Annotated in this window: 148 protein-coding genes and 2 pseudogenes; 98 read left to right on the top strand and 52 right to left on the bottom strand. The window is 37.4% G+C overall.

Features of this window, described 5'->3' with window-relative positions:
* Positions 1–71: 71 nt before the first annotated feature.
* On the bottom strand, positions 72–608 hold the full coding sequence (idi, locus tag JEP71_RS15120) for an isopentenyl-diphosphate Delta-isomerase (protein ID WP_198620624.1): 537 nt from the start codon (positions 606–608) through the stop codon (positions 72–74).
* 322 nt (positions 609–930) lie between these two features.
* Between idi and JEP71_RS15115 the strand changes: the two genes are divergently transcribed.
* Entirely contained in the window at positions 931–2,034 is a 1,104-nt protein-coding gene (locus JEP71_RS15115; RefSeq protein WP_198626507.1) for a glycerol dehydrogenase, read from the top strand.
* A 55-nt stretch (positions 2,035–2,089) separates the two neighbouring features.
* Here JEP71_RS15115 and metA read toward each other — a convergent pair whose 3' ends face one another.
* On the bottom strand, positions 2,090–3,019 hold the full coding sequence (metA, locus tag JEP71_RS15110; protein WP_198626512.1) for a homoserine O-acetyltransferase MetA: 930 nt from the start codon (positions 3,017–3,019) through the stop codon (positions 2,090–2,092).
* A gap of 338 nt (positions 3,020–3,357) precedes the next feature.
* On the opposite strand from metA, the gene aceB reads away from it, so the two are divergent.
* From aceB to aceK, 3 genes are all read left to right on the top strand, one after another.
* Positions 3,358–4,950, top strand: coding sequence for a malate synthase A (gene aceB, locus JEP71_RS15105; protein ID WP_198626506.1), 1,593 nt, complete (start codon positions 3,358–3,360; stop codon positions 4,948–4,950).
* Positions 4,951–5,019: 69 nt separating this feature from the next.
* Positions 5,020–6,327: an isocitrate lyase gene (gene aceA, locus JEP71_RS15100; RefSeq protein WP_198626505.1), complete on the top strand. Its 1,308-nt coding sequence runs from the start codon at positions 5,020–5,022 to the stop codon at positions 6,325–6,327.
* A gap of 87 nt (positions 6,328–6,414) precedes the next feature.
* Complete coding sequence (aceK, locus tag JEP71_RS15095) at positions 6,415–8,124, top strand: bifunctional isocitrate dehydrogenase kinase/phosphatase (protein WP_409281908.1); 1,710 nt, start codon at positions 6,415–6,417, stop codon at positions 8,122–8,124.
* 89 nt (positions 8,125–8,213) lie between these two features.
* Here the strand turns inward: aceK and JEP71_RS15090 are convergent, their stop codons facing one another.
* The 3 genes from JEP71_RS15090 to iclR all read right to left on the bottom strand — a co-directional run bounded on the left by JEP71_RS15090 (position 8,214) and on the right by iclR (position 11,935).
* Positions 8,214–8,855 carry a bifunctional 4-hydroxy-2-oxoglutarate aldolase/2-dehydro-3-deoxy-phosphogluconate aldolase gene (locus JEP71_RS15090; RefSeq protein WP_198620621.1) on the bottom strand — a complete coding sequence of 214 codons (642 nt, stop codon included), beginning with the start codon at positions 8,853–8,855 and terminating at the stop codon, positions 8,214–8,216.
* A gap of 77 nt (positions 8,856–8,932) precedes the next feature.
* Positions 8,933–10,789, bottom strand: a complete 1,857-nt coding sequence (gene edd, locus JEP71_RS15085) for a phosphogluconate dehydratase (RefSeq protein ID WP_198626504.1) — start codon at positions 10,787–10,789, stop codon at positions 8,933–8,935.
* A 309-nt stretch (positions 10,790–11,098) separates the two neighbouring features.
* A complete protein-coding gene (gene iclR, locus JEP71_RS15080; protein ID WP_075673076.1) occupies positions 11,099–11,935 on the bottom strand; it encodes a glyoxylate bypass operon transcriptional repressor IclR in 837 nt (278 codons plus the stop codon).
* Positions 11,936–12,190: 255 nt separating this feature from the next.
* On the opposite strand from iclR, the gene metH reads away from it, so the two are divergent.
* The gene (gene metH, locus JEP71_RS15075) at positions 12,191–15,868 is read left to right on the top strand and encodes a methionine synthase (protein WP_198626503.1); all 3,678 of its coding nucleotides are present in this window, start codon (positions 12,191–12,193) and stop codon (positions 15,866–15,868) included.
* Between the two features lie 133 nt (positions 15,869–16,001).
* Positions 16,002–16,580 carry a hypothetical protein gene (locus tag JEP71_RS15070; RefSeq protein ID WP_232797642.1) on the top strand — a complete coding sequence of 193 codons (579 nt, stop codon included), beginning with the start codon at positions 16,002–16,004 and terminating at the stop codon, positions 16,578–16,580.
* Positions 16,581–16,620: 40 nt separating this feature from the next.
* On the opposite strand, the gene JEP71_RS15065 is transcribed toward JEP71_RS15070, so the two are convergent.
* Together JEP71_RS15065 and lysC (JEP71_RS15060) are read right to left on the bottom strand one after the other, a co-directional pair.
* Complete coding sequence (locus tag JEP71_RS15065; RefSeq protein ID WP_198626502.1) at positions 16,621–17,232, bottom strand: hypothetical protein; 612 nt, start codon at positions 17,230–17,232, stop codon at positions 16,621–16,623.
* A gap of 155 nt (positions 17,233–17,387) precedes the next feature.
* Positions 17,388–18,767 (bottom strand): lysine-sensitive aspartokinase 3, encoded by a 1,380-nt coding sequence (gene lysC, locus JEP71_RS15060; protein ID WP_198626501.1) that lies wholly within the window; start codon positions 18,765–18,767, stop codon positions 17,388–17,390.
* A gap of 265 nt (positions 18,768–19,032) precedes the next feature.
* Between lysC (JEP71_RS15060) and pgi the strand changes: the two genes are divergently transcribed.
* The 3 genes from pgi (at position 19,033) to ubiA (ending at position 22,293) form a co-directional block, all read left to right on the top strand.
* Positions 19,033–20,679 (top strand): glucose-6-phosphate isomerase, encoded by a 1,647-nt coding sequence (gene pgi, locus JEP71_RS15055; RefSeq protein WP_198626500.1) that lies wholly within the window; start codon positions 19,033–19,035, stop codon positions 20,677–20,679.
* A gap of 221 nt (positions 20,680–20,900) precedes the next feature.
* On the top strand, positions 20,901–21,410 hold the full coding sequence (gene ubiC, locus JEP71_RS15050; RefSeq protein ID WP_023583078.1) for a chorismate lyase: 510 nt from the start codon (positions 20,901–20,903) through the stop codon (positions 21,408–21,410).
* Between the two features lie 28 nt (positions 21,411–21,438).
* Positions 21,439–22,293, top strand: a complete 855-nt coding sequence (ubiA, locus tag JEP71_RS15045) for a 4-hydroxybenzoate octaprenyltransferase (protein WP_100159029.1) — start codon at positions 21,439–21,441, stop codon at positions 22,291–22,293.
* A 103-nt stretch (positions 22,294–22,396) separates the two neighbouring features.
* Here the strand turns inward: ubiA and plsB are convergent, their stop codons facing one another.
* Positions 22,397–24,880, bottom strand: a complete 2,484-nt coding sequence (plsB, locus tag JEP71_RS15040) for a glycerol-3-phosphate 1-O-acyltransferase PlsB (RefSeq protein ID WP_198626499.1) — start codon at positions 24,878–24,880, stop codon at positions 22,397–22,399.
* A gap of 130 nt (positions 24,881–25,010) precedes the next feature.
* Here plsB and JEP71_RS15035 point away from each other — a divergent pair, with 130 nt between their 5' ends.
* The 4 genes and pseudogenes from JEP71_RS15035 (at position 25,011) to JEP71_RS17585 (ending at position 26,824) form a co-directional block, all read left to right on the top strand.
* Positions 25,011–25,382, top strand: coding sequence for a diacylglycerol kinase (locus JEP71_RS15035; protein ID WP_006536373.1), 372 nt, complete (start codon positions 25,011–25,013; stop codon positions 25,380–25,382).
* Positions 25,383–25,509: 127 nt separating this feature from the next.
* Complete coding sequence (lexA, locus tag JEP71_RS15030; protein WP_109373157.1) at positions 25,510–26,121, top strand: transcriptional repressor LexA; 612 nt, start codon at positions 25,510–25,512, stop codon at positions 26,119–26,121.
* A gap of 161 nt (positions 26,122–26,282) precedes the next feature.
* Entirely contained in the window at positions 26,283–26,537 is a 255-nt protein-coding gene (locus tag JEP71_RS15025) for a type II toxin-antitoxin system RelB/DinJ family antitoxin (RefSeq protein WP_198626498.1), read from the top strand.
* Positions 26,527–26,824 (top strand): annotated as a pseudogene (locus JEP71_RS17585) (type II toxin-antitoxin system RelE family toxin). The gene JEP71_RS15025 and the pseudogene JEP71_RS17585 overlap by 11 nt, the downstream one beginning before the upstream one ends.
* 46 nt (positions 26,825–26,870) lie before the next feature.
* On the opposite strand, the gene zur reads toward JEP71_RS17585, so the two are convergent.
* Together zur and ssb1 are read right to left on the bottom strand one after the other, a co-directional pair.
* Entirely contained in the window at positions 26,871–27,401 is a 531-nt protein-coding gene (zur, locus tag JEP71_RS15020) for a zinc uptake transcriptional repressor Zur (RefSeq protein WP_109373158.1), read from the bottom strand.
* A 205-nt stretch (positions 27,402–27,606) separates the two neighbouring features.
* Positions 27,607–28,134 carry a single-stranded DNA-binding protein SSB1 gene (gene ssb1 / locus JEP71_RS15015; RefSeq protein WP_088494417.1) on the bottom strand — a complete coding sequence of 176 codons (528 nt, stop codon included), beginning with the start codon at positions 28,132–28,134 and terminating at the stop codon, positions 27,607–27,609.
* Positions 28,135–28,386: 252 nt separating this feature from the next.
* Here ssb1 and uvrA point away from each other — a divergent pair, with 252 nt between their 5' ends.
* The 3 genes from uvrA to JEP71_RS15000 all read left to right on the top strand — a co-directional run bounded on the left by uvrA (position 28,387) and on the right by JEP71_RS15000 (position 34,635).
* Positions 28,387–31,221 (top strand): excinuclease ABC subunit UvrA, encoded by a 2,835-nt coding sequence (gene uvrA, locus JEP71_RS15010; protein ID WP_198620615.1) that lies wholly within the window; start codon positions 28,387–28,389, stop codon positions 31,219–31,221.
* Positions 31,222–31,889: 668 nt separating this feature from the next.
* Positions 31,890–33,221 (top strand): amino acid permease, encoded by a 1,332-nt coding sequence (locus tag JEP71_RS15005; protein ID WP_109373160.1) that lies wholly within the window; start codon positions 31,890–31,892, stop codon positions 33,219–33,221.
* A 64-nt stretch (positions 33,222–33,285) separates the two neighbouring features.
* Positions 33,286–34,635, top strand: coding sequence for an L-cysteine desulfidase family protein (locus JEP71_RS15000; protein ID WP_198620614.1), 1,350 nt, complete (start codon positions 33,286–33,288; stop codon positions 34,633–34,635).
* Between the two features lie 105 nt (positions 34,636–34,740).
* Here the strand turns inward: JEP71_RS15000 and JEP71_RS14995 are convergent, their stop codons facing one another.
* Genes JEP71_RS14995 through dnaB form a run of 3 tightly spaced genes read right to left on the bottom strand, consistent with a single transcriptional unit; the run spans position 34,741 to position 38,532 of the window.
* The gene (locus tag JEP71_RS14995; protein WP_198626497.1) at positions 34,741–35,937 is read right to left on the bottom strand and encodes an amino acid aminotransferase; all 1,197 of its coding nucleotides are present in this window, start codon (positions 35,935–35,937) and stop codon (positions 34,741–34,743) included.
* A gap of 53 nt (positions 35,938–35,990) precedes the next feature.
* A complete protein-coding gene (alr, locus tag JEP71_RS14990; RefSeq protein ID WP_198620612.1) occupies positions 35,991–37,082 on the bottom strand; it encodes an alanine racemase in 1,092 nt (363 codons plus the stop codon).
* Positions 37,083–37,122: 40 nt separating this feature from the next.
* On the bottom strand, positions 37,123–38,532 hold the full coding sequence (dnaB, locus tag JEP71_RS14985) for a replicative DNA helicase (protein ID WP_023583065.1): 1,410 nt from the start codon (positions 38,530–38,532) through the stop codon (positions 37,123–37,125).
* Positions 38,533–38,687: 155 nt separating this feature from the next.
* Here dnaB and JEP71_RS14980 point away from each other — a divergent pair, with 155 nt between their 5' ends.
* Positions 38,688–39,671 (top strand): quinone oxidoreductase, encoded by a 984-nt coding sequence (locus JEP71_RS14980; RefSeq protein WP_196532962.1) that lies wholly within the window; start codon positions 38,688–38,690, stop codon positions 39,669–39,671.
* Between the two features lie 191 nt (positions 39,672–39,862).
* Positions 39,863–40,177, top strand: a complete 315-nt coding sequence (locus JEP71_RS14975; protein WP_109373166.1) for a hypothetical protein — start codon at positions 39,863–39,865, stop codon at positions 40,175–40,177.
* Positions 40,178–40,223: 46 nt separating this feature from the next.
* On the opposite strand, the gene dusA is transcribed toward JEP71_RS14975, so the two are convergent.
* Positions 40,224–41,258, bottom strand: a complete 1,035-nt coding sequence (gene dusA, locus JEP71_RS14970; RefSeq protein WP_198620610.1) for a tRNA dihydrouridine(20/20a) synthase DusA — start codon at positions 41,256–41,258, stop codon at positions 40,224–40,226.
* A gap of 194 nt (positions 41,259–41,452) precedes the next feature.
* Between dusA and JEP71_RS17780 the strand changes: the two genes are divergently transcribed.
* The 6 genes from JEP71_RS17780 (at position 41,453) to potD (ending at position 47,443) form a co-directional block, all read left to right on the top strand.
* Entirely contained in the window at positions 41,453–41,557 is a 105-nt protein-coding gene (locus JEP71_RS17780) for a CbrC family protein (protein ID WP_409339345.1), read from the top strand.
* Positions 41,558–41,718: 161 nt separating this feature from the next.
* Positions 41,719–43,005: a S8 family peptidase gene (locus tag JEP71_RS14965; protein WP_198626496.1), complete on the top strand. Its 1,287-nt coding sequence runs from the start codon at positions 41,719–41,721 to the stop codon at positions 43,003–43,005.
* 546 nt (positions 43,006–43,551) lie between these two features.
* Positions 43,552–44,667 (top strand): spermidine/putrescine ABC transporter ATP-binding protein PotA, encoded by a 1,116-nt coding sequence (gene potA / locus JEP71_RS14960; protein WP_098941766.1) that lies wholly within the window; start codon positions 43,552–43,554, stop codon positions 44,665–44,667.
* Positions 44,651–45,511, top strand: coding sequence for a spermidine/putrescine ABC transporter permease PotB (potB, locus tag JEP71_RS14955; protein WP_109373214.1), 861 nt, complete (start codon positions 44,651–44,653; stop codon positions 45,509–45,511). The genes potA and potB overlap by 17 nt, the downstream gene beginning before the upstream one ends.
* A complete protein-coding gene (gene potC, locus JEP71_RS14950) occupies positions 45,508–46,287 on the top strand; it encodes a spermidine/putrescine ABC transporter permease PotC (protein WP_036934543.1) in 780 nt (259 codons plus the stop codon). The genes potB and potC overlap by 4 nt, the downstream gene beginning before the upstream one ends.
* A gap of 112 nt (positions 46,288–46,399) precedes the next feature.
* Positions 46,400–47,443 carry a spermidine/putrescine ABC transporter substrate-binding protein PotD gene (gene potD / locus JEP71_RS14945; RefSeq protein WP_069366989.1) on the top strand — a complete coding sequence of 348 codons (1,044 nt, stop codon included), beginning with the start codon at positions 46,400–46,402 and terminating at the stop codon, positions 47,441–47,443.
* A gap of 149 nt (positions 47,444–47,592) precedes the next feature.
* Here potD and JEP71_RS14940 read toward each other — a convergent pair whose 3' ends face one another.
* The 6 genes from JEP71_RS14940 to JEP71_RS14915 form a co-directional block, all read right to left on the bottom strand.
* A complete protein-coding gene (locus JEP71_RS14940; RefSeq protein ID WP_198620608.1) occupies positions 47,593–47,895 on the bottom strand; it encodes a helix-turn-helix domain-containing protein in 303 nt (100 codons plus the stop codon).
* 26 nt (positions 47,896–47,921) lie between these two features.
* Positions 47,922–48,995, bottom strand: coding sequence for a fimbrial protein (locus JEP71_RS14935; RefSeq protein WP_198626495.1), 1,074 nt, complete (start codon positions 48,993–48,995; stop codon positions 47,922–47,924).
* Positions 48,995–49,513, bottom strand: coding sequence for a fimbrial protein (locus JEP71_RS14930; RefSeq protein ID WP_198626494.1), 519 nt, complete (start codon positions 49,511–49,513; stop codon positions 48,995–48,997). The genes JEP71_RS14935 and JEP71_RS14930 overlap by 1 nt, the downstream gene beginning before the upstream one ends.
* Positions 49,513–52,032, bottom strand: a complete 2,520-nt coding sequence (locus JEP71_RS14925) for a fimbria/pilus outer membrane usher protein (protein ID WP_198626493.1) — start codon at positions 52,030–52,032, stop codon at positions 49,513–49,515. Before JEP71_RS14925 ends, JEP71_RS14930 begins: the two co-directional genes overlap by 1 nt.
* 36 nt (positions 52,033–52,068) lie before the next feature.
* Entirely contained in the window at positions 52,069–52,749 is a 681-nt protein-coding gene (locus JEP71_RS14920; RefSeq protein ID WP_198626492.1) for a fimbrial biogenesis chaperone, read from the bottom strand.
* A 98-nt stretch (positions 52,750–52,847) separates the two neighbouring features.
* The gene (locus tag JEP71_RS14915; RefSeq protein WP_109373220.1) at positions 52,848–53,387 is read right to left on the bottom strand and encodes a fimbrial protein; all 540 of its coding nucleotides are present in this window, start codon (positions 53,385–53,387) and stop codon (positions 52,848–52,850) included.
* Between the two features lie 874 nt (positions 53,388–54,261).
* Between JEP71_RS14915 and yddG the strand changes: the two genes are divergently transcribed.
* From yddG to JEP71_RS14815, 20 genes are all read left to right on the top strand, one after another.
* The gene (gene yddG, locus JEP71_RS14910) at positions 54,262–55,176 is read left to right on the top strand and encodes an aromatic amino acid DMT transporter YddG (RefSeq protein WP_198626491.1); all 915 of its coding nucleotides are present in this window, start codon (positions 54,262–54,264) and stop codon (positions 55,174–55,176) included.
* 211 nt (positions 55,177–55,387) lie between these two features.
* A complete protein-coding gene (locus JEP71_RS14905) occupies positions 55,388–56,662 on the top strand; it encodes a bifunctional O-acetylhomoserine aminocarboxypropyltransferase/cysteine synthase (RefSeq protein WP_198626490.1) in 1,275 nt (424 codons plus the stop codon).
* 107 nt (positions 56,663–56,769) lie between these two features.
* The gene (locus JEP71_RS14900) at positions 56,770–58,152 is read left to right on the top strand and encodes a protein-tyrosine phosphatase family protein (RefSeq protein ID WP_198626489.1); all 1,383 of its coding nucleotides are present in this window, start codon (positions 56,770–56,772) and stop codon (positions 58,150–58,152) included.
* A 272-nt stretch (positions 58,153–58,424) separates the two neighbouring features.
* Positions 58,425–59,012 carry a TetR/AcrR family transcriptional regulator gene (locus JEP71_RS14895; RefSeq protein ID WP_198626488.1) on the top strand — a complete coding sequence of 196 codons (588 nt, stop codon included), beginning with the start codon at positions 58,425–58,427 and terminating at the stop codon, positions 59,010–59,012.
* A gap of 26 nt (positions 59,013–59,038) precedes the next feature.
* The gene (locus tag JEP71_RS14890) at positions 59,039–59,899 is read left to right on the top strand and encodes a transcriptional regulator (protein WP_198620599.1); all 861 of its coding nucleotides are present in this window, start codon (positions 59,039–59,041) and stop codon (positions 59,897–59,899) included.
* The gene (locus JEP71_RS14885) at positions 59,899–60,417 is read left to right on the top strand and encodes a FidL-like protein (RefSeq protein ID WP_006536331.1); all 519 of its coding nucleotides are present in this window, start codon (positions 59,899–59,901) and stop codon (positions 60,415–60,417) included. Before JEP71_RS14890 ends, JEP71_RS14885 begins: the two co-directional genes overlap by 1 nt.
* Positions 60,418–61,081: 664 nt before the next feature.
* Positions 61,082–61,360, top strand: a complete 279-nt coding sequence (locus JEP71_RS14880; RefSeq protein WP_004249182.1) for a BMC domain-containing protein — start codon at positions 61,082–61,084, stop codon at positions 61,358–61,360.
* A 20-nt stretch (positions 61,361–61,380) separates the two neighbouring features.
* Complete coding sequence (locus JEP71_RS14875; RefSeq protein ID WP_006536329.1) at positions 61,381–61,665, top strand: BMC domain-containing protein; 285 nt, start codon at positions 61,381–61,383, stop codon at positions 61,663–61,665.
* 14 nt (positions 61,666–61,679) lie between these two features.
* Positions 61,680–61,958 (top strand): BMC domain-containing protein, encoded by a 279-nt coding sequence (locus JEP71_RS14870; RefSeq protein WP_006536328.1) that lies wholly within the window; start codon positions 61,680–61,682, stop codon positions 61,956–61,958.
* A gap of 73 nt (positions 61,959–62,031) precedes the next feature.
* Entirely contained in the window at positions 62,032–63,699 is a 1,668-nt protein-coding gene (locus JEP71_RS14865) for an acetaldehyde dehydrogenase (acetylating) (RefSeq protein WP_198626487.1), read from the top strand.
* A 26-nt stretch (positions 63,700–63,725) separates the two neighbouring features.
* Positions 63,726–63,989 (top strand): EutN/CcmL family microcompartment protein, encoded by a 264-nt coding sequence (locus tag JEP71_RS14860; protein WP_064721253.1) that lies wholly within the window; start codon positions 63,726–63,728, stop codon positions 63,987–63,989.
* Positions 63,990–63,996: 7 nt separating this feature from the next.
* Positions 63,997–65,145, top strand: coding sequence for a 1-propanol dehydrogenase PduQ (locus tag JEP71_RS14855; protein WP_198620597.1), 1,149 nt, complete (start codon positions 63,997–63,999; stop codon positions 65,143–65,145).
* Positions 65,146–65,201: 56 nt separating this feature from the next.
* The gene (gene cutC / locus JEP71_RS14850; protein WP_198626486.1) at positions 65,202–68,633 is read left to right on the top strand and encodes a choline trimethylamine-lyase; all 3,432 of its coding nucleotides are present in this window, start codon (positions 65,202–65,204) and stop codon (positions 68,631–68,633) included.
* Positions 68,634–68,733: 100 nt separating this feature from the next.
* Positions 68,734–69,684, top strand: coding sequence for a choline TMA-lyase-activating enzyme (gene cutD, locus JEP71_RS14845; protein ID WP_198620595.1), 951 nt, complete (start codon positions 68,734–68,736; stop codon positions 69,682–69,684).
* Between the two features lie 13 nt (positions 69,685–69,697).
* The gene (locus tag JEP71_RS14840) at positions 69,698–70,225 is read left to right on the top strand and encodes a BMC domain-containing protein (RefSeq protein WP_198626485.1); all 528 of its coding nucleotides are present in this window, start codon (positions 69,698–69,700) and stop codon (positions 70,223–70,225) included.
* The gene (locus JEP71_RS14835) at positions 70,225–70,869 is read left to right on the top strand and encodes a phosphate propanoyltransferase (RefSeq protein WP_198626484.1); all 645 of its coding nucleotides are present in this window, start codon (positions 70,225–70,227) and stop codon (positions 70,867–70,869) included. The genes JEP71_RS14840 and JEP71_RS14835 overlap by 1 nt, the downstream gene beginning before the upstream one ends.
* 17 nt (positions 70,870–70,886) lie before the next feature.
* Positions 70,887–71,591 (top strand): hypothetical protein, encoded by a 705-nt coding sequence (locus tag JEP71_RS14830; RefSeq protein WP_198620592.1) that lies wholly within the window; start codon positions 70,887–70,889, stop codon positions 71,589–71,591.
* 35 nt (positions 71,592–71,626) lie between these two features.
* A complete protein-coding gene (locus tag JEP71_RS14825; protein WP_198620591.1) occupies positions 71,627–72,043 on the top strand; it encodes a DMT family transporter in 417 nt (138 codons plus the stop codon).
* 84 nt (positions 72,044–72,127) lie between these two features.
* Positions 72,128–72,454: a DMT family transporter gene (locus JEP71_RS14820; RefSeq protein ID WP_004245856.1), complete on the top strand. Its 327-nt coding sequence runs from the start codon at positions 72,128–72,130 to the stop codon at positions 72,452–72,454.
* A 172-nt stretch (positions 72,455–72,626) separates the two neighbouring features.
* A complete protein-coding gene (locus tag JEP71_RS14815) occupies positions 72,627–73,949 on the top strand; it encodes a protein-tyrosine phosphatase family protein (protein WP_198626483.1) in 1,323 nt (440 codons plus the stop codon).
* 84 nt (positions 73,950–74,033) lie between these two features.
* On the opposite strand, the gene JEP71_RS14810 is transcribed toward JEP71_RS14815, so the two are convergent.
* A complete protein-coding gene (locus tag JEP71_RS14810) occupies positions 74,034–77,111 on the bottom strand; it encodes a MexW/MexI family multidrug efflux RND transporter permease subunit (RefSeq protein WP_198626482.1) in 3,078 nt (1,025 codons plus the stop codon).
* Between the two features lie 12 nt (positions 77,112–77,123).
* A complete protein-coding gene (locus JEP71_RS14805; protein WP_198626481.1) occupies positions 77,124–78,230 on the bottom strand; it encodes an efflux RND transporter periplasmic adaptor subunit in 1,107 nt (368 codons plus the stop codon).
* 208 nt (positions 78,231–78,438) lie between these two features.
* Between JEP71_RS14805 and soxR the strand changes: the two genes are divergently transcribed.
* A complete protein-coding gene (gene soxR, locus JEP71_RS14800; protein WP_196532938.1) occupies positions 78,439–78,888 on the top strand; it encodes a redox-sensitive transcriptional activator SoxR in 450 nt (149 codons plus the stop codon).
* A 6-nt stretch (positions 78,889–78,894) separates the two neighbouring features.
* Here soxR and JEP71_RS14795 read toward each other — a convergent pair whose 3' ends face one another.
* The 7 genes from JEP71_RS14795 to JEP71_RS14765 are packed head-to-tail and all read right to left on the bottom strand — an operon-like array spanning position 78,895 to position 82,981.
* Positions 78,895–79,326, bottom strand: a complete 432-nt coding sequence (locus tag JEP71_RS14795) for a hypothetical protein (RefSeq protein WP_198620588.1) — start codon at positions 79,324–79,326, stop codon at positions 78,895–78,897.
* On the bottom strand, positions 79,316–80,008 hold the full coding sequence (locus JEP71_RS14790) for a MoaD/ThiS family protein (RefSeq protein ID WP_198626480.1): 693 nt from the start codon (positions 80,006–80,008) through the stop codon (positions 79,316–79,318). Before JEP71_RS14790 ends, JEP71_RS14795 begins: the two co-directional genes overlap by 11 nt.
* The gene (locus JEP71_RS14785; RefSeq protein WP_232797641.1) at positions 79,989–80,549 is read right to left on the bottom strand and encodes a type III secretion protein; all 561 of its coding nucleotides are present in this window, start codon (positions 80,547–80,549) and stop codon (positions 79,989–79,991) included. Before JEP71_RS14785 ends, JEP71_RS14790 begins: the two co-directional genes overlap by 20 nt.
* Positions 80,533–81,294 (bottom strand): type III secretion system inner membrane ring lipoprotein SctJ, encoded by a 762-nt coding sequence (gene sctJ / locus JEP71_RS14780; protein WP_198626479.1) that lies wholly within the window; start codon positions 81,292–81,294, stop codon positions 80,533–80,535. The genes JEP71_RS14785 and sctJ overlap by 17 nt, the downstream gene beginning before the upstream one ends.
* A gap of 2 nt (positions 81,295–81,296) precedes the next feature.
* Positions 81,297–81,581, bottom strand: coding sequence for a type III secretion system inner rod subunit SctI (sctI, locus tag JEP71_RS14775; protein WP_151436217.1), 285 nt, complete (start codon positions 81,579–81,581; stop codon positions 81,297–81,299).
* Between the two features lie 23 nt (positions 81,582–81,604).
* Positions 81,605–81,859: a type III secretion system needle filament subunit SctF gene (gene sctF, locus JEP71_RS14770; protein ID WP_198620585.1), complete on the bottom strand. Its 255-nt coding sequence runs from the start codon at positions 81,857–81,859 to the stop codon at positions 81,605–81,607.
* Between the two features lie 51 nt (positions 81,860–81,910).
* The gene (locus JEP71_RS14765) at positions 81,911–82,981 is read right to left on the bottom strand and encodes a hypothetical protein (RefSeq protein ID WP_198620584.1); all 1,071 of its coding nucleotides are present in this window, start codon (positions 82,979–82,981) and stop codon (positions 81,911–81,913) included.
* A 295-nt stretch (positions 82,982–83,276) separates the two neighbouring features.
* Between JEP71_RS14765 and JEP71_RS14760 the strand changes: the two genes are divergently transcribed.
* From JEP71_RS14760 to JEP71_RS14670, 19 genes are all read left to right on the top strand, one after another.
* Entirely contained in the window at positions 83,277–84,032 is a 756-nt protein-coding gene (locus JEP71_RS14760; protein ID WP_198620583.1) for a helix-turn-helix domain-containing protein, read from the top strand.
* Entirely contained in the window at positions 84,016–85,728 is a 1,713-nt protein-coding gene (gene sctC, locus JEP71_RS14755) for a type III secretion system outer membrane ring subunit SctC (RefSeq protein WP_198626478.1), read from the top strand. The genes JEP71_RS14760 and sctC overlap by 17 nt, the downstream gene beginning before the upstream one ends.
* A gap of 4 nt (positions 85,729–85,732) precedes the next feature.
* Positions 85,733–86,809 (top strand): type III secretion system gatekeeper subunit SctW, encoded by a 1,077-nt coding sequence (sctW, locus tag JEP71_RS14750; RefSeq protein WP_198620581.1) that lies wholly within the window; start codon positions 85,733–85,735, stop codon positions 86,807–86,809.
* A gap of 27 nt (positions 86,810–86,836) precedes the next feature.
* A complete protein-coding gene (locus JEP71_RS14745) occupies positions 86,837–88,942 on the top strand; it encodes an EscV/YscV/HrcV family type III secretion system export apparatus protein (protein WP_198620580.1) in 2,106 nt (701 codons plus the stop codon).
* 8 nt (positions 88,943–88,950) lie between these two features.
* Entirely contained in the window at positions 88,951–89,364 is a 414-nt protein-coding gene (locus JEP71_RS14740; protein ID WP_196532927.1) for a type III secretion protein, read from the top strand.
* Positions 89,365–89,367: 3 nt separating this feature from the next.
* Positions 89,368–90,669, top strand: coding sequence for a type III secretion system ATPase SctN (gene sctN, locus JEP71_RS14735; RefSeq protein ID WP_198620579.1), 1,302 nt, complete (start codon positions 89,368–89,370; stop codon positions 90,667–90,669).
* Entirely contained in the window at positions 90,653–91,117 is a 465-nt protein-coding gene (locus tag JEP71_RS14730) for a type III secretion protein (RefSeq protein ID WP_198620578.1), read from the top strand. The genes sctN and JEP71_RS14730 overlap by 17 nt, the downstream gene beginning before the upstream one ends.
* Positions 91,095–92,405 (top strand): hypothetical protein, encoded by a 1,311-nt coding sequence (locus JEP71_RS14725; RefSeq protein WP_198626477.1) that lies wholly within the window; start codon positions 91,095–91,097, stop codon positions 92,403–92,405. Before JEP71_RS14730 ends, JEP71_RS14725 begins: the two co-directional genes overlap by 23 nt.
* Complete coding sequence (locus tag JEP71_RS14720) at positions 92,402–93,325, top strand: FliM/FliN family flagellar motor switch protein (protein ID WP_198626476.1); 924 nt, start codon at positions 92,402–92,404, stop codon at positions 93,323–93,325. The genes JEP71_RS14725 and JEP71_RS14720 overlap by 4 nt, the downstream gene beginning before the upstream one ends.
* A gap of 4 nt (positions 93,326–93,329) precedes the next feature.
* A complete protein-coding gene (locus JEP71_RS14715) occupies positions 93,330–93,989 on the top strand; it encodes an EscR/YscR/HrcR family type III secretion system export apparatus protein (protein ID WP_198626475.1) in 660 nt (219 codons plus the stop codon).
* On the top strand, positions 93,989–94,243 hold the full coding sequence (gene sctS / locus JEP71_RS14710) for a type III secretion system export apparatus subunit SctS (RefSeq protein ID WP_196532920.1): 255 nt from the start codon (positions 93,989–93,991) through the stop codon (positions 94,241–94,243). The genes JEP71_RS14715 and sctS overlap by 1 nt, the downstream gene beginning before the upstream one ends.
* 5 nt (positions 94,244–94,248) lie before the next feature.
* Positions 94,249–95,022 carry a type III secretion system export apparatus subunit SctT gene (sctT, locus tag JEP71_RS14705; RefSeq protein WP_198620574.1) on the top strand — a complete coding sequence of 258 codons (774 nt, stop codon included), beginning with the start codon at positions 94,249–94,251 and terminating at the stop codon, positions 95,020–95,022.
* A complete protein-coding gene (locus tag JEP71_RS14700) occupies positions 95,015–96,073 on the top strand; it encodes an EscU/YscU/HrcU family type III secretion system export apparatus switch protein (protein ID WP_198626474.1) in 1,059 nt (352 codons plus the stop codon). The genes sctT and JEP71_RS14700 overlap by 8 nt, the downstream gene beginning before the upstream one ends.
* 152 nt (positions 96,074–96,225) lie before the next feature.
* Positions 96,226–96,741, top strand: a complete 516-nt coding sequence (gene sicA, locus JEP71_RS14695) for a type III secretion system translocator chaperone SicA (RefSeq protein WP_198620572.1) — start codon at positions 96,226–96,228, stop codon at positions 96,739–96,741.
* On the top strand, positions 96,734–98,872 hold the full coding sequence (gene sctE / locus JEP71_RS14690) for a type III secretion system translocon subunit SctE (RefSeq protein ID WP_198626473.1): 2,139 nt from the start codon (positions 96,734–96,736) through the stop codon (positions 98,870–98,872). The genes sicA and sctE overlap by 8 nt, the downstream gene beginning before the upstream one ends.
* Positions 98,873–98,900: 28 nt before the next feature.
* On the top strand, positions 98,901–99,752 hold the full coding sequence (locus tag JEP71_RS14685) for a type III secretion protein (protein WP_198626472.1): 852 nt from the start codon (positions 98,901–98,903) through the stop codon (positions 99,750–99,752).
* A gap of 3 nt (positions 99,753–99,755) precedes the next feature.
* Positions 99,756–100,973 (top strand): IpaD/SipD/SspD family type III secretion system needle tip protein, encoded by a 1,218-nt coding sequence (locus JEP71_RS17580; RefSeq protein ID WP_232797640.1) that lies wholly within the window; start codon positions 99,756–99,758, stop codon positions 100,971–100,973.
* A gap of 140 nt (positions 100,974–101,113) precedes the next feature.
* Positions 101,114–102,133 carry an IpaD/SipD/SspD family type III secretion system needle tip protein gene (locus JEP71_RS14675; RefSeq protein WP_198626471.1) on the top strand — a complete coding sequence of 340 codons (1,020 nt, stop codon included), beginning with the start codon at positions 101,114–101,116 and terminating at the stop codon, positions 102,131–102,133.
* Positions 102,134–102,273: 140 nt separating this feature from the next.
* The gene (locus JEP71_RS14670; protein ID WP_198626470.1) at positions 102,274–103,293 is read left to right on the top strand and encodes an IpaD/SipD/SspD family type III secretion system needle tip protein; all 1,020 of its coding nucleotides are present in this window, start codon (positions 102,274–102,276) and stop codon (positions 103,291–103,293) included.
* A 98-nt stretch (positions 103,294–103,391) separates the two neighbouring features.
* On the opposite strand, the gene JEP71_RS14665 is transcribed toward JEP71_RS14670, so the two are convergent.
* From JEP71_RS14665 to JEP71_RS14640, 6 genes are all read right to left on the bottom strand, one after another.
* Positions 103,392–105,338 (bottom strand): TonB-dependent receptor plug domain-containing protein, encoded by a 1,947-nt coding sequence (locus tag JEP71_RS14665; protein WP_198626509.1) that lies wholly within the window; start codon positions 105,336–105,338, stop codon positions 103,392–103,394.
* A gap of 156 nt (positions 105,339–105,494) precedes the next feature.
* Entirely contained in the window at positions 105,495–106,343 is an 849-nt protein-coding gene (gene modD / locus JEP71_RS14660) for a ModD protein (protein WP_198620568.1), read from the bottom strand.
* On the bottom strand, positions 106,340–107,164 hold the full coding sequence (locus JEP71_RS14655) for a class I SAM-dependent methyltransferase (RefSeq protein WP_198626469.1): 825 nt from the start codon (positions 107,162–107,164) through the stop codon (positions 106,340–106,342). Before JEP71_RS14655 ends, modD begins: the two co-directional genes overlap by 4 nt.
* The gene (locus tag JEP71_RS14650) at positions 107,151–107,945 is read right to left on the bottom strand and encodes an ABC transporter ATP-binding protein (protein WP_198626468.1); all 795 of its coding nucleotides are present in this window, start codon (positions 107,943–107,945) and stop codon (positions 107,151–107,153) included. Before JEP71_RS14650 ends, JEP71_RS14655 begins: the two co-directional genes overlap by 14 nt.
* Positions 107,942–108,940, bottom strand: a complete 999-nt coding sequence (locus JEP71_RS14645; RefSeq protein WP_198620566.1) for a FecCD family ABC transporter permease — start codon at positions 108,938–108,940, stop codon at positions 107,942–107,944. The genes JEP71_RS14650 and JEP71_RS14645 overlap by 4 nt, the downstream gene beginning before the upstream one ends.
* The gene (locus JEP71_RS14640) at positions 108,937–109,968 is read right to left on the bottom strand and encodes an iron ABC transporter substrate-binding protein (protein ID WP_198626467.1); all 1,032 of its coding nucleotides are present in this window, start codon (positions 109,966–109,968) and stop codon (positions 108,937–108,939) included. The genes JEP71_RS14645 and JEP71_RS14640 overlap by 4 nt, the downstream gene beginning before the upstream one ends.
* A gap of 231 nt (positions 109,969–110,199) precedes the next feature.
* On the opposite strand from JEP71_RS14640, the gene gntR reads away from it, so the two are divergent.
* The 4 genes from gntR to JEP71_RS14620 all read left to right on the top strand — a co-directional run bounded on the left by gntR (position 110,200) and on the right by JEP71_RS14620 (position 114,496).
* Positions 110,200–111,195, top strand: a complete 996-nt coding sequence (gntR, locus tag JEP71_RS14635; RefSeq protein WP_198620564.1) for a gluconate operon transcriptional repressor GntR — start codon at positions 110,200–110,202, stop codon at positions 111,193–111,195.
* A gap of 323 nt (positions 111,196–111,518) precedes the next feature.
* A complete protein-coding gene (gene gntK, locus JEP71_RS14630) occupies positions 111,519–112,073 on the top strand; it encodes a gluconokinase (protein WP_198626466.1) in 555 nt (184 codons plus the stop codon).
* Complete coding sequence (gntU, locus tag JEP71_RS14625; RefSeq protein WP_198620562.1) at positions 112,070–113,407, top strand: gluconate transporter; 1,338 nt, start codon at positions 112,070–112,072, stop codon at positions 113,405–113,407. Before gntK ends, gntU begins: the two co-directional genes overlap by 4 nt.
* Before the next feature lie 150 nt (positions 113,408–113,557).
* Complete coding sequence (locus tag JEP71_RS14620; protein WP_198620561.1) at positions 113,558–114,496, top strand: methyl-accepting chemotaxis protein; 939 nt, start codon at positions 113,558–113,560, stop codon at positions 114,494–114,496.
* A 67-nt stretch (positions 114,497–114,563) separates the two neighbouring features.
* Here JEP71_RS14620 and JEP71_RS14615 read toward each other — a convergent pair whose 3' ends face one another.
* The 7 genes from JEP71_RS14615 to JEP71_RS14585 all read right to left on the bottom strand — a co-directional run bounded on the left by JEP71_RS14615 (position 114,564) and on the right by JEP71_RS14585 (position 122,894).
* Positions 114,564–115,796 (bottom strand): SGNH/GDSL hydrolase family protein, encoded by a 1,233-nt coding sequence (locus JEP71_RS14615; RefSeq protein WP_198626465.1) that lies wholly within the window; start codon positions 115,794–115,796, stop codon positions 114,564–114,566.
* Positions 115,771–116,973 carry an SGNH/GDSL hydrolase family protein gene (locus JEP71_RS14610; RefSeq protein ID WP_198626464.1) on the bottom strand — a complete coding sequence of 401 codons (1,203 nt, stop codon included), beginning with the start codon at positions 116,971–116,973 and terminating at the stop codon, positions 115,771–115,773. The genes JEP71_RS14615 and JEP71_RS14610 overlap by 26 nt, the downstream gene beginning before the upstream one ends.
* Positions 116,960–118,378 (bottom strand): MBOAT family O-acyltransferase, encoded by a 1,419-nt coding sequence (locus JEP71_RS14605; protein WP_198626463.1) that lies wholly within the window; start codon positions 118,376–118,378, stop codon positions 116,960–116,962. The genes JEP71_RS14610 and JEP71_RS14605 overlap by 14 nt, the downstream gene beginning before the upstream one ends.
* Before the next feature lie 163 nt (positions 118,379–118,541).
* On the bottom strand, positions 118,542–119,336 hold the full coding sequence (locus JEP71_RS14600) for a protein bax (RefSeq protein WP_160230737.1): 795 nt from the start codon (positions 119,334–119,336) through the stop codon (positions 118,542–118,544).
* Positions 119,337–119,611: 275 nt separating this feature from the next.
* Positions 119,612–120,766, bottom strand: a complete 1,155-nt coding sequence (locus JEP71_RS14595) for a DUF4056 domain-containing protein (RefSeq protein ID WP_109373272.1) — start codon at positions 120,764–120,766, stop codon at positions 119,612–119,614.
* Positions 120,766–121,908: a BamA/TamA family outer membrane protein gene (locus JEP71_RS14590; RefSeq protein ID WP_198620557.1), complete on the bottom strand. Its 1,143-nt coding sequence runs from the start codon at positions 121,906–121,908 to the stop codon at positions 120,766–120,768. The genes JEP71_RS14595 and JEP71_RS14590 overlap by 1 nt, the downstream gene beginning before the upstream one ends.
* Entirely contained in the window at positions 121,908–122,894 is a 987-nt protein-coding gene (locus tag JEP71_RS14585; protein ID WP_198620556.1) for a hypothetical protein, read from the bottom strand. Before JEP71_RS14585 ends, JEP71_RS14590 begins: the two co-directional genes overlap by 1 nt.
* A 361-nt stretch (positions 122,895–123,255) precedes the next feature.
* Between JEP71_RS14585 and JEP71_RS14580 the strand changes: the two genes are divergently transcribed.
* Complete coding sequence (locus JEP71_RS14580) at positions 123,256–123,717, top strand: regulatory protein RecX (protein ID WP_198620555.1); 462 nt, start codon at positions 123,256–123,258, stop codon at positions 123,715–123,717.
* A gap of 4 nt (positions 123,718–123,721) precedes the next feature.
* Here JEP71_RS14580 and JEP71_RS14575 read toward each other — a convergent pair whose 3' ends face one another.
* On the bottom strand, positions 123,722–124,594 hold the full coding sequence (locus JEP71_RS14575; RefSeq protein ID WP_198626462.1) for a LysR family transcriptional regulator: 873 nt from the start codon (positions 124,592–124,594) through the stop codon (positions 123,722–123,724).
* Between the two features lie 425 nt (positions 124,595–125,019).
* Between JEP71_RS14575 and JEP71_RS14570 the strand changes: the two genes are divergently transcribed.
* From JEP71_RS14570 to caiF, 10 genes are all read left to right on the top strand, one after another.
* Positions 125,020–131,871, top strand: a complete 6,852-nt coding sequence (locus JEP71_RS14570) for a neuraminidase-like domain-containing protein (RefSeq protein WP_198626461.1) — start codon at positions 125,020–125,022, stop codon at positions 131,869–131,871.
* Positions 131,872–131,926: 55 nt separating this feature from the next.
* On the top strand, positions 131,927–136,258 hold the full coding sequence (locus JEP71_RS14565; RefSeq protein ID WP_198626460.1) for a SpvB/TcaC N-terminal domain-containing protein: 4,332 nt from the start codon (positions 131,927–131,929) through the stop codon (positions 136,256–136,258).
* Between the two features lie 62 nt (positions 136,259–136,320).
* The gene (locus JEP71_RS14560; protein ID WP_109373279.1) at positions 136,321–136,638 is read left to right on the top strand and encodes a phage holin family protein; all 318 of its coding nucleotides are present in this window, start codon (positions 136,321–136,323) and stop codon (positions 136,636–136,638) included.
* Positions 136,635–137,024, top strand: coding sequence for a M15 family metallopeptidase (locus JEP71_RS14555; protein ID WP_198626459.1), 390 nt, complete (start codon positions 136,635–136,637; stop codon positions 137,022–137,024). The genes JEP71_RS14560 and JEP71_RS14555 overlap by 4 nt, the downstream gene beginning before the upstream one ends.
* Positions 137,021–137,377 carry a hypothetical protein gene (locus tag JEP71_RS14550; RefSeq protein WP_198626458.1) on the top strand — a complete coding sequence of 119 codons (357 nt, stop codon included), beginning with the start codon at positions 137,021–137,023 and terminating at the stop codon, positions 137,375–137,377. Before JEP71_RS14555 ends, JEP71_RS14550 begins: the two co-directional genes overlap by 4 nt.
* Complete coding sequence (lysC, locus tag JEP71_RS17775; protein ID WP_420094326.1) at positions 137,268–137,549, top strand: Rz1-like lysis system protein LysC; 282 nt, start codon at positions 137,268–137,270, stop codon at positions 137,547–137,549. Before JEP71_RS14550 ends, lysC (JEP71_RS17775) begins: the two co-directional genes overlap by 110 nt.
* A 31-nt stretch (positions 137,550–137,580) precedes the next feature.
* The gene (locus JEP71_RS14545) at positions 137,581–140,436 is read left to right on the top strand and encodes an RHS repeat domain-containing protein (RefSeq protein WP_198626457.1); all 2,856 of its coding nucleotides are present in this window, start codon (positions 137,581–137,583) and stop codon (positions 140,434–140,436) included.
* 366 nt (positions 140,437–140,802) lie between these two features.
* Complete coding sequence (locus JEP71_RS14540; RefSeq protein WP_198626456.1) at positions 140,803–141,429, top strand: lytic polysaccharide monooxygenase; 627 nt, start codon at positions 140,803–140,805, stop codon at positions 141,427–141,429.
* Between the two features lie 289 nt (positions 141,430–141,718).
* The gene (fsa, locus tag JEP71_RS14535; RefSeq protein ID WP_109373285.1) at positions 141,719–142,381 is read left to right on the top strand and encodes a fructose-6-phosphate aldolase; all 663 of its coding nucleotides are present in this window, start codon (positions 141,719–141,721) and stop codon (positions 142,379–142,381) included.
* 572 nt (positions 142,382–142,953) lie between these two features.
* Positions 142,954–143,346, top strand: coding sequence for a carnitine metabolism transcriptional regulator CaiF (caiF, locus tag JEP71_RS14530; protein ID WP_100158920.1), 393 nt, complete (start codon positions 142,954–142,956; stop codon positions 143,344–143,346).
* Between the two features lie 71 nt (positions 143,347–143,417).
* Here caiF and caiE read toward each other — a convergent pair whose 3' ends face one another.
* The 6 genes from caiE to caiT all read right to left on the bottom strand — a co-directional run bounded on the left by caiE (position 143,418) and on the right by caiT (position 150,534).
* Positions 143,418–144,011, bottom strand: a complete 594-nt coding sequence (gene caiE / locus JEP71_RS14525; RefSeq protein ID WP_198626455.1) for a carnitine operon protein CaiE — start codon at positions 144,009–144,011, stop codon at positions 143,418–143,420.
* A 39-nt stretch (positions 144,012–144,050) separates the two neighbouring features.
* Positions 144,051–144,836, bottom strand: coding sequence for a crotonobetainyl-CoA hydratase (caiD, locus tag JEP71_RS14520; protein WP_198620545.1), 786 nt, complete (start codon positions 144,834–144,836; stop codon positions 144,051–144,053).
* 77 nt (positions 144,837–144,913) lie between these two features.
* Positions 144,914–146,470 (bottom strand): crotonobetaine/carnitine-CoA ligase, encoded by a 1,557-nt coding sequence (gene caiC / locus JEP71_RS14515; protein ID WP_198626508.1) that lies wholly within the window; start codon positions 146,468–146,470, stop codon positions 144,914–144,916.
* A gap of 75 nt (positions 146,471–146,545) precedes the next feature.
* Positions 146,546–147,766, bottom strand: coding sequence for an L-carnitine CoA-transferase (gene caiB, locus JEP71_RS14510; protein WP_198626454.1), 1,221 nt, complete (start codon positions 147,764–147,766; stop codon positions 146,546–146,548).
* A gap of 69 nt (positions 147,767–147,835) precedes the next feature.
* Complete coding sequence (gene caiA / locus JEP71_RS14505; protein WP_099074590.1) at positions 147,836–148,978, bottom strand: crotonobetainyl-CoA dehydrogenase; 1,143 nt, start codon at positions 148,976–148,978, stop codon at positions 147,836–147,838.
* 41 nt (positions 148,979–149,019) lie between these two features.
* Complete coding sequence (gene caiT / locus JEP71_RS14500) at positions 149,020–150,534, bottom strand: L-carnitine/gamma-butyrobetaine antiporter (protein WP_196532892.1); 1,515 nt, start codon at positions 150,532–150,534, stop codon at positions 149,020–149,022.
* Between the two features lie 600 nt (positions 150,535–151,134).
* On the opposite strand from caiT, the gene fixA (JEP71_RS14495) reads away from it, so the two are divergent.
* The 16 genes from fixA (JEP71_RS14495) (at position 151,135) to JEP71_RS14420 (ending at position 168,631) form a co-directional block, all read left to right on the top strand.
* On the top strand, positions 151,135–151,908 hold the full coding sequence (gene fixA / locus JEP71_RS14495; protein ID WP_198626453.1) for a putative electron transfer flavoprotein FixA: 774 nt from the start codon (positions 151,135–151,137) through the stop codon (positions 151,906–151,908).
* An 11-nt stretch (positions 151,909–151,919) separates the two neighbouring features.
* The gene (locus JEP71_RS14490) at positions 151,920–152,858 is read left to right on the top strand and encodes an FAD-binding protein (protein WP_198626452.1); all 939 of its coding nucleotides are present in this window, start codon (positions 151,920–151,922) and stop codon (positions 152,856–152,858) included.
* Between the two features lie 57 nt (positions 152,859–152,915).
* Positions 152,916–154,208, top strand: a complete 1,293-nt coding sequence (fixC, locus tag JEP71_RS14485) for an FAD-dependent oxidoreductase FixC (RefSeq protein WP_198620541.1) — start codon at positions 152,916–152,918, stop codon at positions 154,206–154,208.
* The gene (fixX, locus tag JEP71_RS14480) at positions 154,205–154,492 is read left to right on the top strand and encodes a ferredoxin-like protein FixX (RefSeq protein WP_023582978.1); all 288 of its coding nucleotides are present in this window, start codon (positions 154,205–154,207) and stop codon (positions 154,490–154,492) included. The genes fixC and fixX overlap by 4 nt, the downstream gene beginning before the upstream one ends.
* An 87-nt stretch (positions 154,493–154,579) precedes the next feature.
* Positions 154,580–155,911: an MFS transporter gene (locus JEP71_RS14475; RefSeq protein ID WP_198626451.1), complete on the top strand. Its 1,332-nt coding sequence runs from the start codon at positions 154,580–154,582 to the stop codon at positions 155,909–155,911.
* Between the two features lie 496 nt (positions 155,912–156,407).
* Positions 156,408–158,045, top strand: coding sequence for an AMP-binding protein (locus JEP71_RS14470; RefSeq protein ID WP_198620539.1), 1,638 nt, complete (start codon positions 156,408–156,410; stop codon positions 158,043–158,045).
* A 66-nt stretch (positions 158,046–158,111) separates the two neighbouring features.
* Positions 158,112–159,347 carry a CaiB/BaiF CoA transferase family protein gene (locus JEP71_RS14465; RefSeq protein ID WP_098941845.1) on the top strand — a complete coding sequence of 412 codons (1,236 nt, stop codon included), beginning with the start codon at positions 158,112–158,114 and terminating at the stop codon, positions 159,345–159,347.
* 36 nt (positions 159,348–159,383) lie between these two features.
* Positions 159,384–160,211, top strand: coding sequence for an acyl-CoA dehydratase activase (locus tag JEP71_RS14460; protein WP_151436161.1), 828 nt, complete (start codon positions 159,384–159,386; stop codon positions 160,209–160,211).
* The gene (locus JEP71_RS14455) at positions 160,208–161,449 is read left to right on the top strand and encodes a 2-hydroxyacyl-CoA dehydratase subunit D (protein ID WP_069369783.1); all 1,242 of its coding nucleotides are present in this window, start codon (positions 160,208–160,210) and stop codon (positions 161,447–161,449) included. Before JEP71_RS14460 ends, JEP71_RS14455 begins: the two co-directional genes overlap by 4 nt.
* Positions 161,449–162,582 (top strand): 2-hydroxyacyl-CoA dehydratase subunit D, encoded by a 1,134-nt coding sequence (locus JEP71_RS14450; RefSeq protein WP_198626450.1) that lies wholly within the window; start codon positions 161,449–161,451, stop codon positions 162,580–162,582. The genes JEP71_RS14455 and JEP71_RS14450 overlap by 1 nt, the downstream gene beginning before the upstream one ends.
* Before the next feature lie 80 nt (positions 162,583–162,662).
* Positions 162,663–163,982: a GntP family permease gene (locus tag JEP71_RS14445; protein ID WP_109373297.1), complete on the top strand. Its 1,320-nt coding sequence runs from the start codon at positions 162,663–162,665 to the stop codon at positions 163,980–163,982.
* A gap of 95 nt (positions 163,983–164,077) precedes the next feature.
* Positions 164,078–165,217, top strand: coding sequence for an acyl-CoA dehydrogenase family protein (locus tag JEP71_RS14440; RefSeq protein WP_088494521.1), 1,140 nt, complete (start codon positions 164,078–164,080; stop codon positions 165,215–165,217).
* Positions 165,218–165,270: 53 nt separating this feature from the next.
* A complete protein-coding gene (fixA, locus tag JEP71_RS14435; RefSeq protein ID WP_198626449.1) occupies positions 165,271–166,047 on the top strand; it encodes a putative electron transfer flavoprotein FixA in 777 nt (258 codons plus the stop codon).
* An 11-nt stretch (positions 166,048–166,058) separates the two neighbouring features.
* Positions 166,059–167,000 carry an FAD-binding protein gene (locus tag JEP71_RS14430; protein ID WP_198626448.1) on the top strand — a complete coding sequence of 314 codons (942 nt, stop codon included), beginning with the start codon at positions 166,059–166,061 and terminating at the stop codon, positions 166,998–167,000.
* Between the two features lie 63 nt (positions 167,001–167,063).
* The gene (locus JEP71_RS14425) at positions 167,064–168,350 is read left to right on the top strand and encodes an FAD-dependent oxidoreductase (protein WP_198620534.1); all 1,287 of its coding nucleotides are present in this window, start codon (positions 167,064–167,066) and stop codon (positions 168,348–168,350) included.
* Positions 168,347–168,631: a ferredoxin family protein gene (locus JEP71_RS14420; RefSeq protein ID WP_198626447.1), complete on the top strand. Its 285-nt coding sequence runs from the start codon at positions 168,347–168,349 to the stop codon at positions 168,629–168,631. The genes JEP71_RS14425 and JEP71_RS14420 overlap by 4 nt, the downstream gene beginning before the upstream one ends.
* Before the next feature lie 142 nt (positions 168,632–168,773).
* Here JEP71_RS14420 and JEP71_RS14415 read toward each other — a convergent pair whose 3' ends face one another.
* Positions 168,774–169,739, bottom strand: coding sequence for a helix-turn-helix domain-containing protein (locus JEP71_RS14415; protein WP_198626446.1), 966 nt, complete (start codon positions 169,737–169,739; stop codon positions 168,774–168,776).
* 609 nt (positions 169,740–170,348) lie between these two features.
* A complete protein-coding gene (locus JEP71_RS14410; protein WP_198626445.1) occupies positions 170,349–170,996 on the bottom strand; it encodes a CPBP family intramembrane glutamic endopeptidase in 648 nt (215 codons plus the stop codon).
* 122 nt (positions 170,997–171,118) lie between these two features.
* Between JEP71_RS14410 and JEP71_RS14405 the strand changes: the two genes are divergently transcribed.
* On the top strand, positions 171,119–171,973 hold the full coding sequence (locus JEP71_RS14405; protein ID WP_198626444.1) for a helix-turn-helix domain-containing protein: 855 nt from the start codon (positions 171,119–171,121) through the stop codon (positions 171,971–171,973).
* Here the strand turns inward: JEP71_RS14405 and JEP71_RS14400 are convergent.
* Positions 171,952–172,743: a helix-turn-helix transcriptional regulator gene (locus tag JEP71_RS14400; RefSeq protein WP_198626443.1), complete on the bottom strand. Its 792-nt coding sequence runs from the start codon at positions 172,741–172,743 to the stop codon at positions 171,952–171,954. The genes JEP71_RS14405 and JEP71_RS14400 overlap by 22 nt on opposite strands.
* Positions 172,744–173,184: 441 nt before the next feature.
* Here JEP71_RS14400 and JEP71_RS14395 point away from each other — a divergent pair, with 441 nt between their 5' ends.
* Positions 173,185–173,454 carry a helix-turn-helix domain-containing protein gene (locus JEP71_RS14395; protein WP_198620529.1) on the top strand — a complete coding sequence of 90 codons (270 nt, stop codon included), beginning with the start codon at positions 173,185–173,187 and terminating at the stop codon, positions 173,452–173,454.
* A gap of 131 nt (positions 173,455–173,585) precedes the next feature.
* Positions 173,586–174,971: pseudogene (locus tag JEP71_RS14390) on the top strand (beta strand repeat-containing protein); the annotation flags it as partial.

Below are 174,971 nucleotides of genomic sequence, written 5' to 3'. Positions count from 1 at the left end.
ATTTGGGGTTTTTAAAAAGATCAAAAGAATAAGCAATTGATTTTATATTTAGGTTGTTAATAAGATAATTGCTAAATAATGCCTTGGCTCCAACGAGAAAATTGCTCAATCCCCATCCTATTTAATATATAACGAAACCAAACACTGTAATTTTGTGGGTTTTTTTCAGTGTCTTGATAGAGTGTATCTAAAGAAACCCAACGATAATTCATCACTTCATCTGGATTGCTATGTGGTAATTCGTTACTAAACCCAAGAAATAGATGATCAAATTCATGCTCTATCAGATCATCTGTCACTTTTTCGTTATACAGAATAGTTCCAATAGATTGCATATCACATTGCATACCTAATTCTTCATCTAAACGACGATGAATAGCATCTGAAAGTAATTCGTTTGGAAGCGGATGACTACAACATGTATTTGCCCATAAACCACCAGAGTGATATTTAGATATTGCACGTTGCTGAATAAGTAATTGTTGTTTTGAATTAAAAATAAATATTGAAAAGGCTCGATGTAAGGCGCCTACAATATGAGCTTCAAGCTTTGGCATTGTTCCTAGCTCATTATCATTTTTATCTACGAGAATAACAGCGTCTTCCACAAGAAATCACCTTAATAAAATAATATATTGTTATAGCGTGAATATAACATGACTGTATATCAAATAACGATTTATTGTGTTGTCCTTTTTATGGCATCACAGTGATGATGCCTTTATTATAGTGATAAATACGTAGGTAATCTGCTTTTTTAAAATTATCTAAAAATAACTATTTGTTTTATATAAATTAAAAATAATGAATTTAAATGATTTAGGTAATGGCTATCAGAGAGTTTACTAGATTCATATTATGATGAGAGGTAAGATGAAATACTAATTCTGCTACTGTTTGTAGCAAAATCTAAAATAAAGGAATTTAGTTATGTCATCTATATTACCTCGCTCTGTAACCTCGCCAAAAAAATTCTTTATTGGTAGCCAATTACTGTCTTCTGTCGGTAAATATGTAAAAGATTTTGGTGATAATGCATTTATTATTAGTGATGAGTTTTTTTTAGAAAAAGTAACTAAAGAAGCGACTCCTTCTCTAAAAGAAAATGGTATTGTTTCACTGGTTGAAAAATTTAATTACGAATGTACTGAGGCAGAAGTTAATCGCCTTGGTAAAATCGCGGTTGAAAATAAAGCAAACGTTATTATTGGGATTGGAGGAGGTAAGACATTAGATGTGTCTAAAGCCGTTGCTTATTATCAACACATTCCTGTTATTTTATTCCCAACTATCGCTTCAACTGATGCACCTTGTACTGCATTATCTGTTTTATACAAAGAAAATGGTGAGTTTGATAAATATTTATTCTTACCACAAAACCCAGATGTTGTTATTGCTGATACCGCTATTATTGCATCAGCCCCACAACGCTTTTTCTCAGCAGGTGTTGGCGACGCCTTAGCAACTTACTTTGAAGCACGAGCTTGCTATCAAGCAGACGGCTTAAATTTAGTCAATCAACGTCCATCACGTACAGGCCTTGGTTTAGCACAACTTTGCTTTGAAATGTTAAGTGAAAACATTGATAAAGCAATGGATGCTATTCGCCACAAAATTACCACTCCTGCATTAGAGCAAACTATTGAAGCAACAATCTACCTAAGTGGTGTTGGTGCTGAAGCCGGTGGTTTAGCAGCTGCTCACGCAGTAAATAATGGTATGTCTGCTGTTGAGTCTTTACACCGAGTTCAACATGGTGAAAAAGTGGTATTCGGTTTATTAACTCAATTAGTGTTAGAAAATGCACCACAAGAAGAAATTGATGAAGTGATCCGTATTATTAAAGCAGCAGAATTACCACTGACACTTGAAGATATGGGCATGAAAGAATTCATTGAAAGCGAATGGCGCACTGTTGCTAAAATCGCCTGTGCTGAAGGCGACACGATGGGTAATATGCCAATGAAAGTGACTGAAGAAGATGTTTATAATGCAATGATCGCAGCTAACGCATTGGCCCATCGTTATAAATAATTCTTAGTTTAGTAATGATTATCTTAAAACCCCAAATTGATTTTGGGGTTTTTCTTTACTCTAATGTTGGATTCATTTGGGTAAGATCGAACGGTGTTATCTGATAAACATAGTAGTTCAACCAATTAGCAAACAATAAATGTCCATGACTACGCCAAGAAGCGATAGGTTTTTTACTCGGATCATTATTAGGAAAATAGTTTTCGGGTAATTTAGGATCTAGCCCCGCTTTAACATCACGATGATATTCATCTGCTAGTGTATTGGGATCGTATTCTGGATGCCCAGTTGCAAAAACAACTCTTTTATCTTTTGATGCAAATAAATAAGCGCCAGCTTCTTCTGATGTTGCAAGGATCTCTAAATCAGTATTGTTTTGAATAAAGTCGATAGGAAAACCAGCATAACGAGAATGCGGAGCAAAGAAAGTCTCATCAAATCCGCGTGTTAACAGTGAAAATGGTGAGCAAGTGTTATGACTATATACGCCTGAAATTTTTTGTTCTAGCGTGTATTTAGGTAGGTCGTATAAGATATTCAATCCAGCTTGAGCAGCCCAACAAATAAAGAGTGTAGAAGTCACATGTTCTTTAGCCCACGTAATGACTTCTTTTATTTCATCCCAATAAGCCACATCTTCAAATTCAACTAGCCCTAATGGCGCACCCGTGACAATAAGCCCATCGAAATTTTGTTCTTTAATTTGGTCAAAATCACAATAGAAAGCATCGAGATGCTCTACCGGGGTATTTTTAGGAACACGAGAGTCAATACGCAATAATTGAATATCAATTTGAAGAGGGCTATTAGAAAGCAATCGCAGAAATTGATTTTCTGTTTCTATTTTTTTTGGCATTAAATTAAGGATAAGCACTTTTAATGGGCGAATATCTTGAATACTCGCTCTACTGGATGTCATAACAAAGACATTCTCTTTTTGTAAACAACGGACTGCGGGTAGCTCATCGGGTACTCTAATTGGCATTTCAATAACCTCTAAAATACATCTAGACATCTAGAAGCCTGAATTTATCTAATAACCTTTTAAATGTCGAGGTCTTCATGTGGTGTATGAAGAATATTCATATAAGAAAAAGCTATATAGCTAAAATCATCAGACATTAACATTCTTTTTTCCGTCTATTATCGATCTCTTCCAGATCCCTCGAATTATTTTGAAATTCTGATTTTTGTACAATAAAAAAACACCGATGTAATCACATTGTTAAAAATTATTTAAATAAAAATGGAATTCATTTTTGATTTTTGTGAAAACTGCATTAATCTTAATCAGGTGTGTAAAAGCTTTTAGGGGAATGCAGAATGTCACAATCGTTAACTACAGAAGAATTAAATTTTACGCAATCTTTTGGTGAACAGGAAAAGGATATATTAAATCATGATGTTAAGTGTTTTTTAACTGATTTAGTAAATCATTTCTCAGATAGATGCCATGCTTTATTAGTTGAAAGAGATAACTGGAAACACAGAGTTGATAATGGTGAACTTCCTAATTTTATTTCGGAATCAGATTCCATTATAAAATCAGAATGGAAAGTTAATCCAATACCTAAAGATCTTCAAGACCGTCGAGTGGAAATAACAGGGCCTGTTGATCGCAAAATGGTTATCAATGCACTAAATGCTAATGTGAAAGTCTTTATGGCGGATTTTGAAGACTCCTTAGCGCCTACATGGGACAAAGTAATTGATGGCCAGATCAATTTGCGTGATGCCGTCAAAGGCACTATTTCTTATACCAATGAACAAGGTAAATGTTATCAACTTAAAGCGTCACCTGCGGTATTGATTGCAAGAGTAAGAGGACTCCACCTTCCTGAGAAGCATGTGCTATGGCAAGGGAAGCCTATTGCAGGGGGATTATTTGATTTTGCTTTGTATTTTTACCATAACCACAAAGCCTTATTAGAAAAAGGGAGTGGCCCTTATTTTTACATTCCTAAATTGCAAACATGGCAAGAAGCTAAATGGTGGAGTGATATTTTTCATTTCACTGAAAAGCGCTTTGGTTTAGCAACAGGAACTATTAAAGCCACAGTATTAATTGAAACCTTACCCGCTGTTTTTCAAATGGAAGAAATTCTTTTTCATATGAAAGAGCATATCGTTGGACTCAATTGTGGTCGTTGGGATTATATTTTTAGCTATATCAAGACATTAAAAAATTATCCTGATCGTGTATTACCTGATAGACAAGGGATCACGATGACTCAACCTTTCTTAAGTGCTTATTCTCGCTTGCTTATTCAAACTTGCCATAAACGAGGTGCGTTTGCGATGGGAGGAATGTCTGCATTTATCCCAAGTAGAGATCCTGAGCAAAATGGCATTATTTTGAAAAAGGTATTTGACGATAAAGAGTTTGAAGCAACAAATGGCCATGATGGTACCTGGATTGCTCACCCTGGTCTTGCTGAAACAGTATTAGCTGCTTTTGATCCTATTTTAGGATCTCGAAAAAACCAACTTGATGTTCAACGTAATGAAAAAATTACGGCAGAAATGTTATTAGCACCTTGTACAGGTGAACGTACAGAAAAGGGCATGAGAGCGAATATCCGTGTTGCTGTGCAATATATCGAAGCGTGGATTTCCGGTAATGGTTGCGTACCTATCTATGGATTAATGGAAGATGCAGCAACAGCGGAAATATCGCGTACCTCTATTTGGCAATGGATCCGTCATCAAAAAACACTGTCTGATGGGCAAGTCGTGACTAAAGATCTCTTTCGTAAAATGCTGAAAGAAGAGCTTGAAGTGATATACCAAGAAGTCGGTGATACTCGTTTTAAAGAAGGGCGTTTTAAAGAAGCGGCTTCTTTGATGGATAAGATTACAACCCAAGATGAATTAGTCGATTTTCTGACTTTACCGGGTTACCAACTTTTAAATTAAAAAAGATACGTCAAAGCGTATTTATAAACTGCAAACATCATCACTACCGTATTTATAGGAGCTGTTTTTATGACTATTAGTAGATCAGAGCAAATCGCCCAATTAGAGAAAGAGTGGGAACAACCTCGCTGGAAAGGCATTACCCGTCCTTATAGCGCTGAAGATGTCATTAAATTAAGAGGTTCGGTTAACCCAGAACATACCTTAGCAAGACGTGGCGCTCAAAGGCTTTGGTCATCATTAAATGGAAAATCGAAAAAGGGTTATGTTAACGCATTAGGTGCTTTAACTGGTGGGCAAGCGTTGCAACAAGCAAAAGCAGGGTTAGAAGCTGTTTACCTTTCAGGATGGCAAGTGGCTGCTGATGCTAACACCGCAGCAAGCATGTATCCTGATCAGTCGCTATATCCAGTTGATTCTGTTCCTAATGTTGTTCAACGTATTAATAATACGTTTAGACGAGCTGATCAAATTCAGTGGTCAAATGGTATTGGTCCTCAACATAAAGATTATATTGATTTTTTCCTTCCTATTGTGGCTGATGCGGAAGCAGGTTTTGGTGGAGTATTAAATGCCTTTGAATTAATGAAAGCAATGATTGAAGCTGGAGCGGCAGGTGTTCACTTTGAAGATCAATTAGCAGCAGTGAAAAAATGCGGTCATATGGGAGGAAAAGTATTAGTTCCGACTCAAGAGGCTGTACAAAAGCTTGTTGCTGCACGTTTGGCCGCTGATGTGTCTGATGTGCCAACATTACTTGTTGCCAGAACAGATGCTGATGCTGCCGATCTCTTAACTTCAGATTGTGATCCTTACGATAGTCCATTCTTAACAGGAAAACGTACTCCTGAAGGTTTCTTCTGTACCCATGCGGGTATTGATCAAGCTATTAGTCGTGGACTTGCTTATTCACCTTACGCTGATCTGGTGTGGTGTGAAACATCACTCCCTGATCTGAAAATGGCAGCTAAGTTTGCAGAAGCTATTCACGATAAATATCCCGGAAAAATGCTGGCTTATAACTGCTCGCCTTCTTTTAACTGGAAAAAGAACCTTGATGATCGCACGATCGCGCATTTCCAAGATGAGCTTTCCGCGATGGGATATAAATTCCAGTTTATTACTTTAGCGGGTATTCACAGCATGTGGTTTAACATGTTCGATCTGGCACATGATTATGCCAAGGGTGAAGGTATGAAACATTACGTTGAGAAGGTGCAAGAAAAAGAGTTTGCTGCACTTAATCAAGGCTACACCTTCTCCTCGCATCAGCAAGAAGTGGGAACAGGGTATTTCGATAAAGTGACCACGATTATTCAAGGTGGTATGTCTTCAGTGACGGCACTAACGGGCTCAACAGAAGAACAACAGTTTTAGGTTTCAGCGAACCACAAGTTTTAAAAATATCATTATCTATTTTTGTGGTGATAATTCAGGAGCAGGATGCTCCTCTTTTTCGTGAGGTTGTTAATGACGCCAGAAGATTTAATTGCTCAAACAATTTTACAAGGCTTTGATGCCCAATATGGTCGCTTCCTTGAGATAACCTCGGGGGCACAATATCGTTTTGAGCAAGCGGATTGGCATGGTGTTCAAATCGCGATGAAAGAGCGCATCCGTTTATACGATAATCATGTTGGATTAGTGGTTGAACAACTTAAGTGTATTCGGCATGATATTGATAAAGAAAGTCTTTTTTTACAAAGGGTGAAAGAAAACTATACGCAATTATTGCCCAATTACCCTCGGTTTGAGATCGCAGAGAGCTTTTTTAATTCTGTTTATTGTCGTCTGTTTTACCATCGTGAATTGAATAAAAAAAACCTATTTGTTTTTTCATCCCAACCCGCTTATCGCTTTACACAAGCACCTCGACCGTTATCAAAACAGTTTGTTATTCAGAGTGATTTACCCACATTACTGCAAGACATTTTATCACGCTTACCTTTGCGACTACCGTGGCAAAATAAACAACGCGACATTCACTCTATTTGTAGTGTACTTATCGCTCAATTCTCTTCTGAACAATTGCAGAGTGCGGTATTTCATATCGCAAACGAACTCTTTTATCGTAATAAAGCAGCTTGGTTGATTGGCAAAATAGTGATTAATAATCAATATATTCCATTCTTATTGCCTATTCATAATGTTGAGCAGCAATTACTGATTGATACCTGCCTTATCTCAGCAGATGAAGCGAGTATTGTCTTTGGTTTTGCCCGTTCTTATTTTATGGTTTATGCCCCATTTCCTGCGGCATTAGTTGCATGGTTAAGAGATATATTACCAAGCAAATCTATCGCTGAGCTTTATATGTCAATAGGGTGTCAAAAACACGGTAAAACAGAATACTATCGTGAATACCTCGCCTTTATGAATTTTTCATCGGAGCAATTTATTGAAGCGCCTGGTGTGAAAGGTATGGTGATGTTGGTATTTACATTACCCACTTATGATCGTGTTTTTAAAGTGATCAAAGACAAGTTTGCACCACAAAAAACGATCACTGCGGAGCGTGTAAAAGAGTGCTATCAATTAGTTAAAGAGCACGATCGTGTCGGACGAATGGCAGATACCCAAGAGTTTGAGAATTTTATGATCGATAAGAAAAGAATTAGCCCTGAATTAATGGCTGTTTTTGAACAAGAGATCCCAAATAAGCTAGAAGATCTAGGTGATAAAATACTGATCCGTCACCTTTATATGGAACGGAGAATGATACCGCTCAATATCTATATGGAACAGTGCGATGACAATCAACTTAAAGCTGTTGTTGAAGATTACGGGCAAGCGTTGAAAGAGCTTATTGCAGCGAATATTTTTCCCGGTGATATGCTGTTTAAAAACTTTGGTGTAACTCGGCATCATCGTGTGATTTTCTATGACTATGATGAAATTAGTTATATGACAGATATGAATTTTCGGGCGATCCCTCCTGCTCGCTACCCTGAAGATGAATTAGCGAGCGAGCCTTGGTATAGCGTTGCACTCAATGATGTATTTCCTGAAGAATTTCGCTATTTTCTATGTAGTGATAAGCGAGTTTGTCACTATTTTGAAGCTCAACATCGTGAGCTTTTATCACCAGAATATTGGCAACAGCAACAGCAAAAAATTAAAGAAGGGTATATCGAAGATGTTTATGCCTATTCCCAAACTAAGCGATTTACTTAATAAATTGCCCTAGGAAAAGATAAAAATAAAGATAGGTACAAGGGGATACCTATCTTTATTGGATAAAACCTATTTTTGTACAGAGATAATTAACGCTGAGTACCCGCAACAGCTTCTTTAGCTAATTCAGTAATGCGTTGGAAATCACCTGCTTTCACTGCATCATTAGGCACTAACCAAGAACCACCAATACAAAGTACACTCTCAAGTGCAAGGTAGTTACGGTAGTTTTCTGGTGAAATACCGCCAGTTGGGCAGAAGCGGATTGTTGAGAATGGCCCTGCAATTGCTTTTAATGCCTTAACACCACCATTAGCTTCCGCTGGGAAAAATTTAAATTCATTTAAACCGTAGCTCATTCCCAGCATTAATTCGGAAACTGTTGAAATCCCTGGAATTAAAGGAATAGTTCCCGCAACAGCCGCTTTGAGTAATGCTTCTGTTAATCCTGGGCTAATAGCAAATTGAGCACCCGCTTCAGTAACTTGCGCTAATTGTTGAGGATTAATTACCGTCCCCGCGCCTACAATAGCTTCAGGAACTTCTTTTGCAATACGGCGGATAGCTTCAATTGCACATTCTGTACGTAATGTCACTTCTAAGACTTTTACACCACCAGCGACTAAAGCTTTTGCAATAGGGACTGCATCATCAATATGGTTGATAACAATAACCGGAACAACAGGCCCTGATTTTAGTACAGACTCTGCACTTGTATTCCAATGATCCATGATTGTATTTCCTAATCAGAAAGTGGTGAGCAAATAAATTTAATTTGCTCCTCGTTAAGCCTCAAAACTTGTCTACATTAAAAATCAATGCAACAAGCACCTTGTTCAGCACCTGATAAATGACGGCGTAAATTAATGAATAACTCACGACCACAGCCTGTATTGTTGGCACTTAAATCAGGGATTTCATCTTGGCGAGCATTTAATGTTTGCTCATCGACAAGCAACGTTAACTCACCTGTTTTACCATTAACACGAATGATATCACCATCACGTACTTTGGATAATAAACCACCATTTACAGCTTCTGGTGTAACATGAATTGCGGCGGGAACTTTACCTGATGCGCCTGAAAGTCGACCATCTGTAACTAATGCGACTTTGTAGCCTTTATCCATTAACACCCCTAACGGCGGCATTAATTTATGTAATTCAGGCATCCCATTGGCTTGTGGCCCTTGATAACGCACAACGACCACACAATCTTTATTTAACTCACCAGCTTCAAATTTAGCGGCAATATCATGTTGGCTATTAAAAATAACAGCAGGCGCTTCGATAATTTTATTCTCATCAGGTACCGCAGAGGTTTTCATTACAGCTCTACCTAAGTTACCTTGCATTACTTGTGTACCACCGTGTGATGAGAATGGTGTATTGATATCAGCAATCACATCTTTATCTAAAGAGCTTATCGCACCTTCACGCCAATCAAGTTTGCCGTCATTTAACCAAGGCTCTAAGGTATAGCGTTCAATACCAAATCCAGCAACAGTGTTTACATCACGATGAATTAAGCCTTTTTTCAGTAATTCACGAATGATGAGAGCAACCCCTCCAGCCGCTTGGAATTGGTTAATATCAGCAGGACCATTAGGATAAATGCGAGCAATAAGTGGCACAACTTGCGAAAGTTCAGAGAAATCATCCCAATTAATAATAATACCTGCTGCACGAGCCATTGCGACTAAGTGCATAGTGAGATTAGTGGAACCGCCTGTTGTTAACAGGGCAATAATACCATTTACAATCACTTTCTCATCAACTAATTGACCTATAGGGAGATAGTTACCAGTGTTTTCTGTGAGACGCACAATTTGGCTAGCGGCTGCGTCAGTCAATGCATCACGCAATGGCGTATTAGGATGCACAAAAGAAGCGCCAGGTAAATGTAACCCCATTATTTCCATCACCATTTGGTTGGAATTTGCTGTGCCATAAAAGGTACAAGTCCCAATACTATGATAAGAAGCAGCTTCCGCTTCTAACAAGGCATTACGATCTACTTTACCTTCAGCATAAAGCTGGCGAATACGGACTTTTTCTTTATTGGGTAAGCCGCTAGTCATAGGACCCGCAGGAACAAAAATAGCAGGAAGATGACCAAAAGAGAGTGCAGCCATCGCTAATCCGGGAACGATTTTATCGCAGATCCCTAAATACAGCGCACCATCAAACATATTATGGGATAAACCCACTGCCGCTGACATTGCAATCACATCACGACTAAGGAGTGATAACTCCATGCCATCTTGACCCTGAGTGACACCATCGCACATTGCAGGAACACCGCCTGCCACTTGTCCCACGGCACCAACAGCATGTAATGCTTTTTTAATTTTTTGAGGATAATCTTCATACGGCTGATGAGCTGACAACATATCATTGTAAGCAGTGATAATGGCAATATCATTATGAACCATATTTTTCAGGCGATTTTTATCATCGGTCTGACAAGCCGCGAAACCATGAGCCAAATTACCACAAGCAAGTTGAGCACGATGTACTGTTTGGCTTTTTGCGGCTTCAATTTTTTTCAGATAAGCACGACGAGTCGATTGTGAACGAGCGACAATACGCTCTGTAACCTGTTTTACTGTTTCATTTAGAGGTGCAAAATCGTTCTGAAAATGGTCATGATCTTTAGGGTTCATAATGATGCTTCCTTTATTCACACAAGGGTGATGAGCTTTACTATTGGCTATAAAAAGAGAATATAAGTATTAGCTATAGTATTTGTTACCGGTAACATTGTTACGGGTAACAAGCAGAGTTGCAATACTCTTAATGCACCTTAAACAACATCTGTGATCAGCATCAATTTTTTAAGGGGAGAAATAACAGTTTTTTAATATTTAACGGAAATAAAGTGTAAAAGCGGTCATTTTAAAAATGCTGAATCGGTTTAATTGCGGAGATACCTTCCTCATTACTTTGCAATGAGGAAGGTGAAAGAGGGCGAATTAACTTTTTACGCCACCATATTCACGGCTAATTTGTTTTGCTGCTTTTATCACCATCGCACCCAATTCAGTGATACGAGAATCCGTCATTCTAGACACAGGACCTGAAAGCGAAATTGCGGCAAAAGGCTGGTGGTGTTCATCATAAATACAGGCACCAATACAGCGTAAGCCTAAAGCATGCTCTTCATCATCGAAAGAGAAGCCTTGTTTGCGGGCTTGTTCTAAATTTTCTTTTAAGGATGAAGGAAGTGTTCGTGTATGAGGGGTATAAGCCATTAGACCTTTTTTCTGGAGCAAAGGCAGTAATTTATTTTCTGGTAAAGTGGAAAGAAACGCTTTACCTGCACCCGATGCGTGCATGGGTAATTTACCGCCAATAGGTGCAGACATTCGCATTAACGCATTACATTGCACTTGATCGACAATCACCGCATCAAATTCAATTTGGTCAAGAATTGCCAAATTTACCGTTTCACCTGAGTCTTCCATTAATTGACGTAAGATGGGGTGAACCATAACAAGTAAGTTACGGGTTTGCAGAAAACTACTGCCGACAATAAAGGCGTGTGTACCTACAACCCATAAGCCTAAATCTCCAACTTGGCGAACAAAACCATGCTGTTGAAGTGTAGTGAGTAGGCGGTGTGTTGTGGAATTGGGTAACCCAGCTTGAAAGGCTAAATCAGTTAGGGCGATACCACCTGGAGATTCGGAAATATATTCCAATAATGTCAGTCCACGACTTAATGACTGAACAGGGCCTCCTTGTGCGGTGCTTTGAGTGGCAGTTGTTTTCGTCTTACGCACTTTTTTATTTGTAGGGGAAACTGTCATGCATACACTCCAGAAATGCTATCCATATTAATATCTATTATGAACTATCTCGTGTAATAAAACTCCTCCGATCACCGCATTTTTCAAAACAAAATGTGTGATAAGAAATATTACTGTAATGGGATTTATCGCTAAGTGAAAATCTCTCATCTTCGTCTTAGAAATCTTTATAAAAAGATATGGTAGGATAAAAAAACAACGAAATAACAATAAAGAAAACAAGAACAAAAACATTCTCTATTAAGAGGGAACAACGTGGCAAACATAAAGCAACAACTGACGGAAGCATTAGCAAAACGTATCTTAGTACTTGATGGTGCAATGGGTACAATGATCCAACAATATCAACTGACAGAAGCCGATTATCGAGGTGAGCGTTTTGCTGATTGGCGTTGTGATGTCAAAGGGAATAATGATCTTTTAGTTTTAACTCAACCGCAAATTATTGCCGATATTCATAATGCTTATTTTCAAGCAGGCGCTGATATTGTTGAAACCAACACCTTTAACTCGACATCTATCGCGATGGCGGATTATCAGATGGAGTCGCTTTGTTTCGAACTTAATGAAGAAGCGGCAAAATTAGCTAAAGCCTGTGCAGATAAATGGAGTGCCTTAACACCAGATAAACCTCGCTATGTCGCGGGTGTTTTGGGGCCAACCAATAGAACTGCCTCAATATCCCCAGATGTTAACGATCCAGCTTTTCGTAACGTTTCATTTAATAAGCTGGTGGAAGCTTATCGAGAAGCAACGCGCGGATTAATTACAGGCGGTGTTGATCTAATTATGGTCGAAACTATTTTCGACACACTAAATGCGAAAGCGGCTATTTTCGCCATTAAATGTGAATTTGAATCACTCAATATTGAGTTACCTGTGATGATCTCCGGCACTATTACGGATGCATCAGGAAGAACATTAACAGGTCAAACAACAGAAGCGTTCTATCACTCTTTACGCCATGCGGATGCGCTTTCATTTGGCTTAAATTGTGCTTTAGGCCCTAAAGAATTACGCCAATATATTCAAACACTTTCACAAATTTCTGAAACCTATGTCAGTGCTCACCCTAATGCTGGTTTGCCTAACGCCTTTGGAGGCTATGATTTAGATGCCCAAGAGATGGCTGAGCAAATTAAAGAGTGGGCACAAGCTGGTTTTCTCAATATTGTAGGAGGTTGTTGTGGAACCACTCCTGCGCATATTCTCGCCATTTCACAAGCGGTAGAAGGTATTGCACCAAGAGTATTACCTTCCTTGAAAAAAGCATGTCGTCTTTCAGGTCTTGAACCATTAGTCATTGATGAAAATTCACTGTTTGTGAATGTGGGCGAAAGAACCAACGTTACAGGTTCTGCTAAATTTAAGCGCTTGATAAAAGAAGGTAATTACCAAGAAGCGTTAGATGTTGCACGTCATCAAGTTGAAAACGGTGCTCAAATCATTGATATCAACATGGATGAAGGCATGCTAGATGCCGTCGAAGCAATGACACGTTTTCTTAATCTCATTGCGGGTGAGCCTGATATTGCCAAAGTGCCTGTGATGATTGACTCCTCCAAATGGGAAGTGATCGAAGAAGGTCTAAAGTGTATTCAAGGCAAAGGTATTGTTAACTCAATTTCGATGAAAGAGGGTGAAATTCCTTTTCTTGAGCATGCTAGATTGGTGCGTAAATATGGTGCTGCTGTTGTCGTTATGGCGTTTGATGAAGTAGGGCAAGCGGATACCCGAGAACGCAAAATTGAAATTTGTCGTCGAGCTTATCAGTTATTGACCGAGCAAGCGGGTTTTCCTCCTGAAGATATTATTTTTGATCCTAATATATTTGCCGTCGCAACAGGTATCGCAGAACATAATAATTATGCCGTTGATTTTATTGAAGTCTGTGCGGATATTAAATCTCAACTGCCTTATGCCTTAATTTCTGGTGGGGTATCTAACGTTTCATTCTCATTTAGAGGTAACGATCCTGTTCGTGAAGCTATTCACTCTGTTTTTCTCTATTACGCAGTAAAAAATGGTATGGATATGGGGATTGTCAATGCGGGACAACTCGCCATTTATGACTCACTACCTGATGAACTGCGTAACGCAGTTGAAGATGTCATTTTAAATCGTCATGAAGAGAGCACAGATAATTTATTAGCATTGGCAGAGCGTTATCGTGGCACTAAAAGTGATGAGCAAAATCATCAGCTTGCCGAATGGAGACAGTGGAATGTTGAGAAACGTTTAGAATACGCCTTAATTAAAGGGATCACCGAGTTTATTGTTGAAGATACAGAAGCTTGTCGCCAACAAGCACCAAGCCCTATTGAAGTGATTGAAGGGCCATTGATGAATGGTATGAATACTGTCGGTGATTTATTCGGTGAAGGCAAAATGTTTTTGCCTCAAGTTGTGAAATCAGCAAGAGTGATGAAACAAGCCGTTGCTTATCTTGAGCCTTATATCCAAGCGACAAAACAGGCAGGAACTTCCGCAGGTAAAATTTTACTCGCCACAGTGAAAGGTGATGTTCACGATATTGGTAAAAATATTGTCGGTGTGGTTTTGCAGTGCAATAACTATGAAATTATCGACTTAGGTGTAATGGTGCCTTGCGATAAAATTTTGCAAACAGCGATTGATGAAAAAGTCGATATTATTGGTCTTTCAGGGCTGATCACACCTTCACTTGATGAGATGGTGAATGTTGCTAAAGAGATGGAAAGACGCGGTTTTTCTTTACCATTAATGATTGGTGGAGCAACAACGTCCAAAGCGCATACTGCAGTAAAAATAGAACCTAATTATAGTCATCCTACTGTTTATGTTCAAAATGCATCGAGAACCGTAGGTGTTGTTGCTGCACTATTATCTGAAACACAAAGAGCCGATTTTGTTGCTAGAACGCGTCGTGAATATGAAGTTGTACGCCAGCAATACGCCAGAAAAAAACCTCGTACTCCTCCTGTTTCTTTAGAGGTTGCGCGAAAAAATGCACTACAAATTGATTGGCAAAATTACACACCACCAAAGCCCAATCAATTAGGAGTGCAAGAGATCACGGCAAGTATTGAAACCTTGCGTGAATATATCGATTGGACGCCTTTCTTTATGACGTGGTCTTTAGCGGGGAAATATCCGCGTATTTTAGAAGATGATGTGGTTGGTGAAGAAGCAAAGCGTGTATTTGCCGATGCAAATGCGATGCTGGACAAATTAAGTCGTGAAAAATTATTAACACCTAAAGGGATTATGGGGCTATTCCCTGCCAATCGTCTGGGTGATGATATTGTGATTTATCAAGATGAAAGTCGCCAACAAGTACTTTTGAAAAGCTGTCATTTACGTCAACAAACGGAGAAAAAGGATTTTCCTAATTACTGCTTAGCCGATTTTATTGCTCCTGTTGAAAGTGGTATTGCTGACTATTTTGGTGCTTTTGCCGTTACGGGCGGATTAGAAGAAGATACTCTCGCAAATACCTATGATAATGCCCATGATGATTATAATAAAATTATGGTGAAAGCGTTATCAGACCGCCTAGCAGAAGCTTTTGCTGAATATCTTCACCAATTGGTCAGAACAAAGATTTGGGGGTATCGTGCGGATGAAAATCTCTCCAATGACGAACTTATTCGAGAAAAATATCAAGGAACTCGACCAGCTCCGGGGTATCCTGCCTGCCCAGAGCACACAGAAAAAGCAAAAATTTGGCAATTACTTGATGTTGAAAATCGCATTGGAATGAAACTGACAGATGCTTATGCCATGTGGCCTGGTGCTTCAGTATCGGGCTGGTATTTTAGCCATCCTGACAGTAAATATTTCGCTGTTGCTCAAATTCAAAAAGATCAGGTTGAAGATTACGCAAAACGTCGAGAAATGAGTGTGAGTGAAGTTGAACGTTGGTTAGCGCCTAATTTAGGGTATGAGTCTTAGTTTATTTTTGTTTTCAGATCTCAATAATGTAATAAATAGTGAGGGGATAGCAATATCTCCTTGTTATTTCCTCTAGCCGTTCTCATTAAAGATGTTTAAGCTATAAGCCTGTATCAGAAAAAAGGACATTACAATGAGCTATACTTTGTACCTTCAGAAAACACCACCTGCTGGCGCTGAGGTGCCGTTTCCTTCTTTAGCAAAAGGAAATTATCCATTAAGTGAAGTTTTAATTAATGCTTTTTTAAATCTGATGCAACTAACAGGAAACTTAGATACTGATGCTGTTTTAGATGAAAAAGCATTTGATAAAATTTGGCTAAAAGCAGAAATGACGCCTGCACGAATCGAAGAAGTCGGGGACTATATTTATCATAAAACTCCGACTTCCCCAGAGCCTGTTGAAGAAGAAATAGCATTATTTAAGCAGGCAATGAAAGAAGAAGAAGCGTTGCTTGCTCAAGAGAGTAAAAAAGAAGGGAATATCCCTATTCATAAATTCGCTACTAATGATGGTTGGATTGTCACACCGAAAGAGTGTGAGATTATTGCTTCTACACTTACTGCTAACTTGTTGGAAGATAACCGGCTTTTTGTTGAAAAAATTGCAAAGATGTCTCATATTGCGCATCGTTCTTTAGAAATTGCCTTAATTGATTTTGGTAAGTTTAATCAATTTGCGAAAAAATATGGCGGTTATCGGGTGTATTAAAAATAAAGAGCTTCTTAGTAAGAAGCTCTTTAAAATAAAATTATTGAGTATAATGGCTGGTCTTATTAATTAATGCTAGGTGCTTATCTATTCTTAACGATGTAGTCGGTGTTTGTTTGAAATTTGGCGATAGGTATTCTTGAATAATTTCTATAAAACTTTCCTTTATATTCTTAAGGTTTTCAGAATATTTTACTATTTCGGTATTTTCATTAAGACTAATTAATTTTTCAATGTTATTTTCATTAAGACTAATTAATTTTTCAATGTTATTTTTATTAATGTAATTTAAAATATTATCTTTTTTTTCTTGATATGTTTTTTTTATTTCTTCATTAATAATGTTATCTGAACTAATTAATCTTTCAAAATTTAAAGATATCTGTTCTATTGTTTCTTTAATTAAATATTCATTATTTTTAGTATTTTGTATGAAATTAGTCAATTCAGTATCTGATTGTATTTTCTTATTCAAAGAATTCACATGATATATTGATTTTTCGTTTTTCTGTTTAGCGCTTTGTAACATTGTGTTATTCGTGTTTTGGGTTGATGTTATACTTCCATTTAAGTCATTATTTACTTCTTTTATATAAGGAATGAAATTTGTTTGGGTGATCCTTAAGTGATTAAAACTACCTATTTTTTTCATTGAGATATCCATATTTTTTAATAAAGTGAGGTTGTAGTTTAAAAAAATATAAATGGAGTATCTTTAATAGATAAAGCATTTTTAATAAAGAGTATGAAATATAAAAGAGAAATAATTTCTTATCTCTCTTTTATATATTGATAATTCGTTATTAATTAAAACAATGTATCATGTAATTTACGCACAATATTATCCGCATCTTTGCCATCAACTAATAAACATAAATTGTGAGTACTTGCACCATGGCTTATCATACGAATATTATAATTTTCTAATGTGCCGAAAATTTTAATACCTAAACCATTCACCTGTGAAAGTGAATTACCAATCACAGCAACTAATGCTAGATCTTCTTCTACTTCAACACGGCATAATGCGGATAATTCAGTTAAGAGTGCATTGGTTAATAAACTCCCCGATGCGTTGGTAGTGCCAGTTGTATCAAGTGTTAACGCAATGCTCACTTCTGATGTGGTTATCACATCAACAGAGATATGATGGCGCGATAAAATAGTAAATATCTCTGCTAAAAAACCTCGTGCATGAAGCATTTTCAGGCTGTGTAATGTGAGTAAAGTTTGTTTTCTACGTAGTGCAATTGCGCGGAATACAGGTGGATTTTCTGTTTGAGCACAAACTAATGTACCGCCTTCTTCGGGGGCTTTGCTAGACCCCACAAACACGGGAATACCACTACGTACAGCTGGTAATAATGTGGCAGGGTGTAAAATTTTAGCGCCAAAGGTGGCCATTTCAGCCGCTTCATTAAAGGCAATTTGATCGATACGATGTGCCTCTGGCACTATTCTTGGGTCAGTACTATAAATACCCGGTACATCCGTCCAAATATCCACACGAGACATTTTGAGTGCTTCACCAATCAGTGCCGCCGTATAGTCGCTACCACCACGTCCTAAAGTTGTGGTTCTGCCTTTAGGCTCTTGACCAATAAAACCTTGCGTTACAATCACGGTTTCTTCTAGACGAGGTTGTATAAGGCTTTGTGTGAGCTCGGTGAGCTGTGCCATATCAGGTTCAGCGTGACAAAATAGATCATTGGTTTTCATCACTTTTCTGACATCAAACCAATCTGCCTGTATGCCTTTTTCACGTAATAATTCAACAAATAGCAAGGTTGACATTAATTCACCGTGACTGACTAATTCGTCTGTCAATGCATCAGATGTGGCAAGTGAAGCCGCTTCAGAGAGCATCTCAATATTCTCAAGTAGACGATTTATTTCTTGAGAAATAATTTCTGGCTGAGAAAGCTGGTTGATAATTGCGTACTCAATATCACGAACTTGTGAGAGCAAAGCTTCCCGTTGTGAAGGCTCTGTACCTGCTGCAAGCTCAATTAACAAATTAGTAATGCCGGCAGATGCCGAAAGAACCACGACACGAACTGACTTTTGTTTCAGGATAATATCTGCGCATTTTTCCATTGCTGAAAAGTTAGCAACACTGGTGCCACCAAATTTGGCGATAGTGTATGGCGATGATGCAGATGAAGGCGTAGCAGTATTATCAGTCATTGTCGTATTCCTTTAGGCAAAAATGAGATGTTGGACACACTTAGGAATATCGGTTATTAAGTAGAGAGTCAATGCAGAGTGAAGAATAATCAATTTAATTAATAATCAGCTCCACATTATCGGTTTTACCTATGTAAGTAATTAGTACTAGATTTATTGAATGGTTTTGACCAATATCATCAAATGAGAAAGAATTGACTGTAACTATTAAATGTCAGGCTACAATCTGAGAATATTGGATTGTAATCTTAAGAGAGTATTGTGAATGAAAAATGTAAACCCAACCCAAACCCTAGCCTGGAAGGCATTAGAAAACCATTTCTCGGTGATCAAAAATACCGAGATGAAAACACTGTTTGCTCAGGAACCATCACGCTTTGAGCAATTTTCAAAAACGTTTTCAGACCAAATTCTAGTGGATTTTTCAAAAAACCGTATTACGAAAGAAACATTAGAAAAATTGCAGGCTTTGGCTAAGGAATGTGACGTTAAAGGTGCGATAAATAGCATGTTTACGGGTGAAAAAATCAACCGTACTGAAGATCGTGCTGTATTGCATACTGCATTACGTAATCGTAGCAATACTCCCGTCATCGTTGATGGCAAAGATGTTATGCCTGAAGTTAATGCTGTACTGAATAAAATGAAAACATTCAGTGAGCGCATTATTAGTGGTGAATGGAAAGGTTATACAGGCAAGGCAATTACTGATGTTGTGAATATTGGTATAGGTGGTTCTGATCTTGGCCCTTATATGGTGACAGAAGCATTACGTCCATATAAAAACCATCTTACTATGCATTTTGTTTCTAATGTTGATGGTACGCATATCGCAGAAACACTGAAAAAATGTGATCCTGAAACGACGCTATTCCTTATTGCATCAAAAACCTTTACTACACAAGAAACCATGACAAATGCGCATTCAGCAAGAGATTGGTTCTTAGCCTCTGCTAAAGAGAGAGTATTTGTCGCTAAACACTTTGTGGCGTTATCCACAAACAGCACCGAAGTAGCTAAATTTGGTATTGATACTGCCAATATGTTTGAGTTTTGGGATTGGGTTGGTGGTCGTTATTCATTATGGTCAGCAATTGGTTTATCTATCGCATTATCTGTTGGTTATGACAATTTTGAGCAATTGCTGGAAGGTGCTCATGCAATGGATAATCACTTTAGAACAACAGATGCTGAAAATAACATCCCAATGATCCTCGCTCTGATTGGCATTTGGTATAACAATTTTTTTGGCACAGAAACTGAAGCGATTCTGCCATACGATCAATACATGCATCGCTTTGCGGCTTACTTCCAACAAGGCAATATGGAATCGAATGGTAAGTATATTGATCGTGATGGAAACAAAGTGAGTTATCAAACGGGCCCTATCATTTGGGGTGAACCGGGTACAAACGGACAACATGCGTTTTACCAACTGATCCACCAAGGTACAAAAATTATCCCTTGTGATTTTATTGCGCCTGCAATTAGCCATAACCCACTATCCGATCATCACGCAAAATTGATGTCTAACTTTTTTGCTCAAACCGAAGCTCTCGCTTTTGGTAAAACGCGTGAGCAAGTTGATGCTGAATTTGCCGCAGCAGGAAAAGATCCTAAGACTATGGGATATGTTGCCCCTTTCAAAGTGTTCGAAGGTAACCGCCCAACTAACTCTATTCTGTTAAAAGAAATTACGCCTTATTCATTAGGTGCATTGATTGCAATGTATGAACATAAAATCTTTGTACAAGGTGTTATTTTCAATATCTTCACCTTTGACCAATGGGGTGTTGAATTAGGCAAACAACTGGCTAATCGTATTCTTCCTGAATTAAAAGGTAAGGAAAGTGTTAACAGCCATGATAGCTCAACAAATAATCTGATTAATCGTTATAAAGCATGGCGTTAATCGAATAAACTGAATATAAGTAGTTGGTTAGATAGAAAGGAGGTTTTTATGACCTCCTTTGTTTTTTGATTGTTTAGTGCTCCATCTGATTTTCTTTTAACGCTTTTTTAGATTATTTATGCGAAATGTTATCAGCTTTTAACTTCCCTTAGTCACATCATGATATCCTTACGCATCATGACTCATACTAGTTAGGATCATCAAAGCGTGATGATGAATAAATGTTCAAAAAATCAATAATTACCCCTGCACCTATCCATTGGCTACCCAGTGAGGAACATGCAAGTATTCAAGAAAGTACATTAAGTTGGTTAATGGAATTAGGCTCCATGACAAGGCGATTTGAACAATATTGCCAAAAAGTCACCGTAATGCCTTATCAAGAAGGGTTTATTGACATTATTGAGCCCGCTGACGAAAGAGCGTGTTTACCCAAAAGTCAGCGTTATTGGTTAAGAGAAGTGGTATTGTGTGGTGACGATATTCCTTGGTTATTAGGGCGGACGTTAGTACCAGAAGAGACATTGACAGGCGAAGACAGAAAACTGGTCAATCTAAGAACCGTTCCACTTGGGCGTTATCTGTTTCAGGAAACAACATTAAGCCGTGATTTTATTCATATCGGGCAACAAAATGGGTATTGGCTACGCCGTTCTCGTTTCCAGCTTTCAGATAAACCTTTATTATTAACCGAGATGTTTCTACCTGCATCACCAGTGTATGAGAAGTAATTAGGGGGAGCTAAAATTGGAGGGAAGTATGACGCAAAGTAAATGGCAAGCATATAGCCGTTTAATGCGTATAGATAAACCTATCGGAGCGCTATTATTACTTTGGCCAACTTATTGGGCTTTATGGATTGCCGCTAAAGGTTTTCCTGATTGGCATATTCTGATTGTCTTTACTATTGGCGTGTTCTCTATGCGTGCCGCTGGGTGTGTAATAAACGACTTTGCTGACCGGAAAATTGATGGCAGTGTTGAACGAACTAAAAATCGACCATTACCTAGTGGAGCTGTGACAGAAAAAGAGAGCAAAATTCTATTTATCGTTTTGGTACTCTTGTCCTTTGCATTAGTTTTAACACTTAATACTATGACTATTTGGCTCTCTGTGGCAGGGCTTGCACTGGCGTGGTTTTATCCTTTCGTTAAACGGTTTAGTAATTTACCCCAGCTTATTTTAGGTATGGCTTTTGGCTGGTCAATCCCTATGGGATTTGCTGCTGTTTCTGAAAGTTTGCCATTAGTGTGTTGGTTATTATTCCTTGTCAATATTATCTGGTCTGTGGTTTACGATACACAATATGCCATGGTTGATCGTAATGATGATATAAAAATTGGGGTTAAATCTACCGCCATTTTATTCGGTCGTTATGACAAAATTATTATCGGTATTTTACAACTGGTGATGTTGGCATTATTAGTGGGTATCGGTATTTTGCTGAATCTGAAAGGTATCTACTACTGGTCGCTATTGTTAGTAACAGCGCTGTTTATTTATCAGCAGAAACTTATTGCAGAGCGTGAAAGAGCGCCGTGTTTCCAAGCTTTTATGAATAATAACTATGTTGGTTTTGTTTTATTTGCGGGCATTTTATTTAGTTATTTTTAACGGATCATAAGTGCTAAATGGTTCTCTACAATCGAGTAGAAACAAAAAGGGATAAGCAATGCGCTTATCCCTTTTCTATTTCGGTTATGGCTCTATTTACTGATTATTCATCAGCTTTAGGCTCACTTTTTTCGTCAATAGTTTGTACTGAATTGTTATCTTCAGTGATCCCCACGCTTTCAATGGTTAAGCGAATTTCTGGTGACATTAATTTTGCAATCACTTGGTAAAGGGCAGATGCATCTGCTTTGAGAATATCTTCATTATCATTGAGATACCCTTCTTCACGTAGCGTTGAAACTAAAGTAGAGAATACCGCTTTATCAAAGAACTCAGGTGCGTTGATACCATGCAAGACTGAAAGACGTTGTGCCAAGATACGGCTCTCTTTCTCCAATAATGCACGACTAATTTCGGGTGCAAAATTGAGTAAGGAGAGTGTAATACCATAGCGTTGTAATGTTTCTCTGACGCTGGCGGCTAAAAGCTGTAATGGACGAATACGCGCTGGGTTGATACGTAGTAAGCTATCACTATCAGAACAAATCAGGCGTTGACGGCACAATTCTGCAATCAAAGTATTAATGACTTCAGGGAGTTCTTCTTTCTCATAACGAATAAATAGTTCCGCTTTAATAAGAGGGAAGATTAGCTCAACTTGTTTCATTAAATCATCACGATGGATTTTTTCATGATGTAAGATGATGCTGGCAATTAATGACGGAGTGACCATTAAGTGGATTGTGTTATTACGGTAATAAGTCATTAATACCGCGCTTTCACGAGGAAGTACCACAATATCACCCAGACTGTCTTTTTCGACTTGGAATTTATCTGATTGTAGAGCGTGTTCTAATAAGGTTTCAGCATTTTTATCAGACACAATCATATCTGTCGAATAAGGCACATTGCGTAATAATTGCAGATAACAATCGACTTGCTCTAACAGTTGCTCTCTTGTGAGTGCGCGCTGACGTGATGCCAGCAAGGCTGTTGAAACAAGGTTGATCGCATTAATCGATGCTGCATTATTGATATGAACCATAATGTTATCAGCTAGTGCGCTTACTGCTGGGTTCAACCAACTTGGACGCTGTGGCTCAATGGGATCAATATCATCACGCCATTGTGGTACAGCCTGATTTAAGTATTGTACAACAGAAATCGGCTCACCAAAGTTCACATAGCCTTGACCAAGGTTACGTAATTTACGTAATCCTCTGACCATCTGCATAAAACCTTCTTTCTCTTTTGTTGCTCCACGTAACTCTTTGGCATAGGTTGCCACTTCCATTACGTGCTCATACCCAATGTAAATTGGAACAACAGAGATAGGGCGTGTTTCACCGCGTAACATGGCTTGTACCGTCATTGAAAGTGTCCCTGTTTTAGGATCTAACAATCGACCTGTGCGAGAGCGTCCACCTTCAACAAAATATTCAATGGAGTAGCCTCGTGTAAATAGCTCACCTAAATATTCGCGGAAAATGGTGGAGTAAAGCTTGTTACCTTTAAAGGTTCTTCGGATAAAGAATGCCCCTAAACGGCGGAAAATCGGACCTGCTGGCCAGAAGTTGAGGTTAATACCTGCCGCAATATGTGGGGGTACTAAACCTTGGTGATAAAGCACATAAGAAAGCAGCAAGTAGTCCATGTGGCTACGGTGACAAGGAACATAAACGATTTCATGCCCATCTTGCGCGAGTTTACGCACGCGTTCGGCATTATAAACGTTAATACCTTGGTAGAGCTTATTCCATGTCCAACTTAATACACGATCACTAATACGCACCGCTTCATATGAGAAATTAGCTGCAATTTCTTCCATGATATCAGTGGCATTTTTACGTGCTTTATCAAGTGAGATTTTCTTCGCTTTTGATTCATCTTCAATTGCTTTTTCAATGGCTTTCGATGAAAGCAATTTATTGAAGAGATCTTGGCGTGCTGGCAATTTAGGGCCAACTGCCGCTAAACGCTGACGTGAAAAATGGATACGCGCAACGCGAGCGAGTTTTCGAGCTATACTGGTGTCAGTGCCGTGTTCGTTCGCCATTTCACGCATTGATACAGTGGGTGAAAAACGAACAAAACTATCACGACCTAACCAGAGGATAGCGATAAATTTTTGGATACCGTTAAGCACACGTAAATGTGGAACACCATTATGGCCTTCACGACCTGGAGAGCGTCCAAACATCACAGAAACTGGCAACATCTCAATATCAAGATGTGGGTTATTACGATGTGCATCAAGATAAGCGTGGAATGTCTTCACGGAATCTTTTCGAGGATCGGGCGAGTAGTAACGGAATACTCTTGGGCCGTCATCAATAAAGACGTATGCAGGAAGTTTTGTTCCGCCTATTTCAATAGGTTGCAGTGGATCTGGCAATCCTAATGATAGACATTGCTGTCTTAAAGTCAGTAAGTCCGCCTTGGAATGATAAGGCAGAACATAAAGAAAAGATCGCGACGTATCTAATCCTAATTCAGTGATAGGGTTAGTCGGAACTCGTTTGCTTTTTACCAGTAATTTTAGTGGTAAATTCAATGTGTTATAATATAGTTTACGCCAAGCTGACATAAATAGTTGTAGCCTCTTATTAGCAATACTTCGAAAGCATAACAGAAAGTCTTTCGTAGATCTGTGGTGCTGTGACAATATTAATAGAGAAAAGTGGCAAAATAATCGTTTGTTTTCGATAGAGTTTATTATGGCTAATCAAAATAAAGGTCTTACCCGAATCATTAAAGCTGGTGGCTATTCATACAAAGGCATTCGTGCCGCTTGGATTAATGAAGCCGCTTTTAGACAAGAAGCTATTGTGACCTTGGTTGCAATTATCCTTTCATTTTTCATCGATGTCAGTGGTCTAGAGCGCATTTTACTCATTGGTTCCGTTGTGTTGGTTGTGATCTTGGAACTGGTAAATAGTGCAATAGAAGCCGTTGTCGATCGAATTGGATCTGAATACCACGAATTATCTGGACGTGCAAAAGATATGGGTTCTGCCGCCGTTCTGATTGCTATTATATTGGGATTATTTACTTGGGTAACCATTCTTTGGGGGCATTTCTTCGCATAAAGTTAAAAAATTCGATTTTTGTCGAAAAATAATCCAAAGATGCGTGTTTTATATTCATTTGAGGTTTCAAATCGTCATATACCTGTATATACTCACAGTCTGACTGTATAAACAAACAGGGGGCGGAATGAAAGCATTAACTGCAAGGCAGCAGCAGGTTTACGATTTGGTTCGTGATCACATTTCGCAAACGGGTATGCCACCAACACGGGCTGAAATAGCTTCCCAACTTGGGTTTCGCTCACCAAATGCGGCAGAAGAGCACTTAAAAGCTCTTGCTCGTAAAGGTGTGATAGAAATTGTCTCTGGTGCATCCAGAGGTATCCGTTTGCTAATGGAAGAAGAGCCAGAAGGATTGCCATTAATTGGGCGAGTCGCAGCTGGTGAACCACTTTTAGCGCAAGAGCATATTGAAAGCCATTATCAAGTTGACCCAATGCTATTTAAACCAAGTGCAGATTTTTTATTGCGCGTTAATGGTATGTCAATGAAAGATATCGGTATTATGGATGGCGATTTACTTGCCGTGCATAAAACGCAAGATGTTCACAACGGGCAAGTTATTGTGGCTCGTATTGAAGATGAAGTGACAGTAAAGCGCCTTAAGAAAAGCGGTAATAAAATTGAACTTCATGCAGAAAACCCAGAATTTTCACCTATTATCGTCGATTTACGCGAACAAAACTTTACTGTGGAAGGTTTAGCAGTTGGGGTTATTCGTAACGGTGAATGGCTGTAATTTGTACCAAAGTAAGTCAACACAACTTATTTTATAAAGATGCAGATGATGTGTAAAAGCACAAAATCATCTGCATTTTTTATTTTTTAATTTGTATAAAAAAACACCACTGCACTACAAATGTAATTACAATATGATGAGTTTTAATTATGGAGGTGTTTATGACAACAATACAAGTTAGAGTAGACGATGAGCTAAAAAAAGAAGCTTATCAAGTATTTGAAAAAATGAACCTGTCTCCTTCAGATGCTATAAGATTGTTTCTACGTTATGTTTCTGAAAATGAAAAGTTACCTTTCTCTGAAGTTTCTATCGTTGTTGGTGAACAAGATGAAGATGAGGATATTTTAGCTGTTGTACGTGAGCGTTTGAAGAAACCATGTAAACGTATAAGAGTAAATATTGATGATCTTTAATATTGAGTTTGATAAGCGTGCATTAAAAGAATGGTAGAAACTCGATCAAAGCATTAAAGAACAATTTAAAAAGAAATTAAAAAAATTACAGGAAAACCCTTATATAGAGTGAGTCTGCTCGCTTAAAAGGTGATCTCTCGGGTTGCTATAAGATTAAATTACGAGCATCTGGTTTTCGATTGGTTTACCAACTCATTGATTCAGAAGTCGTTATTTTAGTTATTGCTATTGGTAAGTGTGAAGAAAGTAAAGCGTATTCATTAGCTGAAATGAGAATTCAAAAGTAGAACACGTATTAGCCAGCATTTAGCTGGCTTTTTGTATTTTATAAGCTTAACGAGGCTTATAGTCACCGGTTTTTTTCTGCTTAAGATTATCATCCATACTGTGATCATGATGACAACCTTCAGGATGAGTACACTCTTGTGCTTCGTGGCACTGTGAACATAATCCATGAATTTCGATTACGCTATGTCGTAAATGAAATCCACTCTCTTGTGCCAGTAATGAAATAGAATTTTCGATTTTATGGCTATTTTTTTCAGTGACAGATAAACAACGGTCACAAATTAGCATTACTGATGTGTGTTCAACATCATCAAAATGATGACAAAGTACATAGCTGTTGGTGGATTCTATTTTATGGATAAATCCTTGCTCAAGTAAAAATTCTAATCCACGATAAACCGTTGGCGGTTTTGCTTGTGGTTCAACTTGGCGTAGTAAATCCAATAAGTCGTATGCGCTGATAGCAGAAGGTTGCTGCACTATCAGACGCAATACTGCCAGACGTTGTGAAGTCAGGCGAACACCTCGTTTCTGGCAGATCTTTTCTGCCTGAGCGAGCAATTTCTCTTCATTCATGGGGATCAGATGCTCTCAGACGTTGTTAATGGCGCAGATCTTACCATATTTTTTGAAAGCAAACCTTTGTGTAAAGTGGGGTTTTGTGAAAATAACTTTTCATAGTGTTCTGTCATGATCATCAACAAAAAACCCAGCCTAAGCTGGGTTAATTTTTTAGATGGTTTTAAGATAATTTTTTCTGAAACTAGGTTTCAGGTAAACCTCAAAACGGAATATCGTCATCAAAATCCATTGGTGGTTCATTGTTTGGCGCTGGTGCTGCTGCAGGTTGTTGTGCAGGACGAGATTGTGCGCCACCGCTAAATTGTTGTGATGCTTGTGGCTGTTGTGGTTGACCCCAACCGCCTTGGCCACCTTGTGAAGGTGCACCATCTTGACCACCACGGCCACCTAACATCTGCATTGAGCCACCGATATTGACCACAACTTCAGTGCTATATCTGTCTTGACCGCTTTGGTCTTGCCATTTACGTGTTTGTAATTGACCTTCGATATACACTTGTGAACCTTTACGCAGATATTCGCCTGCAATTTCTGCCAGTTTGCCGAAAATTACCACACGGTGCCACTCGGTTTTTTCTTTCATTTCACCGGTTTGTTTATCGCGCCAGCTTTCTGATGTTGCCAGTGTCAGGTTTGCAACTGCACCACCACTTGGCATATAACGGATTTCTGGATCCTGCCCTAAATTACCGATAAGAATAACTTTGTTTACGCCTCTGCTCGCCATGTGCGGTACTCCTGCGAAAGTAAATTTTTTGAAATCATAAGCGAATAAGTTTATCACGTACGCTAAAATTTGAATATGACGCGTGATGAATTTCTCATTTGTGAACATTGTCGAAATTTTTTTGTCTCAAAATGACAGGTTTTCATCGTCATTCAATTTCACTATATATACTGTATATCCATTCAGTTAACTTTGTGTCATAATTATCCGATTCTTTCTTTTTCGGCGACTCTCTCAATCCGGGATATGTTCATGGATAAAATCGAAGTACGGGGCGCTCGCACCCATAATCTAAAAAATATCAATTTGGTCATTCCCCGCGATAAACTTATTGTTATTACGGGACTTTCTGGCTCTGGTAAATCCTCTTTAGCCTTTGATACGCTTTATGCAGAAGGACAGCGACGCTATGTCGAATCGCTTTCTGCCTATGCTCGTCAGTTTCTTTCGTTAATGGAAAAGCCTGACGTTGATCACATCGAAGGTTTGTCTCCCGCTATTTCGATTGAGCAGAAATCTACGTCGCATAACCCGCGTTCGACTGTGGGAACGATTACAGAAATTCATGACTACCTACGGCTCTTATTTGCACGCGTTGGTGAACCTCGCTGTCCTGATCACGATATTCCATTAGCCGCTCAAACAGTTAGCCAAATGGTTGATAATGTACTTGAGCAGCCAGAAGGCAAGCGCTTAATGCTGTTAGCGCCTGTGGTGAAAGAGCGTAAAGGCGAGCATATTAAGTTACTCAATAATCTTGCTGCCCAAGGTTATATTCGTGCGCGTATTGATGGCGAAGTGTGTGATCTTTCTGATCCGCCGACATTAGAATTACAGAAAAAACATACCATTGAGGTGGTGATTGACCGTTTTAAAGTGCGTGACGATCTCGCCCAACGTTTAGCAGAATCTTTTGAAACAGCATTAGAACTTTCTGGTGGTACTGCTGTTATCTCTGATATGGATGATAACAATGCAGATGATATTATTTTTTCTGCAAACTTTGCCTGTCCTGTTTGTGGTTATAGCATGAGCGAGCTAGAGCCTCGTTTATTCTCTTTTAATAACCCTGCAGGGGCTTGCCCAACTTGTGATGGTTTAGGTGTTCAGCAATTTTTTGATCCTGAATTAGTGATCCAAAATAGAGAGATTTCTCTTGCTGGTGGTGCAATTAAAGGATGGGATCGCCGTAATTTCTATTATTTCCAAATGCTTCGCTCATTGGGTGAACATTACCATTTTGATGTTGAAGCGCCGTTTGATTCGTTACCAGATAATATTCAAAAAGTCATTTTAACGGGTTCAGGCAAAGAGAATATTGAATTTAAATACACAAACGATCGTGGTGATGTTGTTGTTCGTCATCATCCTTTTGAAGGCGTATTAAATAATATGGAACGCCGTTACCGCGAGACAGAATCAAGCGCGGTACGTGAAGAACTTTCTAAGTATATTAGTAATCGTCCTTGTGCTTCTTGTGGTGGTACGCGTTTACGCCGTGAAGCGCGCCATGTGTATGTTGAAAATACTACATTACCTGAAATTGCAGATTACAGCATTGGTCATGCGATGACCTTTTTCCAAAATCTCAAGCTCAGTGGTCAAAGAGCAAAGATCGCAGAAAAAGTCTTAAAAGAGATTGGTGATCGACTAAAATTTTTGGTCAATGTAGGCTTAAATTACCTCACACTTTCTCGCTCGGCTGAAACCTTGTCAGGCGGTGAAGCGCAACGTATCCGCTTAGCCAGCCAAATTGGTGCTGGATTAGTTGGCGTAATGTATGTCTTGGATGAACCTTCAATTGGGTTACATCAACGAGATAACGATCGTCTACTTGAAACACTGATCCACTTACGTAATTTGGGTAATACGGTGATCGTTGTTGAACATGATGAAGATGCTATTCGTGCAGCAGATCATGTTATCGATATTGGCCCAGGCGCGGGCGTTCACGGTGGTGAAATTGTTGCTCAAGGTACGCTTGAAGATATCATCAATAATCCGAATTCATTAACAGGCAAATTCTTAAGTGGTGAACGTCGTATTGCTATTCCAGAGCAACGCGTTCCAGTTGATCGTGAGAAAATGCTGACGATTTTAGGTGCTAAAGGTAATAACCTAAGAAACGTAAATCTGAAATTACCCGTGGGTTTATTTACCTGCATTACGGGCGTTTCAGGATCAGGTAAATCAACGTTGATTAACGATACGTTATTCCCTATTGCACAACGCCAATTAAATGGTGCTACAAATAGTGTTCCTGCACCTTATTTAGACGTTGAAGGTTTAGAGCATTTCGATAAAGTCATTGATATTAACCAAAGCCCGATTGGTCGAACACCTCGTTCAAATCCAGCAACTTATACAGGGGTATTTACACCTATTCGTGAGTTATTTGCGGGTGTACCTGAATCGCGTACTCGTGGTTATACGCCAGGTCGTTTTAGTTTCAACGTAAAAGGTGGTCGTTGTGAGGCTTGCCAAGGTGATGGCGTAATAAAAGTTGAGATGCACTTTTTGCCAGATGTTTATGTACCTTGCGATCAATGTAAAGGTCAGCGTTATAACCGTGAAACCCTTGAAATAAAATATAAAGGGAAAAACATTCACGAAGCGTTGGATATGACCATTGAAGAGGCGAGGGAGTTCTTTGATGCTGTGCCAGCGCTGGCTCGTAAGTTACAAACATTGATTGATGTTGGTCTTTCTTATATTCGCTTGGGGCAATCAGCAACGACTTTATCGGGTGGTGAAGCACAGCGAGTTAAGTTAGCAAAAGAGTTGTCAAAACGTGGTACGGGACAAACGCTTTATATTCTTGATGAGCCTACAACAGGGCTTCACTTTGCTGATATTGAGTTGTTACTTGAAGTACTTCATCAATTACGTGACCAAGGTAATACCATTGTTGTTATTGAGCACAATCTTGATGTGATCAAAACAGCGGACTGGATTGTGGATCTTGGCCCTGAAGGCGGAAGTGGTGGCGGTCAAATTTTAGTGTCAGGCACACCAGAGCAAGTCGCAGAGTTTGAAGGCTCACATACTGCAAGATTCTTAAAACCAATCTTAGAGCGCGGTTATTAAGATCACACCGCTTATTCCCTTATGATCTAAGCGCTACGAACAATAAACTCTTTACGGTTTGTAGCGCACTTTCTTCAAGAAAAGTAAATCCATGGGATATGATAGAATTTAATTCTATCGAAAAAAGTATTCTCTTTGGGCTATACACTTCCTTATCTATTTTTATCTTATTAGCCACCTATTTTTATAAAAAACAGATCAAATGGTTAATTGTGCTGTTTAGTAACAGTATTTTAACCAAATACGAGATAACAAAGCTAAATAGAAAGGATTATCATAGTATATCGTGATAGACAGCACAGTTTATTTGGTGATTTGTTTCAATTGTTATACTTGACTATTATTGTATAACAATAGTTATTTTTCATTATTAATCAATCATTTATTTGTTTGCAAAGGTTACAATAGAGGGAAGGTTATTATTTACTATGCTCTTTGAACAGATAATCCTATTTTTCTCCTTACGATAGAATTTTTTTCCAAATCATTTCGGGCTATCACGATTTATAACAACTTTTTTCTCCGTAATATTCCCTATCATTTACCCATAATAAATAATACCTGCAAAGAGTAAGGCTATTTCGACATCGCAATGTTAGATAGACTTTTTTTACCCCCAAAAATTCGTTTTGCTATTAACAATTACAATATAAAAAGTGAGTACTAATATGGAAACGGCTTCCTCAAAAATAGAGACAACAAGCTATCCCGCAACTAGTGCTGGCGCTCGCCGCGCAGGTATGACAGAACAAGAATGGCGTGCTGCAATTAAATTCGACGGCAATGATGTGGGCTGGGTTATCATGAGTATCGGTATGGCTATCGGTGCAGGTATTGTGTTTTTACCTGTGCAGGTAGGTCTGATGGGATTATGGGTTTTCCTACTATCCTCGATCATTGGTTATCCTGCGATGTACCTTTTCCAACGCCTATTTATTAATACGTTGGCTGAATCTCCAGAGTGTAAAGACTACCCAAGTGTTATCACTGGTTATCTCGGTAAAAACTGGGGTATTTTATTAGGAGCACTCTACTTTGTGATGCTAGTCATTTGGATGTTTGTTTACTCAACGGCAATCACCAATGACAGTGCTTCTTACTTACAAACATTTGGTGTTACGGAAGGTTTACTGTCAGAAAACCCATTCTATGGTTTGATCTTGATTTGTGCTTTAGTCGCTATCTCTTCTCGTGGTGAACAATTACTGTTTAAAGTATCAAGCTTTATGGTACTAACTAAACTGTTTGTTGTTGCTGCGTTAGGGATCTCCATGATTGGTATGTGGCATCTTTATAACGTGGGAGCATTACCACCCGCTGGACGTTTAATCAAAGAAGCAATAATTACATTACCTTTTACCCTGACTTCAATTCTGTTTATCCAAACATTAAGTCCAATGGTTATCTCTTACCGTGGTCGTAATAAAAACCGTGAAGTTGCTCGTCACAAAGCGTTACGTGCAATGAACATCGCGTTCGGTGTGTTGTTCTGTACTGTTTTCTTCTATGCAATCTCATTCACATTAGCAATGGGTCATGATGAAGCAGTTAAAGCGTATGAACAAAATATCTCTGCATTAGCGATTGCTGCAAAATTCTTCCCTGGTGGTTGGGTAACTGTTGTAAGCGTTATGCTAAATATCTTCGCCGTAATGACTGCATTCTTTGGTGTCTACCTAGGTTTCCGTGAAGCGACACAAGGGATCGTTATGAATATTCTGCAACGCTATATTCCAGCAGAAAAAATCAACCAAAAATGGGTACAAAACGGCATCATGATTTTCGCCGTGCTTTTAGCATGGGGTGCAATCATTCTGAATGCACCAGTACTGAGTTTTACCTCAATTTGTAGCCCAATCTTCGGTATGGTGGGTTGTCTTATCCCTGCATACTTAGTGTACAAAGTACCAATGTTACACAAATACAAAGGTGCATCGCTCTACCTGATTATTTTTACCGGTTTACTGCTCGTTATCTCTCCGTTCTTGGCATTCTCATAGTCGCCGACTTCGGTTCTAGTTAGGCATTGTTTTTAAAAACTAAATTAATCCAAGGTGTTAGATTATGAGCCAGAACAAAAATTCTCATTTATGGTCACAATTTGTTCGTCAGTTACGTGAAGGTGTTAAGCCAGCAGTGGGTTGTACTGAGCCAATTTCATTAGCATTGGCAGCAGCGAAAGCAACTGCGCTTTTAGGCGAGCCTGTTGTTCGTGTCGAAGCTTGGGTTTCACCAAACTTGATGAAAAACGGAATGGGCGTAACAGTGCCGGGAACGGGAATGGCTGGGCTACCTATTGCAGCAGCATTAGGTGCGACAGGAGGAGATCCTGATGCTGGGTTGGAGGTCTTGTTAAAAGCATCCGCTGATGCAGTTGCTCAAGCTAAGACACTGGTTGCTCAAGGTAAAGTCACTGTGGGTGTAAAAGCACCTTGTGAAGATGTTCTTTACTCTGAAGCGAAAGTGTATAGCCAATCTGGTTATGCCATCGTCAGTATCGCAAGAGAGCATACACATGTTGTTCGTTGTGAATGTAACGGTAACGTTGTTTTTGAGGAAGATAAATCAGCGCTTACCAATAATTGTGAATCTACTGATGAAAAACCTTTTACTGATGTTTGTGCTGAAGATATCTATAATTTCGCACTTAACGTGCCAGTGAGTGAAATTGAATTTATGCTCAATGCCGCTCGTTTAAATGGCGCTTTATCAGAAGAGGGACTACAAAACACCTATGGATTAGCCATTGGTCGTACCTTAATTCTGCAACAAGAGAAAGGTTTGTTAGGTAAAGACTTACTTAATGAAATCATGATCAGAGCATCAGCTGCATCTGATGCTCGTATGGGTGGGGCGGTATTACCTGCAATGAGTAATTCAGGCTCAGGTAATCAGGGTATTGCCGCAACATTGCCTGTAATGGTGGTTGCTGAATTTATTAAAGCCGATGATGAAACCTTACTGCGTGCATTGGTTTTATCTCACTTAATGGCAATTTATGTTCATAGCCATTTTCCACCACTTTCCGCCCTTTGTGCTGCAACAACCGCTTCAATGGGTGCAGCCGCAGGAATGGCATGGTTACTCACAAAAGATTTCACCACTGTCAGTATGTCTATCAACAGTATGATTGGTGATATCAGTGGCATTATCTGTGATGGCGCATCGAATAGCTGTGCAATGAAAGTATCAAGTAGTGCAGCGAGTGCCTATAAAGCAGTATTAATGGCGATGCAAAATCAAAGTGTTGCGGGTACTGATGGTATTGTCAGTGACGATGTCGATAGTTCAATAGCGAATCTCTGTGCATTAGCCAGTCGTGCAATGCAACATACAGATATTCAAATCATTGAGATTATGGAAGAAAAAGCGCGTCGTAATGCTGGGGAAAAGAAGCAAGCTGTCAATATATAAAAGGCGAAAACCTAAAGCGGTAGTGATGTTGTGATGCAGTAAAAAGAAATACCTGCTTATAAAAATAGGCAGGTATTTTTTTATCATGGAATTGCGTTGATTAGATTAAATACTCACAGCCGCAAAGGCTTGCGCAATGCGCTGAACATTACTTGTATTAACACCTGCCATACAAACACGGCCAGTACCGACAAGATAAATACCAAATTCGTCACGTAATCTATCAACTTGCGCTTGTGTAAAGCCGGTATAGCTGAACATACCGCGTTGAGTTAATAGATGATCAAAATTCTTTTCAGGCAGAGCAACTTTTAAAGCTTCGACTAAAGTAACGCGCATCTCTTTAATGCGATCACGCATATGCGCGACTTCTTTTTGCCATTGTGCAGTTAAAACTTGGTCTGATAGCACTTTATTGACAATTTGCGCACCATAGTTTGCAGGGCTTGAGTAGATACGACGTACACCTGCTTTCAACTGACCTAATACATGTTCGCATTCAGTGGCATTTTCACACACAATTGATAAGCCACCAGCACGTTCACCGTAGATCCCAAATATTTTTGAAAAAGAGTTACTGATAAGTATCGGTAATCCTGCTTTTGCCATAGTACGAATAGCGTAAGCATCTTCATCTAAATTTTCAGCAAAGCCTTGATAAGCAATATCTAAGAATGGAATTGCTTGGCGAGCTTTTAATACTTCAGTGACTTGATCCCATTGATCTTTAGTCAGATCAGAGCCTGTTGGGTTGTGGCAACATGGGTGCATCAATACGATGCTTTTTTCAGGCAGTTTTTTAAAGCAATCGAGTAGTGCTTCAAATTTTACGCCTTTGGTTTCAGGATCAAAGTATGGGTAATGATTTACCTTGAAACCCGAGCCCGCAAAAATAGAAGTATGATTATCCCAAGTCGGATCACTTATCCACACTTCTGATCTTGGGAAATAGCGATGGAGAAAATCAGCACCTACTTTTAATGCGCCTGATCCACCTAATGTTTGGATTGTGGCAATTTTCTTTTCTGCAATTAGAGGATTATCTGCACCGAAAAGGAGATCTTGAATTTCGCTGCGATAAGGCGCCAGCCCTTCCATTGGTAAATAAAGTGTTGCGGTGGGGGTCATGGCATTAAGTTGCTGACGCGCAACTGAAACTGTTCCTAAAATAGGGGTCTTGCCTTCTTCGTCATAATAAAGACCAATGCTTAAATTAATTTTATCCTGACGTGGGTCTTTGTTATAAACATCCATCAATGAGAGAATCGGATCTCCCGGAAACGCTTCAACCTGTTGAAACACGGCTTCTTCTCCAATCACTTTTAGTGTGTCATAGGGATACAATATCGTGTGTATTATTGTTCGTCTAGGTATTCCATGATGACGCGCGAGGTTAATTTTGTAATCAACTCATAGGCGCTAATACCACTATATTTGGCAATTTCTTCTACGGGCAACACATCTCCCCATAAAATAGCTTCATCACCAACACTATCAATTAGTTCAGTCCCCAAATCGACGCTGATCATATCCATCGAAACTCTGCCAACAATAGGCACTTTTCGACCATTGATCCACACAGGAGTACCTGAAGGTGCACTACGAGGATAACCATCGCCATAACCAATAGCGATCACACCAAGATAAGTGTCTTTTTCACTTACCCATGTTCCACCATAACCAACAGGTTCACCCGCTTTATGTTTACGAACAGCAATCAGGCTTGTTTTCAGTGTCATTGCAGGGGTTAAGCCAAAATCTTTACCTGTTCTTTCATCACCAGTGGGGGATATACCATAAGTAATAATACCGGGGCGAACCCACTGATAATGAACTTGAGGCCAAAATAAAATACCCGCAGACGCTGCGATAGACTTATCACCGGCTTTATCTTGAATAAAATTTTGAAATAATGTGATTTGTTTTTGTGTTGCTTCAGGAACATCAGGCTCATCAGCGCGACTAAAATGGCTCACAATATTGACAGGTTGTTGTACATTTTTGCAGGCGGAAAGTCGTAAATAGAAGGCTTGCGCATCTTCAGGACGCACGCCTAAACGGTGCATCCCCGTATCGATTTTCATCCATACTTTGACGGGTTCATCTAAGTCGGCCTGTTCTAATGCTTCTAATTGTTCTTGGCTATGAACAACCGTTTCAATGTGGTTGACGACTAAAATAGGTAGGTCAACGATATCAAAAAAGCCCTCTAACAGAAGAATGGGCTTTACAATACCCCCACTTCGTAAGGTTAATGCTTCACCAATACGTGCAACACCAAAACAATCAGCATTGTCCATTAAGGTATATGCTGTTTCTAATAACCCATGACCATAAGCGTTTGCTTTCACGACAGCTATCAGGTGGCTATGTGGGGCATAGTCTCTCACATGCTGAAAATTGTGACGCAGAGCGCGGCGATCTATCACTGCGGTTGCCGCTTTCATATTATTCCAATACTTCCTTTCATTAAGTCAAGGTTAGTGATTATTCATCGTCGTAAGCAGGGCCCGCATAGTTATCAAAGCGTGACCATTGGCCGTTAAAGGTAAGCCTTACTGTACCAATTGGACCGTTACGTTGTTTACCGATGATGATTTCTGCAACCCCTTTTAAATCACTACTTTCGTGGTAAACCTCATCACGATAAATAAACATGATAAGGTCAGCATCTTGCTCAATAGAGCCTGATTCACGTAAGTCGGAGTTAACAGGGCGTTTATCAGCACGTTGTTCCAAACTACGGTTTAACTGTGATAGAGCAACCACAGGAACTTGTAATTCTTTAGCTAACGCTTTTAAAGAACGAGAAATTTCAGCAATTTCTAGTGTTCTGTTTTCAGATAATGAAGGTACTCTCATTAACTGTAAGTAGTCAATCATGATAAGGCTTAAACCGCCATGTTCACGATAGATGCGGCGAGCACGAGAGCGTACTTCTGTTGGTGTTAAACCCGATGAGTCATCGATATACATATTGCGTTTTTCAAGCAAAATACCCATGGTGCTTGAAATACGTGCCCAATCCTCATCATCAAGCTGGCCTGTACGAATTCTTGTCTGATCGACACGAGATAATGATGCCAACATACGCATCATGATTTGGTTGCCGGGCATCTCTAAGCTGAAGATAAGTACGGGTTTTTCTTCCGTCATTGCTGCATTTTCACATAAGTTCATGGCAAATGTGGTTTTACCCATAGAAGGACGTGCAGCAACAATAATTAAATCTGACTTTTGTAATCCTGCGGTTTTTTTATCAAGGTCTTGATAACCACTTGAAACCCCTGTGACACCATCATGAGGTTTTTGATAGAGCTGTTCTATTTTTTCAACAGTCTCTTCTAAAATTGCATCTATTGCTTTAGGACCTTCGTCTTTATTGGCGCGTGTTTCAGCAATTTGGAACACTCTTGATTCAGCAAAGTCGAGCAGATCTTCACTGGTGCGTCCTTGAGGATCAAAACCCGCATCTGCAATTTCGTTGGCAACTTTTATCATATCGCGAACAACCGCACGCTCTCGGACAATATCCGCATAAGCGTTGATGTTCGCCGCACTTGGCGTATTTTTTGAAAGTTCTGCTAAATAGGCAAAACCACCTACACTGTCTAACTCGGCATTTTGTTCTAATGCTTCGGATAGCGTAATCAGGTCGATAGGTTTGCCTAATTCCAACAAACGTTGCATTTGCGAGAAGATAGTACGATGAGGTCGGCTATAAAAATCTTCGGCGGTGACGCGTTCAGAAACATTATCCCAACGTTCATTATCTATCATCAGACCGCCTAACACGGACTGCTCTGCTTCCAGCGAATGGGGAGGTAGCTTTAATCCCTCCATTTGTCGGTCTTTAATATCAGACATCAGCTTGTCAGTGGTCTTGTTTCTGGCCATAAATCCTGCATAAAATCGAAAAAGTGTCAGTCAGCGTATTAGTATACGCTAACCCAATTATCTGTGCCTTGTAGAAATAGCTATCCTTTGTCATTATCTCCAAAGGTCTTTTTGCGCTCGCTTATTTAACCTCTCATCCTACAAAGGAGATAGTAATGGCTAATCGTATTCAATTTGCAACTCATGGCGATGCAGATGTTCTTGAGTTAGCAACATTTACACCCGCTCCTCTTGGCGATCATGAAGTTCAAGTTGCCAATAAGGCAATTGGTATTAACTATATTGATACTTATGTGCGTAGCGGATTATATCCTGTAAGCCAATTCCCAAGTGGATTAGGCACTGAAGCTGCGGGCATTATTATCAAAACAGGCGCTAAAGTGACTTCACTAAAAGAAGGGGACAGAGTTGTGTATGCGCAATCTCCGCTAGGGGCTTATAGCGATACGCATAATGTACCAGAAAATAAAGTAGCACGTCTGCCTGATAATATCTCTTTTGAACAAGCCGCAGCCTCTTTCTTAAAAGGATTAACGGTTTATTATCTCTTCAATGAAACTTATAAATTACAAGCGGGTGAAACCTTCTTATTCCACGCAGCAGCTGGTGGTGTTGGTTTAATTGCTAGCCAATGGGCGAAGGCCATTGGTGCAAAAATGATTGGTACAGCAGGTAGTGATGAAAAAGTTGCCAAAGCAAAAGCCGCAGGTGCATGGGAAGTGATTAATTACCAGACTGAGTCGATTGTGGAACGTGTTTTGGCGCTAACTAATAACCAAAAAGTGCCTGTTGTTTACGACTCTGTTGGTAAAGCAACGTGGTTAGATTCGTTAGACTGCTTGCAGCGCCGTGGCTTAATGGTGAGTTTTGGTAATGCATCAGGTGCCGTAACAGGTGTCGATTTAGGTATTCTTAATAAAAAAGGTTCTCTATATGTGACGCGCCCATCTATTTCGGGTTATATCACAACGCGTGAAGAGCTAGATGCTGCAAGTGAAGCGCTATTTGCATTAATTGGTAGCGGTAAAATTGATGTAAGTGTGCCAGATAATCAGAAATTTGCTTTAGCAGATGCGAAAGATGCTCATCGTTATCTTGAAAGTAGACAATCTCAAGGATCGAGTTTACTTATTCCTTAATTATTATTTATAAAAACTAAAACCTATTTAAAATAAATTAAATAGGTTTTTAATATTTATTATTAATAAATATAAATAATTTCAAGTTTGATTATCAAAAAAAAGCCTTATTTTTATTTTAGATTTATTTTTAACTCTATCTCTTTTAATTTACGTTTTCGTGATTTTTATTAATAGAATATGGAGTGTTTATGCAAAAAGATGAATTAAAGGATTTTATTGATTTTATTTATGAAGATAATAAAGTCAGTAATGTTGAATTACAATTTATTCGTGATGTCGCAGATGAAAAAACAGAAGCATTATTTAAACGCCTTGGTGAAAATAATAATTTATCTGCATTCCAAAAATCAATGGATGTATCAGTTCAATTAATGCAAAATGCTTTTTTTGATATTAAAAAGAAAGAAGGAACAGAAGAAGGTAAACGTGAAGTTAAAGAAGCATTTGAATTTCAAATTGCTTATTTAGTTGCCAATTATAATCGCTTCTTCTCATTACTTTAATGAAAATAAAACCAGCCCAATGTGGCTGGTTTTATTTTTAATATCGTTATTTTTCAGTTACAAATTTAAGTGCATTTTCTAAAACAGATAAATCAGCGCCCTGTTTATGGGCATTTTCACTTAAATGACGTCGCCATTGTCTAGCGCCTGGAATACCTTGGAAAATCCCCAACATATGACGTGTAACATGACCTAAATAAGTACCTTGTGAGAGCTCTTTCTCAATATAAGGATACATTGCTCTTACCGCAGTGACTGCATTGGCAATAGGTAGCTGGTTGTCAAAAAGCTCATGATCAACATGCGTTAGAATTGACGGGTTTTGATAAGCCTCACGACCTACCATAACGCCATCCATATATTTTAAGTGCTCTTTGGCTTCTTCTAGTGACTTAATACCACCGTTAATTGCCATAGTGAGATGCGAGAAATCGCGTTTTAATTGATAAACACGAGGATAATCTAAAGGTGGAACTTCACGGTTCTCTTTTGGACTTAAACCCGATAACCATGCTTTACGGGCATGAATAATAAAGGTATCGCAGTTATTATCACGGCTAACAGTATCAATAAAATCACATAGAAATTCGTAGCTATCCAGCTCGTCAATACCAATACGGGTTTTTACCGTAACAGGAATATCAACGACATCACGCATGGCTTTCACACAATCTGCAACGAGTTGTGCATCTCCCATTAAACAAGCACCAAAACGCCCATTTTGTACGCGATCTGAAGGGCAGCCCACATTTAAATTGATTTCATCATAGCCACGCTCTTGTGCCAATTTTGCACATTGCGCTAAAGCTTGAGGATCGCTTCCACCTAACTGCAAAGAGACTGGATGTTCTTCTTCACTGTATTTTAGATAGTCGCCTTTACCGTGAATGATGGCACCTGTTGTGACCATTTCAGTATAAAGCAGTGTATTTTTACTGAGCTGACGAAAGAAATAACGACAATGACGATCAGTCCAATCGAGCATCGGCGCAACAGAGAAACGGTTCAAATTATATGTATTTGAATGGCTATTAACACGATGATTTTCTGTTGGTTTATTGAGTTCTGTATTTTCTGACATGCTGTAATTCTTTCGTCTATTTAGGCGTTGCTACCCTTATTTTTTTGTGAGGGTAGAAAATGAGGGCGCATTATAGCATAGAGAATAACTAACGCATGGTGGATCTGTGTTTTAATGAACTCAAGAAGAGTCGTCAGAAACAACAAAATAGGAACTTATATGCCAACAGAAAAAAGAGCATTGCCTTATTTTAAATTAAATATCATCCTGAACCGATAAAAAGAGGAGCTTTTATCACAGATGATACCGTTATATGTGATTGTTGTGGAAAACTACGCCTACATATTGATTTTAGTTAATGAACATCATTCAAATAATATTAAGTCTATTTTTTAGAACATAGACTTGATATTTATTTTTATAAAATAGCCTATTTATATTATCTCTATTAAAAATGGAAATAGTCACTGCTCAAGGTTTTACGCTATAAAGCGAAAAAATAAAAAGAGGAGCATTGAATATGAACATTAAAAGAAAGATCCTTATAAAATTAAATAATCTTGATTATGATAATAAAAAACTGTCATTTTCTACTTCCCATGAAATGCATCATTCCCTTTTAACTAATATACCTTTAGTTCCGGTAATATCATCTGTTCATCAATTACCACCCAAAAATTATATAGATTCTATTACAATAAACTTTAATGATCTAAATAAATATTATTACCTTAATTTACCAGAGAATAATCATTATTCTTTAGATGAAGTGATTAAAATATTACAACAACACCCTGATATTGAATATGTACAAACGGTGCCGATACAACCTATTGAACCTCCTAATATTACGCCTGATTTTACTCAATATCAGCAATACTTAAATACGCCAGAAAAAACAGTGAATATTAATAAAATTAAAGGATTAGGGATTTGTGAAGCATGGAAGCAAGAAGCATATGGGCAAGGAATACAAGTCGCTGATATTGAGTGGGATTTCAATCTTTCTCATCATGATTTATCAACGGATAATATTACGTCGTTATTACCATTTAATGAAAAAACCAGTCAGGCAGATCATGGTACAGCGGTTGCGGGATTAATAATGGGAAAAAATGATGGTAAAGGGATCACTGGACTCGCTTATAAATTAGATATGTTTTATGCCATCTCTGAATTAACTTGTGGGCGTATTGATGCGATTATTGCGAGTAAACGCATATTACATGCTGGTGATATTGTTTTATATGAAATGCAGACAATTTGTGAACATCAAGCTTATGTACCTGCGGATTATGAAATGCATATTTGGGAAGCGACTCGCGCATTAACAGATGCTGGGATCATTGTGATTATGGCAGCAGGTAATGGGGGCGTAGATCTGGATTTACCTGCTTATGAAAGTTACCGACAACGCCATGATAATAACTCAATACGTGTTGGTGCAGGTTCGCCTTATACATTAAATCGATTACCTTTCTCAACGCATGGTTCACCTATTCATGTACAAGCGTGGGGAGAGGATGTTGCAACAGCGGGTTATGGTGATCTGTTTCGAAGTGATGATAACCATACTTATACCGCTAATTTTAGTGGAACATCGTCAGCCAGTGCTTTAGTTGCGGGAGCCGCTGCTGTGATCCAATCTTGGTATAAAGACCGTACAAACAGTGTGTTAACGCCGATACAAATGCGTGACTTATTAATTAGAACAGGCACTTTTCCACTGTTAAATGACAAAATCGGCCCTTTACCAAATGTGAACAACGCAATTTTGTATTTAAAAAAATTAATAAAACGTCATTAAGTACAATAGTATTAATTCCCTTAACACCTCCTAAATATTAGGAGGTGTTATTTAAATTTCATCTATATGATATATAAAGTTTTTATCATCATAATAAGATGAAAATATAAAAAGAAGCGTAATTTAATCAACTTTTCTTGTATAAACAACGACCATAAAATAGCGTTGCAAATAAACGAGCTAATAAGTTTTTATAGGAAAATAAGGCGATTAGACAACTTCTAAGAGAAAATTTATTTAATTATAAACTTAATCGATTTTTACGATTTATATAAATTAATAGCATTATGATTTTATTGTGTTTTTAGCATAAACCCTAAAGGGCATGGTTTATGATGAAAAACTTAAATATGAATAGTTTTTCATTGTTTATGCACCTTTTTGCTTTCAATTTCACGTCACTGCGTTTATCATTTTCCGCTTGTACTATACATACGGCGTCGCTGGTTTTGGGCTTCTGTGGAGCATAATGCTCCGGCAGCTCACACAGTCTTTTCCAGTGGCGGTTCTATCTGCATTATTCTTCGGGATAGAGTATTACCTTAAATGACTGAGAAAACATCTCTGACACCAGTTGTCGAATTAAAATCCTTAAGTAAAGGTTTCGACGGAAAACAAATTATTTCCCGCCTCGATCTCACTATCAACCATGGCGAGTTTTTAACCATCCTCGGTCCTTCGGGCTGTGGTAAGACGACGGTTTTGCGTTTAATCGCGGGTTTAGAAGACGTTGACGATGGGCAAATTATCCTTGATGGACAAGATATTACGGATATCCCAGCGGAACAACGTTTTGTAAATACGGTTTTTCAAAGTTACGCGCTTTTCCCACATATGACTGTTTTTGAAAACGTCGCATTTGGTCTTCGCATGCAGAAAACACCTGCTGATGAGATTAATATTCGCGTTGAAGAAGCATTGCGTATGGTGCAACTTGAAGATTTCGCACAACGTCGCCCAGCACACCTTTCTGGTGGACAACAACAACGTGTTGCGATTGCGCGCGCTGTTGTGAATAAACCAAAGGTCTTATTGCTTGATGAATCATTATCTGCACTGGATTACAAATTACGTAAACAGATGCAAAATGAATTAAAAGCCTTACAACGTAAATTAGGGATCACCTTTATTTTCGTGACTCATGACCAAGAAGAGGCGCTGACCATGTCAGACCGGATCGTGGTGATGCGTGAAGGGCGTATTGAGCAAGATGGTACTCCGCGTGAAATTTATGAAGAGCCAACAAATCTGTTTGTTGCGCAATTTATAGGTGAAATTAATATCTTTGATGCGCGTGTGCTCCATCGTATTGATGAAACGCGTATTCGTGCTGATGTTGAAGGTCATGAATGTGATATTTATACCACATTACCTGTGACACAAAATCAGCAACTCAAAGTATTACTTCGACCTGAAGATCTCCGTGTTGAAGAAATTCACGATCTTGAAAACCTTCCTGGGTTAATTGGTTATGTTCGTGAACGTAACTATAAAGGCATGACGCTAGATTCTGTTGTTGAAATGGAAAATGGCAAGGTGGTGATGGTCAGTGAATTCTTTAATGAAGATGATCCAGATGTTGATCACTCGTTAGACCAAAAAATTGCAGTAACTTGGGTTGAAAGCTGGGAGGTCGTACTGGCAGATGAAGAAAACACGTAAACTATTTCAAAACATCGTTATTACTGGTGTTGTGGGTTGGTTGATGCTGTTCGTCTTCTTGCCGAATATCATGATCATTGCGACCAGTTTTTTAACGCGTAATGATGCCAACCTTGTCGAGATGGTCTTTACACTCGATAACTACTATCGCTTATTTGATCCGATGTATGCAGAAGTGTTACTGCATTCTATTAATATGGCGGTAGTCGCAACATTAGCTTGTTTATTATTAGGTTATCCCTTTGCTTATTTCCTCGCAAAAATGCCTAAGAAAATACAGCCATTAATGTTGTTTTTATTGATTGTACCTTTTTGGACAAACTCGCTTATTCGTATTTATGGATTAAAAATATTCCTAAGTACGAAAGGTTATTTTAACGAATTCCTGTTGTGGATTGGACTTATTGATAAGCCACTCAGAATTATTTATACCCCAGAAGCCGTTGTGCTGGGACTGGTTTATATTTTATTACCTTTCATGGTATTACCGTTATATTCCAGCATTGAAAAGTTAGATAAACCTTGTTTAGAAGCAGCGCGCGATTTAGGTGCTAATAAATTTCAAACCTTTATTCGTATTATTATTCCATTAACAATGCCGGGCATTATTGCGGGTTGTTTACTCGTGATGTTACCTGCGATGGGCTTATTCTTTGTTGCTGATTTAATGGGTGGTGCGAAAAACTTATTAATTGGTAACGTAATTAAGAGCCAATTCTTAAATATTCGTGACTGGCCTTTCGGTGCAGCCACAAGTATTTGTTTAACATTGGTGATGGGATTAATGCTGTTTGTGTATTACCGAGCCGTGAAGCTACTGCATAAGAAGGTAGAAATAGAATGATAGGACGGTTATTGCGTGGTGGATTTATGTCCATTATTTACGCGTATCTTTATATCCCGATCATCATTCTGATAGTTAACTCTTTTAACTCATCACGTTTCGGGATCAACTGGAAAGGCTTTACCACAGATTGGTACGCCATTTTATTTAATAATGACAGTCTGCTTCAAGCGGCAGGACATTCATTAACAATGGCGGTCACCTCTGCGACATTCGCCACATTAATCGGCTCATTAGCGGCGGTTGCACTTTATCGCTACCGTTTTCGTGGCAAAAAATTTGTCGGTGGTATGTTGTTTGTCGTCATGATGTCGCCGGATATTGTGATGGCGATTTCGTTACTTGTACTGTTTATGATCCTAGGTGTTTCATTAGGATTTTGGTCGCTTCTATTTTCACATATTACATTTTGCCTGCCTTTTGTTGTGGTGACTGTGTATTCACGATTAAGTGGGTTTGATGTAAAAATGCTGGAAGCTGCTAAAGATTTAGGGGCAGGTGAATTTACTATTTTACGTAAAATCATTATGCCTCTGGCAATGCCAGCAGTAGCTTCAGGTTGGTTATTAAGCTTTACGTTATCTATGGATGACGTTGTCGTTTCCTCTTTTGTGACAGGGCCAAGCTATGAAATTTTACCACTGAAAATTTACTCAATGGTAAAAGTGGGCGTTTCGCCAGAAGTGAATGCGCTTGCAACCATCCTTTTAGGTCTATCTTTAGTATTAGTATTAATTAGTCAGTTGATCTTAAGAGACAGAACTGGCAAAGCGTAAACATGCATTAGTGCGAGTTTCTCGTACTTTTTGGGGTCTTGAAGACCAATCTGTTGGAGGTAGGCTCGCTGCCTATTTGATATTAACGCATCAACCACTGAAGGAAACATAAATGAAAAAGTGGTCCTCAGTACTTGCTGCCAGCGTAATGGCACTAAGTATCGGCACAGCATCGGCTGATGATGGTAAGACATTATATTTCTACAACTGGACGGAGTATGTGCCGCCTGGTCTGCTTGAACAGTTTACGAAAGAAACTGGGATTAAGGTGATTTATTCCACCTATGAATCCAATGAAAGCATGTATACCAAGTTAAAGACCTATAAAGAAGGTGCTTATGACTTGGTGGTTCCTTCTACTTATTTTATTTCTAAAATGAGTCATGAAGGTATGCTACAAAAAATCGATAAATCAAAATTAACCAATTTTGATAATCTCGATCCTAGCCTCTTACATAAATCATTCGATCCAGAAAACGATTACTCCATTCCTTACATTTGGGGTGCGACCGCTATTGGTATTAATAGCGATGAAGTTGATGTGAGTAGCATTACTTCATGGGCAGATTTATGGAAACCTGAATATAAAGATAGCCTGTTATTGACCGATGATGCCCGTGAAGTTTTCCAAATGGCATTATTAAAATTAGGCTATTCGGGGAATACAACCGATCCTAAAGAGATTGAAGAAGCCTATAAAGAGCTACAAAAGCTGATGCCAAACGTATTGGCCTTTAATTCAGATAATCCTGCTAACCCTTATATGCAAGGGGAAGTCAATTTAGGGATGATTTGGAATGGCTCTGCATTTATTGCTCGCGATGCTGGTGCACCTATTGAAATGGTGTGGCCAAAAGAGGGGGGTATTTTCTGGATGGATAGCTTAGCTATTCCTGCTAATGCCAAAAATGTCGAAGGTGCTCATAAACTTATCGACTTCTTATTACGCCCTGAAATTGCAGCAAAAGTGGCTGAAAACATTGGTTACCCAACACCTAATCTCGCTGCGCAAAAGCTACTGCCAAATGTGATCACTAAAGATAATTCTCTTTATCCAACAGAAGAGATTATCAATAAAGGCGAATGGCAAAATGATGTGGGTGATGCGACAGTGTTGTATGAAAGCTATTATCAAAAATTAAAAGCGGGACGCTAATCGCATCTTATTTGCTAAAAAGCCACCTTTATAAAGGTGGCTTTTTTTATGTCGAAAAAGGCATAAGGTTTCCATTAAGTTAACAATAAAAATAAATGAGAGAGGTTGTGTAAGCCAAAGATAATTAAAGAAAATAAGCGTGGCTTGTATTATTTTTTTATACAACATTCAGCAACAAGTCGACTGTTTTTTTCTTGCGTTTTGCGTTGTTGTTCAATATTAATTAAATAATTGCTCTGTAGAAAATAACTAATATGAACATCAAATTTTTCAGAAATCAGATAAATAAATTCAATACTTATCCTGTTTGTTCCCCGTTCATAACGAGAAAGTTGTTGTTGGCTTATTCCTAACTCTTGAGCAAAAAGGGCTCCTGAGTATTTTAATTTCTTTCGTAAATGACGTATTCGTTGCCCTATACGAAAATTAATGGTTTTGCTGTTATCAATCATTTAATCAGCCTTAAAAATTCAAATCATTATTGATAAGAAAAAGTCAGACTGGCTAACCCGTTTGCTTTACCAGGTTTTAGTGTTCCAGTCGTGATATAGCGAGTTGACAGGTTTAATGTGTAGTTTTCGTTATTAGAAGTTGTTATATGAAGTAAACGTTGATTAGGTTGTCCAGTCGCGCTGATATCAGGCCCATAAACGACGGGGGTTGGATTATCATTAAAAAGAAACTGTATCCCAATACCCGAAGCATCAGAGTCTGATGTTAGTGTGAGTACATCTGTATTATTAGAATAGGTAGATTGATCGGTCATGCTGGCATATAGGTGAACATTGGTATCACAAGTGACAGAAATGGGCTTACTTTGTGTTTTTGACGTTGAACCAATGGTTGCCATATCTCGCATTGAGATATCGCCTAATTCATAGGTGAGATTTTTCGTATTGACCGTACAACCTCTAGCTTTAATGGTGATTGTCACTGGATTAATAGCAACGAGAGAGGTGTTATTACCTTTATGTGCACCACCATATTCAGACCAAGTATTGGCGATAACGGTATAAGGAATATTATAAATACCCGTTTCTAAGTGTTCATCTGTGACAACAAACACCACTTTACCTTTTAACGAAACGCGGTCAACATTATGGTTAACAGTAGAGCCTGCTGCTGGATAAATGATGGTTGCACCAGAACCATTATTAACATCAATTGGTACATAAGAAACATTGTCATTGTTATCTTTTAGGCCGAAAGCATAGCCAATACCTTTGACTCCAGGCAGTGAATAAACTGGATAACGATTTCCCCCTTCGTAATAGTAAATACCACTAATTTTTGAGCCTAACGCATTGGCATACAGTGTTTCTACCCAACATTTTTGTAAGAACTTATTTTCACATTTAAAGCCATTATGAACGGAAGTTTCACCTATCCATGTTGAGGTAATGGGAGTGCCTGCGGGTGTACCATCCGCAGCGCCATCAAAATTCATTGGCGGCGGTGAAACTACAAGAGGATCTGCCACCGCCCATGCCATTTCTGTGGGAAGAAAAACAAGGGAAACCAGTAATGTAAGGGGGAATAAAATACGTTTCATTATTGGTACTCCAATAAAAATGTGGTGGTTGCATTGGCTTGTCCTGCACTGACTGGCACTTGAGTGGCGACATAGCGAGCGTAAAATTGCAGGGTATTATCTTGATTAGGTAACAGGGGATAAGATTGGCTTTTATCATTAACTGCGATTGATGTTCTATTTTTATCCATAATTGAAATAGCGACACCTTTTGCGCCATTATCATTAATCGCCAGTAATGTATTATCAGAGAGATCACCCGTACCGTTAAAACTGACTTTCACCGCACTGGCCTCTGGCTGACAGTCCACTAATTTAATACTAAAAGGAATAACAGGTGTTCGTTGTTGGCTCATCGCCGTTGATGTGAAGTCTTTCGTCGCAATATCGCCAAGTTTCACTGTAATATTTTCTGAGTTTGTCTCAACGGTGCAGGTGTTGCCTGTCACTCGTGCATGAATTTGCACTAAAGTGTCATAGGCATATCCTTTAGTCATAAAAAGGAATGGTAGAGCCAAAATAAGCGTGAGTTTATGCATTATTGGCACTCCTGTGTCATTTTTACAAAAGGTTCATCTTGTTGATTTTCAGGTAATTTATAATTTACTTGGCACTGTTCAGACGCACGATTACCCCAACGAATATCTAATACACCTGATTCAGGGACACCAGAAAGGTAAAGTAAGCCATCATCACCAATAATGCCGGATAGGTGATTTTGCTTGTCGGATGCTATGGCACCAAAAGGAAGTGGGCGCCCTTGTCGTTGCAGTGTTAGGAGTAGACGATATCCTGTTTTAGCATCAAAATTGACTTTGATAACAGCGCCTTGGGTCGGAATAACTTGCTGAATATTCTGTTCAATTTCGACATTATCAGGGAGTGCTGTGGTATCAAGCGCGACTTTATTTTGGCGATAAGCGGTTGCGTAAGGAATAACAGCAAATCCACGCCAGTCGGTATAAATCCCGGTTGCATTATCGATAGGAACATCTGCGGTTTTGCGAGCATCAACGAGAATGGCATTTGAGCTTAAAGGCTGGCTTAATGTTAAACCTTCGCTGTGAAGTAACATCCCTCCAGCAACGCTATAATTCAGTTGTTGAGCCTCTTTGTTATAGTTATAACCCACATTAAGGTTGCCATAGCGACTTTGATAACCTAATGCTGCGTTACCCGTATAACTTCCGCCTTGATTACTATAGCCTTGCTGAACACTGTAATTGAGCGTGTTATCTTCAAATAATGTGCCTGCTACACCAGCATTATGTGCTGAATAACCATTATCATTATGACTATAGTTATAAGTGAGATAAGCACTATTAACAGATTGATAGCTTGAAGGCATTAATAATTGCAATGGAATCGAAATACCCAAAGAGAGTGTTTGATCGCGCTGACCGCTATTCATCATGCGGTTATATCCATAAATAATATTGTAAGAGAGGCCTTTTACATTGCCGTTATAACCTGCTTGAAACAGAACATTTTTTTCATTGGTTTCCCAATAATTTTGCCAATTGGTTGTCATAAAAACAGAACCATAATCTCCAAGTTGCTGTGATAAATTCACTTGAAGACTGCCTTTTTTTCTATTGTATAAATTAAAATAGCGTAATGGTTCTTCTTTATTATTTTCATAGAGATAGCCTGACATTCGAGTATTAAGTGTTTCATCTAGCGTATAAAAACCCGAAGTGGAATAGCGATATCCTAATAATTGAAAATTTGTTCCAAATTGGTTTAATGATTTGGCATAGAGAAAGCGCAGGGAATACCCTTCAGAAGTCGAATTATCAGGTAATTTACTATGGGCAAAGGTGATATCCGTTGAGAATGCACCTAAAGTTCCCATATTCCGACCTACACCTAGTGCATAAGATTGATAATCAGAGGTAATTAATGCACCACCGTAAGCGGTGCTGTCATAAGGCAGACCATAAATAAGATGACCTTGGATAAAGCGAGGCTTTTTATTTTGGCTATCTTGGCGAACTTCACCCGCTTGAATAACAAACTTTTTTTGACCTTCTCGTTGTAAAATAGGCACAGCAGAATAAGGCACAATATAGTCGTGCTTACTTCCATCGTTCTCTTCAACCGAGACATATAAATCGCCACTATTTGAAGTGGGATAAAGATCGCGAATTTCAAATGCACCAGGAGAGACAAAAGTCTGATAAATAACATAGCCATTTTGTCGAATAACGACTTTGGCATTGCCACTTGCAATACCTCTCACAACAGGTGCAAATCCTCGTTGGCTATCTGGCAACATGGTGTCATCACTTTCTAAAGAAACACCTCGGAAATTAACGCTGTCGAATAATGTTGATGAGGTATAACTATCGCCAACTTTTAACTGACTTCTTAATGACACAATATTTCGTTGAAGATAGGTATTGATGTGATCCCATTGATGCTTTCCATTTGATGAATTCCATGTGGAATAATCTCTCAATCGCCAAGCGCCAATATTGATCCCGCTACGTAGATTAAGGTAATAGCTATTATTATGAGAATTTCCCCAATTATTGGCACCACTAAAACTGTAATTTAATAAACCTGCGGTAATTCCGTTATCCCATTTTTCCGGTGGAATATAACCTCGTGCTTGGAGATTTAATGCGGCTTGAGGTACTTGAATTTTTAATGCTTGTTTTTCAATATCATAATTAACGCTGGTATTAGGAATAGAATCCGAAATATCAATACATTCTTTTTCTGATTTTAAATCAAAGTCAGTAATTAACTTAATGTTAATCCCTAGTGACTGTAAAAAAGCTTTATTTAAACAAGGGATCACATTTTTATTATTGCTAATAAAATGAATACTTTCATTTCGTAGATATTCATTATTAAAAATAATATCCAGAGGATAATCACCGGGTTTAATACTGTTTCCTGCTTCAAAATAGCTTAAATCAGTGACTGCTTCAGGTGAATCAGATAAAAATGCAGGATTAAATCGGTTTGCACTATATGAAGGAAATGGCAATATTAATGAAATCGTAATGATGCCAGAAAAAAGAAAACAAACTGTATTTTTATTAACCATGATTTTTAACCAACAAGCTAAAAGCAGATGTAATTGTTAATGAGTAATTTCTTTTTTTAATACTGGGGTCTGTGCGCCGTAATCATTAATTGTTTGGAATGAAATTGTATTTTCATTTCTATTTATTTTTCCCAATGTTAATTGGGATAAAGGATTGAGCATGATACTTGATGGAAGTTGACTACCTGCCGCGGCTAGATTCACCATCGTAATATAATAAGGCGTTGGATTAGTGGCAATAAGCTCACCATTTTGATAAGAAAACTTAATTTCATTAGCAAATTTTTCACTATAAGCTGGTAAAATACTTGGGCGATAAAATAATTTAATTCGACTTTGTATTGCAATTTGCATGGTATTTTCTTTATCAAGCCCTTCTTGTAATGAAGGTATAACTTTTACATTCATCCAAAATAAACTTTCTTTATCTTTTGGTAATGATTTACCGACATACATAATTCTTAATGCATTTTCTTTATTAGCATCAAGAATATATAAAGGAGGTGTAACAATAAAGTCAGCTGTTTTATTTCCTTCGATATCTGAAACCCAAGATTGAATTAAAAAACTATTTTCTTTATCTGAGTTAGTTACTACAAGATTCGTTTGTTTAATATTGGAATTATAAACAATACGTGTTGCACCTAATGAAACGCCATTAGAATAAGAAAATAACGGAAATAAAAACGTAATAAGGAAAATAAGTGTCTTTTTCATAATAAAAATTATCAAGTAATGAAGATATCGCAATAATATTTTGATAGAAAAATATGCCGTCCCTGGCAATAAGACATCAATCAAAAGTCATAAAGCAATTAAGAGTAAGTCACCATAAAGTTTGTGGTAACGTTTGCGCTACCTGCCTTAACCGCATCTTCAGTCGAAATAAGGGAGGCGTTGTAATTTAATTGGTTTTCACCATCAATTAGTTTTTGAGTTGTAGAAGCTTGGTTTGGCGCAACAATGGCACTAGTAGAATCAGTGATTTTTAAGGCAATATTTTCTGCCGCATCAGCACCTTGTAATGCAAACGCATTTGCATCACCACTAGAAGCCGTACCGTTGAAGGTAATTGCAGCATTAGTTGATACTGTAGTATCACAATTATTTAATTTGATACTAAAAGGAATACGGCCTGTTTCATCACCTTTCGCTGCAAATTCAGCAACACGGAATTGACCTAAGCGAACAGTTTGGTTTGATGAGCTACTATCAACACCACAAGCTGCATTAACAACAGAACCTTCGAAGTTAACAGAACCACCATTTACAGTGGTGGTAGTTGCTGCTAGTGCAGGTGCAGCCATGACTGCCATTGTTGAAGTAATAATTGCAGATAATAATAACTTTTTCATTCATTGTTCCTATATTTTCAATATATATCTTTGTTTTTAGCTTAATAAAATAAGCTATATTTAACTCTGCTTATCATTTCTATATAAATGAAGAAACAGTGATTAAAATAGGTTTGAGAAGCGTAAATAGAATTATTAATACACTTATTAAAATAAGAGTAGATAGATCAAAATTTAATTAAACAGGAATAAAATGCATATTGCACTTAAGTCAAATTTACGAAAATTATAGATGGGCTAGAAAAATTATAGAAATCGTTTAAAACGATCATTTTTGAGGGGTTTGATAGTTAAAAACTACTGATAATCTGTTAACTATAGGTAAAAATTAATGTTAAGAAATAGAAAAATACATAAGTTTATATAATGTATGTTAATTTTGAATTTATCTGATTGATATTTATTGTATTTTTTGCAGTCAAATAATGATCATCCAAAATAGATAAGGTGTTTATACGTATAACATTATGTTTCATAATATATATTTTATGATAAAAATATTCACATGGTGAAACAAAAATTTACACGTATTGAGGGGAAAAGAAACGAAATAGAATGTTTTTTTACAGAAATAAAAGATTTAAATTTGTTTTTTCAAAAAAAATAGAAGTAATATTAATTCATTTTTTTTTGAAATTAGATGTCATAATTTTACAATTTATAATTCTTCTCTCTTTTTTTACAACCAAGGGGAGTGGATCAATATATTTTATTTTCAATATAAATTGTAACAAAATGTTTCATTACTCAAGATTTCCTTTTTATTTTTGCCTATTCGTTTTTCATTTTTTGCATGATAGTAATTAAAGCAATTACATTGATTCTGTTTTAATATCGGTTCTAATGACCGGATCCTGAACTCGAAGGCAAAAAAATGATATCTAGCTCATCAAAAGGGACATTATATGGCATTGTTGCCATTCTACTTTGGAGCACCATTGTTGGCTTAATTCGTAATATTAGTGAGTATTTTGGTGCTGTAGGGGGTGCCGCACTGATTTATACCACAGGTACACTCTTTCTTATTTTGATTTTAGGTGTACCTAAGTTATCACGCTTTCCTAAACGCTATCTTTTCTGGGGAGGGCTATTATTTGTTACTTATGAAGTCTGTTTATCTTTAGCTTTGGGATTTGCAACAGACAGAACACAAGCCATAGAGCTAGGAATGGTGAATTATTTATGGCCTAGTTTTACACTAGCGCTTGCCGTAATACTTAATAAGCAGCGATTCTCTATTTTACTGATTGTCGGATTATTATGTGCATTTAGTGGATTAGTCTGGGTTGTGAGTGGCGATAATCCGCTGACAATTGACGGTTTATGGAAGAATATTCAAAGCAATCCATTAAGCTATATATTGGCGTTTTCAGGTGCCATTCTATGGGCGTTTTATAGCAATTTAACTCGCCTTATGTCTGGCGGGAATAACGGCATTGTACCTTTCTTTTTATTAACGTCACTTGCATTGTGGGGACAATACCTATTTTCAGCACCAGTAGAGTGGATCGTGAATACAAAAAGTATCACACTACTATTAATAACGGGTGCGGCTATTGGGCTTGCAAATGCGGCTTGGACAATCGGCATGATCAGAGGCAATGTGACCTTATTAGCCACACTCTCTTATTTTACTCCCGTTATTTCTACTGCATTCTCATCAATATTATTGTCTACCGCACTCTCTTTCTCATTTTGGCAAGGCGTAATGATGGTGACTGGTGGCTCTTTAATTTGCTGGTTAGCCACTCGTCAAAAAAGAATGAAACCACTTAAAATGGCTAAATAGCACAAAAATTAGCTTCAATATAAACCAAATTGCGTATTTATTGAGAAGTGAATTTTATTCGTCTTCCAGTTAATTAATCGAAGTTGAAATTATTTCACTATGCGATAGGTGGAATATCAGCTTATCTATATTAGTTATAGACTAAAAGATCCTACTTCGATTTAGTATCTAAGTAATACGATAAGAACAAATGCAATAAAAAGGGATTGCTATGAAACTTGAGACACTTTCTATTCACGCCGGTTATTCACCTGATCCAACCACAAAAGCTGTTGCTGTGCCTATTTATCAAACGACTTCTTATGCGTTTGATGATACGCAACATGGTGCTGATCTATTTGATTTAAAAGTACCTGGAAATATTTATACCCGAATAATGAACCCAACCAATGACGTATTAGAAAAAAGGGTTGCGGCATTAGAAGGCGGAATTGCGTCTGTTGCTGTGGCATCAGGTATGGCGGCAATTACTTACGCTATTCAAACTATTGCCCAAGTGGGTGACAATATTGTTTCTGTCGCGAAGCTTTATGGCGGCACATATAATTTAATGGCGCATACATTTCCACGAATTGGTATTGAAGCGCGTTTTGCTCCTCATGATGATATTGCTGCACTTGAAGCGCTAATTGATGAAAATACCAAAGCGGTATTTTGCGAAACAATAACAAACCCAAGTGGGAATATTGTTGATATTAAAGCATTAGCAGATGCTGCTCATCGTCATGGTGTGCCTTTAATTGTTGATAATACGGTTGCAACACCTTATTTGTGCCGTCCTTTTGAACATGGTGCGGATATTATTATTCATTCGTTAACCAAATATATTGGTGGTCACGGTAATTCGATTGGCGGTATTGTTGTGGATTCTGGTAAATTTCCGTGGGCTGAACATAAAGATCGCTTTGAAATATTAAATACACCCGATGTTTCTTATCACGGGGTAAATTATGTTGAGCATTTTGGTGCAGCTGCTTATATAGCAAGATGTCGTGTTGCTCCTTTGCGTGGAACGGGGGCGGCACTATCGCCATTTAATGCTTTTTTAATTCTACAAGGGTTAGAAACGTTGGCGCTACGCATGGATCGCCACACTGAAAATACACAGAAAGTGGCAGAATATCTGCAAAGTCATCCTCAAGTCGCATGGGTTAAATATGCGGGCTTAACTCATCATCCTGAACATGATTTAGCGGTACGTTATATGTCAGGTAAACCTGCGGGTATTCTCTCTTTTGGGATCAAAGGGGGGGCAGAGTCTGGGGCGAAATTTATTGATGCATTGCAACTCATTGTTCGCCTTGTGAATATCGGTGATGCAAAATCATTAGCATGTCATCCAGCATCAACCACTCATCGCCAATTAAATGATGAAGAATTAGAACGTGCAGGCGTTTCACGTGATTTAATTCGTTTATCTATTGGTATTGAACATATTGACGATATTCTTGCAGATTTAGAGCAGGCATTAATGGCCAGTATTTAAATAAAAAAACACTTTATATTTTATTCTTATGAAAATCTTACCAAGCTTGGTAAGATTTTTTATTTCTATGGAATGTGAAATGGATTTATTTAAAATAAGGAATAATCATGCTAGAACCTATTGGCGAAAATAAAGTTTTACCAAAAGTATCTGAAATAAATTGTGATTGTGGATATTCTCATCCTTCTGGTGAATATCTTTTAGATATAAAAAATACTTCTGTTGAATATAAATCTTTTAAACCTGAATGTGAAATTCTGTTTGCTAGAGAGTTAAAGAAAATTAAAGAAGAAATAAATATTAATAATAGAGTTGATATGGATAATCTCATTTATGAATGCAATGATAAATATAATTGTAGTGATTTAAAGGAAAATACAGAGCTAGGGAATGGTAAAAAAAGAGAAGTAAATAAGAAAGATTATATTTTATTTGAGAATGGAGGAAATGTTATAGAAAATCAAGACAGTTACTATACATCTATGAATGGAATGAAATTACCTTATTTTATAGAGAATGTGGCAGATAAACTCAATTTCTATCAAAAAAAACTGAGGAAAATGAATTTAAATGGTATAAATAATAGTGTTTTATCTAAATTGGAAAATATAACTCTTAAAGAAATTGGTAAGCAAAGTAATAAGTTGCTTAATAATCTAAATAATTATGTTTATCCTAAAGATAAATATACCCAAGTAGATAATCAAAGGAATAAGCACAGTCAATTTTGTCAAAATACACTAATTAAAAATTCATCTCAAATTTTTCCAGCTAATGAAATATTAACGCCTTCAGAGAATAAGGCTATTTTATCTGAATATCCATTACATACGAAGGAAGAATTAAATCAATATCTAAAAATGTTGTTAAATGAAAATATTGATGTTGTCTATATTTTATCTGATAAAAATGAGATTTTTAATTATAATGATATAAAATCAATTGAAAGAAACAATGTTAATAATAATTCTTTTATGCTTGATGGGGGTAAATTTAAATATTTTAAGTATTTTGATTATTTTATGAATAATAATGATGTGGCTGTAATAGGAAATAGTTATGAAAAAAAACAAAGTGAGATGTATGATAATTATCCTATTATAAATTTTGAATTATATACTAATAATGTAAGCGATCGAGATAAAGAAAAGTATATTAAATTTGTTCATATAAATAATTGGAGAGCTGGAACATTAATGGATCCTTTTATCTTAGAAAACACGATTAAGTTTATAGAAAAAGAAAAGTTAGAGACAGACAACTATAACTTCCTTATTCATGGAACTGATGGAATGAATAGAACAAGTGAGTTCTTTGTTATAAAGGAGATAATGGATACTATAAATAATAGTGGGGAAAATAACCAATCATTAGAGGATATTATTCATCAATTAAAAGCTGATAGAAGCCCTCACATGCTTAATAGTCCTGAGATCCTTATTGAACTTGCTGCTTATGCTTTGGCTAAAGGTATTCCTTTGGTTAAATAGTAAAATAATGGGTAAAATTGACAAGTAATAAGTAAATATTTTTAATGGTTTATTGTTTGTTGATAATAGTCAAATTGTTATTATCTCAAATTTATAAATATAAAGATGAAATCAATATTTATATTTTTATTTTATATTTTCAAAAATAATATAGTTAAATAAATAAGGGAGTGTGAAGTGAACTACAATATTTATAATTAATCGACTTGAGTCTAAAAGGGATTGATTTCGATCAATAAGGAACATACCGACTGGTCGGTATCATCCTATGTATGAATACAACTGCGCATCACCGAAAAAAAGATCCTATCCGAGTTCAAGAACAATTATTGGAAGCGGCAAGTATTATTGTGGCTAATGAAGGTATAGCGTCTCTTTCTTTAAATGCCGTAGCAAAAGAAGCGGGAGTGAGTAAAGGTGGGCTACTTCATCATTTCCCCGGAAAGCTAGAGTTGGTGCACGCGGTCTTTAAACGTTTATTAGGTATTATGGATAGCCGTATTGCCGTTATTATGGACAATGATCCTATTGAAGCGGGGCGTTTTTCTCGCGCATATTTAACTTATATTTCTGATTTAAAACAGTCAGACGAAAGTCGCCAATTAGCCATATTGTCTTTAGCCATGCCAAATGAACCTATTATGCGCAAATGCTGGCGAGATTGGATGTTAGAACATTTAGCCAAAGGCGATAAATTAGATAATAGTTATTTAGGGACTTTAATTCGTTATGCTGCCGATGGTCTTTGGTTATCTGAATTAACAGAAGGCCCTACGATTTCACAAGAAGAGCGTAGTGCATTAGTTAGACGATTATCTGAAATGACATTTGACTATATGGCAAACACAGCAAATCAGTAATTTTAATCAGGATGAATGAGGGCACAATGAAATACAAAATAAATGCCTTAATTTATTACGACGCAACGGATGGCGCGATATCGTTAGAAAAAGAGAGTGTTGATACACATCTTTCTATTACCGCAAATGCGTTACTCTTTTATTTTATTCAGCACCCTGGAGTTGTTAATCGTGATGAAGTATTAAAACGGGTTTGGGATGATAACGGATTAGTTTCATCAAACAGTAATTTAAACCAATATTTGAGTTTATTACGAAAAACATTTCGCCATTATGGTATTGAAAATATCATTGTTACCATTGCGAAAGGACGATTAGAATTTAATCCAGATATTTCAGTTGAACTGATTGATGATTCAACGTTATTACCTTCAATTCAAACGAATGAAGAAACGCCTATTTTAGTTAAAGATGAAAATCAAGTCGCTGTTGAAACAACGACACCTTTATCTTTAACGCAAACTCAAATACCTTTAGAGTCTACGCAAGAAGAAGCGCCCCAAAAAACACAGAAACCTGAAATTTGCTGGTATTTAGCCAGCATTGGTTTTTTATTAGGTACAATATTTCTTGCGGTGATCATCTTTTTTAACCAACATCAATCAAAGCCAATTTCACTAACACCATTAACACACAATGATTGTGAATTACTTTCTAATGAAGCCATGATTAATTCTGCAGTAAGTGATAATTATGTTCGCAATTTTGATGCGGTAAGAAAGAAGCTTAATTTACAGTGTGTAAAAGGCGAGCGATTTGTTTTCTTTTATGGTGATAAATTACAAACAAATGGATTAGGGCGGGTATTTTTAGCACATTGTGCAAAGAACGAAGATAACCCATTTAGTTATTGCGATAATTACTTTTACTATTCTTGGAAATACTAATGAAAATCTCAGGGAAACTTTTATGTTTTTTATCGGCCCTGATTTTTATCTTGGTCGCCACTTATGCCGCAACAAGATTATTAACCATTAAAAATGAAGGTGTCATGGTTTGCTCAACCAAAGGCATTATGCGTTTTGAAAATATGGAAGATGAAAATGTAAATGGTAATATTCATTTTTCATTTGGTGCCAATGGTAAAGGGTCAATTGTCGTTGAAGGTTATACCACCTCAAAAGCAGGGTGGTTGTATTTACAACGCTATGTGAAATTTGATTATACAACTAAGCGTGTTTCACCGACTGAACGTCACTATTTTGTTAGCCAATGGGATGCTAGTGCATCATCAATTGATGAATCACCTGATGTGATTTTTGACTATTTTATGCGTGAAATGTCAGACAGTCATGATGGGTTATTTATTAATGCACAGAAGCTAAATGAGAAAACATTACTTTTAAGTTCGCTCAATTCACCACTCTATATTTGTACCTTAAAGCCGGGTAGTAAATTCGATTAATTGCCCTGATTATCTGATCTTATTTTTGCAAGGTGGCCTCTATATAGCCGCCTTTTTGTTTATCTAAAACTCAATATATCCCATCCCCTTAATTAATCTTCTTTTCTCACACATTCCTGATTTTAGCTCTTTTGCTTATTCCTTAATTTGAACCGATTGTCTACATGACATTTATAGTAAAGAGTACCCATCTTTATTTTTTATACACCGTAGTAAAGGTTTAATTTTGATAAATACGTTATCAACAAAAAAATAGCACGATTTGTATATAGACTCTATTTAGCCTTTTTCAATTATTGATCTCACGTTCAAATATCAGTGATATTCCGCACATCTTTCCCGTCGATATGTACTGGCTTTTTGCACCTTTTCAACATCCTTCTAACAAAGTTAATTTGCCTGTTTTTTAATCTATTTTTTATGAAATTCAATAATTTTATAACGATGAAAAAATGAAATTAACAGTATGAAAAGATAAATAGAGGCATAAATAACGCTAAATAGCAGAGTTAAATTCTATATGTGTTCATATCATGGATTTATATTTTGTTTTCTTTTTTGCGCGTTATAGTGATTTTGAAACCAACGTCTGCGTTTAAAAAATCACCACGCAGACACAATGGGCAAACGTAAACCGTTAAACGGCTTCTCGGAGGAAATGAAAATGGGTGATGCATTAGGTCTGATCGAAACCAAAGGTCTGGTGGCATGTATTGAAGCCGCTGACGCTATGTGTAAAGCCGCGAACGTTGAACTTATTGGCTATGAAAATGTGGGTTCAGGTCTCGTGACTGCGATGGTGAAAGGCGACGTAGGCGCAGTGAAAGCTGCAGTGGATTCAGGTGTGGAGTCAGCACAACGCGTGGGTGAAGTTGTTACATCGCTCGTGATTGCTCGTCCTCACAATGACATCAACAAGATTGTTATCAAACACAAGGCATAGTTTCTGCCTTAGGAGAACGTATGGGTGATGCATTAGGACTTATTGAAACTCAAGGGCTGGTTGCTTGTATTGAAGCAGCTGACGCGATGTGTAAAGCGGCAAATGTTGAGTTAATCGGCTACGAAAATGTGGGTTCAGGTTTAGTAACTGCAATGGTGAAAGGTGATGTAGGTGCCGTTAAAGCCGCTGTGGAATCTGGCTTAGAAGCTGCTCAACGTGTTGGTACGGTTGTGACTTCATTAGTCATCGCTCGTCCACATAACGATATTCAAAAAATCGTTGCCCAGTACAAAGTGACTGAATAACGAAGGAAATAAATATGAAAGAAGCACTAGGTCTAGTTGAAACCAAAGGTCTTGTCGCTTGCATTGAAGCTGCTGATGCAATGTGTAAAGCAGCCAATGTTGAACTGATTGGTTATGAAAACGTCGGTTCAGGTTTAGTGACAGCGATGGTGAAAGGCGATGTCGGTGCAGTCAATGCAGCGGTTGAGTCAGGTGTTGAAGCGGCGAAACGTATCGGCACCGTCGTGACTTCTCGTGTTATTGCAAGACCGCATAACGATATCGAGAAAATCGCACAACAGCACAAAGCCTGATTACTCAGGCGTGCTGTAAAGCAAAGAAATAAGTTATTCAGCTAAATTTTTTAACTCCTGTATGGGGGAAGACATGGTTGCATTAGATAAAGATTTGCAATCCAGACAACTGGCTCGTGAGCTAGTTCGTAACGCGAAAAATGCACAACTTGTTTATGCTAAGTTTTCGCAGGAAAAAATCGACAGTATTGTAAAACACATTGCATTTGAAGCCGCTCGTCATGCAGAAGAGTTGGCGAAAATGGCGAACGAAGAAACAGGCTTTGGTAAGTGGGAAGACAAAGTGCTGAAGAATACCTTCGCGTCATTGCGTGTGTATGAACATATGAAAGACATGAAGACCGTTGGCATTATCAATGACGATAAAGTGAAAAAAGTCATGGATGTTGGCGTGCCTTTAGGTGTTATCACGGCGTTAGTCCCTTCAACTAACCCAACATCAACCATTATCTATAAAACCCTAATTGCACTGAAAGCGGGTAATGCGATTATTTTCTCTCCACATCCAAATGCAAAACAGTGTAGTTTCCGTGCGTTAGAAATTGTTAAAAAAGCGGCGCTAGAAGCTGGTGCGCCAGCAGGTATTGTTGATGGTGTGACATTACTGACTCTGGAAGCGACAAAAGAATTAATGCACAGCAAAGATGTGTCATTGATTTTAGCGACTGGTGGTGAAGGTATGGTGCGTGCAGCTTATGCATCTGGTACGCCAACCATCAGTGGCGGCCCAGGTAATGGTCCTGCATTTATCGAACGTAGTGCGGATATCAAAAAAGCAGTGAGCGATATCATCACCAGTAAAACATTCGATAACGGAGTTATCTGCGCATCAGAGCAATCCATTATCGTAGAACGTTGCATTTATAACGAAGTTCACCGCGAGTTATTAGCGCAAGGTGCTTACTTTATGAATGACGAAGAAGCAACAAAAGTGGCTTCAATGTTACTGCGTGCTAACGGTACGATTAACCCAGCCGTTGTGGGTAAAGATGCGATTTATTTAAGCCAACGTGCGGGCTTTAGCGTACCCGCAAATACGCGTGTATTAATCGCATTACAAGATACTGTTTCACCAAAAAATCCGTATTCACGCGAAAAACTATGCCCAATCTTAGGAATGTATATCGAAGAAGATTGGAAATCAGCGTGCGATCGTGTGGTGCAATTACTGACTAACGAAGGTTTAGGTCATACCTTAGTTATTCATACTAAAAATGAAGATGTTATTCGTCAGTTCTCTTTAGAAAAACCCGTTAACCGTATTCTGATTAATACCCCTGCGGCATTAGGCGGTATCGGAGCAACAACCAATATTACTCCTGCACTTACTTTAGGTTGCGGTGCTGTTGGTGGTGGTTCTAGCTCTGACAACGTTGGCCCAATGAATCTACTGAATATTCGTAAAGTAGGTTATGGCGTGCGTACCGTTGAAGAGTTGAAACAACCTTGTCCTTTAGCACAAGAAGCTACTCAAGTTGCTGTTTCTGCTTGTGCTGTTTCTAGCGCAAATCACCAGACCAGCATTCTTGATGATGACCGTTTTCGTTCACCTTTTTTAACCCCTGTTCATGCTGAATGTGCCACTGCACAACGTCAAACTCAAGGTGATGATCGCTTTGGTGCATCTCCTTATGCAACGACGGTCAGTGCTTGTGCGCAGCAAGTGATTGAACAAGGTGATATTACCGAAGAAAACGTGGAACGCATTATCAAGGAAGTTCTCGGACGTCTGAGTAAATAACTCATTGATATAAGGCGATATAAACCATGATCCTCGCAAAGGTAATCGGACACGTAGTAGCGACACAAAAAAGCCCAGAACTTAAAGGTAGCAATTTATTAATGATAGCCACTTTAGATGATGAGCTTAAACCACTGAAAAACAAAACGTATGTTGCAGTGGACAGTGTAGGTGCAGGTATCAACGATGTTGTGTTGGCTGAAGAATACTTTGCACTGAACAAAGATCGTTACAAGGCGATGTCAGTGGTTGCCATTGTTGAGAAGGTTTATCGGGACAGTAAGGAGTAATAACGACATGAGTGAGTTTCTGATAAAACCCAAAATTCAGTTTGGCGCCAATGCACTGGATTTTCTCTCTGGGTTAACTGCCCGCCGCGCATTTGTGGTGACAGATAAAGCAATGGTGAAGTTTGGCTTTGCAAATAAAGTCACTGATAAGTTAATGCAACGAGGTATCGAGTTTCAAGTCTATGATGATGTGGCATCTGATCCTGATATTTCAGCCATTGTCAGTGGTATGAAAATGATGGATGCCAACTATCCAGACTTGGTTATCGCACTCGGTGGTGGGTCTGTTATCGATGCCGCGAAAGCCGTTATGTACTCCCTCTGGCATACCCGTAAAGAGAGCAACAGAACAAAACCACAATTTATTGCGATCCCAACCACAAGTGGCACGGGCTCTGAAGTGACCTCTTTTTCAGTGATCAAATCACGCAGTGAAAAACTGGTCTTGGTTGATGAGTTTATGTTGCCTGATGTCGCCATTCTCGATCCTGAGTTGGTGAAATCTGTACCACCTGCCATTACCGCTGATACAGGTATGGATGTCCTTTGTCATGCGCTAGAAGCTTATGTTTCTAAAGCTGCATCTGATTTCTCTGATGCGATGGCAGAGAAAGCCGTCAAGTTAGTCTTTGGTCATCTTATTGATTGCCACCATCAAGGTGACAACTTAATGGCTCGCGAAAAAATGCATAACGCATCTTGTATTGCAGGCATGGCATTTACTAACGCTTCGCTGGGTATTACTCACAGTCTTGCCCACGCATTAGGCGGTGTATTCCACGTTCCTCACGGTCGTGCAAATGCGTTATTGATGACACATGTTGTCGCCTTTAACGCCAATCTTCATGGTGATTGTAATAGTGAAGCAGCAAAACGTTACGCCTATCTTGCTCAAAGCTTAGGGCTTCCGGCTAGCACCGTAAGAGAAGGGGTAACCAGTTTAATCGTCGCCATTAATGTATTGAAAGATGAAATGGGTATGCCGAAGAGTATTCGCGATACCGGTGTCAGTGAAGCGGACTTTTATGCCCGTTTAATGGAAATGGTCGGACAGGCTTTACGAGATAGCTGTACGCCGACAAATCCGCGTGACGTGAACACACACCAATTAGAAACATTGTATCGTCAGGCATTTGCCGGTGTATCACACAGTTAATGCTCAACCGAATTAATACCGATTAGGTCAAGTAAAGAACATCAGGAGAGCCTCACATGGCCAAATATTCTTTGACGCCACGCGTAAAAATGCTGGCAGAACGTTTAGTTTCACGTAATAGCTCAATCAGTACAGAGCGTGCGACAATTTTTGATTCATTAGACAACAGCATTGCAGGTGTTCCTCAAGCGATTAAACCTGCACAGCGTTTTTATGAGTTTATCCGCCATTTTCCAAGCTATATTGCACAAGATGAACTGATTATCGGCAGCCAGTCATCAACACCACGCGGTGCGATTTTTCACTCTGAAGAAGAAGTGCGTAGTGATTCTATCTACCGTTTCTTAAGTATTAATAATAGCGTTGCATCACCTGATTATATGCTGGTGGTAAACCAAGGTTTCTTAGCAATTAAAGCACAGCTTGAAGACAGAATTAGAAGTATTGGTAGTGCCGTAAATCGTAGCAGTATGGACGAAGCTAATTACTGTAAATCAGCTATTTATGCATGTGATGCAGCACTGTATTTCGCACAAATTCTGTCTGCAAAAGCAGAGAATTTAGCAGCAATGGAAGATAACCCATACCGTAAAGCTGAATTATTAGATAGTGCGACTGTATTACGTAAAGTCCCTGCAAAACCAGCAGAAACCTTTAAAGAAGCGGTTCAAGTATTCTATTTACTGCAATTAGTTTTACATCTGGAAAATGGTAGTTACGCAATCAACCCAATGGGATTTGATAAAGCGTTATATCCATTCTATCAACGTGATATTGACCAAGGTCGCTTAACGCAAGCACAAGCCTATGAAATTGTTGAAAGCGTATGGCTGAAATTAGCGGAGCTTTCAGAAGTGCGCGCAACCAAAGAAGTTGATGGTTACCCAATGTTTGATGCAATGACACAGGGTGTGGATATTAACGATCCACGAGTCAGCATCAACGAACTGTCAGAGATGCTGTTATCAGCTCGCGCTAATCTGTCAACCTTACACAGCTCACTGCAAGTGCGTTTATATAATGGCCGTGTGAATTCACAACCTCAATACGCTGCACCTTCTGCAAATTTTGTTGCAGCACCAAGTGCTGATGCGGGCGAATTCAAAGTAATGGAAGGTTTAACGCCTCGCTTACAACGCTTACGTAATCGCTATTTAGAAGCACGCCCAAGTGTCTCTATTTATAGAGCATTAGCATTTACTGAAATTGTCCGTAATAACCCGGGTTTACCACCAATTTTACTGCGCGCTAAAGCTTTCCGTCGCGCATGTGAAACCGCACCTATCTTAATTCAAGATGAAGAGCTGATTGTGGGACATCCTTGTGGAAAAGCGCGTGCTGGTGCTTTCTCTCCTGATATCGCATGGCGATGGGTTCGTGATGAACTCGATACCATGAGTACACGTCCACAAGATCCATTCCAAATTTCAGAAGAAGACAAAAAAGTTATTCGCGAAGAGATTGTTCCATTCTGGGAAGGTCGTTCTTTAGATGAGATCTGCGAAGCACAATATCGTGAAGCGGGTGTGTGGGAATTTAGTGGTGAAACCTTTGTCAGTGACCTTTCTTATCACCAAATTAATGGTGGTGGCGATACTTGTCCTGGTTATGACGTACTGCTTTTCACTAAAGGTATGAACGGTATTAAAGCCGATGCGCAAGCCAAACTGGCTGAATTAAGCATGGAAAACCCTGCTGATATCGACCGTATCTACTTCTACAAAGCATCTATTGAAAGTTGTGAAGGTGTCATTGCTTACGCACATCGCATTGCAGAACATGCGCGTGAATTAGCATCAAAAGAGCGTGATCCACAACGTCGTGAAGAGTTACTGACGATTGCTCAAGTCAACGAAAATGTACCCGCTAACCCACCAAAAACGCTACAAGAAGCATTGCAAAGTATTTGGACAGTTGAGTCATTGTTTGAAGTAGAAGAAAACCAAACAGGTCTTTCTTTAGGTCGTTTAGACCAATACTGCTTCCCAATGTATGAAAACGATATCAAATCAGGGCGTTTAACGCGTGAACAAGCACTGGAAATGATGCAAGCCTTTATCATCAAATGTGCTGAATTAATGTGGATGTCGAGTGAGTTAGGTGCGAAATATTTTGCAGGTTATCAACCATTTATCAACTTAACTATCGGTGGACAAAAACGCTCTGGTGGCGATGCATGTAACGATTTAACTTACTTGATTATGGATGCTGTGCGCTTTGTGAAAGTGTATCAACCATCACTCGCATGTCGTATTCATAACCAATCACCACAGCAATATATGGAAAAAATCGTTGATGTAGTAAAAGCGGGTATGGGTTTCCCAGCCTGTCACTTCGATGATTCTCATATCAAGATGATGCTGCGTAAAGGCTTCGACTTTGAAGATGCACGAGACTACTGCTTGATGGGTTGTGTTGAGCCACAAAAATCAGGTCGTATTTATCAGTGGACATCAACAGGTTATACCCAATGGCCTATCGCAATTGAATTTGTATTAAACCGTGGTCGTATGGTGCTGTTTGATAGCTATCAAGGTTTAGATACAGGCGATTTACGCGACCTGCGTACTTATGAAGATTTCGACCGCGCTGTAAAAGAGCAAGTGGCACATATCGTTCGTTTATCGGCAATCGGTACGGTGATCAGCCAACGTGTTCACCGCGATGTTGCACCGAAACCATTAATGTCTCTGCTGGTTGAAGGCTGTATGGAACAAGGTAAAGACGTCACTGCGGGTGGTGCGATGGTTAACCATGGCCCAGGTCTGATTTTCTCAGGTTTAGCGACTTATGTGGACTCAATGGCGGCTATTCGCAAACTTGTTTATGAAGATAAGAAATACACCTTAGAGCAAATTCGTGATGCGCTATTAGCTAACTTTGAAGGTCATGATGAGTTATTACGTGACTGCTTAAATGCACCGAAATTTGGTAACGACGACGATGTTGTTGACCAATATGCGCTGGATATTACGGAATGGACTGAGCGTGAATGCCGTAAATACAAAATGCTCTATTCCACTCTGAGCCACGGTACGCTGTCTATCTCTAATAACACGCCAATTGGTGAGTTAACCGCAGCGACTCCAAATGGTCGTTTTGCATGGAAACCATTGTCAGATGGTATCAGCCCAACACAAGGCGCAGATAAACATGGCCCAACAGCGATTATCAAATCAATCAGTAAGATGAATGTTGAAACCATGAATATCGGTATGGTTCATAACTTCAAATTCCTGAAAGGTTTATTAGATACCAATGAAGGACGCCAAGGTTTAATTACCTTATTAAGAACGGCTTCAATTCTGGGTAACGGTCAGATGCAATTTAGCTATGTTGATAATGAAGTACTGAAAAAAGCGCAATTAGAGCCTGAAAAATACCGCGATTTGATTGTTCGCGTTGCAGGTTACAGTGCTTACTTCGTTGAATTATGTAAAGAAGTTCAGGATGAAATTATCAGTCGTACTGTGATTGAGAAATTCTAATCATAGCCATAGGGATGGCACAGGCTATCCCTTTTAATCGACAAGACAAGATTTAAATTTATCGAACAGGGATGTTTGATGCAGATTTGGAGGCGTAAAGATGGAGACGGCGGCAGAAACAAGAGGTCGGATATTTAATATCCAGAAATACTCTATTTATGACGGTGATGGTATTCGTACTCTCGTTTTTTTAAAAGGCTGTAATATCCGCTGCCCTTGGTGTTCAAATCCAGAAGGTCTTAGCAGTGAATTTCAAGTGATGTACTCTCGCGACAAATGTGTAGATTGCGGTAAATGCGTTGATGTTTGTCCGGCGGGTGTGCATTACATGACAACCAATGAAAGTGGTAAACAAGTTCATCGTGTTGATCGCGCTGTTGATTGTATTGGTTGTCGCAAATGTGAAGAAGTGTGTATCTCTGATGCGCTTGATATTATGGGAAAAGATGTTTCCGTTTCTGAGTTAATGAAAATCATCATGCAAGATTATGACTTTTACATCTCTTCAGGAGGTGGTGTCACAATCGGTGGCGGTGAAATGAGTTTACAAACTGATTTTGCGGTTGCGCTTTTACGAGAATGTAAAAAGATGATGATCAATACCGCCGTGGAAACACAAGCAACCACTAATGTGGCGAATTATGAAAAATTAGCGGAAGTTGTTGATCAATTTCTTATTGATATCAAACACATTGATACCACTCAGCATAAAGCGTTGTTTGGCATTGGTAATGAGAATGTCCGCCGTAATCTAGAGCGTTTAATGGATCTTGGTGCAAATGTGGTTGTCCGTATGCCTTTAGTGCGAGGTTATAACGACTCTTATGATGCGATCACTGGCGCGATTAACTATGCAATGGAACTTTCAAAACGCGGTAATCTTCAGCGCATCGATATTCTCCCTTATCACCAATTTGGACGTAATAAATACGAAAAATTGGAAATGATTTACCCAATGAAAACTGATCCCAGTTATACGCCTGAAGAGCTTGACAGCTTAGAAGCCTTCTTTAAGAAATTTGATTTCGATATCCGTCTTGTCCGCCACTAAGTAGGAGAGAAAGATGAACAGTTTAGGTGTGATTGAAACACGAGGGTTGACTGCAGCCATTCAGGCAGCTGATGCCGCTTGTAAAGCAGCAAACGTGGAAATTATCGGGTACCGAAAAGTGGGTTCTGGGTTGGTATCAGTCTGTTTTCAAGGTGAGATCAGTGCTGTTAAAACAGCGATTGATCATGGTGTTGATGTCGTGAGCCAAAAAGAGTTGGTTATCGGATCATTGGTGATCGCAAGACCAGAGCTAAGTGTTATTACTAAATTACTGACAGTAAAAAGTAAGAAAAAAGCGCCCGCCGTTGCTGAAATAACGCAAGAGACTGCTCTTGAAACAGTCGTTGAAACAATTGCTGAAAAAATAGCTGAAACAAGAGTTGAAGCCCCTGTTAAAAACGAAGTTGAAAACCCTGAAGCTACAAAAGCAGTTGCAGATTTACAGGTTCAAAAGATTGCCTCTGAAACTAAGGCCGCTACAGATAAAGCTCAAAGCAGTAAAAAAGAGATCAAACCAGAAAGCCGCAAAGGTAAAAAATAATGATTAATCAACAACTCATGGGAAAAATTCTCTCTCGCTTACCCGCACATGGCGTAATGTTGGGAGAGACGCAAGGAATGGCTATCCCTGTTGGTATTTCTAATCGTCATGTGCATCTTTCACAGCAAGATGTTGAAGTCTTATTTGGCAAAGGTTATCAACTCACCCCGTTTAAAGATCTTAAACAACCGGGTCAGTTTGCAGCAAAAGAGTGTGTGATTGTTGTGGGATCTAAAGGCTCGATCAGTAAAGTTCGTGTTTTAGGGCCAGTTCGTCCCCAAAGCCAATTAGAAATTTCAAAAGCTGACTGTTTTGCATTAGGTGTAAAAGCGCCAGTACGTGAATCGGGTGATTTAGCCGGTTCTGGCAATGCTGTTTTAATGGGACCTGCGGGTCATGTTGAATTAAAAGAGCAAGTGATTTGTGCTCAACGCCATATTCATATGAGTGAAATTGACGCCAGAATGTTAAACGTCACTAATGGTCAAAAAGTGCATGTCAAAACAGAAGGCGAGCGTAGCCTGATTTTTGATGAGGTCGTTGTTCGAGTTAGTGAGAAATTTTCTTTGGAATTTCATATAGATACTGATGAGGCGAATGCTGCAGGACTTCGTAACAACGATAGCGTATTTATTGTCAGCTAAGGCAATGAGGTGACGTAATGGACAATCAGTTAATTGAAAGGATAGTCGCTGAAATAGAAAAAAGAATGAAAAAGTCAGTGTTGTTAGCGCTTACACCTGCACCGGGATACCAAGATGAAATCTGTCAGCGTATCAACACGTTTTCTCATATCCGATTTTCTCTTTTTGTTACAACACAGGCACAAGTCAGTCATGATTTGTCGAAATGGCGTCATCTAGGAGAAATGCATAACGCGAGTGAGTTCGATTGCCAGCAGTTATCGACTTATCACGCACTGTTTGTTCCTTATTTTGATAAAAAGCTGGTGGGTGAAATTATTAATGGGCTATTTATCAGTGAAGAAGGGAAGTTAATTCATTCTGCACTCGCTCAAAATATTCCTGTTATCGCATTACCTTATTTTTGCCAACCAGAAAGTGAATTAAATGAGATTTTAGGTTTAAATAAAAATAAAGAGTACAACCTGCTTATTCAGGAAAATATTAGTCGATTAAAATCAATGGGTATTATTTTTCATCCTATAAATGATGTTGAAGCTAATTTAATAAACCATGATATTAACCATCAAGCTAAACCTGAATATAAACCTGAAATTAAACAAGAGAATAATAATCGCTATATTACTTTAAATGAAGTAATGAATAAACCTGGAGAATATCATTTATCGAAAGATAAATTGACGGATTCTGCTATTGAATATTTAAAAAGTTTGAAAAATTAATCTTAAATTATATCTGATAACTCAGGAGTCTTATTATGTCACCAAAAGCTAAATCATGGCTTTGGATGCTGGCGGTTATTATTTCAGAAACCTCAGCAACCTCTACCTTAAAAATGTTTGATAATAGTGAAGGTACAACTAAAACATTATTATTAGGCTTAATTGTTGTTCTTTATGTTATTTGTTATTACTCGTTATCGCGTGCAGTAAAAAATATTCCAGTTGGTTTAGCTTATGCGACGTGGTCTGGTACTGGTATTTTAGTAGTTTCTTCTTTAGGTATGTTATTTTATGGTCAACATCCTGATACTGCGGCAATAATAGGTATGGCAGTGATTGCCAGTGGTATTGTGATTATGAATCTCTTCTCCAAAATGGGATCAGAAGAAGAGGAAGAAGAGACAACTGAAACTCCTAATATTAAACAGGCAGCATCGCCAGTTAATAAATAAATCTATTTCTTAATAAATCTAATTTTTAATAAGACTTATCTTTGATAAATAAGAGTTTTGTTAAAATAAATAAGGATAACAATTATGTTTACCGGATTCTTATGGCTGGCGCTGTCTATCGGTTCTGAAATCACCGGCACGTCGATGATCAAAAAGACCAATGGCTTTAGTAAATTAGCTCCTTCTGTTTTAGTGATTGCTGCTTACTGTATTTGTTATTTCGCTTTAACGCGTGCAATGGGATATATTCCTGTTGGTGTAGCGTATTCACTATGGTGTGGGTTTGGTATTGTGGGGGTGACTTTAGTTGCCATGATTCTATATAAACAAAAACCAGACTTACCCGCTATATTTTCAATGGCATTAATTATCTCTGGCGGGATAATTATGAATACATTCTCTACGATGTAAGCTAACTTTATAAATTAGATAGTGATTTTACCTTTTTAACTTAAATGCCGATATGTGATTAAACTGTATCGGTATTTTAATTTGTTTTTTATAAATTTTATAAAGGTGTTTTTTTTATATATCAAATCGTTCTCTAATAAGATAATACAGTTTTATATTTAAGGGCATAGATATGATATTATCACCAGTTAATTCAATAAGTGTACCTATTACAAATTCATTAGGATCAAGTGGAGAGGTAAAAAATAGTACTCGTGACAATATAATAAGTATTAAAAATAGCCATAATGAAATTAAGCCAATACTGTTTCCTAAACCACCAGCAGGTTCATCAATATATAAATTATCAAATACGATTTATAGTCTTCCTACTGACTTGTCACCTAAAACACGAATAGTAAATAATAGCTTACGTTCTAGACGACAAATTAATAATGCAGATATATCAAATTTTAATTTCACTCAATCTAATAAAGAAGTAAATTTGCGTAATGTGAGAGATAATTTTTTAGTTTCGGTTAAAAAATGCACTGGTACAGATAAGTATAATGAAAAAGCTGAACAGTTATTTAATAACTTAAATGGTTTAAAATATAGTTCCGCTGATTATCAATCGGTTGAAAATTCTAGATACAGTAAGCAATTAATGTATCGTACAGATACTTTAATAAAATCAGGCAATGTATCATTGCCAGCGAATAATGTTAGTTCTTATAATTCTTCTAATATAACTATTGCATCCCAATATCCTTTGAATAGTAAAGAGAGTTTAAATCATTATTTCAATATGTTATTTAATAACAATATAGATACAGTTTATGTTTTAGCATCGAATGATGATATCAAAAAAGATCTCTCAAAACTGGGTGGTGAATATAATAAAAGTGATTTTGAAAAAGAAGGTTTTAAATATTTTAGAGAAGATTTGGATTTAGATAATATAAATTCTCGCCCCATTGAAAAGTGGGATTTCAATAAGTTTAAAATAAAAGATAAAAATGGAATAGTTAAAGTTGTAGAAAATAAAAATGGAGAAAATGAATTTTCAGGAAATAAAAGATATTTAAATTGCAAAACATATACTAATTTAGTGACTAAAGAAAACAGTAATGAAAAGAGAATAATAAACTTTGTCCATATTTATGATTGGGCTGATCATACAGGAATAGATGCGACAAAATTAAAAAATACAATTAATGTTATTGGCGATAAATTAAAAATAAACCCAACAAAAGAAAATATAGCGGTTCATTGCCTTGCTGGATTAGGAAGAACAGGGGAATTTATTGCTTTAATGGATATGATGAAAGCAGAACAATCTGGGAATAAAGAAGGAAAAAGTTTAGAAAGTATTATCTCTGATTTAAGAGAAAAACGCAGTGTCCGAGCGCTTTATCAGCCTGAGCAAATTGCTGAACTTTTGAAATATGCAATAAATAATAATATACCGCTACTTAATGATGATATTAAAATAAAACAACATTTGTTTAAATAGCTATAAACAATCCCCATTGCATTCACAATGGGGATTATTTTTACGACATGACTACGACATATGACTTCTTGTTATTATTGAGATTTACAACTCACTCACTTGCTGTAACTGTTTTTGACGTTCTGTTTGGGCGCTGATTTGATGGTTTCGCGCTAAAAAGCTGTACATTGTTGGCAATACAAACAAGGTAAACAATGTGCCAACTAACATTCCTGAGACGATAATTAGTCCTAATCCATAGCGGCTATTTGCCCCAGCACCACTAGCGAATAACAGTGGGATAAGCCCAATCACCATTGCCGCCGTGGTCATTAACACAGGGCGTAAGCGGATTTTTGCTGCTTCAATAATCGCATCACGTCGGTTTAGGTTTTTATGAACTTGCAATTCATTAGCAAATTCCACCATTAGAATGCCGTGCTTACTGATAAGTCCAATCAGGGTGACTAAACCAATTTGAGTGTAGATATTTAATGTCACTATACCTAAAGCTAATGGCACTAATGCACCACAAATCGATAACGGAACCGTAATCAAAATAATCAATGGATCAACCAAGCTTTCATACTGTGCGGCTAACACTAAATAGATAATGATAAGCGCCGCAATAAAAGCGAAGACTAAGGTATTTCCTTCTTGGGTAAATTGGCGAGAATCAGATTGCCAGTCATGGCTAAAGCCCGCAGGTAATGAATCTGCTACGTTTTCTAAAAAGGCGACTGCTTGCCCCATTGTGATACCCGGTGCGGGGATCGCTTGGAAAATTGCTGCATTTTGTTGATTAAATTGCGTGAGCTTATTAGGCTCAACTTGTGTCGTAATATTTACCACTGTCGATAATGGAATTAACACATTATCTTGAGTACGAATATAGTGCCCAGCAAGTGCTGCTGGCGTTAAACGTTGGTGACGTACACTTTGCGGGATCACATCATAAGATCGACCATCCATACCAAAGCGGTTGATATAATGTTCACCGACTAACAGAGACAGTGATTCACCAATATCCTGCATACGAATACCTAAACTATTGGCTTTTGCTCTATCTATTGCAACTTGAACGACAGGGTTGTTGTAATCTAAATCGCTATCTACCACGACAAACAGACCGCTTTCTCTGGCTTGTTGTTTGATTTGTTCCATTGTTTCAAATAAAACGGGATAACCTAATGGGCTGCGTAATACCATTTGCACAGGTAATCCCCCCACCGAACCGGGCAAAGAAGCTAATTGGAAAGCAAAAATACTGGTTCCTTCAATATGACTTACGCGGTTTTGCAAGTCAGCTTGGATTTGATCTGCATTGCGGTCACGTAAATCCCAACCATCAAAGTTGATCCCACCAAAGCTTGCCGAAGGGCCATCTGTGCCATTAATTATCCATGTGCTATCTGTTTCAGGCAGACTCATATAAATTTCATCAAGCTTCTGATTAAAACGTTCTGCATAGGCTAAATTTGCATGTTGTGGTGCTTTTACGGCGGTTAAGACGCTCGCCTGATCTTCTGAAGGCGCTAATTCTTGTTTTGTCTGGCTATATAAAAACGGCAAGCTGACAAATACGGCTAAGGCGAAAACGAGGGTTAACCAGCGGTTAGCTAAAGAAAAATTGAGTACGTAACCATAATAATGAGCCAATTTATCAAAGACATACTCGGCAATTTTTGCCATTTTGCCTTCATTTTCTTTTGGTTTTAACATTAATGAGCTCATCACGGGTGATAAGGTTAATGCCACAATACCGGATACAATCACACTACCTGCCAGTGTTATCGCAAATTCTTTAAATAGTGCGCCAGTCAAACCTGCCATTAAACCAATAGGCGCATAAACTGCGGCTAATGTAATGGTCATTGCAATAACAGGGCCTGCAACTTCTCTTGCACCCACTAGTGCCGCTTGAACCGGTGATAGTCCTTCTTCAATATGGCGATGCACATTTTCAACAACCACTATCGCATCATCCACGACTAACCCAATGGCTAAAACCATTGCCAATAAAGTCAGTAAGTTAATGCTAAAGCCAAAGGCAAGCATTAATCCTGCTGCACCCAGCATAGATAACGGAATGGCAAGTACAGGAATAAGAACAGAGCGAAATGAGCCCAAACAGAGATAAATAACAGCAATAACAATTAAAATTGCTTCAATTAATGTTTGTACTACTTGGTCAATAGAGGCTTTGATAAAACGTGAAGTTTCAAAAGCAAGCTCCACTTCAACACTTGGAGGTAAGGTTTTTTCAATATCAGCGAGATTTTCACGAATACCATCAACAATAACGAGAGGGTTGCCTGTTGGTGTGGGAAATAGACCTAAAAATACCGCTTTTTTGCTATTCATAATACCACTGGTTTCGGTGGTCGCCGCACCAAGCTCCACTGTGCCAATATCACGTAAACGCACCAGACTATTGCCATCATTACTAATCACCATATCTTTAAATTCTTCGACATTAGTGAGATCAGTATTGACATAAACGTTGGCAATCACAAACTCACCCTCGACTTTACCCGCAGCGGCTTGATAGTTATTACGACGAACAGCCTCTGCCACATCGCTGGCTGTTAAATTGCGTCCTGCTAGTCGATCAGCATCTAACCATAAGCGCATTGCCAGTTGTTGACCGCCAAATACTTGAACTTTAGCCACACCATTAATAGATGAAAAGATGGGTTCAACAACACGAGAAAGATAGTCGGTTAGTTCAGGAATAGAAAGCTGTTCACTAGAAAAACCAACATATGCAACGGCTGTTGATTCACCAGATGAAAGCTCGATAACGGGATCATAAGCTTGCTCAGGTAGCTTATAGCGCACTTGATTCACCTTTGCCATCACTTGCGTTAAAGCTTGAGTAGGGTCACGGTTTAGCTCCATTCTCACCGTGACTAAGCTTTTCCCTTGTACCGAAGAAGATGAAATATAATCCACGCCCTCAACAGAGGAAACGGCTTGTGTGATCGGTTGTGTCACAAATCCTTGCATTAATTCAGATGAAGCGCCGGGATAATCCGTTGCTATCGTGATCGTTGAATTTTGCAACATCGGATATTGGCGAATGGGCAATTTACTGAACGCAAATGCGCCCAGTAAAAAAATCAGCGTGCTAACAACTAACGCCAAAACAGGGCGCCGAACAAAAATATCGGTAAATTTCATTATTAGCTCCCGTTATGGTTTTGTTGTTGCTGATTGAGCCAACGCCAATGTATCTTGCTCAATGGGTTCAATTGCTATCCCATCACTTAATTTAATTTGGCCTGATGAAACAATTTGATCTCCAAGGGCTAAACCCTCTTTTATTTCAATCATGCCGTTGTAGCGCAATCCAACTTTCACAGAGACACGCTTAGCGATAAGGTTTTTTTGATTGTCAGATTGCGCTACAAACACGGTATCTCCATAAGCAGTATAAGTAACTGCCGTTTCTGGTACGGTTAATACCATAGGACTATCAGGAGAAGTAACTTGAACACGAGCAAACATGCCCGCTTTTAATTTATTGTCAGTATTCGGTAAAACAGCCTGTATTTGCACTGTACGAGAAGGGCTAATAAGAGGATCAATCGCATTTATTGAACCCGTAAAAATAATATCTGGGTAAGCATCGACTTCGATATTGATTGGCTGTTTGGTTGAAATTTTCGGTGCAGCTTGTTCATCAAGGGAGAAATTGAGCTTTAAATGGCTTGCATCAACGAGTGAGGCAACACGTTCACCCGCATTAAGATATTGCCCTTCATGGACAAGTTTTATTCCAACAATACCGTCAAAGGGCGCTTTAATTGCTTTTTGTGCAATCCGCGCTTTCACTTCACGAATGGAGGCCACAATCATATCGCGTTCTGATAACGTGCTATCTAATTGCGCTGTTGCCACCATATTTTTACTATAAAGCTGTCTGGTTCGAGAATAGAGTTTTTCTGCGTTGGTTAATTGCGCTTGTAAACGTAATAACTCGGCTTGTTCAGGTTCATCATTTAATTTCGCTAAAACTTGACCCGCTTTAACAGTTTGCCCCGACTCAAAATTAATCACAGCAATTCGACCATTGGTTTCAGCAGCTAAATAAACTTGGCGCGCAGCTTCTAATTCTCCAACCCCTTGCATATTGTTGGGTAATTTTGATGATTGTACGGTTGCTAATGCCACTTTTGTTGGAGGGTAAGCAAATTGCTGCGTTTCCTCATCATTTGATGAAGTTGTCGCGTAGACCATCGCACCTGCACTGAGCAAAAAAAGCGAGGCACAGACGGTAAAAGTGAGTTTTTTATTCATATTATTGCCTATCCCATGATGAGCATTTTTCTATTTTTATTGATTGAATTGTTGCCACAGTGCTTTGAAATAACGGTTATTTGCCGTTGCTATAAATCATTTCTCAACGATCTTAAACATAGAAGTCAGTATTCCACTGGCTTGACTTAATTTGAGGAGAGGACTATAAAACCTCAAGTTAAGTTGAGGTCAAGAGGAAAAGTTAAAAATGAAAAAAGAAAAAATAGATTTCAATAGAGCACTTACTGTTGGTGAGGTAGCAAAACGAAGTGGTGTTGCAATTTCAACGTTACATTTTTATGAAGAAAAAGGATTGATAGAAAGCTATCGAAGCGCAGGTAATCAACGCCGTTACCCTCCAGTTGTATTGCGTTATGTGGCAATTATCAAAGCGGCGCAGAGTACAGGTATTCCACTAAAAGAAATTCAGGAAATACTAGGAAAATATCCACCAAATAGTAAATTGACCGCAGAACAATGGCACGAAATATCAACGGATTGGAAAGTGCGATTAGATGAAAGAATTCACCGCCTTAAGCGACTACGTAACGGACTTGATCACTGTATTGGCTGTGGTTGTTTATCGCTAAGTGATTGCCCATTACGTAATCCAGATGACATTTTAGGTGAGAAAGGTGCAGGAGCTCAGATCCTATAATTAACGTTAAAATGAAAACGAAGCGCTATCAGGTTTAAAGAAGCTATCATAATCGTCTTGGTTATCGTTCATTCCTAATAAGTCGAGTGTAAATTGGTGATAAAAACCTTGGTAAGAAAGAAGTGAAATTAACGCCTGATTAATGACCTCTTTATTATCACTATTTTCTAATTCACTTTCTTGGTGAGCATACATTAATAGCGCAACTTGACGTTTTTCTTTTAAGGTTTGATTGCCTTCATTTTTAACATCAAATTGATTTAATAACGCTAAGATATCTTTGACTGTATTCACGTTGGCCGTTTTTAAATTTTGGTAAAAAGTAGGATTTAGTGTCGCCATTAAAGGATCTAATTCCTTATTTACGATACTTTTTGATGCAGGAAAATGAGGCTGTGGTTCATATAAAGTCTGTGTTTTCAAAGCATCAATCTTCATTATTGCCCCCACTGGATGTTTCTATTTGAGGATGCATATCATCCGATATATCAAACGTATTAATAAATTTCAGCAGAGCCTCTTTAATTTCTTGAGTAAATGTTGCTTGATAAGATTCAGAAAAAGGTTGGTGAAATTGTGCTTTTAAATCATTGAGTAACAGTGCAGGATCAAAAAAAGTCACTTGATCACCAGCATGAATAGCAATGACCTTGTTGTCATGAGATACCAATTCAATATTGATATTATTGAGTTCTTTCTCAAGATATGGACGTAGCGTTGCAGGAATATCTAGCGTAATTTTTTTCTCTGAAGGTGTTGCTGAAATTAAACGACGTGTGAGTTCAACTTGTATTTCTGGTGAGTCAAAAAATTGAGCAATAGTTGCGGTTATTTGCTCTCTTTGTTGAAATTCATAGTGTGCCAGTTGCTCTTGATATTGAATTGAGAATTTTAATATATCCCCTAATAATGCTTGTAATCCTTTACTATAAGCTTGGTTTGCTATCTCCTTATTATGCGCATCTAATTTATCATTAAAATCTCGGAGCATTTTTTTTGTCGCGTGTTTGGCCGCTAATCCAGCTTTATAAATATTATCAAGCTGTCGAACATAGCGAGCCCGTATTAATACACCTTCACGAGTGTATGTTAAAAGATCTTTAGACAGCGAGCGCAGCATAATCTAATACCAAAAGAAAAAGTGAACGGGATAAAAAGAGTGACTGAGGAAGTTCAACCAGTGATGATTGTGGTGCAAAAAGCAATGTAAAACGTTGAGCCAGTGCGGTTGAAATTGACTGAATAAAATCAAGCAGTAATTGATAACCAACACTAATTGGATCACTCACTTTAAGTGAAAGCACACTATTTTTATTTCCGTTTAAAACAGGATAAAGAGATAAGAATGCTTTTAATGGTGGATCTAAACGATAGTAATTTCCCGATAATAAAAGTGTTTCTCGAGAATAAAAATAGCCTAAGAATAAAGCACAACGAGGAAGTAATGCCCAATGGGTAAAAATCTTGTCTACGATAATATCAATGTCACAATCTAGTTGATTAATAAGTTGATATCGTTGAATTAATTGGCGATTGGCTAATTTTTGCCATATCGCACTTTCTTCTTTTGAGGCTAATACAGAATAATTAGCATGAATATAACTAAGGGGTTCATACATTACCTTAGATATCGTTTCAAATTGTTCAGGAGTTAGATTCATTATCACTCTCTATCTTCTGTATTTTTTTACGTCGATACATTACTAATGCAATCACAATGACAGCGGCAATAATCACTAATAATAAGCTGGGGAATAACCAAGAGCTAAAAGATGAATTAGGATCATCTTGATGTAATTGGTTGTTTATTAACGTGAATTTATTGATGTTTCGTGGATATAGCAAAACGGTAATATTATTCTCATCCATATCGCTAAAAGCATTATGAATGAAAGCACGAACATCTTCGCTTAATTGGTCATTATCTAGCATACCCTCTTCATAAAAAACTAAAGCTGAAGAATGAGGTGTTGGAATAACACGTTCTGTGGGGGATATTGGATAACTCACATGTACCCTAGCATCAATAACATGGTCAATTGTAAGTAATGATTGTTCTAATCGCTGCTCAATAGCTGAAATTAAACGGGCTTTTTCTGCTTGAGGCGACGATACCAATGCGTCTGATGGAAATAATTGAGTAACCTCAATACGGGAGAGTGTGGGTAATTGATATTCTTCTAAGATCTGAATAGCAATTCCCATATCTTCTTTTTTGACCGAAACATCAAATAACCCTTTTCCTAATGCTTTACGAGTACTGGTTATTTGGTGTTTTTGTAAAACAGCTTGAATTTCCGTTGCCTGTCTTTGATCCAAATTAGTGAGTAGAGATTGATCTTTACAGCCACTTAATAATGGAAACAGGCAACATAATAATGCCAAAAACAAATATCGCATTTTCATTACTATTGTGCCTTGAGTAATGTTTCAACAATATTCAGTGATTTTCTGGCTAACGTGCTCGCTAAATTCATTGTAATTGTATAGTCATTAAGTGTTGTTTGTAGTTGTGTGTAACTTTGAACATCACTTAATTGGCTTAATGTTGTTAGCTTTTCTTGGATCTGTTTTTCATATTGAAAACCACTTGTGATGCTGTTTACCATTATTGAGGATAAATTATCATCACTTGTGCTTTTATCGTTTGGTAATGTAGCCAAATGAACAGGAACAACTGGGGTAATCGCCATATACAGCCTCCATTAAATAAAAACTAACGCATATTCCCAATAATGCTCATTGCCAAATCTTTCACAACTTTAATCGACGTTGATTCTGCATTACGCGTAATATTATATTCAGCAAGCTTTGCTTGGTAATCGGCTAAGGCCGCAGCATTTGATGTGTCTGTTTTTAATGCATTTAATGCAATTTTTAATGCCTCACTTTGTTTTTGTACAGGCTCTTGAAAATAACTATCAACTTGGTTAATAGTGCTGACATCATCGGCAACAGAATAAGCTGGCATAATAGTATTCCTCTAAGATTGATTCTAAATTATCGGTTATAAATATCGTTATTATCCTTGAGGAAAATAACGATGTTGGTTATCAAGAAAGATATATCCATGATCTTCTTGTAATGTTGCTTTATTTTTCAACATAGGATTGCTTATATTTTCACGGTAAAAAATAAATTTTCTGCCAAAAATAGCCGTTTGTTTTTTGATATAAGTATCCAGTTTTTCTTTGTTACTGATATTTAATGCATCATCAAAAATAAAGGTTAATCCGTTATTTTTTTCTTCAATGGTATAACCTATTGTTTTAGTTAGCTCAAATTCATTTATATCATTAATAATGTTGGGTATTGATATTCCTTTAATGGTTGGCTGGCAATTTTTTGAAAAATCAGAATTGATATTATTGATTATTTTTAATTTTTCAGTTTCATTATGATAAAAAAAACTAACAATAGGTTTGAATTTATCTTTAAAAATTATATGTATTTTTTGATGATTATTACCGGTAGATAAGTTTTTTATTTTTTCCAGATAGATAATTTTATTTTCTAATGTATTTTCTATTTTTGACGTCGGGTATAAATTATCATAAATGCAATAATATCCATTTTTTCCTTGATATCCTTTAAAATTTAAACTTTTTGATAAAGTTGGAATAATTTTTTCTTCTGTCGGTCTCTTTATATAAAAAACTAATGCTATAAAGAATAGTGTTATTAATATTAATAATAAAAGATTTTTTTTATTTATGATGCCTGTTTTTTTCTTTTTTTTAAAATCAAATGATGCGAAAGATAAATCATTTTTATCACTAATGAAAAAGATAGGCGTATCATTGCTATATATTGGACTATCGACTTTCAACGAATATTCTTTATCGATTTCTTTTTGTATTAAGCTACTTTCAATTCTATATTTATTATTTTCACTATTATCTTCATCAAGTATAATAGCGAGCTTTTTCTCATCTTCCTGTTTATCACAAGGGATATAAAGTATGGTTTTATCATTTTCTTCTTTGTTTTCAATGTATTCTTTATTATATAAGAATAATGAATAGCGATTGGGTGGTAGAGGAATGATTGTTCCTTTTAATGGGCCACTGAGGATGTAAATATAATAAAGCATGGATTTAGCCTAATGATAAATTGTTATTAATTCATAATATAAATATAGTTTAGCCAAACGAGCATAAAAATTCTTTTAAAAAAAGCACATGTTTTTTATTTGATAGTGGTATTGATATTTTACTATCACTTTTTTTAAATAATAAACAGAAAAAATTTGTTATTCATCTTTATAGTTAATAATAGGTGATATTATTGTAAGATTATATAAAGTAAAACCATAAAAATGAGTTAGCTAAAAGTTTATTATCTTTAATTTTTTAAATTTACGATAAGTATAAGTCGAGGTATTTGCTATGTTAATAAATGATATAAAAATAAGTGGCGATAAAAATATATTGCTGGGGAATTCATTGTTCTTTTGCATTCCTTTAAATAATGATTTCCCAGTAAAAATATATGATGAAAAAACGACTAAAATTATAAAAGGAAAGGCTTTTATTTATAATGCAAAAAATGAAGATGTTATTTTTCAATCTGAAAATCAGTCATGGAAAATTGAGAAATGTTCATTTTTTATTTGTGCGAGGTTATTGGCGTTTATTGATTATGCTCGTGATTTTTCAAAAATGACAGCAATAGGATCTGAATTTGATATTAATCAACAGATTTTTTATATAGAAGATACTAATAAATCTCTAGAATACGTATTAATAAATGAAGCAATAAAAACAGAAAGTCAATTAGAGCCTTTATTTGTCACGATAAGACACAGTGAAAGTTATTGGCTTATTTTGCATCTCATTAGCTATTTAGATGAGAAGAAAAGTAATATTGCACAAATCGGAGAGCGATATGGAGTATCAGGTACACATTTTAGACGACTATGTAAACGTTATTTAGGTAATTGTGGAAAAAGTCAATTGCGTTCATGGCGTGCAGCATCTTCAATTTTAACCACGCTATCAACCGATGAATCATTGACACAAATTGCAGTCGATAATGGGTTTAGTTCAGCGTCTCATTTCTCTAATGAAATTAAGACATTATTTGGTATTACGCCAACAGAATTTCGCCGAATTGGTCAGCATCTTTATGAAAATAAAAAATAAGATTTATTGTGCTATTGGGCTAGCACTTTGCTGCAGTTTGTCTTTTCAAACTCAAGCTGTACAAGGAAAAGTTATTTATACACATCAGGTGAAAAAACCTGATGTTTTTATTGCGGTTGATACGCGAGTAGAACAATTCTTTCTTGTGTTATCAGATAAACTAAATAAACCTTTTATTCTGAGTAATGCGGTAAAAAAGGAAAGAGTAACTGGAAATTTTGATATTTCCTCACCAGAAGAAGCATTTGAATTGATGATAAAACGCTTGTCATTACTCTATTTTAATGATGGAAAATCAATTTATATTTATGAGAACAGTGAGATCCTACAAGAGCTATTTCAGGTACAAAATATAGGTTTAATCGAGCTAAAAGAATATTTACAAGATGTGGGATTATATGATCCTCGTTATCCACTGCGAGCAGGTCGTGATCAACGCACTTTTTATATTTCTGGTCCCCCTGTCTATATTCGGTTGGTTAAAGCGGCGGCTGAGTTTTTAGATAATGATGTGCAAGAGCAAATTAATGAAAATATAAATAATCAAGTACCAACGGGAAGTTCTCGTTATGGTGATGAGTTTGTACAAATATTTCCATTAAAAAACACTTTTGTACAAGACCGAGCTTACACTTTACGTGATGAAAAAATTGTTTTACCTGGTATCACTTCTGTTTTACAGCAACTATTTATGTCTTCTGAGGGAATCAAAAGAACAGCAATAGAGCCTAGCCGTAATATAGAAAATGACAATGCACAGCAAGATGATGAAACGATAAATAGCATTCAAGAAGCTAATGCTCCTATTATGACCAAAATGGGACAATACAATGTCGAATTAGTCCCTTTACCGGGCTCAAATAGTCTTTTAGTTAAAACGAGCCGAGAAGGTTTAGCGCTGATTGGTTCGCTGATTACTCAATTAGATAAACCGAAAAGGCAAGTTGAACTGTCACTATGGATAATCGATATTTCTAAAAATAAAGCCGATAGTTTAGGGGTTAATTGGCAGGCGAGTTATGGCTCGAGTAAAGGTACTTTCTTTTTTAATACGGCAAGTTTAAGTGCAGCATCTGGTTTGAGTTTCTTAGGAAAAATCAAAGCATTGAGTGAAGATGGTGAAGCACAAATGGTGTCTCGTCCTATTTTATTAACTCAAGAAAATACACCTGCTATTTTTGATAACAACACCACTTTTTATACACAAATAAAAGGCGAACGCGTTGCTTCATTAGAATCAACAACGTTTGGTACGATGATCAGTGTATTACCTCGCATTGGTAATTTGAATAAAGATATTGAGATGATCATTAATCTTGAAGATGGTGCTGAGAAAAAAGATGAGAATGGTGATGATGAAAGTGTTGAAAAATTACCGGTTATAAACCGTACAAACATTAGTACTGTTGCCCGTGTTTCTGAAGGTGGAAGTTTATTAATTGGTGGATATACACGCGAAGATAATGTGAAAGCTGAGAATAGCGTTCCTTTTTTAAGCACTATTCCTTTAATTGGCCGAGCATTTAGTTATCAATCTGAGAATAACAAAAAAATGATCCGTATTTTTATGTTGCAACCTCGATTATTAGAAAATTCGGATACTGAAGATTTTGGATCTTTAATTGAAAATCCATTTCAACCGATTGATAAAAAAACATCTCAAGCATTAAAACAACTTCAAGCCTTTATGAGGTAGCACTATGATCGGGCCAATTAATACCTCTACTTCCACAAATTTAGCAAACAACAGTATTGGTAAAAAAAGCCAACAAGAAACAGAATATAAACAACCAAAAATAAATGAAAGTCAAAACTATCAAAATCAATTAATCGAGATATCTGATGATATGTCTATGGTTGCAACACTGTTTTCTCAACGCTTTGGTCAATCATTAGATAAAAAAGCAAATAGAGGGCAAAGCACATTATATATTGCAGAAGAGGGGGCAGATAAGAAACTCGATAAAGTCATGATGTTATTTAGAAAATCAGGGCGAAGTTTGCAAGAATTGCTCAGTTATTTACGTAAAATGTTCCCTGATGAAAGTGATCTCGTGATGGTTTTACGAGAATTACTTAGAAAAAAAAAGTTAGGTGCACAATTAGATGCAGGTATTGAGAATGAGATAAACCGTTTACTTGAGGGGGAGAATGGAAAGCAAATTAGAGCTGGTATTAATATTGCGCTTCAGGCTAAAACATTTGCAAAGTTACTTTCTCTCAATGCTCAGACATTAAGAGATCTTTATCGTAGTTTTATTAACCTTGATTTTGAACCTATTTATTTTTTTAAGATGTGGGTAGAAGAGTATGACATTAAACAATGCACAATTATTTTGAGTTTTTTAACACAAAGCTTGATTTGTGATATGCAATCATTAATGCCCAGTTGTTCTCAAAGTTCAGAGTTTGGTTATTTTCTAGACCGTGTTAATAAGTTACGGACTTTATGTAGCTTTATCGAAATCAATATAGAAAAACTAGAAAAACAAGATTTAAAAAATACAATAACAGATAAAGAGCTGTATCAATTGGTTTTTCATGGAATGACATTTCCAGAAGAAATGGAAAAATATTTAATATCTCTTTTAGAAAATAAATGGATAGATTATTTAGTTAATATAAAAATGAAATTATTACAAGGAATAAAAACGATATTTAATAACTATCCAGAGTCATTATATTTATCTTATGAATTTAGAGATGAATGCCAAATAATCATACAAAAACTTATAGATAATTACCTTCGATTAGAACAATATCAACAAAGAAAATAAACAAAAAATAATTTATGGATAATTTCTATGATTTATAGATTCCTATTGGCAATAAAAAATAGACCAGAACTAATCGTATTATCGGTTATGATTTTGGTTATTATGATGTTAATTATACCTTTGCCAACATATATTGTGGATTTCCTTATTGGATTGAATATTACTATTTCTCTTCTTATTTTTATGAGTTCATTTTATATTACTCGAATATTGAACTTCATGACCTTTCCAGCATTATTACTGATTACGACACTTTTTCGTCTTGCTCTTTCTATTAGTACAAGTCGATTAATCTTATTGGATGCGGATGCTGGTGAAATTATTACTTCATTTGGTGAGTTTGTTATTGGTGAAAATTTAGTGGTAGGTTTTGTTGTTTTCTCAATTGTGACTATTGTGCAATTTTTGGTAATTACTAAAGGTTCTGAACGTGTTGCAGAAGTTGCGGCGCGTTTTTCTTTGGATGGTATGCCCGGAAAACAAATGAGTATTGATGCTGATTTAAAATCTGGGATCATTACTAATGAAGAAGTGAAAATAAGAAGAAAAGAATTAGGTCAAGAAAGTCAATTATATGGCTCCTTCGATGGTGCAATGAAATTTATTAAAGGCGATGCAATTGCGGGCATTGTCATTATTTTTGTTAACTTAATTGGGGGAATTTCTGTCGGTATGGCGCAAATGGATCTCTCAATTTCACAAGCGTTACATACTTATACACTTTTGACCATTGGTGATGGGCTTGTTGCTCAAATTCCTGCATTGCTGATTTCTATCAGTGCGGGTTTTATTGTTACGCGCGTTGGTGGTGAAAATAATAATCTTGGTTTTAGCATAATGAATGAATTGTTAGCTCAAGATTTTGCGTTGTTAGTAACTGCAATCCTTGCCTTTGTTATTGGTTTTTTACCTGGTTTTCCAACCCCTGTTTTTCTTATTTTATCGGTAATATTAGGAGGCTATTTCTTTAAAAAACAATGGAAAAGTAAGAAAAAAGAAGCCTCTACAGAAAGTGGGGATGAAAAAAATGAAGATGATGCTTCAGATCCTGATAGTAAAAAAGGCATTATTTCAAATCTATTTTCAAATAAAAATGAATCAGACGATGAAAATAGTTTATTAACTGAGAATATTACCTTATCTCAAGCAGAAACATTACCTTTAATTATTACGGTTTCCGCTAAGAAGAAAGCGTATCTTTCAAAACTAGTTTTTGAAAAATGGTTGAAAAAAGAATTTATTTTACAATACGGTGTGTTGCTTCCCGATATTGTTATTCATTATTCGGATAAAATTGATGAAAATAAAATTATTATCTTAATAAACGAAGTTAAGGCGGATGAATTTGATTGTCCTTTCCCCTTTGTTTATGTTGAAAATCCTAATGATGAACTTTTTTCTTTAGATTTTAAAATGATAGAGATTAAGGATAATGATGTTATCCATTATTGGATTAATAAGAATGATACAGATAAATTAACATCGTTAGGTTATAAAGTAGAATTGCCAGAAATCTATTTTTATAGAAAATTTTCCAACTTGATTACATTGAATATTGTTGAATTTCTTGGAATACAAGAGACAAAAAATATTCTTGATAAAATAGAGGAAAATTCACCTGAACTTTTGAAAGAGTGTTATAGACAAGTCTCTATTCAACGAATTAATGATGTTTTACAACGCCTAGTACAAGAAAAAATTCCTATTAGAAATATAAAAACAATAATAGGAGGTTTAGTACAATGGGGAAGTAGAGAAAAGGACCCTGTACTTTTAACTGAACATATCCGATCACTGCTTTCACGTTATATTAGCCACTTTTTTTCAAAAGATGGAAAATTTAATGTAATTATTTTATCTCATAATGTAGAAGAGATTATTCGTAGTGGAATAAGGCAAAGTTCTTCGGGAACATTTTTAAATTTAGAACCTGCGGAGCTTGATATGATAATAGAAAAAATATCTACTGCTATTGATGAGATTAAATATATTCAAGATTATGTGTTTTTAACAGCAATAGATATAAGGCGATTTGTTAAAAAACTAATAGAAACACAATATCCACAGCTATCTGTATTGTCTTATGATGAAATTACATCTGATATTGAAATTAACGTTTTACAATCTATTTAGGAGAGATTATGTCTTTTGATCTAGCAAGTTTAATTATGGATGCCATGAATGTAATTGGACGCAATGATTTATTCTCAGAGGGAAAATCTGTTGATAATCATTCAACAATAACAATTAGTTTAGGCGATATGCCTGATATTAATTTATTGGTTGTTGATGAGGTTCCTATGATCTGGTCTGTGCTTGGTGAATATGATGAAAATTTATTATCACAATGCAGTACATCATTATTATTAACCAGTATTAATAATCAAATGGAGAGTTTTTATCCGGGGCAGCCTGCTTTAGTGAAAGTAGAATCTGAATTAGAACTACGTGCCTCATTTATGCCCATTGCTTTACAAAATGGTGAATCAATGGCGAAAGCGATTGATGAATATTTCCAAATGATGAATAGCGTTCATCAACAGTTTATTGGGTAAAAAATGAATAACACATTTTCAATATTTCATCACGCGGCTCATCCTATGCGAATACAAGGTAATATTCTTGAAGTCATGCTACGTGATGTATTTATTGGAGAAATTTGTCTATTAAAAGATCCCATCATTAATGGTCAAATTATTGGTGAAGCGATAGTGATTGGTTTCCGTAATGGTATTACGATTTTAAGTATGATGGGAAGTTCGCAAGGTTATTCTTTGCAAATAATCGTAGTACCGACGGGAAATGCTTTTTCAGTCGCTTTAAGCCCTAATGTTTTAGGGAGTATGATTGATATTAAAGGTAACTATTTATTACGCTTTAGTAATAAAAAAATGGAAGAAGAAAACTTCTATTCATATTTACCTATTGATGGTCATCCTCCCTTATTTAGTGAAAGACGACCTATCACTACAATTTTTGAATCAGGTGTTCGTGCAGTTGATGGATTATTAAGTTGTGGATTAGGGCAACGAATGGGAATTTTTGCCAGTGCAGGAACGGGTAAAACAATGCTTATGAATATGTTTATCCGTTTTTCTCAAGCCGATGTTTTTGTTATCGGGTTAATTGGTGAAAGAGGGCGTGAAATCACAGAGTTTGTCGAGGAATTAAAAGCAGATAAACGATGCGAAAAAACAGTATTAATTTGCTCAACTTCAGATCAACCCGCAATAGAGCGTTGTAACGCAGCATTAGTTGCCACCACAGTTGCTGAATACTTCCGAGAACAAGGCAAGAATGTCGTATTATTTATTGACTCAATGACACGTTATTGTCGAGCTTTAAGGGATGTCGCTCTTACGGCTGGCGAACTTCCTGTTCGTAAAGGTTATCCTGCTTCTGTCTTTGATAAATTACCCGCGATCCTAGAAAGACCTGGAGTGACTGAAAAAGGTTCAATCACGGCATTTTACACTGTCTTGCTTGAAAGTGATGATGAACCAGATGCCATAGGAGAAGAAATTCGTTCTATTTTAGATGGACATATCTATCTTTCACGAAAAATTGCCGCTTCGGGTCATTATCCTGCGATTGATATTTTAGGCAGTGTGAGCCGTATTTTTCAGCAAATAACCCATGTTGAGCAACAAAAAGCAGCATTGAAAATAAGACAAATATTGATGCGTTTACAGGATATTAAATTATTACAAGAGGTGGGTGAATATCGTGTAGGTGAAAATGAATTAAACGATCTTGCTGTAAATAAACAATCAGCAATAGAGGCGTTTCTTGTTCAATCCTTCAAAGAAAAAGCCGATTTTCAACAAACTTTGAACCAACTTTATGCGCTTACCTCTTAATCAACAGGTATTGATGAATGCTATTGCTAAGCGCCAGCAAAGAATAGAAAGAGAGCAACAAAAGCATCAACAGTTAATAAAAGAGGCTGAAGATAAGAAAAAAGAACAAATGCGATTAGCTTCTGCGCTAGAAAATGAAATCCCTATGTATGAAAGAGTGGGGCATTATTCAACGCTTTCGTTAAATCAACAAAAACGTAAACAAGCTATTGTCTTAGCGTCATTGAATATTTCCATTACTCAAATTAAGGAAATAGAGTATCAATTAGATAAATTAAAAAAAGGAAGTCTAAAGTTACAAAAAGAAAGGGAAGTGGTGATCAAAAAACAAAAGAAAATGAAGCTTTATCTTGAAAGAAAAGCATTAAAAAAAGAGTTATATATTGAAAGATTAGAACAGAACGAAATACAGGAGATGGTATTGTATGATATTAATAAAGACAGATAATGTTATCTTAAATACAAATTTATCAAATGAAAGAATTAGTGAAAATAAGTCTGTTTTTTCTAAAAAATCATCACTTTCTTCTACTGATTTAGAATTATCAATGACTGATAATGAGAGTGTTTCTTCTGAAAATGTCAGTAAGATAAAACAAAAACTAGATGACTTTTATCATCTAAATCATAAGGATGATATTGACCTAAAAAGTCATCTAAAAATAAATTCCAATAAAACAAAAACTAAAGACGAAAAGGATAAAAAGGATGAAACCGATTTTTTAAATTTAGAAGGATTATTATTAACACAAAGGAAAATATATTCACAAATTTGCGTTCATGCAAAGCAAGTGAAAATAGAAAAAAAATCACTATCTAATCATGAAAGTAAAAAAATACCTGTTTCTCATAAGATAACGGTAGAGAGTAATTTAAAAGTTACGAATGATCTTAAATCAAGTAAAGACATAAGTGTTGGTGTTTCTGATGGCAAAAAGGAAAATAAATTAGATATTAATGGGGCAGGTTTGCTTGATGAAAGGAAAGTCGTCAATCAGAAAGTAAAAAGTGTAGAGAAAAATAAAGTTATTAATCATAATGTAGAAGAAATAGATAATAAAATTAAAACTCATAAATTTATCAAGAACAATGAAAAACAAGTAGAAAACAACATAGAGAACAATACAGAGAATAAACAGTATTCCTATGGGGAAGAACGCTCTTTTTCTAAAGATAATACTGCATTTAAAATAAAAGAGAATACATTGGGTATTCAAAATGACCTAATAGAAAAATCAGATCATTCAGCCCATAAAAATAGTCATTCAAAGAGTAATGAAATAGAGAAAAATAGTCTTTCATTTAATACTGAAAAACGAAATTCGAATATAGATAAATTGGATGAAAAAAAAGTAAAAGAAGAAGTTAGTAATATATCTATATTTAATAATATAAAGCCAGAATATCAACAGAAAATACAAGAACCCTTAATTGATAAAAAACTGCTTGATATACCCGCTTTAAGTCTTCTTTATAAAGAAGTATCAAAGATGACTCAACCTCCTAGTATTACTTATGTTTTTAAAAAATGGGGAAGTGAGCTTCATCAGATGAAAGTTAATTTTGATATCAATAAAAAGATCGAATTGATTGCTTCTACTGGACGCGTTTATCAGTCCTCTTTAGACAATTTTAATCAATACCAAGGACGATTAGCGCTTTCATTAGAAAATGATAATTCTCATTGGCAGATTAATGCAATTGATCCTTCCAATGATAAAGAAGATGAAAAATGATCTTATCAGATGTTAAAGAAAGTATTACTCAAGATCAAAATAGCGATTCAATGAATATTCTATCTTCTTTATACGAAGCACAATTGCCGATCACTTCTGCTTATTATTTTAAAATAAAAGGTAAAAATACATTAGGTTCATTTACAGGGCTTATTGCCGTTAACCAAGTCATGGATAGCCTGTATTCTGAAAAAAAAATAGATTGGGAGCAGGTTCCAGAAGCTTATCTTCGCGTTCTATTCTCACAGAAATGTTCACAATTATTGTTTCCTTTTTCGAAAGAAGAGATGTCAGTAGCGGTAGAAAATATCTGTTTAGGAGAGCAAAAAGAAGTTAGCTATCCCGTTGTAAATACCTCAATAGGAGATGTATTTATTTGCTCTTTTGAGGGGCATTATGAATGGATGTTATCTTCAAAAAATAAAATAAATGCTATTGCTCAATTCCAGCTTGGTAATAGCAAAATGACCGTTTCGTTATTAAAAACCCTTTCTTTGGGGGATATTGTGTTGATTGATAGCATTGATTCTTCACTTATTATTGGTGAAAAAAAATGGATGCGTTATCAATGGCAAGAAGGAGAAAACACGGTGGTTTTAGATGAAGAGTTACTAGCTAATGAGGTAGAGGAAGAAGCATTAATTGAAGATATTGATACAAATACAGCGACACAAGAAAATGAGGATTTAAAATCAATTGGTACTATTCCCATCACCTTGTCTTTTTTACTCGCAAGTAAAGTATTATCTATTGAAGAAATTGAAAAACTAGCCCCAGGACAACAAATTATATTACCTGATAATGCTTCACGACAGATTACATTAGTTGTTAATGGTGTTGCTATTGCTCAAGGGGAATTAATTAAAGTGGGTGAGCGATTAGCTGTAGAAATTCAACGTTCCCATTTACAGCAAGATTAAATATATGGAAAGCTCAACGACGCTCATTTTAACGTTAGCACTAGCAACATTAGCTCCTTTTATTATTGCTGCCGGAACCTGCTACTTAAAATTCTCTATCGTACTTGTGATGACTCGTAATGCTTTAGGTGTTCAGCAAGTGCCTTCTAATATGGTACTCAATGCGATTGCATTAATGATGGCTTTGTTTGTTATGACACCAATAGCAAAAAATACCTATCATTATCTTATTGAAAACCCGGTTGATATAACTTCTCCTGATTCTTTTGAGCGATTTTCTGACGATGCATTAGGGGAATATAAACAATATTTATACAAATATTCTGATCCTGAGTTATTAGATTTTTTTGAACAAGCACAAGGAAACCGACCTGATAGCTATGGCGAGAAAGAAAATATAGAAAAATCGTTGTTATCACTGCTTCCCGCATATGCATTAAGTGAAATAAAGTCTGCTTTTATTATTGGTTTTTATCTTTATCTACCTTTTATTGTTATTGATTTAGTTGTTTCTTGTATTTTATTAGCGCTGGGGATGATGATGATGAGCCCAGTCACATTATCAGTGCCGTTAAAATTAATTTTATTTATCGCTATGGATGGTTGGACTCTCTTAGCTAAAGGACTAATTAATCAATATCTTGAACTCATGGCGGTAAGGTAATGGATATGGTTTATGCGGCTAATAAAGCCGTTTATTTAGTGATATTACTTTCAGCGGGACCTATTGCCATTGCGACATTTATTGGATTGGCGATTGGCTTATTACAGACCATTACACAAATCCAAGAACAAACATTACCTTTTGGTGTAAAACTTGTTGGTGTTTTTGTTTGCTTATTAGTCACTATGGGTTGGATGGGCGATAAAATATTAGTGTATGCAAAAGAGATGATGACGTTAGGATTAGCAGGATAAATAATATGTTAATACTGCTAGGGTATATACAGACTTATTTAATCGATCTTTTTTTACTTGTTGCAAGATTATTTCCTATCTTTCTTTTTATTCCTTTTTTAAATAGTCGAGTTCTTAATAGCCAATTATTAAAATATATTATTATTTTTTATATTGCTATGGGAATTAGACCCAGCATTATTATTACAGATGAAGTAAGAAATATATGGGGAATTATATTATTAAGTGAATTACTTCTTGGCGTTTTAATAGGGCTTCTTTTTGCTACTCCATTTTGGATCGCGTCTGCATTTGGCGAGTTTGTGGATAACCAACGAGGGGCGAGTATTGGGGATACTATTAACCCAACTACGGGAATTGAGTCTTCTGAATTCGCTTCATTAACGGGTTTATTTTGCGCTGCCTATTTTTTATCGACAGGTGGCCTAACCTTATTGATGACTACGATAAAAGATAGCTATGATGTATTTCCCATTGGTTATTTTAACAAAGAAATTGGTTATTCTTTTATTGGGCACTGGCTTAATAGTATGATTCATACTGCGCTTGTTTTAGTCTCACCCGTACTGATTATTATGTTTTTAAGTGAAGTTGCACTGGGTGTTTATTCTCTATTTTGTCCTCAACTAAATGCATTTTCACTGTCATTATGTATAAAAGGAATTATTGCCTTTATATCATTACTTCTTTTCTTTACTTCGGCGATGACCACAGAACTTTATGCATTTTTTAATAATAGATACTTTTATACGATCTTTATGAGTATTTATCATGGCTGAAAAAACAGAAAAACCCACTCAGAAAAAACTCGATGACTCTGCAAAAAAAGGGCAAAGTTTTAAGAGTAAAGAGTTAACGTCAGGACTTGTTTATCTTATCGGTGTTATGTATTTATTTCATCAAGTTGATTTAGGTGAATTTAGTCGTTTTTATCAATCTCTTTTACTTCATCCAACAAATATTACCTTAAAGAGTTACGTCGATGTGATATCAAAACTATTCTTTGATATTGTTTTGCCGATACTTGTTGTTGCTTTTTTATCTGGTGCTATTCCTTCTTTATTTAATTCGCGTTTTAAACTTGCAACTGAAGCTATTAAGATTGATCTTAATCATATCAATCCAATTTCAGGATTTAAAAAAATATTTAGTATAAGAACAATAAAAGATTTATTAAAAACATTATTATTTATAGTTATATTTTTAATTACTTGTTATGTTTTTATTATTTTACATGGTAAGGAAATATTTATATTATACCGCTCTGATTTAAATGTTGTTGTTGATAAATGGTGTTCACTCGTCGTTAATTTTGTATTTATATTTTTTATTCTTTCAATACCTATTCTTATTTTAAATATTATTGCTGATTTCTTTATCTTTATGAAAGATATGATGATGGAAAAACATGAAGTTAAGCAAGAATATAAAAATATGGAAGGCGATCCAGAAATAAAATCAACTCGTCGACAGTTTCATCAAGAATTGCTTGATGAACCGATGAAAAAAGTAATTCGAGATTCATCTGCTGTTATTGTCAATCCAACCCATGTGGCTGTTGGTATCTATTTTGATCCTGATAATGGCATTATGCCTTTAGTTTCATTGAGCTGTATTAATGATAAAGCATTGGCGGTGAAAGCTTATGCTAAAAAAGTAGGAACACCAGTTGTTCGTTATCCTGAACTGGCGAGAAAAATTTATCATAAATATCATTTATTTGATGTAATGATAGATCAAGATTTATTAGATGTTATGGATATTCTTATTTGGCTTAAGAAAATAGAAATTGAAGGATTATTAAGAGAAGAAATGGACTATATAAATTAGTAATAAATCAACCTAGCGCATATATATTTTAATTATAAAAATAATGTATTTATTTTTATAAATATAGGCGTGTGTTTTATTAAAGTAATTAATTAATGATTAAATTAGAATTTCATTATTAATTATTCATCATCGATGAAAGGATTAACATCATGTCAGTATATAAAAAAATGTCAGAAAATGAACTTGATCAATTAGCAAACTACATTGTTTCTATTGTTCAGAACGGGACATCACTCAAGGACGAAGGCGCTATCCCAGAAGGATTTATGGAAGGAATCTATTCATTTGCTTATGACTTTTACCAGAAAGGAAAACTGGATGAGGCCGAAGCAATTTTCAAATTTTTGTGCCTCTACGATTTTTATAATGTTGATTACATTATGGGGCTTGCTGCTGTTAAACAATTGAAAAAACAGTATCAAGCGGCAATTGATCTTTATGCTTTAGCTTATCTCAATGCGAAAAATGATTATCGACCTGTCTTCTATGCTGGGCAATGTAATTTATCGCTTGGTGAAAAAGAAAAAGCAAAATATTGTTTTAATCAAGTTTCAGAAAAGATTAACGATCAATCTATCAAAGAAAGAGCCAATGTTTATTTAGAATCATTAAAAGATATTCCTCTTGTTGTTCTTAATGCAGATAAGGAAGAACAGTATGAATGATATTAATAAGGTTAATGATAAATTTATATTTTCTACACCTCTACCTTCTAAGGAGGTAGAAAATATCACTATAAATACGACACAGCAAGCTCAAAGAATTAATACTGTAAATGAGCATATTGTATCTTCACAAATTAAAGATAAAGAAAATAAAATTTCTGCACCTGCTCTTAGAGCACCTATTGAGCAGAAGAAAAATAATCAAAGAATTAATGTTCAAAATGATGTGCAGTATAAAATCAATGTTTTTTCTCAACAAAATAAAAAAGAAAATGACAAGGCTGCTTATAGCCAAGAAAAAGGTAATACACTAGATATATCTCAAAATCAAAAATCCTCTTTAGCATTCTCAGCACCAAGTCAATCAGAGAATAAAAAATCGACGAAAGATTATGATTTTTTATTTTTACAACTCTCTTATCAGAATGTCATTCATCAGAATGTTTTAGATAAAATTAAAGATCCAGATAAGCTTGATTATTATATAGATAAGCTAAATAAATTAGCTCAAGGCATTGATGGCTTAAAAGAAAAATTTAACTCTGTTCTAGATACTATAAAGAATAGTAAAGATGCTTATGTTGATTATTGGATGGAAATTGATAGTCAAATTAAATCGAATAAATTCAAAACAGAAGCTGAAGTCGAAAAATTCTTAAAAAATAATAATATTCCTAGGTCATTAATTAAAGATTTATTATCAGGAAATATTAAATCTAAAAGTGATATGGAAAATTCACTTAAAAAAGCATTTCCATTTTTGAATTTACCAGATGATATTTCTAAATTATCGTTAGATGATTTAGATAAATTATACAGTACGTTATCTGATTTTTTTGATAATGCTTTTAAATATATGCCTAATGTTTCTATTAGTGAAGATAGAATTAATCAGATCACTTCACATAAGGACGAATTAAAAGCCTTAATAAATAAAAAAGAAAATACATCAATAAAAACAAATTTAGATGAAATCAGAGAAACCTATAGAGTCCTTACATCTACTCAAAGTGCATTAGAACTTGAAATAATGTCAGACTCCTTATCAGGAATGGCATTATTAACTTTCTTATTAGCGAAAACACGTGAATTAACACTCAAAGTAATGTTGCAGCGTTCTGAAAATGAACAAGCGCTCTTTGAGGAAATGCAAGAAGTGACGGAAAAATCGCTTAAAGACAAAATTGACGATCAAAAAGCCCAAATAAAAAAGCAAGAGGAAATTCAATTTTGGGCAGGTATTGGTTTGAAGCTGTTAGCTGGATTATTAGCAATCGTTGCGGGTGTTGCTTCTATTTTTACGGCAGGCGCTTCCATGGCTTTAATGGCGGTTGCAGTTGTATTAATGGTCGCCGATGCTGCATTAACTATTGCAGATGAAGTGTATCAAGCGATACATGGCACATCGTTTATGGATGAATTAATGCAACCTCTTACTGAAGCTTTGATGGAGGCTTTAGATAAGGTGGTCGATTTTCTAGCGGATATGATTTATGGCTCTTTAGATGCATTAAAGAAATTAGGTATAGATAAAAAAATCATTGAGGATATAAAAAACTCAATACAAGATAAATTAAAAATGGGACTTAAGGCTTTAATTACCGCGGTTTTATTTATTGCCGCAATTGCATTAAGTTTTGTTGTTGGTCCAGCTGTAAATGGTATAACCAATGTAGCCAAGAAAATTGTTAATCAACAAGTCAGAGATATGTTGAAAAGAGTCTTCAATGAAGCACTTGAACTTATGATGGGAAAAATGATTAAAGAAATCATTGTTCAAGCACTTGAAGAAGCCATGAAGAAAATTAATAAACTACTTGCTAAAGAGTTCAGTCAGAAAGCAGGTGTTATGTTAAACAGAACCGTAGTTATTTCTAAGTTAGCCAATGCAACAGCAACAAATGCAGTTAATATTTATAGTAGTGTTCTTTCTGCAAAAATTATGCAATCTGTCGCTGATAGTAAAAAATTAGATGCCATATTAAATCTTATTCAAAAGCTAATGGATAAGATAATGGAAAGTTATCATGAGAATATCGATACCATCACTGAAATTTTAAAAAATATGAGTGAAAAATCTTCTATAAGTAATCGAACTAAATCAGATATGATCAGAAATATATCTATTTAATAAAATTTATTTTTATTAAGGAGTTAATATGAATATTAAAGTAAGTAATGATAATTTATTTAATAACTATAAGTCTGAACTTAATGAAGTCAGTGGGAATAAAGATTTTATTAATGATGGAAAATTAAGTAAAGAAAATTTAGAGAGTTTAAGTAAAGATATTGATAATAGATTAAATAGTATTTTAGAAAAAGCAAAAAATACATCAAAGCCAATTCTAACTGAACCAGGAGTAAAAACACCGGATATAAAAAAGATATTAAAATCACTCGAAGTTGATAACGATAATGATATTTATGATCATATAAAAACAGAAAGTTTAGGTATGTTTAATTTTGTATCTTCGGATATGATGAAATTAATCAATTTGATTGTTAAGTATTTAGAAGCAATGATTAAAAAGTTCGAAGCATCTAGAGAAATGGGTGTGATGCTGATGAATATTGAGTTAAATATCGCTGATCAAATAAAAGATAATCTTAATAAAAAAGCCAATATTATGATTGGTGCCGCAATTACGAGTGCGGGTATTTCAATGGCAATACATGGTATGGGGGCTTTTGTTTCTATTAAAGGTATGGGTAAAGATCTTATTGGTCATTCTAACCCAACGATGATCACCGGTAACTTAGTGACTTCAACTGCGGATCCTTTAGCTAGAGTAGCAGACCAAACTTTGCAATCTCAAGGAATTGTACTGGATGGTAAACAGAAAGTATTGGAAGCAAGAGGAAGTATTAATAATCATGTCATTAATAATAATAACGAGATGCAACGCGAAGTAACGGAAGTGATAAAAGCATTGTTACAAGCCATTGAAGCAATTATTCATGCGCAGCAGGATGCTGCTTCTGCAATTGGTTCGAATGTAAGAGGATAATTTATGGCTAAAGCTATTGATTCAGGGATGTCTAATATAGCAAGTCATTCAAAAATCTATTTTTCAGATAATGATATTGTTTCTACATCTAAAAATGAAAAACATGTTTTAGATGATATGAAAGAGTTATTAATAAATATAAGGCGAGAAAAAAAAGATTTTGATCTTGATAACTGGATTGATTGTAATAATTTAAAAGGAAAAACAGAGAGGGAAATATATGTTTCTCTCTCTGCACAATATGATAAAAATATTATTTTTCATAATCAATGTTTAAGCTCTATAAAAAAATTAGAACCCATTATAAAAGATGTACGTCCAAATCATGGTTATCCTACTGATTCATTAAGTGATTTTTTTTATGAAGTTAAGCAATCAATCGTTGTAGGTAAAAATGATTATTTAGATATTCTAAAGGATGTTTTTTCCAATTATATGGATTATGTAAGGGACTTAAGAGCAGCAATAACATCCATTACCCAATATACCAAAGCGGGTAAGAAAGATGGGTGTATTGCAATTAATTATATTGAACTTAAAAAAGTATTGGAGAATGTTAAAAAAAGTTATCATGAAAAATTAGGAGAGAAATCATTTTTTTACACTAAACTTTTATTTGAATGTCAAAATGATGGGAGTTACATTAGAAAATTAGGGGGGCATTTAATAAGTTATAAAGAGAAAGAACAAGTTTATCAATCATTAAATGCAATAGAAAAATTATTAAAAGATATAAAAGGTATTAAGGTAATAAAAGAAAATCACTCATTAGAAATAAAAAATAATATTGAATTTAATTTTATTGGCCATATCGATTTTGATGATCTTGATAATCTCTTGGAAAAAATAAATACTGATATTTCTATGGATGGCGTATTATCGGACTCTGAGATAGAGAAAAAAAGAAAACAACTACTTTATGATAATACATCTTTATTTGGTTTAGTTAAACCTGGTTTTGATATTGAAGAAGAAATGAGAAAGATAAAAGCAGATAATGAAAATAAAAAAGAAGAAGTAAAATATAAAAATGTTTTACAAACTGAATTTGATTTATTTAAAAAATCGCTTGATTCATTAGAAAAGAGAATGAATTCTAATCTTGATGAACTCTCTAAAAAATACAGCTCAGCAAATAGTAATTATGATAATTTTGTAAAAATAGTGAGCAGTACAATGAATACATTATTAGAAATGGCGAAAGGTTTTTTACGATTTTAACTCTTTAGAGAAATTGAAAATAGAGATTATGTTTTTAGAGGTAATAGCCTAATAATGCTAACGTTTAATGTTTTGTTTTAAGTTTATTAATATTTATTTATTTTTTTCTTAAAACAACTTTTATATAAAAGGTTAATATTATGGCTACTGCTATTAATTTTTATGTATCTAAAAGTAACAATAAATCACATATAGAAAATAAATCCTATAATGCGATAGTACATAATCAGGAAGAGTTTTTAAATAATACAAATTTTTTATTAGAAGATGTGAAAAGAGAGTATCAAGAATTATCTCTTAATGATGTTAAAGATGATAATAGATTTGAACATCTCTCTAGTAAAGAAAAAGGTTTTTACCTTGATGAACAATATGTAAAAAATAATATTAATCAAAAGAAAAGTTTAAATGAAATTAGTTATGCTTCTCGTGCAATAGAAAATGCGCAATCAAATGACAGTTATCCAACAGATTCATTAAGTGATTTATTTGATGAAGTAAAACAATCTATTGTCGCGGGTAAAAATGATTATTTAGATGTTTTGAAAGATATTTTTTCCAAGTATATGGATTTTGTAAAAGAATTAAGAGAAATATTGTCTGAATTAAGTCAAGCAACAAAGGCTGGGAGTAAAGATGGATATATAAGTGTATTTCCTGTTGATATTGCTAATAATTTAAGTCTTTTTATGAATAGGTTAAAGTCATCATTTTTTTCTATGAAATTTTTTAAAGATAATGATGGTCGATTATATAGAATAATTAATGGGGAAAAGATATATTATAAAGATGAGGCTGAGGTAAGTAATGCAGTTAATGCAGTACGAAAATTACTTAGTCAAATTAAAGGAGTATCATTAGTAAAAGAAAATCATACTAATATGAGTTTTTCGTTTGAAATTAAATTTGATGTGTCGGGGATTAGAAAATTAGATGATCATTTATTTAGCATGCCAAATGGTTGGTCGGATATATTACAAACAGAGTTTGAATTATTAAAGAAAACATTCGATACCGTTGAAAAAGGCGTTAATACTAACTTGGATGAACTGTCAAAAAAATACAGTGCAGCCAATAGTAATTATGATAATTTTGTAAAAATAGTGAGCAGTACAATGAATACATTATTAGAAATGGCGAAAGGTTTTTTACGATTTTAACTCTTTAGAGAAATTGAAAATAGAGATTATATTTTTAGAGATAATAGCCTAATAATGCTAACGTTTAATATTTTGTTTTAAGTTTATTAATATTTATTTATTTTTTTCTTAAAACAACTTTTATATAAAAGGTTAATGTTATGGCTACTGCTATTAATTTTGATGTATCTAAAAGTAACAATAAATCACATATAGAAAATAAATCCTATAATGCGATAGTACATAATCAGGAAGAGTTTTTAAATAATACAAATTTTTTATTAGAAGATGTGAAAAGAGAGTATCAAGAATTATCTCTTAATGATGTTAAAGATGATAATAGATTTGAACATCTCTCTAGTAAAGAAAAAGGTTTTTACCTTGATGAACAATATGTAAAAAATAATATTAATCAAAAGAAAAGTTTAAATGAAATTAGTTATGCTTCTCGTGCAATAGAAAATGCGCAATCAAATGACAGTTATCCAACAGATTCATTAAGTGATTTATTTGATGAAGTAAAACAATCTATTGTCGCGGGTAAAAATGATTATTTAGATGTTTTGAAAGATATTTTTTCCAAGTATATGGATTTTGTAAAAGAATTAAGAGAAATATTGTCTGAATTAAGTCAGTCAACAAAGGCTGGGAGTAAAGATGGATATATAAGTGTATCCCCTGCTTATCTTTTTAATGCATTAAAGATTTTTATGAATAGGTTGCAGTCATTATCTTTTCATATGGAATTTTTTAAAGATAATGATGGTCGATTTTATAGAATAATTAATGGGGAAAAGATATATTATAAAGATGAGGCTGAGGTGAATAATGCAGTTAATGCAGTACGAAAATTACTTAGTCAAATTAAAGGAGTATCATTAATAAAAGATAATCATACTAATATGAATTTTTCGTTTGAAGTTAAATTTGATGTGTCGGGGATTAAAAAATTAACTGAACATTTATTTAGCATGCCAGATGGTTGGTCGGATATATTACAAACAGAGTTTGAATTATTAAAGAAAACATTCGATACCGTTGAAAAAGGCGTTAATACTAACTTGGATGAACTGTCAAAAAAATATAGTGCAGCCAATAGTAATTATGATAATTTTGTAAAAATAGTGAGTAGTACTATGAATACTTTATTAGAAATGGCAAAAGGTTTTTTACGATTTTAATTATATTTAGAGTATTATCATGGAAAGTAAGGTTATTTTAGGGACGAAAAGAGCTGATATTAAAATAAATATCAGCTCTTAAATTTATAGAAAATAAATTAGAATTTATATTCAATACCTAACCAGTAATTACGGCCATCTTCCATATAGCCTTGTGTATACTCGTAAGACTTATCGAATAAGTTATTGACAGAGGCATTAGCAGAAACACCATAACCAAAGTCATAATCTAAACGTAGATCGGTTTTTGCATAGCCTGCGAGTTTGTCATCTTCATCAATACGGTTATATGTCCAACCTTGTGCTTCTTCCATAACAGTAAAGCGAACGTGTTCTACTGGAATAAACGTTATCCACATATAGGCTTTATGTTTTGGTAAGCCTTCAATATGTTCGATTTTTTTCGGATCACTGTGAATATAGCTATAGTTTACACCAAGTTCTAACCAATCAGTGACGTTACCTTTCGTGCCTAAATCAAGACCTACATAGTCGATGCGTCCACTATTTTGGTTTTGGAAAAATGCTTTGCCATCACGATAAACGGTGTGTGCCATAATTGCATCACTGACACGGTTGTAGTAAATGCTGGTTTGGTAACCCCATTTATCAGTAATGTGCCCTTCATAGGTTAAGTCGAACGATAATGCACGTTCTGGATCTAAATCTGGGTTAATAATCCCTTTTGAGCCATCTTTGGGTTTTTCAGTAGTGTAACGTTCTTTTTGCGTCGGGAAGCGACTACGATCAGATACGGAGAAGCGGACTGCATCATCATTGGCTAAAGAATATTTCGCCATCATTTCCCAGTTAAAAGCCGTTTGCTTGTTGTCATCAGCCCCTTTATCGGTATCAACACTGTCACGCCAGTCATAGCTAATGGCACCCACTAAATCGAGATCATTGGTGACAACCCATTGGTATTCTGTGGCTAAAGACCATGTTCTGTCTTTATAACGCATCCAATCGCCACCTTTCTCTTTTTGAGCGCGGTGAACGTCATCTTTCCAATGTGCGGCAAAAGAGAGTAGGTCACTGTCGCGTGTATCAATACCTAATTGCAATGCAGCGCCCGTGCTGTAGTCGTCATAGTGGCTATAGTCAGGTGTATCCCCTTTTTTGGGATACATATAGAGGGTATTTTCGAATTTATCGTGATAAGCACGGCTTTGTAGATTAATACTGTCTGTGATTTGTGTTACGCCGCTATAGTAATAGCTCTCTTTGTTGTAATCCGGCCATGCCCAATATTTAAATTTACCTTTACCTAATGTTGACGGCGGGCTATTTTTTTCACCGTCTTGTTTTACATAAGTCAGGGTATATTCGTCAGAAGCGCGTGGCGTCCAACCCACTTTGATCATGCCACGTTTATCATCTGTTGCCGAATTATCACGGCGTCCATGTGTACCGGCTGCTTGATTATTTTCATCAGCGCCTGGAATTGGGGTAAAGCGTTGCTTTAATTGGCTACCACTGATTTGAATAAAACCTAAATCATTACGTGCGCCTAAACGTGCGCTCATGTTATGGGCATAATCGGCACCGCGTGCAAAACCTTGTGAGTAAGCAATACTCCCTTCTAAAGGTTTTTTCGGTGATGCGGTAGTGATATTGATAGCGCCACCCATTAAGTTAGGGCCTTGTAGTAATGAGGTATAGCCTTTGTTGACTTCAATACTTGCTAGATCATTGGTGGTAAAGCGGGCTAAGTCTAAGTTGCCATCATAAGGAACATACGTTGGAATACCATCAAAGAATACAGGCACTTGGCGGCTATCAAAGCCACGCACTTTAATGGTGTATTCATTGCGGTTGCCCGATTTTTGCATCACAACACCGGGTAATGTAGCAATAGCTTGTGCCGCATTGACTTTATTTTGTTCAAGCATCTGCTCTTGTGTTAACACATCTGGATTGGCTGCAATCGGGCTACTCCAAACGGTTAATAAATCAGGCGTTAATTGCCCATAAGTGGTGTCGGCGATTGCAATACTTGGTAATAGAGCAAAAGATAAACAGTAGCATAGAGGTTTTAATTTCATCATTCCAATCTCAATTTGTAATCTATATATAAATTTTTATATAACGAATTACGTAAAAATAAATGGATAAAATGAGTGCTGACAATATGTTAGCACTCGGTTTTGTTTATTATTGATTAAATATGTAAATACTTACTTATAAGTTATTATTTTTATTTAATCTTTTGGGTAAAGACGAACTTTAATATCTGTCGGTGGAGCATAATAAGGCGCAGACGTTACCATTAAATGGATACCTGTTTGTGCGTATTTTTCAATTGTGTTCAGGTTAATTCCGCCAGCTAACGAAAGATGGCATTGAGGCGCAACTTGAGGCGCTTCATATTGAAGCCGAGCAATATCTTCAACGGAGAATTTATCAAGCTGTAAAATATCTGGTTGGGCTTTTAACGCTTCTCTTGCTTGTTCAATATCATCAGCTTCTACCACGATACATTTTTCAGGTGCCGCTTGGCGTAACTGTTTAACATGCTGTGCCCAATTATCTGGCTCTGATAAAAATCGACGATGATTAGCAAAGAGTAAAATTGTTTCAGAACAACCTTGGCGATGAATAACACCACCGCCTGCAAGTATCGCTTGAGTTGCTAATAGTTTGGTATTCGGGATATTTTTACGTGTACACGCAATTTGCCCTTTAGGTTGATAGCGATGATAGATTTCTAGCATTCTTGCCATATAGTCACTAACACCACAACTCCACTCCAGCACATTTTGCACTACTTTCCAGCCTTGATGCAGCGCATCGGCTCGACCTTCCGCGGTGATTAAGCAATCACCTTTATCGGCAAAATCACCATCTTGTCGATGCGCTTTTACCTCTAACCCTAACTTTTCCAATAAACGGCAACCTAGCGTGATCCCACTAACACAACCCGCTTCACGGCGTGTAAATGTCATCGTACCTAATTGATCACTGATATTCAGGGCGCGACTTGTTAAATCACCATACTGAATATCTTCCATCAATAAATTATCAAGAAAGGCATCAGGGTAATAAATCATAGTGTTAACTCACTTTCTGGCACGACATCCCAAGAAACCATCGCCCAATCACGCGTAGGCGAAATCAGTGAAACGCCATTTTTAATGCTGTCATGATAGTAGTTCGTTAAATGTGTTATTTCATCTTCACTTAAAGGTCCTACGGAGAAGTTGATCCCCTCAATAAATTGCTCAAGGCTATTGAAATTGCTTTGACAATTACGGCTACGGATATAATCCACTTTAGGGTGAATGCCCATTTGGTTAAGCATATTTACAGCATAAATGTAGGTTGGTAGCGTAGGAACATCTCGACCCAGTAAGCGAATAATGCGTTGATCAACAAAAGTTGGGGATACGGTGTGTGTCGTATAAACACGTAATTTAGCTTGGCGATTAAGCTTTAATAGCGCGGCTTTTAAATCCATCACGAGCGTTGAGCGTGAAGCGACCGCAATATCACAACGAGGAAGTGCATCCCAGCTATCTTCCCATGAGCAAGTGATAAAGTCGGCGTGATTGATGCCTGCTTGTTCTGCTCTACGTTTAGCCACTGTGAGCATGCCTGTACTGTAATCAATACCAATGACTTTTTTGAATTTATCCGCAACATGAATGCTGATAGAGCCAGGGCCACAACCCACATCTAGTAAGGTTTCAGCACCCGTAAAATCCATCATTTCACGAAACTTGATTAAATAAGGATCGTTAGGATTGGCACAGGTTTCTGCCATTTTTTCAGCACGTTTATCCCAATGTTCTGGCTCTTTTTTGGTTCTTTCAGCCTGTACCATGTGGTTTTTATAAAGTTCAGCAAAATCCGTAGTTTCAATGGTGTTCATATTCTTGCCTATATTCATTGTTATTACCCGAGTAGGCGTGAAAATGCGCCTGAATATCTGTGGGTTTTACACCATAAAGGTGCGCTAAATTGTTGGGTGTTAGCAAAATTTCAGGACTATTTTGCAAAACAGGAGTATGAGGTGTCAGTAAAATGACTTCATCAGCCAATGAAGCGGCATGTTGTGGATGGTGTGTTGACATAAAAACACTGATCCCTAACGCTTTTAGTGCCTTAACTTGGGTAAGCAGCTTTATTTGATTACCAAAATCAAGGCTGGCCGCGGGTTCATCCATAATCAGTAATTTGGGCTGTTGTACTAAAGCACGAGCAATCAAGACCATCTGCTTTTCACCACCACTTAAGGTATCAAAAGTTCGGTGAGCAAGATGAGAAAGCGAGAGCATTTCTAAGGTTTCCATTGCCATTGTTTTATCTTGAGAACTTGGCATTGAGAAAAAGGATAAATGTGCGCCTCGTCCCATCACAACCATATCGATAACATTGAAAGAAAAGGGGATATGCGTTGCTTGAGGAACATAAGCCACCACTTTGGCAAGTTCTGTTGGTGACCACTCACTTAGTTTTTTCCCCGCAACATTAATCTCACCTTCAATACAAGGTATTAGCCCTAACAACGTTCGCATCAGTGTGGTTTTTCCACAACCATTTGCGCCTAATAAGCAGATGATTTGCCCTTGTTCGATGTGGAATGAGAGATCTTTAATTAAGGTTTTGCCTTTATAGCCAATGGCGAGCTTTTTTGCATTAGCAATGATCATGCGTCTTTCCTTGTTCTAAGTAACAACATTAGGAAGAATGGCGCACCAATGGCGGAGGTTAAAATACCCAATGGAAGTTCGATATTGGCAATAGTGCGAGCTAATGTGTCAGTGATTAACAGCATAATGGCGCCCACAAGCAAAGAAACAGGCAGTTGTTGGCTAAAGTTAGCGCCCACTAACAATCTTGCAATATGAGGCACTATTAAGCCTAGCCAGCCAATAATGCCCGCAATAGAAACGGCACTTGCGGTTATCAATGTTGCTGACAAAATAAAAACTAGCCGCGTCACTTCGACATTTAAACCTAATGCTCTGGCTTCTTCATCAGATAAACTGAGGATATTCATACGCCAGCGCAGTAAAATCAGTGGAATAAAGCCAATCAACATTAAAGGGGCGACAGAAATTAAATCAGAAGCCGTAATGGTCGAAAGCCCCCCTAAAAGCCAAAAGGTAATTGAGGGCAATTGCGTATAAGGATCAGCGAGAATTTTCATTAATGAAATTGCTGAGCCACATAATGCACTAATCGCAATACCAACCAAGACAAGCGAAAGAACAGGATCGTGTTGTTTAGCAAGTCTTGCAATAAAATAGACTAAGGCAACTGTTGCCAAACCGCCTGCAAAGGCAAATAGCTGAATAGACAACATCGATTGCCCAAGGAAAATACCTAAAACCGCACCCACGCCCGCACCCGATGAAACGCCAAGAATATCAGGAGAAACCAAGGGGTTACGGAACATACCTTGATAAGCTGCTCCTGCAATAGCGAGTCCTCCACCAATTAAGATTGCCGCAAGAACACGGGGAAATCTTATTTGCCAAAAGACGGTTTCAGTTCTGCTGTATTCCACATTGCCTATTAATTTATTACTTACCAGTGTCCACAGTTCATTAGCGGTAAGTGAATACTTACCACTAGTGATTGCAATTAAAGCAACGATGGAAAATACCGCAAATAAAAGCGTGATACGTACTGATTGACTCATGAATACCCCAGCAATTGCTGACATTGTTCAGCACTTAATTGCGTGTGGTAAAAATGAGCAAAGTAATTTTGTAGATCTTGAGTGGTTTGTTTTTCTATTCGAACGTCAAAATGACTTTGTAAGCGACGCATCCCCATTAAACGGTTGATACCCGGAGGACCATCTAACCAACCAAATGGTAATCCTTTAAACAGTAACACTTTGTTGTTTTTAACGGCTTGAATGCTGTTCCATACAGAACTTTGAGTGATTTGCTGATAGGCATTTTCATCTTGTGTGATGATAATTTCAGGGTTCCACATTAACAGTTGTTCAGGGGAAACATCAGTCAAACCAGTAAAATCAGGAACATCAACCACGTTTTCAAAACCTAAGGCTTCAATGGCTTCTGTGTGAATAGAGCCTCTTGCACCCGTTTGCAATCCTTTAGCACCCCGAGCAAGGTAAAAACGTGGACTCTCTTTTTGTTCAGATACAAAAAGCGCAGCATCACTAAGATATTGCTCTGCAATCTGCGCTAATGTTTCTGCTCTTTCAGCAACACCTAATAAAGCCCCTGTTTGACGTAACTGAGCTGGGCTATCTTTTAATGTGCCATCAATTAACACATAAGGTACACCCGTTTGATCAGAGACACGCTTCGCCAATGAACGGTAGGTTTCATCCACATTACCACTATCAATAATGATATCGGGTTCTAACGTCAGTAAAGCTTCTAAAGAGAGTGTACTTCCTCGCCCTGATAAACGTCCTAAACGGGGTAATTTGCGTAGTTCATCTGAAAATAAAGGACTTTTTTCTAAATTAAGTGAGGAAAAACCCAATAATTTTTCAGGCGCTAATGCGAGTAACAATTGATCAGTAGGAGGCCCCGCACTAATCACACGATGGATTGTGGCTGATACAGGAATATGACCAAATTGTGCTACAATACGCGAGGTTATTGCGGCTCTTACCGAATGTGGAAGTGCCGATAATGTCGCAATAGTTGCGAGGTAAGTTAGAAATTGTCGTCTGGGGATCGCCATAGGTTCACGCTGTTTATTGTTTTATATTGATATCGTTATTTCATTTATTATACAGCGAAGAATACTATCTTTCCTTTGGCTTAAGTCAAGGGATCATCAGTCAAAATCAAATCTAGGCACACATCTGAAAAACTTTATTCGAAATAGTGTATAACCTAGGGCTATAATCAGCATTCTTGGAAAATTAAAGCGCGTATTAATACGAGTGTTTTTGGATAGTTGCGATATAAAATGAAGAAAAAACGCCCCTCATTACAGGATGTAGCTTCGCGAGTTGGTGTTACCAAAATGACCGTGAGTCGTTTTTTGCGTAACCCCGAACAAGTCTCTGAAGCTTTACGAGAAAAAATTGCGCGTGAATTAGAGAGCCTTAATTATATTCCTAATCGCGCTCCTGATATTTTATCTAATTCGACCAGTCATGCGATTGGGGTATTACTACCTTCTTTAACTAACCAAGTTTTTGCCGAAGTTATTCGTGGCATTGAATCAGTGACCGATAAATACGGTTATCAAACTATGTTAGCGCACTATGGATATCGTGCTGAAAAAGAAGAAGAGCGCCTGCTTTCATTACTCTCTTATAATATCGATGGGCTTATTCTTGCTGAAAGAACGCACACACCAAAAACAATGAAAATGTTAGAAACCGCGGGTATTCCTGTGGTAGAGATCATGGATAGCGTTTCGCCTTGTTTTGATTCGGCGGTAGGATTAGATAACGTTGAAGCCTCACAACAGATGGTCAATGAGATGATCAAACGTGGATGCAAACGTGTTATCTATCTTGGCGCAAGACAGGATGAACGAACCTTAATGCGTTTAAACGGTTATGAAAAAGCAATGCAAAATGCGGGTTTACCTGTTGGTAATGTGATGACGCCAAAAAGCTCATCTTATTCATTAGGGGCTGAATTATTACATGCTGCACGTAAGCAATATCCTGATTTAGACGGACTTTATTGCACCAATGACGATATTGCGATTGGTGCTGTTTTTGAGTGTCAACGTTTAGGTATTTCCGTGCCAGAGGATATTGCAATATCGGGTTTCCACGGACATGATGTTGGACAAGTGATGACGCCTCGTCTGGCGAGTATCTTTACCCCTCGTGATGAAATGGGGCAACAAGCAGCTGATTTATTGCTTAAACGAATGAAAGGTAAAATTGCGCGAGGCCAAGTGATTGATGTTGGTTTCCGCATTATTACTGGTGAAAGTATTTAAATATTTAACTTATTGATATTGAAATAAATTAATAATTTTACTAACCCTATTGTTATATGATTAACAGTAGGGTTTTTTATTGAGATACCTTCTCTCTTTCAACGTTATTACTCCCCTATTTTGCGGCGAATAAAAGGAAGCTGATCAGATGTTTTGTTGTCAGTTTGTAGATCATCTTACTTTCATTTGAGAGTCGCTTCACATTTTCGCTCCTTAGTTGATCTTCGTTGTTGTATTCACCTTACCACTTCGGATATGTTACCCGTAACAGTTACGGGTAACATTACAAAAAAGACTTAATATCTGCCTTAAAGGAGCATTCTATGAACGATACCCAATCCCTACACCATGTTTTTATCTTAATGGGGGTATCAGGCAGCGGTAAATCTGCGGTCGCAAGTGGTGTGGCACAACGTACAGGTGCGGCATTTTTAGACGGTGATTTCCTGCACCCTCGCTCAAATATTACTAAAATGGCATCAGGGCACGCTTTAAATGATGAAGATCGTAAGCCTTGGTTACAAGCATTAAATGATGCAGCATTTGCGATGCAAAGAACCAATGAAGTTTCGTTAATTGTTTGTTCTGCATTGAAAAAACAGTATCGCGATATGTTAAGAGAGGGCAATCAATGTCTACACTTTTTATATTTAAAAGGTGACTATGAGCTAATTGAAAGCCGCTTAAAAGCACGTAAAGGGCACTTCTTTAAACCTCAAATGTTAGTGACTCAATTTGAAACCCTAGAAGAGCCAACAAAAGCTGAAAATGATGTATATGAAATTGATATTTCAGTGCCACTTGATGACGTGATTGAAAGTGCAATTAAGACAATAAATTCAGTCACTCAAAAGACTTTTGAAGGGGAAACGGTATGAGTACATTAACACTGGTGCTAACCGCAGTTGGCTCGGTTTTATTATTGCTCTTTTTTGTGATGTACGCGCGTTTACACGCTTTTATAGCGTTAATGATTGTCGCTATTGGTGCTGGTATTTTCTCTGGTATGCCTTTAGAGAAGATCACACAAACCATGCAAAACGGGATGGGGGGGACGTTAGGTTTCCTCTCAATCGTCGTCGCGCTAGGGGCAATGTTTGGTAAGGTGCTACATGAAACAGGGGCATTAGATCAAATTGCAGTGCGATTATTAAAATACTTTGGTGAGAAACGGGCTAACTACGCATTAGGTATTGCAGGTTTAATCTGTGCTTTACCTCTGTTTTTTGATGTTGCCGTTGTCTTGTTAATTGGTGTTGTATTTGCTGTTGCTCGTCGTACTGGTGGCAATGTGGTGAAAATGGCCATCCCTCTCTTTGCGGGTGTCGCAGGTGCAGCCGCCTTCTTATTGCCAGGGCCAACACCAATGCTGTTAGCTGACCAAATGAATGCTGATTTTGGTTGGATGATTTTAATTGGTTTATGTGCAGCTATTCCTGGGATGTTATTAGCAGGTCCTATTTTCGGTAACTTTATTAGCCGTTACGTCACATTAGAATTACCAAAAGATTTGTCGGAACCGAGTTTAGGTCAAAACAAAATGCCTTCTTTTGGTTTTAGTCTTGCACTTGTGTTATTACCGCTAGTTTTAGTGGGCTTTAAAACCATTGGTGCGCGTTTCGTTGAGAAAGAGACTGAGCTATACAATATTCTTGAGTTTGTAGGTCATCCTTTTATTGCTATTCTTGTTGCTTGTTTAGTGGCTATTTACGGCTTAGCTATTCGCCGTGGTATGAGCAAAGAAAAAGTGATGGAGATTTGCTCCGCAGCAATTCAACCTGCTGGGATCATTTTATTGGTCACTGGTGCGGGTGGTGTCTTTAAACAAGTGTTAGTTGATTCTGGCGTTGGTCCTGCATTAGGTAATGCGTTAATTGGCGCGGGTATGCCAATTGCAATTGCGTGCTTTATTCTTGCAGGTGCTGTGCGTGTGATCCAAGGTTCTGCGACCGTTGCATGTTTAACCGCTGTTGGCTTAGTTTTACCGGTTATCAATGAGCTGGGCTACAGTGGCGCTCAAATGGCGGCATTATCAATCTGTATTGCGGGTGGCTCTATTATTCTTAGCCACGTTAATGATTCGGGTTTCTGGTTATTCGGTAAATTTACTGGAGCAACAGAAGCGCAAACATTAAAAACATGGTCATTGATGGAAACTATTCTCGGCACAACAGGTGCTGTCGTAGGTATGATTTTCTTCGCTTTTTTATAAAATTGAATCTTTATTTTCTTGTAATTAGCGCGTCTTTTGACGCGCTTTTTTTCATTGCTATAAATGACTATGAAATGTGACAGAAAATATCCCGTTTCTCATTAATCTATAGGTTTATTTATTAAGTGGGCAAACTAGGGCTGTTATTTTATGGTTGACTATAATTCGCTTTTTATTAAACACACGGATTGTAATATCCACACCATCACGCTAATTCGAGATTCGATTTTAGCATCAAGTAATAAATTACAAGATAAGCTCAATTTACTTGATGAAATGGAACATCTCTTTAGCAAGATGTTGGATAATTCGCAGTCATTGACTCAATTTCTAAATGAAGTGGATACGCATTTTACACATAGCCGAGAAGAGATAGAAGATTTCTCAAGTTGGTTGAAAAAAATTAAAGATAGCGCCAGCAATATTGATAGGCTTTCCAGCCAGGCGAATATTTTATCCATTAACTCAGCAATTGAGGCCGGACATATTGGGCGTGAAGGGGCGGGATTTGCAGTCTTAGCTCAAGAGATGAAAAAGTTGTCATTAGAGATCCAAAAACAAGCTTCTTCTATTGCTAGCATTAATAATAATTTAGGTGCTCGCTTTATTTCCGTTAAAGAAACCACAGAAAAAAACCAACAGCAAGTTCAACAAGTTAAAACACTGGTTGAAGAAGGGCATCAAAATTTAACGTCATTGTCAGAACAAGCCAATGAGCTTAAACATATTTTTACCTTTCTTTCGATGCAGCAATTTTTTAATACGGTCAAACTCGACCATGTTTTATGGAAAGAGGCGATTTATATTCACTTATTAAATAATGATGATGAACACTGTGTTAATCAGCATACAGAGTGCCGTTTAGGGAAATGGTATTATCAAGGTGATGGTAAAAAATTTGCAAAAACTGACGCCTTTCGTCGCTTAGAAGAACCCCATAAATTAGTGCATGAATGTGGTCGTTTAGCATTAAAGGCCAATATAGAAGATAATCAAGAAGCGGTTGCACACTATATAGAGAAAATGGAACAAGCCAGCGTTGATGTTATTAAATATGTCGATGTTTTATTAAATTCAGATAATTACTAACCTGATGAATAAAATGAGAAAAATAAAAAGGAGCGAAAGCTCCTTTTTATTTGTTAAACAAAGTGGGTCAGCCTTTGTTTATTAAGGTATTCAATTGGCTATAAAGTGTATTGGCACTGCTTTCATAACCTTCACGAGAAAGATGAACACCATCAGGTCTTGCCAAATCATACAGCGCCCATGCTTTTATCGAACATTCGCCACCCATATAATCACGCCAATCCCAAAAGAGCGTCTTCTCTTGTTGAGCCACTTCTTTTTGAATTCTGATAATATCGCTTAGCCATTGAGGCTGTTGTGAGCGACAATCAAGTGCTTCTTTATTTTTGATTGAGTCAGAAGGCCCAATTAATAAAATGGCGCTATTAGGAGCTTGCTGGCGAATTTGGCGAATTTTATCCGTAAGCTGTTGGCGATAGGTGTTCAAATCGAAAGTGTCATTAAACGCTTCATTTGTGCCATACGCTAAAATCACCATATCAGGGTTTAATTGACCAAGTGTTTCAGTCCATTGAGTTCCCCATTTATCCATCATATTGATAGTGGCGCCATTAATGCCTAATGAGGATAACATTACGCCAGGCTGTTGATTAGTGATCAACCAACCGCCTAATTTAACTGGTTGATTTTTGCTGATGGTAATACTAACAGGGAATGTCATGGCTGTTGGGTTTGAAAACTGCCATTTACCTTGCGTTTGCGATAATGAAAGCACTTTATTTGTTGACGATTGTACATTCATTTGTGCTGTTGTTGGGGCTTTATAGAGCGCTTGCAATTGATAACGTTGCTGAGTGACTGGGTTTTCAGATAACTGTAATTTTGCCCATTTCGCTTGAGGCTCACTAATAAAGCCACCTAATGGAAAATCAGGATCGCTATCTTTTCTGCTCGAAAGCAGTGTCCACGCTTTTTTATCACTCTGATATTGTACGTTTGCAATACGTTGACCCGCGATATTAGTCGGGGGAATAAAACCAATACCGCCATTGCCATAGTCTGCTTGAAAACGCTCACGCAACTTACCACTGAAAAAGTCAGCCGCAGTATGGGAATCACCTAACTGAACGATATGCACCGTTTGGCGGCCTTGTTGTAATTTCTTAACAAAGCCCGCAAAGTGAGGATCGTGATAGTTGTAAAGTTGTCTTGAACCATCAGCAGGTAATACTGTGGGTGTCGGCAACTTCACCGTTTTTTCAGTGTCTTGGTTACAAGCGACTAAGAGTGAAACCAAGGCCAGTATGATTGAACTACTGACTAAGGTTTTACGCTTAAGGATGTGCGTTAGTTGTTTCATTTACAATGACCGTGTTTTTATCTTTTACATCATCAACTGCATTATCTTCTTTCGTTTCTTCTTGAAGATGAATACGTGAGAATACGTGTTGAGCAATAATTTGCTGACCTTTTAAGCTAAAATGAATGCCATCACCGGCTCTTAACTTAACACGACTACTACCATCACCCATATAATCAGAATAAATATCTTTCTCATATTTAAACATATCATTGACGGAAAGGTAAATTTCGCCCATTTTCTCTGCTTCTTCACGGTAAAGTTTATCAAGATATGCCATCCCTTCGGACAACTTCTGCTTGCGCATATTGGGTGGTCCAACCCAAATAACCGTGACATTATTCTGTCTGGCATTTTCTATAATGCTTGCAATTCGCGCTCGGTAGGCTGATTCCCATGCTTCGCTTGCAAATTTTAAGTAGCGTCCTCCACCATCTGGAGGCATATCCCAAGGATCGTTAGGGCCTAAAAAGACCACTAATAATTTAATGGAGTCGTCACTGGCTAATCGCGTTGCAATCGTTTGAGGCCAATTGAAAAAGCGAGGATAAGCCAGCCCTGTACTTTGCTTACTTAAATCAATACTACTGATGTTGTAGTCCGTTTGAAGTTGGCGTTTAAGTAAAGGAGCAACACCCTGCATCATTGAGTCGCCTGCAAATAAGACTTTATCTTTAGGTGATAAAATAATTTCTGTTTTTTGTACGATAGGTTTTAAGGCTTCTAAGGCCGCATCAGACACATCCGTGACCGAATGGTAAGGTAATCCTCCCATTGCTTGCTTACGTTGCAGTAATTGCGGGAAGCGTTGCGTCAATTGAGATGCAGGTCGTGTATAACCATTAAAGAAATGCAATCCCACCGCAAAGCCTTCTGGAAGTTGCTCCGATGTTGAGATTTGTTCTATTGGCTTTGCCTGATTATCAGGATGATTAACCTGTAGATAATCTCCATAGCTTTCTACCGCAACAAATACGCCATCACGCAGTTGTCCTCCCACTTGCCAAGCATAATAGTGAGAAAGCCCAGACCAAGGCGCAGGACGATGATATTGCTGTTGCCAAAAGCGCTCTAGTGATGTTTGGTTTAGCCAAATCAGCAAGAGGATACTAAATAGCACCATTAAAGCGACTTTTGCTGTCTTTTTTAAGTTTGAGCAGAAATCAAAAGCTGGCATAAATAAATCCTGGCACCCCATCTGGAGACAACATAAAAATAATCGTGAGGATCAACGCAAGTGGTAGAGGATAAACATACCACGGCACTCTTTTCTCAAGACGAGCCACAATATCCCTTAAGGTGACAAAGCAAGGGTAAAGTAAGAAAAGTCCCCAGAACATAAAGAGCGTTAAGCCTTCAGCTTGTAATGAAGCCCAAGCACCTACACTAAAGAGTTGTTGTATCAGAACAAGAGCATCTCCGATTGTTTGGCTGCGGAAAAAGATCCAAGCAAAACAAACAAAGTGGAACGTGATAATCCATGACAACAACATATTTAACGAAGATAGCGCAGTGGGTGGCGCATTTTTCCTCACAGGAAACAGGCGGTGTTTAATATTTAATAACACCACGCCAATTCCATGAATTGCGCCCCAAATAATAAAGGTCATTGCTGCGCCATGCCACAATCCTGAAATGACCATTGCTGCAAAGGCATTAAAGTTCTGTCTGATAACGCCTTTACGATTGCCCCCTAAAGGAATATAGACGTAATCGCGAATAAAGGTAGATAGACTGATATGCCAACGACGCCAGAAATCAGCGAGGTTGATCGCTAAATACGGCGCATTAAAGTTACGAGGCACGACAAAGCCGAGTAATAAGGCAATACCTGTTACTAGATTGGTATAACCCGAGAAGTTGAAATAGATATGCCATGCGTAGGCATAGATAGCCGTTAAGACTTGCCCACTTTGCGCTAAATCGGGTGCATTAAAAACAGGATCAACATAGTTTGTTGAGAACCAACCACTTAACCAAAAGAGTTTTGCGATAGCTAAAACAATCAGCATGATCGCTCCTTTATAATCAATGATTTTTCGTGTTGGTGCCTGAATTTGAGGGAGAAATTCTTTGGCGCGATTAATTGGCCCGGCCACAATGCTTGGGAAAAAGCATAAATAAAGAACGACATCTAAAAAAGGCGCTTTGGGGATCTCTTTTCGACAAACGGAAACCACATAACTGACTGAGTGAAAAATATAGAAAGAAAGTCCTAATGGTGCCAGTAATTCAATAAGAGGAAGCTCAATACTGAGTCCCCATTGCTGGAATGCCTGTGTCAGTGATTCTTGGAAAAACGAGTAGTATTTAAAGGCAGTAAAATAAACAGCAACCAATAATCCCAATAGCCAATAGATGACTTTAGAAGAAGTGTACTTAGTTAATATATTTGCCAGTAAATAAATAAAGAGTGTATAGCTTAATAAGATAATCGCAGGACGATAATCCGCATAAAAGAGAAAAGCGTAACTGACTGTAATCAGTAGAATATTTTGGATCTTAATCTGCTTTTGAAAGAGCCAGTATAGAATAAAAAAGCTAACAAAGGCTCCGAGAAACTCGAATGAAAAAAAATTCATAAATGGCTCTAAGGGTGTGATTTAAAAGTCATACCAAACGTATTACCACATATATTATGAATTCTAAGCCGGCTTTCAATCAAAAGATTGTCTTGTGATAAATAAAAGCCACTTTTCTCTAGAAAGAAAAGTGGCTTTTTACACTATGAAAGCCTGCTAAGGCCTAACTTTCTTGTTTCGACTGCAACTGAACTTGGGTGATCAGTTTTTTATTTGAGTCGAACATTTCGGTCAGATAATCGTTATAACTTGAGCCCATTTCTGAGTAACCTTTCAAGTCAGTGATTAACTGGCGAGAGTCGAGTTGCTGTTGCGTCATTCTTTGCTGTGCTCTTGAGGAGCGCAATGAATTGTAGGCGCGGTGCGTATTGAGATTACGCATATAAGCAATCACAGAGCCTTCAATATCAGGGTAGGCTGCATAGCCTTTGGTTTTCCCTGGTACATTATTGCAAGACTGACTCCCACATCGCATACCGAATAAGTTATTGTTTTGCTGTGCCAACTTCGATGTGCCCCAACCTGATTCTGTAGCGGCTTGCGTTGCGACAAAGTGTGTCGGAATAATGTCAACGCGAGTCAATAACGAATCCCAATTTACTTTTTTGGGGCTGGTACATGTAACGCCATAGTATTGACAGATCTCACGCAGTTTTTTTAACTCTGCGCTGCCCCAGTGCTGGGCTTTACGTTGAGCGAGTAACCACTCACGATCTCTCAAAATCTTATTATTAACATTGTCAATAATAGGAACTATGACATTTAAAAACGCTTTCTTACGCTGCGTTCCCGATGGGTATTTTTTCAAATCTGGCAACGGTGTTGACGTGCTTTTGAAAGAATACGCCTGCAGCATTTGGGAACTGCCGGTACTGGTTGAAGCAAAGCTTACACCAGTAAAGAGTAGTGAAATCAAGAAAGCGAAGACGGCACTTGTCCTCATCAATTGAGAGGGCATTGCTTCTCCTCGTTTAACTGGATAAAAATCGAACGAATACTAACAAATTACTTTTTTCATAGCTACAAAATATCGCCTCACATTAGGATAACTACGAGTGGTTTGTTAAATAAATGTATAAGGTTTACTGGAAAGCCTCGTTTTATAATCGATTTTTTCCTTTAACAAAAAGTGCTTTTTTTGCGAAAACTTTAATTTATCTTATATAAAAAGGCGTGACTTAACCAAAATTTAGCAAAATTAAGGGTTTTTAATGTGTCAATTTTGTTTGTTATTTAGTCAATTTTTGTTGTTTTTGGTCTAGTTTTATTATCAATTTCGCGTGCTTTTTCTGTTAAATCAGTAAAATCCGCTTCACGCCAATAGGTTTTTGGGCGAGGTAAATCTTCCATTTGATTTGTTGGCCAAAGCTGAAATTCTGCTAATTGTTCTAGAATGTAACCGGAATAAGCACTAGGTAATGTGAGGTAATGAGGCGACGCCATTTCCTCAAAAGGTAAGACCGGATAGCGTTTATCAGAAATGTGATAATCACGCATTAAAACTAAAAATTTATCAGGTACACGTTGCTGACTATCCCACCATTGCCCATCAATCACATCAAACCATTGCTGAGTTAATTGACGAGGTTGAGCCTCTAATTGATAAAGCGCAGAAGGAATAATACCTTGCATCGATTGATTATATTGCTCAAGGCTGGTGGCGTGACCATTAAGGATCAAGGTGAGAGAAAGGCGAGCGCCAATCAAGTTAGAGTAGAGATCTTCGGGTGAAAATGCGGATATTCCTTCTGGAAATCCGGGCACCGAACGTAAACCATACCACTGTGCAATCTCATGCCATATTGCAAGGCGATAACCTAATCGAGCAGCAAGATAGGCACTTAAGGTATAACGCTGTGCTTCATTTTTAGGTGGTGTAAAGGCGTTAAAGTGTATTTTACGTTGTGCCAACTCATTACTTAGCGTTAACGTCCACTCTTGCCCTAATTTTGGATAGATATGACTAAAGAGATAATAAGTATAATCTGCGGTGTCACGAATATGGGCAATATCAAGAAACCCACCCTTATGAGAGTAAATTAAACCTGATTTTTCGCTGCCAATCCCTAATACTGCCGCGGTGCCGAGCCAAAAACTGTCGTTATAGCGATGATTGCCCAATGCAGAGGCTTCAACAACATTATCAATACGATAAAACGGGATAGGAATTTCGAGCGCTTTGACTTTTAAGTCATAGCCAAAAGCACAGCAAGGTCTTAATCCATTAGGCGCGGTAAGAGGAGGTGGTGTTTGCCAAGCTTGTGACGCTTCTTCATGAGTGACACTTTCAAGATTGGCATGAATGGGATTAACAGGTGTGACTTGAGTGCAACCTGCAATAAATAAGAAGAAGGCAATGGTGTTAATAAAAAGAAAACGCTTGAACATCAAAATGCTTCACCTACTTGAAAATAGAATCCTGTACTTTCTTTACCTATACCAAAATCGAGACGCACATTCATGCGTGGCTTAAATTCAAATCGATAACCAACACCAACACTAGGTAGCCAATGACCTTGACCTAAATCACGGGCTTGATCGCTTAACGTACCACCACCAATCCAAAGTGCGATGCCATGGCGCCAATTGAGTTTTTGGCGGTATTCTAATTGCGTAGAAAAGACGTGATTATCTTGATATCGCCCTTCGTAATAACCGCGCATCTGGTGCCCATTACTTAACTTAGAAAGTTGGCTCCAAGGTACATCGCCTGATGTGAAGCGGGCATAATTATCAAAAGCTAAAACCGCACTGTCACTTAAAGGATAATAGTAGTTATATTGCATCTGTGTCGCATTAAAGCGGTTATTACTGCCTGTATCAGGAGAATAGTGAGTATAACTAATATCAAATGCTTGCCCTTGACTCGCATTAGGTAAAAAATCACGGCTGTCGTAAGTAAAGCGGAGACTTAACCCAGAGCTTGTGGAGCGCAAAGGTAAATTGTGTTTATCCATATACGCTTTGAAGGGAGCGTCTGGGGCTGCGGCTTGTAAATTTGAATAGTCCCATCCTAATCCGATATAGGTGTTTTGGGCGATTTGACGCAATAAAGTCGGTGTTAAGTGCAATTCTTGAGAGCGGTATTCACCAAAATGATCTTTTACACGACCTTCATGATAACCCTCTCCCCAATAATTGGTTGGCACATTGTTTAACGAGCCAGTGAGATAAAAGCGCCAAGTATCATCCGCGAGATAAGTGTAGTTGCTAAAGGTCATCCCAAAAGCACCCGTTGATGAACCAAAGCCACTTAAAGAGAGTGACGAGATTTTGCTATCAGGGCGACTATCTGCTTGATAAAGACCAACAAGCGCAATACCTACACCAAACTCTAATTCTGGTGTATAGAAAGGTCCAGGCAAAACTCCCCAATCAATGGTTTTACTGCGGTCGAAACTATTTTCTCCTCCTAAGCCAACTAACCATTGGTCTATTTGTTGTCTATCTGGGAAGAGTTGTGCTTGTGCTGTGTGTGAAATAAAGAGGCTGGCAAATGCCAGCCCCAAAATAAAAGGGTATTTAACCATTAAAAACGGAACTCACCAGAAACAAAGAAGCTATTACGATTATTAAAGCCAAATTCGGTTATCACGTTAAAATTACGCGTTAATTCTAAACGGGCACCTAAAGTTTGGCTCCATTTATGGGCAAGATGCTGTTCAACATCGAATTTCATGCCAGGATCATCTAATGCTTGGATTAAGCCTGCAAATGCTGGTGGAAGGTTTAACTTATTAATATCCCCTTTAAAACGTTGGGTAATATCTTGGTACATTGCACCTGTCCATACTTGTAATTTGGTATTTCCTTGTCCAGCAATGAACGGTGAAAAGACAAATTCATAACCCACGCGAGGTGAAATCACTAATGCTTTAATATCACCATCTAAGATATCAAGGTTAGTTTTGGTGTAGTTTAAATCGAAAGTAGCGAAATATTGGTTATATCCTCCCGCCAAAGTAAAACCACCACCATAAGTATCACCTTTAAAATCAAGATCAAAAGGCATACCTTCTATAAACGGTAAAGGAAAACCAGCAAAACTACCTCCATTCAGGATTGTTTTTGATGTACCTTTAGTTCGACCATATAAGCCATAAACGTTCATAAAAGGGAATACCCAGCTATCGAGTTTTAGCATATGGGTTTCACTTTTTTCACGCGTATGACCTGCATCTATTTTTAACGCGTCTGCTGTTTCTGGATTTTTAGGCATGATAAAACCAATTTTATCTACGATGATATCTTGGCGTAGATTCATATAGCTGTAGCTGGCACCAAAAGGCTCTGGTAAATCATAACCACGGGCGCGGGCTTCATCGCCCCAAATAGGTAAAACGCGAGATTGGCTTGCTGGGGTGCGAGTATCTAACGAACCTTCGCTATTTAAGGCAGTACCGCCGGATTGGCTCACACTTAAAGAGAGCAGGGGGCGATCGCTATCAGCATAAGAAAAGCCAGTAGCAAGAAGAGAGGCAGTTAACACCACCTTATTTAAATTGGAAAAGTTCATACATAACCCACAGAAAATGTTTAAAAAGAAAGTAGTAAGTAAAAGAGTAGCCGGAAATTTTAATCTTTTTCTTTTTAATGGTCACCAGCTATAAGTGCGATATACAGTAAGAGATGCTTATATTCTGTATTATTATAGGATTATTAAGGGTTTATTAAGGGAAAAGCGCGATATTTTCTAAGTTAATCTTAATAAAAGTAGAAGATCTTTTTATAAAGAAGAATGATAACGTTTCTTTTAATTATTCTTATTTTGTTATTTTTCTTTTTATTGACTAAATAAACATCGAAATAAGATATTCGTGTGATAAACGGTTATGATAATAATCATCTAGTATGGATTATTTTTATAAAGGAACGTTATGACCTATCAAGAGCTTTATCAGTACGCTATTTTTATGCTCTCTCGCCGTGATTACGGCACAGTAGAGCTACAACGTCGCCTAGCACGAAGAATAAGAGAAAGCGATCGAGAAGCACAAACTGTCACTGATGAAACCTGCTTACCTCAAGTGATGGAACATTTATTAGAAAATCATTATCTTGATGATAATCGTACTGTTTATGCTTTCTTTCGCAGTTATTTAAATAAATCTTATGGTCCTTTGCGTATTCGTCAAGAATTACGCGTAAAAGGTTTCCCCGGTGAAATTATTGAACGTCTCTTCGAAGAAGATGAAACAGATTGGTATACTCTTTGCCAAGAGGTTCATGAAAAAAAATTTGGTGGTAGTAAACCCAAAGATTTTAAAGAGAAAGCGAAACACATTCGTTATCTACAATACCGAGGGTTTACCTCTGACACGATTAATGCCCTGTTTTAAATCATTAACGTAGTGTCATTGCGATATCATCTAATTTCTTATTATTCTCTTTTTTAAAATAGACTTTTTGATGTAAGAAAATATCAAAAGGAAAAGGAGAACGAATAAACTGTACTTCATCGTTTGTAATGGTTGAAATATAATGAATATTTTCAGGCATAAAGCAGTAACCCGCCCCTTCATCAACGCAGTGCAAAACATCCGCCATTTCTGTTAAACCTAAAGTATGGTATTGATAACCTTGATTTTTTAGTTTATCTAAAATCGTTGAAAATATGGGGTTTTGCAAAGTACTGCTTCTTTGTATCAAGGTTTCTTTGGCAAAAAATGTTTTGGTATTGGGATATTGTTCAAAGAGTTTTTTGCTCACCAATAATCCGACTTTTTGTGTGCATAAATTAATTGCATTGATATTTTTTTGTGGATAGTCAAACTCAAGAGAAGAAATCACAAGATCAAACTCTTTATCAAAAAGTTCCTCTTTAATATCATCAATATAACCATCTTCTAAAGATAGGCTATATTGACTGTTTTTTTGGCGGATCTCCAACAGTTTTGTTTTTAGATCAGGGTAATAAAGACCATCTAATTTAATGGAGAGCGAGGTTTTATCATCATTGGAATTCATTATCTGATTTTCAATTTTTCTAATTTTTTCATAATAGGGATATAAACGTTCATAGAGTGTTTTCCCCGCAGGGGTTAGATCCATTCCGTTTTTGGAGCGTTTAATCAGTGATTTACCTATTTGGCTTTCAAGTTCATTAATACCGTGGCGCAGTGCAGATGGGGTAACATTGATTTGTTCCGCTGCTTTTACTAGGCTTTGACAAGTCGCAACGGCAAAGAACTGATTTATTTTTCGTGAGAAAAACATGCAGACGTTCTCCATATTTATTTGTATATATATTTAAAATGAATAATCCTCTTGAATGAAATTTTTATATTGATATTTATCAATAATCATTTTAGCGCGACTAAAAATAAAAAAAAGCACAACGAATAATTTAAAAAATAACATTACCGACTAAAATTGATAATAAATCAGAATGTTTTTTATAAAAATAAAATCAAATGATTGATTGTATTATGTTGTCATATTTTGTTTGTTATTTACATCTCTTTTCTTGTTTTTTTTTCTTATTTAGAATCGCATTTAGCCGACAAAGAGTAAAAAAACTCAATAACAGATTATAAAAAATTCAATTTTCAATTTTTATTTTCTTGATATTTTAATTTTCGAGATGAAACGATGATTCCATTCTCTTAATTTTAAATTAACTTATATTAGGAAAATATTTAATGAAAAACATTAATACACTTTTAACGAAAATGAACTCTTCTACTTCAGAAGTGATTACATTAAAAGAATTAGCACCATTGTCACTTCATGAAATTCGTGCATTAAGCGAAGAGAAATTAAGTTGGCATGAGGCAAAAATATTATATACACACGCACAAGAAGCAACAAAAATTAATAAGCTTAATGAAGCTCATCATTTAGCACGTAATAACCCACAAGTGCAAAATGCCGTGGCGTTAGGTATTCAACAACAATCAGCACAAAGCCGTGCATTAGGTGATTGGATCCCAAATAGAGACAACCATTATGTCGATTCTAAATCTGTTGCATCAATGTTTTCACCCGCTGGTTATTTGACCGAGCTTTATCGTGAAGCAAAAGCCTTACATGCAGAAAATTCAATTTATCACTTGGATAAACGTCGTCCTGATTTAGCGCAATTAGTGTTATCTCAAGACAATATGGATAAAGAAGTTTCTACCCTTTCTTTATCAAATCAAATTTTAACCACAGTATTACAGAGTAAATTAGGTAGTAGCAAAGATCTATTTCGTGAATTAGCCACCAACCGTTTAACCGGTGGTACACCTTATCACCAACCTTATGAAACCATTCGCCAAGCTATTTTACTGCAAGATAAAAACCTTGAAGGATTAATGTCAGCCACTGATATCACTAAAACCTTCGACTCAGCAATACTAGCCTCTATTCAAGCCGATATTTCCCCTGAGCTTTATAATATTTTAACTGAAAATATTGATAAAGATACGAATGCACTTTTTGAGAAAAACTTTGGTAATATTAACGAAAAATTATTGAATAACTCTCACTTTATCGCTGAATATTATGATATTGATATTAAAGATGCTCAATCTGTTATCAAAGCATTTAATAAAAGAGAAACACTGTCAAATAAAGAGCTATTAAATTTAAATAAAATTATTCGATTATATAAAGCCACAGGAATGCCACTACTATCTGTGCTTACCGCCATTAAATCTAAAAATACTCTGTTTAATATTGATAAAGAAACGTTAAGTAGTTTTTTCCACTTGCAAGTAATAATGAAAAATTACCCTATTACCGTGGAACAAGCGATTGTGCTTAATGGAGGATTAATTTCAAAAATATCTTTTGATAATACACCATCTCAATTTGATCAATTATTTAATCATCCACTACTTAATGATACTTTTTTTATTGATGACAATCATTCTCTTGATTTAGTTAATGCAACATCTTCTACCGATATTACTCGTTTAAATACCTTAAAGCGTGCTTTTAATGTCAATAATATTGAACTGGTGATGTTATGGCAATTAGCATCGGATAATGCTAACTTTGCGTGTTCATTAGCGAATCTTTCTTTACTTTATCGTACCCATTTATTGGCTCAAATTTATGGCTTATCCGTTAATGAATTAATATTGCTTATTAATATTTTACCATCACCTTTTAATAAACAGATTGTGAAACATGAAACTTCTGATGATATGGGTCATTTAATTCACACTATTAATGATGTAGTGCAATTTGCCAAAAAAGAAAAATGGACAATTAGTGAACTATTTTTAATTTGTACGCAACAATATGAGTCTGAATTTAGTTCTGAACTTGAAGTGTTAATTAATACTTTAAAAGTCATATTAAAAAATACACTGACAGATTATGAAGCACAATTCTCAGCTGTTGCATCATTTATTGCCTCTGAGATGGGTGTTGATTCTATTGAAAAAGCAAATTCGATATTACAATGGGTTGACCTAGAAGTGGGTAATAAATATCTAAAAGATGTATTGCCAATAATTATTAAAGATACTCTAACTCAACAAGACAAAGTAGATATTGCACAATTCTTTAACAGGCTTAAAAAAATTACCTTGGTTTCCAATAAAGTGGGATTGAATAAGTATGAGTTGGAATTTATTAGTACTAAATTGAATTATCTTTATTCTAAAGAAGATTATATTTTAACAATTGATAAAATAAAATATGTCACTCAATTCCATCATTTTATTTCACAATGTGGCGATAGAGCGAATGATTTCTTAAATGGCCTTGAAAATAAATCACTAACCGCGAAAAAACTGGCATCTATTTTAAATATCGATGAAACAACGCTTACTCAAGCTTTGGCATTAACGCCAACCAATGCATTAAATGATTTTCAAAATATTACTGTTCTTATTCAATATCTTGAATTATCTAAGATGCTGGGTATTTCACCGAAAGATTTTGAATTATTCATTGAGTTAAAATACACCGAAAATAATAATGTTGCTGCTACATATGATAGTTGGGATAAACTTAGCCAAATTATTCAGGCAGGTTTAAGTCGTGAAAAAACAGCACAACTTGTTCAATTAATGGATGAGAAAAAAGCAACAGTATTAACTCACTATTATGCCAATCAAAGTAACAACCTATCGTTAACGGGTCGTGATGATGTTTATCACCACTTATTAATTGATAATCAAGTTTCTTCTGAGATTATGACAACGCCGATTGCACAGGCAATTGCCAATATTCAGTTTTATATTAATAACTGCTTATCGGGTGATGAAAAGGATGTTGATAAGAATGTGAAAGGCCGTACTTTCTTTGTGCAATGGAATGAGTTTAATAAACGTTATAGCACATGGGCAGGTGTCTCTAAATTAGTTTATTATCCTGAAAACTATGTTGACCCAACCATGCGTATTGGGCAAACCAAAATGATGGATACCCTATTACAATCCATTAGCCAAAATAGTGTGAACCGCGATACGGTAGAAGATGCCTTTAAAACCTATTTAACTTCATTTGAGCAAATCGCCAATTTAGAAGTATTAAGTGGATACCATGATAGTGTGACATTAAATGATGGTATAACCTATTTTATTGGACGTAACCCTGCTGACCAAATGAGTTATTACTGGCGCAGTGCTAATCATAGCAAAATTAAAGGTGATAAATTAGCCGCTAATGCTTGGACTGAGTGGACTAAAATTGAAAATGGTTTAAATCCGTATAATGATTTAATTCGTCCAGTTATTTTTAATAGCCGTTTATATATTGCTTGGATTGAAAGAACAGAAGTTGCTAAAGATAAAGCATCACAATCTATTGAAAAAGAAATTAAATATAGTTTAAAGCTATCTCATATTCGTTATGACGGTTCTTGGAGTGCGCCGGTTAGTTTTGAATTACAGGATGAAATGATTAAGGATAATAAAGGAAGTTTTCATTTAACTTATAATGAAGAGTTAGATGAGCTATTTGTTTTTTTATATAAAATGAAATCATCATATGATAGTGATAATAGTGATTATCATCTTTACTCTATTAATAATGAAATGAATATTTCGTCAATTTATGATTCAGGAAGTCCAGGTGAAAATATAAAAATAATATATAGTAGTGTAAAAAGTGAGTTTGATAAATTTAATGATGGTATTCAAAGAGTTGTCAATAATAAATATACAAGAAGAGATAAAACAAATTATAATATATCAAAAGATGCAGTGAATATTAAAAATGTAAGTGATAGTACTGATGCGTCATTATATGGATCTATATTAAATAATGCGAGTATAACTTATACGGAGGGGGATAAAATAACAAGTCACCTATCTGCATCTATACAATGTGGAATAAAAGAGACTCTATCAGCTTCTTATAAAATAAACGAAATTATTAGTTCTATATTACAAGATTTAAATGATAATAGTGAACTAGAAGATATTTTTTACTGCTCTTTTCCTTTTTATTTACAGAGATATTATCAGGGAGGTGTAGCAATAACAAATTACGAAGCTTATTATTGTTTTAGTATTAAGACTAATAATGTTTTATTTTTTATTTTTGATAAAGAAAATGAAGAATGGGTAACTGATATTACTCATGGAATTAATAACTCCAATCCTACATCTGACTATATGTCTAACGCTTATTTTGTTTATTATGATTCATTTTATTTTAAATTAAAGGATAATTATGGTTATTATTCTTTAACTGATTATAAAGTAAGTGATTTAATAAATTCTAAAATAATGTATAATGCTTTTTTTAGTGGTGGTGAAGAAATATTTAATACGTTAGATGCTGCTATTCCTGCAGAGGATGTTCCGTGTAATAAGCTCAATCAACTTTACAATAATTATGCTGATCATATAAAAGATATTAAAATTTCATTATCAGCAAATTCAAGAGTGAGTAATTATTCAATAAGCGATTGGAGTGATGATTATAATGGATTTTATGAAGATGTAAATTCTCATACTAGTAAAGATGATATTCTAAAGCTTGATATTCCAATTAGTGATTTTGGTGCTAGTGGTGTTATTACATTAAATGCAAATATCTCTGTTATTAATAAAAAAGATCAAGTTTTATCAGAAAAAATATTTGAATTTACGATAAAAAAAATCATCTATAATGAAACTGAAAATGTAATTAGCTTAAATCGTAATACTAAAGGTGCCCAATATCTCTCTATGAAACTGGCAGATAAAACCATGTTAGTGCGTTTAAATACTTTATTTGCGCGCCAATTGGTTAAACTCGCCAATAACGGTATTGATAGCATTTTAACTTTGGATACTCAGCGTTTACCGGAACCCGCATTAGAAGGTAATACTGATAAAACCATGGACTTTAATGGTGCTAATGCACTCTATTTTTGGGAGCTGTTCTATTACACCCCAATGATGGTCGCCAATGTGATGCTAGAAGGTCAAAACTATGATGAAGCGGGTCGTTGGTTGCGTTATGTGTTTAGTCCTAATGGTTATATTGACGGCGGTCAACATACTGATATCGTTTGGAATTCACAACCGCTCTTAACCGATACTGAGTGGGATAAAGAACAACTGGATTCAACCGACCCAGATGCCGTGGCACAAACTGACCCAATACATTATAAGTTAGCCACCTTTATGAAGTGCCTTGATATTCTTATGGAGCGTGGTGACAGTGCTTACCGTGTTTTAGAGCGCGATACCTTAAATGAAGCCAAAATGTGGTATATGCAGGCGCTGAAATTACTGGGTGATGAAACAGAACTACTAGGTGACAACGTTTGGTTAGCACCTAAATTAACCGAAGCGGCATCAAAAACAAAACAACCAACACGTGCTATCAATGAAGAAAGCGAAGAAACCGCATCACCGCGTACCGCTAATTCATTAACGTCGCTGTTTTTGCCACAAATTAATGAGAAGTTAGCACAGTACCATGACACGTTAAAAGTGCGTTTATTTAATTTACGTCACAATTTATCGATTGATGGACAACCGCTATCACTGCCTATTTATGCAACACCAGCGGATCCTAAGGCGTTGCAAAATGCAGCCGTTAATCAATCACAAGGTGGCAGTGCATTGCCAAATGCGGTGATGCCGACACAGCGCTTTCCTGTGATGTTAAACAGTGCAAAATCTGTAGTAAATCAGTTAATGCAGTTTGGTAGCTCGTTGTCTAGCATTACCGAACGTCAAGATGCCCAAGCATTGTCAGAATTACTCACTACGCAAGGTAGTGAAATTATTCTGCAAAATATGAAGTATCAAACAAAGAGTATTGAGGAATTTACCTATAACGAGAAAGCATTAAAAGCGTTACGAGAGGGTGCACAAAAACGCGTTGAGCACTATAGCAAATTGTATGATGAAAATATCAGTACCTCAGAACAACAAGCGATGGATCTCTATCTTGCCTCTTCGGTACTCAATACTGCCAGCCAAGGTCTGAATATCGCTGGTGCAGCTGCCGATTTAGTGCCGAATATTTACGGTTTAGCGGTCGGTGGCTCGCGTCTAGGCGCTATCTTTAATGCTACATCGATTGGTCTACAATTGTCTGGCTCTGCAACCCGTATTGCGGCAGATAGATTAAGTCAGTCAGAGTCTTATCGCCGTCGCCGTGATGAGTGGGCGTTATCTCGTGATAACGCAAAAGTGGAGTTAAAACAAATCGATGCGCAAATTGACGCCCTGAAAATACGTAAAGAAGCGGCAAATCTGCAACTAGATAGTTTGAAGTTACAACAGCAACAGACACAAGAACACTTAACTTTCTTGCAAAATAAATTTACCAATAAAGCCCTGTATAATTGGTTACGCGGTAAATTGATGGCGATTTATAAACCGTTCTACGACTTAACTGTTTCTCGTTGTCGTATGGCAGAATTAGCTTATCAATATGATTTAGGTGAAACACAAACCTTTATTCGCCCTGGTGCATGGCAAGGTAGCTATTCCGGTTTGATGGCAGGTGAAAGCCTAATGCATAACCTGACTCAAATGGAAAACAGTTACCTTGAAAAAGATAAACGTGCGTTGGAAATTACCAAAATTGTGTCGTTGAATGATGTATATCAAGGCTTAAGTAGCAATCAGTTTGGTTTTGAACAAGTCGCTGATGTGATTAATAAATCAAAAACACAGTTAGGTACGGCAGAAAACGGTGTTACGTTGAAAAATGGCCAATTACAAGCCTCTGTAAAACTCTCTGGTTTAGCTATCGACAAAGATTACCCTGCTGATTTAGGTCAATTACGTCGTGTTAAACAGATTAGTGTGACATTACCTGCGTTAACTGGCGCTTATCAGAATATCAGAGCGGTGTTGAGTTATGGCGGTAGTGCAGTGAAACCTCGTGGTTGTAATGCGATTGCGATTTCTCATGGCATGAATGACAGTGGTCAGTTCCAACTGAATTTCAATGATGATCGTTATCTGCCATTTGAAGGTTTACCAGTGAATGACACCAGTACACTGACTTTAAGCTTCCCTGATGCGACAGATAAGCAAAAAGAGATGTTACTGACACTGAGCGATATCATTCTCCACATTAATTACACCATTCGTTAATTATCCAAATCTTAATTAATTACAGGCTCCTTAGGGAGCCTGTCAGGAGTTCTACATGCAAAATTCAGAGAAATTGACCTTTGATGCGCCAAATTTACCCAAAGGGGGCGGTGCAGTCACAGGATTAACCGGCAATATGGGCGCCGTTGGCCCTGATGGTGCAGCCACTTTTAGCTTGCCGTTGCCCATTAGCCAAGGTCGTGGTTATGCCCCTTCTTTAGGCCTAAGTTATCAAAATCAAGCCGGTAATGGCACGTTTGGTTTTGGCTGGTCTGTGGGTGTGATGTCGATTCGTCGTCGTACTTCAAAAGGCGTGCCTACTTATACTCAGCAAGATGAATTTGTTGGGTCTGAAGGTGAAGTGATTGTGCCAATTATCAATAAGAAAGGCGAAATTGAAACAGCACAACGTAATGAGTTACTTGGCGTAAAACTCGCTCATCAATATCAAGTGACGACGTATCGTTCTCGTATTGAAAAAAGCTTTAGTCGTTTCGAATATTGGTCACTCAATGACAGCAAAGCACCAGCGAATACACCAACCCAATTTTGGGTAATGTATAGCGCAGATGGGGATGCACATTTATTTGGTTATGAAACCACAGCACAGATTGTAGATAGCCAAAACAGTGCGTATATCGCCCAATGGAACCTAAATGCTTCAGTTTCAGCAACAGGTGAACAAATTGAATATCACTATCGCCCTGAAGACGAACAAGGCTGCGATAAACAAGAAATTCAATCACATACCAATGCCAATACACAACGTTATTTAGATAAGGTTTATTACGGTAATTCTATCGGTGAGCGTGCTTTTTCATGTACGAAAACGGATAACACCTTACCTAACAATGCGTTATTTACGTTGGTGTTTGATTACGGTGAGCGCAGTAGTGCATTAGCAACTTATCCTCAGTGGCAGAGCAATTCAACATGGGCATTGCGTAAAGACTGCTTTTCACTTTTCCATTACGGTTTTGAAGTTCGTACTCGTCGTTTATGTCGCCAAGTGCTGATGTATCACCGTATTGAAAGTTTAGAAAAACAAACCGCACTAGCAGAAACTCCAGAATTGGTTGCCAGATTAACGCTCACTTACGATGAGTCAACATCAGGTACTGTTTTAGTTTCAGCACAACAATCAGCGTTTAATGACAATAAAGACACTCAATCGTTAGTGACATTACCGCCAGTAAAATTTGATTGGCAGAGGGTCGGTGCGACTCAACAAGCACAGTGGCAATCACTTGAGGAACTTGCATCATTTACGCCACAACAACCTTATCAATATGTCGATCTATTTGGCGAAGGGCTTGCGGGGGTACTTTATCAAGATAGCGGTGCTTGGTGGTATCGCGCACCGATTAGAAAAGAAGATAAGCAAAATCCTAATGCCATAACATGGGATAAAGCGAAAAAACTTCCTGTTATTCCGTCATTGCGAAATTCAGCCATGCTGACCGATGTCACGGGTGATGGAAAACTGGAATGGTTAGTCACACAAGGTGAGGTGAATGGCTATTACACCCAAGATGAAACAAAGGCAGAAAATTGGCTCAACTTTGTGCCACTTGATGCGCTACCGATAGAATATTTTCATCCTAACGCTGAAATTACTTCATTAACAGGCAGTGGTTTTGCTGATTTAGCTTTAATTGGTCCTCGCAGTATTCGTCTTTATGCGGGCTCTGCGCAAGGCTGGAAAAAAAGCAAAGAGGTGATGCAAACAGAAGGGGTGACGTTGCCGATTAAAAACGTTAATCGACGTACCTTAGTGGCATTTAGTGACGTGTTGGGTTCAGGTCAACAACATCTAATTAAAGTGGATTATCAAGGTGTAACCTGTTGGGTGCATTTAGGTGAGGGTAAATTTAGTTCACCTATTACTATTCCTGGTTTTTCTGCGGATCGTCTCAAATTTAATCCTAATCAACTCTATTTAGCGGATTTAGATGGTAGTGGCACAACGGATATTATTTACGCCCAATCGACCCACTTAGAAGTGTATTTTAACCAAAGTGGCAATCAATTTGTACGTGGTGATGATATCGCATTACCTAAAGATGTGCGTTTTGATAGCCATTGCCAGCTACAAGTGGCGGATGTGCAAGGTCTTGGTGTGGCCAGTATTTTATTGACGAAATTGTATCCTGTACCACAGCATTGGGTGCTTTCGTTACAAAATAAAAAGCCGTGGTTATTAACGTCCATTAATAACAATATGGGGCTTATTCAGAATTTGCATTACCGTAGTTCGGCGCAATATTGGTTAGATGAAAAATCAACTCGCCAACAACAAAATGAAGCTAAAGCGGTTAGCCACTTACCTTTCGCGTTGCATACGCTTTGGAAAACTGAAACGGTGGATGAAATTACCCAAAGCCGTTTCACACAGACTCTAAATTATCGCCATGGTGTTTGGGATGGTAAAGAAAAAGAGTTTCGTGGTTTTGGCTGTGTAGAAGCCACTAATGCCGAGTTATTTAAAAGTGAAGAAAACACCACGGATAAAACGCCAAGTGTGTTAACGCGTCAGTGGTTTTTAACGGGTAAATCCTTAGTTGATAACCAGTTTTTTAATGAGTTTTGGCAAGGCGATAATGTGGCATTTCCTCACTTCTCACCACGCTTTACCCAAGATGAAGGGAGCGACGAAAAGGCGTGTGATAACACAGTGCGTCAAGAACACGCCTATTGGCTTGAACGTGGACTGCAAGGTCAACTGTTCAGAAAAGAGGTCTATGGATTAGACAATATCGTTGTATCTGATGTGCCTTATACCGTTACGGAACAACGCCCGCAAGTGCGTTTAATTGAAGCGCAAGGGCGCTCACCCGTGGTGATGCCTTCAGTGGTGGAAAGTCGTACATACCATTATGAACGAATTGCAGCTGATCCGTCTTGTCATCAACAAATCACATTAGAGCAAGACGCCTATGGTGTTGTGACCAAAGCGGTTGCAATTGATTATCCAAGACGCGCTAAAGGTGCAAAAAATCCTTATCAGCATTATGAAAGCTTGCCTGAAACGTTATGGGCATCAAGTTATGATGAGCAACAACATACATTGCGTTTAGGTTTATCGCGTCAGACTTGCCATCATATTGTTCATCCTGAAAAACAGGTTTATCAGCTCGCGATCACCAACGCCAGTCGCCAAGATCGTTGGACATTCGGTGCGGAAAAACAGCCGAAAGAAGGCCTGAATGTCGAAGCCTTATTAGCGAGTAATAATTTGCTCACGCAAAAATCAGCTTTGGTATTTGCTGGGCAACAACAGCTTGCTTATCTGGATGCGAGTGGTAATGCGACATTAGCAGAACCCGATTTCCCTGTGCGTTTAGCGTATAGCGAAACCGCAGAATTAGACGAAGAAACCGCCAAAATCATTTCACAACCTTATCCAGATTTAAAACTGGATGAAGTGATGAAAAATGCGGGTTATCAGCAAAAAGATTACTTATTTGCAGACACATCAGAAAAAGGCAAAAAACTGTGGGTAAAACCGTTATTAGGTATCAAAGCCTATGGTTCATTAGCACAATTTTATAAGCCTTTAGTGTATAAAAAATCTGAGCTTTCTTGCGATTATATACTGTTATGGGATAAGCAATTCTGTGTGTTAATGGGGAAAGAGTCACCTTTAAATACACAAGATTTCCATCTTACTTATGATTGGCGTTTTTTATCACCTAACTCTATTACTGATGAAAACAAAAATATTCATCAGGTGACCTTTGATGGTTTTGGACGAGTCACTACAACCCGTTTTTCAGGCACTGAAAACGGTAAACAAAGTGGTTATAGCGATAAATCTTTTGTGATGCCAACGAATGTTGATGAAGCGTTAGCATTGACATCAACACTGCCTATTGCTTCTGGTTCTGTGTATGTGACTGACAGTTGGATGTCAGCATCCTCAAAAATGCCACCTCACGCGCTGCAAATCATGACAGACCGTTATGACAGCGATCCACAACAGCAAATTCGCCAACAAATCGCCTTTAGCGATGGTTTGGGACGCCTACTGCAAACTTCTGTCAGAGTGGAAGCGGGTGAGTCCTTTTTGCGTAGTGAAAAAGGTGAGTTAGTGGTTGATCGTGCACAACAGGCACAACAAAAAAGTACCACAACACGTTGGGCAATTTCAGGTGAAACCGAATATGACAACAAAGGGAATGTAAAGCGCGTTTATCAGCCTTATTTTCTGAATGATTGGCGTTATGTTTCGGAAAGTTCATCTCAACCTAATCGTTTTGCGGATACCCATTATTACGATGCATTAGGCCGTTTATATCAAGTGATTACTGCAAAACAATATCGCCGTCATACGATGATGACGCCGTGGTTTGTGGTTCAGGAAGATGAAAATGACACCTTAGTGTAGGTTATTTATTACGCGGATTAATTAACAATGTCGTTTAATCCGCTCTATTTAGGAATTTTATTATGCTGGTAGCAATCCCATCTGAAAGCGATGCGCTGGCTTGGATGATTATCGGTGGATTTTCAGCCTGGGGAGGTATCGTGAGGTATTTAATGGAAATTAGACAAAAACAAATTAAGTGGTCTTGGTGTGGCATTGGTAGCCAGATCGTGATTTCAGTGTTTACAGGATTATTAGGCGGATTATTAAGTTTTGAAAGTGGTGCAAGTCGCTATATGTCTTACATGATTGCAGGGCTTTTTGGATCAATGGGGAGCACGACATTGATTTGGCTATGGAATCGTATTTTTGGCATGAACAATCTTAAGGAGCCTAAATGAATACCTATACATTAAGTCAACGTAGCCAAAACAACCTAAACGACGTACATCAAGATTTAGTACGTATTGTTTATCTGGCACTGACATTCAGTGAATATGATTTTGTTGTTATTGAAGGTGTGCGTTCATTGATTCGACAAAAAGAGTTGATGAAAGAAGGTAAAAGCAAAACCCTCAATAGTCGTCATTTAACGGGTCATGCCGTGGATATTGTCCCGTTAGTGAATGGTGTTATTCCTTGGCAAGATTGGTCAGCGTTTGAATCAGTATCAAAAGCGATGAAGAAAGCCGCACATCAATTGGGCGTTTCGATAAATTGGGGAGGCGATTGGGTTTCTTTTCGTGATGGCCCTCATTACGAATTATGTCGCGGAGCATATCCATGAATATGAGTGCTTTTTTACGTTTAGGTATTAAAGGGGGGATAGCGATCATGATTGTTGTTGCTTTATTAGTACTTCGCTATCAATACAACCAAATTAATCGACTTTCAGAGCAAAATAGTCAGCTTGAATATCAACAACGTACATTGCAATCACAATTAATTCAATGGCACGAGCAAGCAGAAAAAGTCTCTGAAACACTCACGCACCAACAAGAGGAACAACGTTATTTAGAGGAAGAAAATCATGCTATACGCCAAGAGTTACGGTTACTTCTGGCTCAAACGCCTTGTGCTAATGAGCCTGTGCCTGACGCTGTTATCCAGTTGCAGCAAAACGCCTTCAATCATCGTTAAAGTACCTGAGAAATATGTGCCTTCACACCTGTTACAGCCTTGCTCAGCACCGTTTTTTAATGTGCAAGTGTGGGGAGATTACCCTGATTATGTGGCACGTTTAATATTGGTTTTAGAAAAATGCAATACTGATAAAAAGGCGATAGAAACATTATTATCATCAACAAGTTAATAAATTGACAAAACAATTTAAGGAAAGATTTATGAATAAATCAAATCAACAATTACATACACGAACGCCAACGGTGGTGGTTCGTGATAATCGCGGATCAACAATCCGTGAAATTAGCTATTGCCGTCATCCTGATGCAATTAACCAAACGGATGAGCGTATTACGCGCCACCATTATCATGCGCGCGGTTATTTAGAACGCAGTATTGATGCAAGATTGTATAAAACACAACAATCAGACGCCTCTATTCAACCCAATATTCAGCAAACAATCAGTTTAGGTGGCGCATTGTCACTTTCACAAGGTGTTGATAATGGCAATCACGTTAATCTCAATGATATTGAAGGCACTGTTGCACAACAGATTAATGGCAAAGGTACTGTTACAACTTATGAATATTCAGATCAACGCTTTGAGCGCTATTTAGAACAAGTCAAAGAAGGAACACTGGGTGAAAGCAGTATTGCCGTAGTACAAAAATTTAAATGGGGACAAGGATTAGATGAAGGCATCGTACAAAATCAGGTAGGAAAATGTATTGAACATTATGATACCGCAGGAAAAAAAACAGTCGATAGCTTTTCATTATTAGGAGCCGTGTTATCCGAAACGCAACAATTATATTACGGTAGTTATATTAACTGGGATTCAGATAATGAAGATGATAGTATTGAGCGAGCTGAAAAATTTATCACTCAATATACTTATGATGCAACAGGCGCGGTATTAGAAGAGACGGATGCAAAGGGGAATAAACGCCGTATCGCCTATGATATTGCAGGATTTGTAAAACAAACTTGGTTGACCTTAAAAGGGCAATCTGAACAAACTATTTTGCGTTCACTTTCTTATTCAGCAGCGGGGCAAAAACTGCGTGAAGAGAATGGTAATGGATTAGTTACCACTTATGAATACGAGCCTGAAACCCAACGTTTGTTGCATGTCAAAACCCAGCGTCCTCAAGGGCATGTTTTGGGTGCGAAGATTATGCAAGATCTGCGTTATGAGTACGATCCTGTCGGCAATATTATTTGTCTGAAAAATGATGCTGAAGCGACTCGCTACTGGCGTAATCAGAAAATCGTGCCTGAAAATCGTTATGTGTATGACTCTCTGTATCAATTAGTGAGTGCAACAGGTCGTGAATCTGCCAATCAGCAAACACCCGCATCTATGCAATCTCAAACTATTACCACGTTAGTGAAAGATGCACAAAGCTATACCAATTATACCCGTTTATACGCTTATGACAGAGGTGGTAATTTAACGCAAATTCGCCATAACTCCGCTATTGCGCAACAAAATTTTACCCAAGATATTACCGTATCTAATAAAACTAATCGCGCCTTATTAAAGTCACAGTGTTCAGAACCTCAAAACGTAGATAGCTATTTTGATGAGAGTGGTAATTTAATCAAGCTGTTAAATGGTGATGCCATTATTTGGGATAGCCGTAATCATCTGAAAGCGACAAATAATATCAGTGAGAATGGGCATTTGTTTGAGGGTGAAACCTATCAATATAATAGTGCGAGCCAACGTGTGACGAAAATACGCGGGCGTAAAGTTGCTAACGGTGATTTAGAAAAAGTCACTACGCACTATTTACCGAATATTGAACAATGGGAGGTGAGTGCAAGTGCTATTAAAGAGAAATATGCCGTTGTGCAAATCAACGCGGGCACCAGTGCCAAAGTCAGGGCACTGTGCTGGGAAATTGGCTCACCGAAAGGAATTGAAAATAACTCACTGCGTTATAGCTATGATGACGGTATTGGCAACAGTGGATTAGAAACGGATGGCAAAGGACAATTAGTCAGTTATGAAGAGTATTACCCTTATGGCGGTACAGCGATTTGGTCTAGTGAAAATGCGGTAGAAGCAGATTACAAAACTATTCGTTATTCAGGTAAAGAAAAAGACGCAACAGGGCTTTATTACTACGGTTATCGTTATTATCAACCGTGGATTGGTCGTTGGCTAAGTGCAGACCCTGCGGGTACGGTGGATGGGCTTAATTTATACCGCATGGTGCGCAATAACCCAGTGACATTGCATGATCCAGATGGGCGAATGCCAAAATGGTTTTCTCGTATTTTTAATAGGGGGAGTGGGCGCGATAAAAGCTCTGTTGAGTATCTTATGCATGGATTACCAACAAAATCTAAGGTGGCAACAACAATAAAAGATAACTCTGCAATAGAGTCGTTTATTTATGAAAAATCTTCGCTCGATAAACGGGATATTGAAAGGGATAAAAATTATACAGTTAGCAAGTTTAAAATATTTAAGAAGATGAAATTTAAACTGTACTCAACACAAGAGGGTCTGTCAAAAAATCTCATTATTTTTGCTCATGGCGCTTTTAATGCTGAGACAAATGATATAAATATACCAAAGGGAGTTACACTCAATTTTCTTAGTCCTCATGATACCGTTCTATCAATCGAAGAGCCTGCAATTGTCACTGTAGCGACAAAGCGCAATTATACGTTTGCTTCAGTATCAAATAAATATATTAAGGCTAAGACAACAAATGCCAAAGATATCTTCACAACACAAGGTGTGCTAGGCATAACAGGAAGTAGTGAACCTAATAAAGTGAAAAATTATCAATTAGTTCCAGATATGGATTATGACGATACAGTTTATGGTAATGCGATATCACTGAATCGCTATGCTGAAAAAATCGGATATAAAGAGCCAACGCTGAGATCAGATATTTTAACCTTAGATAAATCTTCGGGGCAGACTTCATTAGAACACATTTTGTATGGATTAAAAACTAAAGGTTTAAGTTATAAGACGATCACTTGTTCATTTTGCCGTTCTTCAGATAACTCTCCTAAATATGATATTTATAATTCGACTTTTCTAAGAAAATAGATGTTATTGACCAAACCTTATTTAAGGTTTGGTCTTTTTTAATAAAATAGTCACACTAGAATTCCCTTACTGACAATGTTACTTGTTCATATGAAGCATTTAACTTAAGTGTAATTGTTATTCTAAATAAAAATGTATTAAAAATATGGCTAATAACTTATTTTATTTATATTTTATTTTCATAATAAATCGTATATCTAATAAAATAAATTGACGGTTTTAGTCCCGGTTTTATATTAAATTAAATGGCGATATCGCTCGCAAATATAAATAGATATTCAATTATCTATTTTCGACTAATATCTAATGTGATTGATGCAATCATTATATTTAAAAACATTTATTAATAATTATTGAGGCTTTATTATGAAGAAAAATAAACTTATGGTATTTACTGCAACATTATTATTATCATCAGCGGGTTTTATTTCAACAGCATCAGAGGATGTCACATTAAAACATGGCTATATTGATAAACCACCAAGCCGTGCAGTGTTATGTAGAACTACAATTCCTAATAGTAATAATATAAAATTTAATAAAAATTGTGGTCCTGTAGAATATGAGCCTCAATCAGTTGAAGGACCTCAAGGCTTTCCTAAAGATGGACCTGAAAATGGCAAAATTGCCAGTGGAGGAAATGCTAAATTTTCTCAATTAAATCAACAAAGTGCCGACCGTTGGCATAAAGTTGATATAAAAAGCGGAGAATATACCTTTAAATGGACATTAACAGCCCCACATAGTACCGCTTCATGGCGGTTTTTTATTACTAAACCGGAGTGGGATGTCAATAAACCGCTTACTCGAGATGATTTTGATTTAACCCCTTTTTGTCAGCGATTTGATAATGGAACAGTACCAATGAAAACAGTAGAATTAAACTGCAATATACCAAAAAGAACGGGGTATCAAGTTATTTTAGGAGTTTGGGATATTGCAGATACAGGGAATGCATTTTATCAAGTGATTGATGCTGAATTTAAAGAGTAATAAATTTAACTTAATGTAAATAATTATTTAATATCAATAATAGTATTATTTTTAATACTATTTATTTTCAAATATAAATAAATTCTCAATCTAAATTTTAAATTTAGATTAGAGCTCATATTTTTTATTAAATAAAAAAATAACTATTTATTATCGTTATTCAATTAATAGCGCCTTAACATAGGCGCTATTTTCATTAAATCGACTAGAAATCCACCTCTCACAATGTTATTTTCTATGCTATATCTATAATTATTTAGCTTAAAACCAACATCATTAAGGTGCGATTATGGAAATCTATTTAGATACAGCGGATATCGACGAAGTCAGAAAACTCTCTCAAGTTCTTCCTATTGCGGGTGTGACCACCAATCCTTCCATTATTGCTAAATCCGCACAAAATATTGAAACCCTATTACCTGAATTAAAAGCCGCTATGGGCGGTAAAGGTCGTCTATTTGCGCAGGTTATTGCCAGTGATGTGGACACCATGATTGAAGAAGCATTGCATCTTGGGAATATTGCCGATAATACCGTGATTAAAATACCGGTTACTGAAGCAGGTTTAGTTGCCATTAAACAATTAAAACAAAAAAATATGCTGGTATTAGGCACGGCGATTTACAGTGTTTCTCAAGGTTTAATGGCGGCATTAGCAGGCGCTGACTATATTGCGCCTTATGTACATCGAATGGATAGACAAGGTTCTGATGGGGTTAGAGTGGTAAAGGAATTACAAACGCTGATTACCATGCATAATTTACCCACAAAAATCCTAGCCGCGAGTTTTAAAACACCACGTCAAGTGGTCGATTGTTTATTAGCAGGGGCTTCTTCGGTGACATTACCGATTGAGCTTGCTTACTCAATTATCCGTTCACCTGTGGTTGACGATGCTGTGAATAGATTTGCTGACGATTGGCAAACTGCATTTGATCGTCGTTCTTTATAATCAAATTAATAATATGAGATTAAGTGCTATATCGCTATATGGCACTTAATTTATCGATTTTTGCGTATGTAGATATTTATCTTCACTTTTACTAATGTATTAATAACTAGGTTAATATAGCTTAAAATAAACGATTATTGATTTACATCTAATAATAAGCCACCTTTCTGGCAATCTAAATTTAGATCTATTACTATAATGTTAGTCTATAAATGGATTATTAATATAATCTATTTATTTTTTGTTTTGTTGTTAAAAATATTTTTTATATCAATAGGTTATTGTTGGTTGCTTGAGGTGTTTTTTATATTTTAATATTTAATTAATTTTTTGTTTTTACTCGGTTTAATTGTTATTACTTTTGCTTTAATAACAAAATAATAAATTGTGACAGGTGTGTTAATTAAAGAGTTTGGTTGTTAAAAATAAACTAATATTATATTGATGGGGTAGTTAACTTACCTATATTAACAGGGAAAACCGATACTCCGCGGTGCAATGATAATTAACATATTCAGTTATTATCTTTATTTAGCGATAAATAAAACTTTATTTGTGATACTGGAGTAAATATGTGTGAAGAATACATGAATAAACCACTCTATCTGTCAATTGCTGATTGGGTTCAAGAGCAAGAGCGCTGGGTAAGTGCAAAAGAGATCGCGAAAAAATTCGATATTCCTCAATGCAATGCGATTAATATCGTTTCTTACATTCTTTCTGATGTAAAAGAAATTGAATGTGAAACAAAAAGCGTGCCTAATCAGCTTGAAGGCAGAGGTTGCCAATGCCAACGTATGATCAAAGTGAGTCATATCGATCCTCAGCTTTATTCTCGCATAAAAGGACATATTCAAGGTAAAAGCAGTCAAAGTTCACCTGAAAAATTGGCAACGATGATCCCTCATGGATTAAACCATGAGCAAAAATGGCAATGGATGTTGTCGAAATCGCAACGTCGCTAATCTGAGAAATTAAGTTTTACTCAAAAAATCGAATAAATTCGACAGGCGTTAATGACGCCTGTCGCCATTTATTACTGACCTTTAGGTTTAACGTTTGTTGTGCCACGTAAACGTGGGCGATTAGGTTCAGGCGCCGTTAAAGGTGTTGTTTCTACCAAGCTTTGGCGACAACGTACCGCTAAATCTTGGTATTCACGGGTGTTCATCCGTTTCCACTCCATATCTTGATCAGTAATATCACGCACATGTTTTGCAGGGCTTCCTATTAACATTTGTCGCGGTTGCCCTTTAAAACCCGCTTTTACAAAGCTCATGGCGGCAACAATACTTTCTTCACCAATGACGGCACCATCCATAATCACGCTATTCATACCGACTAAACTGTCACGCCCGATAATACAACTGTGAAGGATTGCACCATGCCCAATGTGTCCATTTTCTCTCACAATGGTGTCCATATCGGTATAACCGTGCATGATACAACCGTCTTGAAGGTTTGCGCCTGCTTCAACAATCAAGCGTCCATAGTCTCCCCTTAGTGAAGCTAGAGGACCGATATAAACGCCAGCACCAATAATCACATCACCAATTAATACAGCAGATGGATGAACATAAGCTGTTGGATGAACCACAGGAACAAGACCTTCAAACGCGTAGATACTCATCAGTTTTCCTCATTGTTGTATTATCGAGATTAACAATAATTACCGTCCTTTCCATTCAGGTGTGCGTTTTTCAGCAAAGGCAAGAGGCCCTTCTGTGGCATCTTCTGAATGTAAAACACTTGGGTAATGTTTTAATACGCCACTGCGCATTAATTTGTAGCCCTCTTCAATAGAAAGCTCGCTGGTGGCACGATAAATCTCTTTTAAAGCCGCTACAGCCAATGGGGCGCTATTAGCGATTTGATCGGCGAGTTCGCGTGCGCTATCCATTAATTCAGCAGAACTGACAACACGGTTTGCAATACCCCAACGAAGTGCTTCATCTGCATTCATACGACGACCTGTCATTAGCATTTCGTTGACGATAGCAGGCGGTAAACGTTTTGGTAAACGCAGGACTCCACCACTATCAGGGACAATGCCCAATTGCGCTTCTGGTAAGGCAAAAGAAGCATTGTCTGAACAAACCATCATGTCAGCGGCGAGCGCTAATTCAAAGCCACCACCAAAAGCATAGCCGTTAACGGCCGCAATGACGGGTTTATTGAGATCAAAAAGCTCGGTTAAACCCGCAAAACCTCCCGCACCAAAGTCTGCATCAGGCGCTTCACCTTCTGCGGCAGCTTTTAAATCCCAACCTGCGGAGAAAAAGCGTTCGCCCGCGCCCGTAATAATGGCAACACGTAAGCTTGGATCATCTCGAAAACGCAGAAAAACTTCACCCATTTCATGGCTGGTTTTTGCATCAATAGCGTTTGCTTTTGGTCTATCTAATACAATTTCAAGTACTGAACCACGCGTTGTTAGGTGTAATGATTGGCTCATGTTGTATTCCTTTTCGTCATCAAAAATAAGCATTTATGATTGAGGTTATTGGGTGATTGTTAAAACCGACCTATGGCTTATTTCAAATGCTTTTTGATCACCTTTCCTGAGCAATTACGCGGCAAACCCTCTTTAAATTCAACCGCGGAGGGAACTTTAAATTTCGCCATATTTTGCTCACAGAAATGGAAGAATTCTTCTTCATTCAAGGTTTCACCTTCAACGAGCACCACAAAAGCTTTAATGGCTTCATCACGAATATCATCAGGTACACCAATAACCGCCACATCTTGAATTTTGGGATGTGAACTAATGATGTTTTCAATCTCAACACAAGAGACGTTTTCGCCTCCACGTTTGATCATGTTGCAACTGCGATCAACGAAATAGAAAAAACCTTCATCGTCTCGGTAACCATAATCACCAGTATGTAACCAACCTTCAGGCTCTAATGCTTTAGCTGTTGCATCAGGTCGGTTGTAATACTCTTTGAATAAGGTTTTCCCTGGTTCGCCTTTTACGCAGATCTCACCCACAACGCCATCAGGCACTTCGTTGTTTTGTTTGTCTCTGATTTGAGCTTGATAGCAAAAACCAGGTCTACCGATTGACGGCCAGCGGCGTTTATCGCCAGGTCTATCACCGATTAAACCAACAATAGTTTCTGTCATGCCGTAAGAGGTGAGTAATCGCACGTTAAAGCGTTCAATAAAGGCGTCTTTCTCTTCATCTGCGAGATTGAGATAGAACATCACTTCGCGTAATTTGTGTTGCTTTTCTTCTGATGAAACGGGCTGTGCCATTAAGGTTCTCATCATCATTGGAATGCACTCTGTTACTGTTGCTTGATACTTAAGGATCTGCTTCCAAAAGGCTCTTGCACTGTATTTTTCGAGTAAAACAAAGGTGGCACCCACAGAAAAAGCAGGGAGTGATGCCGTGCATTGGCAATCAATATGAAATGCTGGCATCACGGTAAGATAAATATCGTCTTCCCGTAATGCGTTTTGCCATGATGAGTAATAACCCGCAAAGCGTAAGTTATAGTGCGTGATAACCACACCTTTAGGTTGCGATGTGGTGCCCGATGTGAAAAGAATTTCAGCAGTATCATCCACACTTAATGGGGTGTGATGATTAAGCGTAACAGGATGTTTGGCTTTTTCTTTTAAAAAATCTACAACCCCTTTTTCAGTAGATATCGCATTTTCAGAAATTAAAAACAGCTGCGTTAAAGGGTTTTGTTCATCCTGCAACATAGGTTGGTAAATCGGATAGAAATGATCACGAGTGACCACGTAATGGGCTTGGCAGTGATTGATTATCCATGCGCTCTCTTCATACATAAAGCGCGCATTAATGGGCACCATTACAGCACCAATTTTTGCCAGCCCAAACCAGCAAAAGAAAAATTCAGGGCAGTTATCAAGATGTAAGGCAACATGGTCGCCTTTTTTTATGCCACCAGCATGGAAAAGATTTGCGGTTCTATTGATCTCTTCATTTAATTCACTGTAGCTAAATTGTCTCACGAGTCCTTGTGCGGATTCAAAAATTAGCGCTGTTTTTGTGCCATAAACCTCTGCCAAATCATCCCACATTTGACGTAAGTTTTGTTTGCCAATCACATCCATTAAACTGTTATCCCATACTTTTGCCGTGAATTCAGACACGATTTGAAAGGAGTGCTGTGTCTGAATTTTACGGTGTTACTTTACGATTTTAGCCAGCCCTTTATCGACCAGCCCCCTGATTTGTTCGTCGCTATAACCGATGTTTTTCAAGATAGCGTCAGTGTCCATGCCGTGAGATGGCATACCACGCCAGATTTTTCCCGGATTATTTTTGAATTTCGGCATCACATTTGGCCCTTTGCAGGTTTCGCCATTCATGGTTTGCCATTGGGTAATAGACTCACGTGCGACATATTGCGGGTTGTCTTCAAGCTCAGGAATAGTCAGCACTTTAGCGCTGGCAATATTGAGTTCAGACAGGCGTTGCAGCACGTCAGTAATCGGTTGTTTTGCCAACCATTCATCTAACTTATCTTCGAATAATTGACCATGAGGGCAATTAATACGGTGAATAAGTTGAGTGCCTTCTGGAACTTCTGGTGTACCCAGTAGATGTGTAAGGCCGATATCTTTGAAGATCTCTTCAATTTGAGTAATACCCACCACTTCCATCACGATAAAACCATCTTGGCAACGGTAAAGCCCACAGCCTGCGTAGTACGGATCTTTCCCTTTGGTCATACGAGGACAGATTTCGCCACCATTGAAATAATCCATCATGAAGTATTGCCCCATACGCAACATGACTTCATACATGGCGATATCAATACTTTCGCCTTTGCCTGTTTGTTGAACTTTATACAGTGCCGCTAAAGCGGAAGTGGTTGCGGTCATTCCTGAGAAATAATCTGCGGTATAAGGGAAAGCAGGCATTGGCTGATCTTTGTCACCGTTTTGGATCAAGTAGCCACTGAATGCCTGAGCAATAGTGTTATAAGCGGGTAAGTTGGTGTATTGCGGATCGCCATATTGGCCAAAGCCCGATAAATGCGCGATAACTAATTTAGGATTATGCTCCCATAAAACTTCATCGGTAATACCACGACGTGCAAAGGCAGGGCCTTTACTGGCTTCAATAAAGATGTCGGTGGTTTCCATTAATTTTAGGAATGCATCACGACCTTCGTCTTTAAAGATATTTAACGATAGTGCATGTAAATTACGGCGAGAAAGTTGAGGGTAGTGAGGTTGAACGCGAATGGTATCAGCCCATGCAACGTTTTCAATCCAAATCACTTCAGCTCCCCATTCTGCGAACATTTGTCCTGCGAATGGCCCTGCAATTTCAATTCCTGAAAACACAACACGAACCCCTGAAAGTGGGCCGAATTGTGGCATTGGTAAATGTTCTGTCATAGCGTCACCTCGTAAGTGGTCTGAGTGAAAACTCTCTCACCGAGTGATGAGAGAGTTATTCGTGATTAATTAGCGATACTGTTTAAGTACTGAACGTCCTAATGTCAGGATCTGCATTTCATCAGAACCCCCAGACACACGATCAACACGAAGGTCACGCCAGAAACGAGAAATACGGTGCTCGCCAGCAATACCAACACCACCAAGCACTTGCATTGCGCTATCAACCACTTCAAATGCCGCATTTGCGCAGAAGTATTTACACATTGCAGCATCACCAGAAGTGATTAAGTTGTTGTCACTCTTCCATGCAGTTTCATATAACATGTTGCGCATTGAATTGAGTTTGATCGCCATATGAGCGAATTTTTCTTGAATAAGTTGGAAACGACCGATAGCTTCACCAAATTGCACACGTTGGTTGGCATAACGAGCGGCATCTTCAAATGCACACATTGCTGTACCGTAGTTAGTGAGTGCCACTAAGAAACGCTCGTGATCGAACTCTTCTTTAACACGGTTAAAGCCGTTACCTTCGCGGCCAAACATATCTTTTTCTTCAAGCTCAACGTTATCAAACGTGATTTCACAGCAGCTATCCATACGTAAACCCAGTTTTTCCAACTTGTTTACTTTGATACCCGGCTTACTCATATCCACAAACCATTCGGTGAAGATAGGTTTATCAGGTGATGCTGCGTCACGGCTCATCACGACAACATAAGGGGTGTATGCACTACTGGTGATAAAGCATTTGCTACCATTAAGGTAAACTTTGCCATCTTTACGGGTATAAGTCGTTTGTAAGCTACCGACATCTGAACCTGCGCCCGGCTCTGTAATTGCAGAGTTCCACATCTGTTTACCTGTACCGCGGAACGCCATAATTTTATCGATTTGCTCTTGTGTGCCTTCACGCAATACAGTGTTAAAACCACCTGGTAATTGATAAAGCACGTAAGTTGGCGCACCTAAACGACCTAACTCCATCCAAATAGCCGCAACAGTGACAAAACCCGCATTTAATCCACCGTGCTCTTCAGGGATAAGCAGATTGTCGATTTCCATATCCGCTAAGGCTTTGACAAAACGCTCTGGGTATTTACTTTCGCGATCACACTCGGCGAAATAAGCTTCCCAGTTTTCACTGGCCATTAATTCGCGGACACCGTCAACAAACAGTTCCTGCTCATCATTCAATCTAAAATCCATGTTAATAACCTCTTAATGTGTCATTCTTTGCGTATAGCGGATCAGTCTTTCCAATGTACTTTGGCATCTTTAATAAAGGACAAGGTGACCATGATATTGACGAAAAATAGTGGGCATCCTCCAGCAATAATGGCGGTTTGAATTGGTTTTAAACCACCAAGTGCTAATAGAATGATGCCGATAACACCAACCAGCACAGACCAGCCGATGCGTACTAATAAAGGTGGCTCAGAGCCTTCTTTCATTGAGCGGCAAGTGGACATTGCCAGTGTGTAAGAACAGGCGTTAATTAAGGTGACAGTGGCAATAAAGCAGAGGATAAAGAAGCCCCACATTGTCGCTGTGCTTAGTGGTAATGCTGCCCATGTTTCGATAATGGCGCGTGGAACACCGTATTGTTCAATCAGTTGTGGAATGTTGAGAATGTTTTGGTCAATCAGTTGTAAGGTGTTACCACCAAGGATTGTCCAAATTAACCAAGTCCCTGCGGTTAAACCGGAAACCATCCCTAAACACAATTCACGAACAGTACGACCTTTAGAAATACGGGCTAAGAAGATACTCATTTGAATGGCGTAGATAACCCACCAAGCCCAATAGAAAACGGTCCAGCCTTGAGGGAATCCGCCTTTGCCGATAGGGTCTGTATAGAACAGCATCCGAGGCATATACATCATCAATGTACCGACAGAATCGGTGAAGTAATTGACGATAAAGCTCGCACCACCGACGATAAACACCCAACCCAACATTAAGAAGCTCAGGTAAGTACGAATATCACTAGCGATTTTCACCCCTTTTTGCAGACCGAATGCCACGCAAATTGCATTTAATAAGATCCAGCAAGAGATAATAATGGCGTCTAATTGCAAGGTATGAGGAATACCAAATAAGTATTGAATACATTCAGTAACTAACGGTGTTGCTAAACCAAGGCTAGTACCCATTGCCAGAATTAACGCAACGAGATAGAAGTTATCAATGATAGTACCCACAATACCATTAACGTGTTTTTCACCGATTAATGGCGTTAAGGTACTACTTGGGCGGATAACTTCCATTTTGCGAACAAAGAAGAAGTAAGCGAAGGCAACAGAAAGGAAACTATAAGTTGCCCAAGGTAAAGGACCCCAGTGGAACAAACTATAAGCTAGACCAATTTCTTTTGCTTGAGTTGAGTAAGCTTCCATTCCAAAAGGAGGGCTTGAAATGTAGTAGTATATTTCAATCGAACCCCAGAAGAGGACGGCTGCGGATGTACAAGACGCAAACATCATAAAGATCCAGCTTGCGGTACTAAATTCTGGCTTATCGTCCCCAAGACGTTTATTGGCATAACGTCCAAAGACTAACCAAAACCAACCCCCGAACATAATGACCATATACCATTCGAAGGCCCAACCCCAGACATTGGTAACATAGCTGAATACGGCGTTAATCACTTCATTTGAAGCGTCAAGATCACGTACCGTTAACCAACATAAAATACCAACAATGATTAATGGCGGAAAAAAAACCTTCGGTTCTATTCCAGCCTTTTTATTATCTTTGCTCATAGGTAAATTTTCCAAATATATTTAGCGCAGAAGTTTAAGTAGTGTTAATTCCTAATATCTAATAAAGCATTTGAGTTTAATTCTATCTATTTCGTCTATTGAGTTTTCATCATAATAGAAAAATAAAGTGATTGGCTAATCCATAAATCCATTAATGATAAAGAATGATGGATATTATAAGAAATCTATTCTGTTATTCACTTCACACTATTCTTTTTGTCGATTTTATGTTACGTTTTATAACGTTTTATTTTCATTGTAACTTATTGATAGTTATCGCTATCAGCTGGTATGTAATAGGGTTGTTATATTCTGTCTTTCAATATTGTTGATCTCGGTGGCAATATTGAACGTTAAATAACATTATGCTTATTACCTTCAATATTGTTGATCAAAGTAGCAATATTGAAAGTTATTCACTTCAATTAAAATTAATTTCAATATTGGTGATGTATTTGGCAATATTGAAACCTATCGATTCATTATTTAATAATGTTCAATATTGGTGACCTAGGTTTAATTTTTTAAACCCTTAATTGTGTTAATTCTATATTACATTGCCAGAGTAAATGACATTATTTATTAATTTCAGGAGATGTAATGAATATTATTACATGTTACAAGAGTGTTCCCGATGAGCAGGATATTACGGTAAATAGCGCAGACAGTTCGCTGGATTTTTCTCGTGCTAACACCAAAATCAGCCAATATGATTTAAATGCGATTGAAGCCGCTAATCAGCTTAAAACTCAACTTGAGGGCATTCAAATCACGGCAATGAGTGTTGGTGGTAAATCACTGACAAATGCGAAAGCACGCAAAGACGTTCTTTCTCGTGGTGCTGACGATTTAGTGGTTGTAGTTGATGACCAATTTGAAGCCTCTCTGCCTTATCAAACGGCGGTTGCACTGGCTGCGGCTGCGGCTAAAAAAGGTTATGACTTAATTCTTTGTGGTGATGGATCTGCGGATCTAAGTTCACAACAAGTTAGCTTGCTGGTGGGTGAAATCCTAAATATTCCAGCAATAAATGGTATTAACAAAATTGTTTCTCTTTCTAATGATTCAATTACGGTTGAGCGTGAATTAGAAAATGAAATCGAAACACTGACAATTCCATTACCTGCTGTTATTGCGGTATCTACCGATATTAACACTCCTCAAATTCCTTCGATGAAAGCCATTCTTGGCGCCGCCAAGAAACCTGTTCAGCAATGGAGTGTTGCCGATCTTGGTCTGGGTGCGATTACTGCACGTTCAGAACAAAAAGTGGCTGCGCCGAAACAGAAAGTTCGTCAACGCATCATTATTGAAGGTGATGGCGATGAGCAGATTGCTGAGTTAGCAGAACATTTACGTAAAATTCTTAAGTAATAGGGGGAGTTATGAGCCAGTTTTCAACTGTTTGGGTATTTAGTGATGCACTTTCCCGTTTACCAGAATTAATGGGTGGCGCTTCTTCATTAGGACAATCTATCAATGTATTTACATTGAATGATGAGCAAAGCGTTGCTGCCTTTAAATTAGGTGCAACAGCCGTTTTCCAATTAGAAGGCAAACCTGACGATCGCATTATTGAAGACTATGCACAAAGCATGGTTGAAACCATCAAACAGAAAGGCGATGCAGGTTTAGTGCTACTGCCTAACACGCGCCGTGGCAAATTATTAGCCGCTCGCTTAGGTCATCGCTTAGAGGCGGTTGTGTCTAATGATGCACAATCTTTAAAAGCAGACGGTGATTCTCTTGTGACAAAACATATGGTTTACGGTGGTCTTGCCTTTGGTGATGAAACCCTGAAAACCCCTTACTGTGTTGTAACTGCAAGCGTGGGTGCTTTTGATGTTGCACCCGAAACTGACGCTACAGGTGAAGCACAAAAAGTCGCATGGATTGCCCCAGCTCAAACCATCGTTCGCAATTCAGTTCAACCACGCGCAATCAATGCCGTTGATTTAGACAAAGCGCGTTTTGTTGTCAGCGTGGGTCGCGGTATCGGCAGCAAAGAAAATATCGCTATTGCAGAAGAACTCGCTAAAGCCATTGGTGCTGAAATCGCCTGTTCTCGTCCTGTTGCTGAAAATGAGAAGTGGATGGAACACGAGCGTTATGTCGGTATTTCCAATCTGATGCTGAAACCTGAACTCTATTTAGCTGCGGGTATTTCAGGACAAATTCAACATATGGTCGGCGCTAATGGCGCTCAAACCATTGTTGCTATTAATAAAGACAAAAATGCACCTATCTTCCAATTCGCTGACTACGGCATTGTCGGTGATTTAATGAAGGTTCTACCTGCATTAACTCGTCAATTATCTAACTGATTTATTTAAGCAGGGAAGGGAACTTCTCTGCTGTTTATCGCAAATTCTGGAGATGTTATGTCCGATTCCGAAGATATTTTCGATGCCATTATTGTTGGCGCAGGATTAGCAGGATCTGTGGCGGCTCTTGTTTTAGCAAGAGAAGGCGCACAAGTATTGCTAATAGAAAGAGGTAACTACGCTGGCGGGAAAAATGTAACCGGTGGTCGTATGTATGCACATACCCTTGAGCGCATCATTCCTGAGTTTGCGCAAGAAGCGCCTGTTGAACGCGTGATCACTCATGAAAAATTGTCATTTATGACGCAAACAGGCGCAATGACGATTGATTACCAAAATGCTGAAGGGAATAACCCAAAAACGGCCTCTTGGTCTGTATTACGGGGTGAGTTTGACCAATGGCTAATGGAGCAAGCCGAAAACGCGGGTGCGCAATGTATCACAGGCATTCGTGTTGATAAGTTAGTCGAGCGTGATGGCAAAATTGTTGGCGTTGAAGCCGATGGTGATGTGTTAGAAGCCAAAGCAGTGATCCTTGCTGATGGTGTGAATTCCATCTTGGCTGAACAACTAGGCATGACCAAACGTGTTGCGGCCGAAAATGTGGCGGTAGGCGTAAAAGAGATTATCGAACTCCCTGAAAGTGTGATTAAAGACCGCTTCAACCTAAAAGATAATGAAGGTGCAGCTTGGTTATTTGCGGGTTCGCCTACCGATGGATTAATGGGGGGCGGTTTTTTATATACCAATAAAACCACGCTTTCTTTAGGTCTGGTGTGTGGGCTTCACCATATTAAAGACGCTAAAAAGTCGGTACCACAAATGCTAGAAGATTTTAAACAGCATCCCGTTGTCGCACCGCTGATTGAAGGCGGAAAAATGGTGGAATACGGTGCGCACGTTGTTCCTGAAGCTGGGTTAAGAATGCAACACGAATTAGTACGTGATGGCGTATTGATTGCTGGTGATGCAGCAGGGATGTGTATGAACCTTGGCTTTACTATTCGTGGCATGGATTTAGCGATGGCCTCCGGCGAAGCTGCTGCAAAAACCGTGCTATCGGCAATGGAGAAAAATGATTTTAGCAAACAAACGCTAAATGAATATCTCAAGCATTTAGAAGATGGTCCTTTACGCGATATGAAAGCCTATCAGCGTATGCCTGATTTACTTGATAACCCTCGTATGTTCACCGCTTATCCTGAAATGGTCGTTGGTATTGCCAAAGATCTCTTTACTGTTACGGGTGAAGCGCCAGTACCTATGCGTAAAACCCTAATGCGTCATACCAAAAAGGTCGGCTGGATGAACCTAATCAAAGATGGGATCAAAGGAGCAAAAGCAATATGAGTTCTCCCGTAAATGTCGATGTCAAATTAGGCATCAATAAATTTAATGTCGATGAGGAAAATCCACATATCGTCGTCAAAGAGCAACCCGATATGCAGGTGCTAGAAACCTTAGTTAAAGCCTGCCCTGCGGGTCTTTATAAAAAACAAGAAGATGGCACTATCAGTTTTGATTATGCTGGTTGTTTAGAATGTGGAACTTGTCGAATTCTCGGTTTAGACAGTGCGCTTGAAAAATGGGAATACCCACGCGGTACATTTGGCGTGGAATATCGTTACGGATGACGGCTCGCTACTTTTCTCCCAGTGCTGTCTCCGGCCTGGGAGCTTTTCTTTCTTTGTTTTATTTAGAAAAAATACCAGGACGCAGTCATGCAACCCAGAAACTTTGATGATATTCGTTTTACCTCTGTGCATCGTCGAGTGATGTTATGGGGCAGTGGCGGCCCTTTTCTTGACGGCTATGTATTAGTGATTATCGGTGTGGCATTAGAGCAACTCACACCGTTATTACAACTTGATACACGATGGATTGGTCTGCTTGGTGCAGCGACATTAGCAGGGCTTTTTATTGGCACATCACTCTTTGGTTATATTTGTGACAAAGTGGGTCGCCGTAAAATGTTCCTTGTGGATATTGTGGCTATTGCCATTATTTCTATCGCGACGATGTTTGTTTCAACCCCAGTGGGTTTGTTGGTGATGCGATTCCTTATTGGGATTGTGATTGGTGCTGACTATCCTATCGCAACGTCAATGATCACCGAATTTTCCAATAAAAAACAACGCGCTTTTGCGGTCGGATTTATTGCCGCTATGTGGTATATCGGGGCGACTTGCGCCAATTTGGTCGGTTATCTTTTATATGATATTGAGGATGGTTGGCGTTGGATGCTTGGTAGTGCCTTTATTCCTTGCGTTATTATTTTAATTGGTCGTTTTGATCTCCCTGAATCACCCCTTTGGTTAATACGTAAAGGGCGTATTCAAGAGTGCAATGAAATGATGATCAAGCTCTTTGGTGAGCCTGTGGTTTTTGAAGCGGAAGATGCCAAAACAACACGTTTTATCGAGTTATTTAATAAGCGTCACTTTTCTTTCGTGCTCTTTGTTGCAGTGATTTGGACTTGCCAAGTGATCCCGATGTTTGCCATTTATACCTTTGGGCCTCAAATTGTCGGTTTATTAGGATGGGATGCGGGAAGGAGTGCGGCGCTGGGTAATGTAGTCATTAGTCTATTCTTTATGTTTGGTTGTATTCCTGCCATGTTCTGGTTAAACCAAACAGGGCGACGTCCGTTATTAATTGGTAGTTTTGCCATGATGACGTTGGCATTATTAGTGCTCGGCGTTTTTCCTGATCTACCTATCTTATTTGTTATCTTAGCCTTTGCGACTTACGCGTTCTTTTCTGGTGGCCCCGGAATTTTACAATGGCTCTATCCTAACGAATTGTTTCCGACAGATATTCGGGCATCAGCAGTGGGCATCATTATGTCAATAAGCCGTATTGGTACAGTTATCTCAACGTGTGCTCTTCCTGCCTTTATTGCCACTTATGGCATTAACACCACCATGCTGGTGGGAGCCGCAATTTCACTGTTTGGTATGATAATTTCAGTCTTGTTTGCACCAGAAACTAAAGGATTAACGCTTAATCAGACTTCAACCATGCCGATGAAACGAGGTAAAAAACATATTTAGCTGATTTGCCCAAAATTAAAACCCAATGAATTTCATTATTTTTTCTGATAAAACTAAAAGATATTATTTATTAAGCTTTCTGGAAATATTTTATTAATATGTTATAAAAGTTAATAATTGTTTATTGTTTTAATTTAAATTACATCTTTTATTTATTGATAAGATTTATTTATAACTTAAAATAAGTAGAGTATAGTTTTATTAAAAAGAGAGTGATTTTATTTTCTTTATTTAAATAAAATTGCTCTCCTTTTTATTTTTAATAATAACACATTTATAACGCATCAGTTTCAAATCTATTTCATTCCAATTAATTAATCTTTAATTAGTAAATATATTTAACTCGCTAAATCTAGACGCCAATCACAAATCTCACTCGTACTATTCAAATGACGAAAAACAGTTCGTTATTTACCAAGAATGAATAATTTCCCCTACTCAGAATAAGGTCATTACAGACGTAAACACCAGCAAAGAAGCGGTTGAGTAGGTATTTATGACCTTATTAGAAACGACAGTTAAAGAATGTCTAAACAGTGTAGTGAAGCAATATTCTTCACAAATAGCCTTGATTGAGAATCAAAGTAAAAAAACACTCACTTGGCAACAATTACAACAAGAAGTGGATCAAGTTGCCCGTGGTTTTTTATCTATTGGTTTAAAAAAGGGGGATCGTTTAGGTATTTGGTCTGCTAATAGTGTGGAATGGATAATCTGTTTTCTTGCCGCCGCTCAAATTGGTGTGCCCGTCGTTTGTATTAACTTTCATTTTAAAAAAAGAGAGTTATTAGATTTATGTCGATTAACTGGAATTAAAGCGCTCTGTTTTTCTGATGGTTTTAAAAGCAATCATTTTATTGAGGTTATTAATTGTCTTTCTAAAAAAGCATCAGAAAATAACGATGTATTACCTCAATTATTTATTAGCATGGGAAATGAACATGCAGAAAAAAGTGTCTCTTTATCTCAATTAAAAGAAAAAGCAATACACGTATCCGACGCTGTTTATCAGCATGCTGTTGAACAAGTTAGTGCAAAAGATTTGCTGACTATTCAAATGACCTCTGGCAGTACAGCAATGCCTAAAGGTGTCATGTTAAGCCAATATAATGTCATCAATAACGCCATGTTATCAGCACAGCGCTTAGGTGTGACTCATGACGATGTAATTTGTCTTGCGGTTCCTCTGTTCCACTGCTTTGGACTCTCTTCCTGCCTCTTTTTTGCATTAACAACAGGATGCCAATTAGTTCTGTTAGATAACTACTGTGCTGAAGATGTTTTAAAAGTCGTTCAAGACTATCGTTGCACTATTATGCATGGCGTTCCGACAATTTTTAGTCGCTTAATGAAGCATGAGCAATTTTCTCACTATGATTTATCTAGTCTTGATAAAGGCATTATTGCAGGAGCGAGTTTTCCTCCCGCATTAATCGATGACATCGAAAATATCCTCGGCATGAAAGGCATCACCGTCTCTTATGGTCAAACAGAAGCCTCACCTTGTTGTACCCAAACATTACCTAACGATCCTTTAACAATAAAACGTGGATCTATTGGTAAGCCTTTACCTTTTGTTGAAATGAAAATTATCAATCCGAAAACAGGTAAATCTGTGCCAGTAGGTATTTTAGGTGAAATTTGTACGCGTGGCTTCCATGTGATGATGGGCTATGACAATGCCCCTGATAAAACTAAAGAAGCGTTAGACGAAGAGGGTTGGTTACACACGGGTGATATCGGCTGTATCGATGAACAAGGAAATTATCACTATGCCTATCGCATGAAAGAGATTGTGGTGCGCGGTGGTGAAAATATCAGCCTTTGTGAAATAGAAGAAGCTATTGCTGAATATGCTGGTGTTGATGCGACAAAAGCATTTGGCATTCCGTCTGCTGATTTAGGTGAAGAAGTGATTGCCACCATTTGTGTGCAAAAAGGCCACAGCATTGGTGAAAGTGAATTACGTGAATTTCTACAAGAGCGACTGGCTCGCTACAAAATCCCCAAAGAACTCCATTTCTTTACAGAATTTCCTCATACCCCTTGCGGAAAAATTGATGTGCAAGCGCTGAAATTGCAACTGGGTTATAGCGTTTCAATCAAGGATGAAAAAAACAAAGTAGCGAGTTAAGTGACAACGGATTTATCCACATTCTGACAACAGCAGTATGAAGTCTAAAAATAATTAGGAGAAGAAATGACAAGTCATAAAGCACTGGAAGGCGTCACCGTAGTTGAGTTGGCGACCTTTATCGCGGTACCGGCAGCGGGTCGTATTTTAGCTGATATGGGTGCGAACGTAATCAAAATCGAATCTCCAAGTGGTGATAACTTACGCTATACAGCACCAACAGAAGGCCGCCCATTAGATCAACATGAAAACACCAGTTTTGATTTAGAAAACGCCAATAAACGTGGGATTGTGTTAAATACCAAAACAGAAGCAGGGAAAAAAATCCTGTTTGAACTGTTAGAAAAAGCAGACATTTTCTTAACTAACTGGCGTCCTGGAGCAAGAGAGCGTGCGGGTTTAGATTATGAAACGTTAAAACAGCGCTTTCCAAAATTAGTTTACGCCAGCGTGACGGGTTATGGCGATGAAGGCCCAGATAAAGACTTACCAGGATTTGACTACACAGCATTCTTTGCGCGTGGCGGTATTTTAGGCTCTCTGTACCAAAAAGGCACAGTACCTATGAACGTGATCCCTGGCCTTGGCGATCACCAGTGTGCATTAGGTTTGGTTTCAGGTGTGTTAGCTGCTTATATTCGTGCTCAAAATATCGGTCAAGGCGAGTATGTTTCAACTAACTTGTTGCATACTTCTATTTACACTCAAGCCATCATGATCCAAGCGGCACAATACCCAGATTATGGTCAGCCTTATCCTATCGATCGCCGCAATACCACCAGCCCATTTATTTTGGCTTATAAAACGAAAGATGATCGTTTTATTCAAGTCTGTATGCCTGTTTACGATGCTTATTACCCAACCTTTATTTCCTGTATTGGTCGCCCAGATTTAGCAGAAGACGCCCGTTATACACGTCTACAAGAAGTGGCGAAAAATAATCGCTCCCCAGAATTATATGACCTGATTTGGCAGCAAGTTGAGCAAAAAACAGCGTCAGAGTGGGCAGATATTTTTACCAAAAACGATATCCCATTCAGCATTGCGCAAACTTGGGAAGAAGTGTTGGAAGATAAACAAGCTTGGGCAATCAACACTTTCTACAACATGAAATATAAAAATGGCAGTGAAAAAGCCTTAGTTCGTCCACCGATTGATTTCTTAGAAAGTGGTTTACCTGAATATCGCCGTGGCCCTTTGTTAGGTGAAGACACACCGTCTGTATTAGCTGAATTAGGGTATAGCGCTGAAGAGATAGCAAACCTTGAAGCCAATAAAGACGTGATGACGTGGAAAGAATAATCCACTTACTTTTTTAATTTTCAGGAGAGCAAAGGCATGCAACAAGACATTTTCACAATGGGCGTTGATATCGGATCGTCAGCCTCGAAATGCATCATCATGAAAAATGGTGACGCGATTGTCGCGAAATCATTGGCATCTGTTGGCGCTGGTACATCTGGGCCTGAAAAAGCGATCAATGAAGTATTGCGTCAATTTGGCGGCGATCTCAGTCAGATCAGCTGGATCTGCGCAACAGGCTATGGCCGTAATTCATTGAAAGAAGCCAACAAAGAAGTGAGTGAACTTAGCTGCCATGCGAAAGGTGCGCACTTTCTTTTTCCGGGTGTGAAAACAGTGATTGATATCGGCGGTCAAGACGTTAAAGCACTTCATATGGATGGTGCAGGCCGTTTATTGAACTTTGTGATGAATGACAAGTGCGCTGCGGGTACAGGACGCTTTTTAGATGTGATGTCGCGAGTATTAGAAACCAAGATTTCCGATCTCGCTCAAGAGGGCGCTAAGTCCACGAAGAAAGTCACGATTAGTTCCACCTGTACCGTGTTCTCTGAATCGGAAGTTATTTCTCATCTCGCGAATAACGAAACAATACCCGACGTCATTAATGGTATTCACCGCTCTGTAGCTAGCCGTATTGCAGGTCTTGCAAAACGAGTCGGTGTTGAAGCCCCTGTTGTCATGACAGGCGGTGTTGCCAGTAATTTTGAAGTTGTTCGTTATGTTAGCGAAGAGCTGAACGCGCCTATCGCCACCTCACCATTATCACAATATAACGGGGCGATAGGTGCCGCCATTTATGCCTTTGAAGCGTACCGCCATCAACTGGAAGACGATGCGTTAACAATAGGAACATCAAAATGAGCAATGTAGATATGAATGCGCCGGATTATATTCCTGCGAAAAAACGACTGCAAAAAATTGCCGCTGATGCTTATCAGCGTGCGTGGGATGCCAAAAACAGCGGTGAAAAAATAGGGTGGTGCGCCTCAAACTTCCCGCAAGAAATCGCTGAAACACTGGGTTTATGTGTGGTTTATCCTGAAAACCAAGCCGCTGCGATTGCCGCAAAAGGTGCGGGTTTAAAAATGTGTGAGCACGCAGAAAGCATGGGTTATTCCAATGATATCTGTGCTTATGCACGCATTAGCCTTTCTTACATGGATATTAAGCAGTGTGAAGAGATGGATATGCCACAGCCTGACTTCTTGCTGTGTTGTAACAACATTTGTAACTGCATGATCAAATGGTATGAAAATATCGCTTATGAGCTGAATATCCCGATGATCCTTATCGATATTCCTTATAAAAATGACTATGACACCGATGATGTAACGGTGAAATATGTTCAAGCGCAATTTGATGATGCCATCAAACAACTCGAAAAAGTCACAGGCAAAGTGTTCTCAGAAGAGAAATTTAAAGAAGTCTGTGAAATTTCGCAACGTACAGGACGTGCATGGTTAAAAGCGGCGGAATATTGCCAATATGAACCTTCGCCAATGAATGGTTTTGATCTCTTTAATCACATGGCTGTTGCCGTTTGTGCTCGCGGTAAATTAGAAGCCGCACTGGCTTTTGAGCAACTGTGTGAAGAGATGGAACAAAATATCAAAGAGAAAAAATCGACTTACCGCGGTGAAGAAAAATACCGAGTTCTCTTTGAAGGTATTGCCTGCTGGCCTTACTTGCGTGCCACATCTACTCCGTTAAAAGAGCAAGGTATCAACGTAACTGCCACTGTTTACGCCACCGCATTTGGTGTGATTTATCAAAATAGTGACGAAATGATGCGTGCTTACTCCTACGTTCCTAACTGTGTCTCTGTTGAACGTGCTGCTGATATGCGTATTAACGTGAGCCGTCAGAATAAAGTTGATGGTGCGATTATTCACGTTAATCGTAGTTGCAAGCTCTGGAGTGGCATTATGCCTGAAATTGAGCGCCGTATTCGTCATGAACTTAAGATCCCAACAGTGACTTTTGATGGCGACCAAGCTGATCCTCGTGTTTTCTCTGAAGCGCAGTATGTCACCCGTGTTGAAGCATTGACTGAAATTATGGCTGCTAACAAAGCAGAAATGAAAAAGGGAGACATCTAATGAAAACATTAGCGGAGTTGTTTGATGAGTTACAAGCCGTGGTGGATAACCCTGTTGCTCAATTAGATGGGTTTATTCGTAGTGGCAAAAAGGTTGTTGGCTGTTTTCCTGAATATACGCCGAATGAAATTGTCTATGCCGCAGGTATGGTGCCTTTTGGTATTTGGGGTGCAGAAGGCCGTGAGATCTCAGAAGCGAAGAAATATTTTCCTCCTTTCTATTGTGCACTAGTGCTTTCTTCTCTTGAGATGGGATTAGATGGGGCATTAAATAAATTGTCTGCTGCCTTAATTCCTTCTCTTTGTGACACCTTAAAATGCTTAGGGCAAAACTGGAAATCTGGTGTACCACAAGTTCCTTTCATTCAATTGGTTCATCCACAGAACCGTAAAACGCCAGCAGGTATTGCATTCTTAACTGAACAATATAAGAAAATTGCACTGCAATTAGGGGAGATTTCAGGTCAAGCGGTAACAGACGATGCACTGAAAAATGCCATCCATCTGTTTAATCAGCGCCGTCGCGCATTACGCGAGTTTTCAGATATCGCGGCACTTCATCCAAACTTGGTCACACCACAACGTCGTAATACTGTGATCAAAAGTGGTTATTTTATGGATGTCGTTGAGCATACAAAAGCCGTTGAAACCATTGTTGCACAATGCAAAACCTTGTCTCCAGAACCTTGGAAAGGACACAAGATTGTTGTAACAGGCATTATTGCGGATAGCCCTTCTATTCTACAAATTTTGGCTGACAACAAAATGGCGATTGTGGCGGATGAAGTCGCGCATGAGTCTCGTCAGTTTCGCCAAGATATTCCTGAAAACAAAGCACCTTATGAAGCGATGGCTGAGCAAGTCGCCCAGCTTGAAGGGTGTTCACTTTTGTATGATCCAGAGAAAAAACGCGGTCGTTTAATTGCCGATATGGTGAAAAACACAGGCGCCGATGGTGTCGTCTATTTACTGACGAAGTTCTGTGATCCTGAAGAATTTGATGCCCCTATTGTGAAGAAATTCCTCGATAGAGAAGGCATTCCTTCCATCATTATCGAAATCGATCAGCAAACTAAAACATATGAACAGGCAAGAACGGCACTGCAAACTTTTGCAGATGTGCTTTCTGCTTAACAACGTTAATTAATAGTCACAAAAGACCTGCGTGATTTACGCAGGTCAATTGAACCCTAACACATATAAGTGGGGCAATCATGGGTATTATTTGTTTAATCATCGGGCTAGCGATATTAATGATTATGTGTATGAAAGGCATACATATTTTTATTTCTGTCTTTACCACCAGCCTATTTCTTGCTGTGACTGCATGGCTTGTATCACCAGACATGCTTAATCCTGTCGATGCACTATTACAAGTGTATACCGGCGGATTAGGTGGCTATTTTGGCAGCTTCTTCTTCATTTTCGTACTAGGTGCGATTTTTGGCAAATTAACCGCTATCAGTGGCGCTGCTGATAGTGTTGCCTCTTTTATTATTGGTAAATTTGGTGAAAGAGCCGTTATTCCATCATTAGTGGCGGCTTGTGCCATTTTAGCCTACGGCGGTGTGTCAGTGTTTGTTGCACTGTTTACCGTCTATTCAATGATGGTGAGTTTATTCCGTAAAGCGAATCTTCCTCGCAGACTTATTCCGGCTGTCTATTTTGCAGGTGCGGGTACGTTTGTGATGATCATGCCGGGATCGCCTCAGATCCAAAACCTTATCCCAATGAAATTTCTAGGCACGTCAGCAACAGCGGGTTTAGTACCAGGTATGTTGACAGCATTGTTCCAAGTCACCTTAGTGATTATTTATCTCACTTGGCTCTTTAAGCGCGTAAAAGCGAAAGGTGAAGGTTGGGTTGAAGATGAAAAAACGGCGAAAGCAGAAGAGGGTAAAAAAGATCGCCAATTACCGAATGTGCTCGTTGCATTACTGCCGATGCTTATTCTGCTTGTCGTGCTGAATATCCTGAAATGGGATCCCGCTATTGCACTGTTCTGCGCCATTATTGCTGCCTTGATTGTGTACTTACGCTATCTAGATTGGAAAAAACTCATACCTAATTTAGCCGCAGGGACGATGGAAGGGGTGACCTCCCTCTTTAACACGGCGGTTATTGTTGGATTTGGTGCGTTAGTCATGACGTTACCTGCCTTCAAAGAATCATTCCAAGCGATTGCTCAATCGGGTCTTAATCCACTTGTTGTGACTGCAATTTCAGTCGGTGCGCTAGTGTTTATCAGTGGTTCAGGCTCTGGTGCGTTAAGTATCGCAATGCCAATGATTGCTGCGATGTTCCCTGCAACCGTGGTTGATCAAGGTTCATTACACCGTGTTGCCACAATGGCATCTATGAGTACAACACCGCCATTTAACGGATTGATTATTACTGTCTTTAGCGTCTGTGGTGTCAGCCATAAAGAGGGCTATGGGCCAGTGGGGACATTAACCCTCGCTATCCCACTGTTAGCCATGATGTTTATGTTGCTGCTGTACACCTTTTTACCTGCATCAATAGCGACGATGTAGAAATAACGTTAACCCATTAATGCGTGCGATAAGACGACAAACGTGAAATCGCACGCCATAGAGATAACCATCAATATTCTCAGAGGAAGATAAACATGGATTTTCAGCTAACAGAAGAACAAGTCCTGATCCGCGATATGGTCAGAGAGTTCGTTGAAAACGACATTAAACCAATTGCGGGTGCTATTGATAAAGAACATCGCTTTCCTAGTGAGAGTGTTGCACCGATGGCTGAATTGGGACTCTTTGGTTTCAACATTGATGAAGCTTATGGTGGTACAGAAGCAGATGCTATTAGCTATGTATTAGCCACAGAAGAGATGGCGAAAGTGAGTGCCTCTCACGCCATGATCATGGGATCACAATGTTCTTTGACAGGACCAATTATTCAAAAATATGCTGATGAAGAAACTAAAGCACGCATTTTACCAGGTGTGGTTTCTGGCGAAAAATTAGGGTGCTTCTGTTTGTCAGAGCCTAGTGCGGGTTGTGATGCTGCGGCTCAGGAAACAACAGCGGTTCGCCAAGGCGATAACTATGTGATTAATGGCTCTAAATTGTGGATCACTGCGGCGCCTCAAGGTGCTTTCTTTATCGTGTTTGCTATGACCGATAAAAGCAAAGGCGTAAAAGGGATCACCGCATTCTTAGTTGAGCGTGATAACCCTGGTATTAGCATTGGTTTACCTGAAGACAAAATGGGTATGAACGGCTCTGAAACCTGCTCTGTGAGCTTCAGTGATTGTGTTGTTTCAGCCAGCGCTATGTTAGGCGAAGAAGGCAAAGGCTTTAATATCGCGATGGAAACCTTAGATGGCGGGCGTTTAAGTTGTTCTGCATTGGCATTAGGGATCGCACAAAGTGCCTTAGATGCCACTATTGCTTACACCAAAGAACGTATTCAATTTGGTAAACCTATTGCGGCTAATCAAGGTATTCAATGGGTATTAGTGGATATGGCAACGCGTGTTGATTGCGCACGTATGCTAGTTTATCGCGCCGCTGCCGCCAAAATGGCAGGTCTTCCTTACACTCGTGAATCAGCTCAAGCCAAACTTTATGCAGCAGAAGCTGCCACTTATGTAACTCAAAAAGCCGTTCAATTACATGGCGGTATGGGTTACACCAAATCCTATCCTGTTGAACGTTTGATGCGTGAAGCAAAACTTACTGAGATTTTTGAAGGCACAAGTGAAGTGCAACGTATGGTCATCGCTAAGCATATTTTAGCGTAATGAGATTTGAGCTTATTAATTTGTTGCATTGTGCAAAACGGAGAATGTGAATTATGAAACTTATTGCCTGCTGTAAGGTTGTTCATGACGAACAAGACATCACAACACGGCCTGATCGTACACTCGCAACCGATAATGCGGGTTTAAAAATTAGTTTGTATGACTTGAATGCAATTGAAACCGCAGTAGAAATAGCCTCTACCCTTGGTGATAGCACTGTAACTGCATTAAGTGTGGGGACAAGTGCAATGGTTGAAAACGCGAAAATCAAAAAAGATATTTTATCGCGTGGCCCAGATGCATTAACGCTGGTTGCTGATGATGCATGTAGCGCGCTTTATTCAACAGATACTGCCAATATTATTGCGCAAGCAGCAAAAAAAGTGGGTTTTAACTTGCTCATTTTCGGCGAAGGTTCGGGTGATTTATACGCTCAACAAACGGGTTTAGCCGTTGGTGAATATTTAGGTTTACCTTGTGTGAACGCTGTAAACAAAATCACCGTTGAAGGCGACAAAATCATTGTTGAACGTGATTTAGAAAATATCACTGAAGAACTTGAACTGACATTACCTGCCATTGTGTGTGTCACTTCAAGTATTAACACACCAAAACTCCCTTCAATGAAAGCCATTTTAGCGGCGAATAAAAAACCAGTTGAAAAGCTGGGGTTAGGAGATATCGGTGTTGATATTTCTTCTCTGACTGTTGTGCAAACACAAGTTTGTGCGCCAGAGCAATCTGATCGCCTTGGTATTATTTTAGAAGGTGATTCAGATGAAAATATTGCCACTTTTGCTGAACATTTACGCCAAGCGGTTAATCAATAAGGAGATTAAAAATGGCTAGTTTACTACCTACTACCTTTGTTTATGCCGAAAAAGCGGATGATTTAGCAAAGCTGATTGCGTTTGCTCGTGGTCTTGGTGAAAAGGTTAATGTGCTGTTTATTGGTGATGATGAAAACACGCGTGAATGTGTCAACTTAGGCGCTGATTGTGTGTACTGCTTTGCACCTCAAGAGGGTGTGATTGCTGAAGATTATGCGGCCTCTTTTGCCGCAATTATTAAAGAAGCGGGTGCGAATGCATTGGTTCTACTTGCTTCATCAAAACGAGCAAAAGCGATTGCGGCTCGTCTTGGTGTGACTTTAAACGCTGGTGTTGTCAGTGATGCATTAAGTATTGCTATTGAAAACAATACTGTGATTGCTACACACCAAGTCTATGGTGGTTTAGCGCATGCTAAAGCAGAAATTCGCTCACCTTATGCTATTGCGACTGTCGGTAGTGCATTAGATGTGGAAGCCATCAAAGACGCACCCAATGCACAAGTGGTGCAAAGTGCCTTTATCGCCCCTGCACATACATTAAAAGTATTGGCTCGTAAGCCAAAACATGGCAGTGCCGTTGATTTAGGTAAAGCGCATTGTGTTGTGGGTGTCGGACGCGGTTTTGGTAAGGCGGATGATATTGCACTTGCGGAGGCATTAGCGAAAGCCCTTCAAGGCGAAGTGGGCTGTTCACGTCCGATTGCTGAGGGTGAAGGCTGGATGGAACATGACCGCTACATTGGTGTTTCAGGCGTGACTTTAGGTGCGGATGTTTATGTTGCTGTCGGTATTTCAGGGCAAATTCAGCATATGGTGGGTGTGGATAGAGCAAAAGTCATTGTTGCTATCAACAAAGATAAAAATGCCCCAATTTTCAATATGGTGGATTACGGTATTGTTGGCGACCTCTACAAAGTGTTACCTGCATTAACCGCGAAGCTTGGCGGCTAATCACCGTAGGTCGCTTAGTGATAATTTGCTAAGCGACCACACATAATAAAAGGATAGGAAAGTATGTCAGACGATATTTTTGACGCCATTATTGTGGGTGGTGGACTTGCTGGTGGTACTGCTGCCTATGTATTAGCACAAGCAGGGTGTGATGTTTTAGTTGTAGAGCGAGGTAATTTCGCTGGCAGTAAAAATATGACAGGTGGACGTTTATACGCGCACAGCCTTGAAAAAATCATTCCCAATTTTGCCCAAGAAGCACCTGTTGAACGCCTTGTGACGCGTGAAAAAATTTCCATGCTCACGGAAACAGATGGTGTGACTTTAGATTATCAACACACGCAACAAGAAGAGGAAGCTGCACGCTCTTATACCGTATTACGTTCTTCATTTGACCAATGGTTAATGGAAAAAGCAGAAAACGCTGGCGCACAAGTGATCACGGGTGTTCGCGTTGATGAAGTGTTGGTGAAAGAAGGCAAGGTGTGTGGTGTAAAAGCGGGTGATGATGAAATTGAAGCCCATGTGGTTATCCTCGCTGATGGTGTTAATTCATTATTAGCAAAACAATTAGGTATGACACAAAAAATTAATCCTCACACTGTGGCGGTAGGGGTTAAAGAGTTATTGGAATTCACGCCACAACAAATGGAAGACCGATTTGGTTGTACTAATGATGAAGGCTTAGCTTGGCTTTTTGCTGGCGCACCATCAGGTGGATATTTAGGTGGCGGATTCTTATATACCAATAAAAATACCGTTTCTTTAGGCCTTGTTTTAGGGCTACATAATGTCGATAAATTCGAAAAAACGGTTCCTCAATTATTAGAAGATTTTAAACAGCACCCTGTTGTTGCACCACTTATCAAAGACGGCAAATTATTAGAATATTCAGCGCATATGGTGCCAGAGGGTGGCATGAATATGGTATCTGAATTAGTCAAAGATGGCGTATTAGTGGCGGGAGATGCCGCAGGTTTTTGCCTTAATGTCGGCTATACCGTAAGAGGAATGGATTTAGCGATTGCTTCAGGTGAAGCGGCTGCAAAAGCGGTATTAATGGCGAAAGAGCAAAACAGTTATAGCCAAAAAGAATTAAGTTGCTACCAATCTTTATTAAATGACAGCTTTGTGATGAAAGATATGAAGTTATACAAAGACTTGCCTTCTTTCCTCGATAATACAAGATTCTTTACGGATTACCCGCAAATGGCTGCGAACGTGATGCACGACTTATTTGTGATTAATGGTCCAGAAAAACCTGTGCGTAAGAAAATACTGTCTCAAGTTAAGAAAGTGGGTGTGATGAACTTAATTAAAGATGGGTTTAAGGGGGTACGTTCTTTATGAGTCAAGTCAACGTAGACGTTAAATTAGGCGCCAATAAATTTAATGTGGATGAAGAAAATCCACATATTGTGTTAAAGGATGATATCGATCCTGTACAATTTGACATCTTAATGAAAGCCTGCCCTGCTGGGTTATATAAGAAAGATGAAAAAGGACAATACCTTTTTGATTACGCGGGCTGTTTAGAGTGCGGAACTTGCCGTGTTTTATGTGGTGAAACAATTTTAAAGAAATGGGAATATCCATGTGGCACTTTAGGCATTGAATTTCGTTACGGTTAATGTAACAACACCAATCCCCCTCTAACATAACCTCCAAAATTTTAACTAGAGGGGGAATGAGCATTCTGAGTACATATTGATTCATATATGGATCATAATGCTTGAAATGATTTTTATATGCTCTATAACCCTGTTTTAAAACTTATCTTAACGAATGTATTTTTCGATATTCTGAAGGCGTCATAAAAAATTCGGATTTAAATTTTCGACTTAAATTAGAAATATCGCTAAATCCGCATTCATAAGCTAATTGTGTAATATTTTTCTCTGCCAAGAGAGGATTAACTAAAGCCACTTTATAATTCTCAAGGCGTTTTTGGTAGATCCAACGAAGTACAGAGGTATTTTGTTCTTTAAATAACATCTGTAAATAGCGCACGGAGATCCCACAAGCATTTGCACATTGATTAACACTTAAATCTGGATCGGAAATATGTTGCTCTAAATAGTGCTGGGCAAAATAAAACAGTGTTGATCTTCCTAAGCTTTGAGGTGGAGTTGCAATACTGTATTCACTGAAAGCAGACGTAATTAAATTCAATAAAATATCGGCAAGTTGTTGTGCATGTTGTGGTGGCATTGAATCTAAGAACGGAATATAGCGCATCACAAAGCTATAAACGAGGGAGCCTGTAATGCTATTGCCTCGTATTGCTCTTGCAGTAAGATTTTGGGTATTACCTAAACGTGATGCTAGTTTTTCCCTTGGGATCAAAATTTTAAATAATGAGTAATCGTTATCAAAAGACCATGATACGGGTCTTGCCATATCAAAAATACAAAAGTCTCCTTGCCGTAGAAATGCGGTTCTTCCATCTTGAGTAAGATGGCTAGTTCCTGAACGCTGTATCTCAATTTGAAAATGCTCTTCCAAGCTAAGTTTATGAGTTAAAGGACGGCTACTCGCCCAGTGACCATTAGACTCTAGCTGAATAAAGCGAATATTTGTCACCTTCTGCTCGACAATGTTGGCATAAAATCGAGAATGAGGAGGCAATTCGACTTCATTGCATTCATAAGACGATAAAAAGCGGTCTTTTATTGTATCCCTGAATACGGAAAACCGATCTACGTCAGGGAGCTCCCGAGTCGTAAACATGCTTTTCATAGTACGCCCACTTTTATTGAAAGTATTTTTGTTGTGTTGCTATCAATCTAGTATAAAAACGACTTAAACCAGGTTGAAATAGAATAATGTTTTTATAACTTTAATTTTAAAATTAGAATAGTAAGTTTAAATAATTATTAACGGAGATATTCATTATCTTTCTTGTTAATAAATTGAAGACAATATATTTAAAAGTTTTTAATTTATTTAAACTAACATCATGTAAATTATAGAATTAATTTATAGCATTTTTTATGCTAGCATTTCTATGCTATTAATCCTAAGTTAATTTCCTATCTTTAGAGAGAGATCTCATAAATAGATTAAGAGTGATTCTTATTAATATCTTATTTATTTCATTCTTTTCAGAGTGTGAGTTAATATGGATTTTATGTAATTTAAATAATGGCTTGTTAATAAGATGATTTTTTATGGTTAATAATGTAATTTGTTTTTAAGATGCGTTAGTAAGATAATTATAGATAATAAATATTTTTTTATTATAAAAAATATTTAGCTAAAAATAATAAAACTCTTTAAATATTATTATATTAGTTATTAATAATAACCATTTTTCCATATCAAAGAGAGTTTTATTAAATAAAAATGCTATATCATTAAGAAAAGAATAGTGATTGAATTATTGATGCAGTGTAGGGCAATAGGTGCGATTAATAAACGAAATCCTATTCTTACTAAACAAAAGATAACTCCCACAATAAAAATAAGAATAAATGTAGTGATTGATTCATATTGATAGTGCATAGTTGAAAATAGCAGTGAAGAAAGAATAATCGCTATCCATTTTCCTGTATTGCCATACCACATGCCTGCATTTAATAGAAAACCTCTAAAAATGATCTCTTCAGTAATCGGAGCAATAAACATAGCAGCAAGGGCAAACAGGAAGAAAGCAAATCCTGTAATGGGTTCAACCTCGGCTATCCATGAATCATCGTCAGAACCTAAAAACATGCCGATAAATAATAATCCCAGTAATGTTAAGATAGGGGCTTTTAATGTTCGCCATTGAAGCCGGCCTAATGGCATTAATGTAATGTGTTTTTGATAGGCAAACCAAATAATTAGGCAGTAGGGAAGGTAAATAAAAAAGCTCACCAATGAGATGATATAAGTTGATTGAAATAGTGCAACAGATGAAGGCGTTAGCAATAGGCTAAAAGAGGAAAAGAAGTAGCCTATAAAGGCAAGTATGCAGATGACTAAATGGTAAACTCGATCTTTGGGAAATTCCATTTATGTTTGTCTTTGAGGGGTAATCAGATAAGTAATTTGTTTTATTTATTATGCATGATAAAAATAATTTTTGTGTTAATGTAATAAATATAAATAACTTATAGCTAATATAAGGCTAAATTTTGAAAGAAAATCTTTTACAGACTATCCTCGATTGGATTGAAGAAAATTTAAATAGTCCTTTATCTCAAAGTGATGTTATAAAAAAATCAGGATACAGTAAAAGGCATTTTCAAGATTTGTTTTATCATTTTACTGGCAAGACGATTGCTAGATATATCCTAGCAAGACGTTTGTCGTTGTCTGCAACTTTATTACGATTAACAAGTTTATCTGTATTAGATATATCGATTATTTATCAATTTAATTCTCAACAGAATTTTTCAAGAGCTTTTAAAAGATACTTTAAAGTAACACCAAGTGCTTACCGAACCTGTAAATACTGGGACTTTACTTACTATATACCACAACATAGTTATTTAACTTTCCAAAATTTAATAAGTAGTGAAAGCTTTGTCAGTTTATTGTCTCCTAAATATGAAGAAAGTATTTATTATGTTGATATTCCTTTTGAACTTAAGGCTACTATTGCTCGAACTAGGTTGATTTTTAATAATAAAGATAAAATAGATAATTTAAAAATGTTAATAAAAAATAGTTCTGATTTTTATTTGAATGTATATTATCGGTATGAAAAATCTTCCTTTAATAAAAATGTATTAGTTGTATATAATTTTTTTGAATTTAGTAATAAGCATGAAGTTTTTTTGTCTATAAATGGTGATAAATATTGTAAATTTTCATTTTATGGTACATGGGATGAATATTTAATATTATCTAATGTTATTTATTCTAGGGAATTACCAAAGTTAAAAGCCAAAAAAAGAGATGGCTATGATATTGAGATTTTTAATATCAAACATATGAAAGATAAAAGTAATATATGTTCATTGGATTACTTCGTTCCTGTTGTATGATTTTTTAGTAATTTTTTAGGTGTTGTATTATAATATTCTTTGAATTTCTTTATGAAATATGACGTTGTTTTATACCCTAATTTATTTGATATGGTATTTATGTTTAAATTTGTTGTTGTTAATAAATTTATAGCATGTTCCATTCTTGTTTTTGTTAATATTTTTGTAAAGTTTGTTTTTTCTGCCTCAAGCTTTTTTCTTAAAGATGATGTTCCAATATATAGCCTTTTACTAATATCTTTTATTGTCCACTCATAACTTAAATCTTCACTAATAATATTGATTATTTTATTTGTATATGATGAATTGTACATATTATAGATAAAACTCATAATATTTATTTCTAAGCCACTTAATAAGTATGCTATTTTTAATATATATTCATGTTCTATTTTGTCAGATGTAATAATTTCGTTATTAAATTTGGTTTTTAATTTATTAAATAACAGAATATCTTCTGGATGAGTTTTTTTTATCAAAATATTGTTTTCAATATTCTGTGTATTCTCTTTTAATATAAGATGATTAGAGGCAAAATTTATTTTTAAAGCATCTCTAAGGACATCACAAGATAAATAAAGTAAGGTTGGTTTGTTTTCATTAGAAAAAAATACATCAAACTTTATATCTTTTGATATTAGAGCAATACTATTTTTATTTATTGATTTTTTAAATTTACTCGTTTCTATTCGTATTTCGCTATCTTTTGTTAATAACATAATGTAATTAGATAGGGTTAAGTTTTTTAAATGAAAATAATAATCTTTCATATAAATAGACTCACTTTAATCCAAATTTAATTAGTTAAATAGTAATGATAAATATATTAATGATTAGTCTATGGTTTTATTTTTATAAATGAAATTACATTTTTTACGGTGTAGCAAATAGTGGTATTTATTTATCTTTTAGTGTTATTTTTTATGTGGGTTATCATAAGTAAAGACTAATTCTCACAGTAAATTACATAGGTGTAAGTATAACTTTGATTATACGAGTATGTTTTAACATTTTTGGCAGTTTAATTAAAAAAATTAGTTGTTGTATCTTTTTTAGGGTTCCTACTTTATTGATAAACATCTTATTTATTGTTTTGTGGTATTTATTTATTTCTTTGTTTGATTTGGGGCGCTGGGCTAGGTGATACACTGAACTTAAGTGAAATCATATTTGTAGTGTTTCTATGTTCATCCCCTTCTTAGGTAATTAAGATGCATGGCTGGAATATTAATTATGTAATAGGAAATGAGGTTAAAGCTATAAGGAAGGCTCAAAATCTGACAGGGATTAATGTGGCAAAGAAAATGAATATAAGCCAACAACATTATTCTCGCCTCGAACGAGGTGATGTTAAATGGAGTGTTTCTACACTAATAGAAGTTTGCTTTATTTTAAATATTTCTATCCTTCATTTTATAAAAATATTAGACAGTAAAAAGAGAATAATTATTGATTGTAATCGCGAGTATATTCATAAATAGAAAACAATGCAAATACAAGGGGGGGAATAAGGAAAGACTATTATTTTGTAACTGATTCTTAATAAAGAATTTTTAAATAAACAGCGCGTATTTACTGTTTAGAAGTTCTATTCTAATGCTAGGTAATTATTATGAAATTTATCTTTTCTGAAAAAAATTCAGATATACAAGTGCAGTTAAATCCGCATGCAAAGCATGTGATAACGGCAAAACCCAATGAAGTTTACCAATTAATTGATTCTGAAACAAATCTTTCACCGCTAGATATTAAAGCACTTCGTAAGTCAGATGATCTTATTTTATCTAGTAAAGAACAAGAGTTCGAAGTTGTAATTAAAGATTTCTGGGAAGAATGTAAACCAGGAGAAGAACAGTGTTATGCAACTTTAAATGTATTAGATCAAAACGGGGTCATGGGGGAAGTCACTATTACTCAAGATGGTCCTGTTTTAGAGCATTTAGTTGCTGGTGAAACCGGTACTCTTTCTGATAATGATGATGGAATTGGTCTATTTTTATGGGTTGCTGGTTCTATCGGTAGTGCATTAGCGATCTTTTTAGCTAATAGAAACCATGGTGGTGATAATAAAGGTAATGATGCCGATGTTACCGCACCAAGTAAACCTGGATTAACAGCTGAAGATGATGGTTCTGTGTCTATTGATTTACCAAATGATGCAAATAAAGGTGATTCTGTAGATGTTACTTTTGAAGATGAGAATGGTAACTCAAATACTGTCACATTAGAGAAAGGCGATAATGGCTGGACATCAAGCAATCCGGACTTAATTCCTGATACAGATAACAATCACGTCACCATTCCGAATGACAATATAAAAGATAACAGTGATGTTACCGCAAGTGCGAAAGATCCGAGTGGTAATAAAAGTGATGATGTTACTGTAACAGCAAAACCAGATCCCGTAACAGACACACCAGTTTTAAGTATTCCCGAAGTGGTGGATGGCTATGCGAATGCAGATGAACTGAAAGATGGTTTACAGGCCGAAGTGACCTTGCCAGCAGGCACTGTAGAAGGTGCAGAAATTACGCTAACTATCACTCGTCCAGATAACACTACTGAAACTATTACACATACCGTCACGAAAGATGACGTGACGGCAGGCAAAGTGTCAATAGATATTCCGAAAGACGCAGTACAAGACGGCCAAAACAGTGTTGATGTTAGTTTAACTCAGGGAAGTAATCCGCCGAAACAAGGGAATAAAGTGGAATTTGCTGTTGATGGACAAATTCCAGGCGATACCGACGGTGACGGCGTGGTGGATGCATTACCGCAAGTGACCATTCCAGAAGCAGCTGACGGCGTGAATGCCGACGAGCTAAAAGACGGCGTACAAACCGAAGTGACCGTGCCAGCAGGCAGTGCGGAAGGGGACAAACTCACCCTGACGATCACCAAACCTGACGGTAGCACTGACACCGTTGAACACACGCTGACGGCGGATGAAGTGACTGCGGGTAAAGCCGAAGTGACTATTCCGGCAGATAAAGTG

Origin of the sequence: Proteus sp. PR00224, assembly GCF_016238105.1 — a bacterium.
In the GTDB taxonomy this organism is placed as follows: Bacteria; Pseudomonadota; Gammaproteobacteria; order Enterobacterales; family Enterobacteriaceae; genus Proteus.
The sequence above is the reverse complement of the archived record's forward strand: the minus strand, read 5'-3'. Positions and strand labels throughout refer to the sequence as shown.

Excerpts from the sequence above, each read along its gene's own strand:
- JEP71_RS15115 (WP_198626507.1), top strand. The coding sequence starts at position 931 with ATGTCATCTATATTACCTCGCTCTGTAACCTCGCCAAAAAAATTCTTT.
- metA (WP_198626512.1), bottom strand. The coding sequence starts at position 3,019 with ATGCCAATTAGAGTACCCGATGAGCTACCCGCAGTCCGTTGTTTACAA.
- aceB (WP_198626506.1), top strand. The coding sequence starts at position 3,358 with ATGTCACAATCGTTAACTACAGAAGAATTAAATTTTACGCAATCTTTT.
- aceA (WP_198626505.1), top strand. The coding sequence starts at position 5,020 with ATGACTATTAGTAGATCAGAGCAAATCGCCCAATTAGAGAAAGAGTGG.
- JEP71_RS15090 (WP_198620621.1), bottom strand. The coding sequence starts at position 8,855 with ATGGATCATTGGAATACAAGTGCAGAGTCTGTACTAAAATCAGGGCCT.
- edd (WP_198626504.1), bottom strand. The coding sequence starts at position 10,789 with ATGAACCCTAAAGATCATGACCATTTTCAGAACGATTTTGCACCTCTA.
- iclR (WP_075673076.1), bottom strand. The coding sequence starts at position 11,935 with ATGACAGTTTCCCCTACAAATAAAAAAGTGCGTAAGACGAAAACAACT.
- JEP71_RS15070 (WP_232797642.1), top strand. The coding sequence starts at position 16,002 with ATGAGCTATACTTTGTACCTTCAGAAAACACCACCTGCTGGCGCTGAG.
- JEP71_RS15065 (WP_198626502.1), bottom strand. The coding sequence starts at position 17,232 with ATGAAAAAAATAGGTAGTTTTAATCACTTAAGGATCACCCAAACAAAT.
- lysC (WP_198626501.1), bottom strand. The coding sequence starts at position 18,767 with ATGACTGATAATACTGCTACGCCTTCATCTGCATCATCGCCATACACT.
- pgi (WP_198626500.1), top strand. The coding sequence starts at position 19,033 with ATGAAAAATGTAAACCCAACCCAAACCCTAGCCTGGAAGGCATTAGAA.
- ubiC (WP_023583078.1), top strand. The coding sequence starts at position 20,901 with ATGTTCAAAAAATCAATAATTACCCCTGCACCTATCCATTGGCTACCC.
- ubiA (WP_100159029.1), top strand. The coding sequence starts at position 21,439 with ATGACGCAAAGTAAATGGCAAGCATATAGCCGTTTAATGCGTATAGAT.
- plsB (WP_198626499.1), bottom strand. The coding sequence starts at position 24,880 with ATGTCAGCTTGGCGTAAACTATATTATAACACATTGAATTTACCACTA.
- JEP71_RS15035 (WP_006536373.1), top strand. The coding sequence starts at position 25,011 with ATGGCTAATCAAAATAAAGGTCTTACCCGAATCATTAAAGCTGGTGGC.
- lexA (WP_109373157.1), top strand. The coding sequence starts at position 25,510 with ATGAAAGCATTAACTGCAAGGCAGCAGCAGGTTTACGATTTGGTTCGT.
- JEP71_RS15025 (WP_198626498.1), top strand. The coding sequence starts at position 26,283 with ATGACAACAATACAAGTTAGAGTAGACGATGAGCTAAAAAAAGAAGCT.
- zur (WP_109373158.1), bottom strand. The coding sequence starts at position 27,401 with ATGAATGAAGAGAAATTGCTCGCTCAGGCAGAAAAGATCTGCCAGAAA.
- ssb1 (WP_088494417.1), bottom strand. The coding sequence starts at position 28,134 with ATGGCGAGCAGAGGCGTAAACAAAGTTATTCTTATCGGTAATTTAGGG.
- uvrA (WP_198620615.1), top strand. The coding sequence starts at position 28,387 with ATGGATAAAATCGAAGTACGGGGCGCTCGCACCCATAATCTAAAAAAT.
- JEP71_RS15005 (WP_109373160.1), top strand. The coding sequence starts at position 31,890 with ATGGAAACGGCTTCCTCAAAAATAGAGACAACAAGCTATCCCGCAACT.
- JEP71_RS15000 (WP_198620614.1), top strand. The coding sequence starts at position 33,286 with ATGAGCCAGAACAAAAATTCTCATTTATGGTCACAATTTGTTCGTCAG.
- alr (WP_198620612.1), bottom strand. The coding sequence starts at position 37,082 with ATGAAAGCGGCAACCGCAGTGATAGATCGCCGCGCTCTGCGTCACAAT.
- dnaB (WP_023583065.1), bottom strand. The coding sequence starts at position 38,532 with ATGGCCAGAAACAAGACCACTGACAAGCTGATGTCTGATATTAAAGAC.
- JEP71_RS14980 (WP_196532962.1), top strand. The coding sequence starts at position 38,688 with ATGGCTAATCGTATTCAATTTGCAACTCATGGCGATGCAGATGTTCTT.
- JEP71_RS14975 (WP_109373166.1), top strand. The coding sequence starts at position 39,863 with ATGCAAAAAGATGAATTAAAGGATTTTATTGATTTTATTTATGAAGAT.
- dusA (WP_198620610.1), bottom strand. The coding sequence starts at position 41,258 with ATGTCAGAAAATACAGAACTCAATAAACCAACAGAAAATCATCGTGTT.
- JEP71_RS14965 (WP_198626496.1), top strand. The coding sequence starts at position 41,719 with ATGAACATTAAAAGAAAGATCCTTATAAAATTAAATAATCTTGATTAT.
- potA (WP_098941766.1), top strand. The coding sequence starts at position 43,552 with ATGACTGAGAAAACATCTCTGACACCAGTTGTCGAATTAAAATCCTTA.
- potB (WP_109373214.1), top strand. The coding sequence starts at position 44,651 with ATGAAGAAAACACGTAAACTATTTCAAAACATCGTTATTACTGGTGTT.
- potC (WP_036934543.1), top strand. The coding sequence starts at position 45,508 with ATGATAGGACGGTTATTGCGTGGTGGATTTATGTCCATTATTTACGCG.
- potD (WP_069366989.1), top strand. The coding sequence starts at position 46,400 with ATGAAAAAGTGGTCCTCAGTACTTGCTGCCAGCGTAATGGCACTAAGT.
- JEP71_RS14940 (WP_198620608.1), bottom strand. The coding sequence starts at position 47,895 with ATGATTGATAACAGCAAAACCATTAATTTTCGTATAGGGCAACGAATA.
- JEP71_RS14935 (WP_198626495.1), bottom strand. The coding sequence starts at position 48,995 with ATGAAACGTATTTTATTCCCCCTTACATTACTGGTTTCCCTTGTTTTT.
- JEP71_RS14930 (WP_198626494.1), bottom strand. The coding sequence starts at position 49,513 with ATGCATAAACTCACGCTTATTTTGGCTCTACCATTCCTTTTTATGACT.
- JEP71_RS14925 (WP_198626493.1), bottom strand. The coding sequence starts at position 52,032 with ATGGTTAATAAAAATACAGTTTGTTTTCTTTTTTCTGGCATCATTACG.
- JEP71_RS14920 (WP_198626492.1), bottom strand. The coding sequence starts at position 52,749 with ATGAAAAAGACACTTATTTTCCTTATTACGTTTTTATTTCCGTTATTT.
- JEP71_RS14915 (WP_109373220.1), bottom strand. The coding sequence starts at position 53,387 with ATGAAAAAGTTATTATTATCTGCAATTATTACTTCAACAATGGCAGTC.
- yddG (WP_198626491.1), top strand. The coding sequence starts at position 54,262 with ATGATATCTAGCTCATCAAAAGGGACATTATATGGCATTGTTGCCATT.
- JEP71_RS14905 (WP_198626490.1), top strand. The coding sequence starts at position 55,388 with ATGAAACTTGAGACACTTTCTATTCACGCCGGTTATTCACCTGATCCA.
- JEP71_RS14900 (WP_198626489.1), top strand. The coding sequence starts at position 56,770 with ATGCTAGAACCTATTGGCGAAAATAAAGTTTTACCAAAAGTATCTGAA.
- JEP71_RS14895 (WP_198626488.1), top strand. The coding sequence starts at position 58,425 with ATGAATACAACTGCGCATCACCGAAAAAAAGATCCTATCCGAGTTCAA.
- JEP71_RS14890 (WP_198620599.1), top strand. The coding sequence starts at position 59,039 with ATGAAATACAAAATAAATGCCTTAATTTATTACGACGCAACGGATGGC.
- JEP71_RS14885 (WP_006536331.1), top strand. The coding sequence starts at position 59,899 with ATGAAAATCTCAGGGAAACTTTTATGTTTTTTATCGGCCCTGATTTTT.
- JEP71_RS14880 (WP_004249182.1), top strand. The coding sequence starts at position 61,082 with ATGGGTGATGCATTAGGTCTGATCGAAACCAAAGGTCTGGTGGCATGT.
- JEP71_RS14875 (WP_006536329.1), top strand. The coding sequence starts at position 61,381 with ATGGGTGATGCATTAGGACTTATTGAAACTCAAGGGCTGGTTGCTTGT.
- JEP71_RS14870 (WP_006536328.1), top strand. The coding sequence starts at position 61,680 with ATGAAAGAAGCACTAGGTCTAGTTGAAACCAAAGGTCTTGTCGCTTGC.
- JEP71_RS14865 (WP_198626487.1), top strand. The coding sequence starts at position 62,032 with ATGGTTGCATTAGATAAAGATTTGCAATCCAGACAACTGGCTCGTGAG.
- JEP71_RS14860 (WP_064721253.1), top strand. The coding sequence starts at position 63,726 with ATGATCCTCGCAAAGGTAATCGGACACGTAGTAGCGACACAAAAAAGC.
- JEP71_RS14855 (WP_198620597.1), top strand. The coding sequence starts at position 63,997 with ATGAGTGAGTTTCTGATAAAACCCAAAATTCAGTTTGGCGCCAATGCA.
- cutC (WP_198626486.1), top strand. The coding sequence starts at position 65,202 with ATGGCCAAATATTCTTTGACGCCACGCGTAAAAATGCTGGCAGAACGT.
- cutD (WP_198620595.1), top strand. The coding sequence starts at position 68,734 with ATGGAGACGGCGGCAGAAACAAGAGGTCGGATATTTAATATCCAGAAA.
- JEP71_RS14840 (WP_198626485.1), top strand. The coding sequence starts at position 69,698 with ATGAACAGTTTAGGTGTGATTGAAACACGAGGGTTGACTGCAGCCATT.
- JEP71_RS14835 (WP_198626484.1), top strand. The coding sequence starts at position 70,225 with ATGATTAATCAACAACTCATGGGAAAAATTCTCTCTCGCTTACCCGCA.
- JEP71_RS14830 (WP_198620592.1), top strand. The coding sequence starts at position 70,887 with ATGGACAATCAGTTAATTGAAAGGATAGTCGCTGAAATAGAAAAAAGA.
- JEP71_RS14825 (WP_198620591.1), top strand. The coding sequence starts at position 71,627 with ATGTCACCAAAAGCTAAATCATGGCTTTGGATGCTGGCGGTTATTATT.
- JEP71_RS14820 (WP_004245856.1), top strand. The coding sequence starts at position 72,128 with ATGTTTACCGGATTCTTATGGCTGGCGCTGTCTATCGGTTCTGAAATC.
- JEP71_RS14815 (WP_198626483.1), top strand. The coding sequence starts at position 72,627 with ATGATATTATCACCAGTTAATTCAATAAGTGTACCTATTACAAATTCA.
- JEP71_RS14810 (WP_198626482.1), bottom strand. The coding sequence starts at position 77,111 with ATGAAATTTACCGATATTTTTGTTCGGCGCCCTGTTTTGGCGTTAGTT.
- JEP71_RS14805 (WP_198626481.1), bottom strand. The coding sequence starts at position 78,230 with ATGAATAAAAAACTCACTTTTACCGTCTGTGCCTCGCTTTTTTTGCTC.
- soxR (WP_196532938.1), top strand. The coding sequence starts at position 78,439 with ATGAAAAAAGAAAAAATAGATTTCAATAGAGCACTTACTGTTGGTGAG.
- JEP71_RS14795 (WP_198620588.1), bottom strand. The coding sequence starts at position 79,326 with ATGAAGATTGATGCTTTGAAAACACAGACTTTATATGAACCACAGCCT.
- JEP71_RS14790 (WP_198626480.1), bottom strand. The coding sequence starts at position 80,008 with ATGCTGCGCTCGCTGTCTAAAGATCTTTTAACATACACTCGTGAAGGT.
- JEP71_RS14785 (WP_232797641.1), bottom strand. The coding sequence starts at position 80,549 with ATGAATCTAACTCCTGAACAATTTGAAACGATATCTAAGGTAATGTAT.
- sctJ (WP_198626479.1), bottom strand. The coding sequence starts at position 81,294 with ATGAAAATGCGATATTTGTTTTTGGCATTATTATGTTGCCTGTTTCCA.
- sctI (WP_151436217.1), bottom strand. The coding sequence starts at position 81,581 with ATGGCGATTACCCCAGTTGTTCCTGTTCATTTGGCTACATTACCAAAC.
- sctF (WP_198620585.1), bottom strand. The coding sequence starts at position 81,859 with ATGCCAGCTTATTCTGTTGCCGATGATGTCAGCACTATTAACCAAGTT.
- JEP71_RS14765 (WP_198620584.1), bottom strand. The coding sequence starts at position 82,981 with ATGCTTTATTATATTTACATCCTCAGTGGCCCATTAAAAGGAACAATC.
- JEP71_RS14760 (WP_198620583.1), top strand. The coding sequence starts at position 83,277 with ATGTTAATAAATGATATAAAAATAAGTGGCGATAAAAATATATTGCTG.
- sctC (WP_198626478.1), top strand. The coding sequence starts at position 84,016 with ATGAAAATAAAAAATAAGATTTATTGTGCTATTGGGCTAGCACTTTGC.
- sctW (WP_198620581.1), top strand. The coding sequence starts at position 85,733 with ATGATCGGGCCAATTAATACCTCTACTTCCACAAATTTAGCAAACAAC.
- JEP71_RS14745 (WP_198620580.1), top strand. The coding sequence starts at position 86,837 with ATGATTTATAGATTCCTATTGGCAATAAAAAATAGACCAGAACTAATC.
- JEP71_RS14740 (WP_196532927.1), top strand. The coding sequence starts at position 88,951 with ATGTCTTTTGATCTAGCAAGTTTAATTATGGATGCCATGAATGTAATT.
- sctN (WP_198620579.1), top strand. The coding sequence starts at position 89,368 with ATGAATAACACATTTTCAATATTTCATCACGCGGCTCATCCTATGCGA.
- JEP71_RS14730 (WP_198620578.1), top strand. The coding sequence starts at position 90,653 with ATGCGCTTACCTCTTAATCAACAGGTATTGATGAATGCTATTGCTAAG.
- JEP71_RS14725 (WP_198626477.1), top strand. The coding sequence starts at position 91,095 with ATGATATTAATAAAGACAGATAATGTTATCTTAAATACAAATTTATCA.
- JEP71_RS14720 (WP_198626476.1), top strand. The coding sequence starts at position 92,402 with ATGATCTTATCAGATGTTAAAGAAAGTATTACTCAAGATCAAAATAGC.
- JEP71_RS14715 (WP_198626475.1), top strand. The coding sequence starts at position 93,330 with ATGGAAAGCTCAACGACGCTCATTTTAACGTTAGCACTAGCAACATTA.
- sctS (WP_196532920.1), top strand. The coding sequence starts at position 93,989 with ATGGATATGGTTTATGCGGCTAATAAAGCCGTTTATTTAGTGATATTA.
- sctT (WP_198620574.1), top strand. The coding sequence starts at position 94,249 with ATGTTAATACTGCTAGGGTATATACAGACTTATTTAATCGATCTTTTT.
- JEP71_RS14700 (WP_198626474.1), top strand. The coding sequence starts at position 95,015 with ATGGCTGAAAAAACAGAAAAACCCACTCAGAAAAAACTCGATGACTCT.
- sicA (WP_198620572.1), top strand. The coding sequence starts at position 96,226 with ATGTCAGTATATAAAAAAATGTCAGAAAATGAACTTGATCAATTAGCA.
- sctE (WP_198626473.1), top strand. The coding sequence starts at position 96,734 with ATGAATGATATTAATAAGGTTAATGATAAATTTATATTTTCTACACCT.
- JEP71_RS14685 (WP_198626472.1), top strand. The coding sequence starts at position 98,901 with ATGAATATTAAAGTAAGTAATGATAATTTATTTAATAACTATAAGTCT.
- JEP71_RS17580 (WP_232797640.1), top strand. The coding sequence starts at position 99,756 with ATGGCTAAAGCTATTGATTCAGGGATGTCTAATATAGCAAGTCATTCA.
- JEP71_RS14675 (WP_198626471.1), top strand. The coding sequence starts at position 101,114 with ATGGCTACTGCTATTAATTTTTATGTATCTAAAAGTAACAATAAATCA.
- JEP71_RS14670 (WP_198626470.1), top strand. The coding sequence starts at position 102,274 with ATGGCTACTGCTATTAATTTTGATGTATCTAAAAGTAACAATAAATCA.
- JEP71_RS14665 (WP_198626509.1), bottom strand. The coding sequence starts at position 105,338 with ATGAAATTAAAACCTCTATGCTACTGTTTATCTTTTGCTCTATTACCA.
- modD (WP_198620568.1), bottom strand. The coding sequence starts at position 106,343 with ATGATTTATTACCCTGATGCCTTTCTTGATAATTTATTGATGGAAGAT.
- JEP71_RS14655 (WP_198626469.1), bottom strand. The coding sequence starts at position 107,164 with ATGAACACCATTGAAACTACGGATTTTGCTGAACTTTATAAAAACCAC.
- JEP71_RS14650 (WP_198626468.1), bottom strand. The coding sequence starts at position 107,945 with ATGATCATTGCTAATGCAAAAAAGCTCGCCATTGGCTATAAAGGCAAA.
- JEP71_RS14645 (WP_198620566.1), bottom strand. The coding sequence starts at position 108,940 with ATGAGTCAATCAGTACGTATCACGCTTTTATTTGCGGTATTTTCCATC.
- JEP71_RS14640 (WP_198626467.1), bottom strand. The coding sequence starts at position 109,968 with ATGGCGATCCCCAGACGACAATTTCTAACTTACCTCGCAACTATTGCG.
- gntR (WP_198620564.1), top strand. The coding sequence starts at position 110,200 with ATGAAGAAAAAACGCCCCTCATTACAGGATGTAGCTTCGCGAGTTGGT.
- gntK (WP_198626466.1), top strand. The coding sequence starts at position 111,519 with ATGAACGATACCCAATCCCTACACCATGTTTTTATCTTAATGGGGGTA.
- gntU (WP_198620562.1), top strand. The coding sequence starts at position 112,070 with ATGAGTACATTAACACTGGTGCTAACCGCAGTTGGCTCGGTTTTATTA.
- JEP71_RS14620 (WP_198620561.1), top strand. The coding sequence starts at position 113,558 with ATGGTTGACTATAATTCGCTTTTTATTAAACACACGGATTGTAATATC.
- JEP71_RS14615 (WP_198626465.1), bottom strand. The coding sequence starts at position 115,796 with ATGAAACAACTAACGCACATCCTTAAGCGTAAAACCTTAGTCAGTAGT.
- JEP71_RS14610 (WP_198626464.1), bottom strand. The coding sequence starts at position 116,973 with ATGCCAGCTTTTGATTTCTGCTCAAACTTAAAAAAGACAGCAAAAGTC.
- JEP71_RS14605 (WP_198626463.1), bottom strand. The coding sequence starts at position 118,378 with ATGAATTTTTTTTCATTCGAGTTTCTCGGAGCCTTTGTTAGCTTTTTT.
- JEP71_RS14600 (WP_160230737.1), bottom strand. The coding sequence starts at position 119,336 with ATGCCCTCTCAATTGATGAGGACAAGTGCCGTCTTCGCTTTCTTGATT.
- JEP71_RS14595 (WP_109373272.1), bottom strand. The coding sequence starts at position 120,766 with ATGTTCAAGCGTTTTCTTTTTATTAACACCATTGCCTTCTTCTTATTT.
- JEP71_RS14590 (WP_198620557.1), bottom strand. The coding sequence starts at position 121,908 with ATGGTTAAATACCCTTTTATTTTGGGGCTGGCATTTGCCAGCCTCTTT.
- JEP71_RS14585 (WP_198620556.1), bottom strand. The coding sequence starts at position 122,894 with ATGAACTTTTCCAATTTAAATAAGGTGGTGTTAACTGCCTCTCTTCTT.
- JEP71_RS14580 (WP_198620555.1), top strand. The coding sequence starts at position 123,256 with ATGACCTATCAAGAGCTTTATCAGTACGCTATTTTTATGCTCTCTCGC.
- JEP71_RS14575 (WP_198626462.1), bottom strand. The coding sequence starts at position 124,594 with ATGTTTTTCTCACGAAAAATAAATCAGTTCTTTGCCGTTGCGACTTGT.
- JEP71_RS14570 (WP_198626461.1), top strand. The coding sequence starts at position 125,020 with ATGAAAAACATTAATACACTTTTAACGAAAATGAACTCTTCTACTTCA.
- JEP71_RS14565 (WP_198626460.1), top strand. The coding sequence starts at position 131,927 with ATGCAAAATTCAGAGAAATTGACCTTTGATGCGCCAAATTTACCCAAA.
- JEP71_RS14560 (WP_109373279.1), top strand. The coding sequence starts at position 136,321 with ATGCTGGTAGCAATCCCATCTGAAAGCGATGCGCTGGCTTGGATGATT.
- JEP71_RS14555 (WP_198626459.1), top strand. The coding sequence starts at position 136,635 with ATGAATACCTATACATTAAGTCAACGTAGCCAAAACAACCTAAACGAC.
- JEP71_RS14550 (WP_198626458.1), top strand. The coding sequence starts at position 137,021 with ATGAATATGAGTGCTTTTTTACGTTTAGGTATTAAAGGGGGGATAGCG.
- lysC (WP_420094326.1), top strand. The coding sequence starts at position 137,268 with ATGCTATACGCCAAGAGTTACGGTTACTTCTGGCTCAAACGCCTTGTG.
- JEP71_RS14545 (WP_198626457.1), top strand. The coding sequence starts at position 137,581 with ATGAATAAATCAAATCAACAATTACATACACGAACGCCAACGGTGGTG.
- JEP71_RS14540 (WP_198626456.1), top strand. The coding sequence starts at position 140,803 with ATGAAGAAAAATAAACTTATGGTATTTACTGCAACATTATTATTATCA.
- fsa (WP_109373285.1), top strand. The coding sequence starts at position 141,719 with ATGGAAATCTATTTAGATACAGCGGATATCGACGAAGTCAGAAAACTC.
- caiF (WP_100158920.1), top strand. The coding sequence starts at position 142,954 with ATGTGTGAAGAATACATGAATAAACCACTCTATCTGTCAATTGCTGAT.
- caiE (WP_198626455.1), bottom strand. The coding sequence starts at position 144,011 with ATGAGTATCTACGCGTTTGAAGGTCTTGTTCCTGTGGTTCATCCAACA.
- caiD (WP_198620545.1), bottom strand. The coding sequence starts at position 144,836 with ATGAGCCAATCATTACACCTAACAACGCGTGGTTCAGTACTTGAAATT.
- caiC (WP_198626508.1), bottom strand. The coding sequence starts at position 146,470 with ATGGATGTGATTGGCAAACAAAACTTACGTCAAATGTGGGATGATTTG.
- caiB (WP_198626454.1), bottom strand. The coding sequence starts at position 147,766 with ATGACAGAACATTTACCAATGCCACAATTCGGCCCACTTTCAGGGGTT.
- caiA (WP_099074590.1), bottom strand. The coding sequence starts at position 148,978 with ATGGATTTTAGATTGAATGATGAGCAGGAACTGTTTGTTGACGGTGTC.
- caiT (WP_196532892.1), bottom strand. The coding sequence starts at position 150,534 with ATGAGCAAAGATAATAAAAAGGCTGGAATAGAACCGAAGGTTTTTTTT.
- fixA (WP_198626453.1), top strand. The coding sequence starts at position 151,135 with ATGAATATTATTACATGTTACAAGAGTGTTCCCGATGAGCAGGATATT.
- JEP71_RS14490 (WP_198626452.1), top strand. The coding sequence starts at position 151,920 with ATGAGCCAGTTTTCAACTGTTTGGGTATTTAGTGATGCACTTTCCCGT.
- fixC (WP_198620541.1), top strand. The coding sequence starts at position 152,916 with ATGTCCGATTCCGAAGATATTTTCGATGCCATTATTGTTGGCGCAGGA.
- fixX (WP_023582978.1), top strand. The coding sequence starts at position 154,205 with ATGAGTTCTCCCGTAAATGTCGATGTCAAATTAGGCATCAATAAATTT.
- JEP71_RS14475 (WP_198626451.1), top strand. The coding sequence starts at position 154,580 with ATGCAACCCAGAAACTTTGATGATATTCGTTTTACCTCTGTGCATCGT.
- JEP71_RS14470 (WP_198620539.1), top strand. The coding sequence starts at position 156,408 with ATGACCTTATTAGAAACGACAGTTAAAGAATGTCTAAACAGTGTAGTG.
- JEP71_RS14465 (WP_098941845.1), top strand. The coding sequence starts at position 158,112 with ATGACAAGTCATAAAGCACTGGAAGGCGTCACCGTAGTTGAGTTGGCG.
- JEP71_RS14460 (WP_151436161.1), top strand. The coding sequence starts at position 159,384 with ATGCAACAAGACATTTTCACAATGGGCGTTGATATCGGATCGTCAGCC.
- JEP71_RS14455 (WP_069369783.1), top strand. The coding sequence starts at position 160,208 with ATGAGCAATGTAGATATGAATGCGCCGGATTATATTCCTGCGAAAAAA.
- JEP71_RS14450 (WP_198626450.1), top strand. The coding sequence starts at position 161,449 with ATGAAAACATTAGCGGAGTTGTTTGATGAGTTACAAGCCGTGGTGGAT.
- JEP71_RS14445 (WP_109373297.1), top strand. The coding sequence starts at position 162,663 with ATGGGTATTATTTGTTTAATCATCGGGCTAGCGATATTAATGATTATG.
- JEP71_RS14440 (WP_088494521.1), top strand. The coding sequence starts at position 164,078 with ATGGATTTTCAGCTAACAGAAGAACAAGTCCTGATCCGCGATATGGTC.
- fixA (WP_198626449.1), top strand. The coding sequence starts at position 165,271 with ATGAAACTTATTGCCTGCTGTAAGGTTGTTCATGACGAACAAGACATC.
- JEP71_RS14430 (WP_198626448.1), top strand. The coding sequence starts at position 166,059 with ATGGCTAGTTTACTACCTACTACCTTTGTTTATGCCGAAAAAGCGGAT.
- JEP71_RS14425 (WP_198620534.1), top strand. The coding sequence starts at position 167,064 with ATGTCAGACGATATTTTTGACGCCATTATTGTGGGTGGTGGACTTGCT.
- JEP71_RS14420 (WP_198626447.1), top strand. The coding sequence starts at position 168,347 with ATGAGTCAAGTCAACGTAGACGTTAAATTAGGCGCCAATAAATTTAAT.
- JEP71_RS14415 (WP_198626446.1), bottom strand. The coding sequence starts at position 169,739 with ATGAAAAGCATGTTTACGACTCGGGAGCTCCCTGACGTAGATCGGTTT.
- JEP71_RS14410 (WP_198626445.1), bottom strand. The coding sequence starts at position 170,996 with ATGGAATTTCCCAAAGATCGAGTTTACCATTTAGTCATCTGCATACTT.
- JEP71_RS14400 (WP_198626443.1), bottom strand. The coding sequence starts at position 172,743 with ATGAAAGATTATTATTTTCATTTAAAAAACTTAACCCTATCTAATTAC.
- JEP71_RS14395 (WP_198620529.1), top strand. The coding sequence starts at position 173,185 with ATGCATGGCTGGAATATTAATTATGTAATAGGAAATGAGGTTAAAGCT.